General features: G+C 63.5%; 212 protein-coding genes, 2 pseudogenes and 2 riboswitches (2 of these 216 cut by a window edge). Of the genes and pseudogenes, 118 read left to right on the forward strand and 96 right to left on the reverse strand.

The genetic code is table 11. The annotated features are described in order from the left end of the window. From rplC to bfr, 29 genes are all read left to right on the forward strand, one after another. A protein-coding gene (gene rplC / locus OU800_RS03300; RefSeq protein WP_268181153.1) for a 50S ribosomal protein L3 crosses the window boundary here: on the forward strand, positions 1-15 show its 3' portion. It extends 615 nt beyond the left edge of the window; 15 of the gene's 630 nt are visible here — the last part of the coding sequence; the start codon falls outside the window, past its left edge; the stop codon is at positions 13-15. Between the two features lie 14 nt (positions 16-29). Beyond that, on the forward strand, positions 30-632 hold the full coding sequence (rplD, locus tag OU800_RS03305) for a 50S ribosomal protein L4 (protein ID WP_268181155.1): 603 nt from the start codon (positions 30-32) through the stop codon (positions 630-632). Further along, on the forward strand, positions 629-928 hold the full coding sequence (gene rplW / locus OU800_RS03310) for a 50S ribosomal protein L23 (protein ID WP_268181157.1): 300 nt from the start codon (positions 629-631) through the stop codon (positions 926-928). Before rplD ends, rplW begins: the two co-directional genes overlap by 4 nt. Positions 929-942: 14 nt before the next feature. Further along, positions 943-1,767, forward strand: a complete 825-nt coding sequence (gene rplB, locus OU800_RS03315; RefSeq protein ID WP_268181158.1) for a 50S ribosomal protein L2 — start codon at positions 943-945, stop codon at positions 1,765-1,767. Positions 1,768-1,783: 16 nt separating this feature from the next. Continuing rightward, a complete protein-coding gene (gene rpsS / locus OU800_RS03320; RefSeq protein WP_268181160.1) occupies positions 1,784-2,059 on the forward strand; it encodes a 30S ribosomal protein S19 in 276 nt (91 codons plus the stop codon). A gap of 11 nt (positions 2,060-2,070) precedes the next feature. Next, positions 2,071-2,406 (forward strand): 50S ribosomal protein L22, encoded by a 336-nt coding sequence (rplV, locus tag OU800_RS03325; protein ID WP_159973768.1) that lies wholly within the window; start codon positions 2,071-2,073, stop codon positions 2,404-2,406. Between the two features lie 13 nt (positions 2,407-2,419). Beyond that, the gene (gene rpsC / locus OU800_RS03330) at positions 2,420-3,106 is read left to right on the forward strand and encodes a 30S ribosomal protein S3 (RefSeq protein WP_003243898.1); all 687 of its coding nucleotides are present in this window, start codon (positions 2,420-2,422) and stop codon (positions 3,104-3,106) included. 12 nt (positions 3,107-3,118) lie between these two features. Further along, the gene (gene rplP, locus OU800_RS03335) at positions 3,119-3,532 is read left to right on the forward strand and encodes a 50S ribosomal protein L16 (protein WP_003243901.1); all 414 of its coding nucleotides are present in this window, start codon (positions 3,119-3,121) and stop codon (positions 3,530-3,532) included. Then, a complete protein-coding gene (rpmC, locus tag OU800_RS03340; protein WP_268181162.1) occupies positions 3,532-3,723 on the forward strand; it encodes a 50S ribosomal protein L29 in 192 nt (63 codons plus the stop codon). The genes rplP and rpmC overlap by 1 nt, the downstream gene beginning before the upstream one ends. A gap of 2 nt (positions 3,724-3,725) precedes the next feature. Further along, entirely contained in the window at positions 3,726-3,992 is a 267-nt protein-coding gene (gene rpsQ / locus OU800_RS03345) for a 30S ribosomal protein S17 (RefSeq protein WP_268181164.1), read from the forward strand. A gap of 23 nt (positions 3,993-4,015) precedes the next feature. Beyond that, positions 4,016-4,384: a 50S ribosomal protein L14 gene (gene rplN, locus OU800_RS03350; RefSeq protein ID WP_003243907.1), complete on the forward strand. Its 369-nt coding sequence runs from the start codon at positions 4,016-4,018 to the stop codon at positions 4,382-4,384. 11 nt (positions 4,385-4,395) lie between these two features. Further along, entirely contained in the window at positions 4,396-4,710 is a 315-nt protein-coding gene (gene rplX, locus OU800_RS03355; protein ID WP_003463290.1) for a 50S ribosomal protein L24, read from the forward strand. Between the two features lie 19 nt (positions 4,711-4,729). Beyond that, positions 4,730-5,269, forward strand: a complete 540-nt coding sequence (rplE, locus tag OU800_RS03360) for a 50S ribosomal protein L5 (protein WP_003243911.1) — start codon at positions 4,730-4,732, stop codon at positions 5,267-5,269. Positions 5,270-5,284: 15 nt separating this feature from the next. Next, positions 5,285-5,590 (forward strand): 30S ribosomal protein S14, encoded by a 306-nt coding sequence (rpsN, locus tag OU800_RS03365; protein WP_003243912.1) that lies wholly within the window; start codon positions 5,285-5,287, stop codon positions 5,588-5,590. A gap of 192 nt (positions 5,591-5,782) precedes the next feature. Further along, positions 5,783-6,175, forward strand: a complete 393-nt coding sequence (gene rpsH, locus OU800_RS03370) for a 30S ribosomal protein S8 (RefSeq protein ID WP_003243915.1) — start codon at positions 5,783-5,785, stop codon at positions 6,173-6,175. 12 nt (positions 6,176-6,187) lie between these two features. After that, a complete protein-coding gene (rplF, locus tag OU800_RS03375; RefSeq protein ID WP_021444325.1) occupies positions 6,188-6,721 on the forward strand; it encodes a 50S ribosomal protein L6 in 534 nt (177 codons plus the stop codon). Between the two features lie 11 nt (positions 6,722-6,732). Then, complete coding sequence (gene rplR / locus OU800_RS03380) at positions 6,733-7,083, forward strand: 50S ribosomal protein L18 (protein WP_268181169.1); 351 nt, start codon at positions 6,733-6,735, stop codon at positions 7,081-7,083. A 3-nt stretch (positions 7,084-7,086) separates the two neighbouring features. Further along, the gene (rpsE, locus tag OU800_RS03385) at positions 7,087-7,587 is read left to right on the forward strand and encodes a 30S ribosomal protein S5 (protein ID WP_268181171.1); all 501 of its coding nucleotides are present in this window, start codon (positions 7,087-7,089) and stop codon (positions 7,585-7,587) included. A gap of 2 nt (positions 7,588-7,589) precedes the next feature. Further along, positions 7,590-7,769, forward strand: coding sequence for a 50S ribosomal protein L30 (gene rpmD, locus OU800_RS03390; protein WP_159973761.1), 180 nt, complete (start codon positions 7,590-7,592; stop codon positions 7,767-7,769). A 2-nt stretch (positions 7,770-7,771) separates the two neighbouring features. After that, entirely contained in the window at positions 7,772-8,203 is a 432-nt protein-coding gene (rplO, locus tag OU800_RS03395) for a 50S ribosomal protein L15 (protein WP_017675610.1), read from the forward strand. Further along, the gene (secY, locus tag OU800_RS03400; protein WP_268181174.1) at positions 8,204-9,532 is read left to right on the forward strand and encodes a preprotein translocase subunit SecY; all 1,329 of its coding nucleotides are present in this window, start codon (positions 8,204-8,206) and stop codon (positions 9,530-9,532) included. A 28-nt stretch (positions 9,533-9,560) separates the two neighbouring features. Next, entirely contained in the window at positions 9,561-9,677 is a 117-nt protein-coding gene (gene rpmJ, locus OU800_RS03405) for a 50S ribosomal protein L36 (protein ID WP_002555468.1), read from the forward strand. A gap of 133 nt (positions 9,678-9,810) precedes the next feature. After that, on the forward strand, positions 9,811-10,167 hold the full coding sequence (rpsM, locus tag OU800_RS03410; RefSeq protein WP_012019780.1) for a 30S ribosomal protein S13: 357 nt from the start codon (positions 9,811-9,813) through the stop codon (positions 10,165-10,167). A 30-nt stretch (positions 10,168-10,197) separates the two neighbouring features. After that, entirely contained in the window at positions 10,198-10,587 is a 390-nt protein-coding gene (gene rpsK, locus OU800_RS03415) for a 30S ribosomal protein S11 (protein WP_003243933.1), read from the forward strand. A 17-nt stretch (positions 10,588-10,604) separates the two neighbouring features. After that, on the forward strand, positions 10,605-11,225 hold the full coding sequence (gene rpsD / locus OU800_RS03420; protein ID WP_268181176.1) for a 30S ribosomal protein S4: 621 nt from the start codon (positions 10,605-10,607) through the stop codon (positions 11,223-11,225). A gap of 22 nt (positions 11,226-11,247) precedes the next feature. After that, a complete protein-coding gene (locus tag OU800_RS03425) occupies positions 11,248-12,249 on the forward strand; it encodes a DNA-directed RNA polymerase subunit alpha (RefSeq protein WP_268181178.1) in 1,002 nt (333 codons plus the stop codon). A 44-nt stretch (positions 12,250-12,293) separates the two neighbouring features. Further along, positions 12,294-12,680 carry a 50S ribosomal protein L17 gene (gene rplQ / locus OU800_RS03430; protein WP_037055738.1) on the forward strand — a complete coding sequence of 129 codons (387 nt, stop codon included), beginning with the start codon at positions 12,294-12,296 and terminating at the stop codon, positions 12,678-12,680. 223 nt (positions 12,681-12,903) lie between these two features. Beyond that, a complete protein-coding gene (katG, locus tag OU800_RS03435) occupies positions 12,904-15,054 on the forward strand; it encodes a catalase/peroxidase HPI (RefSeq protein ID WP_268181181.1) in 2,151 nt (716 codons plus the stop codon). A 129-nt stretch (positions 15,055-15,183) separates the two neighbouring features. Beyond that, on the forward strand, positions 15,184-15,648 hold the full coding sequence (gene bfr / locus OU800_RS03440) for a bacterioferritin (protein ID WP_268181183.1): 465 nt from the start codon (positions 15,184-15,186) through the stop codon (positions 15,646-15,648). A 62-nt stretch (positions 15,649-15,710) separates the two neighbouring features. Here the strand turns inward: bfr and uvrA are convergent, their stop codons facing one another. Next, on the reverse strand, positions 15,711-18,569 hold the full coding sequence (uvrA, locus tag OU800_RS03445) for an excinuclease ABC subunit UvrA (RefSeq protein ID WP_268181184.1): 2,859 nt from the start codon (positions 18,567-18,569) through the stop codon (positions 15,711-15,713). Positions 18,570-18,781: 212 nt separating this feature from the next. Here uvrA and OU800_RS03450 point away from each other — a divergent pair, with 212 nt between their 5' ends. Beyond that, entirely contained in the window at positions 18,782-20,176 is a 1,395-nt protein-coding gene (locus tag OU800_RS03450) for an MFS transporter (protein ID WP_268181185.1), read from the forward strand. A 9-nt stretch (positions 20,177-20,185) separates the two neighbouring features. Beyond that, on the forward strand, positions 20,186-20,686 hold the full coding sequence (gene ssb, locus OU800_RS03455) for a single-stranded DNA-binding protein (protein ID WP_268181186.1): 501 nt from the start codon (positions 20,186-20,188) through the stop codon (positions 20,684-20,686). Between the two features lie 58 nt (positions 20,687-20,744). Here the strand turns inward: ssb and gstA are convergent, their stop codons facing one another. Beyond that, on the reverse strand, positions 20,745-21,350 hold the full coding sequence (gstA, locus tag OU800_RS03460; protein ID WP_268181187.1) for a glutathione transferase GstA: 606 nt from the start codon (positions 21,348-21,350) through the stop codon (positions 20,745-20,747). A 105-nt stretch (positions 21,351-21,455) separates the two neighbouring features. On the opposite strand from gstA, the gene OU800_RS03465 reads away from it, so the two are divergent. The 3 genes from OU800_RS03465 to OU800_RS03475 all read left to right on the forward strand — a co-directional run bounded on the left by OU800_RS03465 (position 21,456) and on the right by OU800_RS03475 (position 23,755). Next, positions 21,456-21,869: a winged helix-turn-helix transcriptional regulator gene (locus tag OU800_RS03465; protein WP_268181188.1), complete on the forward strand. Its 414-nt coding sequence runs from the start codon at positions 21,456-21,458 to the stop codon at positions 21,867-21,869. An 85-nt stretch (positions 21,870-21,954) separates the two neighbouring features. Beyond that, positions 21,955-22,839 (forward strand): sugar nucleotide-binding protein, encoded by an 885-nt coding sequence (locus OU800_RS03470; RefSeq protein ID WP_268181190.1) that lies wholly within the window; start codon positions 21,955-21,957, stop codon positions 22,837-22,839. Next, positions 22,832-23,755, forward strand: a complete 924-nt coding sequence (locus OU800_RS03475; RefSeq protein WP_268181192.1) for an NAD-dependent epimerase/dehydratase family protein — start codon at positions 22,832-22,834, stop codon at positions 23,753-23,755. Before OU800_RS03470 ends, OU800_RS03475 begins: the two co-directional genes overlap by 8 nt. A gap of 64 nt (positions 23,756-23,819) precedes the next feature. On the opposite strand, the gene OU800_RS03480 is transcribed toward OU800_RS03475, so the two are convergent. The 5 genes from OU800_RS03480 to OU800_RS03500 form a co-directional block, all read right to left on the reverse strand. Beyond that, on the reverse strand, positions 23,820-24,512 hold the full coding sequence (locus OU800_RS03480) for an OmpW/AlkL family protein (protein ID WP_268181194.1): 693 nt from the start codon (positions 24,510-24,512) through the stop codon (positions 23,820-23,822). Between the two features lie 128 nt (positions 24,513-24,640). Beyond that, a complete protein-coding gene (locus OU800_RS03485; protein ID WP_268181196.1) occupies positions 24,641-25,162 on the reverse strand; it encodes a DUF3299 domain-containing protein in 522 nt (173 codons plus the stop codon). A 57-nt stretch (positions 25,163-25,219) separates the two neighbouring features. Further along, positions 25,220-26,485: an ABC transporter permease gene (locus tag OU800_RS03490; RefSeq protein ID WP_268181198.1), complete on the reverse strand. Its 1,266-nt coding sequence runs from the start codon at positions 26,483-26,485 to the stop codon at positions 25,220-25,222. A gap of 1 nt (position 26,486) precedes the next feature. Further along, entirely contained in the window at positions 26,487-27,194 is a 708-nt protein-coding gene (locus OU800_RS03495; protein ID WP_268181200.1) for an ABC transporter ATP-binding protein, read from the reverse strand. 132 nt (positions 27,195-27,326) lie between these two features. Beyond that, positions 27,327-27,926 (reverse strand): DUF2796 domain-containing protein, encoded by a 600-nt coding sequence (locus OU800_RS03500; protein ID WP_268181201.1) that lies wholly within the window; start codon positions 27,924-27,926, stop codon positions 27,327-27,329. 124 nt (positions 27,927-28,050) lie between these two features. Here OU800_RS03500 and OU800_RS03505 point away from each other — a divergent pair, with 124 nt between their 5' ends. After that, on the forward strand, positions 28,051-28,401 hold the full coding sequence (locus OU800_RS03505; RefSeq protein WP_268181203.1) for a hypothetical protein: 351 nt from the start codon (positions 28,051-28,053) through the stop codon (positions 28,399-28,401). A gap of 60 nt (positions 28,402-28,461) precedes the next feature. On the opposite strand, the gene trxA is transcribed toward OU800_RS03505, so the two are convergent. The 3 genes from trxA to OU800_RS03520 form a co-directional block, all read right to left on the reverse strand. Then, positions 28,462-29,334: a thioredoxin gene (gene trxA / locus OU800_RS03510; protein WP_268181205.1), complete on the reverse strand. Its 873-nt coding sequence runs from the start codon at positions 29,332-29,334 to the stop codon at positions 28,462-28,464. A gap of 117 nt (positions 29,335-29,451) precedes the next feature. Continuing rightward, the gene (locus OU800_RS03515; protein ID WP_268181207.1) at positions 29,452-30,111 is read right to left on the reverse strand and encodes a class I SAM-dependent methyltransferase; all 660 of its coding nucleotides are present in this window, start codon (positions 30,109-30,111) and stop codon (positions 29,452-29,454) included. Next, positions 30,108-30,548, reverse strand: coding sequence for a hypothetical protein (locus OU800_RS03520; protein WP_268181209.1), 441 nt, complete (start codon positions 30,546-30,548; stop codon positions 30,108-30,110). The genes OU800_RS03515 and OU800_RS03520 overlap by 4 nt, the downstream gene beginning before the upstream one ends. Before the next feature lie 146 nt (positions 30,549-30,694). Here OU800_RS03520 and nrdR point away from each other — a divergent pair, with 146 nt between their 5' ends. The 13 genes from nrdR (at position 30,695) to OU800_RS03585 (ending at position 40,645) form a co-directional block, all read left to right on the forward strand. Continuing rightward, positions 30,695-31,162 (forward strand): transcriptional regulator NrdR, encoded by a 468-nt coding sequence (gene nrdR, locus OU800_RS03525; RefSeq protein ID WP_003243991.1) that lies wholly within the window; start codon positions 30,695-30,697, stop codon positions 31,160-31,162. Continuing rightward, on the forward strand, positions 31,159-32,274 hold the full coding sequence (gene ribD / locus OU800_RS03530; RefSeq protein WP_268181211.1) for a bifunctional diaminohydroxyphosphoribosylaminopyrimidine deaminase/5-amino-6-(5-phosphoribosylamino)uracil reductase RibD: 1,116 nt from the start codon (positions 31,159-31,161) through the stop codon (positions 32,272-32,274). Before nrdR ends, ribD begins: the two co-directional genes overlap by 4 nt. Before the next feature lie 260 nt (positions 32,275-32,534). Continuing rightward, positions 32,535-32,689: riboswitch (FMN riboswitch) on the forward strand. Between the two features lie 127 nt (positions 32,690-32,816). Continuing rightward, on the forward strand, positions 32,817-33,479 hold the full coding sequence (locus tag OU800_RS03535) for a riboflavin synthase (protein ID WP_268181213.1): 663 nt from the start codon (positions 32,817-32,819) through the stop codon (positions 33,477-33,479). A 12-nt stretch (positions 33,480-33,491) separates the two neighbouring features. After that, the gene (ribBA, locus tag OU800_RS03540) at positions 33,492-34,571 is read left to right on the forward strand and encodes a bifunctional 3,4-dihydroxy-2-butanone-4-phosphate synthase/GTP cyclohydrolase II (RefSeq protein WP_268181215.1); all 1,080 of its coding nucleotides are present in this window, start codon (positions 33,492-33,494) and stop codon (positions 34,569-34,571) included. A gap of 270 nt (positions 34,572-34,841) precedes the next feature. Next, a complete protein-coding gene (gene ribH, locus OU800_RS03545; RefSeq protein ID WP_012019761.1) occupies positions 34,842-35,318 on the forward strand; it encodes a 6,7-dimethyl-8-ribityllumazine synthase in 477 nt (158 codons plus the stop codon). Then, positions 35,315-35,794 carry a transcription antitermination factor NusB gene (nusB, locus tag OU800_RS03550; protein WP_268181217.1) on the forward strand — a complete coding sequence of 160 codons (480 nt, stop codon included), beginning with the start codon at positions 35,315-35,317 and terminating at the stop codon, positions 35,792-35,794. Before ribH ends, nusB begins: the two co-directional genes overlap by 4 nt. 30 nt (positions 35,795-35,824) lie before the next feature. Continuing rightward, complete coding sequence (gene thiL, locus OU800_RS03555; RefSeq protein ID WP_268181219.1) at positions 35,825-36,778, forward strand: thiamine-phosphate kinase; 954 nt, start codon at positions 35,825-35,827, stop codon at positions 36,776-36,778. 15 nt (positions 36,779-36,793) lie between these two features. Continuing rightward, a complete protein-coding gene (locus OU800_RS03560) occupies positions 36,794-37,321 on the forward strand; it encodes a phosphatidylglycerophosphatase A family protein (RefSeq protein WP_268181221.1) in 528 nt (175 codons plus the stop codon). A gap of 3 nt (positions 37,322-37,324) precedes the next feature. Next, positions 37,325-38,047 (forward strand): substrate-binding periplasmic protein, encoded by a 723-nt coding sequence (locus OU800_RS03565; protein ID WP_268181222.1) that lies wholly within the window; start codon positions 37,325-37,327, stop codon positions 38,045-38,047. Positions 38,048-38,064: 17 nt separating this feature from the next. Then, positions 38,065-38,706, forward strand: coding sequence for a retropepsin-like aspartic protease family protein (locus OU800_RS03570; RefSeq protein ID WP_268181224.1), 642 nt, complete (start codon positions 38,065-38,067; stop codon positions 38,704-38,706). A gap of 114 nt (positions 38,707-38,820) precedes the next feature. Next, on the forward strand, positions 38,821-39,441 hold the full coding sequence (gene ribA / locus OU800_RS03575; RefSeq protein WP_268181226.1) for a GTP cyclohydrolase II: 621 nt from the start codon (positions 38,821-38,823) through the stop codon (positions 39,439-39,441). Continuing rightward, positions 39,438-39,851, forward strand: coding sequence for an MFS transporter (locus OU800_RS03580; protein WP_268181227.1), 414 nt, complete (start codon positions 39,438-39,440; stop codon positions 39,849-39,851). Before ribA ends, OU800_RS03580 begins: the two co-directional genes overlap by 4 nt. Then, positions 39,851-40,645: a cobalamin-binding protein gene (locus tag OU800_RS03585; protein WP_268181229.1), complete on the forward strand. Its 795-nt coding sequence runs from the start codon at positions 39,851-39,853 to the stop codon at positions 40,643-40,645. The genes OU800_RS03580 and OU800_RS03585 overlap by 1 nt, the downstream gene beginning before the upstream one ends. Positions 40,646-41,665: 1,020 nt before the next feature. Here the strand turns inward: OU800_RS03585 and OU800_RS03590 are convergent. From OU800_RS03590 to OU800_RS03655, 14 genes are all read right to left on the reverse strand, one after another. Then, positions 41,666-43,519 carry a TonB-dependent receptor domain-containing protein gene (locus tag OU800_RS03590; RefSeq protein WP_268181231.1) on the reverse strand — a complete coding sequence of 618 codons (1,854 nt, stop codon included), beginning with the start codon at positions 43,517-43,519 and terminating at the stop codon, positions 41,666-41,668. 86 nt (positions 43,520-43,605) lie between these two features. Then, positions 43,606-43,797, reverse strand: a riboswitch (cobalamin riboswitch). A gap of 49 nt (positions 43,798-43,846) precedes the next feature. Then, the gene (locus tag OU800_RS03595; protein ID WP_268181233.1) at positions 43,847-46,096 is read right to left on the reverse strand and encodes a methyl-accepting chemotaxis protein; all 2,250 of its coding nucleotides are present in this window, start codon (positions 46,094-46,096) and stop codon (positions 43,847-43,849) included. A gap of 147 nt (positions 46,097-46,243) precedes the next feature. Next, the gene (gene dxs, locus OU800_RS03600; RefSeq protein ID WP_268181234.1) at positions 46,244-48,139 is read right to left on the reverse strand and encodes a 1-deoxy-D-xylulose-5-phosphate synthase; all 1,896 of its coding nucleotides are present in this window, start codon (positions 48,137-48,139) and stop codon (positions 46,244-46,246) included. 82 nt (positions 48,140-48,221) lie between these two features. Continuing rightward, positions 48,222-49,172, reverse strand: a complete 951-nt coding sequence (locus OU800_RS03605; protein ID WP_268181236.1) for an alpha/beta fold hydrolase — start codon at positions 49,170-49,172, stop codon at positions 48,222-48,224. A gap of 10 nt (positions 49,173-49,182) precedes the next feature. Next, entirely contained in the window at positions 49,183-52,293 is a 3,111-nt protein-coding gene (locus tag OU800_RS03610; RefSeq protein ID WP_268181238.1) for a carboxyl transferase domain-containing protein, read from the reverse strand. A 125-nt stretch (positions 52,294-52,418) separates the two neighbouring features. Beyond that, positions 52,419-52,727: a DUF2388 domain-containing protein gene (locus tag OU800_RS03615; protein ID WP_268181240.1), complete on the reverse strand. Its 309-nt coding sequence runs from the start codon at positions 52,725-52,727 to the stop codon at positions 52,419-52,421. Between the two features lie 7 nt (positions 52,728-52,734). Then, the gene (locus OU800_RS03620; protein ID WP_268181241.1) at positions 52,735-53,622 is read right to left on the reverse strand and encodes a polyprenyl synthetase family protein; all 888 of its coding nucleotides are present in this window, start codon (positions 53,620-53,622) and stop codon (positions 52,735-52,737) included. Then, a complete protein-coding gene (locus OU800_RS03625; protein WP_268181242.1) occupies positions 53,619-53,858 on the reverse strand; it encodes an exodeoxyribonuclease VII small subunit in 240 nt (79 codons plus the stop codon). Before OU800_RS03625 ends, OU800_RS03620 begins: the two co-directional genes overlap by 4 nt. Positions 53,859-53,980: 122 nt before the next feature. Then, positions 53,981-54,748: a sulfite exporter TauE/SafE family protein gene (locus OU800_RS03630; protein WP_268181244.1), complete on the reverse strand. Its 768-nt coding sequence runs from the start codon at positions 54,746-54,748 to the stop codon at positions 53,981-53,983. Positions 54,749-54,817: 69 nt separating this feature from the next. Beyond that, positions 54,818-55,342, reverse strand: coding sequence for a cytochrome C (locus OU800_RS03635; protein WP_268181246.1), 525 nt, complete (start codon positions 55,340-55,342; stop codon positions 54,818-54,820). A gap of 15 nt (positions 55,343-55,357) precedes the next feature. Beyond that, a complete protein-coding gene (locus OU800_RS03640) occupies positions 55,358-55,879 on the reverse strand; it encodes a methylamine dehydrogenase light chain (protein ID WP_268181248.1) in 522 nt (173 codons plus the stop codon). 16 nt (positions 55,880-55,895) lie between these two features. After that, complete coding sequence (gene mauD, locus OU800_RS03645; protein ID WP_268181250.1) at positions 55,896-56,507, reverse strand: methylamine dehydrogenase accessory protein MauD; 612 nt, start codon at positions 56,505-56,507, stop codon at positions 55,896-55,898. A gap of 3 nt (positions 56,508-56,510) precedes the next feature. Then, positions 56,511-57,050: a MauE/DoxX family redox-associated membrane protein gene (locus OU800_RS03650; RefSeq protein WP_268181252.1), complete on the reverse strand. Its 540-nt coding sequence runs from the start codon at positions 57,048-57,050 to the stop codon at positions 56,511-56,513. Positions 57,051-57,062: 12 nt separating this feature from the next. Beyond that, positions 57,063-58,211: an amine dehydrogenase large subunit gene (locus tag OU800_RS03655; RefSeq protein WP_268181253.1), complete on the reverse strand. Its 1,149-nt coding sequence runs from the start codon at positions 58,209-58,211 to the stop codon at positions 57,063-57,065. A 351-nt stretch (positions 58,212-58,562) separates the two neighbouring features. Between OU800_RS03655 and OU800_RS24165 the strand changes: the two genes are divergently transcribed. Then, positions 58,563-58,679, forward strand: a complete 117-nt coding sequence (locus OU800_RS24165; RefSeq protein ID WP_442964735.1) for a hypothetical protein — start codon at positions 58,563-58,565, stop codon at positions 58,677-58,679. Positions 58,680-58,720: 41 nt separating this feature from the next. Here OU800_RS24165 and OU800_RS03665 read toward each other — a convergent pair whose 3' ends face one another. Together OU800_RS03665 and OU800_RS03670 are read right to left on the reverse strand one after the other, a co-directional pair. Continuing rightward, the gene (locus OU800_RS03665; RefSeq protein WP_268181255.1) at positions 58,721-59,701 is read right to left on the reverse strand and encodes an SDR family oxidoreductase; all 981 of its coding nucleotides are present in this window, start codon (positions 59,699-59,701) and stop codon (positions 58,721-58,723) included. 83 nt (positions 59,702-59,784) lie between these two features. Then, on the reverse strand, positions 59,785-60,573 hold the full coding sequence (locus OU800_RS03670; RefSeq protein ID WP_268181256.1) for an SDR family NAD(P)-dependent oxidoreductase: 789 nt from the start codon (positions 60,571-60,573) through the stop codon (positions 59,785-59,787). Between the two features lie 421 nt (positions 60,574-60,994). On the opposite strand from OU800_RS03670, the gene OU800_RS03675 reads away from it, so the two are divergent. Both OU800_RS03675 and OU800_RS03680 read left to right on the forward strand, forming a co-directional pair. After that, a complete protein-coding gene (locus tag OU800_RS03675) occupies positions 60,995-62,320 on the forward strand; it encodes a hypothetical protein (protein WP_268181257.1) in 1,326 nt (441 codons plus the stop codon). A gap of 128 nt (positions 62,321-62,448) precedes the next feature. Beyond that, positions 62,449-62,925: a MarR family winged helix-turn-helix transcriptional regulator gene (locus OU800_RS03680; RefSeq protein WP_268181258.1), complete on the forward strand. Its 477-nt coding sequence runs from the start codon at positions 62,449-62,451 to the stop codon at positions 62,923-62,925. A 10-nt stretch (positions 62,926-62,935) separates the two neighbouring features. Here OU800_RS03680 and feaR read toward each other — a convergent pair whose 3' ends face one another. The 9 genes from feaR to OU800_RS03725 all read right to left on the reverse strand — a co-directional run bounded on the left by feaR (position 62,936) and on the right by OU800_RS03725 (position 75,041). Then, positions 62,936-63,856 carry a transcriptional regulator FeaR gene (feaR, locus tag OU800_RS03685; RefSeq protein ID WP_268181260.1) on the reverse strand — a complete coding sequence of 307 codons (921 nt, stop codon included), beginning with the start codon at positions 63,854-63,856 and terminating at the stop codon, positions 62,936-62,938. 1,140 nt (positions 63,857-64,996) lie between these two features. Beyond that, complete coding sequence (locus tag OU800_RS03690; RefSeq protein ID WP_268181261.1) at positions 64,997-66,484, reverse strand: aldehyde dehydrogenase family protein; 1,488 nt, start codon at positions 66,482-66,484, stop codon at positions 64,997-64,999. A gap of 187 nt (positions 66,485-66,671) precedes the next feature. Continuing rightward, positions 66,672-68,228 carry a methyl-accepting chemotaxis protein gene (locus OU800_RS03695; protein ID WP_268181263.1) on the reverse strand — a complete coding sequence of 519 codons (1,557 nt, stop codon included), beginning with the start codon at positions 68,226-68,228 and terminating at the stop codon, positions 66,672-66,674. 53 nt (positions 68,229-68,281) lie between these two features. Continuing rightward, positions 68,282-69,049 (reverse strand): class II aldolase/adducin family protein, encoded by a 768-nt coding sequence (locus tag OU800_RS03700; RefSeq protein WP_268181264.1) that lies wholly within the window; start codon positions 69,047-69,049, stop codon positions 68,282-68,284. After that, positions 69,046-70,053, reverse strand: a complete 1,008-nt coding sequence (locus tag OU800_RS03705) for a ketopantoate reductase family protein (RefSeq protein ID WP_268181265.1) — start codon at positions 70,051-70,053, stop codon at positions 69,046-69,048. The genes OU800_RS03700 and OU800_RS03705 overlap by 4 nt, the downstream gene beginning before the upstream one ends. A 54-nt stretch (positions 70,054-70,107) precedes the next feature. Next, positions 70,108-70,899, reverse strand: coding sequence for an ABC transporter ATP-binding protein (locus OU800_RS03710; protein ID WP_268181266.1), 792 nt, complete (start codon positions 70,897-70,899; stop codon positions 70,108-70,110). Beyond that, positions 70,899-72,698, reverse strand: a complete 1,800-nt coding sequence (locus OU800_RS03715) for a branched-chain amino acid ABC transporter ATP-binding protein/permease (RefSeq protein WP_268181268.1) — start codon at positions 72,696-72,698, stop codon at positions 70,899-70,901. The genes OU800_RS03710 and OU800_RS03715 overlap by 1 nt, the downstream gene beginning before the upstream one ends. After that, the gene (locus tag OU800_RS03720; RefSeq protein ID WP_268181270.1) at positions 72,695-73,732 is read right to left on the reverse strand and encodes a branched-chain amino acid ABC transporter permease; all 1,038 of its coding nucleotides are present in this window, start codon (positions 73,730-73,732) and stop codon (positions 72,695-72,697) included. Before OU800_RS03720 ends, OU800_RS03715 begins: the two co-directional genes overlap by 4 nt. A 157-nt stretch (positions 73,733-73,889) precedes the next feature. After that, positions 73,890-75,041 (reverse strand): ABC transporter substrate-binding protein, encoded by a 1,152-nt coding sequence (locus tag OU800_RS03725; RefSeq protein WP_268181272.1) that lies wholly within the window; start codon positions 75,039-75,041, stop codon positions 73,890-73,892. 708 nt (positions 75,042-75,749) lie between these two features. Here OU800_RS03725 and OU800_RS03730 point away from each other — a divergent pair. The 14 genes and pseudogenes from OU800_RS03730 to OU800_RS03795 all read left to right on the forward strand — a co-directional run. Further along, on the forward strand, positions 75,750-76,862 hold the full coding sequence (locus OU800_RS03730) for an amidase (RefSeq protein ID WP_268181274.1): 1,113 nt from the start codon (positions 75,750-75,752) through the stop codon (positions 76,860-76,862). A 23-nt stretch (positions 76,863-76,885) separates the two neighbouring features. Beyond that, entirely contained in the window at positions 76,886-78,058 is a 1,173-nt protein-coding gene (locus OU800_RS03735) for an acyl-CoA dehydrogenase family protein (protein ID WP_268181275.1), read from the forward strand. A gap of 27 nt (positions 78,059-78,085) precedes the next feature. After that, a complete protein-coding gene (locus tag OU800_RS03740) occupies positions 78,086-78,448 on the forward strand; it encodes a hypothetical protein (protein WP_026042046.1) in 363 nt (120 codons plus the stop codon). Positions 78,449-78,451: 3 nt separating this feature from the next. Then, a complete protein-coding gene (locus OU800_RS03745) occupies positions 78,452-78,970 on the forward strand; it encodes a nuclear transport factor 2 family protein (protein ID WP_268181277.1) in 519 nt (172 codons plus the stop codon). Positions 78,971-79,112: 142 nt separating this feature from the next. After that, positions 79,113-80,387: an aromatic ring-hydroxylating oxygenase subunit alpha gene (locus tag OU800_RS03750; protein WP_268181279.1), complete on the forward strand. Its 1,275-nt coding sequence runs from the start codon at positions 79,113-79,115 to the stop codon at positions 80,385-80,387. A gap of 69 nt (positions 80,388-80,456) precedes the next feature. After that, entirely contained in the window at positions 80,457-80,933 is a 477-nt protein-coding gene (locus OU800_RS03755; protein ID WP_268181281.1) for an aromatic-ring-hydroxylating dioxygenase subunit beta, read from the forward strand. A gap of 9 nt (positions 80,934-80,942) precedes the next feature. Next, positions 80,943-81,683 carry an SDR family NAD(P)-dependent oxidoreductase gene (locus OU800_RS03760; protein WP_268181282.1) on the forward strand — a complete coding sequence of 247 codons (741 nt, stop codon included), beginning with the start codon at positions 80,943-80,945 and terminating at the stop codon, positions 81,681-81,683. A gap of 117 nt (positions 81,684-81,800) precedes the next feature. Beyond that, positions 81,801-82,760 carry a PDR/VanB family oxidoreductase gene (locus tag OU800_RS03765; protein ID WP_268181284.1) on the forward strand — a complete coding sequence of 320 codons (960 nt, stop codon included), beginning with the start codon at positions 81,801-81,803 and terminating at the stop codon, positions 82,758-82,760. 17 nt (positions 82,761-82,777) lie between these two features. Further along, positions 82,778-83,278, forward strand: a complete 501-nt coding sequence (locus tag OU800_RS03770) for a flavin reductase (RefSeq protein WP_268181286.1) — start codon at positions 82,778-82,780, stop codon at positions 83,276-83,278. A gap of 284 nt (positions 83,279-83,562) precedes the next feature. After that, on the forward strand, positions 83,563-84,840 hold the full coding sequence (locus OU800_RS03775; RefSeq protein ID WP_268181288.1) for an OprD family porin: 1,278 nt from the start codon (positions 83,563-83,565) through the stop codon (positions 84,838-84,840). Positions 84,841-84,900: 60 nt separating this feature from the next. Beyond that, positions 84,901-85,524 carry an NIPSNAP family protein gene (locus OU800_RS03780; RefSeq protein ID WP_268181289.1) on the forward strand — a complete coding sequence of 208 codons (624 nt, stop codon included), beginning with the start codon at positions 84,901-84,903 and terminating at the stop codon, positions 85,522-85,524. Between the two features lie 240 nt (positions 85,525-85,764). Then, complete coding sequence (locus OU800_RS03785; protein WP_268181290.1) at positions 85,765-87,453, forward strand: ShlB/FhaC/HecB family hemolysin secretion/activation protein; 1,689 nt, start codon at positions 85,765-85,767, stop codon at positions 87,451-87,453. 36 nt (positions 87,454-87,489) lie between these two features. Then, complete coding sequence (locus OU800_RS03790; protein ID WP_268181292.1) at positions 87,490-99,327, forward strand: hemagglutinin repeat-containing protein; 11,838 nt, start codon at positions 87,490-87,492, stop codon at positions 99,325-99,327. A gap of 1,387 nt (positions 99,328-100,714) precedes the next feature. Continuing rightward, positions 100,715-101,053: pseudogene (locus OU800_RS03795) on the forward strand (IS4 family transposase); the annotation flags it as partial. Between the two features lie 50 nt (positions 101,054-101,103). On the opposite strand, the gene OU800_RS03800 reads toward OU800_RS03795, so the two are convergent. The 4 genes from OU800_RS03800 to OU800_RS03815 form a co-directional block, all read right to left on the reverse strand. Beyond that, positions 101,104-102,297 carry an IS4 family transposase gene (locus tag OU800_RS03800; RefSeq protein ID WP_268181293.1) on the reverse strand — a complete coding sequence of 398 codons (1,194 nt, stop codon included), beginning with the start codon at positions 102,295-102,297 and terminating at the stop codon, positions 101,104-101,106. A gap of 181 nt (positions 102,298-102,478) precedes the next feature. Continuing rightward, positions 102,479-103,036 (reverse strand): ankyrin repeat domain-containing protein, encoded by a 558-nt coding sequence (locus tag OU800_RS03805; protein ID WP_268181295.1) that lies wholly within the window; start codon positions 103,034-103,036, stop codon positions 102,479-102,481. Positions 103,037-103,116: 80 nt separating this feature from the next. Continuing rightward, positions 103,117-104,616 carry a catalase gene (locus OU800_RS03810; RefSeq protein ID WP_442964757.1) on the reverse strand — a complete coding sequence of 500 codons (1,500 nt, stop codon included), beginning with the start codon at positions 104,614-104,616 and terminating at the stop codon, positions 103,117-103,119. A 207-nt stretch (positions 104,617-104,823) separates the two neighbouring features. Further along, positions 104,824-105,708 carry a LysR family transcriptional regulator gene (locus OU800_RS03815; protein WP_268181298.1) on the reverse strand — a complete coding sequence of 295 codons (885 nt, stop codon included), beginning with the start codon at positions 105,706-105,708 and terminating at the stop codon, positions 104,824-104,826. 127 nt (positions 105,709-105,835) lie between these two features. On the opposite strand from OU800_RS03815, the gene OU800_RS03820 reads away from it, so the two are divergent. The 4 genes from OU800_RS03820 (at position 105,836) to OU800_RS03835 (ending at position 110,242) form a co-directional block, all read left to right on the forward strand. Then, the gene (locus tag OU800_RS03820) at positions 105,836-106,957 is read left to right on the forward strand and encodes a muconate cycloisomerase family protein (protein ID WP_268184176.1); all 1,122 of its coding nucleotides are present in this window, start codon (positions 105,836-105,838) and stop codon (positions 106,955-106,957) included. Between the two features lie 25 nt (positions 106,958-106,982). Continuing rightward, entirely contained in the window at positions 106,983-107,273 is a 291-nt protein-coding gene (catC, locus tag OU800_RS03825) for a muconolactone Delta-isomerase (RefSeq protein ID WP_037000634.1), read from the forward strand. Between the two features lie 40 nt (positions 107,274-107,313). Then, the gene (catA, locus tag OU800_RS03830; protein ID WP_268181300.1) at positions 107,314-108,243 is read left to right on the forward strand and encodes a catechol 1,2-dioxygenase; all 930 of its coding nucleotides are present in this window, start codon (positions 107,314-107,316) and stop codon (positions 108,241-108,243) included. A 1,126-nt stretch (positions 108,244-109,369) separates the two neighbouring features. After that, on the forward strand, positions 109,370-110,242 hold the full coding sequence (locus OU800_RS03835) for a DMT family transporter (protein WP_268181301.1): 873 nt from the start codon (positions 109,370-109,372) through the stop codon (positions 110,240-110,242). A gap of 120 nt (positions 110,243-110,362) precedes the next feature. Here OU800_RS03835 and OU800_RS03840 read toward each other — a convergent pair whose 3' ends face one another. The 12 genes from OU800_RS03840 to OU800_RS03895 all read right to left on the reverse strand — a co-directional run bounded on the left by OU800_RS03840 (position 110,363) and on the right by OU800_RS03895 (position 123,008). Further along, a complete protein-coding gene (locus OU800_RS03840) occupies positions 110,363-111,385 on the reverse strand; it encodes a response regulator (RefSeq protein ID WP_268181303.1) in 1,023 nt (340 codons plus the stop codon). Positions 111,386-111,422: 37 nt separating this feature from the next. Continuing rightward, positions 111,423-112,427 (reverse strand): chemotaxis response regulator protein-glutamate methylesterase, encoded by a 1,005-nt coding sequence (locus OU800_RS03845; protein ID WP_268181305.1) that lies wholly within the window; start codon positions 112,425-112,427, stop codon positions 111,423-111,425. Next, a complete protein-coding gene (locus OU800_RS03850; RefSeq protein ID WP_268181307.1) occupies positions 112,424-114,667 on the reverse strand; it encodes a hybrid sensor histidine kinase/response regulator in 2,244 nt (747 codons plus the stop codon). The genes OU800_RS03845 and OU800_RS03850 overlap by 4 nt, the downstream gene beginning before the upstream one ends. Next, complete coding sequence (locus OU800_RS03855; RefSeq protein ID WP_268181309.1) at positions 114,664-115,338, reverse strand: chemotaxis protein CheW; 675 nt, start codon at positions 115,336-115,338, stop codon at positions 114,664-114,666. The genes OU800_RS03850 and OU800_RS03855 overlap by 4 nt, the downstream gene beginning before the upstream one ends. After that, complete coding sequence (locus OU800_RS03860; RefSeq protein ID WP_268181311.1) at positions 115,331-116,575, reverse strand: CheR family methyltransferase; 1,245 nt, start codon at positions 116,573-116,575, stop codon at positions 115,331-115,333. The genes OU800_RS03855 and OU800_RS03860 overlap by 8 nt, the downstream gene beginning before the upstream one ends. A 10-nt stretch (positions 116,576-116,585) precedes the next feature. Continuing rightward, positions 116,586-117,074 carry a chemotaxis protein CheW gene (locus tag OU800_RS03865; RefSeq protein ID WP_268181313.1) on the reverse strand — a complete coding sequence of 163 codons (489 nt, stop codon included), beginning with the start codon at positions 117,072-117,074 and terminating at the stop codon, positions 116,586-116,588. Between the two features lie 2 nt (positions 117,075-117,076). Continuing rightward, positions 117,077-118,708 (reverse strand): methyl-accepting chemotaxis protein, encoded by a 1,632-nt coding sequence (locus tag OU800_RS03870; RefSeq protein WP_268181315.1) that lies wholly within the window; start codon positions 118,706-118,708, stop codon positions 117,077-117,079. A 151-nt stretch (positions 118,709-118,859) separates the two neighbouring features. Then, positions 118,860-119,387 (reverse strand): inorganic diphosphatase, encoded by a 528-nt coding sequence (ppa, locus tag OU800_RS03875; protein ID WP_013717208.1) that lies wholly within the window; start codon positions 119,385-119,387, stop codon positions 118,860-118,862. 76 nt (positions 119,388-119,463) lie between these two features. After that, a complete protein-coding gene (locus tag OU800_RS03880; RefSeq protein WP_268181318.1) occupies positions 119,464-120,291 on the reverse strand; it encodes a zinc-dependent peptidase in 828 nt (275 codons plus the stop codon). A gap of 45 nt (positions 120,292-120,336) precedes the next feature. Beyond that, positions 120,337-120,792, reverse strand: a complete 456-nt coding sequence (locus OU800_RS03885; protein ID WP_268181320.1) for a GNAT family N-acetyltransferase — start codon at positions 120,790-120,792, stop codon at positions 120,337-120,339. A 166-nt stretch (positions 120,793-120,958) separates the two neighbouring features. Then, on the reverse strand, positions 120,959-121,654 hold the full coding sequence (locus tag OU800_RS03890) for a FadR/GntR family transcriptional regulator (protein WP_268181322.1): 696 nt from the start codon (positions 121,652-121,654) through the stop codon (positions 120,959-120,961). A 37-nt stretch (positions 121,655-121,691) separates the two neighbouring features. Further along, positions 121,692-123,008: a C4-dicarboxylate transporter DctA gene (locus tag OU800_RS03895; protein ID WP_268181325.1), complete on the reverse strand. Its 1,317-nt coding sequence runs from the start codon at positions 123,006-123,008 to the stop codon at positions 121,692-121,694. A 289-nt stretch (positions 123,009-123,297) separates the two neighbouring features. Between OU800_RS03895 and mpl the strand changes: the two genes are divergently transcribed. Genes mpl through OU800_RS03910 form a run of 3 tightly spaced genes read left to right on the forward strand, consistent with a single transcriptional unit; the run spans position 123,298 to position 125,566 of the window. After that, entirely contained in the window at positions 123,298-124,653 is a 1,356-nt protein-coding gene (mpl, locus tag OU800_RS03900; RefSeq protein WP_268181327.1) for a UDP-N-acetylmuramate:L-alanyl-gamma-D-glutamyl-meso-diaminopimelate ligase, read from the forward strand. After that, a complete protein-coding gene (gene ubiX / locus OU800_RS03905; protein WP_268181329.1) occupies positions 124,654-125,283 on the forward strand; it encodes a flavin prenyltransferase UbiX in 630 nt (209 codons plus the stop codon). Continuing rightward, the gene (locus OU800_RS03910; protein WP_268181331.1) at positions 125,276-125,566 is read left to right on the forward strand and encodes a YceK/YidQ family lipoprotein; all 291 of its coding nucleotides are present in this window, start codon (positions 125,276-125,278) and stop codon (positions 125,564-125,566) included. The genes ubiX and OU800_RS03910 overlap by 8 nt, the downstream gene beginning before the upstream one ends. Before the next feature lie 277 nt (positions 125,567-125,843). Here OU800_RS03910 and OU800_RS03915 read toward each other — a convergent pair whose 3' ends face one another. The 5 genes from OU800_RS03915 to OU800_RS03935 all read right to left on the reverse strand — a co-directional run bounded on the left by OU800_RS03915 (position 125,844) and on the right by OU800_RS03935 (position 129,876). After that, positions 125,844-126,323, reverse strand: a complete 480-nt coding sequence (locus OU800_RS03915; RefSeq protein WP_268181332.1) for a YbaK/EbsC family protein — start codon at positions 126,321-126,323, stop codon at positions 125,844-125,846. 255 nt (positions 126,324-126,578) lie between these two features. Then, the gene (locus OU800_RS03920; protein ID WP_268181334.1) at positions 126,579-126,884 is read right to left on the reverse strand and encodes a DUF5629 family protein; all 306 of its coding nucleotides are present in this window, start codon (positions 126,882-126,884) and stop codon (positions 126,579-126,581) included. Between the two features lie 4 nt (positions 126,885-126,888). After that, entirely contained in the window at positions 126,889-127,530 is a 642-nt protein-coding gene (locus tag OU800_RS03925; protein ID WP_268181335.1) for an oxidoreductase, read from the reverse strand. A gap of 29 nt (positions 127,531-127,559) precedes the next feature. Then, entirely contained in the window at positions 127,560-129,284 is a 1,725-nt protein-coding gene (locus tag OU800_RS03930; RefSeq protein ID WP_268181337.1) for a C13 family peptidase, read from the reverse strand. A gap of 136 nt (positions 129,285-129,420) precedes the next feature. Next, a complete protein-coding gene (locus OU800_RS03935) occupies positions 129,421-129,876 on the reverse strand; it encodes a MaoC family dehydratase (protein WP_268181339.1) in 456 nt (151 codons plus the stop codon). Positions 129,877-130,129: 253 nt separating this feature from the next. Here OU800_RS03935 and OU800_RS03940 point away from each other — a divergent pair, with 253 nt between their 5' ends. The 3 genes from OU800_RS03940 (at position 130,130) to OU800_RS03950 (ending at position 131,848) form a co-directional block, all read left to right on the forward strand. Beyond that, positions 130,130-130,489 carry a CidA/LrgA family protein gene (locus OU800_RS03940; protein WP_268181340.1) on the forward strand — a complete coding sequence of 120 codons (360 nt, stop codon included), beginning with the start codon at positions 130,130-130,132 and terminating at the stop codon, positions 130,487-130,489. Further along, on the forward strand, positions 130,486-131,202 hold the full coding sequence (locus tag OU800_RS03945) for an LrgB family protein (protein ID WP_268181342.1): 717 nt from the start codon (positions 130,486-130,488) through the stop codon (positions 131,200-131,202). Before OU800_RS03940 ends, OU800_RS03945 begins: the two co-directional genes overlap by 4 nt. A gap of 61 nt (positions 131,203-131,263) precedes the next feature. Next, on the forward strand, positions 131,264-131,848 hold the full coding sequence (locus tag OU800_RS03950; RefSeq protein WP_268181343.1) for an LON peptidase substrate-binding domain-containing protein: 585 nt from the start codon (positions 131,264-131,266) through the stop codon (positions 131,846-131,848). 5 nt (positions 131,849-131,853) lie between these two features. Here the strand turns inward: OU800_RS03950 and OU800_RS03955 are convergent, their stop codons facing one another. Then, positions 131,854-133,170 (reverse strand): bifunctional DedA family/phosphatase PAP2 family protein, encoded by a 1,317-nt coding sequence (locus tag OU800_RS03955; protein ID WP_268181345.1) that lies wholly within the window; start codon positions 133,168-133,170, stop codon positions 131,854-131,856. Next, positions 133,167-133,883, reverse strand: coding sequence for a DNA-3-methyladenine glycosylase (locus tag OU800_RS03960; protein WP_268181347.1), 717 nt, complete (start codon positions 133,881-133,883; stop codon positions 133,167-133,169). Before OU800_RS03960 ends, OU800_RS03955 begins: the two co-directional genes overlap by 4 nt. A 66-nt stretch (positions 133,884-133,949) precedes the next feature. On the opposite strand from OU800_RS03960, the gene OU800_RS03965 reads away from it, so the two are divergent. Further along, a complete protein-coding gene (locus tag OU800_RS03965; protein WP_268181349.1) occupies positions 133,950-134,804 on the forward strand; it encodes a class I SAM-dependent methyltransferase in 855 nt (284 codons plus the stop codon). Between the two features lie 989 nt (positions 134,805-135,793). Here OU800_RS03965 and OU800_RS03970 read toward each other — a convergent pair. Continuing rightward, entirely contained in the window at positions 135,794-137,023 is a 1,230-nt protein-coding gene (locus OU800_RS03970) for an alpha/beta fold hydrolase (protein WP_268181351.1), read from the reverse strand. Between the two features lie 334 nt (positions 137,024-137,357). On the opposite strand from OU800_RS03970, the gene OU800_RS03975 reads away from it, so the two are divergent. The 11 genes from OU800_RS03975 to lipB all read left to right on the forward strand — a co-directional run bounded on the left by OU800_RS03975 (position 137,358) and on the right by lipB (position 147,736). Then, complete coding sequence (locus tag OU800_RS03975; RefSeq protein ID WP_268181353.1) at positions 137,358-138,623, forward strand: glutamate-5-semialdehyde dehydrogenase; 1,266 nt, start codon at positions 137,358-137,360, stop codon at positions 138,621-138,623. After that, complete coding sequence (nadD, locus tag OU800_RS03980) at positions 138,624-139,283, forward strand: nicotinate-nucleotide adenylyltransferase (protein WP_268181355.1); 660 nt, start codon at positions 138,624-138,626, stop codon at positions 139,281-139,283. A gap of 64 nt (positions 139,284-139,347) precedes the next feature. Next, a complete protein-coding gene (gene rsfS, locus OU800_RS03985; protein WP_268184179.1) occupies positions 139,348-139,701 on the forward strand; it encodes a ribosome silencing factor in 354 nt (117 codons plus the stop codon). Between the two features lie 9 nt (positions 139,702-139,710). Next, positions 139,711-140,178 (forward strand): 23S rRNA (pseudouridine(1915)-N(3))-methyltransferase RlmH, encoded by a 468-nt coding sequence (gene rlmH, locus OU800_RS03990; protein WP_268181357.1) that lies wholly within the window; start codon positions 139,711-139,713, stop codon positions 140,176-140,178. 13 nt (positions 140,179-140,191) lie between these two features. Then, positions 140,192-142,081 (forward strand): penicillin-binding protein 2, encoded by a 1,890-nt coding sequence (gene mrdA / locus OU800_RS03995; RefSeq protein WP_268181359.1) that lies wholly within the window; start codon positions 140,192-140,194, stop codon positions 142,079-142,081. A gap of 38 nt (positions 142,082-142,119) precedes the next feature. Further along, complete coding sequence (gene rodA / locus OU800_RS04000) at positions 142,120-143,223, forward strand: rod shape-determining protein RodA (RefSeq protein WP_268184181.1); 1,104 nt, start codon at positions 142,120-142,122, stop codon at positions 143,221-143,223. An 18-nt stretch (positions 143,224-143,241) separates the two neighbouring features. Further along, on the forward strand, positions 143,242-144,252 hold the full coding sequence (gene mltB / locus OU800_RS04005; RefSeq protein WP_268181361.1) for a lytic murein transglycosylase B: 1,011 nt from the start codon (positions 143,242-143,244) through the stop codon (positions 144,250-144,252). Next, positions 144,249-145,262: a septal ring lytic transglycosylase RlpA family protein gene (locus tag OU800_RS04010; protein ID WP_268181362.1), complete on the forward strand. Its 1,014-nt coding sequence runs from the start codon at positions 144,249-144,251 to the stop codon at positions 145,260-145,262. Before mltB ends, OU800_RS04010 begins: the two co-directional genes overlap by 4 nt. Before the next feature lie 163 nt (positions 145,263-145,425). After that, on the forward strand, positions 145,426-146,601 hold the full coding sequence (locus tag OU800_RS04015) for a D-alanyl-D-alanine carboxypeptidase family protein (protein WP_268181364.1): 1,176 nt from the start codon (positions 145,426-145,428) through the stop codon (positions 146,599-146,601). Between the two features lie 239 nt (positions 146,602-146,840). Further along, positions 146,841-147,119 carry a DUF493 domain-containing protein gene (locus OU800_RS04020; RefSeq protein WP_268181365.1) on the forward strand — a complete coding sequence of 93 codons (279 nt, stop codon included), beginning with the start codon at positions 146,841-146,843 and terminating at the stop codon, positions 147,117-147,119. Positions 147,120-147,124: 5 nt separating this feature from the next. Further along, positions 147,125-147,736 (forward strand): lipoyl(octanoyl) transferase LipB, encoded by a 612-nt coding sequence (gene lipB / locus OU800_RS04025; RefSeq protein ID WP_268181367.1) that lies wholly within the window; start codon positions 147,125-147,127, stop codon positions 147,734-147,736. A 174-nt stretch (positions 147,737-147,910) separates the two neighbouring features. Here the strand turns inward: lipB and lipA are convergent, their stop codons facing one another. The 6 genes and pseudogenes from lipA to leuS form a co-directional block, all read right to left on the reverse strand. Continuing rightward, positions 147,911-148,963: a lipoyl synthase gene (lipA, locus tag OU800_RS04030; RefSeq protein WP_268181369.1), complete on the reverse strand. Its 1,053-nt coding sequence runs from the start codon at positions 148,961-148,963 to the stop codon at positions 147,911-147,913. 136 nt (positions 148,964-149,099) lie between these two features. Further along, positions 149,100-150,365 (reverse strand): lytic murein transglycosylase, encoded by a 1,266-nt coding sequence (locus OU800_RS04035; protein ID WP_268181371.1) that lies wholly within the window; start codon positions 150,363-150,365, stop codon positions 149,100-149,102. A gap of 90 nt (positions 150,366-150,455) precedes the next feature. After that, positions 150,456-150,593, reverse strand: a pseudogene (gene arfA / locus OU800_RS04040) (alternative ribosome rescue factor ArfA); the annotation flags it as partial. 112 nt (positions 150,594-150,705) lie between these two features. Next, complete coding sequence (holA, locus tag OU800_RS04045; RefSeq protein ID WP_268181372.1) at positions 150,706-151,734, reverse strand: DNA polymerase III subunit delta; 1,029 nt, start codon at positions 151,732-151,734, stop codon at positions 150,706-150,708. 40 nt (positions 151,735-151,774) lie between these two features. Next, positions 151,775-152,386, reverse strand: coding sequence for an LPS-assembly lipoprotein LptE (locus OU800_RS04050; RefSeq protein ID WP_268181373.1), 612 nt, complete (start codon positions 152,384-152,386; stop codon positions 151,775-151,777). A gap of 55 nt (positions 152,387-152,441) precedes the next feature. Beyond that, on the reverse strand, positions 152,442-155,099 hold the full coding sequence (gene leuS, locus OU800_RS04055; RefSeq protein WP_268181374.1) for a leucine--tRNA ligase: 2,658 nt from the start codon (positions 155,097-155,099) through the stop codon (positions 152,442-152,444). 179 nt (positions 155,100-155,278) lie between these two features. Here leuS and OU800_RS04060 point away from each other — a divergent pair, with 179 nt between their 5' ends. Together OU800_RS04060 and OU800_RS04065 are read left to right on the forward strand one after the other, a co-directional pair. Beyond that, positions 155,279-155,698, forward strand: a complete 420-nt coding sequence (locus OU800_RS04060; RefSeq protein WP_268181376.1) for a hypothetical protein — start codon at positions 155,279-155,281, stop codon at positions 155,696-155,698. 26 nt (positions 155,699-155,724) lie between these two features. Then, entirely contained in the window at positions 155,725-156,537 is an 813-nt protein-coding gene (locus tag OU800_RS04065; protein ID WP_268181377.1) for a YdcF family protein, read from the forward strand. Positions 156,538-156,615: 78 nt separating this feature from the next. On the opposite strand, the gene lnt is transcribed toward OU800_RS04065, so the two are convergent. The 4 genes from lnt to pilB all read right to left on the reverse strand — a co-directional run bounded on the left by lnt (position 156,616) and on the right by pilB (position 162,028). Then, the gene (gene lnt, locus OU800_RS04070; RefSeq protein ID WP_268181379.1) at positions 156,616-158,139 is read right to left on the reverse strand and encodes an apolipoprotein N-acyltransferase; all 1,524 of its coding nucleotides are present in this window, start codon (positions 158,137-158,139) and stop codon (positions 156,616-156,618) included. Between the two features lie 95 nt (positions 158,140-158,234). Continuing rightward, positions 158,235-159,104 (reverse strand): prepilin peptidase, encoded by an 870-nt coding sequence (locus OU800_RS04075; protein WP_268181381.1) that lies wholly within the window; start codon positions 159,102-159,104, stop codon positions 158,235-158,237. After that, on the reverse strand, positions 159,105-160,322 hold the full coding sequence (locus OU800_RS04080; protein ID WP_268181383.1) for a type II secretion system F family protein: 1,218 nt from the start codon (positions 160,320-160,322) through the stop codon (positions 159,105-159,107). A 2-nt stretch (positions 160,323-160,324) separates the two neighbouring features. After that, a complete protein-coding gene (pilB, locus tag OU800_RS04085) occupies positions 160,325-162,028 on the reverse strand; it encodes a type IV-A pilus assembly ATPase PilB (protein WP_268181385.1) in 1,704 nt (567 codons plus the stop codon). A gap of 222 nt (positions 162,029-162,250) precedes the next feature. On the opposite strand from pilB, the gene OU800_RS04090 reads away from it, so the two are divergent. Continuing rightward, positions 162,251-162,745, forward strand: coding sequence for a pilin (locus tag OU800_RS04090; RefSeq protein ID WP_268181386.1), 495 nt, complete (start codon positions 162,251-162,253; stop codon positions 162,743-162,745). A 153-nt stretch (positions 162,746-162,898) separates the two neighbouring features. Beyond that, complete coding sequence (tfpZ, locus tag OU800_RS04095) at positions 162,899-163,630, forward strand: TfpX/TfpZ family type IV pilin accessory protein (protein WP_268181387.1); 732 nt, start codon at positions 162,899-162,901, stop codon at positions 163,628-163,630. A gap of 319 nt (positions 163,631-163,949) precedes the next feature. Here tfpZ and nadC read toward each other — a convergent pair whose 3' ends face one another. After that, positions 163,950-164,798: a carboxylating nicotinate-nucleotide diphosphorylase gene (nadC, locus tag OU800_RS04100; RefSeq protein WP_268181388.1), complete on the reverse strand. Its 849-nt coding sequence runs from the start codon at positions 164,796-164,798 to the stop codon at positions 163,950-163,952. Between the two features lie 312 nt (positions 164,799-165,110). Here nadC and OU800_RS04105 point away from each other — a divergent pair, with 312 nt between their 5' ends. The 4 genes from OU800_RS04105 to OU800_RS24170 all read left to right on the forward strand — a co-directional run bounded on the left by OU800_RS04105 (position 165,111) and on the right by OU800_RS24170 (position 171,333). Continuing rightward, positions 165,111-167,372, forward strand: coding sequence for a DUF1631 domain-containing protein (locus tag OU800_RS04105; protein ID WP_268181390.1), 2,262 nt, complete (start codon positions 165,111-165,113; stop codon positions 167,370-167,372). A gap of 347 nt (positions 167,373-167,719) precedes the next feature. Further along, positions 167,720-168,286: a 1,6-anhydro-N-acetylmuramyl-L-alanine amidase AmpD gene (gene ampD / locus OU800_RS04110; protein WP_268181392.1), complete on the forward strand. Its 567-nt coding sequence runs from the start codon at positions 167,720-167,722 to the stop codon at positions 168,284-168,286. Further along, positions 168,283-169,116 carry a regulatory signaling modulator protein AmpE gene (ampE, locus tag OU800_RS04115; RefSeq protein WP_268181394.1) on the forward strand — a complete coding sequence of 278 codons (834 nt, stop codon included), beginning with the start codon at positions 168,283-168,285 and terminating at the stop codon, positions 169,114-169,116. The genes ampD and ampE overlap by 4 nt, the downstream gene beginning before the upstream one ends. A 1,512-nt stretch (positions 169,117-170,628) precedes the next feature. Continuing rightward, on the forward strand, positions 170,629-171,333 hold the full coding sequence (locus tag OU800_RS24170; protein WP_442964758.1) for a methyl-accepting chemotaxis protein: 705 nt from the start codon (positions 170,629-170,631) through the stop codon (positions 171,331-171,333). A gap of 958 nt (positions 171,334-172,291) precedes the next feature. On the opposite strand, the gene OU800_RS04125 is transcribed toward OU800_RS24170, so the two are convergent. After that, positions 172,292-173,071, reverse strand: a complete 780-nt coding sequence (locus tag OU800_RS04125) for a TatD family hydrolase (protein ID WP_268181397.1) — start codon at positions 173,069-173,071, stop codon at positions 172,292-172,294. A 180-nt stretch (positions 173,072-173,251) separates the two neighbouring features. Between OU800_RS04125 and OU800_RS04130 the strand changes: the two genes are divergently transcribed. Continuing rightward, positions 173,252-175,231 carry an AsmA family protein gene (locus tag OU800_RS04130; RefSeq protein WP_442964759.1) on the forward strand — a complete coding sequence of 660 codons (1,980 nt, stop codon included), beginning with the start codon at positions 173,252-173,254 and terminating at the stop codon, positions 175,229-175,231. Positions 175,232-175,416: 185 nt separating this feature from the next. Here the strand turns inward: OU800_RS04130 and cra are convergent, their stop codons facing one another. Continuing rightward, positions 175,417-176,403, reverse strand: coding sequence for a catabolite repressor/activator (cra, locus tag OU800_RS04135; RefSeq protein WP_268181401.1), 987 nt, complete (start codon positions 176,401-176,403; stop codon positions 175,417-175,419). Positions 176,404-176,637: 234 nt separating this feature from the next. On the opposite strand from cra, the gene ptsP reads away from it, so the two are divergent. From ptsP to OU800_RS04150, 3 genes are read left to right on the forward strand one after another with little or no spacing between them, the layout of a single operon-like run. After that, positions 176,638-179,499 (forward strand): phosphoenolpyruvate--protein phosphotransferase, encoded by a 2,862-nt coding sequence (gene ptsP / locus OU800_RS04140; protein ID WP_268181403.1) that lies wholly within the window; start codon positions 176,638-176,640, stop codon positions 179,497-179,499. Beyond that, positions 179,499-180,419, forward strand: coding sequence for a 1-phosphofructokinase (gene pfkB, locus OU800_RS04145; RefSeq protein ID WP_268181405.1), 921 nt, complete (start codon positions 179,499-179,501; stop codon positions 180,417-180,419). The genes ptsP and pfkB overlap by 1 nt, the downstream gene beginning before the upstream one ends. Positions 180,420-180,431: 12 nt before the next feature. Next, on the forward strand, positions 180,432-182,159 hold the full coding sequence (locus tag OU800_RS04150) for a fructose-specific PTS transporter subunit EIIC (RefSeq protein ID WP_268181406.1): 1,728 nt from the start codon (positions 180,432-180,434) through the stop codon (positions 182,157-182,159). Between the two features lie 171 nt (positions 182,160-182,330). On the opposite strand, the gene cueR is transcribed toward OU800_RS04150, so the two are convergent. The 3 genes from cueR to OU800_RS04165 all read right to left on the reverse strand — a co-directional run bounded on the left by cueR (position 182,331) and on the right by OU800_RS04165 (position 185,589). After that, on the reverse strand, positions 182,331-182,765 hold the full coding sequence (gene cueR / locus OU800_RS04155; RefSeq protein ID WP_268181408.1) for a Cu(I)-responsive transcriptional regulator: 435 nt from the start codon (positions 182,763-182,765) through the stop codon (positions 182,331-182,333). Continuing rightward, positions 182,762-185,134 (reverse strand): heavy metal translocating P-type ATPase, encoded by a 2,373-nt coding sequence (locus OU800_RS04160; protein ID WP_268181410.1) that lies wholly within the window; start codon positions 185,132-185,134, stop codon positions 182,762-182,764. Before OU800_RS04160 ends, cueR begins: the two co-directional genes overlap by 4 nt. 62 nt (positions 185,135-185,196) lie before the next feature. Beyond that, on the reverse strand, positions 185,197-185,589 hold the full coding sequence (locus OU800_RS04165) for a hypothetical protein (protein ID WP_268181412.1): 393 nt from the start codon (positions 185,587-185,589) through the stop codon (positions 185,197-185,199). A gap of 106 nt (positions 185,590-185,695) precedes the next feature. Here OU800_RS04165 and OU800_RS04170 point away from each other — a divergent pair, with 106 nt between their 5' ends. Then, positions 185,696-185,893: a heavy-metal-associated domain-containing protein gene (locus tag OU800_RS04170; protein WP_268181414.1), complete on the forward strand. Its 198-nt coding sequence runs from the start codon at positions 185,696-185,698 to the stop codon at positions 185,891-185,893. 1 nt (position 185,894) lies between these two features. Here the strand turns inward: OU800_RS04170 and OU800_RS04175 are convergent, their stop codons facing one another. Then, positions 185,895-186,515, reverse strand: coding sequence for a TetR family transcriptional regulator (locus OU800_RS04175; RefSeq protein ID WP_268181416.1), 621 nt, complete (start codon positions 186,513-186,515; stop codon positions 185,895-185,897). A gap of 170 nt (positions 186,516-186,685) precedes the next feature. Here OU800_RS04175 and OU800_RS04180 point away from each other — a divergent pair, with 170 nt between their 5' ends. Continuing rightward, positions 186,686-187,855 (forward strand): Bcr/CflA family multidrug efflux MFS transporter, encoded by a 1,170-nt coding sequence (locus tag OU800_RS04180; protein WP_268181418.1) that lies wholly within the window; start codon positions 186,686-186,688, stop codon positions 187,853-187,855. Between the two features lie 990 nt (positions 187,856-188,845). Here the strand turns inward: OU800_RS04180 and adeC are convergent. From adeC to OU800_RS04195, 3 genes are read right to left on the reverse strand one after another with little or no spacing between them, the layout of a single operon-like run. Continuing rightward, a complete protein-coding gene (gene adeC, locus OU800_RS04185; protein WP_268181420.1) occupies positions 188,846-190,279 on the reverse strand; it encodes an AdeC/AdeK/OprM family multidrug efflux complex outer membrane factor in 1,434 nt (477 codons plus the stop codon). Beyond that, positions 190,276-193,419 carry an efflux RND transporter permease subunit gene (locus tag OU800_RS04190; RefSeq protein ID WP_268181422.1) on the reverse strand — a complete coding sequence of 1,048 codons (3,144 nt, stop codon included), beginning with the start codon at positions 193,417-193,419 and terminating at the stop codon, positions 190,276-190,278. Before OU800_RS04190 ends, adeC begins: the two co-directional genes overlap by 4 nt. 15 nt (positions 193,420-193,434) lie before the next feature. Next, complete coding sequence (locus OU800_RS04195; protein ID WP_268181424.1) at positions 193,435-194,583, reverse strand: efflux RND transporter periplasmic adaptor subunit; 1,149 nt, start codon at positions 194,581-194,583, stop codon at positions 193,435-193,437. Between the two features lie 174 nt (positions 194,584-194,757). On the opposite strand from OU800_RS04195, the gene OU800_RS04200 reads away from it, so the two are divergent. After that, positions 194,758-195,393, forward strand: coding sequence for a TetR family transcriptional regulator (locus OU800_RS04200; RefSeq protein WP_268181426.1), 636 nt, complete (start codon positions 194,758-194,760; stop codon positions 195,391-195,393). On the opposite strand, the gene OU800_RS04205 is transcribed toward OU800_RS04200, so the two are convergent. Continuing rightward, complete coding sequence (locus tag OU800_RS04205) at positions 195,390-195,572, reverse strand: hypothetical protein (protein WP_268181428.1); 183 nt, start codon at positions 195,570-195,572, stop codon at positions 195,390-195,392. The two genes, OU800_RS04200 and OU800_RS04205, sit on opposite strands and share 4 nt — an antisense overlap. A 208-nt stretch (positions 195,573-195,780) precedes the next feature. Beyond that, entirely contained in the window at positions 195,781-196,797 is a 1,017-nt protein-coding gene (locus OU800_RS04210) for a zinc-binding alcohol dehydrogenase family protein (protein WP_268181430.1), read from the reverse strand. 125 nt (positions 196,798-196,922) lie between these two features. Here OU800_RS04210 and OU800_RS04215 point away from each other — a divergent pair, with 125 nt between their 5' ends. The 10 genes from OU800_RS04215 to OU800_RS04260 all read left to right on the forward strand — a co-directional run bounded on the left by OU800_RS04215 (position 196,923) and on the right by OU800_RS04260 (position 205,194). Further along, positions 196,923-197,843 carry a LysR family transcriptional regulator gene (locus OU800_RS04215; RefSeq protein ID WP_268181432.1) on the forward strand — a complete coding sequence of 307 codons (921 nt, stop codon included), beginning with the start codon at positions 196,923-196,925 and terminating at the stop codon, positions 197,841-197,843. Between the two features lie 81 nt (positions 197,844-197,924). After that, positions 197,925-198,311 (forward strand): DUF2946 domain-containing protein, encoded by a 387-nt coding sequence (locus OU800_RS04220; RefSeq protein ID WP_268181434.1) that lies wholly within the window; start codon positions 197,925-197,927, stop codon positions 198,309-198,311. A gap of 75 nt (positions 198,312-198,386) precedes the next feature. After that, on the forward strand, positions 198,387-199,814 hold the full coding sequence (locus tag OU800_RS04225) for a PepSY-associated TM helix domain-containing protein (protein ID WP_268181435.1): 1,428 nt from the start codon (positions 198,387-198,389) through the stop codon (positions 199,812-199,814). An 88-nt stretch (positions 199,815-199,902) separates the two neighbouring features. After that, positions 199,903-200,397, forward strand: a complete 495-nt coding sequence (locus OU800_RS04230) for a copper chaperone PCu(A)C (protein WP_268181436.1) — start codon at positions 199,903-199,905, stop codon at positions 200,395-200,397. After that, complete coding sequence (locus OU800_RS04235; RefSeq protein WP_268181438.1) at positions 200,397-200,771, forward strand: DUF2946 family protein; 375 nt, start codon at positions 200,397-200,399, stop codon at positions 200,769-200,771. The genes OU800_RS04230 and OU800_RS04235 overlap by 1 nt, the downstream gene beginning before the upstream one ends. Positions 200,772-200,841: 70 nt before the next feature. Beyond that, the gene (locus OU800_RS04240; RefSeq protein ID WP_268181440.1) at positions 200,842-201,390 is read left to right on the forward strand and encodes a putative natural product biosynthesis protein; all 549 of its coding nucleotides are present in this window, start codon (positions 200,842-200,844) and stop codon (positions 201,388-201,390) included. 283 nt (positions 201,391-201,673) lie between these two features. Continuing rightward, the gene (locus OU800_RS04245) at positions 201,674-202,048 is read left to right on the forward strand and encodes a DUF2946 domain-containing protein (protein ID WP_268181441.1); all 375 of its coding nucleotides are present in this window, start codon (positions 201,674-201,676) and stop codon (positions 202,046-202,048) included. A 59-nt stretch (positions 202,049-202,107) separates the two neighbouring features. After that, entirely contained in the window at positions 202,108-204,210 is a 2,103-nt protein-coding gene (locus tag OU800_RS04250; RefSeq protein ID WP_268181443.1) for a TonB-dependent copper receptor, read from the forward strand. A 184-nt stretch (positions 204,211-204,394) separates the two neighbouring features. Then, positions 204,395-204,661 carry a PepSY domain-containing protein gene (locus OU800_RS04255; RefSeq protein WP_268181445.1) on the forward strand — a complete coding sequence of 89 codons (267 nt, stop codon included), beginning with the start codon at positions 204,395-204,397 and terminating at the stop codon, positions 204,659-204,661. After that, positions 204,661-205,194: a cytochrome b/b6 domain-containing protein gene (locus OU800_RS04260; RefSeq protein WP_268181446.1), complete on the forward strand. Its 534-nt coding sequence runs from the start codon at positions 204,661-204,663 to the stop codon at positions 205,192-205,194. The genes OU800_RS04255 and OU800_RS04260 overlap by 1 nt, the downstream gene beginning before the upstream one ends. Here the strand turns inward: OU800_RS04260 and OU800_RS04265 are convergent. From OU800_RS04265 to OU800_RS04310, 10 genes are all read right to left on the reverse strand, one after another. Further along, positions 205,188-205,928, reverse strand: coding sequence for an ABC transporter substrate-binding protein (locus tag OU800_RS04265; protein WP_268181447.1), 741 nt, complete (start codon positions 205,926-205,928; stop codon positions 205,188-205,190). The two genes, OU800_RS04260 and OU800_RS04265, sit on opposite strands and share 7 nt — an antisense overlap. Before the next feature lie 14 nt (positions 205,929-205,942). Next, positions 205,943-207,262, reverse strand: a complete 1,320-nt coding sequence (locus OU800_RS04270; RefSeq protein ID WP_268181449.1) for a diguanylate cyclase domain-containing protein — start codon at positions 207,260-207,262, stop codon at positions 205,943-205,945. Further along, a complete protein-coding gene (locus OU800_RS04275) occupies positions 207,259-208,008 on the reverse strand; it encodes a substrate-binding periplasmic protein (protein WP_268181451.1) in 750 nt (249 codons plus the stop codon). The genes OU800_RS04270 and OU800_RS04275 overlap by 4 nt, the downstream gene beginning before the upstream one ends. Before the next feature lie 111 nt (positions 208,009-208,119). Then, the gene (locus OU800_RS04280) at positions 208,120-209,067 is read right to left on the reverse strand and encodes an adenosine deaminase (protein ID WP_268181453.1); all 948 of its coding nucleotides are present in this window, start codon (positions 209,065-209,067) and stop codon (positions 208,120-208,122) included. 182 nt (positions 209,068-209,249) lie between these two features. Continuing rightward, complete coding sequence (locus OU800_RS04285) at positions 209,250-210,209, reverse strand: 2-oxoglutarate and iron-dependent oxygenase domain-containing protein (RefSeq protein ID WP_268181455.1); 960 nt, start codon at positions 210,207-210,209, stop codon at positions 209,250-209,252. Positions 210,210-210,274: 65 nt separating this feature from the next. Continuing rightward, positions 210,275-211,357: a BMP family ABC transporter substrate-binding protein gene (locus tag OU800_RS04290; protein ID WP_268181457.1), complete on the reverse strand. Its 1,083-nt coding sequence runs from the start codon at positions 211,355-211,357 to the stop codon at positions 210,275-210,277. A 255-nt stretch (positions 211,358-211,612) separates the two neighbouring features. Next, positions 211,613-212,968: an 8-oxoguanine deaminase gene (locus tag OU800_RS04295; RefSeq protein ID WP_268181458.1), complete on the reverse strand. Its 1,356-nt coding sequence runs from the start codon at positions 212,966-212,968 to the stop codon at positions 211,613-211,615. 191 nt (positions 212,969-213,159) lie between these two features. After that, positions 213,160-214,086, reverse strand: coding sequence for an ABC transporter permease (locus OU800_RS04300; RefSeq protein ID WP_268181459.1), 927 nt, complete (start codon positions 214,084-214,086; stop codon positions 213,160-213,162). A gap of 196 nt (positions 214,087-214,282) precedes the next feature. Further along, on the reverse strand, positions 214,283-215,386 hold the full coding sequence (locus OU800_RS04305) for an ABC transporter permease (RefSeq protein WP_268181461.1): 1,104 nt from the start codon (positions 215,384-215,386) through the stop codon (positions 214,283-214,285). 11 nt (positions 215,387-215,397) lie between these two features. Continuing rightward, positions 215,398-216,945: an ABC transporter ATP-binding protein gene (locus OU800_RS04310; protein WP_268181463.1), complete on the reverse strand. Its 1,548-nt coding sequence runs from the start codon at positions 216,943-216,945 to the stop codon at positions 215,398-215,400. A 500-nt stretch (positions 216,946-217,445) separates the two neighbouring features. Between OU800_RS04310 and OU800_RS04315 the strand changes: the two genes are divergently transcribed. Continuing rightward, entirely contained in the window at positions 217,446-217,895 is a 450-nt protein-coding gene (locus tag OU800_RS04315) for a hypothetical protein (protein WP_268181465.1), read from the forward strand. A gap of 275 nt (positions 217,896-218,170) precedes the next feature. On the opposite strand, the gene OU800_RS04320 is transcribed toward OU800_RS04315, so the two are convergent. Next, a complete protein-coding gene (locus OU800_RS04320) occupies positions 218,171-219,214 on the reverse strand; it encodes an IS110 family transposase (RefSeq protein ID WP_268181466.1) in 1,044 nt (347 codons plus the stop codon). A 145-nt stretch (positions 219,215-219,359) separates the two neighbouring features. On the opposite strand from OU800_RS04320, the gene OU800_RS04325 reads away from it, so the two are divergent. The 5 genes from OU800_RS04325 to OU800_RS04345 all read left to right on the forward strand — a co-directional run bounded on the left by OU800_RS04325 (position 219,360) and on the right by OU800_RS04345 (position 221,690). Next, on the forward strand, positions 219,360-219,800 hold the full coding sequence (locus OU800_RS04325; protein WP_268181467.1) for a hypothetical protein: 441 nt from the start codon (positions 219,360-219,362) through the stop codon (positions 219,798-219,800). A 74-nt stretch (positions 219,801-219,874) separates the two neighbouring features. Further along, positions 219,875-220,363 (forward strand): hypothetical protein, encoded by a 489-nt coding sequence (locus tag OU800_RS04330; RefSeq protein WP_268181468.1) that lies wholly within the window; start codon positions 219,875-219,877, stop codon positions 220,361-220,363. Between the two features lie 72 nt (positions 220,364-220,435). Further along, positions 220,436-220,813, forward strand: coding sequence for a hypothetical protein (locus OU800_RS04335; RefSeq protein WP_268181469.1), 378 nt, complete (start codon positions 220,436-220,438; stop codon positions 220,811-220,813). 96 nt (positions 220,814-220,909) lie between these two features. Next, entirely contained in the window at positions 220,910-221,323 is a 414-nt protein-coding gene (locus OU800_RS04340) for a hypothetical protein (RefSeq protein WP_268181471.1), read from the forward strand. Positions 221,324-221,468: 145 nt separating this feature from the next. Next, positions 221,469-221,690: a hypothetical protein gene (locus tag OU800_RS04345; RefSeq protein WP_268181472.1), complete on the forward strand. Its 222-nt coding sequence runs from the start codon at positions 221,469-221,471 to the stop codon at positions 221,688-221,690. Positions 221,691-222,381: 691 nt separating this feature from the next. On the opposite strand, the gene OU800_RS04355 is transcribed toward OU800_RS04345, so the two are convergent. From OU800_RS04355 to OU800_RS04370, 4 genes are all read right to left on the reverse strand, one after another. Continuing rightward, positions 222,382-222,942: an MFS transporter permease gene (locus OU800_RS04355; protein ID WP_268181474.1), complete on the reverse strand. Its 561-nt coding sequence runs from the start codon at positions 222,940-222,942 to the stop codon at positions 222,382-222,384. Between the two features lie 188 nt (positions 222,943-223,130). Further along, positions 223,131-223,814, reverse strand: a complete 684-nt coding sequence (locus OU800_RS04360; RefSeq protein WP_268181475.1) for an SDR family oxidoreductase — start codon at positions 223,812-223,814, stop codon at positions 223,131-223,133. Positions 223,815-223,867: 53 nt separating this feature from the next. Next, positions 223,868-224,455, reverse strand: a complete 588-nt coding sequence (locus tag OU800_RS04365) for an IMPACT family protein (RefSeq protein ID WP_268181476.1) — start codon at positions 224,453-224,455, stop codon at positions 223,868-223,870. A gap of 71 nt (positions 224,456-224,526) precedes the next feature. Next, positions 224,527-225,292, reverse strand: partial view of a PhoX family protein gene (locus tag OU800_RS04370; RefSeq protein ID WP_268181477.1) — the final stretch only. 1,115 nt of this gene lie beyond the right edge of the window; 766 of the gene's 1,881 nt are visible here — the last part of the coding sequence; its start codon lies beyond the right edge, outside the window; the stop codon is at positions 224,527-224,529.

Here is a 225,292-nt window from a genome sequence, read left to right on the forward strand (position 1 = left end):
GCTGTCAAGGCGTAAGGGGAGAATCTGAGATGCAATTGAATGTAAATGGCGCTCAGGCGATCGAAGTGTCCGATGCGACCTTCGGTGGCGAGTTCAATGAGACCCTGGTTCACCAAGCAGTCGTAGCCTACATGGCTGGCGGCCGTCAGGGCACCAAAGGCCAGAAGTCCCGTTCCGACGTTTCCGGTGGCGGCAAGCGCCCCTGGCGTCAGAAGGGCACCGGTCGTGCCCGTGCCGGTACCACCCGTGGTCCGATCTGGCGTGGCGGTGGTGTGACCTTCGCAGCGTCCACCCGCAACCACGAGCAAAAGCTGAACAAGAAGATGTACCGCGCTGCCCTGCGCTCCATCCTTGCTGAGCTGGTGCGTACCGATCGTCTGGTCGTGGTCGAAGACTTCGCCGTCGAGGCTCCGAAGACCAAGGCGCTGCTGAGCAAGCTCAACGGCCTGGGCCTGAACGACGTGCTGATCGTTTCCGATGCCGTCGACGAGAACCTGTACCTGGCTGCCCGCAACCTGCCGCACGTCGACGTACGTGACGTCCAGGGTTCTGATCCGGTCAGCCTGATCGCGTACGAAAAGGTGCTGGTCACCGTTTCGGCCGTGAAGAAATTCGAGGAGCTGCTGGGATGAACCAGGAACGCGTATTCAAAGTGCTGCTTGGCCCGCACGTCTCCGAGAAGGCCACGACGCTGGCTGACAAGCAAGGTCAGTTCGTTTTCAAAGTCGCTACCGATGCGACCAAGCTGGAAATCAAGAAGGCCGTCGAAAGCCTGTTCAACGTGAAGGTTCAGCGCGTTACTACCCAGAATGTTCTGGGCAAGAGCAAGCGCACCGCTCGCGGTCTGGGCAAGCGTAACGACTGGAAGAAGGCAGTTATCTCCCTTCAGCCGGGCCAAGATCTCGATTTCACCAGCAGTGCTGAGTAAGGAAGGGGTGCATCATGGCAATCGTTAAATGCAAACCGACTTCCGCTGGCCGCCGTTTTGTGGTCAAGGTGGTCAATCAGGAGCTGCACAAAGGCGCTCCTTATGCTCCGCTGCTGGCGAAGAAGTCGAAATCCGGTGGTCGTAACAACAACGGCCGCATCACCACCCGTCATATCGGTGGTGGTCACAAGCAGCATTACCGTCTGGTCGACTTCCGTCGCAACGACAAGGATGGCATCCCTGCCACCGTCGAGCGCGTGGAATACGATCCGAACCGTACTGCTCACATCGCTCTGCTGAAGTACGCCGACGGTGAGCGTCGCTACATCATCGCCCCGAAAGGCGTGGTAGCTGGCGATCAACTGGTTGCGGGCATCATGGCCCCGATCAAGCCGGGCAACAGCCTGCAGCTGCGCAACATTCCGGTGGGTTCGACCGTTCACGGTATCGAGCTGAAGCCGGGCAAGGGTGCTCAGATCGCTCGCTCCGCTGGAGCTTCCGCTCAGCTAATCGCTCGTGAAGGTGCTTATGTGACCCTGCGTCTGCGCTCCGGCGAGATGCGTAAAGTCCTGGCCGAGTGCCGTGCGACCCTGGGCGAAGTCTCGAACTCCGAGCACAGCCTGCGTTCGCTGGGTAAAGCCGGTGCCAAACGCTGGCGTGGCGTTCGTCCGACCGTTCGTGGTGTTGCCATGAACCCGGTAGATCACCCGCACGGTGGTGGTGAAGGTCGTACCTCCGGTGGTCGTCATCCGGTGTCGCCATGGGGCTTCCCGACCAAGGGCGCGAAGACCCGTGCTAACAAGCGCACCGACAACATGATCGTCCGTCGTCGCAAGTAAATAGAGGGATACGACAGTGCCACGTTCTCTGAAAAAAGGTCCTTTTATCGATCTTCACCTACTGAAGAAGGTCGAGGCGGCGGTGGAAAAGAACGATCGCAAGCCGGTTAAAACCTGGTCGCGCCGTTCCATGATCCTGCCGCAGATGGTCGGTCTGACCATCGCTGTGCATAACGGTCGTCAACATGTCCCGGTTCTCGTGAACGAAGACATGGTCGGCCACAAACTCGGCGAATTTGCTGCCACTCGTACCTACCGTGGTCACGTGGCAGACAAAAAAGCCAAGCGCTAAGGGGTTAGGAAATGACTGAAGTAGCCGCTAAGTTGTCGGGCGCTCGCATCTCCGCCCAGAAAGCCCGCTTGGTCGCTGACCAGATCCGCGGGAAGAAGGTGGGCGAAGCGCTCAACCTCCTGGCTTTCAGCAACAAGAAAGCCGCCGAGATCATGAAGAAGGTGCTGGAGTCGGCCGTGGCCAACGCCGAGCACAACGAAGGCGCAGACGTTGATGACCTGAAGGTCAGCACCGTTTTCGTCAACGAAGGGCGTTCGCTTAAGCGCATCATGCCGCGTGCCAAAGGCCGTGCTGATCGCATCGTCAAGCGGTCTTGCCATATCACTGTCAAGGTTGCGGACAAGTAACGGAGTCGATCAGATGGGTCAGAAAGTACATCCCGTTGGCATCCGCCTGGGAATCGTCAAGGATCACACCTCGGTCTGGTACGCAGACGGTCGCAATTATGCCGACTATCTGAATGCCGACCTGAAGGTTCGTGCATACCTGCAAGACAAACTAAAAAGCGCGTCCGTTAGCCGTATCGACATCGCTCGCCCGGCTCAAACCGCACGCATCACCATCCACACCGCTCGTCCCGGCATCGTGATCGGCAAGAAAGGTGAAGATGTTGAGAAGCTGCGTCAGGACCTGACCAAGCAAATGGGTGTGCCGGTGCACATCAATATCGAAGAGATCCGCAAGCCGGAGCTCGACGGTATGCTGGTTGCGCAGAGCGTAGCTCAGCAGCTGGAGCGTCGTGTGATGTTCCGTCGCGCCATGAAGCGCGCTGTACAGAACGCCATGCGCATTGGTGCCAAGGGCATCAAGATCCAGGTGAGTGGTCGTCTCGGCGGCGCTGAAATCGCCCGTACCGAGTGGTATCGCGAAGGTCGTGTGCCCCTGCACACCCTGCGTGCCGACATCGATTACGCCACCTACGAAGCGCACACCACCTACGGTGTGATCGGCGTCAAGGTTTGGATCTTCAAGGGTGAGGTCATCGGTGGCCGCACTGAAGAGCTGAAGCCGCAAGCGCCCGCTCCTCGTAAAGCTGCCAAGAAATAAGGAGTACGCATCATGTTGCAACCAAAGCGTACGAAGTTCCGCAAGCAGATGACCGGCCACAACCGTGGTCTGGCTCAGCGCGGTAGCAAAGTGAGCTTCGGCGAATTCGCGCTGAAGTCCGTTGCCCGCGGTCGTCTCACCGCTCGTCAGATCGAGTCCGCTCGTCGTGCTCTGACCCGTCACGTTAAGCGTGGCGGCAAGATCTGGATCCGCGTCTTCCCGGACAAGCCGGTTACCAAGAAGCCTCTCGAGGTGCGTATGGGTAAAGGTAAGGGTGGCGTCGAGTACTGGGTAGCCCAGATCCAACCGGGCAAGGTCCTGTACGAGATCGAAGGCGTATCCGAAGAGTTGGCGCGCGAGGCTTTCGCCCTGGCTGCTGCAAAGCTGCCGCTCGCCACCACCTTTGTTAAGCGGACGGTGATGTGATGAAAGCGACCGAACTTCGTGAAAAAAGCGCGCAACAGCTGAACGAGCAACTGCTCGGCCTGCTGCGCGACCAGTTCAATCTGCGTATGCAGAAGGCGACTGGCCAACTGGGGCAGACTCACCTGCTCTCGCAAGTGAAGCGCGACATCGCTCGCGTCAAGACTGTCCTCAGCCAGCAGGCAGGTAAGTAATCATGGCCGAAGTTGAAAAAACAGTCCGTACGCTGACCGGCCGTGTTGTCAGCGACAAGATGGACAAGACCATCACCGTTCTGATCGAGCGTCGCGTCAAGCACCCGATTTACGGTAAATACGTCAAGCGTTCGACCAAGCTGCACGCTCACGACGAAAACAACCAGTGCAAGATCGGCGATTTCGTCTCCATCCGTGAGACCCGCCCGCAGTCCAAGACCAAGTCCTGGGCCCTGGTTGAAGTCGTTGAACGCGCAGTCGAAGTCTAAGGGCTAGGGGTCGGAGAAATTTTATGATTCAGACTCAATCCATGCTCGATGTGGCTGACAACAGTGGTGCACGTCGTGTGATGTGCATCAAGGTGCTGGGCGGCTCCCATCGTCGCTACGCCGGCATCGGCGACATCATCAAGGTCACCGTCAAGGAAGCAATTCCGCGCGGCAAGGTGAAGAAAGGTCAGGTCATGACCGCAGTGGTCGTTCGTACCCGTCACGGCGTTCGCCGTGCCGACGGTTCGATCATCCGCTTCGACGGCAACGCTGCTGTTCTGCTGAACAACAAGCAAGAGCCGATCGGTACCCGTATTTTCGGGCCAGTGACCCGTGAACTGCGTTCCGAGAAGTTCATGAAGATCGTCTCGCTCGCCCCTGAAGTGCTTTAAGGAGATCCGACATGCAAAAGATTCGTCGTGACGACGAGATCATCGTGATCGCCGGCAAAGACAAAGGTAAGCGCGGTAAGGTGCTCAAGGTTCTCGCTGACGACCGTCTGGTCGTTGGTGGCATCAACCTGGTGAAGCGTCATACCAAGCCGAACCCGATGTCGGGCGTTCAGGGCGGTATCGTCGAGAAAGAAGCGCCACTGCACGCTTCCAACGTTGCCATCTTCAACTCTGAAACCAACAAGGCTGATCGCGTTGGCTTCAAGGTTGAAGACGGCAAGAAAATTCGTGTCTTCAAGTCCACCCAGAAGCCGGTTGGCGCTTGAGAATCATAGGTAGAACACCATGGCACGACTGAAAGAGATTTACCGGAAGGAAATCGCGCCCAAGCTGAAGGAAGAACTGAAGCTGGCGAACGTGATGGAAGTTCCGCGCATCACCAAAATCACCCTGAACATGGGCCTGGGCGAAGCGATCGGTGACAAGAAAGTCATCGAGAACGCCGTTGCCGACCTCGAGAAGATCACCGGTCAGAAAGTCGTCGTGACTCATGCCCGCAAGTCGATCGCAGGTTTCAAGGTTCGTGAGGGCTGGCCGATTGGCGTCAAGGTCACTCTGCGTCGCGAGCGTATGTACGAGTTCCTGGATCGTCTGCTGTCCATCTCCCTGCCGCGCGTGCGTGACTTCCGCGGCCTGAATGCCAAGTCCTTCGACGGCCGTGGCAACTACAGCATGGGCGTGAAAGAGCAGATCATCTTCCCGGAAATCGATTACGACAAGATCGATGCGCTGCGTGGTCTGGACATCACCCTGACTACCACTGCCCGTAACGATGATGAAGGCCGCGCTCTGCTGCGTGCTTTCAACTTCCCGTTCCGCAACTGATCGGAGTCTGGACAAATGGCCAAGACAAGCATGAAGAACCGCGAGCTGAAGCGTCAGCAGACGGTTGCCAAGTACGCCAAGAAGCGTGCCGAGCTGAAAGCGATCATCGCCAACCCGAACTCCACTCCGGAAGCTCGTTGGGAAGCCCAGGTCGCCCTGCAGAAGCAGCCGCGTGACGCCAGCGCCTCGCGCCTGCGTAACCGCTGCCGCATCACCGGCCGTCCGCACGGCGTTTACCGCAAGTTCGGTCTGTCGCGTAACAAGCTGCGCGAAGCCGCCATGCGCGGTGACGTACCGGGCCTGGTGAAAGCCAGCTGGTAAGGCGTAGTAAAAAAGCGAAGCCGGCCTAGTGCCGGCTTTGTCTTTATGTGAACAAGCCCCTTTTGGGGCTTGATTCATTTTTGATCGGTCTCTAGAATGTCCGGCTCTCCTGAGCCTGGTATTTGCGTGCCGAGCTTTTGGATGATCCCACAGCCTTCTGGCTGTTCTTTTTGTATCAGGAGCGTCTAGCCCATGAGTATGCAGGACCCGTTAGCGGACATGCTAACTCGTATCCGTAATGCCCAGATGGCTGAAAAGTCCGTCGTAAGCATGCCGTCTTCCACTCTGAAGGTGGCTGTAGCCAAGGTTCTGAAGGACGAAGGTTACATTGCGGGTTACGAAGTCAATGGCGAAGCCAAGCCGCAGTTGTCCATCGAGCTGAAGTACTTCGAGGGCCGTCCGGTCATCGAGGAAGTCAAGCGCGTGAGCCGTCCCGGCCTTCGTCAATACAAATCCGTCGATGACCTGCCGAAGGTACGCGGCGGTCTCGGTGTTTCCATCGTCTCCACCAACAAAGGTGTGATGACGGATCGCGCTGCGCGCGCTGCCGGTGTCGGCGGCGAAGTGCTCTGCACCGTGTTCTAAGGGGGGATAAGCATGTCTCGCGTTGCTAAGAACCCCGTCGTGCTGCCTGCCGGTGTCGAGGTCAAACTCGCCGGTCAGCAGCTTTCGGTCAAGGGTGCCAAGGGCGCTCTGGAACTGAACGTTCACTCGTCCGTGGAAGTGATCCAGGAAGGCTCCGAGCTGCGTTTCGCCGCTCGTAATGGCGACCAGCAGAACCGCGCCATGGCCGGTACTACTCGTGCCCTGGTCAACAACATGGTCATCGGTGTCAGCCAAGGCTTCGAGCGTAAGCTGCAACTGGTCGGCGTGGGCTACAAAGCTCAGGCCAAAGGTCAGGTGCTGAACCTCGCTCTGGGCTTCTCCCACCCGATCGACTACGAACTGCCGGCAGGCGTCGTGGCCGAAACCCCGAACCAGACCGAGATCCTGATCAAGGGTATCGACAAGCAGCTGGTGGGTCAGGTAGCTGCGGAAATCCGTGATTTCCGTCGTCCTGAGCCGTACAAGGGCAAGGGTGTTCGTTACGCGGATGAAGTCGTCCGTCGTAAAGAAGCCAAGAAGAAGTAAGGGGCTGAGATATGAACGAGAAAAAAGTTACTCGTCTGCGTCGCGCTCGCAAAGCACGCCTGAAAATGCACGAGCTCGAAGCCGTGCGTCTGTGCGTGTACCGCTCCTCGCAGCACATCTATGCCCAGGTCATCTCGGCCGACGGCAGCAAGGTCCTGGCCAGTGCCTCGACTTTGGACAAAGCACTGCGCGACGGCGCCACTGGCAACGTCGACGCCGCCAAGAAAGTTGGTCAGCTGGTAGCCGAGCGTGCGAAAGCCGCTGGTGTGACCCAGGTTGCATTCGACCGTTCTGGCTTCAAGTACCACGGTCGCGTCAAGGCGCTGGCCGATGCTGCTCGTGAAGGCGGGCTGGAGTTCTAAGTTATGGCAAATAACGACCAAAAGCGCGACGAAGGCTACATCGAGAAGCTGGTTCAGGTGAACCGCGTTGCCAAGACCGTTAAAGGCGGCCGTATCTTCACCTTCACCGCGCTGACCGTGGTAGGTGATGGCAAGGGTCGCGTCGGTTTCGGCCGTGGCAAGTCCCGTGAAGTACCGGCTGCCATCCAGAAGGCGATGGAAGCTGCGCGTCGCAACATGATCCAGGTGGATCTGAACGGCACCACCCTGCAGTACCCGGTCAAGTCCGCTCATGGCGCCTCCAAGGTGTACATGCAGCCGGCATCCGAAGGTACCGGCATCATCGCCGGCGGCGCCATGCGTGCCGTGCTGGAAGTGGCTGGCGTACAGAACGTTCTGGCCAAGTGCTACGGCTCCACCAACCCGGTGAACGTGGTGCATGCCACTTTCGAAGGTCTGAAGGCCATGCAATCCCCTGCGTCCGTTGCGGCCAAGCGTGGCAAGAGCGTCGAGGAGATTCTCTAACCATGGCTAACACCGTCAAAGTGACTCTGATCAAGAGCACCAATGGCCGTCTGGCCAATCACAAAGCTTGCGTCAAGGGCCTGGGCCTGCGTCGCATTGGTCACACCGTCGAAGTTCAGGACACTCCTGAAAACCGCGGCATGATCAACAAGGCTTACTACCTGCTGAAGGTGGAGGGTTAATCATGCAACTGAACGATCTGCGTTCCGCGCCGGGTGCCCGTCGCGAAAAGCACCGTCCGGGCCGTGGCATCGGTAGCGGTCTGGGCAAGACCGGTGGCCGTGGCCACAAGGGTCAAACCTCCCGCTCCGGTGGTTCCATCGCTCCGGGCTTCGAGGGTGGTCAACAGCCGTTGCACCGCCGTCTGCCGAAGTTCGGCTTCGTTTCCCTGAAGGCTATGGATCGCGCCGAAGTGCGTACCTCCGAGCTGAACAAGGTCGAAGGTGTCGTCACTCTGCAGGCTCTGAAGGATGCCAATCTGGTTGGCCATCACGTACAGCGTGTGAAAGTCATGCTGTCCGGCGAGGTTACCCGTGCGGTCACCCTGAAAGGTATCGCTGCCACCAAAGGTGCGCGTGCGGCTATCGAAGCAGCTGGCGGTAAGTTCGAGGACTAAATGGCTAAGCAAGGTGCTCTCTCTGCGTTGGCAGGTGGCGGGTTGTCCGAACTCTGGGCTCGTCTGCGTTTTCTGTTCCTGGCGATCATCGTCTATCGGATAGGCGCGCACATCCCGGTGCCCGGCATTAACCCGGACCGCCTGGCGGACTTGTTCCGCCAGAATGAGGGGACCATTCTTAGCTTGTTCAACATGTTTTCCGGCGGCGCGCTGGAGCGGATGAGCATCTTTGCACTGGGGATCATGCCGTACATCTCGGCTTCGATCATCATGCAGCTGATGACCGCCGTCAGCCCGCAGCTGGAGCAGTTGAAGAAGGAAGGTGAAGCTGGCCGTCGCAAGATCAGCCAGTACACCCGCTACGGCACTCTCGTCCTGGCATTGGTACAGGCCACCGGCATGTCCGTGGGGCTGGCCAGTCAGGGCGTCGCGTTCTCGGTCGGTTTCGGTTTCCACTTCGTGGCGGTCACCACTTTCGTGGCGGGCGCGATGTTCATGATGTGGCTGGGCGAGCAGATCACCGAGCGCGGTGTCGGCAACGGTATCTCGATGCTGATCTTCGCTGGCATCGTGGCCGGTCTGCCGAGAGCGATCGGGCAGTCTTTCGAGTCTGCGCGTCAGGGCGATATCAACATCTTCGCCCTGGTTGCCATCGCTCTGCTGGCAGTGGCGATCATCGGTTTCGTGGTGTTCATCGAGCGTGGTCAGCGTCGCATCGCGGTGCACTACGCCAAGCGTCAGCAGGGCCGCAAGGTCTTCGCTGCGCAGACCAGCCACCTGCCGTTGAAGGTGAACATGGCCGGCGTCATTCCTGCCATCTTCGCCAGCAGCCTTCTGCTGTTCCCGGCCTCGCTGGGTTCCTGGTTCGGTCAGTCCGAAGGTCTGGGCTGGTTGCAGGACATTGCGCAGGCGATCGCTCCCGGTCAGCCGTTGAACATCTTGCTGTTTAGTGCAGGGATCATTTTCTTCTGCTTCTTCTACACGGCGCTGATGTTCAACCCGAAAGACGTAGCGGAAAACCTGAAGAAGTCCGGTGCCTTTATTCCGGGTATCCGTCCGGGCGAGCAGTCGGCGCGCTATATCGATGGCGTTCTGACCCGTTTGACCATGTTCGGTGCTCTGTACATGACGGCCGTGTGCCTGTTGCCCCAGTTCCTGGTGGTAGCGGCCAACGTTCCGTTCTACCTTGGCGGGACCTCGTTGCTGATCGTGGTGGTGGTTGTCATGGACTTCATGTCCCAAGTGCAATCTCACCTCGTGTCTCACCAGTACGATTCCCTGATGAAGAAAGCCAACCTGAAGGGTTATGGCAGCGGCATGCTCCGCTGATCCACCCGTAAGGTTCGAGGAGTTGGTAATGAAAGTTCGTGCATCGGTGAAAAAGCTGTGCCGTAACTGCAAAATTATCCGTCGCGAAGGTGTCGTGCGGGTGATCTGCAGCGCAGAGCCGCGTCACAAGCAGCGCCAAGGCTGAGTGTGAACCACGCGTGATAAGCCCGGCAGCTAGTGCGCTGCCGGGTTGATTATTTGTTTTTACAGCGTTAATATCTCGCGCCCTATTTCTTGGCTTCCGGGGCGTAGGTAGCTGTCAATTGGAGTTCCACTGAATGGCCCGTATTGCAGGCGTTAACATTCCGGATAACAAGCACACTGTTATCTCGCTGACCTACATCTATGGTGTTGGTCGCACCACTGCACAGAAAATCTGTGCCGCTACCGGCGTAAATCCGGCTGCGAAAATCAAGGATCTGACTGACGAGCAGATCGAGCAACTGCGTGGCGAAGTAGCCAAGGTGAATACCGAAGGCGACCTGCGTCGTGAAGTGAATATGAAGATCAAGCGCTTGATGGATCTGGGTTGCTACCGCGGCCTGCGTCATCGTAAAGGTCTGCCGGTTCGCGGTCAGCGCACCAAGACCAACGCTCGCACCCGTAAGGGCCCGCGTAAGCCGATCCGCAAGTAATCGCATTCGCGAATCGACAGGAATTTAGTCATGGCAAAACCTGCTGCTCGTACTCGTAAAAAAGTCAAAAAGACGGTGGTCGATGGCATCGCCCACATCCACGCGTCTTTCAACAACACCATCGTGACCATTACCGACCGTCAGGGTAACGCCCTGTCCTGGGCTACCTCTGGTGGTTCGGGTTTCCGCGGCTCGCGTAAGTCCACTCCGTTCGCTGCCCAGATCGCCGCCGAGCGTGCCGGTCAGGCCGCTCTGGAGTATGGCCTGAAGAACCTCGACGTGAACGTCAAGGGTCCTGGCCCGGGTCGCGAATCCGCTGTGCGTGCTCTGAACGCCTGCGGCTACAAAATCGCCAGCATCACCGACGTGACGCCCATCCCGCACAACGGGTGCCGTCCGCCGAAGAAGCGTCGCGTGTAAACAGGAGACAGTGAGAAATGGCTCGTTACATTGGTCCCAAGTGCAAACTGTCTCGCCGTGAAGGCACCGATCTCTTCCTGAAGAGCGGTGTTCGCGCGCTGGAATCCAAATGCAATATCGAATCCGCTCCCGGCATCCACGGTCAGCGTCGCGGTCGTCAATCCGACTACGGCACCCAGCTCCGTGAGAAGCAGAAAGTCCGTCGTATCTACGGCGTGCTGGAGCGTCAGTTCAGTGGTTACTACAAGCAAGCTGCCAGCCAGAAGGGCGCCACCGGCGAAAACCTGCTGCAACTGCTGGAGTGCCGTCTGGATAACGTGGTTTACCGTATGGGTTTTGGCGCCACTCGTGCCGAGTCCCGTCAGCTAGTTTCGCACAAAGCGATCAGCGTCAACGGTAAGACCGTAAACGTACCGTCCTACCAGGTTAAGGCTGGCGACGTCGTTGCTGTTCGCGAGAAGTCGCGCAACCAGCTGCGCATCGCTCAGGCTCTCGAGCTCTGCGCCCAACGCGGCCGTGTTGAGTGGGTAGAAGTAGACGCCGAGAAGAAGTCGGGTGTGTTCAAGAACGTCCCGGCTCGTAGCGATCTGTCCGCTGACATCAACGAGAGCCTGATTGTCGAGCTCTACTCCAAGTAAGGGCTAGAAAATAGGTGCATCCATGCAGATTTCGGTAAATGAGTTCCTGACCCCCCGCCACATCGATGTGCAGGAGGTCAGTCCGACCCGCGCCAAGATCACCCTCGAGCCTCTCGAGCGTGGCTTTGGCCATACCCTGGGCAACGCGCTGCGTCGCATCCTGTTGTCCTCCATGCCTGGCTGTGCAGTGGTCGAGGCCGAGATCGATGGCGTACTCCACGAGTACTCCGCGATCGAAGGTGTGCAGGAAGATGTCATCGAGATCCTCCTGAACCTGAAAGGTCTGGCCATCAAGCTGCACGGCCGTGACGAAGTGACCCTGTCTCTGTCCAAGAAGGGCCCGGGCGTCGTTACCGCTGCCGATATTCAGCTGGATCACGATGTCGAAATCGTCAACGGCGACCACGTCATCGCCAACCTGGCCGACAACGGCGCGCTGAACATGAAGCTCACCGTGGCCCGTGGCCGCGGTTACGAGCCGGCCGATGCGCGTCAGAGCGACGAAGACGAAAGCCGCAGCATTGGTCGCTTGCAGCTCGACGCTTCGTTCAGCCCCGTTCGCCGTGTTGCTTACGTGGTGGAAAACGCCCGTGTCGAGCAGCGTACCAACCTGGACAAGCTGGTTCTCGATCTGGAAACCAACGGCACCCTCGACCCTGAAGAGGCCATTCGTCGTGCCGCGACCATCCTGCAGCAGCAGTTGGCCGCGTTCGTCGACCTCAAGGGTGATAGCGAGCCGGTGGTGGTCGAGCAGGAAGACGAAATCGATCCGATCCTGCTGCGCCCTGTCGACGATCTGGAACTGACCGTGCGTTCGGCCAACTGCCTCAAGGCGGAGAACATCTACTACATCGGCGATCTGATCCAGCGCACCGAAGTAGAGCTGTTGAAGACTCCGAACCTGGGCAAGAAGTCCCTGACCGAAATCAAGGACGTTCTGGCTTCTCGTGGTCTGTCCCTCGGTATGCGCCTCGATAACTGGCCGCCGGCAAGTCTGAAGAAAGACGACAAGGCGACTGCCTGATCGTCATCATCACCGAACGAACAAGTTTGGTAAGGAATTGAACCATGCGTCATCGTAAAAGTGGCCGTCACCTCAGCCGCACCAGCGCTCACCGCAAGGCCATGTTCCAGAACATGGCGGTCTCGCTGTTCGAGCACGAGCTGATCAAAACTACCCTGCCGAAAGCCAAGGAACTGCGTCGCGTTGCCGAGCCGCTGATCACCCTGGCCAAGGAAGACAGCGTTGCCAACCGTCGTCTGGCCTTCGACCGCACTCGCTCGAAAGCCATCGTCGGCAAGCTGTTCAACGATCTGGGCAAGCGCTACGCCACCCGTAACGGCGGCTACCTGCGCATCCTCAAGTGCGGCTTCCGCGCTGGCGACAACGCCCCGATGGCTTATGTCGAGCTGGTTGACCGTCCGGTCGCTGGCTCGGTAGAAGCTGCCGAGTAAGCGTCACGTTGTAGAAAGAACCGGGCCCTGTGCCCGGTTTTTTTGTTTCAGGGGCTTGGCGCTCTGATGCTTTCCATTGCTCTTTGGTTCCTGAAACAAATAAAGATAAAACCTATCGGCTTCTTGGAATTCATATATTGGTTCTCTTATCAAAGCGCGGCTACGCTTGTTCCAAAGTCGACTGCAGGCCAAGGGTCGACCCGATGAGGAGAAGGAGAGAACCATGTCGAACCCAGGTAAATGTCCATTCAATCACGTCGCCGGTGGCGGCACGTCCAACAGGGATTGGTGGCCGAAGCAACTGCGTGTGGATCTGCTGAATCAGCATTCCGACCGCTCCAACCCGCTGGGCGAAACCTTCAGTTACGCCGAAGCCTTCAAGAAACTCGACTACAAGGCGCTCAAGGCCGATCTGGTCAAGCTGATGACCGACAGCCAGGATTGGTGGCCGGCGGACTTCGGTCACTATGGCCCGCAGTTCATCCGTATGGCCTGGCACTCCGCCGGTACCTATCGCACCACCGACGGCCGGGGCGGCGGTGGCCGTGGTCAGCAACGTTTTGCCCCGCTGAACTCCTGGCCGGACAACGTCAATATCGACAAGTCGCGTCGCCTGCTGTGGCCGATCAAGCAGAAATATGGCCAGTCCATCTCCTGGGCTGACCTGTATATCCTCGCCGGTAACGTCGCGCTGGAAACCATGGGCTTCCGTACCTTCGGTTTTGCCGGCGGTCGTGAGGACGTATGGGAACCGGATCAGGACGTCAACTGGGGGGCCGAAGAGGCCTGGCTGGGGGTCGATCCCAAGCGTGTGGATGAAAAGCGTGAACTCGCCGAGCCTTTTGGTGCCACGCACATGGGCCTGATCTATGTGAATCCGGAAGGCCCTAATGCCAGCGGCGACTACATGGAGGCGGCCAAGGACATTCGCGCCACCTTCTACCGCATGGCCATGAATGACGAGGAGATCGTTGCGCTGATCGCTGGCGGCCATACCTTCGGCAAATGCCATGGCGCGGCGCCCGAGTCGCACAAGGGGCCGGAGCCGGAGGCTGCGCCCATTGAGGCGCAAGGCCTGGGCTGGATGAGCAACTACGGTAGCGGCCATGGCAAGGACACCGTTTCCAGCGGCCTGGAGGTGACCTGGACGAAGACGCCGGCGCTATGGAGCAACAACTTCTTCGAGAACCTGTTCAAGTTCGAGTGGGAGCTGACCCATTCCCCCGCAGGCGCCAAGCAGTGGGTGGCCAAGGATGCACCGGAAATCATTCCCGATGCCCATGTGCCGGGTAAATTCCACAAGCCGACCATGCTCACCACCGATCTGAGCCTGCGTTTCGATCCGGAGTTCGGCAAGATCTCCAAGCGCTTCTACGAGGATCCGCAGTCCTTCGCCGATGCCTTCGCCCGCGCCTGGTTCAAGCTGACCCACCGTGACATGGGGCCGAAAGCGCGTTACTTGGGCCCGGAAGTGCCGAAAGAGGATCTGATCTGGCAAGACCCGCTGCCGGCTGCCGTGCACAACCCGAGCGCTGCCGATATCGCCGAGCTGAAGGCGAAGATCGCTGCATCCGGGCTGTCGGTGGGCGATCTGGTGTCCGTGGCCTGGGCTTCGGCTTCCACCTTCCGTGGTGGCGACAAGCGTGGTGGTGCCAATGGTGCGCGCCTGGCACTGACGCCGCAGAAGGACTGGGCCGTGAACCAGCGGGCAATTCAGGTGCTGCCGAAGCTGGTTGAGATCCAGCAGGCCTCCGGCAAGGCTTCGCTGGCCGATGTGATCGTGCTGGCCGGTAACGTCGGTGTCGAGCTGGCCGCCCAGGCCGCTGGCGTGGCTGTGGACGTACCCTTCGCACCGGGCCGTGTCGATGCGCGCCAGGATCAGACCGATGTGGAGTCCTTCGATGTGCTGGAGCCGGTTGCCGATGGCTTCCGCAACTACAGCAAGGGCAACCTGGGTGTGCCCACCGAGGCCATGCTGGTGGACAAGGCGCAGATGCTGACCCTGACCGCGCCGGAGCTGACCGCCCTGGTCGGTGGCCTGCGTGTACTGGGTGCCAACCATGACGGTGGCCAGCATGGTGTATTCACCGACAAGGTCGGCGTACTGAGCAACGACTTCTTCGTCAACCTGCTGGACATGGGCACCGAGTGGAAGGCCGTGGACAGCTCCAGCGAAGTGTTCGAGGGGCGTGAGCGCAAGACCGGTGCGGTTAAATACACGGCGACCCGCAATGATCTGGTGTTCGGCTCCAACTCGATACTGCGTGCTTACGCCGAGGTGTACGCCAGTGCCGACGGCAAGGAGAAGCTGGTCAAGGACTTCGTCGCTGCCTGGACCAAGGTAATGAACCTGGATCGCTTCGACCTGGCCTGAGTCTGAATGACGCACCGCAGTGCGTCAGCAAAACACAACGCCTCCCTCGTGGAGGCGTTGTGCTTTTGCTTGACCATGAGCGCCGTCAAGCGGAGCATTGCCCACTCGAATGCAACAAGGATTGCCGGCATGAAAGGCCATATCGAAGTCATCGACTACCTCAAGCACCTGCTCAAGGGTGAACTGGCCGCGCGCGACCAGTATTTCATCCACTCGCGGCTGTACGAGGACTGGGGCTTTGACAAGCTCTACGAGCGCATCAATCACGAGATGGAAGAGGAAACCCAGCACGCCGATGCGCTGCTCAAGCGGATTCTCTTTCTCGAAGGCGTGCCGGACATGGTGCCGAGCCCCTTCAAGTTCGGCCAGACCGTACCCGAAGCGCTGAAGCTGGATCTGGCCCTGGAGTACGAAGTGCGTGCGGCCCTGAGCAAGGGCATCGAACTGTGCGAGAAACACCAGGATTACCAGACCCGCGACATCCTCCTGGCTCAGCTCAAGGACACCGAGGAAGACCATGCCTACTGGCTGGAGATCCAACTGCAACTGATCGACAAGCTGGGGCTGGAGAAGTACCTGCAAAGTCAGATGTGAGCTTCAAGCCGCAAGCTGCAAGAAAAAGCCAGAGCTGATGCTCTGGCTTTTTGTTTTTGCTCTTACTTGCCGCTTGAAGCTTGCCGCTTGCCGCTATCTCGTTCCAGCAACGGCTTGAGGAAGTGGCCGGTATGCGAAGCCGGATTGGCCGCCACTTCTTCCGGTGTGCCGGTGGCGATGATCATGCCGCCCTTGGAGCCGCCCTCCGGGCCGAGATCCACCAGCCAGTCGGCGGTCTTGATCACGTCCAGGTTGTGCTCGATCACCACCACGGTGTTGCCGTGGTCGCGCAGGCGGTGCAGCACATCGAGCAGTTGCTGGATATCGGCGAAGTGTAGGCCGGTGGTGGGTTCGTCGAGGATGTACAGGGTCTTGCCGGTGTCGCGCTTGCTCAGCTCGCGGCTCAGCTTGACCCGCTGCGCCTCGCCGCCGGACAGGGTGGTCGCGCTCTGCCCCAGCTTGATATAGGACAGGCCGACGTCCATCAACGTCTGCAACTTGCGGGCGATGGCCGGCACGGCGTCGAAGAAGGCGCGGGCATCCTCGATGGTCATGTCCAGCACTTCGGTGATGCTCTTGCCCTTGTATTTCACTTCCAGGGTTTCACGGTTGTAGCGCTTGCCCTTGCACACGTCGCAGGGCACGTAGATGTCCGGCAAGAAGTGCATCTCCACCTTGATCACGCCGTCGCCCTGGCACGCCTCGCAGCGCCCGCCCTTGACGTTGAAGGAGAAGCGCCCCGGCCCGTAACCGCGCGAGCGCGACTCCGGCACGCCGGCGAACAGTTCGCGGATCGGGGTGAACAGGCCGGTGTAGGTGGCCGGGTTGGAGCGCGGTGTGCGGCCGATCGGGCTCTGGTCGATGTCCACCACCTTGTCCAGGTGTTGCAGGCCGTCGAACGAGTCGTAGGGCGCGGCCTCCAGGCTGGTGGCGCCGTTCAGCGCGGTGGCGGTGATGGGGAACAGGGTGTTGTTGATCAGCGTCGACTTGCCCGAGCCGGACACGCCGGTGACGCAGGTGAGCAGGCCGACCGGGATCTCCAGATCGACCTTGCGCAGGTTGTTGCCGCGCGCCCCCTTGAGCTTGAGCAACTTCTTCTTGTCGCGCGGGGTGCGGGTGGCCGGGTAAAGGATCTTCTTGCGCCCGGACAGGTAGCTGCCGGTCAGCGACTGCGGGTCGGCCATCACCTGGTCGGGTGTGCCCTGCGAGACGATCTGCCCGCCATGCACGCCGGCGCCGGGGCCGATGTCCACCACGTAGTCGGCCAGGCGGATGGCGTCCTCGTCGTGCTCCACCACGATCACCGTGTTGCCCAGGTTGCGCAGGTGGGTGAGGGTGGCCAGCAGGCGTTCGTTATCGCGCTGGTGCAGGCCGATGGACGGCTCGTCTAGGATGTACATGACGCCCACCAGGCCAGCGCCGATCTGGCTGGCCAGGCGGATGCGCTGGGCCTCGCCGCCGGACAGGGTATCGGCGCTGCGATCCAGGGTCAGGTAGTCGAGGCCGACGTTGACCAGAAACTGCAAGCGCTCGCGGATTTCCTTGAGGATCTTCTCGGCGATCTCGCCACGACGGCCGCTCAGATGCAGTTCGCCGAAGTAATCGCAGGCATCGCCCACCGGCAGGCCGGTGACCGCCGGCAGGGTCTTCTCGCCGACCCACACGTGCCGCGCCTCGCGGCGCAGGCGCGTGCCACGGCAGTCGGGGCAGGGTTGGGTACTGAGGAACTTGGCCAGTTCCTCGCGCACGCTGTTCGACTCGGTCTCGCGATAACGCCGTTCGAGGTTGGGGATGATGCCCTCGAAGGGGTGCGAGCGTTTGACGATATCGCCGCGGTCGTTGAGGTACTTGAAGTCCACGCTCTGCGTGCCGCTGCCGAACAGGATCACCTTCTGATGCTCGGCGGCCAGCTCGTCGAAGGGCTCTTCCAGACTGAAACCGTAGTGGTTCGAGAGCGAGCCGAGCATCTGGAAGTAGTAGACGTTGCGCCTGTCCCAGCCGCGAATGGCGCCTTCGGCCAGGGTCAGCTCGCCATTGACCAGGCGCTTGGCGTCGAAGAACTGCTTCACTCCCAGGCCGTCGCAGGTGGGGCAGGCGCCGGCCGGGTTGTTGAAGGAGAACAGCTTGGGTTCCAGCTCGCTGATCGAATGGCCGCAGTGAGGGCAGGCGAAGCGCGCGGAGAAGATGATCTCTTCGCCTTCCTCATCATCCATGGGGGCGATCAGGGCGATGCCGTCGGCCAGGCCGAGGGCGGTCTCGAAGGATTCGGCCAGGCGCTGCTGCAGGTCTTCACGCACCTTGAAGCGATCTACCACCACGTCGATGCTGTGCTTCTTCTGTTTGTCCAGCTTGGGCAACTCGTCCAGCTCATGCAGCTTGCCGTTGACCCGGGCACGGACGAAACCCTGCGCGCGCAGCTCCTCGAACACCGACAGGTGCTCGCCCTTGCGTTCGCGCACCGCCGGGGCGAGCAACATCAGCTTGCGCCCTTCCGGCAGGGCCAGCACCTGGTCGACCATCTGGCTGACGGTCTGTGCCTCCAGCGGTACGTCGTGATCCGGGCAGCGCGGCGTGCCGACGCGGGCGTAGAGTAGACGCAGGTAGTCGTAGATCTCGGTGATGGTGCCGACGGTGGAGCGCGGGTTGTGCGATGTGGACTTCTGCTCGATGGAAATGGCCGGGGAAAGACCCTCGATGGTATCGACGTCGGGCTTTTCCATCATCGACAGGAACTGCCGGGCATAGGCCGACAGCGACTCGACGTAACGGCGCTGGCCCTCGGCGTAGAGCGTGTCGAAGGCCAGCGACGACTTGCCGGAACCGGACAGGCCGGTAATCACGATCAGCTTGTCGCGTGGCAGGGTCAGGTCGATGTTCTTGAGGTTATGGGTGCGGGCGCCACGAATCAGGATCTTGTCCACTGGAAAACCTCTAAAAGCTGTCTGCGTTGCCATCAGCGCGCCGGTTGCAGGTGCATTCATCAGCGCTGACGAGTGGCCTGGTGCTGGCCACCTTTGGCGAGCGGAAAACGGTCGAGTATAGGGGCAGGCGGCACCCTGCGGCAAAGTGAGTGCCTGTATCGGCGCTGTGAGGGCTGCTAGAATCGCCGGCTGTTTTTCATGGGGCATTTTTCATGCACGATTCCCATAGCGACCGCATGAGTGGCAGCGAGACTCGCGCTGCCGGCGGCTTGGCCCTGGTGTTCGCCTTCCGCATGCTGGGCATGTTCATGGTGCTGCCAGTGCTGGCTACTTACGGCATGGATCTGGCCGGAAGCACTCCCGCACTGATTGGCCTGGCCATCGGTGCCTACGGTCTGACCCAGGCCGTGCTGCAGATTCCCTTCGGCATCATCAGCGATCGTATCGGCCGACGGCCGGTGATCTATGCCGGCCTGCTGATCTTCGTCGCCGGTAGCGTGCTGGCGGCCAATGCCGACTCGATCTGGGGTGTGATTGCCGGGCGGGTGTTGCAGGGCGCCGGGGCCATCTCGGCGGCGGTGATGGCGCTGTTGTCAGACCTGACTCGCGAACAGCATCGCACCAAGGCCATGGCCATGATCGGCATGAGCATCGGCCTGTCGTTCGCCGTGGCCATGGTGGTCGGCCCGCTGCTGACCCGCGCCTTCGGCCTGGCCGGGCTGTTCTGGGCCACGGCGGGCATGGCACTGCTGGGCATCGTCATCGTCGCCGGCATCGTGCCGAAAAGTGCCGGGCCGTTGCAGCATCGCGAGTCCGGCGTGGCGGCCCAGGCGTTGTGGCCGACCTTGAAGCACACCGACCTGTTGCGCCTGGATTTCGCCATCCTGGCCCTGCACGCCGTGCTCATGGCCAGCTTCGTGGCCTTGCCGCTGGCGCTGGTGGAGCAGGGCGGGCTGCCCAAGGAGCAGCACTGGTGGGTGTACCTCACCGCGCTGCTGATCGGCTTCTTCGGTATGGTGCCGTTCATCATCTATGGCGAGAAGAAGCGGCAGATGAAGCGCGTGCTGCTCGGCGCGGTGACGGTGCTGCTGGTCTGCGAACTGTATTTCGCCGTGCTGGGTCACAGCCTGCGGATGCTGGTGGTGGGCATCGTGGTGTTCTTCACCGCGTTCAACCTGCTGGAGGCCTCGCTGCCGTCGCTGGTGAGCAAGGTGGCGCCGGCCGGCGGCAAGGGCACGGCGATGGGGGTCTACTCCACCAGCCAGTTCCTCGGTGCGGCCCTGGGTGGCATTCTCGGCGGCTGGCTCTACCAGCATGTCGGTCTGAGCGGTGTGTTCATCGGCTGCGCCCTGCTCTGTGCGATTTGGCTGGCCATTGCTGTTACTATGCGTGAACCGCCGTATGTCACCAGCCTGCGTCTGCCGCTCGATGCTGCGGCACTGGCCGATGCCGGACTGGTCGAACGCCTCAAGGCGACGCCGGGAGTGGCGGACGCCGTGGTGGTGGTCGATGAAGCGGCCATTTATATCAAAGTGGACACCCAACAAGTGGATCGCACGTCGTTGGAGCGCATGATTTCCTCTGCGCCGACGGCGTGCCACGCCTAGGAGAACGTTATGGCCCGTGGGGTTAACAAAGTCATTCTGATCGGCAACGTCGGCGGCGACCCGGAAACCCGCTACATGCCCAACGGCAACGCCGTGACCAACATCACCCTGGCCACCTCCGAGAGCTGGAAGGACAAGCAGACCGGCCAGCAGCAGGAGCGTACCGAGTGGCACCGCGTGGTGTTCTTCGGGCGTCTGGCGGAAATCGCCGGTGAGTACCTGCGCAAGGGCTCGCAGGTGTATGTCGAAGGCAGCCTGCGCACCCGCAAGTGGCAGGGGCAGGATGGTCAGGATCGTTACACCACCGAGATCGTGGTGGACATCAACGGCCAGATGCAGTTGCTCGGTGGTCGTCCGGGTGGTGATGAAGGCGGTGCCCCGCGTCAATCGCGCCCGGCGCCGCAGCAGCGTGAGCCGCAGCAGTCGACTCCGCGTCAGGAACGTCCGGCGCCGCAGCAATCGCAGCCGGCTCCGGACTACGATAGCTTCGACGACGATATTCCGTTCTGACGCGCTATCGAGCCGATAGAAAAACCCCGAGCTTGTCTCGGGGTTTTTCTTTCTGGCTTCAGATCAGGCCTTCGGCCTTCAGCGCTTCGATCACCTTTGGGCGGGCGCCGATACGGGCTCGGTAGGCCTGCAAACTCGGCCATGGGTCGAGGGAGAAACCGAGCATGCCGGTCCAGCCCAGCACGGTGAACAGGTAGCCGTCGGCCACGCTGAAGCGATCACCAAGCAGGAATTCGCGCTCACCGAGTTCGCCGACCAGCCAGTCCAGGCGCTTGCTCAGCAGGGCCTGCGCCGCGGCCCTCCAGTCCTCGCTCTGCGCCGGGTTGAACATGCTGCCAAGCGGTTTGTGCAGTTCGCTGGAGATGAAGCTCAGCCAGCTCTGCAATTCGTAACGGGCTTCGCTGCCATTGGCCGGGGCGAGGCCACTCTCGGGTTTGAGGTCGGCGATGTATTGCACGATGGCCGCGCCTTCGGTCAGCACCTTGCCGTTGTCCAGTACCAGGGCGGGGATATAGCCCTTGCCATTGATCTGGGTGAAGTCGGCGCCCGAGGCGGTGCGCTTGGTCTGCAGGTCGACGGCTTCCATCTCGAATTCGATACCCGCTTCGCGCAGGGCGATATGCGGCGAAAGCGAGCAGGCGCCGGCTTTGTAGTACAGCTTCATGCGAAATTCCTTGAGTGCGTGGGTGGAGAATGGACGCGAAAGAGCTTACTCTTTGCTTTCATTTCGACAAGTACCCACCTTTGGGTAAGTATTGGAGTCGCTTCGATGCCCGATGCCGTTCGCCTCGGCAATGTATTCAGTGGGGCTTGCCCTGCCCGCCATATTCTCGCGGTGATCGCCGACAAGTGGTCGCTGCTGCTGATTCATGCCCTGGCGCACGGTGGCACCTTGCGCACTGCCGAGTTGCGCCGGCGTGTCGAGGGTATTTCGGAAAAGATGCTGATCCAGACGCTTCGCCGGCTCGAGCGTTTCGGCCTGGTCGCTCGTCAGGCCTACGCTGAAGTGCCGCCACGGGTGGAATACTCGCTGACGCCGCTGGGGCATTCGCTCAGCGAGCCGATCCGCGCCATCGACCACTGGGTGGAGCGCAACGTCAGCGAGATCACCCGCGCGCAGCAGGCCTTCGACCAGGCCAGTGAACGTGTCGAGGATCCATTGCAACCCGCGATTGCAGGGTGACGACACCGGGTAAAACCAGCAAAATATCGATCATCATCGCCGCCATACCGGCCGGCAGAACAATTCTGGAGTCACCCCAACCACCATGCGTATGCGCCTGATGCTGCTGGGCGGCGGTAGTGCCCTGGGGCAAGCGCTGATCCGTCTCGGTGCCGAGGAAGACATCGGCTTCCTGGCGCCACGCCCGCCGGAAGGTGGCTGGAACGCCACCAACCTCACCGAGCTGCTCGACGATACCCGCCCGGATGCACTGGTCAATCTGGCCTATTACTTCGACTGGTTCCAGGCCGAGTCGGTGGCCGAGGTGCGCCTGCAGACCCAGGAACTGGCCGTGGAGCGCCTGGCCGAGCTGTGTCAGCACCATGGCATCATGTTGCTGCAGCCCTCCAGCTATCGGGTGTTCGACGGCTCGCGGATCACCGCCTACGGTGAGAAGGAAGAGCCGCTGCCTCTGGGGCAGCGTGGTCAGGCCATGTGGCGTCTGGAGCAGAGCGTACGGGCGATCTGTCCGCGGCATGTGCTGCTGCGCTTCGGCTGGCTGCTCGACGACAGCCGCGATGGCCGACTCGGGCGTTTCCTGCAGCGCGCCGAGCGTGACGAGATGCTCTGCCTGGCCGATGACCGCCGTGGCAATCCGACCCCGGTGGACGACGCAGCGCGGGTCACCCTGGCGGTGCTCAAGCAGCTCGACTGCGAATCCCCACTATGGGGCACCTACCACTACGGTGGGCACGAGGCGAGCACGGCGCTGAGCCTGGGCCAGGCGGTGCTGAGCGAGGCGCGGCATTACCGCAGCAATCTGGTCGAGGAGGTGACGCCACAGGCGCATGCCGCCCGCCCGGATGCCGCCGACGAACCGCAGCACGCGGTGCTGGCGTGCAAGAAGATTTTCCATACTTTCGGCATCAAGCCGCGCGCCTGGCGTGCCGGTTTGCCGACCTTGCTGGATCGTTACTACCGTCATGGCTGAAATTCTCGTAACCGGCGGTGCCGGCTTCATCGGCTCGCACCTGGTCGACGCCCTGCTGGCAGCAGGTCATGACGTGCGCGTGCTGGACAACCTGTCCATGGGCAAGCGCGATAACCTGCCGTTGGGCAACCCGCGCTTGCGCTTCATCGAAGGCGACGTGGCCGATGCCCGTCAGGTGGGCGAGGCGCTGGCCGGTTGCAGCGCGGTGGCGCACCTGGCTGCCGTGGCTTCGGTGCAGGCGTCGGTGGACGACCCGGTGGCCACGCACCAGAGCAACTTCATCGGCACCCTGAACGTCTGCGAGGCCATGCGTCAGCAGGGGGTGCGGCGTGTGCTGTTCGCCTCCAGCGCGGCGGTGTATGGCAACAATGGTGAAGGGGTGGCCATCGATGAAGAGACCGCCAAGGCGCCCTTGACGCCCTACGCTTCGGACAAGCTGGCCAGCGAGCACTACCTGGACTTCTATCGCCGCCAGCATGGCCTGGAACCGGCGATCTTTCGTTTCTTCAATATCTTCGGGCCACGCCAGGATCCTTCCTCGCCCTATTCCGGCGTCATCAGCATCTTCACCCAGCGCGCTCAGCAGGGGCTGCCGATCAGCGTGTTCGGCGATGGCGAGCAGACCCGTGATTTCTTCTACATCGGTGACCTGGTAGCGCTGTTGTTGCAGGCGCTGACCGATGCGCGCATCGAGCCGCTACCGGTGAACGTCGGCTGGAGCCAGGCGGTCAGTCTCAACCAGTTGCTGGCCGAGATCGGTGCATTGTGCGGAGGCTTGCCGCCGGTGAGCCACCTGGCGCCGCGTGCGGGCGACATCCGCCATTCGCGTGCCGATATCGCTCGGCTGAGCACGCAATATCGACTGCCTGCGCAAACGCCGCTGCGTGAAGGCCTGGCGCGCTTGCTCGGTATGTGACTTCGGGCACGCGCCCAGAATGCAAGAAGCCGGCTGATGCCGGCTTCTTTCGTTTGCAGAGGGCTTAGAACTTGTAGCCCAGGCCAACCATATAGACGTACGGATCGACATCCACGTCCACCTTGGCGCGCACGCCGAGAGCGGTGTTGTCGACATAGGCGGTGGTGTCGATGTCGATGTAGCGCACCTGGGCGTTGATCAGCAGGTTGTCGGTCAGCATGTAGTCGGCGCCGACCTGCCAGGCCAGACCCCAGGAGTTCTTGGCGCGGAAGTTGTCGAAGCCGTTGGCGGTTGCCTCGCTGCCGACGTGCTCGTCGAAGATCCAGGTGTAGTTGATGCCTGCGCCCAGATACGGCTGGAAGGCCGACTTGGCATCGAGCGGGTAGTACACCAGGCTCAGGGTTGGCGGCAGGTGCTTGAGGGTACCCAGCTTGCCGTTGGCGGCATCGAGGATGGTGCCCTTGATCTTCACGTCATGCTCGAACGGCGTGGCGGCCAGCAGTTCGACGCCCAGGTGGTCGGTGACCATGTAGGCGAAGTTCAGACCGAGCTGGGTGTCATTGCTCAGGGTCGCCTTGCCGCCCAGGTTGGTGCCGGCCAGGCCGCCGCGGTCGACCTTGACGCTGGAGGAGTCGGCGTCCGGGTTGACGGTGATGGCGCCGGCACGGATGAGGATGTCGCCGGCTTGGTGAGCCTGAGCTACGGGAGCAGCAATGGCGAGGGCGAGCAGTGAGGCGGTGAACAGTGACTTGTACATAGCGAACTCCAGTCGAGTCGAGTGTCTTGGCTGGGTTCAATGCTAAGCCACGCAACGATTCGCTTTTTGACCTGGCTCAATAGATGAGCGTGGGCAGATGCGACGTTTTGTCAGTCACTGTCGGGCTTTCAGCTATCGGGTAACTCGTAGACGTAGATCTTGTCCGCTTCCATCTGGTAGCCGACCTCGGCCAGTTCGCTGCTCATGTGTTCCACCTTCACCAGGCCTTCGACCCAGAAGGGTTGGTACAGCGCATCGAGCATCACCCCCAGCTCGCTGGTGACATGCACGATCTGGTTGGATGGTGGCGGTGGTACGTGGATGCAGGCGCCGAAATAGGGCACCAGGAGGAACTCGGTGACGCGACCTTCGTCGGTCACATCCAGCGGCACGATATAGCCAGGCAGCTTGATGTGCTGGCCATCGAGCGCCTTGACCACCGGCGCGGCGGGCGACTGCTGGGCGGCGGCCGGGCCGGCCTCGGACAGGGTGTCGGCCAGTTGCGAGAGGTCGTGGATGGGCGTTGGGTCGACCTTCTGTGGTGGGGCATCGGGCGGAATCAGATCGGACCAGTTGAGCTCACGCACCTCGGCGGCGGACAACGGCAGGCACAGCGTCAGCAACAGGGTGGCGAGCAGGCGGCGGGACATGAAATACCTCGTAGCAGGAGCGCCCGCGCAGTTTACGCGAGGCGCTCCTTCCTTACCTTACAGACGGATCGACAAACCGTCGGCCAGCGACTGCCGGTAGGCGCGCCAGGCCGGCACGCTGCCCATCAGCAACGCTGCCAGCAGGATGCCGCCGAGTAGCCTCCACTCGTAGCTCGACGGCGCGCTCAGCGCCAGGTAGAGACCGTAATTGGCCTGCACGTAGCCCTGCGCCCCGGCGATGCCCAGGTACAGCAGTGCCAGGCCGAAGGCCATTCCGGCCAGGGCCAGGGCGAAGGCTTCCAGTACCAGCAGGCTGGCGATATGCCAGGGGCGCGCGCCCACCGAACGCAGGATGGCCATTTCTCGGCGGCGTTCGTTGAGGCTGGTGAGAATGGCCGTGAGCATGCCGATCAGGCCGGTCAGCACGACGAACAACGACACCACGAACAGCGCCTGCTCGGCCGTGCCCATCAGGCTCCACAGCTCCTGCAGCGCCACGCCAGGGAGGATCGCCAGCAGCGGCTCGCCACGGAATTCGTTGATCTCGCGCTGCAGGCTGAAGGTGGCGATCTTGCTCTTCAGGCCCAGCATGAAAGCGGTGATCTGCTTGGGCTGCAGATCCATGGCACGGGCCTGGTCGGCGCTGATCCGCGCATCGCCACGGGCCGGCATGCCGTTCTGCCAGTCGATGTGCAGCGCCTCCATGCCCGCGAGGGAAATGTGCAGGGTGCGATCCACCGGCGTGCCAGTGCGTTCGAGAATGCCGACCACGGTGAACGGCTTGTCGTCGTGCTGCACCAGGCTGATGGTGGACACGCCGTGGGCCAGGACGATCTTCTGCCCCAGGCCGTAACCCAGCGCACTGGCCACCTCGGCACCGAGTACCACCTCGAATGGGTCGTCGGCGAACGGTCGGCCCTGGGCCAGCTTCAGCGGTTGCGTGCGGGCGTAGCGATAGTGCTCGAAGTAGGCGGTGCTGGTGCCCATCACCCGATAGCCACGGTGCGAGTCACCGAGGGAAATGGGGATGGCCCATTTCACCTGACGATGGTTGGCGAAATGCTCGAAGCTGTCCCAGCGGATATTGTTGGTGGCATTGCCGATGCGGAACACCGAATACAACAACAGGTTCACGCTGCCGGAACGGGCGCCGACGATCAGGTCGGTACCGCTGATGGTATTGGCGAAGCTGGCGCGTGCCTCGGTGCGCACGCGCTCGACGGCCAGCAGCAGGCAGACCGACAGGGCGATGGCGAACACCGTGAGCAGGGCAGTGAAACGGCGATTGGCCAGGCTGGCCAGGGCGATACGCAGAAGGTGCATCTCAGACCTCGACAGGCTTGGCGGCGCGGTTGAGTTCGGCCAGCGACAGGCTGCGGTCGAACAGGGGAGCCAGGCTCTGATCGTGGCTGACGAACAGCAGGCTGGCGCCGGCGCCGCGGCATTCGGCGAACAGCAGTTGCAGAAAGGCCTCGCGGGCATCGGCGTCCAGCGCCGAGGTGGGCTCGTCAGCGATCACCAGTTCCGGCTGGCCGATCAGCGCGCGGGCGGCGGCGACCCGTTGCTGCTGACCGATGGACAGGCTGTCGGCGCGGCGTTCGAGCAAGTCGGCACGCAGGCCCAGGTGTTCGAGCAGGCCGGCGGCGGCCGCATCGACGCTGCCATGGCGCTGTACCGCACGTTGCGCACGCAGGCTCGAGAAGCGGCAGGGCAGCTCGACGTTCTCACGCACGGAGAGAAAGGGCAGCAGGTTGAACTGCTGGAAGATGTAGCCGGTGTGGTCGACGCGAAAGCGATCGCGGGCGCTGGCCGAAAGCGCCGCCAGGTCCTGACCGAGCAGGCGGATATGGCCGCGCTGGGCCTTCTGCACACCGCCGAGCAGGCCCAGCAGGGTGGTCTTGCCGCTACCACTCGGGCCTTTGAGGAACAGGGTTTCACCGCGTGCGAGGGTGAAGCTGGGGATGTCGAGCAACTCGGGCTGGCCAGGCCAGGCGAAACCGAGGTCGGACAGTTCGATCAGGGCTGAACTCATGGCACACTCGTTGGGCGTCTTGGGTGGTGCTGCATGCGGCTGACAGACTGCGCCCGTGCGATGCACGGGCGTCATCCGGTACAGGGTCGCCGACAGGATCCAGGCCCGCGCATGGCTGGCCCGGGCAGGGTATCAGAAGCTCAGGCGCGGCTGCGCGGCGGTGAGTTCGGCACCTTGCTGGCCACTGCGGCCGATCAGTTGCACGTTGACCTTGTGCGTGGCGGGGAAGCGCTTGAACAGCTCGCTCAGATCCAGTTGCTCGAGGGCGTCGACCTGCTTGCAGGAGAGCTGATAGCTGGCTTCGATATCGCTATGCTCGTGCTCGTGCTCGTGCTCGTGCTCGTCGGCGTGCTCATGTTCGTGTTCGTCGGCGTCATCGTCGTGATGGTGCTCGTGACCGCCGAACAGCGGGCTTTCCAGCTCCTGCTTGGTCACCTGGCAGGCACCGGCAGCCAGGCCGAACAGCTCGATGGGTTTTTCCAGCTCGGCCTTGGCGGCGGCGACCTTGGCCTTGTCCGCATCGCTCTTGGCTGCATGCTCGAAGCCGACGAAGTTCATCGCCGGGCTGTCGACCTGCAGTTCCAGGGTCTGACCGTCGAGGGCCACGTTGAGGCTGGCCACGCCATGCTCGTGGGCGCCGAGGCTTCCGTGTTCATGGTCGTGGTCGTCATGAGCCTGGGCGACAGCCAGGGGCAGCAGGGCGAAGGGGAGGGCGAGCAGTAAGCGGCGCATGGACGGCTCCGTAGCAGGGTGAAATGAGGCGTTACGTTATAACAACTTTATTATGCGGCTGACCAGTGCGACTTGGCGCTTCGTTCAGCTCGTGGGAGCATGCGCGCCACCCCGGAAGGAGATGATGATGCGAATACGCGGACGCATAGGCGACTGGCCCGTCGACCTGACGCTGGAGCTGGAGCGCGAGGATTGGGCGCAACTGGCGCAGGCACTGCAAGGCGCTCCCTTGGAGCCCGTGCCGTCCACCGTGGCAACGCCGGCAGTTGCAGGTGATGGCTTATGGCAGACGGCGCTGCAACTGGTGCGCGACGCCGGCCAGATCGAAGGCCCGAAGCTGCTGGCACAACTGGCCGCCCTCGCGGGCGGCGAGGCTGCCGGCAAGCGCCTGCTGGTGCGCCTGCGCCATTGCGAGCAGATCCGCATGGAAACCGGCGCGGATGCGCCGATCTATCACTGGCAGGGGCAGCTATAAGCTTCAAGCGGCAAGAAAGAGCACCTGGCTTTGCTTGCAGCTTGAAGCTTGCCGCTGCTCTTAATAGATCGCCTGATACAGCTTGCGGCGGTAGGCGGTGACCAGGGGGTGGTCGTTGCCGAGCAGGTCGAAGACCTGCAGCAGGGTCTTGTGCGGCAGGCCTTCCTGGTAGCTGCGGTTGCGCACGAACAGCTTGAGCAAGGCGTCCAGTGCTGGCTCGTACTGCTGGCGCGCCAGTTGCTGCACGGCCAGTTGGTAGACCGCCTCGTCGTCGCCGGCGTCTTGCGCCAGGCGACTTTTGAGGGTGGCGACTTCCGGCAGGTCGGCGGCCTGGCGCAGGAAGGTCAGTTGCGCCTTGGCGCCGGCCAGCGCCTGCTTGTGTTCGTCGCCCTTCACGGCGTCGAGTACCACTTCGGCCTCGCCCAGCTCACCGCGCTCGGCCAGGCAGCGAGCGTAAAGAATCAGCGCCGCGCCATTCTCGTTGTCCTCGCTCAGTACCTGTTTGAGCAGCGCTTCGGTCTCGGCGAAGCGACCTTCGGCGAACAGCGCCTGAGCTGCCTCCATCGGGTCGGCGGCAGCCGGGGCCGGCTCGGCGACATGAGGCTTGAGCATCTCGCGGATCGCTGCCTCCGGCTGGGCTCCGGCGAAACCGTCCACCGGCTGGCCGTCCTTGAACAGCACCACGGTGGGCAGGCTGCGAATGCCGAAGCGCATGACGATGTCCTGCTCGATATCGCAGTTGACCTTGGCCAGCAGCAGCTCGCCGGCGTATTCCTCGGTGATCTTCGCCAGCATCGGCATCAGCGCCTTGCACGGCGCGCACCACTCGGCCCAGAAGTCCACCAGCACCGGCTTGTGGAAGGAGTTCTCGATGACGAGCTGCTCGAAGTTGGCGGCGCCGGAGATATCGAAGATGTAGGGGGATTCGCTCATGGTCGGTCTCGAAAAGCTGGGCAATGGCATTATTAATGCGGGCAGGCGGCACGTGAAACAAGGGGCGCCGATGCAATCCGGGGATGGTCGGTTGCTGTTTCGCGGATTGCCTTTGGGCTACGTCGGTCGTCGCGCATGATACAGGCTGACCTCGCGAAATTCCGCTGGCTCGGCCAGATCGGGCCAGGTGCAGCCGTCGAGCAGCGCCAGACGCTGATACAAGGGGTGGCGGAAGTCCTTGACCCGCGAATCGGCCACCAGCGCCTCGCGTCCGCGACTGAGGAAGTGATCCAGCAGCGGCAGGTTGGCGCGGTCGTAGAGCACATCGGCCACCAGGATCAGGTCGAAGCGATCGGCTTCGGCGAAGAAATCCGCCGAGTAGCTCAGGGTCACCCCGTTCAGCTCGGCATTGGCGCGGCAGGCGGCCAAGGCCAGCGGGTCGAGGTCGCAGGCCACCACCTCGGTGGCTCCCGCCCTGGCCGCGGCGATGGCGGCGACGCCACTGCCGGCACCGAAATCCAGCACACGTTTGCCGCGTACCCACTCGGGGCGTTCGGCCAGCCAGCGCGCCAGCACCAGGCCGCTGGCCCAGCAGAAGCACCAGTAGGGTGGTTCCTCGAGGATGCGCCGGGTTTCTTCGGGGCTGAAGGCGCGATCCATATTGCTGGCGTCGATCAGCCACAGGGCGATATCGGTGCCCGGCAGGTTTTCGGCCAGCAGACGGGCATCGCCGAGCAATTCGCTCAGCGCCTGCTGCAGCGCTGCGGGTGGTCTCATGGCGCCGGCACCAGATGCAGGGCGCCGAGATCCTGGTCGGTCAGCTCGGCGATGGTGCGTGCCGGCAGACGTTGTACAAGGCGCCCGGACTGACTGACGCGGCCGCGCAGTTCCAGGCGCAGATTCTGGGGTGCCTGCTGGCTGCTCAGTGGCAGATGAAACGGCAGCGCTTCGCCGTTGCCACGCAGATGCACCTGACCGAGCAGGGCGCGCGGCCGGCCGCGCATGTCCACGCCCAATAGCGCCAGGTCGACATTGGCACCGGCGGCAACGCCGAGCAGTTCGCCGCGCAGGCCAGGGCCCTGGATGGCAGGCGTGCTGACTTCGGTCTCTGTCGGAGCTGGCGTGGGGGATGGTGGAGTAGCAGTGGGTTCATTGGCGCAAGCGGCGAGCAGGCCGCTCAACGCCAGTGGCAGGAAGGACAGGTATCGGTTCATGGCAGGTTCTGCTTTTTAGACGTGTATGGGCATAGCTTAATTTGTCTTGCGCCTGCTCAGCAGGCCATCTCAAGGCTCCTTACATTTTTCAATGGCGTGCTATGCGCTACCATGGCGACTTTGCCGCCAATCAGTCCGCGCCTGCCATGCATTGTCCCTTCTGCGCCGCCAACGACACCAAAGTCATCGATTCCCGCCTGGTCGCAGAAGGCGATCAGGTGCGCCGCCGCCGCGAATGCGTGGCCTGTGGCGAGCGTTTCACCACCTTCGAGACCGCCGAACTGGTCATGCCGCGCCTGATCAAGCAGGACGGCAGCCGTCAGCCCTTCGACGAGGAGAAGCTGCGTGCCGGAATGCAGCGCGCCCTGGAGAAGCGGCCGGTGAGCGTCGAGCGCCTGGAAGAGGCCATCGCCCGTATCAAGCAACAACTGCGCGCCACCGGCGAGCGTGAGGTGAAGTCGCTGGTGCTGGGTGAGCTGGTGATGACCGAGCTGAGCAAGCTCGACGAGGTGGCCTATATCCGCTTCGCCTCGGTCTACCGGCGTTTCCAGGACCTCAACGAGTTCCGCGAAGAAATCGAGCGACTGGCGCGCGAGCCGTCGAAAAGCCGATGAGCGAACACGATCACCTGTACATGGCGCGAGCTCTCAAGCTGGCGCGCAAAGGTCTGTATTCCACCCATCCCAATCCGCGTGTCGGCTGCGTCATCGTGCGCGATGGGCAGATCGTCGGTGAAGGCTGGCATGCCCGCGCCGGCGAGCCGCATGCCGAGGTGCATGCGCTGCGCCAGGCCGGCGACAAGGCACGCGGCGCCACGGCCTACGTCACCCTGGAGCCCTGCAGCCATCATGGACGCACCCCGCCCTGTGCCGATGGCCTGATCGCTGCTGGCGTCAGCCGGGTGGTCGCGGCCATGCAGGATCCCAACCCGCAGGTGGCCGGCAATGGCCTGCTGCGCCTGATGGGCGCGGGTATCGAGGTCAGCAGCGGCGTGCTGGAAAGCGAGGCGCGTGCTCTCAATGCCGGCTTCATCAAGCGCATGGAGCAGGGCTTGCCTTTCGTGCGGGTCAAGCTGGCCATGAGCCTGGATGGGCGCACCGCCATGGCCAGCGGCGAGAGCCAGTGGATCACCGGCCCGGCGGCGCGGGCCGAGGTGCAGCGCTTGCGCGCGCAGGCCAGCGTGGTGCTCAGCGGCGCCGACACGGTGCTGGCCGATGATGCGCGGCTCACCGTGCGCCCGGATGAGCTGGGCCTTGGCGCCGAGCTGACCGCCCTGGCGCAGCGTCGCCCACCGCTGCGGGTGTTGCTCGACGGGCGCCTGCGCGTGCCGCTGAGCAAGGCTTTTTTCCAGGCCGGCCCGACGCTGGTGGCCACCTGCGCGGCAGCGGCAGCGCGCGACCGCTACCTGGCCGAAGGCCATGAGCTGCTGGCCGTGCCCGGCAGCAATGGCCATGTGGATCTGCATAAGCTGCTGCGTGAGCTGGCTGGCCGTGGTGCCAACGAGGTGCTGGTAGAGGCTGGGCCACGCCTGGCCGGCGCCTTCGCCCGTGCCGGTCTGGTGGACGAGTTCCGTATCTTCATGGCGCCCAAGCTGCTCGGTTCCAGTGCCCGACCGCTGCTCGACCTGCCGCTCAACCGCATGGCCGAGGCGCCGGAGTTGCAGATCCTCGATATCCGCGCGGTGGGCGAGGACTGGCAGATCACCGCGGTGCCCAAGCCCAGGTAGGGTGCGCTATGCGCACCGCTGCCGCTGCGGTTCTCTGCAAATACCCCTTGCGGGAATGGGATAGGCGCTGGCCTGGCAGGTCGGTGCTTAACCCCGGTGCGCACAGCGCACCCTACGGCCGCCAGAATCGCGAATGCATGCGAAGGGTGGGATCCGACAATCACACAGGCATGCGCGACATTGCCGCAAGCGGCCGCTGTCTGGCGCATGCGGCGTGGCGATAAATATGGTAAAACGCCACGCGGCCATTCGCTTGGCCGCAACGTTCTCAGGGCGGGGTGCGATTCCCCACCGGCGGTAATGGTTCGCAGAACCTAGCCCGCGAGCGCTCGCCACGGTTCCTGCCGGGCGAGGTCAAGCAGACCCGGTGCGATTCCGGGGCCGACGGTATAGTCCGGATAAAGAGAGAGCGGGATTCCCTCCTCGGGCGCTTCTTGTGCGTCCGCGAAATCCCTATCGATCGGCAGTTGCCCTGTTTTTGACCAAAACAGGAGTTCATCCATGCTGTTGCGCATCATCTTCAACGTGAAACCGGAGGGCGTATGTTCACCGGCATAATCGAAGCCATCGGCAACATCCGCGCCATGACCCCCAAGGGCGGTGACGTGCGTGTCTACGTGGCCACCGGCAAGCTCGACCTGGGCGACGTCAAGCTCGGCGACAGCATCGCCGTCAACGGTGTGTGCCTGACCGCTGTGGAACTGCCCGGCGACGGCTTCTGGGCCGACGTCAGCCGCGAGACCCTGGCGCGCACCGCCTTCGTCGACCTCAAGCCCGGCAGCGCCGTCAACCTGGAAAAGGCCCTGACGCCCACCAGCCGCCTCGGCGGGCATCTGGTCAGCGGCCACGTCGACGGCGTTGGCGAGATCGTCTCGCGTGCCGACAATGCGCGCGCCGTGCAATTCAAGGTGCGCGCTCCGCGTGAGCTGGCCAAGTACATCGCGCACAAGGGTTCGATCACCGTCGACGGCACCAGCCTCACGGTCAACGCCGTCGATGGCGCCGAGTTCGAGCTGACCATCGTCCCGCACACCCTGGCCGAGACCATCATGGTCGACTACCAGGCCGGGCGTAAGGTCAACCTCGAAGTCGACCTGCTGGCCCGTTACCTGGAGCGCCTGCTGCTCGGTGACAAGGCCGCAGAACCCAAGGCCTCGGGCCTCACCGAAAGCTTTCTCGCCGAACACGGCTACCTGAAGAATTGAGGAGACGCCCCCATGGCGCTCAACACCGCTGAAGAACTGATCGAAGACATCCGCGCCGGCAAGATGGTCATTCTCATGGATGACGAGGATCGCGAGAACGAAGGCGACATCATCATCGCCTCCGAATGCGTCACCGCCGAGCACATCAACTTCATGGCCCGCTTCGCCCGTGGCCTGATCTGCATGCCGATGACCCGCGAGCGCTGCGAGCTGCTCAACCTGCCGCTGATGGCGCCGCGCAACGGCTCCGGCTTCGGCACCAAGTTCACCGTTTCCATCGAGGCCGCCGAGGGCGTGACCACCGGTATTTCCGCCGCCGACCGCGCGCGTACCGTGCAGGCGGCCGTGGCGCGTAACGCGGTGGCAGAGGATATCGTCAGCCCAGGCCATATCTTCCCGCTGATGGCCCAGCCCGGCGGTGTGCTGGCCCGTGCCGGCCATACCGAGGCGGCCTGCGACCTGGCGCGCATGGCCGGCTTCGAGCCCAGCGGGGTGATCTGCGAGATCATGAACGACGACGGCACCATGGCGCGTCGCCCGGAGCTGGAGCAGTTCGCTGAAGAGCACGATCTCAAGATCGGCACCATCGCTGACCTGATCCACTACCGTCTGATCCACGAGCGCACCGTCGAACGCATCAGCGAGCAGCCGCTGGATACCGAACTGGGCCAGTTCAACCTGGTGACCTACCGCGATGGCGTGGAAAACACCGCGCACATGGCGCTGACCCTGGGCAGCATCTGCGCCGATGAGCCGACCCTGGTGCGCGTGCACAACATGGATCCGCTGCGTGACCTGTTCCTGGTCAATCAGCCGGGGCGCTGGAGCTTGCGCGCGGCCATGGCCGAAGTGGCCAAGGCCGGCAGCGGCGTGGTGCTGCTGCTGGGTAATCCGCTGACCGGCCCCGAGCTACTGGCCCTGATCAGCCGCCAGCAGCCGGCTAACCCGGCGACCTACAGCACCGTGGGCGCCGGCTCGCAGATTCTGCGCGACCTTGGTGTGCGCAAGATGCGCCTGATGAGCTCGCCGATGAAGTTCAACGCGATATCCGGCTTCGACCTCGAGGTTGTAGAATACCTGCCGGCTGATTAACAGGCGGCTCGAAGAGCCGCATCTGATGACCCTCTCCCGCTTGCGGGAGAGGGTGCCCGCAGGGCGGGAGAGGGTGTTGTGGTCAACGCCTAACCCTCTCCCCCGACCCCTCTCCCACAAGTGGGAGAGGGGAGCTAAAGCACGTAGCCCGGATGAAATCCGGGAAGATCGGCACACTGGCCCCGGATTGCATCCGGGCTACGCTGACAAACGAATTTTATTTTCGGGGCACATCGACGCCCCGGCTCTTTAACCCATGTGAGACCCGTCATGACCCTGAAGACCATCGAAGGTACCTTCATCGCCCCTAAGGGCAAATACGCCCTGGTGGTGGGCCGTTTCAATAGCTTCGTCGTCGAGAGCCTGGTCAGTGGCGCCATCGACGCCCTGGTGCGCCACGGCGTGAGTGAGAGCGACATCACCATCATCCGCGCGCCGGGTGCCTTCGAGATTCCGCTGGTGACTCAGAAGGTCGCTCAGCGTGGTGAGTACGCGGCCATCATCGCCCTCGGTGCGGTGATCCGTGGCGGCACGCCGCACTTCGAGTATGTGGCTGGCGAGTGCACCAAGGGCCTGGCTCAGGTTTCCATGGAATACGGCGTACCGGTCGCCTTCGGCGTGCTGACCGTCGACTCCATCGAACAAGCCATCGAACGTTCCGGCACCAAGGCGGGTAACAAGGGTGCCGAAGCTGCGCTGTCTGCCCTGGAAATGGTCAGCCTGCTGGCGCAGTTGGAGGCCAAGTGAGCAACTCCGGTAACGGCCAGCCGGCCAAGAAGGGCCCCAGCGGCAAGATCCTCGCCCGCCGCGAGGCCCGTACCCTGGCCATGCAGGCCCTGTACTCCTGGCATATCGCCGGTCAGCCGCTGAACGAGATCGAAGCGCAGTTCCGCGTCGACAACGATTTCAGCAAGGTCGACGGGGCTTACTTCCATGAGATCCTGCACGGTGTGCCACGGCACAAGACCGAGCTGGACGCGGCCTTCGCGCCGTTGCTCGATCGTCCGCTGGACGACATGGACCCGGTCGAGCTGGCCATCCTGCGCCTGTCCACCTACGAGCTGATGCATCGCGTCGACGTGCCCTACAAGGTGGTGATCAACGAGGGTATCGAGCTGGCCAAGGTGTTCGGTGCCACCGACGGGCACAAGTTCGTCAACGGCGTGCTGGACAAGCTGGCACCCAAGCTGCGGTCGGCGGAAGTCGGCGCCAACAAGCGTTGAGTCCGGTGCTCCAGGCGGCAGGCATGGTCCGTGGGTGAATTCGAGCTGATCCAGCGCTACTTCGCCACGGCGCCCTGTGCACAGGGCGGGGATGGCGTGGTGCGCGGCATCGGCGATGACTGCGCGCTGCTGGCCGTGTCGACTGGCGAACAGCTAGCGGTATCCACCGATACTCTGGTGGCCGGCGTGCATTTCCCCGCCGTCTGCGATCCTTTCCTGCTGGGCCAGCGCGCCCTGGCGGTTTCCGCAAGCGATCTGGCCGCCATGGGTGCGACGCCCGTGGCCTTCACGCTGGCGCTGACCCTCGACCAGGCCGATGCCGTCTGGCTGGAGGCCTTTGCCAAGGGGCTGCAGCGCATGGCCGCAGCCTGCACGCTGGCGCTGGTCGGTGGCGACACTACCCGTGGCCCGTTGAGCATGACCCTGACCGTGTTCGGCCGTGTTCCGGCTGGTCAGGCGCTGACGCGTTCAGGCGCGCGAGAGGGCGATCTGCTCTGCGTAGGTGGTCAACTGGGCGATGCCGCTGGCGCCTTGCCGCTGGTGCTGGGCCAGCATGAGGCGGCGGCCGAGATCAGTGAGCCCTTGCTGGCGCGTTACTGGTCGCCCATGCCGCAATTGGCGCTGGGCCAGGCATTGCGTGGCCAGGCAACGGCTGCCCTGGATATCTCCGACGGCCTGTTGGCCGACTGCGGTCATATTGCCAAGGCCTCCGGCGTCGCCTTGCAGATCGAGGCAGCTCGTATCCCGCTGTCTGCCGCCCTGTGCGCCCTGATCGGTCATGAACGCGCATTATCCTGCGCATTGTCCGGTGGTGACGATTACCGGCTAGCCTTTACCTTGCCGCCTGAGCGGTTGTCTGTCATTCAGGCTGACTGGCCCGAAGTGCGTATGATCGGCCAGGTGGTGGCCGGGCGAGGTGTGCACCTGCTGGACGCGGCGGGGCAGGTCATCGAAGCGCCGCACGGCGGCTATCAACATTTCTGAAAGAGCGGAGCGCGTGTGACCGATCACCCCAACCAGGTTCCCGCCGAATACGTACCACCCTCGGTATGGCGTAATCCCTGGCACTTCATCGCCTTCGGCTTCGGCTCCGGCACCCTGCCCAAGGCTCCGGGCACCTGGGGCTCGCTGGTGGCGCTGCCGTTCGTGCCGCTGTGGCAGATGCTGCCGGACTGGGGCTACTGGCTGATGCTCGGGGTGACCATGCTGTTCGGCTTCTGGCTGTGCGGCAAGGTGGCCGACGACCTGCGCGTGCACGACCACGAAGGCATCGTCTGGGACGAGATGGTCGGTATGTGGATCACCCTGTGGCTGGTGCCCGAGGGCTGGGTCTGGTTGTTGCTGGGCTTTCTCATGTTCCGCCTGTTCGACATCGTCAAACCCTGGCCGATTCGCTGGATCGATCGGCACGTGCATGGCGGGGTTGGCATCATGCTCGACGATGTGATCGCCGGCGTGTTCGCCTGGCTGGCGATGCAGGGCCTGGTGTGGAGCTGGGCTCGCTATGGTTCGATCCTGGGGCTCTAGGTCATGAGGCGCGTCTGGCTGATCCTGTTGTTGTTCCTCGGTTTCGCGCCGCTGCTGGAAGCGAACGAGCGGGCGAGCGAGATTCACATCGTCAGCGAAGCCTGGCGTGATTACAGCAATGCCGATGGCAGCGGCCTGGCCTGGGACGTGCTGCGCAAGGTCTTCGAGCCCGCCGGGGTGCGCCTGCGTATTCAGAGCGAGCCTTATACCCGTTCGATCGGCCTGGTGCAGCGCGGCGAGGCCGACGCCTGGGTCGGTGCCTACCGCGGCGAGATCGACGATGGCGTGCTCTACCCCAAGTGGCACTATGACGATGACCATATCGTTGCTCTGGGGCTCAGCAGCACGCCGGCACCGAGCCTGGACACCCTCGGCAGCTATCGTCTGGCCTGGGTTCACGGCTACGGATTCCAGGAATTTCTGCCCAATGTGCGTGAGTACCGGGAAGTGCAGCGCCGCGGCGGTATCCTGCGCATGCTCGATCTCGGTAATGCGGATCTGTACATCGATTCGCTCACCGAGGTCGAGGATGTGCTCGGCGAGGCCGAACAGGGTGATCGTTACCGCATGACCAAGCTTGCGGACATCCCTTTGTTTCTCGGCTTCGTCGCCAGCCCGAAAGGGCGTCAACTGGCTGGAATCTTCGATCAGCGCATGGAGCAACTGGTGGCCAGCGGCGAACTGCGGCCGATCTTCAAGCGTTGGCAACAACCCTATCCGTTCTGAATCAGGAGGCTGCCTTCATGCTGCGCCGTGCCATCCTCGCTCTTTCGCTGTTGGGCGCCTCGGCTGTGTGTGCGGCCTCTCAGGTGCAGGTCGTCGGTCTGTTTCCAGATGCGGCGGTGATCAATGTCGATGGCCAGCGCAAACTGGTTCGCGAAGGTCAGACCGGGCCGGGCGGCGTGGTGGTGGTGCAGGTCGACAAACAGGGCGCGATCTTGCGCGTCGATGGTGTCGAACATCTCTACCCGCTCAGCCGCGAATACAGCGGTGGCTACGCCGAGCCGCTGAAGAAGCGCCTGAGCATCGCCAAGGGGCCTGGAGGGCACTACTGGATCACGGGCTCGGTCAACGGCCATAACCTGCCGTTCCTGGTGGACACCGGCGCCACCTCGGTGGCGCTCAACGAAGGGCAGGCACGGCGTCTGGGCATCGACTTTCGTGCCAGTGGTCGGCCGTTGCAGGTCAATACCGCCAGCGGCATCAGCCGTGGCTGGCAGGTGACCCTCGACCGGGTGAAGGTGGGCGATATCGAAGTGCTGGGCGTCGAGGCGGTGGTGCTGGAAGGCGGCTCGCCCACCGAGGCGCTGCTCGGCATGAGCTTTCTCAACCGCGTGGGCTGGCGCGAGGAGCAGGGCATGCTGGTGCTCGAGTCGCGCCTCTGAGGGTTCCTGATATGCCGTTTTCGATGAAGATGATCGGTAATTCCGACTGACCCGCCACGCTGGCCTGCTGCTACAATGCCGGCCCTGTTTCGTATTCACTGCCAGGAGCATTCGGTGTCCGTTCTGTTCGTCGCCGCCTCCCAACTGCCTACGCCCTTCGGTGTGTTCACCATGCACGGCTTTCTCGATGAGGCCACCGGCAAGGAGCATGTTGCCCTGACCTTCGGCGATGTGGCCGATGGCGAGCCGGTGCTGGGCCGGCTGCATTCCGAATGCCTGACCGGCGATGCCCTGTTCAGCCTGCGCTGCGACTGCGGAGCACAGCTCGAAGCGGCGTTGCAGGCGATCTCCGCCGAGGGCCGTGGCGTGCTCCTGTACCTGCGCCAGGAAGGCCGTGGCATCGGCCTGCTGAACAAGATTCGCGCCTATGAGCTGCAAGATGGCGGTGCCGATACCGTCGAAGCCAATGAGCGCCTGGGCTTCGGCGCCGACATGCGTGATTACGCCATCTGCCTGCCCATGCTCGAACACCTGGGCATCAAGAGCCTCAAGCTGATGACCAACAACCCGCGCAAGGTCAAGGCGATGGAAGGCTTCGGCCTGCGCGTGGCCGAACGCCGACCCTTGCAGGTGGGGCAGAACCCGCACAACCGCAAATACCTCGCCACCAAGGCCGGCAAGCTCGGGCACATGCTCGGCAACCTGCATCAAGGCGAGGCCGAGGAAGTCCTGTGACCCGCGCCCAGGTCAAGCGGCGCCTGGCGCTGGCCTGGTGGCGGCAACTGGCCGTGGCCGTGCTGCCGGTAATCATCCTCAATGCCCTGTTCGGCGGTGGTGGCCCTGCGCTGTTGGCCATGCCGCTGTTCATCGCCGGCATCGCCTCGATGTTCGTCAGCCTGCCGCTGTTCAAGGCCTACAAGCAGGCCCTGATCGGCACTGACAAGGCCCTGGACAGTCCCGAAGAGCCGGCCGCCTGGCTGGAGCTTGACCGGGTGCGCCTGCGTGCCCTGCTGGGTGCGGCCCTGCCGGCCTGGATCGCTGCCCTGGCGGTGCTGGCGGGGCTGGAAGCGGTGCCGCTGGTGCTGCTGACTTTCTCCAGCGTCGTCATCCACCTGCTTTATCGTATTCCCCGCCAACTGGGCTGATGCGCACGCTGCTGCTGGTTCTGTGCCTGCTGGCGCTGCCGTTGCAAGCCGCCGAGCGGGTGATCAGCCTGGCGCCCTCGCTCAGCGAAATCATGCTGGAGCTGGATGCCGCCGATCGGCTGGTCGGTGTGCTCGAGGGCGATGACCAACCGGCTGCGCTGAAGCATCTGCCAAGGGTTGGCCGTTACGGTCAGCTCGAGTTCGAGCGCCTGCTGCAGCTTGCTCCCGACCTGATCCTGATTGCACCGGGGAGCGTGCCGCCCGCGCAGCAGGCGCAGCTGCAGGACTTCGGCATTCCGCTTCTGACGGTCGAGCCGCGAACGCTGGCGCAACTGAGCCGTGCCTTCACCACCATCGCCGAGCGCATCGGCCGCCCCGAGCAGGGCGAGCGACTGGCCACCACGTTGCGTCAAGGACTGGCCGAACTGCGTGCACGTTATCGACGCGAGCGTCCGCTCGGTGTGTTCTATCAGGTTTGGCACCAGCCGCTGTACACCATTGGCGGCAACCAGTTGATCGGTGAGGCATTGGCGGTGTGCGGTGCGCGCAACCTGTTCGACGATCTGCCGCAGCCGGCGCCGCAAGTCAGTGTGGAGGCGGTGCTGGCGCGAGATCCCGATGTGATCCTTGGCGGCAGCGACGCCGAGCTGAGTACCTGGCAGGCCTGGCCGCAGATCCATGCCGTGCGTCTGGGGCAGGTCTGGACGGTGCCGGACAAGGGACTGGAGCGGCCGAGCGGGCAGATGCTCGGGGCTATCGAGGCGTTGTGTGAGCGGCTTGCTGTGGCGCGTTGAGTTTGTTCAGGCCAGCGACGGCTCGTGCCTGGAGCCTCGCCCATGGTGTCGTCCTGGTGGAGTTGCGTTGGGCAGTAGTTCTTTGCAGGGGCTGGCTTGGTAATACGGTGTTGGTTGTTCTTGTGCCTGTTCCGAATTGCCGCGTTTTTGTTGATGTTTCTGGTTTCGCCCTCCCGGGCGAGTCACTTTTGACGAGCAAAAGTAACCAAAACCCTCCGCCCGATCATCCGAGCTAGGCGCCCCCGCCCTGCTGCGCGAGGGTTCGCTCACTCCATCACCGCTCCAGAGGCCCGCCGCGGTGGGCCATCCTTGGCCCATCGCGGCTCTCGGCTTTGGCATCCTGCGTCGCTCTACCTCCTGCATCCATGCAGTCGTCGCGACATCCATGCCGCTCAACCTCTTCCACGGCGATTCCGTTCGCCCTCCTGGGCGGGCTCTGCACGCGCCTGAACGTGCGGTTATTCCCAAGGGCTCTGAGTGCTTGAGCATGAGGTCAGCCTTAGGGCTGACCCGAATGCCGGCTGAAAGCCGGCAAGCTATCCATGCGGATGAAATCACGCGAATGAAAGTTTTGGTTTAACCGACGGCCACGTCGTGACTTCGCTGTTACCAGAACACGCCGGGCATGCCCGGAGCCAGTGTACGTTCAGGCGCGCTAACTCCCCCTTCAGGAGGCCGAACGTAGGGGGCGAGCGGCATGGATGCTGCGAGATACCGATGGCGGCCCCGCGTAATGGGCCAGGGACGGCCCATGTACGCCGACCCCGGAGCGATGCCGGAGTGAGGGAAGTCGAGCGCAGCGAGACCCAGATGGCGGGGGTGCGTTTCTTTTGCTTACTTTTCTTTGCGCAGTTCAAAGAAAAGTGAGTCGCCCGAGGGGGCGAAACCCGGGATATCTGAAAACACCCGAAGCGGAGTCCAGAACACCAACGCAAGCCAACAAGATCACACAAACTTGCCAGTCCGGTATCAAACAAGCAGTCCACTCCAAAACTGCAACTAACCCCATCCACATCGAATCTACAGCGCTGGCGTCCAGGTCACCGCCAGCAGCGCGGTGCGGCCGGCATCTCGGTAGGGGCGTGGCTCGCCCACGAAGTCCAGCGCGCTGGTCGGTCGCATGTAGTTGCTCAGGGCGTAGCGACGATCCAACACATTGTCCAGCTTCAGATCCCAGCGCAGTTCGGGCGTGCTCTGCCAACTGCTGCGCAGGTCGAGTACGCCATAGCCGGAGAGTTGGCGGGTATTGGCGGCGTCATCGTAGCGTTGGCTCACCGCGCGCCAGGAGCCGCCTACGGTGAAAGCACCGAACTGCCGGTCGAGATCCAGGCTCAGGGTACGCCGTGCGCGGTAGGCAAGGGTATGGCCGTTGCTGCGGTCGCGCGGGTCGATCAGGCTCAGGCCGAGGTTGGCGCGCCAGCCCAGCAGGTTGCGGGCAACGCTGGCCTCGAAGCCATCGATGCGCGCCCTGGCGATGTTCTCTGGCTGGTTGGCGTTGCTGTCCCAGGCGATCATGTCGTCGATGTCGGTGCGATACAGGGACGTGCTCAACTGCGTGCCGGAGGCGTCGGCGCGCCATTGCAGCTCATAGGTTTTCGAGGTCTCCGCTTGCAGGTTCGGGTTGCCGGCACCTGGGTAGTAGAGGTCGCTGAAAGTGGGCGCGCGAAAACCCTCGGCATAGCTGAGGATCCAGCTCTGCCTGTCGCCAACGGGCAGGCTGAGCGCGGCATTCCAGCTATTCTGGCTGCCGTAGCGCTGGTTGTCGTCGTGGCGCAGGCCCAGTTCGGTGCCGAAGTGCTCGCCCTTGAAGCTGTGCTGGGCGAAGAGGGCATGATTGTCGCGTTGGTCTTCGGCAAATGCCGTGCTGCCATCGACCCGATCCTCGTACCAGTCGCTGCCCAGGGTCAGTTGGTTGGCGGCGTCCAGTTGCAGGCGATTGATCCAGCTCGCCGAGTGGCGTGTGGTTTCCAGCGTGCCATTGTTCCAGCTATCCGCCGCGCCCAGCGCCTTGTTGCGGTCGAAGCTGCGGCCCAGTTCGAGACGGCTGTTCCAGCTATCGCTGAGCTGGCCATCCAGATAGCCGCTGTAACTGCTCAGGCGGAACTCGTCGTGGGGCTGGCCGGGGGCGAAGCTGTAAGCGTCGTCGTATTCACTGTCGCCGCGTTGGTCGTTCAGGTTCAGCCCGGCTTGCCAGGCGTCGCTGAAGCGATGATCCAGATTCAGATGTACGGCCTTGTTGCGCAGGCCGTCATGGTCGCTGTCGGCGCCGACGTCGTCGCTGGTGCGATCCCAGCCGTGGCTTTCGTCCAGGCTGCCACCGAGGTTGAAGGTGGTGCGCGCGTCGCCGCCTGCCAGCGTCACGCTGCGCTGGAAGGTACGATGGCTGCCGAGCGCCAGGCGCACCTGTGGCTGCAGGCCTGCCTCGCCACGGCGGGTGAAAATCTGGATCACCCCGCCAATGGCGTCGGCGCCATACAGGGATGAGCGCGGCCCGCGCGTCACTTCCAAGCGCTCCACGTTATCGATGTTCAGGTAGTCCAGGCGGGCGATGCCACTGCTAGCGGAGGCAACGCGTTGGCCGTCGATCAGCACCAGGGTCTGTGCGGTACTGGTGCCGCGCACGGAGTAGGAAATCACCCCGCCGGAGCTACCAACCTGCACGCCGGGCACGCGGCTGAGCAACTGCGGCACGCTGCGCGCCTGCAAACGCTCGATATCCTCACGCGTGAACACGCTGGTGGCCGCCGTCGCCTGGGCCTGGGGTTCGGCCTGGCGGCCGGAGGTGACCACCAGCGGCTCGGTCACATAGGGTTCGGCGGCCTGTGACAGCGTGGGCACAAGGGCGATGGCCAGGGCCAGGCGGGACAGTTTCATGGTTTTTCCTCAAAGGTCGGCAGACGTTCGAGGGGGCAGGCGCAAGCGCGGACAGGGCGGCGCTCGACCCTGTCGCCCTCCGCAACAGCAGTCACACCGTCAGGGCCGGTCTCCGGGCTCTCGACCGGCATCCGCCTTCCCAGGATGCCCCAGTGGCTGTTGGATGCCGTTGCAGCCTTGCGGCTACCGTCGATTACCGTTGCGGGGGCAGCGTCGGGATTGCACCGACTTCCCGTTTAACGCCGCTTGCGCAGCGCACCCTGGCGGAACATGAAGTGCGCGCACCTTAGTGCGCGCCCGTGGGAATGACAAGCAAGCTCCGCTCACTCAGCGATGAGCGGGGTTCATGCTTGGGCGGTTTGTCGGCGTGGGCGGCATCGCTTGCTTTTCGTGGCGCAGCTCGCGTGGCTTCGTCGTGGGCTCCTGCTGGCTGAGGCGACTGGCCGTCCTGTGCAGATCCAGCACCAGTTGCGCCAGTGCCTGAGCGGCCTGGAGGATCTCCTCGGCACTCTGGCTACTGCGCTCGGCGGCACCAGTGATGGCCTGGGCCTGTTCGTTGACCGCATGCACCTGGGTCAGTTGCGATTGCATGCTCTGGCTGAGCTTGGCGAGGCGGTCTTGCATGGCCTCCACGTCATGCTGGATGCGTTGCAGGGCTGCTGTGGCCTCATCCGAGCGGGCCACACTGCGCTGCGCCGCTTCCTGGCAACTGTGCATGCTGTGCATGCTCTCCAACGTCTGCTGGCGCACGCTGGCCAATGTGGTGGTGATCTCCTCGGTCGCTTGCGAGGTGCGCCTGGCCAGGTTGCGCACCTCATCGGCGACCACAGCGAAGCCGCGTCCGCTGTCGCCTGCGCGTGCCGCCTCGATGGCGGCGTTGAGCGCTAGCAGGTTGGTCTGGTCGGCGATGGCGTGAATGGCCTCGCTGATGTGCTGGATGGCCTCGGTCTGCTGGTTCAGGGCTTGCAGGGTCTGGCTGGACTGCTTGATGCGCTCGGCCAACTGGCTGACTTCCTCGGCGTTGTGCTTGACCGCCACGCTGCCCTGGCGGGTCATGGCCAGGGCCTGTTGCGAGGCGCGTTCGCTGTCGACTATGTAGGCGGTGGCTTCGCCGATGCTGTGGTTGACCTCCACCATCGCGCGGGCCGTGGATACCGCCGCCGTCTGTCCCTCGCCAGCACACTGGCTGGCACTGCTGGAAATGCGGCTGAGGTCGCTGGAACTCTGCTGCAGGGCCGCCCCGGCGCTGAGAATGCCCTGCATGGTGTTGTCCATCTTGTCGACGAAACTATTGACCCAGCCGGCCAGCGCGCCAGCCTCGTCACTGCTGAAACGCTGCAGTTGCAGGCGGTTGCTCAGCGGCGCCCCGCACTCGGCGGTTTCCAGGAAGAAGTCCGATAGCGCCTGGAGCTGGCGTATGCGTGGGCGCAGGCTGAAGGCCCAGTAAACGAGCAGCAGCAGGGCGCTGGCAGTGATGCTCAGCGCGTTGGCATGGGTTGGCAGCAGGCGTGGTAATTGCCAGTTCAGCAGGCCCAATGCCAGCAGGCCGAACAGCAGGTGGCTGGTCAGCCTGTAACCGAGACTGCGCTGGCGGTAGACCTCTTCCAGGTCGCCTTCGCACATCAGCCCCCAGGTGTCCGGGGAGCCGGGCATCTGCAAGGTCAGGCCGGCACCGATCACCGGCACGTAGCGATAGTCCGGGTAGCCCGGGTACAGGGCGAACAGGTTGTGCCCCTTGCGGATGGTTTCCCGCACCCCTGGATGCAACTGGCCGCTGGAAGGGTCGGTGAAGCGCAGCTCGAACTCGGTGTGATGCTGCACCTTAACGGTGCCGAAGGGGGTTTTCACGCCCTGTTTCAGGTTGTCGCCGCCGGTGAAGGTGTCGTCCTCGAAGCGCGAGCGGGACAGGGCGGTGCCTGGCACGATCTGCGGATCGTGCACACTTTTGACCATGAACAGGTAGTTATCGCCGGAGTCGCGGTAGACGTGACCGGCCTCGCGCTGGATCAGATCGCTGAGCACGTCGTTGGGGATGCGCGCGCACAGGCAGCCGAGCGCCTTGCCGGCCTGGTGCAGAGGCTGATGGAACATCAGGGTCACGGCATCGTGGAACTTCGAGGTGGTGGCCCCCAGTTGCAGGGTCAGCGGGTCGACATAGGGGCCATGCAGGAACTGCCCGGCCAGGCCTGCTGCCAGGGCCTTGGCATCGTGACGCTGGCCGATTCGAGGGGCATGGGTGGAGGCGATGATCAGGCCGCTGGCATCGACCACGAACAGCTCGGAGACTTCCGGCAGATGCTGGTGCAGACGTTTCAGATCGGTGTTGCTGGAGAGTGGCCAGGCCTGCTGCAGGCCGGCGGCGATGAGTTCCAGTGCCTGCCAGTGCTGGCTGGCCCAATTGGTCAGCAGATCGACTCGGGTGCGGGCCAGCCCCGCGAAGGTCTTCTCGACCCGCTCGACCTGCCCGGAGTTGAGCAGACAAGACCAGCGCATGGCCAGTTTGCCGGTCTTGCCGAACCAGGGCAGCCAGCGTCGCTCGTGCCCGGTGAAATCCATCCCATCACTGCGTAGTTGCATGATGCGCCCCTGTCCCCTGCTGATTGGAGATTCTTGTGCAGGGAGTCTAGGCCAAGTATTAGGGTCTGTTGCCGTTGACGCAGCAACGCGGCTCGCGTCGAAACGGCAACAGACCCTAGCAATAACTGGGCCGGGCGGTGCGTCAGGTCAGGGCTGGAGCTGTTTCAGGCGCTCGCGTACCGCACGTTCGATACCGGCTTCGTCGAGGCCGCATTCGGCAAGCATCTGGCTCGGCTTGGCGTGCTCGACGTAGTAGTCCGGCAGGCCGAGGTGCAGCAGCGGTACCTGGCGGTTCTCGGCGGCGAAGAATTCGCCAACCGCACTGCCGGCGCCACCCATGATGCTGTTTTCTTCGAGGGTCACCAGCAGCGCGTGGTTGCCTGCCAGTTCGCGCAGCAGGGCTTCGTCCAGGGGTTTGACGAAGCGCATGTCGACCACCGTGGCATCCAGGGTTTCCCCGACGCGCAGGGCTTCGGCCAGTTGCACGCCGAAGGCCAGCAGGGCGACGCCCTGGCCCTGGCGGCGTACTACGGCCTTGCCGATCTGCAGCGGCTCCAGGCCGGCATCGAGCGGCGCGTTGGGGCCAGTGCCGCGTGGGTAGCGCACCGCCGCCGGGCCCTCGAACAGGTGGCCGGTGGTGAGCATGCGGCGCAGCTCGTTCTCGTCGCTCGGGGTCATCACCAGCATGCCGGGGATGCAGCGCAGGTAGGAGAGGTCGAAGCTGCCGGCATGGGTAGGGCCGTCTTCGCCGACCAGGCCGGCGCGGTCGATGGCGAACAGCACATCGAGGTGCTGCACGGCCACGTCGTGGATCAACTGGTCATAGGCGCGCTGAAGGAAGGTGGAGTAGATCGCCACCACCGGCTTGGCGCCTTCGCAGGCCATACCGGCGGCCAGGGTCACGGCGTGCTGCTCGGCAATCGCCACGTCGAAGTAGCGATCAGGGAAGCGCTCGGCGAAGGCCACCAGGTCGGAGCCTTCCTTCATCGCCGGGGTGATGCCCACCAGGCGCGCGTCCTGCTCGGCCATGTCGCACAGCCACTGGCCGAACACGTTGGAGTATTTCGGGCCGCTTGGCTTCTTCGGGGCGGCGACCGGGGTCACCGGTTCCAGCTTGGTGATGGCGTGGTAGCCGATGGGGTCGGCCTCGGCCGGGGCGAAGCCCTTGCCCTTCTTGGTCACCACATGGAGGAACTGCGGGCCGTCCAGGTCGCGCATATTGCGCAGGGTAGCCAGCAGGGTGGGCAGGTCGTGGCCGTCGATGGGGCCGACATAGTTCCAGCCCAGTTCCTCGAACAGGGTGCCGGGTACCAGCATGCCTTTGGCATGTTCCTCGACCTTGCGCGCGATTTCCCAGGCGCCGGGCAGGCGCGAGAGGATCTTCTTGCTGCCCTCGCGCATGCTGGCGTAGGTGCGGCTGGAGATGATCTTGGCCAGGTAGTTGGACAGGCCGCCGACATTCTTGGAGATCGACATGTCGTTGTCGTTGAGGATCACCAGCATGTTGGCGCCGACGTCGGTGGCGTGGTTCAGCGCCTCGAAGGCCATGCCGGCGGTCAGTGCGCCGTCGCCGATCACCGCCACGCTCTTGCGCTTCTCGCCTTTCAGTCGGGCGGCGATGGCCATGCCCAGGGCGGCGCTGATGCTGGTGCTGGAATGGCCGACGCCGAAGGTGTCGTACTCGCTCTCGCTGCGGCGCGGGAAGGCGGCCAGGCCATCCTTCTGGCGCAGGGTGCCCATGCGCTCGCGACGGCCGGTGAGGATCTTGTGCGGGTAGGCCTGGTGGCCGACGTCCCACACCAGACGGTCATCGGGGGTGTCGAAGACGTAGTGCAGGGCGATGGTCAGCTCGATCACGCCGAGGCCGGCACCGAAGTGCCCGCCGCTCTGGCCCACGCTGTAGAGCAGGTATTGGCGCAGTTCGTCGGCGAGGGTTTCCAGGTCCGCTTCGGCCAGGCGGCGCAGTTCGTCCGGCGTGTTGGCGCTGTCGAGCAGCGGCGTCAACGGGCGCTCGCGGGGGATCTCGTGGAAAGTGGTCGGCATCAGGCGAATCGTTATAGGCGTAAAAGATGCGGCAGTTTACCTGATGCCAGGAAAACAGCCCAATCTGCTGACCACATCGCCGTTATTGGTAGTTTCGCGCCAGGAAGTCCAGCAGCAGGGCGCTGACCCGCCCGCCGCATTCGCCCTGCAGCCAGTGGCCGGCGCCGAGCAGGTCGTGGCGTTCCAGGTGCGGCACCTTGTCGCTCATGCGTTGCAGGGTCGGCGCCTCTAAGCGGCCTACCGGGTCATTCTCGCCGAGCAAAAACAGCGTCGGCTGCATCACCTTAAGCCCGGCCAGGTGCTCGGTGCGCTGCCAGTTGCGCTCGAAGTTGCGGTACCAGTTCAGCGCGCCGCGAAAGCCGTGGCGCTCGAAGGTGCGTAGGTAGTGGGCAAACATCGCCTCATTGCACCAGGGCGGCAGGGGCAGGTCCTCCGGCATGCCGTCGAACAGCCGCGCATCGGCCGGTTTGTCCGTTGCCAGCAGGGCATCGCCGAGGCCGCCAAGCAGCAGGCGCAGGCTGCGGCCGATGTCTTCGTCCAGTTCGGCCTCGGCCAGCCCCGCTTGCTGGAAGTAGAGGATGTAGTGGAAGCGCCCGGCATAGGCCTCGCGCATCATCTCGATGGCCGGGCGTTTCGGTCGGCCGCCGAAGGGCACCGACAGCGCACCGAGTGCCCTGATCCGCTCGGGCTCCAGCAGCGCCAGGTGCCAGGCCACCGGCGCGCCCCAGTCGTGGCCGACCACCGCTGCCTCGCGCTGACCTAGTATGTCCATCGCCGCCTGGATATCGCCGCACAGGGTGAGCAGGTCATAGGCCGCCGGATCGGCCGGCGCGCTGCTGGCGCCGTAGCCGCGCATTTCCGGGGTGAACACCCGATAGCCGGCGGCGGCCAGCGCCTCGATCTGCGGATGCCAGGCGTACCAGCATTCGGGAAAGCCATGCAGCAGCCACACCGGCTTGCCGTGCTCGGGGCCGGTGCTGTACAGGCTGAGTTCGATGCCATTGACGGCGAGCAGGCGGTGATCGATATGCATGGAGATGTCCTTACCAGGTGTCGATGAAGGGCCGTTTCTTGCCGTCGTGTCGCGGCGGGCGCGGCGCCGCATTGAGGCCGCGCAGCAGCCAGGCGCGGCTGTCGGCCGGGTCGATCACGGCGTCGATCTCAAGATAGCTGGCCATGTTCAGCGCCTTGCCGTTGTCGTAGGCCTTGGCCACCAGCTTGTCGAACAGCGCCTGGCGCGCGGCCTCGTCCGGCTGGGCCGCCAGTTCCTTGGCGAAGCCCAGACGTACCGCACCTTCCAGGCCCATGGCGCCGAACTCGCCACTGGGCCAGGCGGCGGTGAACAGCGGCGAATGGAAGCTGCCGGCGGCCATGGCCTGGGCGCCGAGGCCGTAGCCCTTGCGCAGCACCAGGGTGAAGAAGGGCACCGTGAGGCTGGCGGCGGTGACGAACAGGCGCGAGACGTGGCGCACCGTGGCCTGCTGCTCGGCTTGCGGGCCGACCATGAAACCGGGGGTGTCGCACAGCGAGACGATGGGCAGGTCATGGGCCTCGCACAGTTGCAGGAAGCGCGCGGCCTTGTCGCCGGCCACGGCATCGATGGCGCCGCCCAGGTGTGCGGGGTTATTGGCGATCAGGCCGAAGGGCTTGCCCTCGATGCGGATCAACGCGGTGATCAGACCGGGTGCGAACTGACGGCGCAGCTCCAGCACGCTGCCGCTGTCGGCCAGCAGCTCGATCACCTTGCGGATGTCGTACACGCGCAGGCGGTTTTCCGGGATCACATGGCGCAACTCGCGGGGATCGCTGCACTGCCAGTCGCTGAGAGGGCCCTGGAAATAGCCCAGGTACTGCTTGGCCACGGCGACCGCTGCGGCTTCGTCCTCCACCAGCACGTCGATCACCCCGTTGGGGCCCTGCACGGTGGTCGGGCCGACCTGCTCGGGGATGAAACTGCCGAGACCGCCGCCTTCGATCATCGCCGGGCCGGCCATACCGATGCTGGCGTTACGAGTGGCGATGATCACGTCGCAGCAGCCGAGCAGCGCGGCGTTACCGGCGAAGCAGCGGCCGGAAACCACGCCCACCGTCGGCACCAGGCCGGAAAGCTTGGCCATGGCGACGAAGGTGTGGCAGTCCAGCCCGGCCACGCCGACGAAGTCGGTATCCCCCGGCCGCCCGCCGCCGCCTTCGGCGAACAGCACCACCGGCAGACGCCATTGTTCGGCCAGGGCCAGCATGCGGTCGGTCTTCTTGTGGTTCATCACGCCCTGAGTGCCGGCGAATACCGTGTAGTCGTAGGCGATGGCCATGCAGCGCGCCGCCTCGCTGCCGAAACTCGCGGCGTTCACCGTGCCGATACCGGCGACCAGGCCATCGGCCGGGCTCAGCTCCAGCAGTTCCTCGGGCGAGCGTCGACGACGCTGGGCGGCCAGGGCCATGGCGCCGTATTCGATAAAGCTGCCCTTATCGAGCAGGTCCGCGAGGTTCTCGCGCACGGTGCGCTGGCCGGTCTTGCGCCTTTTCGCCACGGCTTCGGGACGGCGTGCATCGGTCAGGCGTGCCTGGCGCTCCAGCACTTCGGCCAGATCGGCGCGGATATGCGCCAGGTCCAGCGCCTGCTCGCAATGCTCGGCGAGGCCATCCACCTCGGCCACCGCCAGGCTGACCAGCACGCCAGCGCTGGGCGCATTCAGCGCCAAAGTGCCGGGCGGGGCGTCGAGGCTGGCTCTGGCGTTTTGCGCAGATGTGTCGCCGGCGAAGTAACGGTGCGGGTGGGCCTGTTCGCGAGGGGCCAGCAACTCGCCCAGATGACGTTCGACATAGGTGGTGTCGACCTGATTGGCGATCACCGACTCGTGCTGCAGCAGGTTCTGCAGCAGGTGCAGGTTGCTCGCCACGCCGTCGATACGGAACTCGCACAGCCCCCGATAGGCGCGGCGCAGGGCGCTGGGGTAGTCGCTGGCGCTGGCGATCAGTTTGGCGATCAGCGAATCGTAGGCCGGACTGACGACGTAGCCGGCATAGCCGCAGCCATCCACACGCAGGCCCGGGCCGGAGGGCGGCTGGTAGGCGCCGAGCACGCCGCTGGCCGGGCGCGCGCTGCCATCGGCGAGCAGGCTTTCCAGATTCAGACGCAGCTGCACGGCATAGCCGTTCGGCGTGGGCGGTGTTCGCAGGCCCAGCTCAGCCAGGCTTTTGCCGGCGGCCAGGTGCAGTTGCGTGTGCAGCAGGTCGACGCCAGTGACCTGTTCGGTGACGGTGTGCTCCACCTGCACGCGTGGGTTGGCTTCCATGAAGTAGAAGCGCCCCGGCTGGTCGAGGTCGAGGAGGAACTCGAAGGTGCCGATGCCGCGATACTGCACCTCGGCCGCCAGGCGCAGGGCGCTGGCGATGATGGCCTCGCGGGTGGCCGCATCCAGCTCGGGGCTGGGCGCGATCTCCACCAGCTTCTGGTGGCGACGCTGCAGGCTGCAGTCGCGTTCCCACAGATGGCTGACTGCGCCGCTGCCGTCGCCGAGCACCTGCACTTCGATATGCCGGGCGCGGCGCACGCGCTTCTCCACATACAGCGCGCCGCTGCCGAAGGCGCCCTGAGCCTCGGAGGCGCAGCGGGCGAAGGCCTCGGCCAGTTGCGCGGCACCCTCCACCGCACGCATGCCGCGCCCGCCGCCGCCGGCCAGGGCCTTGAGCATCACGCTGCCGTGCTCGGCAAGAAAGTCCGCGGCCTGCTCCGGCGTCACTGCCTGGTTGATGCCGGGCACCAGTGGTACGTCGCAGCGCTCGGCCAGGTCGCGGGCGGCGGCCTTGTCGCCGAACAGTTGCAGCGTCTCGGGCGTCGGGCCGACGAAGGTCAGCCCGGCGGCCTGGCAGCGGCGGGCGAACTCGGCGTTCTCGGCGAGAAAACCGTAGCCGGGGTGGATGGCCGTGCAGCCCTGTTCACGGGCGATGCCAATGAGCTGATCCATATCCAGATAGGCCGCGACACCGCGGCCGACCAGCGCCACGGCCAGGTCGGCCTTGCGCGTGTGCAGGCAGGCGCTGTCGTCCTCGGCGTACACCGCGACGCTGCGGATACCGAGTTCGGCGCAGGCCTGGGCGATGCGAATGGAGATCTCGCCACGGTTGGCGATCAGCAGGGCGGGAAAGGGCATGGCGGCTCCAGGCGTCTTGTCGTTATGGAGCCCATCTTAGGTGGCTGGTGGCCGGGGTAAAGCAAGCCTCATATGGCGATCATGCCGACATAGATGGCAATGATGGGGCGAGACGCCGAGCAGGCTCAGCGCAGCGAGGCGATGGCCAGTGCGACCTGCATGTCGCTGCTATCTGCATCCGCATGGTCGTGGCGGTACTGCCGCAGCGCGCTTTCCAGCCGTGCGCCGCGAATGTCGCCGGCCGAGGCGATGTAGGCCAGGGCATCGTCACGGGCGCTCTGGTAGGGGCGCAGCGAATTGCTGGTGGAGGCGGTAATGCCGGCAGTGGCGAGGCTGCTGCCCAGGGTGAAGTGGTCGCTGGCGTTACCTTGCCCGTCCATGCCCCACACCTGGCCGGCTGTCAGCAGGACGAGCAGTGCAAGGGCGCGTTGCATGCGCCCCTCAGTTACGCCGTTCGACGATATAGCGCGCCAGCTCGCGCAGTGGCTCGGCGCTGTCGCCGAACAGGCGCACGGCGTGCAGGGCCTGGTCGCGCAGCTCCAGGGCATAGTCCTTGGCCGCTTCGAGGCCGAGCAGGGCCGGGTAGGTGGGTTTGTCGTGGGCTTCGTCCTTGCCCTGGGTCTTGCCCAGGGTGGCGGTGTCGCTCTCCACGTCGAGAATATCGTCCTGCACCTGGAAGGCCAGGCCGATGGCGCGGGCGTAATTCAGCAGAGCCTTGAGGCTGATGTCGTCGGCCTGACCGCTGGCCAGGGCGCCGAGCAGCACGCTGGCTTCGATCAGCGCGCCGGTCTTGTGCCGGTGCATGGTTTCCAGCGCCGTGCGGTCGAGCTTCTGGCCCACCGATCCTAGGTCGATGGCCTGGCCGCCGACCATGCCTGCCGGCCCGGCGGCGCGGCCCAGAGCGGCGAGCATCTGCAAGCGCACTTCGGCGTCCTGGGGGTTGCGCTGTTCGTCGGCGAGCACCTCGAAGGCCAGGCTCTGCAGACCATCGCCGGCAAGAATGGCGGTGGCTTCGTCGAAGGCCTTGTGGGTGGTGGGTTGGCCGCGACGCAGGTCGTCATCGTCCATCGCTGGCAGGTCGTCGTGCACCAGTGAATAGGCGTGAATCAGCTCCACTGCGCAGGCGGCGCCATTGGCTCGCTCGGGGTCGCCGCCCAGCGCTTCGCAGGCGGCATAGGCCAGCAGTGGGCGCACGCGCTTGCCACCGTTCATCACGCTGTAGCGCATGGCCTGGTAGAGGCGTTCGAGTTCCGCGCGTGGTGGCTGGAACAGGCTGTCGAGCGCGGCATCGACCCGCGCCTGGCAGCGCGCCTGGTAGGCCTTGATCATGCCTGCTCGTCCGCGTCGAAGGGGGCCGGCTGCAGCTCGCCGTCGCGCTCCAGCAGGATCTGCACCTTCTGCTCGGCCTGAGCCAGGGCGGCCTGGCACTCGCGGGTCAGGCCGATGCCTTGCTCGAAGGCGGTCAGCGAGTCCTCCAGCGACAGCTCGCCGCTTTCCAGGCGCTCGACCAGTGCCTGAAGCTCGGCGAGAGAATGTTCGAAGTCGGGGGCTTTCTTGCGGGCCATGGCGGCGGGTCTCGGGCAACTTGGAAACCGCGCGACACTAGCAGAGGCGCGCCATGCGGGCAAATCAACGGGCGACAGCGCGCACCAACGAGATCGCCGTGTTTCGGTGCGCACGGCGCACCCTACGGCAGATAGGTGCTCCAGAAGTAATACAGCGTCATGCCGCTGCCGACCAGGATGACGAAGGCGCGCAGCAGCGCCGGCGGCAGTTTCTCGCCCAGCGCGCCGCCGGCGTAGCCGCCGAGCGTGGCGCCAGTGAGCAGGATGGCCAGTTCGTACCAGCTAACGCGGCCGGCGATGACGAAGGTCAGGGTGGCGATGCTGTAGATCACCGCCGAAATCAGGTTCTTCAGCGCATTGGCGCGGGCCAGCGGGTGGCCTTCGATGGAGAAGGCGGCCAGTTGCAGAATGCCCATGCCGGCGCCGAAGTAACCGCCGTAGATCGACACGCCGATATGCGCGCCCAGCGACAGCGGCGTGTGCGGCGGATGCGCCGCCTCCTTGCGCCGCGCCGCCAACCAGCGACCCAGCCAGGGGCTGGCGGCGAACAGCGCGGTGGCGGCCAGTAGCAGCCAGGGAATCAGTACGCGAAACACGTCGTCGCCGCCTGCCAGCAGCAACAGGCCGCCGAGCAGGCCACCGGCCAGGCCGGCCAGCAGCAGCGGAATCAGGTAGCGGCCCAGCGGGCGTAACGAGGCGCGTGCGGCCCAGGCACCGGCCAGGCTGGCCGGCCACAGGGCCACGGCGTTGGTGGCATTGGCGGTCACCGGCGGCAGGCCCGCCGCGAGCAGGGCGGGGAAGGAGAAGAAGGTGCCGCCGCCGGCCAGGGCATTCATGCCGCCAGCGGCGAAACCGGCGAGGGCCAACAGCAGCAGGTCGAACAGAGTCATCGGGCAGGCTCGCACAAAAAGAGTGCAGCATAAGACCTGGCGTTTCGCTCAGCCAGCCCGGGCAGTGGCTCAGGGCGTGCCGTTCATGCCATCTTCGATGGCGATGCCCAACGCGCGCATCTGCTCGATCAGGTGCGCGCGGGTATCCGGCAGGTTGAGCATGCTCACCTTGCGCAGCCGCGCCACCTCGTCGGCGCTGTACGGCTGGTAGTGCGCCGGCATGCTCTTGCCGGCCATGCCGTCCTCGCGCAACAGCCAGTTGAGCAGGTCGGCCAGTTGCGCATCGTTGAGCGCCGATTGCGACATGCCGGGTACGCGCACGAGGAATTCACGCCCGCCCTCGACCTTGAGGAAGTTGCCGACGAAGTCCTTCATCTTCGGCGTGTCGTTGACCTTCGAGCCCGTGCCGTCACCGAGGTGGCAGCCGGCGCATTGCAACTGGTAGTTGACCGGTGTGCTGTAGCCGGCCTGAGCAATGGGCGTCTGTGGTGCCTCGTTGCCCGGCGCATGCTTCTGGTTGGGATCGGGGATGGCCCGCGCCAGCGCCAGTGGGGCGAGCAGGGCGCTGGCCAGTGCGATGATGAGCGCGCGCATGCGGGGCCTCTCCACTCAGATCGCGACGCCGCGAATGACGGCGATGGTGCAGTTGTAGATGTTCGACTTGGCCGCCAGGCACCAGTTGATGTCGTTGTTGTTGAAGGGGCGGTACAGCGGTTCCTCGCTGTCGTTGCGGGTGCAGGCGCACTGGGTGCAACTGTGCTTACCGCAGCAGTCGTTGTAGGAAATGATGTAGTCCTTTCCGTCACCCGGGTTGCGGCAGGTGCCGATCCAGCTCACCTGCGACACCTCGGTGCCCGGCGGGCAGGAGGTCACGCTGCCGCCGCAGCAGGAGCAGAGGAAGCCGTCGATGGAGCAGTAGCGCCAGTAGTCGCAACTGTTGGGATCACCCGGATCACCGGCTTTCGGTGCCTCGGCGGCCAGGGCCTTGCTGGTACGGTCGATGGGCAGCAGCACGGGCAGGGCGGCACCGGCCACCATCAGCGAGCCGAGGCGACCGAGGAAGTTACGCCGCGAAGTGGTGTCGGCCACATGGCGCGTGGAGCGTTCGAACAGGCGGTCTAGCAATTTCATGTCAGGGCTCCCAGGCTCAGTGTTGGTGCGCGCCGTGGGCGTGCTGGCTGTTGTGCAGGTACTGTTGCAGGGTGGCGCTGCCCAGATGCTCGGTCTCGAACAGGCTGTCGAGGTGTTCGCGGGAGTTCACCAGGCCCTTGGCGCGCAGCACGCCGGTATTGTCGATCAGGGCGGCGTAGGGCAGCTTGCCGATCTGGTAGGTCATGCCCACCTCCGGGCCGACCACGTAGGTGGCGTCTTCCAGCCTGTGTTCGGCAATCAGCGCCTTCTGCGCGTCCATGTCGCCGTCGCTGACGTAGACCACGTCGAGACGATGGGCCTGTTCCTTGGCGATGGACTTGATGGCTGGCAGCAGCGACTTGCAGATCGGGCAGGTGGGCGAGAGGAAGAACAGCAACTGGGCTTTCTCGCCAGCGTAGCCGAAGTTCACCGGGCGGCCGCTACGGTCGGCAGCGGTCACTTGCGGGGCGGGCTCGTTGACGGCCACGCCCTTGTCCACCATCAGCGCGCCGGCAGGCGCCAGACGGCCATGTAGAACGCCGATCTGACGCACCAGGCCCATGACAGCGAAGGACAGCGCGATCAGCAGGCACCACAACAGGATGTTAGAAACGATCAGAGCTTCCATGATTCACCTTCCGAGGAGTTTGAGCAGACGGGGGCTGTTGGCCAGCAGGCCATCAGCGGCGGCATAGATGAGCAGGGCCACGGCACTGGCGGCGATGACGACGAAAGCGTCGAACAGGCCCAGGTCGCGGCTCAGTGGGGCGAGGCTGGCGACCAGGGCCAGGCTCACCAGAACGGCGTTGCGTGCCAACAGCAGCGGGCGGATCGGCTGATCCTGCAGCGGCCCGGCGCAACCGCAATCGATATCGCGGCGGCCGCGCCAGAGGTTGATGGCGATGGCCAGCGCGTAACCGGCGAGCAGGGCGGCCGCGCCGAGTGCCGCCAGGTGGCGGGCGGCTGGCAGCAGCAGGGTGAAGGCCAGCAGCGCTTCGAGCCAGGGCAGCGTGCGGGCCACCGGGCGCACCAGCGCCTGTGGCAGTAGCTGGTAGTTTTCCAACTGGCTGGCGAAGCGGGCCGGCGCTCGCAACTTGTGGGTCGCGGCGCTGGCCAGGATCACCGCGACCGCGAGTGCGGCGGCGATGACGAAGATCGGATCAGGTTGCATGGCTGCACCTCGTCAGTGGCTGAGGACGTAAATCGAGGTCTTGGCGATCTTTTCCACGGTACCGCTGTGCTTGCCGCTGGTGAGGTCGAAGACTTCCAGGCCACCGGTGACGTTGGCGCCGAGCAGTAGCGGCTTGTCGTCGCTGGTGGCGCGCAGGCTCCAGACCGGGGCGGGGGCCTCTAGGGTGCCGATGCGCTTGTGCGTCTTGAGATCGAAGACCCAGATGACCGGGCTTGGGTCTTCCCACTTCATCGACTCATGGTTGTCGTGCATCAGCGCATAGAGACGATTGAGCTTCGGCGACACGGCGACGAACTGCCAGCCGCCGGGCGCCCAGCCGGCTTTCTTGTCGGCGGCGTCGCTCACCAGTTCCCAGGCCGGGATGATCTTCGGCTGCTCGCCGGAGAAGTCCACGGCGCGCACGGTGCCGGTGGTGCTGACGAAGTAGTAGGTGTCGCCCACGGCATAGGCACGTTCCACCAGCTTCTCGGCATTGGGATCGAAGAACGCGGTGTGGCTGCGGGCGGTTTCCTGGCCTGCATCGTCGAGGGTCACCACCTGCAGGTTGCCGTCGCCGCACAGCGAGGCGAAGCGACGCTTGCCCACCGGGTAGTTGAGCACGCAGCCGGGAATGGCGATCTCGCTGACCACTTTCCTGGCCTGGGTGTCGACCACGGTGACCGAGGTGGACGGGGTGAAGTTGTAGATGTAGACGAAGCGGTCGTCCGCGCTGGTGCCAAGGGCGTGGGGCTCCGGCAGCATCACGGCGCGTTTGCTGGGGATCACCACTTCCCAGTCGGGCGACAGGGTGCTGGTGTTCCAGGCGGTGAGCACATCGGTGCGGGTGCCACGCACGCCACGCGAGTAGTAGAGGTCGGCGGTGTACAGGTACTTGCCGTCACGGCCGAGGGTCGAGGGCGCGGCGAAACCGGTGCTGATCATGCCGAGCATGCGCTTGCTCTCGGGGTCGACCACGGTGATACGGCCGGTCACCAGGTTCTCGAACTCGGCATCGACGATATAGGCGCGGTGCGGCGAGGGCGGGAAGGGCAGGGTTTCCTGACCGATGCTGTCATTGGGCAGCTCGGCATGAGCGCCGAGCCCCAGCAGGGACAGGCCCAGCACCAGGGCGCTGCGTCTGATGAGCCGAGGTGTGCGCATGGGGTTCTCCTTGTTGTCAGGCGTGCGGGGCAGCGCCGCAGGAGCCGTATAGGGGCGGGCCGGATGGCGAGTGAGCATGCGGGCGTTCTCCAGGGCGATGCTTCGGGATGGGCATGAGCACGATCCTAAAAACGCAGCGCGGTGGCTTGTAAGCGCCTGCAAGAAACTTGTATCTGCCTGCCAGCCTGCATTCCCGGGCGGCACGCGCTGCGGGCGCTGGGGCGATCTGCCAGGCAGCCCGGTGATGGCTTCTACTGAAGAGGCTTAGCACATGATTCTGAGCGACGCCTCCAGGCCAAGCCGCCGCTGTGGCGGCGCTTGATCTGGCGTGCGGATATCAGGATCGCCTGCGTGCTGGCGCTGAGCGCCGTCTGGCTAAAGCGCTTGTTCATGAGCGCGGCGGGGCTGGGGATTCCTGCTGCCGTTTCGCGTCGAAACGGCAGCAGGCTCTGGGTCGGTAAGCGGTAAAGGGCATGCATTACCGAGCCTCATGAACCGGCTTCAAAACACTAGGATGCGGCGACCCCGTGTGCTGTTGCGATACGACGTGCGAACTGTTCGTAATCGGTGGCGGGCCGGGGCAGAACCTTTGCCAGGTCATCGAGGTTGCCCGCAGGAAGCCCGTGCACGTCGTAGTACTTCATCATCTGCACGTAGGTCTCCTGGGCATCGGATGGCCAACTGCGGAACCCGCGAGCATTCGGTGCCGAACGCACTCCTCGAATGATGTTGGGAAGGGAACGCAGCCTGGTCGAGATCAGTGAACGTACTATTGCAGCGCCGAAGGTTCCGACGGCTGAGAGCGGTTGCGTCAACGCCTGCGGTGGCAGTCGGATGGCCGTCATGGGGTGGCCGAGCACCCGGCTCCAGATACGCGCCATGTCATGGCGCGTGAGCTCCACGGTAGACAGGTCGTAGGTCTTGCCGATATGGCCCTCTGGGTTGGTCAACACATTGGCTGCCGCCTCCGCGATGTCGTCGGAGTCCACCACGCCCATTCGGCTTTCCGGCGAGGTGGGATATGGCAGTAGCCCGGCGCCGAAGAAATCCCAGAAGTCCAGCACGTTCTGCATGTAGTGCGAGGGACGAAGAATTGTCACCGGCAGGCCCGACTCTTTCAGCAGCCCCTCGACCAGCAGTTTCTGGCGGTGATGGGGGAGTTCGGCGATATCGGGGTGTATGACCGAGTGGAAGACGATGTGATCCAACTGTTCGGCTCGGGCTGCCGTGATCAGCCGCTTGGCCACGGGGAGTTCGTCGATGAGCTGGGTCGGGGCGGCGTGATAGATCTTGCGCGCTCCGCGCAGGGCTGCCTCGAGGTCGCCAGGTTGTCGGAGGTCTCCGATCGCGATCTCGGTGGCGCCGTCAGCTTTCGCTCGCCGCGCTTGTTCCTCGTTCTTGACGAAAGCCCGCACCGCCAGTCCGTTGGCGACGAGCTTGCGAACCAGTGGCCGTCCGACACCGCCTGCTGCGCTGGTAACGAGAATCATGGCGTGCTCCCAATATTTTAGTTATCTATGTGATCGAGGCTTGCGTTCATCGGGTCTTTACGTTCGGCTGCAGGCAGCCTCCGTCAACGCTTGAGTGGGTGCAGTGAGCGTGCCAGGGCCGGGAGCAGGAGACGGCGGGGAATCACCGTCGCCAGTGCTGCGGTTATCGAATTGATGAACCCCGAGACCGTAGAGGGTGCAGTCCAGCGTCGGTCGAGTGCTTTCAAGCCAGCCGCTGCGACCTGGTCGGCGGTTTGGAGTCTGCCTACCACCGTCGCGGTTTCTCCCACTACGTCGAAGAACTCCGTGTGGGTGGGGCCCGGCGCAAGGGAGAAGACCTTGACGCCGTGCTGTTTGGCTTCGTACCACAGGGATTGGCTGAAACTCAGCACGAAGGATTTCGACGCCGCGTAGACGGCCAGGGTCGGTACGGGTTGAAAGGCCGTGGTGCTGGAGACGTTGATGATGGCACCCGATCGTCGTCGGGCCATTTCCGGCAGGAACGCATGGCAGAGATCGACCACTGCGCCGATGTTGACTGCCAGTAGCCGAGCGAAATCATCTGCATCGCCCTCGATGAACGACCCTTGAGTGGCGAAACCGGCGTTGTTGATCAGCAGGTCGATGTCGTCCTCGACGAGTTCGCGCAACCGGCTACCCGGTCGAGCAACGGAGAGGTCGAAGGCGATGCGGGTGCAGGAGATGCCATGTTCCGCCTCGAGGCGGTCGGCGAGCGTGTCGAGTCGATCCTGTCGTCGGGCCACCAGCACCAGGTCGCACCCGCGTGCCGCTAGCGCATTGGCGAAGGCCTCGCCGATTCCCGAGCTGGCACCGGTTATGAGCGCTCGTGAAGCGCGGTATTGGTCGCCCATCTGCCTGTCCTCCGTTGGGTTCCATCGTCAGTCGACGATGCTTGCCTCCGTATGTCCACTCCGCCACTGCATGAACGTGCCCGGCAACGTAATGTGCCTTTTGCGCCCCAGGCAAGTGCATGTTCAAGGCTGTAAAACTTTAAGCGGCCATTGACTTTCTCGGTTTTTTCGGACGCGTCAGCCAAGCATTTGCCGCAGCTACCGGAATAGACGGTGCCAATGGTGTTCGAGCAGCAGAAACAGCTCAGGCCCCCAGTGGTAATGATCGAATCGAGCGCCGCCTGGCTTGGCTGCGCCAAGCCAGGCGTGAGGGCGATCTGGCAGGCATCGGCAAATGAATGGCAGGCAGGTGAAAGCGTGCACAGGGCACCGGGCATAGCTTCGGCTTCTGTCAACGTCACTCATCGCTCTGGGGAAAGTCATGTCCAAGCTGCCCACCTTTCGTCTCTCCACCCTCGCGCTACTGCTCGGCGCCGCGCTGCCGGCCGGCGCGGTGGAGCTTTACGCCGATGCCGACACGCGCCTGCAGGCCGATCTCGAGGCCGTATTCGGCCTGTTTCATAGCCGTGAGAACTATGCCCCCAGCGGGCGCCTGGAGGAAGGCAGTTCCTCCTGGCGCGAGGGCTACCTCAAGTATGGTCTGAGTTTCGAGCAGGGCCTGGCGGGTGTGGGTAATTCCTATGGTGCGTTCTCCATGCTCAGTTCCGCCACCTGGGGCGATGGCGATGCTGCCGGTTTCTCCGATGGTTCTGAACGTACCAGCAAGATCGAGGACGCCTACCTCGGCTGGCGCTCGGGCACCCTCTTCGAGGCGCTCGGCGAGGATGGCGTGGATCTTTCCTTTGGTCGGCAGAATGTCAGGGTCGGTGATGGCTTCCTGATCAATGGCGATGCGCTGAACATCGGCAAGGGCCTGGCCGATGGCGAGTTCAATCGCGGTGGCGCCTACTACCTGGCGGCACGCAAGGCTTTCGACCAGACCGCCGTGCTGCGTCTGGGTGGCAAACAGGGTTGGCGAGGCGACCTGATGTGGCTGAAATCCGACAATCGGGCGCAGGCCAAGACCGAACTCTACGTCGGTACCCTGGAGCACGTGGCCGATACCGGTACGGTCGGGCTCACCTACATCCGTACCCGTGACGTTGATGAGCGCTATGCCTCGCCGTCGCAGATGATGCGCAAAGGCATGGAAACCTACAGCCTGCGAGCGGCGGGCAATGCTGGCGTGGAGAACCTGTCGTTGTCGGGTGAATACGCCATGCAGGATCGCGACCAGGGCCGTGACGAGAATGCCTGGTACCTGGAGGCTGGCTGGACCTTCGCCGACCTGGCCTGGTCGCCGACGCTGAGCTACCGCTACAGCCGCTTCTCGGAAGGTTTCGACCCGCTGTTCTACGGTTTCAGCCGTGGCTATGGCACCTGGTTCCAGGGCGAGGTGGCGGGCAACTACGCCGGCCCGTTCAACAGCAACAGCCGTGTGCATCACCTTGGTCTGCGCGCTACCCCACTGGAAAACCTCAGCCTCGGCGTGCTGTGGTTCGACTTCGATACGCTGGATCGCCAGCGCGGCGATCTCTCCGGCCGCGAGCTGAATCTCTACGCCGAATGGGGGCTGACCGAAAACCTGGTGGTGATGCCCGTGGTGGGCCTGTACCAGCCGAAGAAGAGTGCCGAAGACGGTGGTGCCCAACTGGGTAACAACGACCGCAACCTGTACAGCCAACTGGTCTTCGCCTTCCACTTCTGATGCCATCAGTACCCGCCTCGCCAGCGGCTGCTGGCGAGGTACAAGGGCTCATGAGGCGCAATGCCACGGTGCAAGGATTACTGGAATTATCTATTATCTCGCCTTATTTCCATCGAAGCGGTCTATCCATGAAGGTGCCGAAGAAACGTCGCAATCGTTACAACCCGATCAGCGAAGATTTTCACAAGGAAGAGTTCCCGTTCTACTGGCTGGTGCGTGTTCATGCCCGCTATTCGATGAGCATGGAAAGGCTGCTGAAGAAGGTCGATCTCGACATCCCTCGTTGGCGCGTTCTCAATATCCTTTACGAAACCCAGGACGCCAGTATTTCGGAGATTTCCGAGTTCGCGGTGGCCAAGCTGTCCACCATCACCAAGATCGTCTACCGGATGAAGGACGACGGCCTGGTCGATACCCGCCAGAGCGACCTCGACGGGCGGGTTACCCAGGTCTCCATCACGGAGAAGGGCCGCCAGGCCTACTTCGCCATGCATGAGGTCACGGCGGAGCTGTTCCAAGCCGGCTTCAAGGGGCTGACCGAGGCGCAGATCCGCAAGCTCAACCAGACCCTGGCGACCATGTTCGATAACCTCTCCGATAGCTGAAACCGCACGGTTAGCGGTTCGAGGCCTGCGCGCGATAGGCGCGCGGCGAAATGCCGTAGTGCTGCTTGAAGACGCGGGAGAAGTGCGCCGAGTCGGTGAAGCCCCACTTGTAGGCGATGGTGGTGATCGGCAGGGCCTGGCTGCCGGTGTCGGCCAGTTCCCGTGCGCTGCGTTCCAGGCGCTGGCGCTGGATGTAACGGCAGATGCTGTCGCCGTCGATCTCGAACTGGCGGTACAGCTTGCGCACCGACACGTTCAGCTTCGCCGCCAGCTCCGCCGGTGTCGGCGCATGCGGCAGCGATTCGCCGATGATCTTCTCCGCCAGGCGGCGCAGCGGTCGGCCCGGTTCGAGCAGTTGCTCGTCGTGGAAGGCTGGCGGCAGCAGGGCGATCAAGGCGTTCTGCAGGGCGGAGCCGTAATGGTTCTGGGTGGTCGAGGCGAGCTCGCCATTGGCAATCTGCTGCAGGATGCCCTGTAGCAGGTGCCCGGTCGGGCTTTCCTTCTCCAGCTTGCCGAAACGCCGCGTCGCCACCGGTAGCAGCGGGTCGACCATGTCCCGGCACAGGTGCACCGAAAGCTGGCGAATCAGCCCCTGTGGTTTCATCTCGAAGGCCTGTGCCGAATCGAGCAGGGCCATGTCGCCGGGGTAGAGCACGAACTCGCGCTCGCCCTGGTCGATGGCCATGACCCCCTCGCGCTGCATCACCAGGAAGTAATAGCGATCATCGGCACGGGCAGCGTTACCGCGCTGGCGGTGAATGGTCAGTGCGTTGGTGCTGATATCGGCGATTTCCAGACCGCCCAGGTCGATGCGCTGGATGTCGCCGACGAAGGCGGCGTCATGCCAGGCCGGCTGCGTCTCGAAACGGCCGCAGACGGCATGAACGCTGTGGTTCCAGCGCTCGAAATCAAGGGATGAATGCACGCTCATGAGGCAGCCTCGCTTTGTTCTTGGTGTTTTTGGTGCGGGTTTGTGTCGTTTCTGCACACTTGGCAAATAACGTGAATGTTCAAGCATTTTTTGCGCCAGAAAGCGTTTGATGATGGCGGTTTGAGATCGAAGGTTGTTTTTCCAGAGGGCAGCCGGATACGGGCGGGCGTGCTCGCCAACGAGTGCTGTCGGGAGGCGCTTGGTTTAGGGGGCGGTGGTTGCTGGGGGCGAGGCGTTGCTGCTTGTTTGATACCGGACTGGCAAGTTTGTGTGTTGCTTGTTGTCTGGACGCCGCTGCGGTGTGTTCAGATAGTCCGGGTTTCGCCCCCTCGGGCGACTCACTTTTCTTTGAAATCGGATTGCCGCCCAGCGCAAAGAAAAGTAAGCAAAAGAAACGCACCCCCGCCATCCGGAACTAGGCGTCCCCGTCATGCTTCGCTCGACTCCCCTCACTCCGGCCCCGCTCCGGGGTCGGCGTACATGGGCCATCCCTGGCCCATTACGCCTCTCGTGGCATCCATGCCACTCGCCCCCTGCGCAATGCCTACGTTCGGCCTCCTGAAGGGGGCATTTGCGCGCCTGAACGAACCGGCATTCCAAGGCATGCCCGGCGTGCTCTGGTAATAGTGGATCCATGACGTGGCCGCCGAGTTAAACCAAAACTTTCATTCGCACAGTTTCATTCGCTTGAATAGCTTGCCGGCTTGCAGCCGGCATTCAGGTCAGCCCTAAGGCTGACCTCATGTGCAACCACTCTGTGCTACTTCTGGGTTACCGCAGGTTCAGGCGCGTGCAGAGCCCGCCCAGGAGGGCGAACGGAATCGTCGTAGAAGAGGTTGAGCGACATGGATGTCGCGAAAGCCGCGATGGGCCAGGGATGGCCCTTCGTCGGTGGGCCGCATCCGGTCGGGCCTCTGGAACGGCGATGGAGTGAGCGAACCCTCGCGCAGCGAGGGCCGGATGATCGGGCGGAGGGTTTTGGTTACTTTGCCCGCAAAGTGACTCGCCCGGGAGGGCGAAACCAAAAACATCAGCAAAAACGCGGCAATTCGGAACAGGCACCAGAACAACTCACACCGTATTGCCAGTCCGGTATCAATCCCCAAGGCCGTACTGCCCTTCAAGTGAACCGCATCCCAGTCAGTAACGAATCATCACCGACTTCAGTTCGGTGTAGTCGTCGATGAAGGCGCTGCCGAATTCGCGACCGGTGCCCGAGGCCTTGATGCCGCCGAAAGGCACGGAAGGGTCGAGGAAGGTGTGCATGTTGACGTACACCGTGCCGGCTTCGATCTTCGGGATCAGGCGCAGTGCGCGCGACAGGTCGTTGGTCCAGATGCTGGCGGTGAGGCCGAACGGCGAGTCGTTGATCAGCCCCGGCAGTTCCTCGACCTCGTCGTAGGGCAGCACGCAGAGGATCGGGCCGAAGGTTTCCTCGTGCAGCAGGCGATCCTGCGGCCCGTTGGCCAGCACCACGGTTGGCTCGACGAAGTAGCCGGCGCGGGCCAGCGGCTTGCCGCCGCAAACCACCTGGCTCTGCTCGCGGGCCAGTTGCAGGAACTGTGAAACCTTGTCGAACTGCGGCTTGTTGGCCAGCGGGCCGAAGTTGACGCTCTCGTCGAGCGGCGAGCCGATGTGCATGCTTTGCAGGGCGGCAGTGAACTTGGCCAGGGTTTCGTCGAGGCGCGAGCGATGCACGTAGATGCGTTCCGGTGCCGCACAGACCTGGCCCTGGTGAACGTAGCCGGTCTGGATCAGCCCGGCCACCGCGCCGTCGATATCGGCGTCGGGCAGCAGCGCGGCGGCGTTCTTGCCGCCCAGCTCCAGGGTCACGCGGGTGAGGTTGGCGGCCATGGCGCTCTGGCCGACCTTGAGCCCGGTGGGCACCGAGCCGGTGAAGGACACCTTGGCCACCTGCGGGTGTTCGATCAGGCTGGCGCCGACCTCGCCGGTGCCATTGACCACGTTGAACACGCCTGCCGGCACACCGGCCTCGATGGCCAGCTCGGCCAGACGCAGCAGAGTCAGCGGGGTGAACTCGCTGGGCTTGAGCACCAGGGTGCAGCCGGTGGCCAGCGCCGCGGCGATCTTCCACACGCCGATCATCACCGAGAAGTTCCACGGCACGATGCCGGCCACCACGCCCACCGGCTCGCGGCGGGTGAAGGCGGTGTACTGCTCGCCGGCCATGGAGGGGAACGACGGGCTCATGGTCTCGCCATTGATCTTGGTCGTCCAGCCGGCGTAGTAGCGCAGGAAGATGGCGCTCTGGCCGACCTCGAACATGCGCGAGAGGTGGATGGACTTGCCCGAGCAGAGGGTTTCCAGTTGCGCCAGTTCCTCGCCGTTGGCTTCCATCAGCTCGGCCAGGCGATTGAGCACCACGCCGCGCTGGTAGGGCGAGGTCTGTGCCCACTCGCCCTTGAAGGTGCGGCGGGCGGCGGTGACGGCCGACTCGACCTCGTCGGCGGTGGCGCAGGTGATCTGCGCGATCACTTCACCATTGGCCGGGTTGACGATGGGCACGCGCTTGCCCGAGGTGCCGGGGCGGTACTGGCCGTCGATGAAGTGGGCATGGCTGCGCGCGAGGAACTCGCGCACCTGGGGCAGTAACTGGATTTCGCTCATGGAAGGCTCCGGGGTGGGCGGCCCAGCTAGGGCCGGCTGCGACGTCCGGGCGCCATGGGCCCGGGCCGGGGATATCTGGGCGCTATTCATAGCACCGGCCAGGGTGGGGATAATTGATCAGGACGGACAGCTTCTTGTAGATGCCTGCCAGTCTGGCGCCATCGCCCGCCAGTGGCTGACGGCGGCCTCAGCCCTCGAGGAAGCGCTGCGCCAGGCCCAGTTGCGACTCGGCCAACTGATGCAGTGTCTGGCTGATCTCGCTGGTGCGCCCGGCCTGCTGGCTGGTGCGCTCGGTGAAGCCGGCGATCTCGGTGATCTGCTGGTTGATCTGCTCGGCGACCTGGCCCTGTTGCTCGATGGCCGCAGCCATCTGCAGGCTCATGCCGCTGATTTGCGCCACTTCGGCGCAGATGCGCGTCAGCGCCTGGCGCGCCTGCTCGACGTCAGTGCTGGCGCGCAGGGCCGCCTGTTCGCCGCGCTGTGCGGTGGTCAGGGCGGTGCCGCTGTCCTGACGCAGGCTTTCCAGCGAGCGTTGGATTTCGTGGGTCGATTCGCGGGTGCGCGAGGCGAGGCTGCGCACCTCGTCGGCAACCACCGCGAAGCCGCGCCCGGACTCGCCGGCACGGGCCGCTTCGATCGCCGCATTGAGGGCCAGCAGGTTGGTCTGCTCGGCGATGCTCTGGATCACCGCAGCGACGCCGCCGATGGATTCGATGGCCGCCGCCAGACTGCCCACCGCCTGGCCGATCTCGCCCACCGAGTGGCGCATGGCCTGGGCCGAGCGCTGGCTGTCGTCAGACAGGCGTTCGCCATCACGGGCCAACTGATCGGCGTTCTGCGCCGCCTGGGCGGTGTGCTGCAGGTTACGCGACAGCTCCTGGATGGTGGCACTCATCTGGTTGATCGCAGCGGCGGTCTGCTCGGTTTCGCGCACCTGGCGATCCAGTTGCTCGACCGAGTGCTCCACCACGTCGGCCGAGGTCTGCGCCTGCTGGCGCAGCACCACGCTGTTGATGCAGATGCGCGACATCACCGTGCTCATGCGTGCGCGCTGGCTTTCCAGGGCCATGGCCAGCAGGCTGCTCGGGCCGGGTTGCCGGGCGTGCAGCGGCGCCAGCAGCGGGTCGTTGAAGGCCTGGGCATGCCGGGCCAGCAGTGCCTGGGTCAACTGGCGCTGGCGCAGTGCCGGTTGCGCCCCGGCGAGGCCCAGTGCCAGCAGCAGTGGCAGACCCAGGCTGGCCGGCAGATAGGCCAGCAGGGTGGCCAGCGCCAGGCCCAGGCCGAGCGTCAGTTGCAGGCCGTGGCCCAGCAGCAGTTCGCCAAGGCGTTGCAGCGGACTCCAGGGGGCCTGGCCACGCGCCAGACGGGCATAGAGCCGTTCGGCCTGGCGCGCCTGCGCCGGCTCGATGGGTTGGTAGACGGTGCCCAGCGCCGCCAGCCTGCCGTCATCGAACAGCGGCACCACGTAGAGGTTGCGCCAGTCCGGGGCGCCCTGCCGGTGGCGGATCATCACCGGCGCCGTCCATGGCACGCCGGCGCGCAGCGCACGCCACATGCTGGCGTGCACCGACGCCGGCATCTGCGGGTGGTTGATCAGCTCGTGCGGCTTGCCGAGCAGTTCGTGTTCGGCATGGCCGCACATGTCCAGGTAGGCGGCATTGCAGGTGAGCAGGACGCCCTGCGGATCGAGCCGGGAAATCGGCGGCTCCTGGAAACCTGCTGGGGTGTTGGCGGCGGCTTGCATGGCACGACTCCTCGGCTGTGGCCCGTTGCGGCCTGCCTGGGCAGGCCGTGCGCTTACCAGTGCATGGCGCGCTCGGCGCGCATCTTGCGCACCATGGCGTCATAGAACTTGCTGGCGAAACCGCTCTCGCGGATCAGCATGGCGGTGAGGTCGGCGCACCTGGCGGCGATGCCTTCCTCCAGTGGGTTGTCCTCGCCGCCCAGGGCGCCGGCGGCGCACTGGTTCTCGGCGGCGCGCTGCACCGTCCAGAGCAGGAAGAAGGCCTTCTCGATGCTGCTCTCGCCCACCGCGATACCGTGGTTGCGCAGCACCAGCACGTGCTTGTCGCCAAGGCTCTCGATCATCCGCACCTTCTCGTCATCGAACAGGGTGATGCCCTCGAAGCGGTGGTAGCCGATACGGCCGTATAGCTGGGCACCGTAGAAGTCGTCATGGGTGAAGCCGCGCTTTTTCTGCACCACGGCGGAGATCGGCGTGGTGTGGGTGTGGATCACGCACTGGATGTCGTCACGTGCGCCATGCACGGCGCTGTGCAGGGCGAAGCCGGCGGGGTTGCCGTCATAGGGCGAGGCCTCGAGTTTCTTGCCATGCAGGTCGACCTTGAGCAGGTTGCCCGGGGTGACTTCGCTGTAGTTCAAGCCGAAGGGGTTGACCAGGTAATGGTGTGCCGGGCCAGGCAGGCGCGCGGAAATGTGGTTGAAGATGGTCTCGGTCCAGCCGAACCAGTCCACTAAGTGGTAGCAGTAGGCGAGCTTGACGCGCAGGGCCCACTCTTCGTCGCTGCAGTGGGCGGGCTTGCTGAGGTCGGTCATGGCGTTCATCGCGAAGTTTCCTGTGGGTGATGGGGCGGGGCGCTGCGAAAGCGCGCCAGGGCGAGGATGTCCTGGGTGGTGGGCATGGCCAGGCCCTGGTAGCCGGCCAGCTCGACGACCGCGTCGCCGATGGCGGCCAGCTCCAGTGGGCGGCCCTGTTCATAGTCCTGCAGCATCGAGGTGCGCACCGCGCCCATGCCGGCGCCCAGCTCCATGAAGGTCAGCGGGTCGAAGGCGATGCGTGCGCCATAGGCCGCGGCGGTGAGCAGGGTTTCCTGGAGGATCTTGGCCACCACCGTTTTCAGCTCGGCCTGGCCGTACAACTGCTCCAGGGTCGCGCCGGTGACCACCGACAGCGGGTTGGAGGTGAGGTTGGCGATGATCTTGGTCCATAGCTGGTCACGGATGCGCTCGGTGGCGCGTGCCTCGATGCCGGCGGCGGCGATCAGCGCGCGAACCCGTTCCAGGCGCTCGCTCATGCGGCCGTCCGGCTCGCCGAAGATCATCAGGTGCGGGTTGTTTGAGCGCACCACGCCCGGCGCGGCGCTTTCTGCGGTGATGAACACCACGCAGCCGAGCACGTGGCGCAGGTCGAGGCTGGCACTGAGCGTGCCGTCGGGATCGACGGCCTCGACGCGGCTGCCGGCCAGGCGCCCTTCGAGGCCGTGGAAGTACCACCAGGGCACGCCGTTGACCACCGGTACGACCACTGTGTCGGGGCCGATCAGTGGCTTCAGTTCGGGCAGCAGGCCGGCCAGGGCCGGTGCCTTGGTGCAGATGAACAGCAGGTCCTGCTCACCGAGTTCGCGGCAGTCATCGCTGGTGTTGACGCGCACGCGGTGTTCGCCGTCCAGGTCGGTCAGCTGGATGCCGTGATCGCGCAGTGCGGCGAGCGTCTTGCCGCGCGCCAGCAGGCTGACCGGCTGGCCGCTTTCGACCAGGCGCGCGGCAAGGGTGCAGCCGATCGCGCCGGCACCGGCGATGCAGATACGCAGTGGCTTGGAGTTGGACATGGGCATGTTTCCTTGCGGGCTGACGACGGCGCCCGCGTGGCGGGCGCCGTGGGTTCAGGTGGCGAGCATTTCCTGATGCTTGCTGGCCAGGCCCAGATAGGCCTCGATCACCCGTGGGTCATCCGCCAGTTGCGCGGCCGGGCCCTGCATGGCGATCTGTCCGGTTTCCAGCACGTAGGCGTAGTCCGCCACGCGCAGGGCGGCGCGGGCGTTCTGCTCCACCAGCAGGATCGACACGCCCTGCTGACGCAGGGTGGTGATGATGCGGAAGATTTCGCGGGTGATCAGCGGCGCCAGGCCCAGGCTCGGTTCGTCGAGCATCAGCAGCTTGGGCTTGGCCATCAGCGCGCGGCCGACGGCGAGCATCTGCCGCTCGCCACCGGAGAGGGTGGTGGCCAGTTGCTCGCGGCGTTCCCACAGGCGCGGGAACAGTTCGTAGACCTCCTTGAGCGTCTGGCCGTGGTCGCGCTGGCCGCTGCGGTGGCGCTGGAAGGCACCGAGCAGCAGGTTGTCGGCCACCGACATGCTGCTGAACAGCTCGCGCTTCTCCGGCACCAGGCCGAGGCCACGGCCGACCATCACCTCGACTTCCGGCACGGCTTCCAGGCTGCCATCGAAGGCGACCCGGCCACGGGAGCCGAGCACGCCCATGATGGCCGAGAGCAGGGTGGTCTTGCCGGCGCCGTTGGGGCCGATCACGGTGACGATCTGGCCCTGGCCAACGCGCAGGCTGGCGTTGGACAGCGCCTCGACCTTGCCGTAGGCGACGCACAGGTCGCTGACGTCCAGCACCGGGTTGGCCACCTGGTTCTGCGTGTGCTGCAGGTTGTGCATGGGCATGTTCATCACTCCGCTCCTCCGAGATAGGCTTCCAGCACCGCCGGATCCTTCTGCACTTCGGCCGGCAGGCCGAAGGCGATGCGCTGGCCGAACTCCATCACCACCACGCGATCGACCAGGCCCATGACGAAGTCCATGTCGTGCTCCACCAGCAGGATCGCCATGCCTTCGCTGCGTAGGCGGCTGAGCAACTGGCCGAGGGCTTCCTTCTCCTTGTGACGCAGGCCGGCGGCCGGCTCGTCGAGCAGCAGCAGGCAGGGGTTGGCGCACAGCGCGCGGGCGATCTCTAGGATGCGTTGCTGGCCCAGCGCCAGGCTGCCGGCTTCCACATGCAGGTAGTCACCGAGGCCGACCCGTTCCAGTTGACGACGCGCTTCGGCGAGCAGGCGTGCTTCCTCGGCGCGATCCAGACGCAGGGCGGCGGCGAGCACACCCTTGCTGCCGCGCAAGTGGGCGCCGAGGGCGACGTTCTCCAGCACGCTCATTTCCGGCAGCAGCTTGACGTGCTGGAAGGTGCGGCTCATGCCCATGCGCGCGATGCGCCGCGAGGGGATGCCGTTGATGCGCTGACCACGGAACAGCACCTCGCCGGAGGTGGGCGTATCGACCCCGGAGAGCTGGTTGAACAGGGTGCTCTTGCCGGCGCCGTTGGGGCCGATCAGGGCGAGAATCTCCCCGGTGTGTACCTCCAGGTTCATTGCGTTGTTGGCCACCAGGCCACCGAAGCAACGGGTCACGTCGCGCGCCTCCAGCAGCACCTCGCCGACGGCCGGCGTTTCGCGCTGCGGCAGCTCGTTGGCGTCGTCGATGGGCAGTGTGGCGCGGCGCGGCTTCCAGGCATCAGGCAGCAGGCGCGTCAGCAACGGCCACAGGCCGCCGGGCGCGCGCTGCATCAGCAGCACGATGGCGATGCCGAAGACGATCACCTCGTAGTTGCCAGTATTGCCCAGCAACTGCGGCAGCAGATCCTGCAGCCACTGCTTGAGCATGGTCAGCACGCCGGCGCCGAGCAGGGCGCCCCAGACGCTGGCCACGCCGCCGATCAGCGCCATGAACAGGTATTCGATGCCCATGTGCAGGCCGAACGGCGTGGGGTTCACGAAGCGCTGGGTGTGGGCGTAGAGCCAGCCGGAGAGGGCGGCCAGCAGTGCCGAGATGAGGAAGATCACCATTTTCGCGCGGAAGGTGTTCACCCCCATCGACTCAGCCATCAACTGGCCGCCCTTGAGCGCGCGGATGGCACGGCCCTCACGGGAGTCGAGAAGGTTCTGGGTGAGCAGCATGGCGCCCAGCAGGATGGCCCAGATCAGGTAATAGATCTTCTCGCCCTTGTCCAACGCCCAGCCGAACAGGGAGATGCTCGGCAGGCCGCTGACCCCGGTGTGCCCGCCGAGGGATTCCAGGGTGCCGAACAGGTAGTACAGCGACAGGCCCCAGGCGATGGTACCCAGCGGCAGGTAGTGGCCGGACAGCTTCAGCGTCAGCGCGCCGAGCACCAGGGCCACGGCGGCGGTCAGGGCCAGGCCCACCAGCAGGGTCAGCCAGGGCGAGGCGCTGGCCCAGGCCAGCCAGCTTGGCAGATCCTGCACGGTGGTCAGGTAGGCGCTGGTGTAGGCGCCGAGACCGACGAAGGCGGCCTGGCCGAAGCTGGTCATGCCGCCGACCCCGGTGAGCAGCACCAGGCCGAGCACCACCAGGGTGTACAGGCCGATGTAGTTGAGCAGGGTGACGTAGTAGGGCGGCAGCAGCGCCGGCGCCACGGCCAGTACGGCGACCAGGGCGAGAATCAGGTAGCGCGGTTTCATTCATCGTCCTCCACATGACGGCTGGTGAGGGAACGCCAGAGCAGGAAGGGGATGATCAGGGTGAAGACGATGATCTCCTTGTAGGTGCTGGCCCAGAACATCGAGAAGGCCTCGATCAGGCCCACGGCGAGCGCGCCCAGGGCCGCCACCGGGTAACTGACCAGGCCGCCGATGATGGCGCCGACGAAGCCCTTGAGGCTGATGACGAAGCCGGAGTCGAAATACAGGGTGGTGATGGGAGCGATGAGGATGCCCGACAGCGCACCGATGAAAGTGGCCAGGGCGAAGGTGGCCTTGCCCGCCAGGGTCGGCGAAATGCCCATCAGCCGCGCGCCCATGCGGTTCACTGCGGTGGCGCGCAGGGCCTTGCCGTACAGGCTGCGCTCGAAGAACAGGAACAGGCCGATGATCAGCGCCAGGGACACGGCGATGACCCACAGGGTCTGGCTGTTGAAGGTCACCGGGCCGAGGCTCAGGCCGGCCTCGGAGAACGGCTCGGTGCGCGCGCCCTCGGGGCCGAACAGCAGCAGGGCGATGCCGACCATGGCCACGTGCACGGCGATGGAGACGATCAGCAGCACCAGCGCGCTGGCCGCGGCCAGCGGCTGGAACACCAGGCGGTAGAGCTGCGGGCCGAGCGGCACCACCAGTGCCAGGGTGAGCAGGGCCTGCACGGCCATGGGCAGCTCCGCCAGCGGCAGGCTGCGAATCAGGCCGACCATGGCCAGGGCGTAGGCGAGCTTGAGCAGGATGCGTTTCGGCAAGCGGAACGCGCGGCTGGTGCGGGTGGCGTCGTACAGATCCATGGCGCAGTCGGCCAGGGTCAGCGCCAGCAGCAGCCAGACCAGCGCGGTGGGTTGGCCGGCCTGCAGGGCGGCCATGGTCAGCGCACCGTAGGTGACGAACTCACCCAGCGGGATCAGCAGGATGCGCGTCACGGTGAAGACCAGCAGGATCGACAGCGCCAGCAGCGCGTAGATGGCGCCGTTGGTGATGCCGTCCTGGCCGAGCAGCAGGGCAATCTGGAAATTCATGTCGGAAACTCGTTTACGGTATGGGGCGGACGTGTGGGGCGGCGTGATCGGAGCGTAGGGTGGATGGCGCTTTTTTCATCCACCTTCGGCGTGGGGCTGGGCTCCATCCGGTGGACAGAAAAGCGCTGTTCACCCTACGGAGAACCCGTGCCTGCGATCAGTTGCCTTTGAGCAGCGTCCAGGTGCCGTTCTTCACCTGGATCAGTTCGCGACCACGCTCGTCGAAGCCGCTGTGATCCTCGGGCGTCATGTTGTAGACGCCCTGGGTGGCGGCGAACTCGTGGGTCGCCTCCAGCGCGTCGCGCAGGGCGGCGCGGAACTCGGGCGTGCCGGGCGCGGCCTTGGCGGCAGCGGTCGGAATCGCCTGTTGCAGCAGCAGGCCGGCGTCATAGGTGTTGGCGCCGAAGGTGGCTGGTTTGCTGCCGTTGAGTTTCTCGTAGGCCGCCACGTAGTCGCCGGCGATGGCCTTGGACGGATGGCTGTCAGGCATCTGCTCGAGCACCAGCATCAGGCTGGCGGCGAGGATGGTGCCTTCGACCTTCTTGCCGCCGAGCTTGAGGAAGTCCGGCAGGGCGGCGCCGTGGGTCTGGTACACCTGGCCCCGGTAGCCCTGGTCGAACAGGGTGGTCTGCGGCAGCACCGCCGCGCTGCCCGGCGCAGCCACCAGCACGGCGTCGGGGCGCGAGGCGAGGATCTTCAGGCTCTGCCCGGTGACCGAGGTGTCCTGGCGCTGGAAGCGCTCGCTGGTCAGCAGCTTGATGCCGTGCTCGGCCGCCAGCGTGCCCATCACCTTCGACCAGTTCTCGCCGTAGGGATCGGCGGTGCCGATGAAGCCCAGCGTCTTCACGCCACGGGTCTGCATGTCCTCGACCAGTGCCTTGGCGATCAGGTCGTCGTTCTGCGTTGTCTTGAATACCCACTTCTTCTGCTCGGTCATCGGCAGCACCACGGCGGCGGTGCCCACTGGCGCCAGCAACGGCACGCCGGCCTCGGCGACGAACTGGATCACGCCCATGGCATTGGGCGAGCCGCTCGGGCCGATGATGGCGTCGACGTTTTCCTCGCTGATCAGCTTCTTCAGCGCCTTGACGGTGGCGGTCGGGTCGCTGCCGTCATCCAGGGCGATGTACTTCATCTGCTGGTCGCCGGCCTGGGTAGGCAGCAGCGCTACGGAGTTCTTCTGCGGTAGCCCGACCAGCGCGATGGGGCCGGTGGAGGAGGTGATGACACCGACCTTGACCTCGGCCTGGGCGAAGGAAGCGCAGACGGCGCTGAGAAGGAGGGTGGACACGGCTCGTTTGAAGTGCATGACGTACTCCGAGGGTTGCAAGGCTATTTGGAGAGACAGAGCCCTACCGGTTGGGAGGGTTTGTCGTCTTCTTGTTGTTCTGGCGCCTTTGGGCGCTGCCGGTGGTTACCCGTCCGACACGACACGTTTTGCACCTCCCGTGCCAGAACGGCGTGCACCGACCTGTCGCATGGCCCCGCACGGCCGTGAATCGAACACCGGGCTCGGCCTCCTGGCGCAGTGCCGAGATGCGCCTGCCGAGTGGCTGAGGTGGATCCCCTCATGGCCGATTTCATCGGGCCTGGAGGGGCTTTTTTCGTGACCGAAAAATCCTGTTTTTCAGTGATTTTCTGCTTTTAAAAATCGTATTTTTTCATTCAAAAAAAGCGTTTTCTATCGTGCAATTTATGTGCGGTTATCGGCCATTTTTGCGATTGAAGAAGATCGCTAAAAATCCATGTGTGCGTTGAGATTTAATCTCATGTAGATCTTATATTCATGTTTTTAAAGTATTTATTTGTATTTAATGGGTGAATGTTACAGCTTTAGAGTGTTACCGGACTGCACGTGAATGGTGCTCAGCGGGGTGAAAATGCACCGAATCTACACACTTTTTTTAAGCGATAATTCAATTGACAATTCACGTAATTCTTCCGATTCTGGATTTACGCGAATCGCAGCTCATGTGGCGGTTCGGTTCATCAACAGAAACGGCAGTGGGTGAAGCAGATGGCGATAGTGGTCGAGAAGCTGAAGCTCGGTGGGCAAGGCCTACGTGTGATGATGAAGGACACCATCGATGTGGCTGGCCATCCCACCCGTGCTTCCAGTCGTGCCCTCGAGCATGCGCCGGACGCCGAGCGCCATGCCGATGTGGTTCAGGCGCTGCTCGACGCCGGCTGCCAACTGCTGGGCAAGACCAGCTTGCATGAGCTGGCCTTCGGCACCACCGGGCTCAATGCCTGGACGGGCACGGCGGACAACCCGCGTTATCCCGGGCGCATTCCCGGCGGTTCTTCCAGTGGCTCGGCCGCTGCCGTGGCCGCTGGCCTGTGCGATTTCTCCTTGGGCACCGACACCGGTGGTTCGGTGCGCATTCCCGCCGCCTGCTGCGGCGTGTTCGGCCTCAAGCCCAGCTTCGGTCGCGTCAGCCGCGCCGGGGTGATACCGGCACAGACGTCGCTGGATTGCGTCGGCCCCTTCGCCGCCGATATCGACACGCTGATCAAGGCGATGCAGGTCATCGATCCTTCCTTCAGGGCGCTGCCTAGCGTGAACGGCATCCGCATCGGCGTGGTACCGGTGCAGGCCCACCCGGAAGTGCGGGCGACTCTGGATGCCGTGCTCGAAGCCTCGGATTTCGAGCTTTGCGAAACTCCCTTGCCCGGCATGCAGGCGGCCTACGATGCCGGCCTGGCAGTGATCAACCGCGAGACCTGGAACGCCTGTGGGCACCTGGTGGAAACCGGCCTGGTGGGCGCCGATGTTGCCGGCCGGCTGCTGGCCGCGCGCGAGACCTCCGACGCCGCCCTGGCCGACGCCGAACGCTGCCGCGCCGCCTTCACCGCCGAGGTGGATGCCGCCCTGGCGCGCTGCCCGATTCTCGCCCTGCCGACCATGCCGGAGTACCCGGCGCTGGTCGCAGAGGCTGCCGATACCCGTGCGGCCATCGGCATGACCGCTTTCGTACGCCCCTTCAACCTGTCTGGCCACCCGGCACTGAGCATCCCTTTCGAGGGCGCCTCGAAACTGCCGGTGGGGCTGCAACTGATCGCCGCCAAGGGCGCGGACGAACTGCTTCTGGCAGTCGCCCGCGAGCTGTTGCGGCGCCTCGAACAATAACCGTGCCCACCCTGGAGAAGCCCATGTCTTCCCTGAGCCAGCTGGATCACCAGCGCCTTGCCCCGATTACCGCGAACGAAGCCTTCCAGGCGCTGCTGGTCGATATCCGCGAGCGCGCCCGGCGTGAGGAGTTCGACCAGCAACGCTACATCTCCCATGACGTGATCGAGCGTTTCAAGGCGCTTGGCGTCTACCGCGCCCTGGTGCCCAGCCGCTTCGGCGGCGAGCAGCGCAGCCCCATGGAGTTCTGCGAAATGGTGGAGGACATCTCCGCCGCTGACGGTTCCGCCGGCTGGGTCGCCAGCTTCGGCATGAACCCGGTGTACCTGGCAGCGCTGCCGCTGGCGACGCTGGACAAGGTTTACGCCAACGGCCCCGACGTGGTGTTCGCCGCCGGCATCTTCCCGCCGCAGCCGGCGGAGACCGTCGAGGGTGGTTTCAAGGTGCGCGGGCGCTGGAAGTTTTCCAGTGGCTGCATGGGCGCCGACCTGATCGGCGTGGGTATCAGCCCCAAGGTCGGTGAAACCCTGTCGCTGCCGCGTCTGGCCGTGATGCCGCGGGAGAAGGTCGGCATCGAAGACACCTGGGACGTGGTCGGCCTGATCGGCACCGGCAGCCATGACCTGGTGCTCGATGGCGTCGAAGTCCCCGAGGAATGGACCTTCGTCCGCGGTGGCCCGGCCAACCTCGACGAGCCGCTGTTCCGTTATCCGTCGCTGTCTTTCGCTACCCAGGTGCTGTCCGTGGTCGGTCTGGGTGTCGCCCGCGCCGCGCTGGACTACCTGGCCGACATGGCCAGCGGCCGTTTCTCCGTCACCGGCGCACCGGCCCTGGCCGACCGCCCGCTGGCGCAGATGCAGATGGCCAAGGCCGAAGCCGAACTGCGCGCCGCCCGCGCCTGGTTCTACGAAGCCATGGAAAGCGCCTGGGCCAGCGTGCTGGCCGGCGATGCGGTGAGCGTCGAGCAGACCAACCTGCTGCGCCTGTCCTCGACCCACGCCACCCGGGTGGCGGCCGAGGTGGCGCGCACCGCGCAGATGCTTTCCGGCATGACCGGCGTGTACCGCCACAGCCCGCTGGCGCGCTTCGTCAACGACGCTCAGGTGGTCACCCAGCACGCCTTCATGGGTGACATGACCTACCAGAACGCCGGTGCGATCTTCTTCGGCAACAAGCCGCTGCCTGGCTACCTGTGATTTTCAACTGACAGATCGGTGATTGTGATGACTGAGAAAAAAGCCCTGCGCGTCCTGTTCTGCATGGGCATCAACCAGAACTTCTTCGACGCCCCGCGTGAAGAGCAACTGGAAGTCTGGGCGGCGTTCAGCGCCATGTGGAACGGCATCCACGATCTGCCCGGGGTGAAGGTGTTCGGCAACATGGACGACGACCAGAGCATGGTCGGTCCATCCACCGGCTACCCCTGGACCACCTACCTGCTGGCCGACGTGCCGGACATCGAAACCGTCCACGCCGCCTGCAACCTGTTCCGCACCACCGCCGTGGGCACTGGCCCGTACAAGCTGTGGCGCTACTGCAAGGTGGAAGCGCGTACCGGCCGTGAACTGATCATCCAGCGGGCCTGAGCCATGAGCCGATCCCTCGAAGCCCGCCTGCATCAGCTGGAAAGCGAGCACGCCGTGCGCGCCTGCATGAACCGCTACATGGCGCTGTGCGACGCGCTCGACGCGCGCACCCCGCTGGACGAGCTGACCGGGTTGTTCACAGTCGACGCCATCTGGGAAGGCAAGGGCGCCAAGTACGCCAAGAGCTTCGGCGGCTACCGGGGGCGCGAGGCGATCCGCGCGATGTTCGCCGGCTACATGAGCGAGCCGGCGCACTTCGCCCTCAACGTGCACTTCCTCTGCTCGGAGCTGATCCGCGTGGAGGGCGACCAGGCCAACGGCAGTTGGGTGATGTTGCAGACCTCGACCTTCGCCAGCGGCGCCTCGCACCTCAACGCGGCGCGCCTGACGGTGCGCTTTCGTGAGGAGGAGGGCACCTGGCGCATGGCCCATTTCCAGACCGAGAACCTGTTCGGCCGCCCGGTCGAGGCGTGGAACAGCGATGCCCACCTGCCCGTGCCGTGCCAGAAACAACAGACGTAGGGTGGGCTTTAGCCCACCGCACAAAGGTCAGGCGTGGGCGCAAGCCCACCCTACGAAGATGGCGCTAGCCGGAGCTCCGACTTTCGGGCAAGGCGAGCAAAAGAAATTGTGAGTCGGCACGTGATGCCGACGAGGAGTGACCGTGACCAATCTGATCGAAACCGTGAACCTGGCCAGCTCGCCGGCCGACCTGGTGCTGCACGACCGCGTGCACACCTCCCTGTACACCGATGCGCGCATCTTCGACGAAGAGCTGGAGAAGGTCTTCTACAGCACCTGGGTGTGGGTGGCGCACGCCAGCGAGATTCCCGACAACGGCAGCTACAAGAGCACCTACATCGGCAAGCAGCCGGTGATCGTGGTGCGCGACCGCAAGAAGGACGTGCACGTGCTGCTCAACCGCTGCCGCCACCGTGGCGCCACCGTCTGCGAGCACAAGAAGGGCAAGACCAACAGCTTCGTCTGCCCCTACCACGGCTGGAGCTACGCCCTCGACGGCAGCCTGCGCGGCGTGCCGCACCCGGAGAGCTACGCCGACTGCCTGGACAAGGGCGAGCTGCCGCTGGTGAGCCTGCGCGTCGAGCAATACAACGGCATGATCTTCGCCACCTTCAAGGACGACATCGAGCCGCTGGAAGACTTCCTCGGCGCGGCCAGGAAGTGGATCGACCTGTTCATGAAGCAGGGCGCCGGCTACGGCGTGAAGGTCTCCGGCGAGCATCGCTTCCGCTTCCCCGGCAACTGGAAGATCCAGCTGGAGAACACCACCGACGCCTACCACTTCCCGCTGGTGCACAAGTCGTTCCTGTCCTCGGTGGACGAGCAGACCCTGGAGCTGTTCGATTTCGTCGAAGGCCCCGGCTATGTCGAGGACCTCGGCAACGGCCACAGCGTGATGGTGATGATCCCCGAGCTGGTGGACCTGGAAGCCGACCTGGACAAGCCGATCCCCGAGCGCTTCGAGGCGCTGGCCCAGGAGCTGCGTGACGAAGGCATCGAGGAGCAACAGGTGCGCCGCATCGTTCGCGCCGTCGGCGGTTCGGGCTTCAACCTCAACCTGTTCCCCAACGTCGCCTGCTCCATGGCCTTCTTCCGCGTGCTGCAGCCGGTCTCGGTGAACGAGACCGAAATCCACCACGCGGTGATCACCATGGACGGCGGCCCGGCCGTGGCCAACCGCTACCGCCTGCGCCTGCACGAGCACTTCCAGGGCCCGATGGGCTTCGGCACCCCGGACGACTCCGAGGCCTGGGAGCGCGTGCAGAAGGGCGCCCAGGCCGGCAGCGACCTGTGGATCATGCTCAACCGCGGCCTGCCCGGCGAGAAGCCGAGCGAAGACGGCCTGGTCAGCGACGTGAGCGCCGAGACCGGCATGCGCGCGGCCTACCAGCAGTGGAAAAAGATGATGTCGGCCTGAGCCGCCGCGCCCCTCTGCCCGCGTGGGTGAGAGGGGCCCGTCACGCACCTACTTCTTGAGAGAACGAATATGAATCTTGAACTGCTCAACCATGTCAGCGCCTTCATCTGGCAGGAAGCGGACATGCTCGACCACGGCGACTTCGACGCCTGGCTGAACCTGTGGGCCGACAAGGGGACCTACATCATCCCCATCGACCCCAACGAGACCGACTTCGAGAACACCCTCAACTACGCCTACGACGACCATCACATGCGCCAGTTGCGTGTGCAGCGCCTGATCGGTGGCGAGTCCATCTCCACCAGCCCGCGTGCCCGTACCGTGCGCAGCCTGTCGCGCTTTCGCGTGCTCGGCGAGGCAGACGGCGTGGTCACCGTGCGCTGCGCGCAGAACCTGCGCGAGTTCCGCAAGGACGTGCTCAAGCACTACACCGCCGACGTCACCTTCCAGCTCCAGCGCGACGGCGACAGCTTCAGGATCCAGCGCAAGCTGATCCAGTTGATCAACTCCACCGATACCCTCGCCGGTATCGGCTACATCCTGTAGGACGCCGTCATGACTCAGGTAGCCCTCGTCACCGGCGCCGCCCAGGGCCTCGGTCTGTCCATCGCCAGCCGTCTCTATGCAGCCGGTTACGCGGTGGTGATCACCGACCTGACGCTGGAGCATGCCCAGGCCGCCGCCGACCGTCTCGACCCGAGCGGCCAGCGCAGCCTGGCGCTGCGACTCGACGTCGCCAGCAAGGCCGACTTCGAGGCCGCGCTGGCCGCCGTGCTGGCGCGCTGGGGCGCGCTGCACGTGGCGGTCAACAGCGCCGCGATGACCCGTACCACACCGGTCATGCAGATCAGCCCGGAGGAGTTCGACCAGGTCATGAGCCTCAACACCCGCAGCATCTTCCTCGGCTGCCAGGTGTTCGGCGGGCACATGGCGGCCGCTGGCTACGGGCGGATCATCAACATGGCCTCGCTGGCCGGGCAGAACGGCGGCACCGCCACGGGGGCGCATTACGCCGCTTCCAAGGGCGCCATCGTCACCCTGACCAAGATCTTCGCCAAGGAACTGGCCGGTGCCGGTGTGACGGTCAACGCCATCGCCCCCGGCCCCATCGAGTCGCCCGCCGTGCATACGGCAGTGCCGCCAGAGCGCATGGCCGGGCTGCTGGCCAATATCCCGGTGAAGCGCCTCGGCGATGCCGACTTCCTCGGTGACCTGGTGGTGCAACTGGCGCGCCCGGAAGCCTACTTCACCACCGGGGCGACCTGGGACGTGAACGGCGGCCTGTTCATGCGTTGAACCCCGTCCGGTGTGGTCTCTCGGCCGGGCCGGACAGACGAAAGAATGCCGCGCGTGCGAGCTGCGGACTGAACGAATGAGAACAATCAGCACCCCGAAGGGTGCGGGAAGGTCGGTATGACTGAGCAAGTGTTGAACCTGGTGGTACGCAAGCGGCAGGAGCAAGGCGAGGGCGTGGTGATCCTCGACCTCGCCGATCCGATGGGCAGCAATCTGCCGACCTTCGAGGCCGGTGCCCATGTCGATATCCACCTCAAGCCCGGCCTGGTGCGCCAGTATTCGCTGTGCGGCGACCCGGCCAACGCCGCCGTCTACCGCCTGGGTGTGCTGCGCGACCCGGCTTCGCGCGGTGGCTCGGTGGCGGTCCACGAACTGCTCACCGAAGGCGCCCGCGTCAGCGTCGGTGCACCGCGCAACCTGTTTCCCCTGGCTGCGGGCGCCAGTCGCTCGATCCTGATCGGCGGTGGCATCGGCATCACCCCGATGATCGCCATGGCGCATCAGCTAACCGCCCAGGACAGCCCCTTCGAGCTGCACTACTGCGGGCGTTCGCGCCAGCGCTCGGCCTTCCTCGACGAGCTGGCCAGCGCCGACTTCGCCGCCTGCGTGCGTACTCATTTCGATGACGAGGGCGAGGCGCAGAAGCTCGACCTGCCGGCCGTGCTCGGCCAGCCGGGCGCTGGCGTGCACGTCTATGTGTGCGGCCCGGCCGGCTTCATGGACTGGGTCATCGAGGGTGCGCGCCAGGCTGGCTACGCCGAGGACCATATCCACCGCGAGTACTTCCAGGTGGAAGTCGACGCCAGCGGCGACAGTTTCGAGGTGGTCGCCCAGCGCAGCGGCAAGAGCGTTCAGGTCGCCGAAGGCCAGACCATCATCGATGCCCTGGCCACGGTGGGCATCAAGGTGGAGATCTCCTGCGAGCAGGGCGTCTGCGGTACCTGCCTGTGCGACGTGCTGGAAGGCGAGCCGGATCACCGCGACGTCTACCTCACCGATGACGAGAAGGCCGCCAATGACCAGATCCTGGTCTGCTGTTCGCGCGCCAGGTCGAAAAAACTGGTGCTGGATATCTAACAGGCGAGGGCAAGATCATGGTCGACACCACAGGTTTCCGTAATGCCATGGCGCTGTTGGGCGGCGCCGTTTCAGTGATCACCACCGATGGTGCTGCCGGGCGCTGGGGCTTCACCGCCTCGGCGGTGTGCAGCGTCACCGACCAGCCACCGACGCTGCTGGTGTGCATGAACCGCGCGTCCTTCTCCAATGGCCACTTCAAGCACAACGGCGTGCTCAGCGTGAACGTGCTGAGTGCCGAACTGAAGGACATCTCCGGCGTGTTCGCCAATCGCGAACTGGATTCCGAGCAGCGTTTCGCCAAGGCCCGCTGGAGCACCCTGGAAAGCGGCGCACCGCTGCTGGACGGCGCCCTGGTCAATTTCGATTGCCGTATCACCCAGGCCCATGAGGTGGGTTCGCACACCATCTTCTATTGCGAGGTGCTGGGTATTCGTAACGGCAAGAACCAAGACGGCCTGGTGTATTTCAACCGTGCCTATCACCGCTTGGGTGAGCAGTCGCGTTCGGCCTGCTGAGACGCCTTGGGTGGGCATTGGCCCACCCGCCGTTTTGCCAGTGCCACAGAATTTTCCGAAGTAACTTCGGAAATGCCGGATGAAGTGCCATTTCATCCTGAAACATGAGTACCCGTTAATAAGAAATAACTGCTCGATATTTATGGGTAGAGACTTGCTTCGACCTTTTTTGCAGTAAGTGGTTATAAAAACAACACTGCGGATTAACTGCCAAGGTTACATGTTCTGCCAATTAATCTGCTCCCACTCATTGTGCCTTGCACACGTAACAAAGGATCACAACAATGTTCCAGAACAACTGGCTGGCCGGCAGCATGGGCGCTGTGGGCCTGATGGGCATGTTCGCGTCGCTTTCCGCCCAGGCGGACTTCATCGACGATCGGCAAGTCAGTCTTGGCTTGCGCAACTTCTATATCGACCGTGACTTCAAACAGCACGATGCGCCTAAATCACGTATTGGCAGTTGGACTCAGGGTTTCGACTTTCGCGCCATTTCCGGTTATACCGAAGGCACTGTGCAATTCGGCCTCGATGTATCCGCGCAATATGCCTATCGCCTCGATGGCGGCGGAGGTCGCGGCCCCGATAGCATCATTCCCTACGATGACAGCAAGGGCGAACAGGTGCGCGATTACGGCCGTGCCGCGCTGACCGCGAAGATGCGTTACTCCAAGACCGAGCTGAAGATCGGCGAGCATCGCCCGACACTGCCGGTGGCCTTCTACGACGACTCGCGGCAACTGATCACCACCTACCATGGCTTCCTGCTGGAGTCGCGCGAGGTGGACAAGCTGACCCTCACCGCCGGCCGCTTCACCGAGATCAGCAGCCGCGAATCGTCCAACCGCGAGAAGATGTACCTGTTCAACGGGCCGGACGTGCAGCGCCGCAGCGACGGCCTGAATTTCGCCGGCGCCACCTATGCCTTCACCCCGGCGCTGTCGGCGAGCTACTTCTACGGCCAGCTGGAAGACATCTACCAGCAGCAGTATCTCGGTGGCACCTACAATGCCGACCTGGGCAACGGCTTCGGCCTGAAGACCGACCTGCGCTACTTCGACAACCGCGAAGACGGCAAGGCGCTCTACGGCGATATCGACAACCGCTCCTACGGCGTGATGACCACCCTGCGCAAGGGCGCCCACGCCATCGGCGTCGGCTACCAGCGCATGCTCGGCGAGAGCACCTTCCCCACCCTCAACGGCTATGCGCCGCAACCCTATCTGGTGAACTGGTCCACCGTGGCCTTCGTCAAGCCCAACGAGAGCTCCTGGCAACTGCGCTATGACCTGGATTTCGCCAGCTACGGCGTGCCCGGCTTGAAGCTGATGACCCGCTACCTGCGCGGCACCGGTATCGACCGGGGCAACAACGATCTGGATCAGAACGTCGAGAGCGAACGCAACATCTTCCTCAGCTACGTGGTGCAGAGCGGCCCGCTCAAGGGCGTGGCCTTCGAGTGGCGCAACATCGACGTGAAGACCCGCTATGGCAATGGTGCGGCGTCGGGGGCCGACTATCAGGAAAACCGCCTGATCACCTCCTACACCTTCAAGTTCTGACCGGCGGCGGGGCCGGATGCAGACCCGGCTCCGCCTGCATTCACAGGCTGCGAGAAGACCATGCGACTCTACGAACTGATCACCTTCACCCTGCGCGTGCGCACCCCGGCCGCAGCGCTCAAGCGACTGCGCGAGACGCTTGCCGAAGCGCGCGATGGCTGCGTACTGATGGGCTGCTGGTCATCCGAAATTGGCCCGCTGAACCAGATCGCCGTGTTGCGCGGCTTTCGTGACGAGACGGCGCGGCAGGTCGAGCGCGAGCGTTTCCTGCAGGTAGCGGATGCCTTCGGCATCGAAGCCTTCATGCTCGACATGAAAGTGGAGAACTACACGCTGTTTCCCTTCCTCGAGCCCCTGGCGCCCGGTCACCACGGGCCCTTCTACGAGCTGCGCGAATACAACCTGATTCCCTCCGGCCTGACGCCGACCCTGGCGGGCTGGGAGAAGGCCGTCGGCCCGCGTACCGGCGCGGGCTACTCGGCGGTTTACGCGGCCTTCTTCGCTACAGACGGGCGCACCCCGCGTTACCTGCATATCTGGCCCTACGCCAGCCAGGAACAGCGCCTGGACGTGCGCACTCGCGCGGTGGCCGATGGCGTCTGGCCACCGGAGAACTCCGGGCCGCAACTGCGCGAGATGCATTCCACCCTCTACCTGCCAGCGGCGTTCTCGCCGTTGCAGTAGGGCTGTTGAGAGGGCGCGCATGGCCGCGCCCAGGCGAGCCTGGCTTACTTTCAGGCTGCAATCGGAGGGCTTGGATAAAGGGTGAGGTTGATGGCTGTGTGCCATTCGTCGGCTGGCTGATGTACGGCACGACAACTGTGACGTATTTCAGAAAAAAGCCATTTGATGGCAGGTTGCCATGTGCTTTAATCGCCGCCAGATTTCCGCCGTCGATTTTCTGCTATTCAAAGGACTGAAGGCATGTTTTCTCGTTGTCGTCCTCTTGCCCTAGGGCTATGTGCGTTATCCCTGTCCGCTACTGCGCTGGCGCAGACGCCAGGCGACCGTGAGCTGATTCGCGATCGTCAGGAGCGTGTGCTGCAGGAGCAGCAGCAGCGCCTCGATGAGTTGCGCCAACTGCCTGGCAATACCCCCCAGCTTGCAAGCCCACCCACCGAGGACGAGCGTTGTTTCGACATCTCTCAGATTCGCCTCGAGGGCGCGACACTGCTCGATGAGGCCGAGCAGCAAAAGGTGCTGCAGCCCTTTGCTGGCCAGTGCCTGGGGGTGGGCAAGCTCAACGAGCTGCTCAAGGCCATCACCCAGTTCTATATCGATCATGGCTATGTCACCTCGCGGGCTTACCTGCCGCAGCAGGATCTGTCTTCCGGCGAGTTACGGGTCATAGTGGTAGAAGGCCATCTGGAGGGGCTGGACAGCTCCGAGCTGGCCTCCGACCGCGAACTGGCCATGGGCTTTCCCGGGCAGACGGGTGAGGTGCTCAACCTGCGCGAACTGGAGCAGTTGGTCGATCAGCTCAATCGCCTGCCATCGCGTCAGGCCCAGCTCGAACTGGTGCCGGGGCAAGCGGTGGGCGGCAGCCGCGTGCGCTTGCAGGGCCAGCGCAGCAAGCCCTGGCGTGCCGGCCTGAGCCGCAGCAACGATGGGCAGGAAAGCACCGGCGAACAGCAATGGGGCGTGAATTTCGACTGGGACAGCCCGTTGGGCCTGGCCGATCAGCTCAGCCTGCGCGCCACGCGCGATGCGGTCAGCGACAGCTATCGCCACTCCCACAGCCAGAGCCTGATCTACCAAGTGCCCTACGGCTGGTGGAACTTCAGTTACAGCTTCAGCCAGAGCTACTACCGCACGCAGAGCGAGGGCAATGGCTTCCTCTTCGATCAGGACGGCGACAGCCAGACCCACGCCCTGCGTGGTGAACGTGTGCTGCACCGCGATGCCGTGAGCAAGACGGCCTTCAACCTGGGCGTCAGCCATCTGCGCAGCAACAACTTCATTCTCGGCAACCGCATCGACACCTCCAGTACGCGCCTGTCCGAAGCGCAACTGGGCTTCAACCACGGTCGCCGCATCGGCACCGCCTTCGTCAACGCCGATATCGGCTGGCAGCGTGGCATCGGCGCTTTCGACGCCCAGCGTGCCGGCGATCCGCAGAGCAGCCAGCCGGTGGCGCGCTACAACAAGTACAGCCTGACCCTGAGCTACTTGCAGCCGTTCGACCTGTGGGGCGAGTCCTTCACTTTCGACAGCCTGGCCTACGGGCAGAGGAGCGAGGACGTGCTGTTCAGCCCGCAGCGCATCAGCATCGGCGGCCTCAGCTCGGTGCGGGGCTTCAAGGAGGAGTCGCTGTCCGGCGACACCGGCGGCTACTGGCGTAACCAGTTGCGCTGGCGCCGCCCGGTGACCTGGGAAGCGCTGCGACCTTTCGTTCACGAGTACAGCCTGGCCTTCGCCTATGACGTCGGGGTGATCCACGGTGGCCGCTACAACCCCGAGCAACGCGGGCGCATGAGCGGCAACGCTGTCGAATTCGCCCTGCGCGGCCAGCACCTGGCCGCGTCGCTGAGTTTCGCCCATTCCCTGGAGCGCCCGGATGCCATCGAGCATGGCGAGCGCCCGGTTTATTTCCGCCTCGATCTGTTCTTCTGAAGATTTGCCGGCTGGATGGCCGGTAGGAGTATCGACATGGACGTACGCAGTCCCCTGTATCAGAACATTGCCCTCATCCTCGCGGGCGTGCTGTTTCTCAACCCCATCGTGGCCACAGCGGCGCAACTGGCGGTGGATCAGGCCGCTGGTGGCAACACCAGCCTGACCCAGGCAGGCAATGGTGTGCCGGTGGTGAATATCGCCACGCCCAATGGCAGTGGCCTGTCGCACAACAAGTTCACCGACTACAACGTCGACCAGCAGGGGCTGATCCTCAACAACGCCACCGATAAGCTGCAGAGCACCCAGCTCGGAGGCCTGATCATCGGCAACTCCAACCTCAAGAACGGTGCCGCGGGGCTGATCCTCAACGAAGTCACCGGCGGTAACGCCAGCCAGCTCAAGGGCTACACGGAAGTGGCCGGGCGCTCGGCGGCGGTCATCGTCGCCAACCCGCACGGCATCACCTGCGATGGCTGCGGCTTCATCAACACCCCGCGCGTCACCCTCAGCACCGGCACGCCGGTGGTGGAAGGCGGTCGCCTGCAACGCTTCGACGTCGACGGCGGGCAAATCAGCATCGAAGGGCAGGGCCTCAATGCCGACAACGTCGATCAGTTCGACCTGATCACCCGCAGCGCCAAGATCAACGCCGAGCTGTACGCGAAGAAACTCAACATCGTCACCGGCCGCAACCAGGTGGATGCCACCACCCTGGCCGCCACGGCCAAGGCAGATGACGGCTCGGACAAGCCCCTGCTGGCCATCGACAGCTCAGCGCTGGGCGGTATGTACGCCGGGGCCATTCGCCTGGTGGGCACCGAGCAGGGCGTGGGGGTGACACTGGCCGGCGACATGGCCGCCAGTGCTGGGGATATCCAGATCGATGCCAACGGCAAGCTGAGCCTGGCGCAAACCTCGGCCAACGGCAATCTGGCCATCGAGGCTGGTGAGGTAGACCTCACCGGCAAGACCTACGCGGCCGGCAAGGCAACGCTCGGTGCACAGGGGCAACTCAAGGTGCAGCAGAGCTTGGCCGCAGCGGGGGATGTTCGGCTCAAGGCCGGACAGGTGGTCAACGAAGGGGTGATCGAGGCCGGCGTCAAGGCTGATAACAGCCGCACAGAGGCGGATCTGAGCCTGGAGGCGCAGCAGGTGCGCAACGCCGGCACTTTGATCGGTAATCGTCAGTTGCAGGTCAAGGCCAGCCAGCGTCTGGACAACCAGGGCGGCACGCTCAGTGCCAAGACGCTCACCCGAGTCGAGGCCGCACAGGTGGATAACCGTCAGGGCCGGGTGTTGGGTGATGCCGCTGTAAGCGTAACGGCGCAAGAGGTGGACAACCGCAGCGGGCAGATGGTTGCCAAGCAGGTGGATATCGCCGTAGAGGCTGAGGGTGCGCTCGACAATCGGCAGGGGACGTTGTTTGCCGAGGAGCGCCTGGGGGTCACTGCCGGCGACTTGGACAACAGCGGCAAAGGCACCCTGGCCAGCCAGGGAAGCCTGGCTGTCACGCTCACGGGCCACCTCGACAACCATGATCAAGGCACGCTGATCAGCCAAGGCTCGCAGAGCATCAGTGCGGCCAGCGTTGATAACAGCGCTGATGGTCTGCTGTCGAGCCGCTCCAGCCTCAGCCTGAACAAGGCGGCGACTGACAACCGGGGTGGCAGGATCCAGGCTGACGGCGCGCTCAGTCTGAACCAGGGCAGCTTGGACAATCAGGGCGGTACGCTCAGCGGCAAGGAAAGCGTGACCCTTGAACTGGCCAGCCTGGACAACCGCAACCAGGGGCAGGTGAGCGCCAAAGGCAATCTCGATGCGAAGATCGCGCATCTCCAGCAGGCCAATGGCGGCGAGCTGCTCAGTCAGGGCCGGCTGAAACTCGAAGGCACGCGTCTCGACAATCGCCAGGGGGGCCTGATTGCCGCGACTGAGGCTTTACAGGTCGTCGCGAGCGAGGCCTTGCTCAATGCGGGTGGGGAAATCTCCACCTCGGGCTCGGCAGTCGTTCGCGCTCAGGCCGATAGCGACCAACCTGCTGCCGTGCTGGATAACAGTGGCGCTGGTTTGATCGTCGCTGATCAGGGATTGGAGCTTTATGTTCAGCGTCTACTGAATAACGCCAAGGGTGTACTCGCCGGGCGTGATGGGCTGATTGTGCATGGCGGCAGCCTGGACAACAGCGTTGGCGGCATCCTGAGCAGTCAGCGAGTCATTGACGTGCAACTCGATGGCGCCTTGAACAACCAGGCTGAGGGCCGAATGCTCGCGGCTGGTGGCCTGCTGATCAAAGCCGGCAGCATCGATAACCGAGCGGCGGGTCTGCTGTCCAGTGGCGCCGTATTGAGCGTTGCAGGTGGCAACCTGAACAACCAGGGTGGTCGGATGGTCAGCGATGGTCAATTGAGCATCCGCAACAGCAGCCTGAACAATGACAAGGCCGGTCTCATCAGTGCCGGTCAAACGCTGAGCATCGAAACCGGCACGCTCGACAACCAGCAAAAGGGCCTGATCAGTGGTGGTGCCGAAGTCACCGTGCAAGCCACCCAGCTCAACAACCACGACAAGGGCCGGATCGCCGCCAAGGGCACTGTGCAGGTCACCGCCACTGCGCTGGATCAGCACGCTGGCGGTGAGCTGGTCAGCGAAAGCGCACTGACCCTCGACTTGCAGGGCGGCGACCTCGATAACAGCGATAAAGGCTTGATCGCCACACCGGGCGCCTTGCTGCTGAAGAACCTCGGCAAGGTCGACAACCGCTCCGGCGGTGAAATCTCCAGCCGCCAGGGCTTTCTCTTGAAGGCCAGCGAGCTGAACAACAGCGCAGGCCAGGTGATCAGCACCCAGGCACTGCAACTGCAGATTACTCGACTGCTGAATAACAGCCTCAAAGGTGTGCTTTCGGGCGGCAGTCTGGAGGTGAAGGCCGACAGTCTGAACAACGCCGCCGCCGGGGTGCTGGTCAGCAAAGGCGATATGCTGGTCAAGCTTACCGGCAAGCTGGATAACCATGACCAGGGCACCCTCTCGGCGGCCCAGGCATTGACCGTTGAAGCCGCCGAGTTGGATAACTCCGACGCCGGCCTGCTGGCCAGTGGTGCCGACCTGAAGGTGGTAACCGGTGACTTGAACAACCAGGGCGGCAGCCTGCTCAGCCAGGCCGGATTCGTGCTCGAGTCTGACGACCTCGACAACCGTGATGGCGTCATCAGCAGCCGCCAGGCCCTCAGCATGACGGCAGGTGCGGTCGACAACCGCGACAACGGCCTGATCACCAGTGCCGATACCCTCAAGCTGACGGCCAGCCGCCTGGACTCCAGTCGCGATCTCGGTAAGAGCGGGGGCGAACTCTCGGCCAAGAAAGACCTGCAACTGACCGTCACCGAGCTGATCCAGCGCCAGGGCCGGCTGATCGGCGAGGCGGGCGTGCGCATCGACCTCAAGGGCGGTGACCTGGACAACCGGGGCGGTGTGCTCACGGCCAATGGATCACTGGTTCTGCAGGGGCTGGGCAAGCTGGACAACCGCGATGGCGGGGAAATCTCCAGCAAGCTGGGTTACCAACTGCACGCCAAGACCATCGACAACGGCGAGCAGGGCCGCATCATCAGTGCCGGTCAGCTTGGTCTTGATGTGGGCACTGGCGACGTGCGTAACGCCGCAGGCGGGCTGATCTCCGGTTGGCAGGGCGTGGATATCGCCGCTGGCAACCTGGACAACAGCGCGCGCGGCACTGTCTCCAGCCGGGACGGCGCGTTGACGGTCAAGCTCGACGGCAAGCAGCGCATGCTCGATAACAGCGACGAAGGCGCTCTGGTCAGCAAGGGCGCGCTGGAAGTCGAGGCCACCCGCCTCGACAACAGCGCCAAGGGCATCGTATCCAGCGGCGGCGATCTCGACCTGCGCCTGACCGGCACCCTCGACAACAGCGGTAACGGCCTGATCGACACTCAGGGTAGCCTGACGGTCAATGCCGATGCGGTGAACAATAACGCCGGGCAGATTAGCAGTACCAAGGCCGCCAGCCTGGATGCCACCAGCCTGAACAACCAAGCCGGCCAGCTCGCCAGTGGTGCGGCGCTCGACCTGACCCTCACAGGCGATCTGCTCAATGGCCAGCAGGGCAAACTGGCCAGCGCCGGCCCGCTGGTGCTCAAGGCCAAGCTCGTCGATAACCAGAGCGGTAGCCTGATCAGCCAGAGCCTGCTTGACCTGACCGCCAGCAGCCTGAATAACGTGGGTGGCACCGTCGCTGCACGCAATGGCCTGAGCCTGCTGTTGACCGGCGCCCTGAACAATACCAATGCCGGCCTGATCCACAGTCAGCTAGGCAGCATCGGCATTGGTGCTGAACGCCTCGACAACAGCGCTGGCAGCCTGAGCAGCCAGGGGGATCTGCTGCTCACCCTGGATGGCAAGCTGGATAACCGCAGCGGCCAGCTCCAGAGCCGTGCCGGCAAGCTCGACCTGAAACGCGCCACCAGCGTCGACAACCAGGGCGGCGTACTCAGCAGCCTGACCGGCTGGCTCAAGCTGGTAAGTACCGGGTTATTCGACAACCACGGCGGCACTACTCAGGCGCATACGCTCGACATTGAGGCCCAGGGCCTGAACAACCGTGGCGGGCACATTTCTGCGTTGGCCGGCAACACCACGATCGACCTGGGTGATGCCACCTTCAACAACCAAGGCGGTGGCCTGTATGCCCATCAGTTGCTCGATGTCACCGCCGGCGACTTCAACAACCAGGGCGAAGCGTCGGGGCAGGGCGGCAAGGTAGCCGCCGAGCGCATCGACTTCGGCCTGTCGGGGGCGTTGAACAACACTTATGGCCTCGTCGAAAGCGCCAGCAGCCTGAGCCTGACAAGCACAAGTTTGGACAACCGCTTCGGTAGTCTGCGTGCCTTGGGCAGCACTGGCGATACCGGTATCACCACCGGCAGTCTGGACAACCGTGATGGCCGCATCGAAACCGCCAACACCAACCTCGTACTCGGCGCAGCCAGCCTGCAGAACGCTGGCGGTAGCATCCTGCACGTTGGCACCGGCAACTTCGGCCTCAGCGCCGCCCAGGTCATGGGCGCCGGTGGCGACCTCAGCACCAACGGCCTGCTCAGCCTGACAGCCGATAGCTGGACCAATAGCGGCGTGCTGCAAGCCGGGCGCCTGGTGCTGAACATCGGCAACTTCACCCAGACCGCCACCGGCCAGTTGCTAGCCAGCCAGTCCCTGACGGGTAGCGGTGGCACCTGGATCAACGACGGCCTGCTGGCCAGCGACGGCAATCTCAGCCTCGACCTGACAGGGGCCTACAGCGGCGCAGGGCGGGTGACCAGTCTGGGTGACTTGAGCCTGCAAGCCGCCAGTATCGACCTGGCGAGCGCCGCCCATATCAATGGCGGTGGTGTGAGCAGCGTCAGCAGCAGCGGCACCCTGACCAACCGTGGTCGGCTGACCTCGGCCAGTGGCCTGACCGTCAGCGCCAACACCCTGAACAACTACGGCACCTTGGGCAGTGGCGAGACATTGCGGCTAGTCGCGCCCAACCTGCTCAATGAACGAGGCTTGATCTTCAGTGGCGACGATATGGCGCTGCGGGTGGAGAACTTCACCAATAGGTATGGGGACGTTTATAGCCTTGGAGTTTTTGATCTTGCTAAAGATGATCAAAGGGGGTGGTCAGAGAAATTTCAGAATATATCTTCTGTTATTGAGGGCGGGCAGGGGGTAAGGGTTTTTTCGGATGTTATCGTTAATAGGAAGGATAAGTTTGAAGTCGCGTCAGGTTTGAAGAGTGCGACTATCGGGGTGCGTTGCTACAGTTGTTCGGTGGTTTCCGCTTATGGTGGTGGAGGTGCGCACCTAGTTTGGATGCAAGAATTTGAAAGTAAGGTTCTTCAGGACTCTCCAAGTTCAAGTATTCTCTCTGGCGGCGACCTGTCAATGGCAGGGCGAGATTTCTTGAATGAGAGGTCAGTGGTATCTGCTGCAAAAGATGTTGCTATTAGTGTTTCTGATTTTAAAAATTCAGGTTCTTCTGTAGGAAGTTATGTTAGTTATAAGTATATAGCGCTTAATCCGAATAAGAGTTTGTGGGCGCAGATAATAAATTATAATCGGTATAATGATGCTGCCTATAATAGAGATGTCGCTGTATGGAATTCATCTATGAGCGGCGGGCGTGTCGAGTCTACTTATCGCTCTCAAGGATTTAAGCCGCCAGATAGATACTTGACGCAGTACTTCGGCCCTATGTCGCTTAGCTTGGGGCATAATCTTTTGCAAGGAAGTGGGAAGGTTAATCATGCGCCTGGTCCTTATGAAAGGAGCTTTGTAAGCTTCGGTTCGTCTCTTTATTCTTCAGGTGTTAGGGTGGATGCCCCTAGCGCCATAAAAAATGCTAATTCGTTCTCTGAGTTGATTGTCAATGGCGAGGTGGCTCGAGTTTCCAGTGCTCTAATACAAGCTGGGAATAAAGTTTCTGTCACTGCAATTAATTCTATAAATAACGGTGTTACCTCTGAGGGCGTTGCTAATGAGAGCAGACTGAGCCGAGTTGGAGACGTTAAAGCAACCAGTACTGGAAAGACCACAGTTGTCTTCCTCAACCCACAACTCCCGCCAAACCTGCAACAGCAGCAAGTCAACCCGCTGACGCTCCCTGGCTTCACTCTGCCGCAAGGGGAGAACGGCCTGTTCCGCCTGAGCAATCAGGCGTCTGTCTCCATCAATGCCACTCCTGTACAGGGTGTTGCTGAAGAGGTGAGCCAAGCTGCCAGCCTGAGCGCGGTGAGCGTCGCTGCGAACCAGCCTGCGCAGGCTCCGGTAACGGCAGGTACCAGTGCTTGGAGCCCACAAGACGACCAGTCAGCGGCAAGCTTGCCGAGCGTCGAAGTCTCCAGAGTGGCTGGCGTGCAGAGCTTGCCCGGTAATGCCGCGCCACCTGCCCGCCACAAGTACCTGATCGAAACCAACCCGGCGCTGACCGACCTCAAGCAATTCGTCAGTTCCGACTACCTGTTGGGCAACCTCGGTTATGACCCCGACCAGGCGCAGAAGCGTTTAGGCGATGGCCTCTACGAACAGCGCCTGGTACGTGAAGCCATCGTGGCGCGCACGGGCCTGCGTTACCTCGCCGGCCTGACCAGCGACGAAGCGATGTTCCGTTACCTGATGGACAACGCCGTCGCCAGCAAGGCGCGACTGGGCCTGAGTCTGGGCGTGACCCTCAGTGCCGAGCAGGTCGCCGCGCTGACCCACGACATCGTCTGGCTCGAAGAGCAAGAAGTGGCGGGCGAGAAGGTGCTGGTGCCGGTGCTCTACCTGGCCCAGGCCAAAGGTCGTCTGGCCGCCAACGGCGCGCTGATCCAGGGCCGCGACGTCACCCTGATCAGCGGTGGTGAACTCGCCAACCAGGGCACCCTGCGCGCCAGTGACAACCTCACGGCCACGGCTGGCAATATCCGCAACAGCGGCCTGGTCGAGGCGGGTAACCGCCTGCAACTGCTGGCGACCGACAGCATCCGCAACGCCCAGGGCGGCATTATCGCCGGGCGCGATGTCAGCCTGACCGCGCTGACGGGGGATGTGATCAACGAACGCAGCGTAACCCGCCATCAGACCCAGTACGGCAATATCCGCACGATCCAGGACTTCGTCGACAGCGCCGCGCGCATCGAGGCCGCCAACGACCTCAGCGTGATTGCCGGGCGTGACTTCAGCAACCTGGGCGGTGTGCTGGACAGCCGGGGTGACCTGGCCATCGATGCCGGGCGTGACGTCAACATCAGCTCGGTGGAAGAGCGCGTTAGTCAGGCTCGTGGCAGCTATTACCTCAACGAGCGGGTGAGCCAGATAGGCGCCCAGGTCAGCGCTGGGCGCGATCTGGATATCAGCGCCGGGCGAGACCTGGGCGTGATCGCCAGCCGCCTGGAGGCGGGGCGTGATGTGGGTATGCAGGCGGGCGAAGATCTGTTGATCAGCTCTGCGGCTAACGAAAGCCACTTCCTGTCACGTAGCAAGAAAGTGACCCAGAGCCGTGATCAGATTACCCAGCAATCGAGTGATATTCATGCGGGCCGCAACCTCAGCCTCGATGCTGGCAATGACCTGAGCATCGTGGCGAGCCGTGCGCGTGCTGGAAACGACGTGGACATCGATGCCGGTAACGATGTGCAGGTGCTCTCGGCCAAGGACGAGAGTGCCTCCTTCTACTCTAAGAAGAAAAAAGGCTCTTTCGGGCGCAGCAGTAGCAAACAGCAGGAGAGTTATCACAGCACCAACATCGCCTCGGTCGTTGAGGCAGGTAATGACCTGACGATCAATGCCAGCAAGACGGAAGGTGGTGGCTTGACTGTCGACGGTGGTCGCGATGTCACGGTCATCGGCAGTCAGCTCAGCGCTGGCAACGACCTGCTGCTTGGCGCTACTGGCGATGTGGCGATCCTTTCGGGGGTAGAAGAGCACGGCTCCTACAGCAAGAAGAAAAAGTCCGGTTTCCTTGGCCTGTCGAAGAGCGGCAAGAGCCAGCTCAAGACCAGCGCAACCCAGATTTCTAGCGAACTGGAAGCTGGCAATGATGTGGTGGTCGCCGCAGGTAACGATATTCGACTGCGTGCCAGTAGCACTGAAGCAGGCAATGACGTCGAGCTGCGCTCGGGATTGGTCAAGGACACTGGCGATATCAACCTGGTGTCAGCCAACGATACGGCTTACAGCCTGACCGAGCAGTACAAGAAAAAGGTCGGTCTTTCGGCTTCTGGCGGCTTCGTTTCGGTTGCATCGGCCAAGGAGGCAGGCAAGGCAGCACAGAGCAGCACCAGTGTTGGCAGCCAGGTGACGGCTGAGCGCGATGCCTCTTTGCAAGCCGAGCGCGACATCAATGTGATTGGCAGTGGCATCAGCGCTGGACGCAACCTGCGCCTCGATGCTGGCCGTGATGTGAACGTTGCAGCCGCCGAGAACGAGAGCTCCCAGCGTAACTGGGAGAAGAACAAACAGGTCGGTTTGGGAGTGTCGGCTGACGATAACGGCGTCAGTGTTTTCGTCGGTGCCGAGCGTACTCAGGAAAAGATTCGTCAAGTACAGCAAACCGCAGCGGCCAGCCAGCTCAGTGCAGGTCAGGATCTGGACATCACTGCAGGCCGTGATATCAACCAGACAGGCTCTGATCTGTTGGCATCCAATGACCTGGATATGAAAGCGGGCCGCAACATCAATATCGATGCCGCGCGTGAAGCGCTTTTGCTCGAACAGGAACGCTCGCAAGAGCGGCAAGGTCTTGGTGTAACCGTCAACCATAACTTCGGTAACACCAAGGATGCCGTTGGCAACGCTGGTAAGGGCGATAACGGTGTCAGTCAAGCGTCAAGCACGTTGAAGGCCGTGGACTCTATCAGCCAATTTCTCGCTGGGCCTACCGTCGATGTGCGCCTGGGTAATTCCAAGCAGAGCAGCAGCCAGCAGTACACCGAGCAAGGCAGCCGCTTATCGAGCCTGACTGCCGGAAACAACATCAATCTGTTGGCGAATAACGACGTGACCGTTAAGGGGGGGCAGCTCGATGCCGGCCGCGACATCAACATCAAGGGACGAGACGTCACCCTTGATGTTGCTCGAGGCTCCTTGGCCCAAGAACATCAACAAAGCCAGAGCTGGGGAGGCATCCATGGCGGTACCAGTGGTGGCTTCAAGGTGGGTGTCGGTGGCAGTCGCGGCATCGCTACTGAAGACTCGCTGCAGGAGACTAGTATTGCCACGCAGTTCGCTGCGGGCCGTGACGTCAACCTGCAAGCCAGTAACGATCTAGGCCTGATCGGTAGCCAGGTGCAGGCTGGTCGGGACATTAATCTGAAGGCCGGCAATGACCTCAACATTCGCGCAGCCCATAACGCCAGCAGCAGCGAGAGCGAGCGTCGCAGTGCTGGTGGTGAAATCGGTCTGACCATTGGCCAGGGTATTGGTGTCTATGCCAGCGTCAATCTGGGCCAGGGGCATCTGGAGCGCGAAGGTGAACGCCAGCAAGAGGCGTACCTGTATGCCGGTGAGCGGCTGAGCTTCAGCAGCGACAATGACACCAGCATCGCCGGCGCGCAGTTACGGGGCGACGAGGTCATTGGTCGGGTGGGGCGCGACCTGCACGTTTCGTCTCTGCCTGATACCGGCAAAGTGAAAGGGAAGGAGTTCGATTTAAGCGCGACTGTAACTATTGGGCCTGGTTCAGGTTTCAGCGGCTCGATGGGTTACGGTGAAACCACAGGAAAGACAAACTGGATTCAAGATCTGACCCGAATTTCCGCTAAGGATCGGTTGGATATCCATACGGAAAACCACACCCAACTCGACGGTGCGCTGATCGCTTCTGACAGTGGCAATCTGAAGCTTGATACCAAAACTTTGGGTTATAGCGACATCGCTGGGCAGGACAAGGAGCGCAGCTACTACCTCAACGTGGGCGGTAGCTACAGCTCTAGGGGGGGGCAGCAAGATGCCAGTCAGGTTGGCAAGGGCAAGGAAGGTGGAGCTGGCTGGAGCGTTGAGGGCTACAGGTACGAGCGAGATCGAGAGCAGGTCGTCCGGGCCACCGTTGGCGCTGGGGATATCGTCGTTCGTGGCGACGCAGAAACCGGCCAGGACTCTACGGTTGGGTTGAATCGCGATACCAGCAAGGCCTATGAGATTACCAAGGACGAGGAGGAGCGGACTGATCTGTATGCGAGTAAGTCGTCGCTTGAGGCAGTGGCGAATCCGAAGGAAACGCTGCAGAAGTGGAGGAACGACGCGGAGAATTATGGGCGCCACTCGGTAGAGGCATTCACCGGCCTGGGGGTATTGAAAGAACAAGCACTTTCTGCGGCTGAGCACGATAAGCTTGTAGCTGCCTTAGCCTGGGCTCCAGCACTGTTGGTCGATGTCATGGATGCAATGGGAACTCCGACATTGGGTATATTCCCTGGGGTAGCCAATCATGGGGGGCTGATAACCCAATTGCCGGTATTAGTCACCGGTGATTTGCAGCCTTTGCGAGTGACCGGAACATTTAAAACGGATAAGGGTAAGCTTGTACTGGAAAAAGGTAAGCCGGTATTGGATTCGGAAAGTCTGCAAGTGCAGCAGTTTGCAGGTTTTAACGAGGGGGATGATCGCATCTTTACCAATGGCATTATGAATAGCATGATGGCTGCATTGGCCAACGGTTTAATGCAAAGTGGAAGCGGAAATGGAGATGTCAGTTTCGTTCTAGCCTATAACCCAACTCATGGCTTGATCGGAGATCTGATTGAGTCTGCCTTTGATAAGAATTTGCAGGGAGGGGTTCGGTCAGGCACAGCGAGGAATCTAAATAGTCTATTCCGGCAAGGTATTGATGCAGGGCCGGATAGCCTACATATCTATGGGCATAGCCAAGGTGGTTTACTGACTTGGGTTGCGATTAAGGGCTTGGATTTTTCCAACGGAGGAAGTCCTACTGCAACGCTGAACACCATCCAGCTCTCCGGGGCGCCGGTAGATGCCAAAACATTCCATGATGATGCAGAAGCTGCTGGGTTCAAGTCCGATGGTCAGCGTGCTTTCCAAGTCAATCGTCCAGATGAGACGGTGTTCTTCGGTCTTCTACCTAAGACCGACACGGTTTCGGATTTACCGCTATTTTTAGGTGGAAATGCGAAATATTCGGATGATCCAGTGGAGCGTACATTGGGTGCCTTATTTACTGCGCTTAGTCTGTTTGGAGAGGGTAGTCCGCACAGTAATTATAGCTGTGTGACTTGTCCACCTTCGGCGCCGGATAGCGTTGATGCACAAATTCGTGACATCGTAATTAAGCCGACGCTGATCGATAGTCAGGGCAATGCAAGGAGGCTGGAGTGAGTAGGTGGTTCTTGTTGATAGCCCTACTGATAGCGGTTCTAGCTGGTTGTGGCGGGTACCAAGTCAAATATGATGAGGTTAGAACGAGCGGAAGCATTCTTTACCCTTTGTGCGAAAGAGCCAAACAGTGCATCACGGATATGCAGCGTATCAGTTTCAAATTGCCGCTATTGTTCAAGCAAGCGACCTGTCGGAACTATCCGGACTATAGCTATACCTCTCGAATCGACAGCCTCAGCGTGACAATCCCCGATGTTATTGCCAACGAGTCAAAAATGTCCATTGGCGGTGTTTACTCCATGCTCTTTCGTGCAGCTCATGCACGCACAGAATATTATCTGCCGCCTGAGGAGTTTTTGAGGATTACAAAGAATACCTCAGTGAGCACAGTTCTATTTCTCGCTTGGTTTCGGCTGATTGGATGGGCTGGCAGGGTGGGCGTTGTGCGCGTTTTTACTCGGATAACGATACCGGTCTTTTCGTGCGCCGAGTGCTCGACGATTTCTGCTAGGAATCTGTTAGCGGTTCGAGTTTCCCAATCCATATTAGTGCTAGCAAAAAAATACCACAAGGTGATGTACCAGCCAACCTGGATAAGGAGTTAATCGAGCCAGTATTGGCGAGCTTACAGATCAACCCTGTTCCATAGCAGCGCTTAGCTCTGTGTGACAGTTATCGTGCTGATTTTTGCAAGGGGCTGAAGGAATGCTACGATAACAAGACAGCTATGCGCAGATTTCGCGGCAACCTAAACCGTCAGCGCGCTATTCTTTTCTTACGCGAATGCGGTTATCAAATGCCAGACCCGGTCGGGCCAAGAAGCTGGGCAGAGCTCTTAAGGCCCAATGGGCAATTGATTGGCAGGTCCGATGGAGAGCTAACATTGCGTAAAATAACTCATGCGCAGTTTGCAGAACTAGAAGCCGAATTAATGTCCTTACAACTCAAGCCTGGTAAACGCCCCGAAATCCGATCTTCTCGACTGTCAAGAGATGGTAATGTTCTGGTCGAAAAATACAGGGCTACAGGTCACTACGCTGGTGAGTGGTACAGGGTTCCACCCTCTTACAGCGAGCAGAACGGATTCGGTATTCGTAATGATCTGGTATTGGGGCGAGTGATAGATGTGCGCTTAATGGATTTTCCTGCAGGGCTGAGAATTGTAGGTGAATAGATAAAAGGGCAGCTTCTGAGGGGGCTGTCAGTAATTTTGTGTTCGGGCATCACATGTGGGGCAGATTTGTTCTCGGCTGATAGTATGAGCCAATGATAAATCTGTCCCGAATGGCACTTACTTATGCGTTAACCAATTGATCTAGAAGAAAGGCTGCTCTTGGGCTACGGTGATAGTTGCGAACACACACACCGAGCCCAAGGAGCAGCCCAAATGAATCCTGGGCGCCGAGCCGCCATCCTTCAACAGCGCCGTATCCATCACCTCAAATCCAATGCGGATGCCCATGCGTTCTTCAATCTGTTGACTGGCCCCGAGTTGTTTGAACAGGTCGATTTGCTGCTGCCAGACCACAGGGAACGCCTGTTTCCGCCAACCGAGACGCTGTCCATGTTTATGGCTCAGGCTCTGAGCGCTGATCGATCTTGCCAGAGGGCAATCAATGAGCGGGCTATCAAGCAGTTACGAGCAGGTTTGAAGCCATGCAGTACACAAACCGGTGGCTACTGCCGTGCCCGTCAACGCTTGCCGGTGGAGATAGTTTCCAGTTTGGAGCACAGTTTGGAACAATAGGGGACAGACCCTGAGGAATCCCCACAAGTCTACTCCGGCGCCTGAGCTTGCCGGTGAACCTCATCACGTAGCAACAGCTCCATCTTGGTAAGGGCCGAACAGGATAGATGGCTGGCCGAACGTCTGAGGTATTCAAGGCCGGCACACCAGAGCGACAGCACAGTTTTATGCCTGACGCTGTTGCTCTGAAAGCGGCGCGACTTGCCTGTCGTGTGAGCCTGTAGGCCAGCCAAGTACAGCGCATAACACGCCAGTGCCGCGATCAACAGCAGTATCTCGATACGTTGTGGGCAGCGCGTCCTGTGCAGATCGAAGGCAAAGCCGAAACGCAGACTTTTCACATCCCGAAAACCTTCCTCGATCTGCATCCCTTTGCGGTAAATGCCCACGATCTTGCGTGCTGTCCAATTGGGTTGTGGCAGGTTGCTGGCGAGCAACCAGGGCTCTTGTTCACGGCGTGCGTTCTGCCGGCTGAGCTTGCTGCGCGCGATGTTGCCTGTCACGCGTCGATGTTTCCTGCCCTTGGGCTGCTGGTGAATGCCGTACAACGCAACCCGGTGCGGCGCACTGCGTGTCATCTCGATTTGGCCAAGTGAGCGTGCGCTCGATGTCGTCTGCAGGTAGAGCTGCTTGATCGGTTGCCATTGGCCTTGCTCATCGCGATAGAGATCACGATTGCGGACGCGTCCCACGTAGTACCACCCCTTGGCTTCGACGGCCTTGAACCAGGGACAGCGGAACCCAGCGTCCGTTACCAAGATCGGCACGCATTTCTCGGGAAGTATGACCTCCAGTGCATCGAGCAGTTGCTGCTGGCGCTGAGGGCAACCCTCACGGTCATGCACGCTCTCGTAGACAGGTAACGCTCGCCCCGCCAGCGGGATTGAAGCTCGCAGCAAGTAAAGGTCAGAGGCCGCATTGATCGGCGACCAATCCACCAGGATCAATGGGTGACGCAGGTAGCCAATCAGTGCAGTCAGCATTTTCCAGTAGAACAGCGGACGTTCGTATTGCAGGTGAGCGTTGCCTAGCAGGCGATCCACGCGCTTGATCGAATGCTTGGTGTAAGCCTCGCTGGGCATGGCCCTGCCAAGGTCGGTCAGGGTCAGGCGACGCCCATGCAGCAAGGCACTGACGCTGCTCATCAAGGCGTTCAGCCGCTTGCTGTGGATCGTGGGGAGTGCTTGGGAAAATGCCTTGTGTAAGAATCGTACTGCCTGCATGAGTCTCGGGGGTTGGTTTGTTTGGCGACTACCAAACTGCCCGACTCATGCAGGCATCTTCAAGCTACCTGCCTGATCTGCATGGATATATTGTGGGGATTCCTCAGGGGCGGATGGGGGACTCATCAGAATCGGTCCCCTTTTCCCTCAGCCTTACGGCCGCGGCAGGGAACAGAGGCGCTCAGGGTGGGCTGGCCGACCAGGGGGTACGCACCTCGCCCCGGCTTAGGCCCTGCACCGAATTGCCGAAGGCATCCTTGGCCTTCAGGTCGGCGCCTTTGCCGGCCAGGGCAGCGAGCAGCTCCTTGCGCTGGAACAGCGCGGCGTACATGGCCGCCGTCTGGCCGTTGTCGTTGCGCTGGTCGGGGCTGCAGTCGGCGTCGAGCAGGCGCTTGGCGATACGCAGCTCGCCCTTGAAGATCGCCCCCATCAGCGCGGTATTACCGCGCCTGTCCTGGGCACAGGCGTTGGCGCCTGCACTCAGCAGACGCTCCACCGCCGCGCGATGGCCGTGATAGGCGGCCAGGATCAGCGCGGTATAGCCCTTTTCATCCGCCGTATTCAGGTCGTAACCGGCGGCGATGAATTCGTCGAGCATGGCCACGTTGCCCTCGCGGGCGGCCTGGAAGTAGTAGGCGCGCAATTGCGCCTGGACGTGCTCGGCATCCGGCGTCGGCGTGGCGGCCAGTAAAGGTGTCGCGGCGCTTAGCGCCAGGGCGAAACAGAAAGTACGCAGCATGGGTTCTCCCGAGCGGCGTCGCGCCGCGTCTGGTGGTGACGTGCGGCTCGCGCGAAGCCGCACGCCATTGCAGAGCAGGCTCAGTCCTGCAGCTTGGCGGCCAGCGCCTTGACCCGCGCCAGGTCGCCACCGGCCACCTTGGTCAGGCCTTCGCCGTACTGCGCATCGGCTTTGTAGAAGAACGACAGCATGATGTGCTTGCTCTCGTCTTCGGTCTCGGACAGGGCACTGCCCAGGCTGGCGATCAGGTCACCCTGCATCTTCTTGTCGTAGGAGCGGTACAGCTCGCCGGCCTGCTTGAAGTTCTGCTCGCGCTGGATCTTCTTCTGCTCGGTGCTGCCGCTCAGCGGCAGGTTGCTGTAGCGCGCATGCTCGCTGGCCGGGCGCGGGTTGATGCGGCTGGGCTCGTAGTTCACCTCGGTGGTGGTGTGGCCGCTGTTGGCCGCGCCATCCTGATTGCCGTTGTTGACTGGCACCCTGGCCTGGTTGATCGGCAGGAAGGCGTGGTTGGCGCCCAGGCGATACATCTGCGTGTCGGCATAGGAGAACAGCCGGCCCTGCAGCAGGCGATCCTCCGAGGGCTCGATGCCCGGCACCAGGTTGGACGGTGCCATGGCCACCTGCTCGGTTTCCTGGAACACGTTGTCCGGGTTCTTGTTCAGCACCATCTGGCCGATCTTCTGGTAGGGCACGTCCGGCCAGATCTTGGTGGCATCCAGCGGGTCGAAGTCGTACTTGGCCAGGTCAGCCGGTTCGAGCACCTGGATATACAGGTCCCACTTGGGATAGTCGCCGGCGTTGATCGTGGTGATCAGGTCGCGGCTCATATGGTTGAAGTCCTTGCCCTGGATCTGCTCGGTCTGCTGCGGATCGTTGTTCTTGATGCCCTGCAGGCTGCGCCACTGGAACTTGACGTAGCGGTACTCGTTCTTGGCATTGACCAGCTTGTAGGCGTGCACGCTGTTGCCGTTCATCTGCCGGTAGTTGGCCGGGGTGCCTTCGTTGGAATACAGCAGGGTCAGGGTGCGGGTGGCTTCCGGCACGTGGCTGAAGAAGTCGAACTGGGTGCGGTTGCTGCCGTAGTTGGTGTTCGGGTCGGGCTTGAAGGCGTGCACCATGTCCGGGAACTTGATGGCATCGCGGATGAAGAAGGTGGGGAAGTTGTTGCCCACCAGATCCCAGTTGCCTTCGCTGGTGTAGAACTTGGTGGCGAAGCCGCGCGGGTCGCGCAGGGTTTCCGGGGAATGGTTGCCGTGCACCACGCTGGAAAAACGCACGAACACCGGGGTGGTGGTGCCCTTGGTGAAGACCTTGGCGCGGGTCAGCTCGGAGATGTCCGCCGTGGCGGTGAACTCGCCATGGGCGCCGGTGCCACGGGCATGCACCACGCGCTCGGGAATGCGCTCGCGGTCGAAGCGCTGCAGCTTCTGGATCAGTTGCACGTCCTGCAGCAGGGTCGGGCCGGTGTCGCCTGCGGTCTGCGAATTCTGGTTGTCGCCTACCGGTGCGCCGTTGTCGCGGGTCAGGGGGGCAGCCTGCGCCGACAGACTGAACAGCGAAGCGGACAGGGCCGCGGTCATCAGGCCAAGGGCGGGCGCCCATGCGGTGGTGGGTTTCATGGATGAGTCCTCGTAGTTGTATGTGCAAACGCGCTTCATGCGCTCGCACAAAGCTACGAGAGCCTGGCCGTCCCGCTAAATTGGAAAAAACCAGCGCCATCATAGGCAATGCTCATTACGTGACGGGGCGAGGTCGTGATACGGCAAGCCATAGACGGCCCGGGCGTGTCAGGCCTGACGCGCGCGCGACAGCTCGTCCACCAGTGCCAGACAGTGCTTCAGCGCCGGCGAAGGCTCGCCGACGCGGCGGCTGATGATGATGGGCGAGGTGGCCTGGACCTCCTGCAGCGGCGCGTAGTCGATGTCGACGCGGTGCAGCACCTGCACCGAAGCCGGCACCAGGGTGATGCCGATACCGGCGGCGACCAGGCCGATGGCCGTCTGCAGTTCGTTGGTCCACTGCGCCACGCGAATCTGCAGGCCATGGGCGGCGAATAGCGTCAGCACATGGTCGGCGTAGCTGGGGCGGGGGTTGCCCGGGTACAGCACGAAGGGCTCGCGGGCAAGCTCGGCGAGGCTGATCGGGCCCGGCAGCAGCGGATGCCCGGCGGGCAGGGCAGCGACCAGCGGATCCAGGGTCAGCACCTGCTGCTGCACGGCCGCATCCTCGATATGGATGCGGCCGAAACCGATGTCGATGCGCCCGGCCTTGAGCGCTTCGACCTGCTGCACGGTGGTCATCTCCGACAGGCCCAGCTCCAGGCCGGCATCGCTGCGCAGGCGGCGGATCAGTTCCGGCAGCACGCCATACAGGGTGGACGGGGCGAAGCCGATGCCGAGCCAGGCCTTTTCGCCCGTGCCGATGCGTCGGGTGCTGTCGCAGACCTTGCCCAGTTGCTCCAGCAGGGCGCTGGAATGTTCGTGAAAGAAGCGCCCGGCCTCGGTCAGGCGCAGGGGGCGGCCGCGTTCGAGCAGGGCCACGCCGAGTTCGTCCTCGAGCTGCTGGATCTGCCGGCTCAGCGGTGGCTGGGCGATATGCAGGCGCTCGGCGGCGCGGGTGAAGTTGAGGGTTTCGGCGAGCGCCTGGAAGTAGCGCAGGTGACGAAGCTCCATGGGCGGGCTGTCCTTCGGGGTTGACGATACCTGCTGGGTATTGTTGCAGACAAAATCAATATTGGAACCCTCCCAGTTGCAGTATCAATATCGAGGCATGGATAACAACAACCTGATGGGTATTGAAATGAGCCACGCCGCGATCGAGTCGCTCGAAGCGATCATCGTCGACCTGCCGACCATACGCCCGCACAAGCTGGCGATGCACACCATGCAGAACCAGACCCTGGTGATCCTGCGCCTGCGCTGCGCCGACGGCATCGAGGGCATCGGCGAGGCCACCACCATCGGTGGCCTGTCCTATGGCAACGAGAGCCCGGACAGCATCAAGGTCAACCTGGATCGTCACTTCGCGCCGCTCTTGATCGGCCAGGACGCCAGCAACATCAACGCCTGCATGCAGCGCATCGACCGCGTGGTGAAGGGCAACACCTTCGCCCGTTCGGCGGTGGAAACCGCGCTGCTCGACGCCCAGGGCAAGCGCCTTGGCCTGCCGGTCAGCGAGATTCTCGGCGGGCGCGTGCGCGACAGCCTGGAAGTGGCCTGGACCCTGGCCAGCGGCGATACCCGCAAGGACATCAATGAGGCCGAGCAGATGCTCGAAGCCCGTCGCCACCGCATCTTCAAACTGAAGATCGGCGCTGGTGAGGTGAACAAGGACCTGGCCCACGTCATCGCCATCAAGCGCGCCCTGGGTGAACGCGCCAGCGTGCGCGTCGACGTCAACCAGGCCTGGGACGAAGCGGTGGCCCTGCGCGCCTGCCGCATCCTCGGCGACAACGGCATCGACCTGATCGAGCAGCCGATCTCGCGCCACAACCGTGGTGGCCAGGTGCGCCTGAACCAGTCCAGCCCGGCGCCGATCATGGCCGACGAATCCATCGAATGTGTGGAGGACGCCTTCAACCTGGCGCGCGATGGCGCGGCCCCGGTGTTCGCCCTGAAGATCGCCAAGAACGGCGGCCCGCGTGCCGTGCTGCGCACCGCCAGCATCGCCGAGGCGGCCGGTATCGGCCTGTACGGCGGCACCATGCTCGAAGGCAGCGTCGGCACCCTGGCCTCGGCCCATGCCTTCATCACCCTGAACAAGCTGGCCTGGGACACCGAACTGTTCGGCCCGCTGCTGCTGACCGAAGAAATCGTCACCGAGCCGCCGCTGTACCGCGACTTCCAGCTGCACGTGCCGCGCCTGCCGGGTATCGGCCTGACCCTAGACGAGGAGCGTCTCGCGCGCTTCCGTCGTTCCTGACCCTGCCCGAAGGAGGCAAGCCAATATGCTGTTCCACGTGAAGATGACCGTGAAGTTGCCGGTCGACATGGATCCCGCCCAGGCCGCCAAGCTCAAGGCCGACGAGAAAGAACTGGCGCAGCGTCTGCAGCGCGAGGGCAAGTGGCGCCACCTGTGGCGCATCGCCGGTCACTACGCTAACTACAGCGTCTTCGACCTGGCCAGTGTCGAGGAACTGCACGATACCCTCATGCAGTTGCCGCTGTTCCCTTACATGGAGATCGAGGTGAACGGTCTGTGCCGCCACCCGTCGTCGATCCATCAGGACGATCGCTGATCACTCTTGCAGTCGATAACAACAAGATGAGGACATAATCATGGGCATCAAACTGTCGCATACCGAAAGCGTTCAAAAGTTCTTCAAGGAGGTCAGCGGCCTCGACAACGACCAGGGCAGCCCGCGCATGAAGGCGCTGGTGCACCGCATCCTGATGGACAGCATCCGCCTCATCGAGGACATGGAAGTGACCACCGAGGAGTTCTGGAAGGCGGTGGACTACCTCAACCGCATGGGCGCCCGTAGCGAAGCCGGCCTGCTGGTCGCCGGCCTGGGTCTGGAGCATTACCTCGACCTGCTGCTCGACGCTCAGGACGAAGCCGCCGGCCTGCTCGGCGGCACCCCGCGTACCATCGAAGGCCCGCTGTATGTGGCTGGCGCGCCGATGAGCGAAGGCGAGGCGCGGATGGATGACGGTACCGACCCGGGCACGCCGATGTACCTGCATGGCCAGGTCTTCGATGCCGACGGCAAGCCGGTTGCAGGCGCTGTGGTCGACCTGTGGCACGCCAATACCAAGGGCACCTATTCCTACTTCGACTCCAGCCAGAGCGAGTTCAACCTGCGTCGGCGCATCGTCACCGACAGCGAAGGCCGCTACCGTGCGCGCAGCATCGTGCCGTCCGGCTACGGCTGCCCGCCCGACGGCACCACCCAGGAAGTGCTCAACCTGCTCGGTCGTCACGGCAACCGCCCGGCGCACATTCACTTCTTCATCTCCGCGCCCGGCTATCGTCACCTGACCACGCAGATCAACCTGGCCGGCGACGAGTACCTATGGGACGACTTCGCCTATGCCACCCGCGATGGCCTGATCGGCGACGTCAACTTCGTCGAGAGCGAGTCCGCCGCCCGTGACCATGGCTTCCAGGGCAAGCGTTTCGCCGAGGTGAAGTTCGATTTCCAGTTGCAGAAGGCCCCGGCGCCGGACGCCGAACAGCGCAATGCGCGCCCGCGAGCCCTGCAATAAGGCATCGCTTGCGCTGTAGCTTGAGCCGGCCCCTTGGGGCCGGTTTTTTCATGGTTCTTTGCATTCTGGGGGGGGTGACACCGGACTGGCAAGTTTGTGTGAGTGTGCTTTTGTTTTCGGTGTAAAGCTGCTTATCAGCGTTCTGCTGATGTCACCTGTTTCGCCCCCCGGCGACTTTCTTTTGTCAAACGCCACAAAAGAAAGCAAAAAGGCTTGGCCCCGCCATCCGGCCCTGGCTGCGCCGGGGTACGTTCGCTCCATCGCCGCTCCGAGGGTCGGCGTACATGGGCCATCCCTGGCCCATTACGCCTCTCGCCGCGTCCCTGCGGCTCGCCCCTCTGCGCAACGATTCCACTCACCCTCCTGAAGGGGCCATTCGCGCGCCTGAACGAGTATGCACTCCATAGGTTGCTCGGCGTGTTCTAGTAGCGATGAAGTCGCGATTGGGTCGTCGAGTTAAACCAAAACTTTCATTCACGTAGCTTCATTCGCCTGGATAGCTTGCCGGCTTTCAGCCGGCATCCCGGTCAGCCCTAGGGCTGACACATGTACAAGCACTCCGCACTCCCTCTGGGTTACCTCGGGTTCAGGCGCGTGCAGAGCCCGCCCAGGAGGGCGAACGGAATCGTCGTGGAAGAGGTTGAGCGACATGGATGTCGCGAGAGCCGCGATGGGCCATGGATGGCCCACCGCGGCGGGCCTCTGGAACGGCGATGGAGTGAGCGAACCCTGGTGCAGCCAGGGCCGGATGATCGGGCGGAGGGTTTTGGTTACTTTTGCCCTACAAAAGTGACTCGCCCGGGAAGGCGAAACCAAAAACATCAGCAAAAACGCGGCAATCTGGAACAGACACCGAACAACCAGCAAGCCATCACACAAACTTGCCAGTCCGGTATCAAGACCGACTTTCCCAATATTCCGCGAAGCACCTTTTTCATGGCTGCGCCAGGTATGGCGCGTCGTGCGTGAGGCTACCCATTTGCCTGTGGCGTGCTCACGGCCATGCCGGTGAGTCGGGGCGAGGCGAAGGCCTTCGGACGGTTGACCCGCGCGCGAGGGGAGGGCCGGTGTATAGTTAGTTACCTTGCTATCTTTCTTGCGTGTTGCGCACTGCCCCAGGTACTTCATGAGCCTCACCCCGTTATCCGGCGCCAATCATCCACTCAAGGGCATCGGCCTGATGGTGCTGGCGACCTTCCTGTTCGCCAGCCACGATGCCATGTCCAAATACCTGTCGGGTTTCTACCCGATCGTGCTGATCGTCTGGGCGCGCTATCTGGTGCATACCCTGCTGATGGCCGGGATCTTCCTGCCGCAGTCCGGTCTGCGCGTGCTGCGCACCAAACGCCCCGGCTTGCAGGTATTGCGCGCGCTGTGCCTGCTGGGAGTCAGCCTGCTGTTCACCACGGGGCTGATGTTCATTCCGCTGGCCGAGGCGACCTCGGTGATCTTCCTCGCGCCGCTGCTGGTCACGGCGCTGTCGGTGCCATTGCTGGGCGAGCGCGTCAGCCTTGGCCAGTGGGCAGCGGTGCTCATCGGTTTCGTCGGTGTGCTGGTCATCGTCCATCCGGGCGGCAGCCTGTTCACCCCGGCGGTGTTGCTGCCCTTGAGCGCGGCGCTGTGCTTCAGCCTCTACCAGATCCTCACCCGCCGCCTGAGCGAAGTGGACAGCGCCACCACCAGCAACTTCTGCGCCGGGCTGGTCAACACCCTGGTGATGAGCCTGCTGGTGCCCTTCTTCTGGCAGGTGCCCAGCCTCACCCATGGCCTGATGATGCTGGCGCTGGGTGGCTTCGGCATGGGCGCCCATCTGCTGCTGACCCATGCCTTCCGCCATGCGGCCCCCGCATTGCTGGCGCCGTTCGGCTACGTGCAGATCGTCTTTGCCGGGTTGCTGGGCTGGCTGGTGTTCCAGCACACGCCAGACACCACGGCGCTGGTCGGTATCGTCGTCATCTGCCTGAGCGGCCTGGCCGCCGCCTGGCAGAGCCGACGTTGAGGCACAGAGAGGCGCGAAGCTGACCGAGGAGAACATCCGCAAAGGCTAGTCGGAGTGGGCGCCCGAATAGCCTACGGCCATCCAGCAATGGCGTAGCCCGGATGCAATCCGGGATTGCCCTCACGCCCCGTCGCTGACTTGGGCGACGCGGTTGCGGCCGCTGTGCTTGGCGAGATAGAGGCCTTCGTCGGCCTTGATCACCAGGCTCAGCGGTTCGCTGCCCATCGCCGGGCGCAGGGTGGCGAGGCCGATGCTGACGCTGATCGACGAACCCGGCGTGGGCAGGTCATGGGGAATGCCCAGCGCCTCCACGGCGCGGCGGATCTTCTCGGCCTGCAGGCGCGCACCACCGGCTGCGGTGCTGGGCATGATCACGGCGAATTCCTCGCCGCCATAGCGTGCGACCAGGTCGCTCGAGCGTGAACAACTGGCACGCAGGGTGTCACCGACGCGGCGCAACACGTCGTCGCCTTCCACATGGCCGTACTGGTCGTTGTAGGCCTTGAAATAGTCCACGTCGATCATCAGCAGCGACAACTCGTTCTGCTCGCGCATGGCGCGGCTCCATTCGATTTCCAGGTACTCGTCGAAGTAGCGGCGGTTGGCCAGGCCGGTCAGGCCGTCGGACTTGATCAGCCGTTGCAGTACCAGGTTGGTGTCGAGCAGTTGCTGTTGGCTCTCACGCAGCGCCCGGTAGGCTTCGTCGCGCTGCAGCAGGGTGAGGTAGGAGCGCGAGTGATAGCGAATGCGTGCCAGCAGTTCGATCACGTCCGGCAGTTTGACCAGATAGTCGTTGGCGCCCGCGCTGAAGGCGGCGCTCTTGACCTGGGGATCTTCCTTGGTCGACAGCACGATGATCGGTACGTCGCGCAGGCCCGGGGCGGCGCGATACTGGCCGAGCAGTTCGAGGCCGTCGATGCCGGGCATGACCAGATCCTGCAGGATCACCGTCGGCTTGATCTGCTGCGCTACGCTCAGCGCCTGCTGCGGGTCGGAGCAGAAGTGGAAGTCGATGTCGCTCTCCTCGCTCAGTGCCCGTCTCACGGCCTCGCCGATCATGGCCTGATCGTCGACCAGCAGCACCATCATGGGCTGCTCGTGCAGGCCATGTTGCGGGTTGGAATCCCCTATGGGCCGTTGCATTACCTTGTCTCCGCCAATATGTGAATGATGAAGGCGCTCAGCCCAGTCGCTCGACCAGGCGCGCCGCGATCCTGCCCAGTGGCAGGACTTCGACCGCAGCATCCAGCGCCACAGCGGCCTTGGGCATGCCATACACGGCGCTGCTGGCCTGATCCTGGGCGATGGTGTGGAAACCGCGTTCGCGCATCCGTTTCAGACCCTGTGCACCGTCGCGTCCCATGCCCGTCAGGAGCACGCCGATCGCTTCGCCGCGCCAGTGGCTGGCCACGCTCTCGAAGAACACATCGATAGAGGGACGATAGACCTGATCGAGCGGTTCGCGACGATATTCCAGATGCCCCTGCTCGGTCAGATACAGATGATTGTTGGTGCCGGCCAACAAGACGGCGCCGGGTTGCAGGGCTTCGCCGTCTCGGGCCAGGCGTACGGGCATCTGCGACTCGCTGGCCAGCCATTGCGCCATGCCGGCGGCGAACACCTCGTCGACATGCTGAACCAGCACGATGCTGGCCGCGAAATCACTGGGAATCTCCCTGAGCAACTCCACCAGGGACGCCGGGCCACCGGCGGAGGCGCCGATGGCCACCAGGCTCCGGCCACGGTTCTCGTTACCGCTCAGAGGCGACTGTCGGACCGAGCGCGAGGTCTTGTGGCCGATCATCCAGGCGATGTTGTGGATCTTGCGGCGCAGGGTCGCCGCGTCGAGCGTCTGCTGCGGGCCGAGTGACGGCACGGCGACCACGTCCAGGGCGCCGGCGCCCATGGCATCGAACACCTGGGTCATGTTGCGCTCGACATCGGAAGTGACGATGAGGATGGCGCAGGGGGTGTCCTGCATGATCCGACGGGTCGCCTGTACGCCGTCCATGCCGGGCATCAGCATGTCCATCAGTAGCAGGTCGGGCAGATCCTCCTGGCAGCGGAGCACGGCTTCCTCGCCATCGGTGGCCACCCAGATCAACTGGTATTGCGGCTCGGTGGCCAGGGCGCGGCGCAGCGCCTCGACGGCCAGCGGCATGTCATTGGCAATGGCGATCCTCATTCGCGGGCCTCACCGATCAGGGTTTGTACGGCATCGAGCAGCGCTTCGTCATGGAAGCTCGCCTTGGCTAGATAATAGTCGGCACCGGCCTCCAGGCCACGGCGGCGATCCTCTTCGCGATCCTTGTAGGACACCACCATCACCGGCAGCGAGCGCAGGCGCGGATCCTGGCGTACCAGGGTGACCAGCTCGATGCCGTCCATGCGCGGCATGTCGATATCACTGATCAGCAGGTCGAAGTTCCCGGCGCGCAGGGCGTTCCAGCCGTCCATGCCGTCGACGGCCACTTCCACCTGATAGCCGCGGCTGAGCAGCAGCTTGCGCTCCAGCTCGCGCACCGTCAGCGAGTCGTCGACCACCAGCACGCGCTTGGCCTGCGTCTGGCGTGCCTGGCTGCCATGGTCGACCCGCTGCAGATGGCCGGCGCCGAGCAGTTTGCCCACCGAGTTGAGCAGGTCATCGACATCGAGAATCAGCACCGGCGTGCCATCGTGCAGCAAGGCGCCTGCCGCCACGTCGCGCACCTTGCCCAGGCGGGGATCGAGCGGCATCAGCACCAGGGTGTACTCGCCGATGAAGGCCTCCACGGCCAGGCCATGGCAGCGCTCGCGATCACGGATCAGCACGATCGGGATGTTCTCCTGCTCGCCTTGTGCGTCGGGGCGCTGCAGTAATTGGGCGACGGAGATCAGGCCGATGTGTTCGTCCTCCAACCAGAACTGCTGGCGCCCTTCGAGCTGGACGATGGCGCTGCGCGGCAGACGCAGCATGCGTTCGATCTGCGCCAGCGGGAAGGCATAGGCCTCGCCGCCGATGCTCACCACCAGGGCGCGCACCACCGACAGGGTCAGCGGTAGTTCGAGGTGGAACAGGCAGCCCGCCTGTGGGCTGCGTAACAGGCGGACATTGCCGCGCATGCGGCGAATCTCGTGCTGCACCACATCCAGGCCGACGCCACGCCCGGAGACTTCGGTGACCTGCTGGCTGAGGCTGAAGCCGGGCAGGAAGAGGAAGGCCAGCAGTTCTTCCTCGGTCATCTGCGCCACCTGTTCCGCCGAGGCTAACTGGCGGCTGACCACGGCCTGGGCGACGCGGTCGAGGTCGATGCCGGCGCCATCGTCGCTGACCTCCAGCACCAGCATGCCGGCATGGTGGCGTGCACGCAGTTGCACGCAGCCTTCCTCCGCCTTGCCCTTGCGCGTGCGCTCGGCCGGTTGCTCGATGCCATGGTCGACGGCATTGCGCAGCAGGTGGGTCAGTGGCGCTTCCAGGCGTTGCAGCACGTCGCGGTCGACCTGGGTATTCTCGCCTTCGATCTCCAGGCGTACCTGCTTGCCCAGCGAACGGCCGAGATCACGCAGCATGCGCGCCTGGCCGCCGAGGACATCGGCGAACGGGCGCATGCGCGCCGCCAGGGCCAGGTCATAGAGCTGCTGGGTGCGCTGACCGCCATGCCAGACGAAGTCGTCGAACAGCTCCTGATGAGCCTGCAACTGCTGCTGGCATTCGATCAGCAGGTTGCGACTCTCGTTGAACAGGGCCTGGGCGGTGGCATCCAGGGCGCTGCCGAGCAGGTGTTCGCGCAGGGATTCCAGGGTGCGCCGCGCTGCTTCCTGCTGGCGCTTGAGACGCTGCAGGGCTGCGCTCAACGGCTTGGTGCGCTGGAATTCCACCAGCGACTTGCCGGAGAGGTCGATCAGGTGGTCGAAGCGTTCGGCCGATACGCGCAGCACCCGGGCGTTGCGTTCGTCCGCCTGAGTGTCGCTGGATGTCGCGGCAGCGGCAGGATTTGCCGGGGCCTGATCGGCGGTTGCGCTGGGCACGGTCGACGCTATCGGGGCTGGTGCGGGCTGGCCGAACAGCGTGCGCAAGCGCGAGGTCAGGCTGGCCACTTCGGCGTCGAGGGCCTCGTCGGGCTGCGCCTGGCCGATGCGCAGGAGCAGGTCGGAGCCCTGCAGCAAGGCATCGATATGTTCCGGCGACAGGCGTAGCCGGTGTTCCTGTGCGGCCACCAGCATGTCTTCCATGACATGGGCGACCTGAACGCCATTGTCCAGGCCGACGATGCGCGCGGCACCCTTGAGCGAGTGGGCTGCCCGCATGCAGGCCTCGAGCTGCCCGGCATTGATCGGGTCGCGCTCGAGCGTCAGCAGGCCGCTGTCGAACACCTGCTTCTGCGCCTCCGCCTCCAGGCGGAAGAGTTCCAGCAGCGATGCATCCCTCATCTGATCCGGTGTCACGCGAGGCTCCTGATCATGTGCTGCAACAGCGCTTCGTCATCCAGTACGGTGATGCTGCGCGCCTGCCACTGCAGCACTCCGGCGCTGAAGCGACTGATGGCGCGGCTGTCTTCGTGGCGTGGGTTGCTGATGCGTGCCAGCGGCACGCGCTGGGTGCCGCTGACTTCGTCCACGGGGATCACCAGCGGGCCACTTTCGCTGTGCAGAATCAGCATGCGCGGGATCACCCGGCGATTGTCGCTCGGCGCTGCCTGGCTCGGCAGACCGAGCAGGTCGGCCAGCGACAGGCAGGCGACCAGGGTGCCGCGAACGTTGGTTACCCCAAGCAGGCCTTGCTCGTTGCGATGCGGCAGCACGTGGATCGGCGACACCGGCATCACTTCGGCCAGGCGTCGCGTGGCGATGCCCAGCCATTGTTCGCCGAGACGGAAGATCAGCAGCGAGCGCTGCTCGCCGACCTGGGGCGGAGTGTCTTCGGCCTCGTCCTCTGCCGGTGCTTCGTTCTGCAGACTGCCGTAGCGGTCGAGCAGGGCGATGGCGGCGGCGCCGTAGACCTCGCAGTTGCGGCAGTGGATATGATGCGCCAGGAGCGGGCAGCTCTTGTCGCCGAACACGCCGATGCGGTTCCAGCAGTCGTCCACCTGCGTCCGTTCGAGCAGGGTCTCAGTCACGCTTGCCTACCTCCGTGTTCTGCGCACGCCGGTACAGGCGCTGTGCTGCGTTGGTATCACCCTGGGCTTGCAGATGTGCGGCCAGGTGGGTAAGCGCCTCAGGATGTTGCGGATCGAGATAGATGGCCTTGCGGTAGTAGGCGCAGGCCTGCTCACCGTTGCCTTGCACGTCGCTGAGCAGGCCCAGCCAGTAGTAGCCCTCGGCACTGGGGCCCTGTGCCTGCAGATGCCGTTCGCAGCGTTGCCGGGCTTCGTCGCTGCGCCCGGCGTTGGCCAGCGCGGCGACCTCTTGCCAGATGTCCCGCGCCTGGCTGGCAGGTACGACCGGCGCCTGCACTGCCGGGCTGGGGCGCTGGCGCACCGCGACGCTGGGCCGTGGTGCCGGCATCGGCGCCTGGCGCAGCGGCGGCGTGCTGGGGCGCGGCACGGGAGCGGGCGCCGGTCTGGGTGGTGCCACGCGGAAGGCGAAGGTCTGTTGCCGGCCGATGGCCTGCAGGCCGCTCTGGCTGGCCAGGCTGGCTTCGGCCGGGCCGATGAACAGGGTGCCGCCTTCCTGCAATTGGCGCTTGAGCGCTTCCAGCACGCGCACCTGAGTGAGGCGGTCGAAATAGATCAGCAGGTTGCGGCAGAAGATGAAGTCGTAGGGGGCTTCGCCTGCGAACAACGCGGGATCCAGCAGGTTGCCGGTACGCAGGCTGACGCAGTCACGCACCCGAGTATCAAGCAGATAACCATCGGCCTGTTGCTGGAAGTGGCGCTGACGAAATGCCAGTTGCTCGCCACGGAACGAGTTGCGCCCGTACAGGCCGCGGCGCGCCTGTTCCAGTACCTTGTCGCTGACGTCCAGCGCGTCAATATGGAACTGCGCGGGCAGGAGGCCGGCGTCGAGCAGGGTCATGGCGATGGAGTAGGGCTCCTCGCCGCTGGAGCAGGGCAGGCTGATCAGCCGTAGCGGACGACTGCCGGCTAGCTGCACCAGTCGTTCCACGGCCAGGCTGGCCAGCGCGTTGAAGGACTCGGGATAGCGGAAGAACCAGGTTTCCGGCACTACCACGGCCTCGACCAGTGCCTGTTGTTCGCGCGGCGAGCCGCCCAATGTGGTCCAGTAATCTTCCAGCGCGCTCTGTTCGAGCGCCGCCATGCGCTGGCGCACCGCTCGCTCGATCACGCTGCGGCCGATCGACTCGGCGTCCAGGCCGATACGGCTTTTGAGCAGGCGTTCGATGTGCTCGATCATGCCGTCAGTCTCACTCCTGTGCCTGGAACAGCAGGGCGCGCATGGAGCTATCGAGCAGGCCGGCAACCTCGATGCGCTGGATCAGGCCGGCGCCCTTGCCTTGCACGGGGCCGAGATAATCGGGCTGGCCGGCTTCCAGCCCGCTGCTCTGGAACGCTTCTTCCGAGAGGCGCAGGGTGTTGGTCGCCTGCTCGAGAATCAGCCCCAGCACGGCGTCAGCCTCAATCATGGGTGCATCGAAATGCACCAGCACCAGGCGCGTGCTGTTGCGCGCCAGGGCCGGGCGGCCGAGCACGCGACGGCTGAGATCGAGTACCGGGATCATCCGTCCGCGATGCGCGAGCAAGCCGGCGACCCATTCTGGCGCCTCGGGAATCTGCTTGAGGCGGCGCAGCGGCAGCACCTCGACCACCTCGCGGGCGGCGAGCGCATAGCGATCCTCGCCGAGCTGGAACTGCAGGTGCAGTTCGCCGGCCGACGCCTTGCTGGAGGCTTGCATGCTCAGACCTTGAAGCGGCTGACGCCAACGCGCAGGTTGTTGGCCACCTGGTTCAGCTCGTCGATGGCGCTGCCGGCCTGGCGCAGCGAGTCGACGGTCTGGCTGCTCGCTTCGCTCAGTTGCACCAGTGCCTGGTTGATCTGTTCGGCGCCGGTGGACTGCGCCTGCATGCCCTCGTTGACCATCTGGATACGCGGGGCCAGGGCTTGCACCTGCTGGATGATCTGATTGAGCTGGTCGCCCATCTGGGTCATCTCACCGATGCCGCGGCGTACTTCTTCGGAGAACTTGTCCATGCCCATCACGCCGGCCGACACGGCAGACTGGATCTCGCGCACCATCTGCTCGATGTCGTAGGTGGCCACTGCGGTCTGGTCGGCCAGGCGACGCACTTCCACGGCCACCACGGCGAAGCCCTTACCATATTCGCCGGCTTTCTCCGCCTCGATGGCGGCATTCACCGACAGCAGGTTGGTCTGGTCAGCCACCTTGACGATGGTGGTGACCACCTGGGTGATGTTGCCGGCCTTCTCGTTGAGGATCGACAGCTTGCCGTTGACCACGTCGGCGGCACCCATCACCTGATGCATGATCTCTTCCATGCGCGCCAGGCCGAGCTGGCCGGTGCCGGCGAGGATGGAGGTCTGTTCGGCGGTGTCGGACACCTCGCTCATGGTGCGCACCAGGTCGCGTGAGGTGGCGGCGATTTCCCGCGAGGTGGCGCCGATCTCGGTGGTGGTGGCGGCGGTTTCCGTGGCGGTGGCCTGCTGCTGGCGCGAGGTGGCGGCAATCTCGGTGACCGAGGTGGTCATCTGCACGGCCGAACGCTGAGCGTTGCCGACCAGGGTCTTGAGTTCGGCCACCATGCTGTTGAAACCCTGCTCGATGACGTTGAACTCGTCGTGCCGTTGCAGATCCAGTCGTACCGACAGGTCGCCGCTTTCCAGGGTCTTGAGCTTGCTGACGATGAGATTGACCGGCTGAAGAATGGAGCGCAACAGCAGCAGCCCGCTGACCGCTGCAATGATGATGATCAGCAGAATCGAGAGGGGGATGGTGAGTTCCAGCGTATGCACGGCGTTGTTGATCAGCTTGGTGGCCGTGTCGGACTGTTCGCGGTTGATCTTGCTCAGCTGTGACAGATTGAGCTGGCCCTCATCCCACTTGGGGAACACCTTGTTGCCGCCGAACTGGCGAGCGGCGTAGAGATCACCAGTTTCGAGTATGGCGAGCAACTGCGCATGCAGCTTGCGGTATTGCTGGTAATTGCGTTGGAAGGCATCCAGCAGCTTCTGCTCGCCCTCGTTGGTTACCGTGCGCCGGTATTCGCCAAGCAATTGCTCGATGGCATCCTGGTAAGCCGCGCACTGGTCGCGGTAATGCGCAATCAGGGTGTCGTCCTTTTCGTCGAGCAGGCGTAGCTGCAGGCGACGGGTATCGAGCATGTGCCGCGCCCATTGATCCTGCATCTCGTTGACGTAGTAGGCGCCCGGGACGGAGTTGTTGACCATCTGCTCCGTTTCTTTCTTGATCAGCGTGGTACGCAGGTACGCCATCATGGCCATGAGCAGCAGGATGACGATGATCACGGTAAAGCTGGCAATGATGCGATTGCGTAAGGTCAGGTTCTTCATAATTCTCGTTGCCCAGGCTGATCCCTGCGGAAGTCGATTACAGCATAGCGGCAAAGGGCCGCTGGCATGGCGGTGGCTGACTGTGCAGTGCGGCGTGGAAAAAGAAAATAAAAAAGCCGGCTTGTGGCCGGCTTTTCGGAGGTGTCAGGGCTTACTTCTGGTATGCCGCGACTGCCTTGTTGATCAGGCCGCGGGCTTCTTCAGCGCCGCCCCAGCCTTCTACCTTGACCCACTTGCCCTTCTCCAGATCCTTGTAGTTCTCGAAGAAGTGCTTGATCTGCTCGATCAGTAGCGCGGGCAGGTCGGTGTATTCCTGAACGTCCTTGTACAGAACGGTCAGCTTGTCATGCGGTACGGCAACCAGCTTGGCGTCGCCGCCGGCTTCGTCGCTCATGTGCAGCACGCCCACCGGACGGGCGCGAATCACCGAACCCGGTGCGACCGGGTAAGGGGTCACGACCAGCACGTCGAGGGGGTCGCCGTCGTCGGCCAGGGTGTGCGGGATGAAACCGTAGTTGGCCGGGTAGAACATCGGCGTGGCCATGAAGCGGTCGACCATCAGGCAGTCGGTGTCATGGTCGATTTCGTATTTGATCGGCGCGTGGTTAGCCGGGATTTCGATGGCAACGTAGATGTCGTTCGGCAGGTCTTTGCCAGCCGGGATCTTGCTGTAGCTCATGGGGGAACTCCCAGGGAGGGCCAAAAAGTGGGGCGTATTATAGGCGGATTCGCATGACGTTACTACGTTAGCCTACTCAGCAATTGGTCGCGGTTTCGACCGATTTGTAGTCGGGGTGTTCCGCCTGTAGGCGCTGTAATCGCGCCAGGCTGTCCTGACGATAGAAAAGCGCCAGTTGCCGGTAAACCTCGGGGAAAGCATGCGCCAGCAGATCCGGTGCGCTGAAGAAGTATTCGCTGGTCACGGCGAAGAACTCCGCCGGGTCTTCGGCCGCGTACGGGTCGATGGCGGTTTCGGCCTCGGGGTTGGCGTCCAGCTCGGCGTTCAGTGCGTCATAGGCGCTCTGCATGGCATGCGCCCAGTCCTGCACGCGCATGTCGCGGTGCAGCGGCGGCAGGCCGTTGGCGCCGCCTTCGAGCATGTCCAGCTTGTGCGCCAGCTCGTGGATTACCAGGTTGTAACCCTCCCAGCCGCCGCTGGCCTCGACGCCGGGCCAGGCGAGGATCACCGGGCCTTGCTGCCAGGCTTCGCCGCTGCGCGCGTCGTCCCATTCATGCTCGATGCCGGCGGCGTCGCGGTGGCGTTGCGGGCTGAGGAAGTCGTCGGGATAGAGGACGATCTCGTGAAAACCGCGATACCAGTCCAGTTCCTCCAGATTCAGCAGCGGCAACTGCGCTTGCGTGGCCAGCAGCAGATGCTCGATCGGGCCGAGTTTGAGGCCGGGTAGGGCGGTCAGATGCTTGTCGTGCAGGAACAATACGGCGCGCTCGCGCAGACGCTGCAGCTCCTGCTCATCGAGGCCATCGAGAATCGGCAGGCGCTGGCGCACTGCGGCCCAGTGTTCGGGATCGACCGGGTTGCGTTCGAGGGTGCGACTACGGCGCCAGGCCTTGAGTGACCACATGGAGAGAGCTTCGTGGTGGAAAACTGGTGATAAAACGCTGGCCTATCAGTCTTCGTTGATGGGCAGCACGTAGTTCTTGAACTGCTCATCCTCGTGGAAACCGATGGACTCGTAGACCTTCTGTGCCACCTCGTTGTCACGGCTGGTGGCCACGCGCATGCGCACGGCGTTGGTTTCCTTGGCCATCTGCTTGGCGGTGTGCAGCAGACGGTCGGCCACCAGTTGGCGGCGCGCGTCTTCGGCCACGTAGATGTCGTTGAGAATCCACACGCGCTTGAGCGACAGCGAGGAGTAGCTGGGGTAGAGCTGGCAGAAGCCGAGCAGTTTGTCTTCATCGTCGGCCAGGGCCAGGTAGATCACCGATTCCTTGCGGCGCAGGCGCTTCTCGAGGAATTTGCGCGAGGACTCCGGGAACGGCAGTTCGTTATAGAACTCGCGGTATTTGACGAACAGCGGGGTCAACAGATCCAGGTGCTCCAGGGTGGCTTGGACGATGCGCATGGCGGGCCTCGACTTCTTCTGTGGTGGGCTGGAGTTGTTGTACGACAGACCAGCCGATGCTGCCTCAAAGCCAGTTGAAAGCGCAATCCAAGCAAGCGTTTGATTTTATGCGCAGGGGGGCAGAACGTCTGGGCTATGGGGCTAAGAGGATTCCAGGTCGGTGGGCTCAGGTAGCGGGAAGTTGCAACTGCAGGCCGAGGCGGCTGCCTTCGTTGAGGATGTGCTGGCGCATCGCGCGGCTGGCCTGCTCGCTGTCGCGGCGGCGAATGGCGCGCAGGATGGTCTCGTGTTCGTCGAGAATCTGCTCGGCGTGTTCGGGTTCGCGTAACGCCGGGCCTTCGCTCTGCTCCAGCGCCCCTGCAGTCTGTCGGGATACGCTGAGGAAGATCGGGTTGGAGGTGATGGTCACCAGCTTGCGATGGAAGGCCGTGTAGGCGCTCGCCAGGGCCTGTGGGTTGCGATCCTCGACGGCCTCGCGCATGTCCATGGCCAGCAGCCGCAACTGGCTCAGGGCATTGTCGTCCACCGATTGTGCCACCAGGCCGGCGATGAAGGGTTCCAGGGCGTAGCGCAGTTGCAGCACGTTCTCCAGGGTAGCCGCGCGGGCTGTGGCCTGAGCTGCCGTAACATCGACGGGCTGCGGTGCGTCGAGCACCAGCACGCCCTTGCCGGGCAGGGAGCGCAGCACGCCGAGGGTTTCCAGCACGGTGATGGCTTCGCGCAGGCTCGGCCGGCTGATCTGCAGTTGCTCAGCCAGCTCGCGCTGCCCGGGCAGCATCTGGCCGGCGGCCCACTGCCCGCGTTCTATGGGCTCGAGCAGCTTCTGCACGATCGAGTTGAGCCGTTTGGATGACGCGAACATTGAGCCTTCCCTCCCTGTTGGAGCCTTGATGCCGTGCTCAGGCATCCGTTCTGCCGGAGCGTGCCAGCGGTGTGTGCGACGCGTCGCTGCTGGCCTGGGCCGGGTTGGCGATGCACTGCTGGGCATGTTCGAGATCCATGTCGTTCTCCCAGCGGGCGATGGCTACGGTGGCGACACAGTTGCCGGTGAGATTGGTCAGCGCCCGGCCGATGCCCATGAACCAGTCCACCGAGAGTACCAGCACCAGCCCGGCGGCAGGGATGGCTGGTACAGCGCTGAGGGTGGCGGCGAGGATCACCAGCGCCGAGCCGGGAATGCCATGGGCGCCCTTGGAGGTGACCAGCGACACCAGCAGGATGGTCAGCAGGTCGCCCGCCGAGAGCGGGGTGCCGGTGGCATGGGCGATGAACACCACGGCCAGGGTGAGGTAGATGGAAAAGCCGTCCAGGTTGAAGGAATAGCCGGTGGGAATCACCAGGCCGACGGTGGAGCTGCGAATGCCGAGGCGTTCCAGCTTGCGCATCACCTGTGGCAGCACCGCGTCGGAGGAGGCCGTGCCGAAGACGATCACCAGCTCCTCACGGAAGTAACGCAAGAACGGCAGCAACGGCAAGCCGCACAGGCGCAGGACACTGCCCAGGATCAGCACCACGAAGAGGATGCAGGTGAGGTAGAACACGGCCACCAGCGCGCCCAGGTGGCTCAGGGATTCGAGGCCGTAGCGGCTGGTGGTGAAGGCCACCGCGCCGAATACGCCGATGGGCGCCAGGCGTACGATCATGCCCATGATGCGGAAGATCACGTGGCTGACCTCGCCGATCAGCTTCGACAGCCCAGCCGCCTGCTCGCCCACCAGATTCAGGGCGCTGCCGAACAGCACGGCGAACAGCAGCACCTGGAGGATGTTGTTCTCGGCGAAGGCGCTGAATACCGAGGTGGGAATCAGGCCGAGGATGAACTCCACCGGGCCGTGCAGATGCGCCCCTGAACTCAGCGTCGCTGCATCCTTGCCGGAGAGACCGGCCAGGTCGATGTTGGCGCCGGAGCCAAGCCCCAGGCCATAGGCCACGGCCAGGCCGATAACCAGGGCGACCGTGGTCAGCACCTCGAAGTAGATCACCGATTTCAGGCCGATACGCCCCACCTTTTTCAGATCGCCCGCACCGGAGATGCCGTTGACCACGACGCAGAAGACGATCAGCGCAATGAGCATCTTGATCAGCTTGATGAAGCCGTCACCGAGCGGCTTGAGCTGTGAGGACAGGTCTGGAAGCGCGACCCCGACGAGAATGCCGAGCAGCAGGCCGATGATGACCTGCAGGAATATCGAGCGGGAGCAGAGCTTGAGCAGCATGCGGGAGTCTCCGTGCGGTCGCGCTCGCCGTGCACGTGAAAGGCATCGTCGCGAGCGCTGTTCATTGTTGTGGTATTACCGGTCAGACCAGTCGAGACTATGACCAATGCCGGATTCTTGGCAAGGGCCTTTCGTCCAGCCTGGCGTTGTCAGAATCCGTTGCTAGGGCGCGACCTTTTCTCCGTTCATCGGTCAAAGGGCGACAGCGGCGGTCATGGGGCCGGTTTGGCTGCTGTGCTAATCTGCGACGAGTTTTCCGGGCTGAAACGGCCCGTCCCAGAGGTCATCCATGCATATCCACATTCTCGGCATCTGCGGCACCTTCATGGGCTCGCTGGCCGTTCTGGCCAAGGAACTTGGCCACCGCGTCACCGGCTCCGATGCCAATGTCTACCCGCCCATGAGCACCCAGCTCGAAGCTCAGGGCATCGAGTTGATGCAGGGTTACGACCCGGCGCACCTGCAGCCGGCGCCCGACCTGGTGGTAGTGGGCAACGCCATGAGCCGGGGTAATCCGGCGGTCGAATACGTCCTGAACAAGGGCCTGCCCTATGTGTCCGGCCCACAGTGGCTGGCCGATCACGTGTTGCAGGGGCGCTGGGTACTGGCGGTGGCCGGCACTCATGGCAAGACCAGCAGCTCGAGCATGCTGGCCTGGGTGCTGGAGCATGCCGGTATGGCGCCGGGCTTTCTGATCGGTGGTGTACCGCAGAACTTCGGTATTTCCGCGCGCCTGGGCGACACACCGTTCTTCGTGGTCGAGGCCGACGAGTACGACAGCGCCTTCTTCGACAAGCGCAGCAAGTTCGTGCATTACCGCCCGCGCACCGCGATCCTCAACAATCTGGAATTCGACCACGCGGACATCTTCCCGGATCTGGCGGCCATCGAGCGGCAGTTCCACCACTTGGTACGCATCATTCCCAGCGAGGGCCTGGTCATCCATCCGGCCAGCGAAGCCGCGCTGGCGCGGGTGATCGAGATGGGCTGCTGGACGCCGGTGCAGACCACCGGCGAGGGCGGCCAGTGGCAGGCGCGCCTGCTCAGTGCTGACGGCTCGCGCTTCGAGGTGAGCTTCGACGGCAAGGTGGAAGGCACCGTTGAATGGAACCTCACCGGTCAGCACAACGTCGCCAATGCCCTGGCCGTGCTCGCCGCGGCGCGCCACGTCGGCGTGGTGCCGGCGTTGGGCGTCGAGGCGCTGGGCCAGTTCATCAACGCCAAGCGACGCATGGAAAAGGTCGCCGAAGTGAATGGCGTGACCGTCTTCGACGACTTCGCCCATCACCCCACCGCCATCGCTACCACCCTGGATGGTCTGCGCAAGCGTGTCGGTGACGACACTCAGGTGATTGCGGTGATCGAGCCGCGCTCCAATTCCATGAAGCTCGGCGCCCACCGCGACGGATTGGCCGAATCCGCCGAGCAGGCCGATGCGGTGTTCTGGTATGCACCGCCGAATCTGGGCTGGGATCTGGCCGCGACAGTGGCCCAGGCGCGCAACCCGACGCGGGTATGCGACTCGCTGGAGTCGATCATCGACGGCGTGAAAGCCCTGGCGCGCCCCGGCACCCAGGTGGTGATCATGAGCAACGGCGGCTTTGGCGGTCTGCACGGCAAGCTGGCAGCAGCTCTGGAGGGATGAATGTCTGGTCCTGAACGCATCACTCTGGCCATGACCGGCGCCTCTGGCGCGCAATACGGCCTGCGCCTGCTCGACTGCCTGGTGCAGGAAGATCGCGAAGTGCACTTCCTGATCTCCAGGGCCGCGCAACTGGTCATGGCCACCGAAACCGACGTGGCGCTACCGGCCAAGCCGCAGGCCATGGCGCAGTTTCTCACCGAGTACACTGGCGCGGCGCCCGGGCAGGTGCGCGTCTACGGCAAGGAAGACTGGATGGCGCCAGCGGCCTCCGGCTCCGGTGCACCGACTGCCATGGTGGTGGTGCCCTGCAGCACTGGTACCTTGTCCGCCATCGCCACCGGCGCCTGCAACAACCTGATCGAACGTGCCGCCGACGTGGCGCTCAAGGAGCGTCGTCAGCTGATCCTGGTGCCACGCGAGGCGCCATATTCGAGCATCCATCTGGAGAACATGCTCAAACTGTCGAACCTTGGCGTGACCATCCTGCCGGCGTCGCCCGGTTTCTATCATCAGCCGCAGACGCTGGATGATCTGGTGGATTTCGTCGTCGCGCGCATCCTCAATTGCCTGGGCATCCCCCAGGACATGCTGCCGCGCTGGGGCGAGCATCACATGGTGTCGGATGACTAGCCGGCTGCTCGTCTGTGGTCTGACGTTGCTGAGCCTTACCGGCTGCGCAACCGTTCGCACTCTCGATGCGGCCAAGCCGGGCGCACCGGTGGTCTACGCCGGCACGCGGCTGGACTGGTATGCGATCAAGGGTGGCTGTTGCCCGCTGGATCGTTTCGGTGCCGAGGCGCCGCGATATGCCGGGCTGGATCTGCCGGCCAGTGCACTGCTCGATACCCTGTTGTTGCCTTTCTCGCTGGCCACTGCCCTGGGGGTGAACCTGGGCGTCAGCGGCGGGCTGTAGGATAAGGCTTGAGGTGGCCATGACGCCGTAGGGTGCGCTGTGCGCACCGGTTTCTGCTGCGGTGTGTTGCCTGGCGTGAATCCGCAACGCCTCGGTGCGCGCGGCGCACCCTACAGGTATGTCCTGGCCTTCAACAGGGCTCGGTTTCCACTTCCTGACACGTCTATCCAGCCGTAGGGTGCGCTGTGCGCACCGGTTTTCTGCGGCGGTGTGTTGCCTGGCGTGAATCCGCAACGCCTCGGTGCGCGCAGCGCACCCTACAGGTATGTCCTGGCCTTCAGCAGGGCTCGGTTTCCATTTCCTGGCATACGTCTATCCATTCGGCATCCACCAGTTCGGCCATGCGCTGTGGGGAAATGCGTACCGCGCTGTGGGTGGCGCCAGCGGCGGGCAGCACTTCATCGAAGGCCAGCAGCGAGCGGTCGCAGTAGACGCTCAGAGGGGTGGCCAGGCCGAACGGGCAGACACCGCCGACCGGATGGCTGGTCAACTCGATCACGGTCTGCGCGTCGAGCATGCGTGCCTTGGCGCCGAAGCATTCCTTCATCTTGCGGTTATCGATGCGCGCATCGCCCCGGGCGACGATCAGCAGGTCGCGCTCGGCGATGCGAAAGGCCAGGGTCTTGGCGATCTGTCCCGGTGATACGCCATGGGCTTCTGCGGCCAGCGCCACGGTGGCGGTGCTGGTCTCCAGCTCGATGATGGCGATGTCGGGTGCCTTGGCGGCAAAGAAGGCGCGTACAGAGGCCAGGCTCATGAAGCGTTTCCCCAGGTCTGTCGAAATGGCGACTTCACCACTGCCAGCTTCCTGCGGGCCAAGCGCAGTTCCGTCATGGTGCGCCCTGTGGTGGCAACCACGTCTGAACGAAGGGGCCATGCTCTCGCTGCATGCCCGGCACGTCAAGGCCTTTGCTGGCACTTGGCCGGTAGATGCCTCGTTTTCGCGGCGCGATCCGGCTCGTTTCGCTCCAGGGGCTGTTGCCGGTCGCTCATGACGAAGCGGCAACAGACTCTAAGCATCGTCTTCGAGATTGTCACCGCAAAAAGCTGCGAAGCACTTGAGTCGATGGCTGCCGTGTTCATCCTCAAGTTGCCAGCTGTCGCTGGAGACTTCGTGCCGCGCGGCCTGTACGGCCGCCAGGCTGAATTGCCAGATACGCCGGGTGCGGCCGTCCATGCATTCGATCCAGAGTACCGGCTGCCCGGTATTGGCCTGCGGGTCACCCAGCAGGCCGTCGTCCAGCTCGAACTGCCAGGCGTGCAGGCCATCGATTTCCAGCATGTCGGCGCTCTGTAGCGCCTCGATCAGGCTTGCCATCGCCTCAGCGCCCCAGACGGCGCAGGTCGGCCGATTCGATCACGCGGGGGCCGTCCTGCTCTTCCAGTGCCAGGCGCCACAGGGCACGGGCCAGTACGCAGGCATCGATGGCCCGGTACTTGCCCGGCAGCCAGCGCAGCAGTGGCGAGGCCAGGCGCTCGCCGAGACGAAACTCATGACGGGTGCCAAGCAGCAGGGAAGGGCGGGCAATGGTCAGTTGTGGCCAGCCCATGGCTTTCAGCGCCTCTTCGGTTTCCCCCTTGACGCGGTTGTAGAACACCGAGGAGCCGGGGTTGGCGCCGAGCGCACTGATCACCACCAGATGGCGGGCGCCAAGCTCGCGCGCGCGGCGGGCGAAAGTCAGAACCAGGTCATGGTCGACCGCGCGGAAGGCCTCCTGCGAGCCAGCCTGCTTGATGGTGCTGCCCAGGCAGCAGAAGGCGGTGTCCACCGGGCCGCTGAGGCTCGGCAGCAAGTCGGCGAGGTCGCCGACTGGGTTGTCCAGGTGTGGGTGCTTGGCCAACGGGCGGCGGGTAGGCGCCAGCACGCGGGCTATGGTGGGTTCGCTGAGCAGGCGGTCGAGCAGGTGCTCGCCGGTCAGGCCGGTGGCGCCTGCGATGAGAATGTGCTGTGGGGTCAGGTGCATGCAGGGGTCTCTTGTCCGTTAGAGCCAGCTTAATGGTTTACGGCTTTGCTGGCCACGGCGTTCAAGGCGCGCTCGGCCTGGCTCTGGCGCAGATTGCGCCATTGCTGGAGCACCTCGCGCGGTGCCCAGATCTGTGGTTCGGAGGGCTCGAAGCCCTCGCTCTGCTCGCGTTCGGCGACCCGTTCCTTGGCCAGCTCGAAGGCGCGCTCGAGGTTGTCGGTCTCGCCCAGGGCCTCGGCGAACAGGGCGCGGCCGAAGTAGGTGAAGTCATTTTCCTCGCTGCAGCCAAAGGACACCCGGTCGGCGCGCGCAGCGGTCATCACCAGGGTCTTGTCGTCTTTCAGCGGTGGGATGAAGCCGCCGGAGTAGCAGGCGGAAATCACCACCACCTTGTAGCGATCCTTCAAGGGGGCGAGCACGGCGGCCAGTTCGCTGGCCGGCAGATCGTCGAGCTGCAGGCGTGGCAGGTCGAGGTTCAGTTCGTGGTGGCGCGAGCCGTGGCTGGTCAGGTAGATGAACACCAGGTCTTCCGCGCCGCTGCGTTCGGCCAGGGCCTGGGCGGCGCGGGCCAGGTTCTCGCGGGTGGCCAGGGGGCGGTCGGCGAGGTGGTCGCGGTGGTTGATCAGGCTGATGCTGCCATGGGCGCCGAAGCGCTCGCGCAGCATCCGGCTGACGTAATCGGCCTCGCGCATGAACACGCTCTGCTTGCCGTCGCCGGCCAGGGTCAGGGCATAGAGTTCGCGTGCCGGCGTGGAGGCGGGAACGGCCGCGATGGCTTCGTCGAGCAGGCGGCCTTGATCGAGCAGGCCCAGTTCGAGGCTGTCCGGCAGGCGACGACCCTGTTCGTCGCGTATTCGCCGCCCGCGCTGCCAGGTGCCGGCCTGGCGTGTGCCATCGGCCAGGGTAAGGGTGCCCTTGCCACTGTATTGGCCATCGGCGAAATGCCCCTGGTAGACGCTGCCGTCGGCCAGAGTCAGGAGGCCTTCACCGGCGTACTGCCAGTCCTCGAACTGGCCGAGGTAGCGGCTGCCATCGGCACCGATGTATTCGCCCTCGCCCTGCATCACGCCCTCGACGAATTCGCCGGCCCAGACGTCGCCATTGGCGCTCTGGTAGCGTCCCTTGCCATGGAACTCGCCATTCTTGAAGCCACCGCTGTAGGTGTCGCCATCGGCATTGCCGTAGCTGCCCTGACCGTCGAGCTGGCCTTGGCTGAACTGGCCGCTGAACTGGTTGCCGTAGGCGTCCTTGCGTACGCCCTGGCCCTTGGGCTGGCCATCGACGAATTGCCCCTGGAAGCTGCTGCCATCGGCCAATTCCAGGGTGCCCAGGCCGTGGAAACGATCATCGCGGAATTCACCCTGGTATTTCTGCCCAGCCTGCTCCAGCAGACCTTCACCGCTGAAACGGTTGCGCGCGAAGCTGCCCTCGTAACGGCTGCCGTCGGGGTATGTCAGAGTGCCCTGGCCGTGGAACATGCCTTCATGGAAGTCACCCTGATAGTGTTCGCCGCCTGGCCCTTGCCATTCACCGGGGCCTTCCAGTTGGCCGTCCTGGAACTGGCCGCTGAACCAGCTACCGTTGCGGTAGTCCAGGCGCCCAGGCCCTTGCAGCAGGCCATTGACCACCTCGCCGCGGTATTGCGCACCATCGGGCAGCACGGCATCGGGCGGCAGTACCTGGCGCACGTCGTCGCAGGCGGTGAGCAGCAGGCTCAGGCAGAGAGGGGCAAGGCGCAGGGTGGGCGAAATCATGACGGACATCCTGGTCGAGAGCATCGGCACGCAGTATGCCGCATGCTTGCCGGCTCGTGCTGTAGCCGTGCACATTCCAGGTGCGAAGAATGGCAGGCCGCCGGCGTTTCGAGGCGAAACGACGACGGCCCCTGGATCAGACGAAGCAGAGGGTCAGGGGTTCAGCGATGTAGGCCGGCTTCTCCTGACCTTCGATCTCCAGCACGGCGCGGGCCTTGAGCAGCCATTGGCCGGGGTTCTTCTCGCTGACGTCGGTGAGGGTCACCACCAGGCGCACGCGCGAGTCGACCTTCACCGGCTGAATGAAACGCACGCTGTCCAGGCCATAGTTGACCGCCATCTTCAGGCCTTGGGGCAGCACCATGATGCCTTCCATCAACATCGGAATCAGCGACAGCGACAGGAAACCATGGGCGATGGTGCTGCCGAACGGCGTGTGCTTGGCTTTCTCCGGGTCGACGTGGATGAACTGATGGTCGCCGGTGCACTCGGCGAACTGGTTGATGCGCTGTTGATCGATGGTCAGCCAGTCGGACTTGCCGAGTTCCTTGCCGACATGATCCTTGAGTTCTGCAACGGGGACTAACTGCATGGTATCTCCTTGAAGACGCGGGTGTTCTTGTTGTTTGCGTGATGTCCTGAGGGTAGATCAGCATGGGCACATTGCCTGGTCAACCCTCCTGCGTCACCCTGAATGGTGCGGCATAGACCGAGCAGAATAAGCAAGACAGAGACCAGCGCTCGTGCGTCGCGCTTATAATGGCCGACATGCCCTGAAAGATGCCCGGAATCCCTTCTGCAACAAGGTGATGCGGGTTATCGCTTGTCTTCTGGAGAACTCAATCATGCTGCTTCGCGGCCTGTCCTGGCTGGTGTTGTGCCAACTGCTCGGCACCGTCCTCAATGTACTGTTCTTGCCTATGCTGCCGGGGCCGATCCTCGGCATGCTGTTGCTGTTCGTCTTCCTCATGCTGCGCGGCGAGGTGGGAGAGTCGCTCAGCGTCGCCTCCAGCAGCCTGCTCAAGTACCTGCCGCTGATTCTGGTGCCGCCAGCGGTGGGCGTGATGGCCTATGCCAACGATATCGCCGAGGACTTCTGGGCGGTGGCTGGTGCTCTGCTCCTGTCGCTACTGCTGTCGGTAGCTTTCGCCGGCTGGCTGATGCAGAAACTGATCGAGCGCCAGCAACGTCGGGAGGAAGCATGAACCTCGATTGGCAAGGTGCCTGGCAGGCGCTGACCCATCATCCGCTATTCGGTATCGGTATCACCCTGGGGGCCTACCAACTCGCCATGGCCGCCTACGAACGCACGCGTTGGGTATTCCTGCAGCCGGTGCTGGTGTCCATGCTGACGGTGATCGGCATTCTCCTGCTCAGCGGCCTGAGCTTCGCCGAATACAAGAACAGCGTGGCCGCACTGACTCTGTTGCTCGGCCCGGCCACCGTGGCTCTGGCCGTGCCGCTGTACCTGAACCTGCGGCGCATCCGCCAGTTGTTCTGGCCGATCATCCTCACCCTGGCGCTGGCCGGCACTCTGGCCACCGTGCTGGGGGTGGGGCTGGCCTGGCTGTTCGGTGCCGAGCGCATCATGCTGATGAGCATGGCACCGAAATCGGTGACCTCGCCGATCGCCATGCTGGTGGCCGATCAGATCGGCGGTATCGCCGCGCTGGCTGCGGTGTTCGTGATGATCACCGGGGTCATCGGCGCCATCGTCGGGCCGTCCATCCTGCGCTTGTGCCAGGTACGCCACCCGGCGGCACAAGGCATGGCGCTGGGCATCACCGCGCATGCCGTGGGCACGGCGCGGGCCCTGCAGGAAGGCGACGAGTGTGGCGCCTTCGCCGCCCTGGCCATGAGCCTGATGGGGGTGATCACTGCCGTGTTGCTGCCCCTGGCCATCGCTTTGCTGGTGTGAGTCGACTGCTGCTCTCTGGCACACTGCGCAGCACCGATATGCTGCGCAAGGTCGCCTGCCGATGAACCTGCCTCTGTTTCCACTCAACACCGTGCTGTTTCCCGGCTGCATGCTCGATTTGCAGCTATTCGAGGCACGTTACCTGGACATGATCAGTCGCTGCATGAAGCAGGGCAGTGGCTTCGGCGTGGTGTGCATCGTCGAGGGGGATGAAGTCGGTGAAGCCGCCAGTCGGTTTGCCAGCATCGGCTGCGAGGCCCTGGTGCGTGATTTTCAGCAGCGGCCCAACGGCTTGCTCGGCATTCGTGTCGAGGGCGGACGGCGCTTTCGCGTGGAGCGCGCGCAGGTACTGCCTGATCAGTTGACCATCGCCGAGGTGGCCTGGCTGGACGAGGAGGTGGATCAGCCCCTGTTACCCGAGCATGCCGACCTCGCGGCCTTGCTCACGGCGTTGGCCGAGCACCCACTGGTCTCCGGGCTGGGCATGGCCAGCCTGGTTGGTGGGCAACAGCAACTTGCCAATCAGCTCGCCTACCTGCTGCCCCTGGATCCGCTGCAAAAGCTCGAACTGCTGCAGCAGCGCGACCCCACCTTGCGTCTGGAGCGCCTGCATGCATTGCTCGATCAGCTCCAGGGCGAGGTCTGAGCCTGCTAGTAGCTGTAGCGCAGCAGGGCACTGGACAATTGCCAGGTGGCCATGCCGCCAAGCACCGCGAGGCAGGCCGGCAGCACGATCCACCACAGGCGCGCCGGCAGTGCTGGCAGCACCTGATGACGTTGCCAGAAGGTCAGGCTGATGCCGCACATGGCCGAGGCCAGCACGGCACCAGCGATGATGTCGCTGGGCCAGTGCACGCCGAGATAGACCCGCGACAGCGCGATGGCCAGTGCCGGCAGGCCCGCTACCACCAGCCAGGCCAGGCGCAGGCGCGCGGATTGGCCGCGCCCGGCCAGCACCCCCAGCACCAGGAAGAAGGCGAAGGCTGCCGAGCTGTGGCCACTGGGAAAACTGAAGCTGGTCAGCGGCTCGCTGAGGATGTCCGGGCGGGCACGGGCAAAGCCGTGCTTCAAGGTGGTATTGGCCAGTGCGGTGAACAACAGGGTCGAACTGGCAAACAGCAGGTGACGCCATTGCCGGGCGAGCAGCAGCAGGCCGCATAGCACCAGGGCGGCGATCAGCTGGGTGTTGAAATCGCCGAGGCGCGTCAGCACCACGATCCACTTGTCCAGATGCGCGTGGCGCTGTTCCTGCACCAGGGTCAGCAAACCCTGGTCGAGCGCGTCCAGGTGTGGCCAGCCGAGTATCATCCCCAGCAGCAGGAGCAGACTGAGGCCGCCAGCGATCAGGCTGGCGCGGCGTTTCTCGACCAGGCTGGCCTGGATGGTCAGCAGCAGGATCAGGCCGATGGCGCCCAGCAGCACGGCGGCTTCGGTCCAGAACCCCTGCGCCATCGGCAGGCGCAGCGCCGCGCCGGTGGCCCAGCCCGGCAGCAGATAGGCCACGGCCCAGCCGGCGGCGGCCACCAGGGTGACGGCGATGAAGCGCACCAGCGGCATGTCGAGCATGCCGGCGACCAGCGGCAGCATCGGTCGCAGGGGGCCGATGAAGCGCCCCACCAGCAGGCTGGCAACGCCGTAACGGCGGAAGTACGCCTCGGCATGCGTCAACCAATCAGGGTGGTTGCGCAGGATCGGCAGGCGCGTGATGCCGTTCTGGAAGCGTCGACCCAGGGCATAGGACAGCGCATCGCCACACAGGCCGCCGGCGTAGGCCAGCAGCAGCGTTTCCCACAGGCTGAGCACGCCGCTGCCGGCGAGCAGCCCGACGCTGAACAGCAGCACCACGCCTGGCAGCAGGATGCCCACCAGGGCCAGGCACTCGAGCAGGGCGATGAGAAAGATCGCCAGCCCCAGCCACTGGGGATGGCTGCTTAGCCAGGTGGTCAGGGTGTCGAGCCAGGCGCTCATGCAGCTCCTCCAGAAAGGGTAATCAAACGATAGTCACGTCCTTCGACCTGGCCACGACGCAGCGGGTTGCGCGTGCAATGACGGGCATAGGCCGCGTCGACGAAGCGGTACGGCAGGTGCTCGTCGCGCCCGTGGGGGATGCCCAGGCGCGCGCATTGCACGATGTGCTGCGGGCGCGCGCCAACATCTTCGACGAATAGCCGCGCCAGGTCGAAACGCTGCCCATCCCAATCCGGCACCTTCAGCGCCAGGGCCTTGCACAGCAGAGTCTGGCCGGCGCACAGGCGCTCAGGCGAGCGCGCCTGGCCCTGGGTGTCGGGGTTGTTGTGCTGCATGACTGCCAATGCCTCGGTGCCGCTGACGGCATCGAACCAGGGGTGGGCGGACTTGATCAGCACCGCGTTGCCTGGGCCCTGGGCGCTGAAGTTCAGCGAGTCGCCGCCGCGCGCGTAATACATGTAGATATGTCCGCCATCCTTGAACAGCGCCTTGCGCTTCTCGGTATAGCCGAGCGAGGCATGGCTGCCTTTGTCGACCAGGTAATAGGCCTCGGTCTCGATGATCCGTGCGCTGAGCCAGAGCCCTCCGACGCGATGACGGATCACCTTGCCGAGCAGCTCCTGAGCCACCTGTTGGGCATCGCGATCGAAGAAGGTATCGGGCAGGGGGCGGGCGCCGGGCCAGGGCAAACTAAGGGTGGGTTCGCTGGGCATGATCTGTCGAAGGGGCTCGCAGCCATCTAATCTGAGGGCGCGAGCATAACAATAAGAGCCTTAAAAATGCCTGAACGCGCCCGAGCCAGCAGTGCCCATATCAGCCCCTCGGCACATTACACCGGCTACGTCTGGTATCGCCATCAGCTTTCCGACCCGGCTTTCGTCACCCCCTTCGGGCGTTTCGTGCATGGCCTGCTCTGGCCCATCAGTTGGGGCGCGCGGGCCGGCTTCGATCTGGATATCGAGACCTTGCTGTTGCAGCGGCATCTGCAGATCGATGCGCAACTGACCCAGGCCATCGAGCAGGGTGGTGTGCGTCAGATCGTGGAAATCGCCTGTGGTCTGTCGCCACGCGGTCGGCGCTTTCGCCAACGCTATCCACAGGTGCGTTACGTCGAGGCGGATCTACCGGCGATGGCCGCGCGCAAGCGCTCGCTGTTGCGTGAGGCCGGCTGGTTGAGCGACGAGCATCTGGTGCGCAGCGTGGACATCCTCGCGCCGCGTGGTGGCCATTGCCTGGCCAGCCTCTTCGCCGAGCTGGATCGGCGCCAGCCGGTAGTGGTGATCACCGAAGGGCTGGTCAATTACTTCGAGCTGCCGGTCATTGAGGACTTCTGGACGCGACTGGCCGAAGAGTTGCGAGCATTCACCGGCGGCACCTACCTCACCGACCTGTACCCGGATCTACGCGAGCACCCGCGTTATCGGCAGTTGCGCTGGGGCGTGGATCTGGTCGGCCGCCTGACGCGCGGCAGCTACCCCCTGCATTACCGTGACCATGGCGGGATAATTGCCGGCTTTCAGCGCTGTGGTTTCGCCCAGGTGCAGGTGCTAGACCCCAGCGCCGATGCGGCGCGCCTGGGCTTGCCGCAGGCGCGGCAGCCAGGCTTGGTACGGGTGATTCAGGCGCAGGTTTGAGGCGCGCGGAAAAAGTGGGTTCTTCGCGGAATCTCGGGGAATCAGTATTGATACCGGACTGGCAAGTTTGTGTGAGTGCCTGTTGCTTGTTGCTTGTTGCTTGTTGCTTGTTCGGGTGCTTGTTCCGGCTTGCCGCGTTTTTGTTGATGTTTTTGGTTTCGCCCTCCCGGGCGAGTCACTTTTGTAGGGCAAAAGTAACCAAAACCCTCCGCCCGGTCATCCGGCCCTCGCTGCGCGAGGGTTCGCTCACTCCATCGCCGCTCCAGAGGCCCGCCGCGGTGGGCCATCCATGGCCCATCGCGGCTCTCGCGACATCCATGTCGCTCAACCTCTTCCACGACGATTCCGCTCACCCTCCTGGGCGGGCTCTGCACGCGCCTGAAACTCCGGTAACTCTTTGGGACTCTGCGTGCTTGAACATGAGGTCAGCCTTAGGGCTGACCAGGATGCCGGCTGCAAGCCGGCAAACTATCCAGGCGAATGAAACTGCGCGAATGAAAGTTCTGGTTTAACTCGACAGCCACATCACGCCTTCACAGCTACCAGAACACGCCGGGCGTACCTTGGAATGCTGGTTCGTTCAGGCGCGCTAACTCCCCCTTCAGGAGGCCGAACGTAGGCATTGCGCAGGGGGCGAGCGGCATGGATGCCGCGAGAGGCTTGAAGGGCCATGGATGGCCCTTGCAAGCCGACCCCGGAGCAATGCCGGAGTGAGGGGAGTCGAGCGAAGCGAGACCCGGATGGCGGGGGTGCGTTTCTTTTGCTTACTTTTCTTTGCGCATTTCAAAGAAAAGTGAGTCGCCCGAGGGGGCGAAACAGGGAGTTCCAGCACACACCGCAGCGGCGCCCAGAACACCGAATCAACCAAACACTCACACAAACTTGCCAGTGCGGTGTCAACCAAGCATTCCCCCTGAAAATGCGATGAACCATAAAGTGCCCACTCTCGATGGCGGCTGTTACGCCGCTCAGGATCCGGGCCGCAGCGCTCAGGCGCAGGCGGCGGTGGGCAGGGTGCTGAGCGCGTCGTGCTCGGCCAGTATCTGACTGGTGTCGCCGTGGGTATGCGGGAAGACGAAGGCCAGGCCGTGCCAGTCGTGCCGCAAGGGCAGCAGACGCCGAGGCGGGAAGCCGCTGCGATGCAGTTGCCAGCCTCGTTGTGGCAGATCCTCGGGCAGGTCGCCCTGCAGCAGGCCACCAAAGAAGCCCAGTGCACTCAATTCCACGTGCCATTGCTGGCCGCTTTCATGGCGCAGCAGAGCCTGGCGCTGGGCTGGCGCCCGGCGTATTTCGCTGCGTTTTTCCAGGTGCGCTAGCTGCTCGCGCAGCAGGCGCGTGCTGCCGAGGGCGCGCGTCGGGAGTGGCTGGCCAGCGAGGAAGGGTTGGTAGAGGGCGGCGCAGGCTTCACGCCGCTCGAACTGCACCAGATGATCGGCCTGGTGGACGATGGCGCAGTCGGCCTGGGTGCAGGCTGCGGCGAACTGAGCATGTTCCCAGGGCTGGGTGAAGTGATCGTGTTCGCCGGCCAGCACCAGGGTTGGGCAGCTCGGGTGCTGAACGAAGCCCTCGAATGCCAGGAGACGCTGGCTATTCTGCCGATAGCGTTCGACGTCGTGCGGGGTCAGGCGCTGGATCTGCCGCAGCAGGGCCTTGCGAAAGGCCGGAGCTACGCCGCTATCTTGCAGGTGCATGGGGTTGAGCAGGCTATTCACGGCGCCCTGGGCGAAGGCTTCGGTATGGCCTTCGTCGAGCAAGGCCAGGCCCTCTTCCAGCAACAGTCGCGAACCTGGGCGACCGAAGGCGGCGATGCCGGCCAGCAGCAGGCGGGCGCAGCGCTGCGGGTGGCGTGCGGCGAACAGCGCCGCCAGCGCCGAGCCATAGGACAGGCCAATGGGCATCAGTGGCGGCAGTTGCAGTTGCTCGGCGAAAGCGGCGATCAGGTCGGCGAGTTGCTGCAGGTTAAGTTCCGGGGCGAGTTGGCTATTGCCACCCTGGCTAGGTAGGTCGAGGAGGATCACCGGATGCTGCGCCAGCAGCGCTTCGACCTCGCTGGCGAAGGAGCGAAAGCTCTGGAAGGCGCCGCCCAGCAGCAGAACCGGCGTGCGCCGATCCTGTTCGTGCTGGGCGAAGGCGAGATAGTGCAGGTGCCAGCCATTGATCTGCAGGACGTCCGGCGCACCGTTGAGGATGGCTGCACTGTAGTGACTGCGATAGCGCATGCTGTGGCCTCCGGCAGGATTTATCGTTGTTATGTCATGACTGGCCTTGCGCTGTGTGAGCGGCCTGAGATTGAAGGTAAACACTGTGGGGGGTTTTGTTTACCCAACCTTCGGGTGGCACCTGGCCATGGATGTCACCGTTACGGGCAGTCCCCTGCAGTCATCGGCCTTGGCGCGTTACCGGCGCTGTTGGGCGAACGACTTGTCTACCGGCCAGGCCGGCGAAACGCCCCCGCTCATGATCCTGGTCGACCACTCGCCAGGCGTGGCTGTGCGCCGAGGCGCTGGCGGGATATAATCGGCCCCTTTTTTCAACCGTCAGACTTCCGCCGCCATGACCGAGTCCGTGCACGACTACATGACCCGCCTGGGCCAGGCTGCTCGCCAGGCATCAAAGGTGCTCGCCCGGGCCAGCACCGCGCAGAAGAATCGCGCCTTGCAGGCCGCCGCCAATGCCCTCGATGCCGCCCGCGCCGAGCTTACCGCCGCCAACGAGCTGGATCTGGCCGCTGCCCGCGCCAGTGGCCTGGAGCCGGCCATGGTCGATCGCCTGGCACTGACGCCCCAGGTCATCGATTCGATGATCGAAGGCCTGCGCCAGGTCGCCACGTTGCCCGATCCGATCGGTGAGATCGAAGGCATGCGCTACCTGCCGTCCGGCATCCAGGTGGGCAAGATGCGCGTGCCGCTGGGCGTGATCGGCATCATCTACGAGTCGCGGCCGAACGTGACCATCGATGCTGCCAGTCTGTGCCTGAAGTCCGGCAACGCCACCATCCTGCGTGGCGGCTCCGAGGCCATCCATTCCAACCAGGCCATCGCCCGCTGCATCCAGCAGGGCCTGGCCGAGGCCGACCTGCCGGCGGCAGCCGTGCAGGTGGTGGAAACCACCGATCGCGCTGCCGTGGGCGCACTGATCAGCATGCCGGAGTTCGTCGACGTGATCGTGCCGCGTGGCGGCAAGGGTCTGATCGAGCGCATCAGCCGTGACGCCAAGGTGCCGGTGATCAAGCACCTGGATGGCGTCTGCCATGTCTACGTCGATGTGGCGGCCGACCTGGACAAGGCCATCCGCGTTTGCGACAACGCCAAGACCCAGCGTTATTCGCCGTGCAATGCCATGGAGACCCTGCTGGTGCACAAGGCCATCGCCGCCCGCGTACTGCCGCCGCTGGCCGCCATCTACCGTGACAAGGGCGTGGAACTGCGCGGCGATGCCGCCACCCGCGAACTGCTGGGTAGCGATGTGCTGGAGGCGAGCGAGGACGACTGGTTCGCCGAGTACAATGCGCCGATCCTGGCGATTCGCATCGTCGATTCGCTGGACTCGGCCATCGAGCACATCAATCACTACGGCTCGCAGCACACCGATTCGATCATCACCGAGAACTTCAGCGATGCGCGACGCTTCCTCACCGAGGTGGATTCCGCTTCGGTGATGGTCAATGCCTCCACGCGCTTCGCCGATGGCTTCGAGTACGGCCTGGGCGCGGAGATCGGCATTTCCACCGACAAGCTGCATGCACGGGGCCCGGTCGGCCTGGAAGGGCTCACCAGTCAGAAATACGTGGTTTTCGGCGACGGACACATTCGCACATAAATGAACGGTCTCGGCGTCCGACGTATCGGCCTGCTGGGCGGTACCTTCAACCCGGTGCACATCGGGCATCTGCGTGCGGCGCTGGAAGTCGCCGAATTCATGCAGCTCGACGAGCTGCGGCTGATTCCCAGTGCGCGCCCGCCGCACCGGGACGCACCGCAGGCCACCGCCGAGCAGCGTCTGGCCATGGTCGAGCTGGCCGTGGCAGACGAGCCCAGGTTGTCGGTCGATGATCGCGAGTTGCGCCGGGATCGTCCGTCCTACACGGTCGAAACCCTGGAGTCGATACGCAGCGAGCTGGCGCCGGACGATCAGTTGTTTCTGCTGATCGGCTGGGACGCTTTCTGCGGCCTGCCGAGTTGGCACCGCTGGCAGGAGTTGCTCGAATACTGCCACCTGCTGGTGCTGCAGCGGCCGGATGCCGACAGCGAGGCGCCCGAGGCGCTGCGCGACCTGCTGGCGGCACGCAGCGTCAGTGACCCGCTGAGCCTGAGTGGGCCGGGTGGGCAGATCAGTTTCATCTGGCAGACACCATTGGCGGTGTCTGCCACCCAGATCCGGCAATTGCTGGCCAGCGGGAGATCGGCGCGTTATCTGCTGCCCGATGCGGTGCTGGCTTATATCCAGGCACACCAGTTGTACGGTGTGCCGAACGCTTGAGGCGTCGCGCGTGCGCGCACGCCCATTACATGAGGCAAACGAGTTACCTATGAAGAATCCGAACATGCCCAGCGAAGAGCTGGTCAAGATCACCGTTGCAGCGCTGGAAGAAATCAAGGCCAGCGACATCACCGTCATCGATGTCAAGGAAAAGACCAGCATCACCGATTTCATGGTGATCGCCAGCGGTAGCTCCAGTCGTCAGGTCAAGGCGCTGGTGGACAACGTACTGGAGAAGGTGAAGGAAAAGGGTGTACGCGCCATCGGTAGCGAAGGCCTGGATAGCGGCGAATGGGCACTGCTCGATCTGGGGGACATCGTCGTCCACGTCATGCTGCCCACCGCGCGCCAGTTCTACGATCTCGAGCGTCTGTGGCAGGGGGCCGAGCAGAGCCGCGCCCAGCACGGTGCCGAGTAAGCCGGTAGCATGCGCATCAAGCTGATCGCCGTCGGTTCGCGCATGCCGCGCTGGGTCGAGGAGGGCTGGCAGGAGTACGTCAAGCGTCTGCCGGCCGAGCTGCCGCTGGAACTGGTGGAAATCCCGCTGAACACCCGCGGCAAGAATGCCGACGTCAACCGCCTGATCCGTCAGGAGGGCGAGGCCATGCTGGCCAAGGTGCAGTCCGGGGAACGTATCGTCACCCTGGAAGTCCATGGCAAGCCGTGGAGTACCGAGCAACTGGCGACCGAGCTGGATCGTTGGCGTCTGGATGCACGCACCGTCAACCTCATGGTCGGCGGCCCGGAAGGACTGGCGCCGGAGGTATGCGCACGCAGCGAGCAGCGCTGGTCGCTGTCGCCGTTGACCTTGCCCCATCCGCTGGTGCGCATTCTCATCGGCGAGCAGATCTACCGTGCCTGGACCGTATTGTCCGGCCATCCTTACCACAAATAGTCAGTCGTAGCCGATGCCGCAGCCGATTCGCCTCAAGGATCACGAAAAGGACGCTCGCCTGGTCAAGCGCCGGGTGATCGTCGGGGGCGTGATCGTCCTGCTGCTGACCTGCGTGCTGGTGGCGCGCATGTACTACCTGCAGGTGGTGCAGTACGAGCATCACTCCACGCTGGCCGAGAACAACCGCATTCACGTGCAGCCAATACCGCCGACGCGTGGGCTGATCTATGACCGTAATGGCGTGATCATCGCCGATAACCGGCCCAGCTTCAGTCTCACCGTGACCCGCGAGCGGGCTGGCGACTGGCAGCAGGTGCTCGACACCGTGGTCGAAGTGTTGGAACTGACCGAGGACGACCGCGAACTGTTCGAGCGCCGCGTGCGCCAGGGGCGGCGCCCCTTCGAGCCAGTGCCGATCCTGTTCGAGCTGAGCGAGGAGCAGATCGCCCGCGTGGCGGTCAACCAGTTCCGCCTGCCGGGCGTGGAGGTGGCGGCGCAGTTGGTGCGGCATTATCCGCTGCAGGAGCATTTCGCTCATTCGGTCGGTTATGTCGGGCGCATCAACGAGCAGGAACTCAAGCGTCTCGATCCCACCGAGTATGCCGGCACCCACCATATCGGCAAGACCGGCATCGAGCGCTTCTACGAGAGCGAGCTGCACGGCGAGGTCGGCTACGAGGAGGTGGAAACCAATGCCCGTGGCCGCGTCCTGCGTGTGCTCAACCGTATCGACCCGAAACCGGGCAAGGACATCGTCCTGACCCTCGACGCCCATCTGCAGGAAGCTGCGGAGAAGGCCCTGGGCGGGCGCCGTGGCGCGGTAGTGGCGATCCAGCCGAAAACCGGCGAGGTGCTGGCCATGGTCAGCCAGCCCAGCTTCGACCCCAATCCATTCGTTACCGGCATCAGCTTCAAGGCCTATGGCGAGCTGCGCGATTCCATCGACCAGCCGCTGTACAACCGCGTGCTGCGTGGCCTCTATCCGCCAGGCTCGACGGTCAAGCCGATGGTGGCAGTGTCCGGCCTCGACGCCGGGGTGATCACCCCGCAGACACGGGTGTTCGACCCTGGCTTCTATCAATTGCCCAACAACAGCCACAAGTATCGCAACTGGAACCGCAGTGGCGATGGCTGGATCGATCTGGATCTGGCCATCGCCCGCTCCAACGACACCTACTTCTATGAGCTGGCGCACAAGATGGGCATCGATCGCCTGCACGACTACATGAGCCGCTTCGGTTTCGGCCAGCGCGTGTCCCTGGACATGTTCGAGGAGACGGCGGGGCTGATGCCCTCGCGTGACTGGAAGCGCGCCCGTTATCGCCAGCCCTGGTACCCTGGAGAAACCCTGATCCTCGGCATCGGCCAGGGCTACATGCAGACCACGCCGCTGCAGATGGCGCAGGCCACGGTGCTGATGGCCACGCGCGGCAAGTGGATCCGCCCGCACCTGGCCAAGTCCATCGATGGCGTGCAGCCGGTGGATCCCGATCCGGTTCCGGATATCGTCTTGCGTGATCCGAAATTCTGGGAGTACGGCATTCACGGCATGGAGCAGGTGGTCAATGGTCCACGAGGCACCGCGCGCAAGGTAGGCGATAGCGCGGTTTACCGGATCGCTGGCAAGAGCGGTACGGCGCAGGTAGTGGCCATCCGTCAGGGCGAGAAGTACGACCGCGAAAAATTGCAGGAGCGCCATCGTGACCATGCCCTGTTCGTCGGTTTCGCTCCGGTCGACAACCCGCAGATCGCCGTGTCGGTGATGGTGGAGAACGGCGAGTCCGGTTCAGGTGTCGCCGCGCCGGTGGTCAAGGCGGTGATGGACGCCTGGCTGCTGGATGAGAGCGGCCAGCTCAAGGCCGAGTACGCCACGCCGGAGAAAACCGAGGTCAGTCAGCGATGAAGGGCAATTTCGACCGCAACCTGTCCGACGAGGACGTGCTGCGCCGCCGCGCCACCCTGTTGCAGCGCATGCACATCGATGGCTGGTTGCTGCTGTTGCTGCTGCTGCTGGGTGTCGGCAGCCTGTTCGTGCTCTATTCGGCCAGCGGCAAGAACGTCGACCTGTTGCTCAAGCAGGCTACGTCCTTCGGCATCGGCATCGCGGCGGTCATTGCCATTGCCCAGTTCGACCCGCGCTTCATGGCACGCTGGGTGCCGCTGGGTTATCTGGTGGGGGTGGCGCTGCTGATGGTGGTGGAGGTGATGGGGCACACCGCGATGGGGGCGACGCGCTGGATCAACATCCCCGGGGTGATCCGTTTCCAGCCGGCGGAGTTCATGAAGATCATCATGCCCATGACCATCGCCTGGTACCTGGCGCGGCACAACCTGCCGCCACGCTTCAAGCACATCGTCGTCAGCCTGGCCATGATCATCGTGCCGGTGGTGCTGATCGCCAAGCAGCCGGACCTCGGTACTTCGCTGCTGATTCTCGCATCGGGTGGCTTCGTGGTGTTCATGGCCGGCCTGCAGTGGCGCTGGATCCTGGGGGCGGCAGCAGCGGTGGTGCCGATTGCCGTGGGCATGTGGTTCTTCCTCATGCATGACTACCAGAAGCGTCGCGTACTGACCTTCCTCAATCCGGAGAGCGACCCGCTGGGTGCCGGTTGGAACATCATCCAGTCCAAGGCGGCCATCGGTTCCGGTGGTGTGCTGGGCAAGGGGTGGCTGCTGGGCACGCAGTCGCACCTGGATTTTTTGCCGGAAAGCCATACGGACTTTATCATTGCCGTGCTCGCCGAGGAGTTCGGCCTGGTGGGGGTCTGCCTGCTACTGCTGCTGTACCTGCTGCTGATTGCCCGTGGTCTGGTGATCACCGCGCAGGCGCAGACCCTGTTCGGCAAATTGCTGGCCGGCGCCCTGACCATGACCTTCTTCGTCTACGTCTTCGTCAACATCGGTATGGTCAGCGGTTTGCTTCCCGTCGTGGGAGTGCCCTTGCCATTCATTAGTTACGGCGGAACCCATCTGGTGACGCTGTTGTCAGGCTTCGGAATATTGATGGCGATTCATACCCACAGGAAGTGGATCGCTCAGGTTTGATTTGGGGGTTTTGAGTTGATGCATGCACTGCGCAGTTGGGCCACCCGCAGCTTCATGGGCGCTGGCCTGGCCGGTTTGTTCGGCACCGCCATGCCGGTAATGGCCGCCGATTACGATGGTTCGCCGCAGGTCGCCGAGTTCATCACCGAGATGACCCGCGACTATGGTTTCGCCGGTGAACAACTGGTCAGCCTGTTCGCCGAGGTGCAGCGCAAGCAGGCGATTCTCGACGCCATTTCGCGCCCGGCCGAACGGGTCAAACCCTGGAAGGAATACCGGCCGATCTTCATTACCGACAAACGCGTCGCCCAGGGCGTCGAGTTCTGGAAGAACAACCAGGCTGCGCTGGACAAGGCCGAGGCCGAATACGGTGTGCCGGCGCAGTTCATCGTCGCCATCATCGGTGTGGAAACCTTCTACGGTGGCAACACCGGCAGCTATCGGGTGATGGATGCCCTGTCCACGCTGGCGTTCGACTACCCGCCACGGGCGCCGTTCTTCCGCAAGGAGCTGCGTGAGTTCCTCATGCTGACCCGTGAAGAGCAGGTCGACCCGCTCACGCTCAAGGGCTCCTACGCCGGCGCCATGGGCTTGCCGCAGTTCATGCCGAGCAGCTTCCGCGCTTACGCAGTGGATTTCGACGGTGATGGCCATATCAATATCTGGAGCAACCCCACCGATGCCATCGGCAGTGTCGCCAGTTACTTCCAGCGCCATGGCTGGCAGGCTGGTGGGCCGGTGGCGAGCCGCGCTCAGGTCGATGGCGAACACTACGCCGAAGGCCTGAGCGAAGGCCTCGACCCGGTGAAGAACGTGGGCGAACTGCGCGCCCTCGGCTGGCGCAGCAGCGATGTACTGGCCGATGACGTGCCGGTGACCGCCTTCCGTCTGGAGGGCGCCGAAGGTGACGAATACTGGATGGGGTTGCCAAACTTCTACGTCATTACCCGCTACAATCGCAGCGTCATGTATGCGATGGCCGTCAATCAACTGGCCGAGCTGCTGGTGCAAGCACGGGGTAATCAATGAGTCTTTCCAGGAAACTGCTACCGCTGGGCGTCTGTATCGCTGCTGCGTTGTTGCTCGCCAGTTGCTCGTCCAATCGCTCGGCGCAGCCGGTGGCTCAGTCTGGTCAGGCAGGTATCTCCGGTCCCGATGATTACGACCGCCCGCACCGCGATGGCGCGCCCTGGTGGGACGTGGACGTATCGAAGATCCACGACGCGATCCCCATGCCGCATTACGGCCCGGTTAAGGCTTCGCCCTATACCGTGCTGGGTAAGCAGTACTTCCCGATTCAGGATGCGCGCCGCTATTCGGCAGTCGGCCCGGCCTCCTGGTACGGCACCAAGTTCCATGGTCAGGCCACCGCCAATGGCGAGACCTACGACCTGTACGGCATGACGGCGGCGCACAAGACCCTGCCGTTGCCCAGCTACGTGCGGGTGACCAATCTGGAGAACGGCAAGAGCGTGATCCTGCGGGTCAACGACCGTGGGCCGTTCTACTCCGATCGCATCATCGACCTGTCCTTCGCCGCGGCGAAGAAGCTCGGTTATGCCGAGAAGGGCACGGCGCGGGTCAAGGTCGAGGGGATCGATCCGCATGAGTGGTGGGCGCAGCAGGGCCGTCCGGTGCCGTTGGTGCTGGCCAACAATCAGCCGGCCAAGGCCATCACCAGCAAGCCGGTGGCGCAGGCCATGCCGCAGGCCGTCGAGCAGTATTCTCCGCCGCCTGAGCAGCATGCTGCGGCCGTGGTGCCGGTGCAGATCGACGCAAAAAAAAACGATTCACTCGCAGCTTCTGGCCTGTATCTCCAAGTGGGAGCATTCGCCAATCCGGACGCTGCGGAACTACTCAAGGACAAGCTGAGCCAGACGACCCATGTCCCGGTGTTCATCAGCTCAGTGGTGCGCGACCAGCAGATACTGCATCGGGTGCGCCTGGGGCCGATCAGCAGCCAGGGCGAGGCTGAAAAGCTGCAGAACAATGTACGCCTCGCCAATCTCGGGCAGCCGACGCTGGTGCGTACGGACTGACTCGACCCGTCGGGCTCGATGAAGACGGCTTGCCCTTCTTCTCGGGCGCGATGGCACTAAACCGGTCTTGGCCGGACTAACCCACGGGTCGCCATCATTGGTGGCCGGGTAAGGCTCCTGCGGGGGCCGTTTCACAAACCACGCAACGACTTTCGAGAGACGGATGAATATCACCAGCTTCGCGCAACGTGCCTTCCTCTTCCTGACCCTGTTGGCTTCGCCACTGGTCTGGGCCAGCCCTCAGGTCGTCCCGGCTCCGCCGCAACTGGCGGCCTCCGCCTATGTGCTGATGGACGCTGCCACCGGCCAGGTGCTGGTGGGTGAGAACGGCGACGAGCGTCTGCCGCCGGCCAGCCTGACCAAACTGATGACCGCCTATATCGCCACCCTGGAAATCCGCAACGGCAAGATCGGCGAGAAGGACATGGTGACCATCAGCGAGCATGCATGGCGCACCGGTGGCGCCGGCTCGGGCGGTTCCACCATGTTCCTGCCGGTCAACAGCCAGGCCAGCGTCGACGACCTGCTGCACGGTATCATCATCCAGTCCGGCAACGACGCCAGCATCGCCCTGGCCGAGTACATCGCCGGCAGCGAGGACGCCTTCGCCGACATGATGAACGAGACTGCCAAGCGTCTGGGCATGAACAACACCCACTTCATGAACGCCACTGGTCTGCCCGACCCGCAGCACTACTCCAGCGCTCATGACATGGCCATCCTGGCGCGCGCGATCATCAACGAAGACGCCGATCACTACGCCATCTATTCGCAGAAAGACTTCCTCTGGAACAACATCAAGCAGCCCAACCGCAACCTGCTGCTGTGGCGCGACAAGACCGTCGACGGTCTGAAGACCGGCCACACCCAGGAAGCCGGTTATTGCCTGGTGGCCTCTGCCGTGCGTGATGGTGCGCGCATGATCACCGCCGTGTTCGGTACCAATAGCGAGCAGGCCCGTGCCGCCGAGACGCAGAAGCTGCTGACCTACGGCTTCCGCTTCTTCGAGAGCCGCACCTTCTATCAGAAGGGCACCGAACTGGCCCAGGCCACCGTGTGGAAGGGCCAGACCAGCAAGGTCAAGGCCGGCCTGGCGCAGGATCTGGCGCTGACCATGCCCAAGGGCCAACTGGACAAGCTGCAGGCCAGCATGACCCTCAACCCGCAACTGATTGCCCCCATCGCCCAGGGCGAGGTGATCGGCAAGGTGGAGGTCAAGCTGGGTGACGAGGTGGTGCACAGCGCCGACCTGGTGGCGCTGGAGCCGGTCGAGGAGGGTGGCCTGCTGCGTCGCCTGTGGGACAGCATCCGGCTGTTTTTCTTCGGCCTGTTCAACTGAGAGACTAAAAACTACCTGCGTTGTCATCGCTGCGTTAAAAACAGGCTGGAACGCCAGCCCGGTCAAATGGTCATTTACAGCTCGTAAAGTCGAGCGCGACTCCGACCGTTTTTCGCCTGTTTTTGCGGGGCCGCCATCGGTATTGCGCTGACTGCCTCGTCTACGTTTTTAGAGATTTAGCTTGGCCGCTGCCACCCGCAGCGGCCTCTTTATGGACGGGCTTCGAGCCCGCTGATGTCATGACCGATACCGACGTTCAAGCCCCGAAAATCGAATTCCCCTGCGAGCGCTACCCGATCAAGGTGATCGGCACCGCTGGCGAGGGGTTTGCCGACCTGGTGATCGAAGTGATCCAGCGCCACGCACCGGATCTGGATGCCTCCACCCTGGTACTGCGCGACAGCCGCAATGGCAACTTCCTCTCCGTGCAGGTACTGATCACTGCGACCAGTGTCGAGCAGTTGCAGGCGATTCACGTCGACCTGCGTGCCACCGGCCGCGTGCACATGGTGCTGTGACGGCCGTGGCCGAGCTCGTCGTTCGCCATCTGGGCCTGGTGGAGTACCTGCCGACATTGGAGGCCATGCGCCAACTGACCCGTGAGCGTGATGAGCACACGCCAGACGAGATCTGGCTGCTGCAGCACCCGAAGGTGTTCACCCAGGGCCAGGCCGGCAAGGCCGAGCACTTGCTGGCGCCTGGTGATATCCCGGTGGTGCAGGTCGAGCGTGGCGGGCAGGTGACCTACCACGGCCCCGGGCAACTGGTGGCCTACCTGATGCTCGACCTGCGCCGCCTCGACCTGGGCGTGCGCGAGCTGGTGACCACCATGGAGCAGAGCCTGGTCGAGCTGCTGGCCGGTTATGGTATCGAGGCAGCGCCCAAGGCCGATGCCCCGGGCGTGTACGTGGCCGGCGACAAGATTGCCTCGCTGGGCCTTCGGGTCAGCCGTGGCTGCTCCTTCCACGGCCTGGCACTGAACGTCGACATGGACATGACCCCCTTCCTGCGCATCAATCCTTGCGGTTACGCCGGGCTGAAGATGGTGCAGATGCGTGAGCTGCTGGCCACGCCGCCGGACTTCGACGAAGTGGCGCAGCGTCTGGAGCGGGTGCTGCGCGTTCGCCTGAGTTAGGTGTAGGGGGGCCTCCCAGACGGCTCGATTTCAGCGATTTCCCGGTGCGCGCAGCGCACCCTACGTACAGCGACTCGCTCGAACCGTAGGGTGCGCTGTGCGCACCTATGAGGCATTGACTGCAACGCAAAAGGGACGCATCGGCGTCCCTTTTGTTTGTGTGGCAGATCCGGCTCAGTTCAGATTCAACGCCGGGATCAGGCTGCTGTCGACCTGCTGGCCTGGCACCGGCACGGGGGCGGCGAGGCCCAGGTTGTTCTTCTCGAACACCCGATCGGCACGGTAGCTGGAACGTACCAGCGGGCCGGCAGCCACTTCCATGAAGCCTTTTTCCAGGCCTATATCACGGAAACGGTTGAATTCTTCCGGGCTGACCCAGCGTTTGACCGGCAGGTGGTTGCGCGTGGGTTGCAGATACTGGCCGAGGGTGAGGATGTCCACGCCGATGGCACGCAGATCATCCATGGTTTCCAGGATTTCCTCGTCGGTCTCGCCCAGGCCGAGCATCAGGCTGGTCTTGGTCAGCACGTCTGGGCGATGCTTCTTGGCGTGCTCGAGCACCTTGAGGGTCTTCTCGTAGCCGGCACGCGGGTCACGCACCACGTGGGTCAGGCGCTTGACCGTCTCGACGTTCTGCGCGAACACCTCCAGGCCGGAATCCACCACGCGCTCGATGGCCTGATGGTCGCCATCGAAGTCCGGGGTCAGGGCCTCGACCACCACCTGCGGGGTGTTTGCCTTGATGGCGCGGACGCAGGCTGCGTAATGCCCGGCGCCGCCGTCGTCGAGGTCATCGCGATCCACTGAGGTCAGCACGATGTAACGCAGGGCCATCAACTCCACCGACTTGGCGGTGTTCTGCGGCTCTTCCAGATCCAGCCAGCCATTGGGGTTGCCGGTGTCCACGGCGCAGAAGCGGCAGGCGCGGGTGCAGACCGAACCCATGAGCATGATGGTGGCGGTGCCGTTGGACCAGCATTCACCCATGTTCGGGCAATGCGATTCCTGGCAGACGGTGCTCAGACGATGCTCGCCGACGTTGCGCTTGACCGCCTCGAAACGGCTGCCGCCCGGCGCCTTGACCCGCAGCCACTTGGGCTTGGGCTCGAAGACCTGGGGCTCGGCTGAGGCGCGGCGCTTCTGACCGTCCTTGATCGCGGTGATGCCTTGGGCGGTGCGGAATTTTTCGCCGCTGGCGACGGGTTTGGACGAGGAGGTGTCGGACATCGGAAATCTGGGCTCCGGTAGAGGCTCCGTGGGGCAGTCGGCTTGTGGCCGCCGGGCAGTTTACCACAGCGGCAGGAGCCGGCGTTGCAGGCTCTCGTCGGCCCGTAAGGCATCCAAGGAGGTGGGTAGCACGCTCTCAGCGCTTGCGCAGTGTTTCGAGCAGCTCCGGGCTGGGGTAACCGTCGGCGGGCTCGTTCAACTGCAGTTGCAGCATACGGATGGCCTTGCGCGTATTGGCTCCGATGATGCCGTCGGCCGGGCCTGGGTCGAAGCCACTGGCTGCCAGCAATTGCTGTAGCTCGATGCGCTCGCTACGGCCGAGTTGGCGTTCGTCGCGCGGCCAGCTTGCCTGAACCTCGGTGGGGTTGAGCAGGTTGTCGGAAAGCAGGCCGATGGCCAAGGCGTAAGAGGTGGAGTTGTTGTAACGCAGGATGCTGCGGAAGTTATCCAGCAGCAGGAAGGCCGGGCCGCGATGGCCGGCCGGCAATACCAGCGTGGCGCGGCTGTCGACAGCGGCGCCCTTGGAACTGATGGCCGGGTACACCCCGAGGGCCTGCCATTCGGCCAGGGTGCGGCGCTGCTCGGGGTCGGCATGGAAGTAGTCGAACTGCTTGGGCAGCCGCACCTCGAAGCCCCAGGGTTGGCCAGGTTTCCAGCCGGAGGATTGCAGGTAATGGGCGGCCGAGGCCAGGGCATCGGTGGAAGAGTTCCACAGGTCGCGCTTGCCGTCGCCGTCGAAGTCCACCGCATGCTCGTTGTAGGTGGTGGGCATGAACTGGGTCTGGCCCATGGCGCCGGCCCAGGAGCCGACCATGCGCTCGCTGCTGATGTCGCCGTTCTGCAGGATCTGCAGGGCGGCCAGCAACTGGTTGCGCCAGAAAGCCTGCCGGCGCCCTTCATAGGCCAGGGTGGCGAGCGAACGGATCACGCTGTTGCTGCCGATGTTGTTGCCGAAGTTGCTTTCCAGGCCCCAGATGGCCACCAGGATCGGTGCCTCGACGCCATAGCGCTGCTCGATATTGCGCAGCACGACATTGTGCTGAGCCAGCAGCACCCGGCCGCGACCGACGCGGCTGGCCGATACGGCACCGTCGAGGTATTCCCAGATCGGCCGGGTGAATTCCGGCTGGCTGCTGTCGGCCTTTATCACTGCCGGGTCTGGCGTGACGCCTGCGAACACGCGATCGAACAGGGCGCCATCGATACCGGCGGCCACGGCTTCGCTACGCAGATTCTGACGCCACTCGGCGAAGTCAAGTGCAGGCTGGGGCACGTTGAGCAGTGGCGCAGGCGTGATGAGCGATGGTGTCGTAGGCAGGTTTTGCGCCGGGGCTTTGGCGCAGGCAGCCAGCAGCAACAGAGGGAGCAGAACCAGGGGGCGGCGAGGAAGCTGGAGTAGCATGTCTATCTCGAGGCTTTTAAGCAGGCGTTTACCTTAGCATGCTCGGCAGGTTTTCTGGGCTATCAGCGCGCTGAGCCACCCTATAAAGCAAGAAGCCTCCCAGTTACGGGAGGCTTCGCGGCGGTAGCTACCTTTGCCTTTCTGTGGCCGTTCCTGGCGGGAGCGAAACAGTGGCTGGGCGATGATGGATTTGGCCTTGTTCGGCCGTTTACCGGTTTTCTTGCTCATGGCGTTTCCTCTTCGACTCGTCTGCAGAGAGGCAGGCGCGCGGACTATGCGCCGCTGTACGGAAAGTGTCCAGATTGTGGTCTGGGCGGGGGGGAAAGCAGGCCAGCAGCCATTACAGACGCAGGCGTTGTCCGGATAGCTGCAGGGTCAGCAGCGCCAGATTGCTCCAGGGGTCACCTGGGGCCTGGCCCTTGATCTGTGCATCGACCTGCTGCGCCTGCTGCAGCAACTGCCCCCAGCGTTTGCTGCTGTGACGGTGCAGGGCCTTGGAGAGCAAGGGGCGGCGTTTGTCCCACACTGGCGGGCGGGCACTGGCGAAGGCTTTCTCCAGAGGGATGCCCTGGGCGTGCTGGTGGGCCAGGCCGGCCAGCAGGCGCAGCTCGCGGGCCAGGGCCCAGAGGATCACCGGGGTTTCCACGCCTTCGCCACGCAGGCCTTCGAGCATGCGCAGAGCGTGTGCCGCTTCGCCGTTGAGGGCTGCATCGATCAGGCCGAAGACATCGAAGCGGGCACTGTCGGCCACGGCGGCCTGGACGGTTTCCGCATCCACCTGGTTGCCTTCGGCCAGCAGCTTGAGCTTCTCCACTTCCTGGGCGGCCGCCAGCAGGTTGCCTTCCACCCGTGCAGCGATCATATCCACCGCATCGGCGCTGGCGCTGAGGCCGGCCTGGGCCAGGCGCTGGCGAATCCATTGCTGCAGTTGATGGGCGTCGATCGGCCAGATCTGGATGAACTGGCTTACCTGGCCGTCGATCAGCGCCTTGGCCCATTTGGATTTCTGCGTGCTGCCGTCGAGCTTGGGCAGGCTGAGCAGCAGGACGGTGTCCTCCGGTGGCCGGGCCAGGTATTCGAGCAGGGCAGCCGCGCCCTTGTCGCCCGGCTTGCCGGACGGCAAGCGCAACTCCAGCAGGCGTTTCTCGGCGAACAGCGAGAGGCTGGCGCCGGCCTGCAGCAGGTTGCCCCAGTCGAAATTGGCCTCGGCATTGAATACCTGGCGTTCGCCGAAGCCTTGCTGACGGCAGGCGTTGCGCACGGCATCGGCGGCTTCCTGGCACAGCAGCGGTTCGTCACCGCTGATGACATAGACCGGGGCCAGCACGCCTTGCAGGTGCTTGCCGAGTTGGGCGGGAGAAAGTTTCATGAGCGGGCAAAGGCGGGCCGCTGGAGGCGGCCCGATGGCGTCACTGACGCGGCAGTTCGATGGGCGATTGCTGTGGCGCAGTCTGCGCCTCGCGTGCCTGGCGCGCCGCCTCTGCGGCTTCGGCTTCGGCCTTGGCGCGGGCTTCGGCGGTCTGCTGCAACTGGTCGAGTTGCTCGGGGGTGACCAGGCTCAGGCGCTGCACCAGTTGCTGGATCATCTCGCGGCGCAGTTCGCGACGCAATTGCGCGGCCTCTTCATCGGAACCAATGAGGTTGTTGCTGTCCTGCAGGTAGTAGTTCTGCACTTCGATTTCGTTGCTGGTCAGCAGCAGATCCTTGGCACCATGGATCTCGTACTCGATCTTCATGGTCAGCTCGTACTCGGCATTACGGCCATTACTGGTGTAGCTGGCCGCGCGGCGATTTTCCGACTCACGGCTGATCACCAACTTGTAAGGCGCGCCGGCATAGACCTTGACGTCGTTGTTCTGCAGGGCTTCGCGCACCTGCTTGACGGTGTCGCCATAGGCATTGCGTGCACTGACGTTCAGCTCGGTCAGGGCAAACTGGGTGCTGCCCGTGCCGCGCAGTTGAAAACCACAGGCGCTGAGCAGTACGGCCAGGCCGATGACCAGCAGATTCCGTTTCATCATTATCAAATCCCCTTGGCGGATCGCGGCGCCACGCGACGGTGGCGCCGAGCTTACATCAGTTGGCGACTATGTTGACCAGCTTGCCTGGCACCACGATGACCTTGCGAATGCTCAGGCCCTCGGTGAAGCGCAGGACGTTCTCGTTGGCGCGGGCGGCAGCCTCGACTTCCTCGCGGGAGGCCGCTGCCGGCACTTCGATCTGTCCGCGCAGCTTGCCGTTGACCTGCACCACCAGGGTCAGGCTGTCCTGCACCAGGGCGGATTCGTCCACTTGCGGCCACTGCGCGTCGATCACCGCATCGGCATGGCCCAGACGCTGCCACAGCTCGTGGCTGATATGCGGCGTGATTGGCGCCAGCAGCAGGGTGACGATCTCCAGACCTTCGTGCACCAGGGCACGATCCTGTTCGGTCGCGGTGGCGGCCTTTTCCAGAACGTTCATCAGGGTCATCACCTGGGCGACGGCGGTGTTGAACTTGTGGTGCTGGCCGATATCGTTGCTGGCCTGCTTGATGGCCAGGTGAATGGCGCGGCGCACGGCCTTCTGTTCGTCGTTCAGGCTGGCGACATCCAGTTTGCCCGGCAGACCGGCGCTGACGTGGCCGTGGGCCAGACGCCAGACGCGGCGCAGGAAGCGGTTGGCACCCTCGACACCGGCATCCGACCATTCGCAGCTCTGGTCGGGCGGCGAGGCGAACATCATGAACAGGCGGCAGGTGTCGGCGCCGTACTGGTCGATCATGGCCTGCGGGTCGACGCCGTTGTTCTTCGACTTGGACATCTTCTCGGTGCCGCCGATTTCCACCGGCAGTCCGTCGCTCTTGAGCTTGGCGCCGATGACCTTGGCCTTGGCGTCACGCTCGACTTCCACGTCGGCCGGGTTGAACCAGTCCTTGCCGCCGTTTTCCAGGGTACGGTAGTAGGTCTCGGCCACCACCATGCCCTGGGTCAGCAGGTTCTTGAACGGCTCATTGGAGCTGACCAGACCTTCGTCACGCATCAGCTTGTGGAAGAAGCGCGCGTACAGCAGGTGCAGGATGGCGTGCTCGATGCCGCCGATGTACTGATCTACCGGCAGCCAGTGGTTGGCCGCAGCCGGGTCGACCATGCCTTTGTCGTAATTCGGGCTGGCGTAGCGGGCGAAGTACCAGGACGACTCTACGAAGGTGTCCATGGTGTCGGTTTCGCGCTTGGCCGGTGCGCCGCATTTCGGGCAGGTGCACTCGTAGAACTCGGGCATCTTCGCCAGCGGCGAGCCGGCGCCGTCCGGCACCACGTCTTCGGGCAGCACCACCGGCAACTGGTCTTCCGGCACCGGCACGTCACCGCAGGCTTCGCAGTGGATGATCGGGATGGGGCAGCCCCAGTAGCGCTGGCGGCTGATGCCCCAGTCGCGCAGGCGGAACTGGGTCTTGCGCGAGCCATGTTCGCTGGCTTCCAGGTCGCCGACGATGGCGTCGAAGGCGGCATCAAAGTACAGATCGTTGTATTTGCCGCTGTTGATAGTTACGAGATGCTCTTTCCATCCATACCACTCCTGCCATTGAGTGGTATCGACATGCTCTTCTTGGTCTTCAGGATTTCGCTCTCCACGAGGTTGATCCTTGATAAAGACTTTCTTGTAAACAGGCTTGATCGGCAGGTCGTACTTGATGGCGAACTCGAAGTCGCGCTCGTCATGTGCCGGCACGGCCATCACCGCGCCTTCGCCGTAGCCCCACAGTACGTAGTTGGCGACGAATACCGGCAGCTTGTCGCCGGTCAGCGGGTGGATGACGAACTGGCCGGTGGCCAGGCCCTTCTTCTCCATGGTGGCCATGTCGGCCTCGGCCACGGAGCCGGCCTTGCACTCGGCGATAAAGGCGGCGATGGCCGGGTTGCTCTCGGCGGCACGCTGGGCCAGTGGGTGTTCGGCGGCCACGGCGACGTAGGTGGCGCCCATCAGGGTGTCGGGGCGGGTCGAGTAGACCTTGAGCTGGCCGTCGATGCCGATGCTGGCGACGTCGTAGTCGAACACGATGTCGGCACCGAAGCTCTTGCCGATCCAGTTGCGCTGCATGGTCTTGACCTGCTCGGGCCAGCCATCCAGTTCATTCAGGCTGCTCAGCAGCTCTTCGGCATAGGCGGTGATCTTGAAGTAGTACATCGGGATTTCGCGCTTCTCGATCAGCGCGCCCGAACGCCAGCCACGGCCGTCGATGACCTGCTCGTTGGCCAGTACGGTCTGATCCACCGGATCCCAGTTGACGGTGCCGTTCTTGCGGTAGATCACGCCCTTCTCGAACAGGCGGGTGAAAAGCCATTGTTCCCAGCGGTAGTAGTCCGGCTTGCAGGTGGTGACTTCGCGCGTCCAGTCGACGGCCAGACCCAGCGATTTGAGCTGGGACTTCATGTAGGCGATGTTCTCGTAAGTCCACTTGGCCGGTGCCACCTGGTTCTTCATCGCGGCGTTTTCCGCCGGCATGCCGAAGGCGTCCCAGCCCATTGGCTGCAGCACGTTCTTGCCCTGCATGCGCTGATAGCGCGCGATCACGTCGCCGATGGTGTAGTTGCGCACGTGCCCCATGTGTAGCTTGCCGCTGGGGTAGGGGAACATCGACAGGCAGTAGAAGGTGTCCTTGCCGGGCTGTTCGCTGACGACGAAGGAGTTCTGCGCGTCCCAGTGGGACTGCGCGGCGGCTTCTATTTCACGGGGCGAGTACTGTTCGTGCATGGCTCTGGCGCTGAAGGAATGGGGCTTGCGGAAAACGTCGTAGCATACATGAGCGCCGTCTATCGAGGGAAACCCAGATTGCACCTGGGCGCCGTTTGTCGCGGCGCGCGGCCGGGTTGCCGAGCTTCGCTAAGCTTGGTGCAAAGAGCCCCATGCCTTGGGGCTTGTCGAGGTGCCGCATGGGCGAAGCGCGAACGAGAGAACGAGGCGGTGATCTGTACGAGCGCTTGCTGCAACGGCTGGCCCTGGCACTCGACGAAGCCGAAACGGCCAGTACGCTGCGTGCCGAGACCCGTGATGAGCTCGAGCTCAAGGGGCTCAGCAGCGCCGAGATGGAACTGGTACAGGCCTACCTCAACCGCGACATGAGCTGGTTGCGTGGCTGGCAGGCGGCAGCCGAGGAGCTGGCGCTGCTGCAGCATCAGCCCAGGCGCGGTAGCAAACCGGTTCATGGCAAGGCCAAGCCCAGGTTGATGATTCGTCGCCATCCGCTGTACTGCGCTCTATGTGGTACCTGCGTGAGTTGGCAGCGTCACCGAGGTGTGATGGCCTGTCAGGCCTGTGGCTCGCAACTGTTCCGCAGCGGCAAACCCCGCTAGGCTGTGGGCATCCAAGAGGGATGCCCATGCCGATTCGCTACATGCTCAAACAACTGCTCATGCCGCCAGGCGTGCTTCTGCTGCTGATCCTGCTGGGCTGGTGGGCGCGCAAGCGTTTTCCTCGCCTGGCTACTAGTGCGTTCGTGCTGGGCTTGGGTGGGCTGTGGTTGATGAGTCTGCCTGCAGTGATGCAATGGAGCGCCAGCCTGCTCGAGCGCGAGCCGGCGCTGGCCGAGTCGCAGTGGCCGAGCCTCGCGCAGCGCGCCGATGCCATCGTGATATTGGGTGCCGGGCGTGAGCAGAACGATCCGGGCTGGGGGCGTACCGATCAACCCGGCCTGATGGCGCTGGAGCGCCTGCGCTATGCGGCGCGCCTGGCGCGAGCATCGGGCCTGCCGTTGGCTGCTACCGGCGGCCTGCATTACGGTCAGCCGCCGAGCGAGGCTGCGCTGATGGCCGATGCCATGCGCCGCGACTATGGGCTGGAGATTCGCTGGCTGGAAGAGCAAAGTCGTACCACTTGGGAGAATGCCGTGCTCAGTGCCGAACTGCTGCAGGCCCAGGGCGTACGCCGCGTGGTGCTGGTCACCCAGGCCTGGCACATGCCGCGGGCGCGCTGGAGTTTCGAGCAGGCTGGCTTTGAGGTGATCACCGCGCCGATGGGCTATTTCAGCACCAGCTATGAGCGCCCGCTGGGCGGCTGGCTGCCGGAGTCGCGCGTGATCTGGCAAAGCGGCATGCTGCTCAACGAGGCGATCGGCTTGCTGGCGTATCCCATCGTCTATGGGCGAGAAGCAGCTACAAGCATCAAGCTTCAAGCGGCAAGTAAAAGCGAGTAGCCCGGATGCAATCCGGGAGCCATGGCGTGACGACTCCCCGGATTGCATCCGGGCTACGCTTGCAGCTTGCAGCCGCCCCTATAGCGCTTTGGCCATGCGGCTGGCCAGCAGCGCCCAGCCCAGCAGGAGCGCGCAAAGCAGTGCCAGCGGCCAGTTGCGCCACTGCAGGTAGGGCGTCAGCCCCTGCATGGACTGCACCTCGCCATAGAGTACGGCCTGCTCGAACTGCGGCAGCCGCTTTTGCACTCGACCATAGGGATCGATCAGCACGGTGATGCCATTGTTGGTGGCGCGGATCATCCAGCGGCCAGCCTCCAGGGCGCGCATCTGCGCCATCTGCAGGTGTTGCAGGGGGCCGATGGAGGTGCCGAACCAGGCGTCGTTGCTCACGGTCAGGAGGATATCGCTCTGGGCCGCCATTTGGGCGGCGAACGCAGGGTAGACCACCTCGTAGCAGATATAGGGCGCGATGCGCTGCCCCTTGGCCAGCAGCGGTGGCTGATCGGCCGGGCCGCGGGCGAAGTCGGACATCGGCAGGTCGAAGAAGGCGATCAGGCCACGCAGCACTTCCTGTAGCGGCACGTACTCGCCGAAGGGCACCAGCTTCTGCTTGAGGTAGGTGCCTTGGCCTGCGCCGAAACTGGTGATCGCGTTGTAATAGCGCATCTCGCCGCGTGCATTGGGCTGACGCACGGGCACGCCGGTGATCAGGGCGCTGTCGCGGTCGCGGGCGAAGCGATCCATCACGCCGATATAGCCCTGCGCCTGGTCCTTGAGCACGGGGATGGCGGTTTCCGGCCAGACCAGGATATCCACGGGCTTGGCGCTGAAGCTGAGGTCGCGGTACAGCGCCAGTTGTGCGCTCAGTTGCGCTGGATCCCACTTGAGGTTTTGCTCGACGTTGCCCTGGATCGCGGCGACCTTCAGCGGTTCGCCCTTGGGCATCGTCCAGGAATGATCCTGCAGGGCGAGGCCGGCACCCCAGGGTGCCACCAGCAATACCAGGGCGCAGGCATAGAAGGCTCGGCGTGGGCGCAAGGCATTGAGGTTGACGATCAGCGCGGCCGAGAGCGCCAGCGCGAACGACAACAGCCAGACCCCGCCCAGCGGTGCCAGCCCTGCCAGCGGGCCGCTGAGTTGGCTATAGCCGGCGTAGAGCCAGGGAAAACCGGTGAGGAACCAGCCACGGAACACTTCCTGCGCCACCCACAAGGCCGCGAAGGCCAGGGCATCGGCCAGTGGCGCCTCGCGGCGGCGGATCCAGCGTGCCCAGACGGCCCCGAACAGGGCGAAGAACAGCCCCAGGCCGGCGACGAAACCCAGGGTCAGAAAGCCGGCCAGGGCCGGCGAGGCCGAGCCGTAGTCGTGGATGCTGACATATACCCAGCTAGTGCCTGAGGCGAACAGGCCGAAGCCATAGCTCCAGCTACGCAGCGCCGCCTGGCCGGGGCGCAACTCGCGCAGGCCGTAATACAGCAGGGCAATGGAGATGACGGCCAGCGGCCAGATATCGAAGGGTGCCAACGCCAGCGTGGTGAGCGCACCGCCGAGCATGGCGAGCAGATGACCGGGCCAGCCCGGGCGGGTTATCCATTGCGGCATGGAAGCATCCTGGGGAGTCTGAGGTGGCGCAAGGGTAGAGCGGATCGGGGCGCGGGGAAAGCCTTCATGCAGCGCAGACAACCTGCGCTGCACACTCAGAACCCGGCGAAGTGCAGATAGCTGGAGGTGATGGCATCACCCCAGAGCAGGGCGATCCAGCCGGCGATGGCCAGGTAGGGGCCGAAGGGGATGGGCGTGCTGGTGTCGCTGCCACGCAGGCGCAGAAGGATCACCCCCAGAACCGCACCGACCAGGGACGACAGCAGGATGGTCAGCGGCAGCACCTGCCAGCCACCCCAGGCGCCGATCATGGCCAGCAGCTTGAAGTCGCCGTGACCCATGCCCTCCTTACCGGTGATCAGCTTGAACAACCAGTACACCGACCACAGGCTCAGATAACCGGCAATGGCGCCCCACAGGGCGTCTTCCAGGCTGGTGAACAGGCCGAAGTGGTTGACCATCAGGCCGAGCCAGAGCAGAGGCAGTACCAGCACGTCCGGCAGGATCTGGTGGTCGGCGTCGATAAGGCTCATCGCCAGCAGGCCCCAGCTCAATAGCAGCATGGCACCCGCCTGCCAGGTGAAACCGAAATGCCAGGCGATATAAGCCGAAAGCAGGCCGCAGGCCAGCTCCACAATGGGGTAACGCTTGCTAATGGCCGCCTTGCAGTTGGAGCACTTACCGCGCAGCGCCAGATAGCTGAGCAGCGGAACGTTCTCCCAAGGGCGAATTTCATGACCGCAGTACGGGCAGCTCGAATTGGGCAGGATCAGATTGAAGGTGGCCTGCCTGGGTTCGGCAGGCAGCTCCAGTATCTCGCGTGCCTGCTCCCGCCAATCTCGCTGCAACATCAGCGGCAGGCGGTAGACCACCACATTGAGAAAGCTGCCGATCAACAGGCCCAGCAGCAGGGCGCAGCAAGCGAAGGCCAGCGTGTGGCTGGCCAGAAAATCAAGCACCAGCATTTAAACCACGGAGCCCAGTTGGAATATCGGCAGGTACATGGCAATGATCAAGCCGCCAACCAGTACCCCGAGCACGGCCATGATGATCGGCTCCATCAGACTGGTGAGGCCATCGACCATATTGTCCACTTCCTCTTCATAGAAGGAGGCGACCTTGTCGAGCATCTCGTCTAGCGAGCCGGACTCCTCGCCGATAGCGGTCATCTGCACGGCCATGGAGGGGAAGGTGCCGGTGGTCTTCATCGAGAAGTTGAGTTGCATGCCGGTGGACACGTCTGCCTTGATCTTGTTGGTCGCGGTCTTGAACACCACGTTGCCGGTGGCGCCGGAGACGGAATCCAGCGCATCCACCAGTGGCACGCCGGCGGCGAAGGTGGTGGAGAGGGTGCGGGCGAAGCGTGCTACGGCCGACTTGTAGAGAATGTCGCCGATGATGGGGAGCTTGAGTACGGTGCGATCCACCGAGTCACGGAATTTCTGCGAGCGTTTCATTGCTTCCTTGAAGGCAAAGGCCGCCGCGAAAATCCCGATCAGGAAGATGAACCACCATTCCTGCAGGAACTGGGATATCCCGATTACCATCAAGGTGAAGGCGGGCAACTCGGCGCCGAAGTTGGCGAAGACCGACTCGAACTGAGGCACTACCTTGATCAGCAGGATGGCGGAGACGATGATCGCCACCACCACCACGGCAATGGGGTAGTTCATCGCCTTCTTGATCTTGGCCTTGAGTGCTTCGGTCTTTTCCTTGTAGGTGGCGATACGGTCCAGCAGGTTTTCCAGTGCGCCGGCTTGTTCACCGGACTCCACCAGGTTGCAGTACAGCTCGTCGAAATACTGTGGCTTCTTACGCAGCGAGGCGGCGAAGCTGTTACCGGCGGCGACTTCCTGCTTCACCTCGTCCACCAGCTTGCGCATATTTGGGTTCTCGAAACCTTCGGCAATGATGTCGAAGGACTGCAGCAAGGGCACGCCGGCCTTCATCATGGTCGCCATCTGCCGGGTGAACAGGGCGATGTCCATGGGCTTGATCTTCTTGCCACCGCCGAAGGAAATGCTCGATTTCTTGCGCACCTTGGTTGGGTTGATGCCCTGCTTGCGCAGTTGCGCCTTGACCAGGGACGGGTTCTGCCCGTTGATCTCGCCTTTGACGACCGCGCCGCTTTTGTTCTTGCCTTCCCAGGTGAATACGCTGGTTTTCAGAGCTTTTGCCGCCATGGTTAATCCTTGGTTACGCGGTTGACTTCCTCAAGGCTGGTAACCCCTTGCATGGCCTTGAGCAAAGCGGAGGTGCGCAGATCATTGAAGCCGTCTTTACGCATCTGTGTGGCGATATCGATGGAGTTGCCTTCTTCCATGATAATGCGCTGCAGGTTGGGCGTGTTTTTAACCACTTCATAAATACCGACACGACCCTTGTAACCGCCCTTGCAATTTTCGCAGCCAACCGGGCCGTAGATCTTGAAGGTGCCGATCTTGTCCTCGGGGAAGCCTTCAGCCAGCAGCGCTTCGCGCGGTACGTCCACTTCCTTCTTACAGTGGTTGCACAGCTTGCGCGCCAGGCGCTGGGCGATGATCAGGTTCACCGAGGTGGCGATATTGAAGGAGGGCACACCCATGTTGCGCAGGCGCGTGAGGGTTTCCGCGGCGCTGTTGGTATGCAGGGTGGACATTACCATGTGCCCGGTCTGCGCGGCCTTGACGGCGATGGAGGCGGTATCCAGATCGCGGATCTCACCCACCATGATGATGTCCGGATCCTGACGCAGGAAGGCGCGTAGCGCCTGGGTGAAGTCCATACCCTGCTTGGGATTGACGTTGACCTGGTTGATACCTTCGAGGTTGATTTCCACCGGGTCTTCGGCGGTGGAAATGTTCACGTCCGGCGTATTGAGAATATTCAGGCCGGTATAGAGCGACACCGTCTTGCCCGAGCCGGTGGGGCCGGTGACCAGGATCATGCCCTGGGGTTGCTTGAGGGCATTCATATAGAGCTCTTTCTGCTCTTCTTCGTAGCCGAGGGCATCGATACCCATCTGTGCGCTGGTGGGGTCGAGAATCCGCATAACGATCTTCTCGCCCCACAGGGTGGGCAGTGTGTTGACGCGAAAGTCGATGGCCTTGTTCTTTGATACGCGCATCTTGATCCGGCCATCCTGCGGCTTGCGCCGCTCGGAAATATCCAGTGCGGCCATCACCTTGAGGCGCGCGGAAATGCGTGGCGCCAACTGGATGGGTGGGCGGGCTACTTCATGCAGGATACCGTCGGTACGAAAGCGCACGCGGTAGGTCTTTTCGTAGGGCTCGAAGTGCAGGTCGGAAGAGCCTCCCTTGATGGCATCCAGCAGCATCTTGTTGACGAAGCGCACCACTGGCGCGTCGTCGGCATCGGCGCCAGTTTCACCTACCGGCTTGTCATCATTGACCGCCTCCACATCCAGGCCATCCAGATCTACATCGGCCAGATCCTCCATGCCGCTATTGGATGACTCGAAGAACTTGTCGATGGCATCGCCGAGCTTGTCATCCTCGACCAGAATGGCTTCGGTGTTGAGGCCTGTACTGAACTGGATGTCGGTGACGGCCTGGTGGTTGGTGGGGTCGGAAAGCCCGACGAACAACTTATTGCCCCGCCGCCACAACGGCAGCACTCGATGCTGGCGTACCAGCTTTTCGCTGACCAGGTCACGTGGCTGACTTTCCTTGTCGATGGCGTTGAGGTCGAAGAAGGATACGCCGAACTGCTCCGAGGCCAGCTCGGCCAGGGCCCGGCTCTTGACCAGCCTGTTCTGCACCAGATAGGTCACCAGCGACAGCTTGTTGCGCTGGGCTTGCTGTTGCGCTTGCTGGGCGGCCTTTTCGTCCATCAACCCGGTTTGCGCCAACTGCCTGGCCAGGCCGGAAAGGGAAATGCTGTCGTTCATCACGGGCTCCACACAGAATCTCTGCCTTATAGCCCAGTTGCAGGGTGGCTGCCAAACCGCGAAAGTGGGAGTGACAAAAAATGGCAGTTAGTGCCGGTTGAGGATGCTGTTGCCTTTGTTGTGCTTGCGGAACGGCGCCATTTGGCGTGTTCTGAAAGGTTGGCACGAGGTCTGCATTTTTCAGGACAGGCTCTGGGCCTATCCATTTCTAGGAGAGAACGAATGAAAGCTCAAATGCAAAAAGGTTTTACCCTCATCGAATTGATGATCGTGGTTGCAATTATCGGTATCCTGGCCGCCGTTGCTCTGCCGGCTTATCAGGATTACACCGCTCGTGCTAAGGTGTCTGAAGTAGTTCTGGCTGCTTCTCAGTGCCGTACTACCATTACTGAGGCTTCTCAGACTGGCTTTGCTGCAACCCCAGCGGCTGCTAATAGCTTTGGCTGCGGAGAGAATGCTACTGGCCCAGTTTCTCAATATGTGGCTACCATTCAAACGACTGCCACTGGTATCATTCAGGTCGCAGCGCGTAATATTTCCCAGTTGGGTACCAATGTGAACCTGGAGTTGCGTCCGTTCAGCGATGCTAACGGCACAACTGCCATGGCTGCAGCTGGCTATAACCGCGCTTCTCTTACCCCCATTCTCGCTTGGCAGTGCGCTGCTGCTGCCACTAACGGCATTGAGACTAAGTACTTGCCGGCTAGCTGCCGTTAAGCATAGATAAACACTCAGCCCTACGCTGTGTGCTAGTTCTAAACAATGCCCCGCTGTGCGGGGCATTGTTTTTTCGTTGTGAAAACTAGGAGCAATAATATTAGAGCTCCTTGATCTTCATTTTCTGGGGCTATTTTCTTTTTTGGAAAGTCTATGGGGTTACGTCTAAAAGCATTCTCTCTACATCTCGGCTTGTCCGGCGTTATTGCTCTGTTGGCGCTCTTTGTTGTGTTTAAACTCTGGTACCCGAATCCGTTACATGCGGCTGTAGGTGTGACCCATGTTTTCTTATTGTTATTGTTGGTCGATGTGATTCTTGGGCCGTTATTGACCTTGTTGGTGTTCAAGGAGCGTAAAAAAACACTGGTGTTCGATCTGAGTGTGATCGCTGTGCTGCAATTGTCGGCTCTTAGCTACGGGTTGTGGACTGTCGCTGAAGGGCGGCCCGCCTGGCTGGTGTTCAATACTGATCGTTTCGATCTGGTGCGAGTGTTGGATATCGATGCGCGTAAGCTGGATCAGGCAGCCCCCGAGTTCCGTCAGCCCTCCTGGCTTGGCCCGCGCTGGGTGGCAGCTACGCCGCCAGACGATAGCGCCGCGCGCAATGAGTTGATATTCGAGTCAGTGCAGGGTGGTAGTGACGTGCCACAGCGCCCTGAGCTTTACCTGTCGCTGGCCGATAGCAGTAAACGGATAAAAGAACGTTTGTACCCTTTGTCTGAGTTGCAGAGGTTCAACTCGGCGGACGAGATACAGTCGGCTATCAGTCAATGGCCTGAAGCTGACGCCTGGCTGCCCTTGATGGCGGGTACACCGATGGTGGTGTTATTGCGTAAGGAGACCGCCGAGGTCGTTGCGGTGGTGGACTTGCGGCCGTGGCTGTAGCCGCGGCCGTCACTCTGGAATAGGAAACTACTGGAGCTGGTTGGTTTGCCGATGTGGTTTGGCAAGTTTGCCAGGCAAGTAGAATAGCTCTCAGATTTTGTCTGTCGGACCCTGCTGAAAACTAGGAGGAGGCTAGCTCTTGGTGGTGGGCATCGCTTTCACAGGTAGCGCTCGATCTCAAATGACGACTATATGATGAGTGTGGGTGAAGTTGAATGTTCGCACCGACAACCTCGGTTTATCCATTCTGGCCTTGGTTTTCACGCAAGTATTGCGGCACTCCGGGTTCGTCCGAACTTATGCTGCTCCGGCCTGCCGGTCACAACGCCAACCGCATCGACAAATCCACCGCCTGCACATCCTTGGTCAACGTCCCCAGCGAGATATAGTCCACACCCGTCTCGGCGATGGTGCGCAAGGTGCTGTCATTGATACCGCCCGAGGCTTCCAGCTTGGCGCGGCCTGCGTTCAGGCGTACGGCTTCGCGCATATCGTCCAATGACAGTTCGTCGAGCATGATGATATCGGCGCCGGCTTCCAGGGCCTCGCGCAGTTCTTCCAGGCTTTCCACTTCCACTTCCACCGGCTTGCCGGGAGCGATCTGCTGGGCGCTGCCTATGGCCTGGGCGATGCCGCCGCAGGCGGCGATGTGGTTTTCCTTGATCAGGAAGGCGTCGTACAGGCCTATGCGGTGGTTGTGGCAGCCACCACAGGTGACGGCGTATTTTTGCGCCAGGCGCAGGCCGGGCAGGGTCTTGCGGGTGTCCAGCAGTTTCACTTGAGTGCCGTCGACCAGGTCGGCGTAGTGGCGGCAGCGGGTGGCCACGGCCGACAGGGTCTGCAGGAAGTTCAGGGCGCTACGCTCGCCGCTGAGCAGGGCGCGCGCCGGGCCTTCGAGGCTGAACAGGGTCTGCTCGGGGTTGACCCGGTCGCCGTCCTGCACCTGCCAGTGCACCGCTACGCGCGGGTCGAGCTGGCGGAACACGGCGTCGACCCAGGCAGTGCCGCAGATCACCGCCGCTTCGCGGGTGATGACGCGGGCGCTGGCCAGGCGTTCGGCGGGAATCAATTGCGCGGTGATGTCACCGCTACCGATGTCTTCGGCCAGGGCGCGGCGGACATTGGCTTCGATTTCGCTGCCGAGGTCGGCGAGGGTCAGATTGGGCATGGTCGGCTCCGGGTTGGGCGAGCGGCGATTATAAAGGCGGCCGAACCTGGGGCAATGCTCCGTTGTCCATGCAGACAAGGGATTCGACTGCATCGCAGCCCCAGCGCCGCATGCAGGCCATGTGGCATCGCGAAAGAGGCGATCTGTGAAGCGCATCATGGAAGTGGCAAAAATGAGCTTGGTATGTCGCACAGGCTCCCTATAATGCATTCATTCCGTTTATTTTGACGCCATATCGTTGACGTTACGAATAAGGCGCGGTTGCTGCTGTGCAGACCAGAGGCCCGAACGGGCAGTCTGCAGGAGACTAGAATGAAGACCGACGCGAACGTGGTGCCGTTGAACAAGGCCGCCGCTGCGCAATCGCCAACTTCGCCGGTAGGAAGACTGCCCGTGGCGCTGATCCAGGTGCGTGACAAAGCCGCGCAACAGCTCAAGCAGAATCTGCAGAGCCTGTTCGACAACGCCGACGATACCCTCTTCGAGATGGCGGATCGGGCGACCAGCAATTCCGAGCAGAATGCCTTCTTCGAGGCCATGCGCGACCTACGCCTCAAACGCAAGAGCATCGAGCGGGTGTTCCTGCAGAAGATCTTCGAAGCCTTCGTCAATCTCAACCAGTACGAGATCGGCAAGCCGCAGCCGGCGCTGGATACGGTGTCGTTCGACAGCCTGAGCCTGGTGCAGAACGATGACCTGGAAGAAACCGTGGCCACCGATGCCATGATTTCTCGGGTCATGAGCCACGATGCCATGGCCCTCGGTCATCTCACCACGCGTCTCAATGCGCTGGTCAGCCGCAAGCTCGATGACAAGAGCAATCCGCTGGGGCCGACCGTGCTTTGCGAATGTTTTCTCGATGCCTGCGGTGGCCTGGGCGTGGAGATCAAGGTCAAGCTGATCATCCTCAAGCTGTTCGAGAAGTACGTGCTCGGCAGTTGCGACACCCTGTATGCCGAGGCCAATCAGGTGCTGGTCGGTGCGGGTGTGTTGCCGGAACTGCAGTCGGCACCGCCGCGCCGGCCGAACCGTCCGGCAGCGGGGGCGAGCCGGACGCATGCGAGCGAAGAAGGTGGCGCGGTGAGCCGCGATGACGGCGTGCAGGAGGTTTTCGGCGCGCTGCAGGAGTTGCTCGCCGAGGTGCGTGGCACGGCCATGACTCCGCGCGCGCCAGCGAGCAATGCGCTGCCGATTTCCAGCAATGACCTGATGCGCCTGCTTTCGCACCTGCAGCAGCGCGCGCCAGCCCAGGCCGAGCCCGACGACTTCGACCTGCGCCCTCAGCTCGAACAACTGCTGGCGCGGGCCAGCGCCAAGAGTGGCAAGACCCGTGTGGTCGGTGAAGTCGACGAGGATGTGATCAATCTGGTGTCCATGCTCTTCGAGTTCATCCTCGATGACCGTACCCTACCGGACTCGCTCAAGGCGCTGATCGCGCGCCTGCAGATTCCCATGCTCAAGGTGGCGGTGCTGGACAAGACCTTCTTCAGCCGGGGCAGCCACCCGGCGCGGCGCCTGCTCAACGAGATCGCTTCGGCAGCCATGGGTTGGGTCGATCAGGACGATGTGCAGCGCGACAGCCTCTATCAGCGTATCGAACAGGTGGTGCAGCGTCTGCTCAACGATTTCGTCGACGATCCGGCGATCTTTTCCGAGCTGCTGGCGGACTTCATGGCCTTTACCGGCGATGAGCGGCGCCGCAGCGAGCTGCTCGAACAGCGCACTCGTGATGCTGAGGAAGGCAGCGCCAAGGCCGAGCTGGCCCGCCGCGAGGTGGAGCAGGCTCTGAACGAGCGGCTGTTGGGCAAGGTGCTGCCGGAGGTGGTGGTGCGCCTGCTGCAGGAGGCCTGGAGCAAGGTGCTGATGCTCACCTGCCTCAAGCACGGTACGGCTTCAGCGCAGTGGCAGGCTGCCTTGCAGACCATGGATGATCTGGTGTGGAGCGTCGAGCCTCACGAGGATGCTGAGGATCGCCAGCGTCTGCTGGAGTTGGTGCCCAGCCTGCTCAAATCGTTGCGTGAGGGCATGAGCAGCGCGGCCTTCGACCCTTTCTCCACCAGCGAATTCTTCAGTCAGTTGGAAGTGCTGCACGTGCAGGCTTTCCAGCGCTTCAAGCGGGCGACGGTGGAGGAGCAGGACGCTGCCGTGGCCGAACAGGCGGCGGACACTCCCGTGCAGGGTGGCGAACCCGCTGCCGAGACACCGGCCATGGTCGAGGTGGTCGAGGAGATCGTCCTGCTGGCGCCGGGGCAGGCCCGTCTGGAAGAGCCCGAGCCGGTGCTGCCGGAGGATGACGAGGCGTTCCGCCAGGTCGACAGCTTGCGCGTCGGCAGTTGGGTCGAGTTCCAGGAAGACGATGAGCACAAGCTGCGCTGCAAGCTCGCGGCCATCATCAAGCCGATTGGCAAGTACGTGTTCGTCAATCGCACCGGCATGAAGGTGCTGGAAAAGACCCGTATCGGCCTGGCCGTGGAGTTCCGCCGCAACAGCATCCGTCTGCTGGACGATGCCCTGCTGTTCGACCGGGCGCTGGAGTCGGTGATCGGCAATCTGCGGCGCTTGAAGAACGCTTGATCGCCTCGTGCCAGGGGCCTGCTTGCCCCTGGCGACCTCGGTTGGCTGCCCCCGTTGCCAACGCCGCTTCCTTTACCCCGCATTGCTGCTTATAGGCCGTTGAAAAACGTAGGCGAGGCAGCCAGTGCAATACCGATGGCGGCCCCGCAAAAGCAGGCGAAAAACGGCCGGGGTCGCGACCGACTTTACAAGCTGTAAATGAGCATTTGATTCGCTTCGCTCACCCCTCTGGGGCCGCGCTAAAGCGCGTTCAGTCTTTGACTGTGAGCCTGCTTTTAACGCAGCAATGGCAACGTAGGTAGTTTTTCAACGGCCTGCTAGAGTGTTGGCTCGCTCAGGAGCACTTTATGCAGCTAGACGCCGCAACCGGCTGGTTCCGGGGGATTCGTCATTGCCCCTCACCCAATTTCAATGCGCGCCCGCAGGGGGAGATTTCCTTGCTGGTGGTGCACAACATCAGCCTGCCGCCGGGGCAGTTCGGTACCGGCAAGGTGATGGAGTTCTTCCAGAATCGTCTGCCGCTGCACGAGCATCCCTTCTTCGCGGAAATAGCCAGCCTGCGCGTCTCCGCGCATTTCTTCATCGAGCGCGATGGCGCGCTGACCCAGTTCGTTTCCTGCCTCGATCGCGCCTGGCATGCCGGCGTTTCCTGCTTCGCCGGGCGGGAGAACTGCAACGATTTTTCGCTGGGCGTGGAGCTCGAGGGTACCGACGAACTGCCATACACCGATGCGCAGTATGCTTGCCTGAGCGAGCTGACCCGGCAGTTGCTGGCGGCCTATCCCGAGTTGGACGTCACCCGCATTGCCGGGCATTGCGACATCGCCCCTGAGCGCAAGAGCGATCCGGGGCCGGCATTCGATTGGGCGCGTTTTCGCGCCGACCTCTGCAGTGGTAAAGGAGTGCAACCATGAGTTTTCTGGTGATCGTGCTGGTGCTTTGGGTCGAGAAGTTCTCGGCAATGCGCCAGCGTATCCAGCAGGACGGGGCTTGGCTGGCGCGCCTGCACGCCATGGAACGCAGTGACTGGCGGCAATCGCCCTGGCTGCTGCTCGGCCTGTTGGTGCTGCTACCGGTGCTGGCCCTGGGCCTGTTGTTGTGGCTGATTCAGCCCGTGCTCTATGGCCTGCTGGCGCTTGCGGTGCACCTGCTGGTGCTGATCTACAGCCTGGGCCGGGGCGACGTGCAGGCGGCGCTGGGGCCGTTCCGCGATGCCTGGCGGCGTGAGGACGGCCAGGCGGCCTACCATGCCGTCGAGCGGGATCTGGGCTTGCAGCCCGAGGAAGGCCCGGCGTTGCTGGAGCAGGTACAGGGCTATCTGCTGTGGCATTCCTATCAGAGTTTCTTTGCGGTGATCTTCTGGTACCTGCTGCTCGGGCCACTGGCCGCGCTTGCCTACCGCCTGCTCGCGTTGGTAGCTGAGCAGGCCGAGTTGCCGACCTTGCGTGAGCGCGCCGGGCAGTTGCGTCATGCCTTCGACTGGTTACCGGTACGGGTGCTGGCCTCCAGCTTCGCCCTGGTGGGCAACTTCGTGGCGGTCAGTCGTGCGCTGCTGCATGAGCTGCTGAGCTGGGATATTTCCGCTGCGCAACTGGTCAGCAAGGCCGGGCGTGCCGCAGGTGAGGTGTCGGCCCCCATGCTGGGCGAACGAGGCGTGGCGACGCTAGACGAGCTCTGGCAGTTGCTGATTCGCGCCGCGGTGGTCTGGTATGCCGGCTATGCACTGTGGGTGCTGTTGGTGTGAGGGTGGTGGCTTTGCGCCATGCTCTTAACTTTAAGTTACACAGCAGGTGGTCGATAAGGGTTATAACAGCCAGGCCTGCCTAGGCTTGAGGAACAGGCGAGTAGCAGGGCGCAGTGTGGTGAGCTCCAGGGGCGATCACCACGCCTTGAGACCAATAACAACACCAAGGGCCGAGGGAGACGTCTAGTGAAGACTCTGTTGTATCCTGCCATCGCGCTGATGAATCGCCTCAGCTTCGGCATGAAGTTCAGCCTGATCAGCGTTCTGTTCTTCCTGCCCATGCTGGTCACCAACTTCTATCTGGTGCGCGATTCCTACCAGCAGTTCGTCGGTACCCGCAGCGCGCTGGAGAGTATCGAGCTGCTGAGCAACAGCCTTCAGGTACGCCGTGAATTGCAGGATCTCAACGACCTGGTGCAGATCAACGCCATGATTGGTCAGTCTGGTCAGGCAGGGGATCTCGAAGGGCGTATCGGCAAGCTGCAGCAGACCCTCATCGCTCGGCTGGAGGGACTCGTCGCCGTGAGCCGTGATCCCGAGCAGGCGGCGGAGTTCGTCGCCAAGCGCGATGAGCTGCTCGACGAGCTCAAGCGTGCCGCTGGCGAAAGCTCGCTGCAAACCAAGACCGTGATGACCGAGCGCCTGCTCAACGCCTCCCAGGTACTGGTCCAGCTGGTGGCCAGCCAGTCCGGGCTGAGCCAGGATCCGTATCGGCAGATCCGCCAGATCAGCGAGCTGCTCACCAACGTCACGCCGCAGGTGACCAGCGTGCTCAGCGAGGGGCGCGCCACCGGTTCCTATTCGTTGGGGCAGGGGTTTCTCAACTCGGCAGCCAGCACTCGGTTCGATGAAATCCTGCTGCAACTGGAAAAACTGCATGCCGAGTACGGCTTGAACCTACAGCAGACCGTGGCCGGCAAGGTGGCGGAGTTCGATGGGGTGGGAGAGATGGCCGCCGCGAGTCTGCAAACGCTCAAGGACACGCCGGCGCTGTTCGAGGATCAGGTGGTGATCGCCGACAGCCTGGATACCCCCTGGAACCAGTTCTACGATCAGGTCAGCCAGGAAATGGCCAAGACCTATGCGCTCAACGATGGCCTGCTGGCGTATCTCGACAGTCAGTTGAGCGAGCGGCTGGCAGACAATCGGGCGCAGATGGTGCTGCTGGTGGTGGCTCTGGTGCTGGTATTCCTGGCGGTGGTCTACCTGTACAGCGGCTTCTACGTCTCCACCCGCAGCACCCTCAAGAATCTTGGGCGGGTGATGGATCAGGTAGCGGCCGGTGACATGACCGTCAGCTTCCAGGCGCAGAGCCGTGATGAGCTGGGGGAGTTGGGCCAGGTGTTCAACCAGACGGTGATGCGCGTTCACGACCTGATCGAGCGGGTCGGGCAGACAGTGAGCGAGGTGGAGGGCCAGGCCAGCCGCGTCGAGCAGGTGTCCGGGCAGAGCAACCAGGCGGTGGCCAGCCAGCGTATGCAGATCGAGCAGGTGGCCACGGCAATGAACCAGATGTCCGCCACTGCCCAGGAAGTGGCGCGCAGTGCCGCTGCCGCAGTGGGCAGTGCGCAGAGCGTCAACCAGGAGTCGGTGAGTGGACGGGCGCTGGTCGAGGCGCAGGTGGGCAATATCCAGCGCCTGGCCGATGAGATCGAGCAGGCGGTTCAGGTGATCAACCAGCTTGCCAGCGACAGTGCCTCGATCAGCCAGGTGCTGGATGTGATCAAGAGCATCGCCGAGCAGACCAACCTGCTGGCACTCAATGCCGCCATCGAGGCCGCACGCGCAGGCGAGCAGGGCCGTGGTTTCGCCGTGGTGGCGGACGAGGTGCGCAACCTGGCCAAGCGCACGCAGCAGTCCACCGCGGAAATCGAAGGCATGATCGGCAAGCTGCAGAGCGGTGTAGGGGCGGCGGTGAAGGCCATGAGCACCAGCCACGACAAGGCCGAAAGCACGGTCAACGAGTCGGGCAAGGTGCAGCAGGCGTTGGAGAACATCCTCGGCGCCGTGGGTATGATCGTCGATCAGAACCAGCAGATCGCCGCGGCCGCCGAGCAGCAGACCGCCGTGGCCCATGACATCGATGAGAATATCGTGCGCATCAACCAGGTCGGCGAGCGTACCGCCGATGGCGCCAGCCAGACCGAGCAGGCCAGCCACGAGCTGAGTAGCCTGGTGTCACGCTTGCGGCAACTGATCGGTGCGTTCCGGGTTTAACCAGCCGTGCGGGTGTGAACGGGCGGCGCAGTGCCTCGTTCGCGGATAAATCTGCTCCTACAGGTCGCGGCGTAGCCGGATGCAATCCTCTTATTTCCGATTCTTCGCATTTTGGGGGGAATGCTTGGTTGACAGCGGATTGGCAAGTTTGTGTTTTTCTGGTGCCTGTTCCGAATTGCCGCGTTTTTGCTGACGTTTTTGGTTTCGCCCTCCCGGGCGAGTCACTTTGCGGGCAAAGTAACCAAAACCTTCCGCCCGGTCATCCGGCCCTGGCTTCGCCAGGGTTCGCTCACTCCATCGCCGCTCCAGAGGCCCGCCGCGGTGGGCCATCCCTGGCCCATCGCGGCTTTCGCGACATCCATGTCGCTCAACCTCTTCCACGACGATTCCGTTCGCCCTCCTGGGCGGGCTCTGCGCGCGCCTGAACCCGAGGTAACTCAGAAGTAGCACGGAGTAGTTGAACATGAGGTCAGCCTTAAGGCTGACCAGAATGCCGGCTGCAGCCGGCAAGCTGTTCACCGCATGAAACTGCGCGAATGAAAGTTTTGGTTTAACCCAGCGGCCACGTCGTGGCTCCACTGTTACCAGAACACGCCGAGCATGCCCTGGAATGCCGGTTCGTTCAGGCGCGCGAATGGCTCCTTCAGGAGGGTGAGTGGAATCGTTGCGCAGAGGGGCGAGCCGCAGGGACGCGGCGAGAGGCTTAAAGGGCCAGGGACGGCCCTTGTAAGCCGACCCTCGGAGCAGCGATGGAGCGAACGAACCCCGGCGAAGCCGGGGCCGGATGGCGGGGCCAAGCCTTTTTGCCTTCTTTTGTGGCGTTTGACAAAAGAAGGTCGCCGGGGGGCGAAACAGGAGCTATCAACTAAACGCCGATAAGCAGCTTGAACACCGAAACAACACACAAACTTGCCAGCCCAGTGCCAATACTGATTTTCCCGAGATTCCGCGAAGAACCTCACTTCCAGCCGAACAACTGCTCGGCATTGCGGCTGCTGGCCTCGGCCAGCTCGGCGGCGTCCATGTCGCGCAGCCGGGCCAGGGCGTTGCAGATATCCGGGAGATACTCCGGGCTGTTGCGCTGGTGGGCATGCATCGATGGCGCCATGTCCGGCGCGTCGGTTTCCAGCACGATGGCCTCCAGCGGCAGCTCTGCCACCACCTTGCGCAGGCGCTTGGCTTGCGGCCAGGTGGCCGCGCCGCCGAGGCCGAGGCGAAAGCCCAGCTTGATGTATTCGCGGGCTTCCTCGTAGCTGCCGGCGAAGGCGTGGACGATGCCGCCACGGCGCAGGCGAAAGCGTTTCAGGGTGGCGATGGTCGCGGCATGGGCACGGCGTACATGCAGCAGCACCGGCAGCTCGAACTCGGCGGCCAGTTCCAGCTGCGCCTCGAACAGCGCCTGCTGGCGCGTGCGGTCGAGGTGTTCGAGGTAATAGTCCAGGCCGAATTCGCCAACGGCGCACAGCTTGCGCTGCCCGGCCAGCCGGCCCAGCCAGTCGCGCAACTGCTCGAGATGCTCGGGGCGGTGATCCTCCAGATACACCGGATGCAGGCCGAAGGCGGCATGCAGCCCTTCGTTCGCCTCCACCAGGTGCCACAGGCGCTGCCAGTTGCCCTGGTATACGCCGAGCACCACCAGGCGTTCGACGCCTTGGTCACGGCAGTGGGCGAGCACATCGGCGCGGTCGGCGTCGAATTCGGGAAAGTCCAGATGGGTGTGGGTGTCGATCAGGCGCATGAGCGGGCAGAACCTATGGGCGAGCTTTCAGCTTACTGCCAATGCCGGGGAGCGTTGGCGAGTTTTTTCAGTCCTAGAATGGTATCCAGAGGGATTCTGCCAAGGAGGTAGCGGGTGCCCTTCGTTCGTCGTTTCGTTGCCTGGGTGTTTGCCTTGTCGTTGCTGGCCCTGGCTGCGCTCATGCTGTTTCTCGTGCTGTTCGATTGGAATCGGGCGCGGCCGCTGATCAATGAACAGGTGTCGGCTGCGCTCGATCGGCCCTTCGCCATCGAGGGCGACCTGCGTGTGGTCTGGCAACGCGAGCCAGGTGAGCAGGGCCTGGGCGCCTGGCTGCCCTGGCCGCACTTCGCCGCTGAAGATATCCGCCTGGGCAACCCGCAGTGGGCGCAGGGCGAGGACTTTCTCCGCCTGGGCAGTGTGCGTTTGCGCCTGGCGCCGCTGCCGCTGCTGTGGAAGACCCTGAACATTCCCAGCATCGAACTGGGGGCGCCGGTGGCCAACCTGCAGCGCCTGGCCGATGGCCGGGCCAACTGGATCTTCGACCTGGGGGGCGAGCAGGGGGCAGAGCCCAATCCCTGGACCCTGGATATCGGCACCATCGGCTTCGACAAGGGGCGGGTGCAGCTCGATGACCGCAGCAGCGCCACCCGCCTGGATCTGCTGGTCGAACCGTTGGGTGAGCCGATCCCGTTCGCCGATATCGTCGGCAAGGGCGCGGCCGAGCGCCTGACGGCCAACGACGCCAGCGCGCAGGATTACGCCTTCGCCTGGCAGGCCAAAGGGCGCTTCCGGGGGCAAGTGCTCGATGCCAATGGCAAGCTCGGCGGCTTGCTGGCCTTGCACGACGCCAGGCTGCCTTTCACCTTGCAGGCCGATATGCGCATCGGCGCCACCCGCATCGTGCTGGCCGGCAGCCTGAGCGGCCCGCAGAACCTGGCCAGCCTGGATCTGCGTCTGCGCCTGTCCGGGCGCAGCCTCGCCGAGCTATACCCGCTGACCGGGGTGACCCTGCCGGAAACCCCGGCCTACAGCACCGATGGCCGTCTGCAGGCCAACCTGCGCGATGCCGATGGGGCGATCTTCCGTTATCAGGGCTTCCGTGGCCGCATTGGCGACAGCGACATTCAGGGTGACCTGACCTATGCCGCGCGTGAGCCCCGGCCCAAGCTGTCCGGTCAGCTCACCTCCAGGCAGTTGCGCTGGGGTGATCTGGCGCCGCTGGTGGGTGCCGATTCCAGCGCCGAGCAACGCCAGCGTGGCCAGCAGGATCGCCAGCCGGCAGACAAGGTGTTGCCCGTCTCCACCTTTCGCACCGACCGTTGGCGGGCAATGGATGCTGACGTGCGTTTCATCGGCAAGCGCATCGAGCATGGCGAGCGACTGCCGATCAGCGACCTGGATACCCATGTGGTGCTGCACGATGGCGTGCTCAGCCTCGAACCCCTGCGTTTCGGCATGGCCGGTGGCACGCTCGAAGCGCAGGTGCGCCTCGATGGCGCGGTCACGCCGCTGCAGGGGCAGGTGCGCATGAGTGCCCGTAACCTCAGGCTCAAGCAGCTCTTCCCCGGTTTCGCGCCGATGCAGACCAGCCTGGGCGCGCTCAACGGCGATGCACACCTGCGCGGGCGTGGCAACTCGCCGGCGGCCCTGCTCGGCAGCGCCGATGGCGAGCTGAAAATGCTGATCAACGATGGCGCCGTCAGCCGCAGCCTGATGGAAATTGCCGGGCTCAACGTCGGCAATTACCTGGTCGGGCAACTGTTCGGCGACGAGGAGGTGAAGATTCATTGCGCTGCCGCCGATCTCGGTATCCGCCAGGGCCTGATGAGCACGCGGCTGTTCGTGATCGATACCGACAACGCGGTGATCAAGGTCGATGGCAACGCCAACTTCGCCAGCGAGCGTCTGGATTTCACCGTCACCCCCGCCACCAAGGGCTTGCGTATCTTCTCCCTGCGTTCACCGCTCTACGTGCGCGGCACCTTCAAGCAGCCGGCGCCGGGCGTGCAGGCCACGCCGCTGGTGTTGCGCGGCGTCGGTCTGGTGGCGCTGGGCGTGGCGGTGGCGCCGGCTGCCGGGCTGCTGGCGCTGGTGGCGCCCAGTGCCGGCGACGAGCCGGATCAGTGCGGGCCATTGCTGCAGCAGATTCAGCGCCGTTAGGGCACCTCTAAAAATTACCTACGTTGCCATCACTGCGTTAAAAACAAGCTCGTGCGCGAGTCCGATCAAAATGCTCATTTACAACTCGTAAAGTCGAGCGCGACTCCGACCGTTTTTCGCTTGTTTTTGCGGGGCCGCCATCGGTGTTGTTCTGGCTGCCTCGCCTACGTTTTTAGAGGTGCCCGTTAGGCGCGCGCCAGAAAGCTGCGCTCGATGGCCTCGATACCGGGCTGGTAGTCATCCTGTTCCACCGCACGCAGGGCCCAGGCCAGCACCCGCTCGGCGATGCGCTCGTGCTGTTGGCTCATGGCGTTGACCCGCAGGGGCAGGAAGTCCAGCAACTGGTTGTCGCCGAAGGTGGCCAGGCGCAGCGCCGACCAGGTGCTTTGCGGTTTCTCCTGGAGCAGGTCGAACACTCCTTCGAGCAGCACGTAAGCGGTGCTGACCAGAGCGTCGGGCGGGCCCGCTTCGGCAAGCAGGGTCTGCATCTGCTGGTAACCGCTGCGGCGGTTGAACTGCTCGCCGTAATAGATGCTGATGCGTCCCTCGAAACCCTCCAGGGCCTGGCGAAAACCGCGCTCGCGCGCCTGGCTGATGACCAGTTCCGGGCGCGCGGCGAGCAGGCCGATATGGCGGGGCCTGGCCGGCAGCAGGCTGCTGGTGAGCTGGCGTCCGGCGGCCTCGTCATCGCTGACTACCGAGCGGATATGCTGCGGCGACAGTGCCCGATCCACGGCGATGATCGGCAGCCCGCTGGCCACCAGTTCGGGGTACAGCGGGTCATCCTGCGGCAGGCAACTGGCGACGATCAGCGCATCGCAGCGGCGTGAGCGGAACAGCTCGAGCAACTGCTGTTCGCTGTGCGGGTCGTCGTCGGAGCTGGCGATCAGCATCTGATAGCCGGCGGCACGGGCCTTCTGTTCCAGCAGCTTGGCCAGGCGCGCGTAGCTGGGGTTTTCCAGATCCGGCAGGATGAAGCCCAGGCAACGGCTTTGCCCGCGGCGCAGGCTGGCGGCCTGCTGATCCGGGCGATAACCATGCTCCTCGACCACCGCGAGCACGCGCTCGACGGTGCTCTGGCTGATCCGGCGCTTCTCGGCCTGGCCGTTGATCACATAGCTGGCGGTGGTCACCGAGACTTGCGCGAGACGGGCGATGTCGCTGAGTTTCACGGGCGAATCCTGAACGGGTAGGCGATGATCGGGCTTCAAGGATTACCCATTATCGGCTAAGGTGCCAGTGTCAGGTGAAACGATTCAGCAGATTGCCTGTCAGTGCAATGTCTGGTTGACCAGACGCCAGGCGCCATGCCTCTGTTCGTGCAGCGCCTAGTCTTAACTCATAACAAGATTCCCTGCCGGTCGGCCCAGGCGTGCCACCGGCTCGAAGCTGCCGGAGGTACACCCATGCTCGAACTCGATGCCAGCCAGATCCAGATGGGCCGCCAGGCGGCGGACAAGGCAGCGGCACTGGCCATGCTTGGCGAGGCGCTGGCAGCCGGCGGCCTGGCCACCCCGAGTTATCTCGAAGGGCTACGTGCGCGTGAAGCACAAGGTTCGACCTTTCTTGGCCAGGGCATCGCCATCCCCCATGGTACGCCGCAGACTCGCGACCAGGTGCTGAACACCGGCGTGCGCCTGATCCAGTTCCCCGAGGGGGTGGACTGGGGCAATGGTCAGCAGGTGTACCTGGCCATTGCCATCGCCGCGCAATCGGATGAGCACCTGCACCTTCTGCAGCTACTCACCCGTGCTCTTGGCGAGGGCGACCTGAGCCAGGCGCTGCGCGAGGCGCGCGAGCCCGAGCAGATCGTCGAGTTGCTACAGGGCGCGCCGCAAGCACTGGCGCTGGACGGGCAACTGGTCAGCCTGGGCCTGCCTGCCGAAGATTTCGACGAACTGCTGTGGCAGGGCGCGCGCCTGCTGCGCCAGGCCGGTTGTGCCAGCAGTGGCTTCGCCCTTGGTCTGGCGCGCAGCGAGGCACTGCCGCTGGGCGATGGCCTGTGGTGGCTGCATAGCGAGCAGAGCGTGCAGCGCCCCGGTCTGGCCTTCGTCACCCCGGCGCAGGCCCTGAGTTTCCGTGGCGAGCCGCTCAAGGGCCTGTTCTGCCTGGCCAGCCAGGGCGAAGCCCATCGCCAGGCCCTGGAGCGCCTGTGCGACGTGCTGATCGGCGGCCGCGCGGCCGAACTGAGCGAAGCCAACGACAGCCGCCGGGTGATCGAAGCGCTCGGCGGCGAGGTAGCGCCGGACTGGCCCGGCGTGGCGGTGACTTTGCTCAATGCCCATGGCCTGCATGCCCGGCCGGCCAAGGTACTGAGCGAGCTGGCGCAGCGTTTCCACGGCGAGGTGCGGGTGCGCCTGCGTGGTGATGAAGGCGCCGGGGCCTCGGCCAAGAGCCTCAGCCGCCTGCTGGCATTGGGTGCGCGACGTGGCCAGGTGCTGGAGTTCAGCGCCGAGCCGGAAATCGCCGCCGACGCGCTGCCGGCGCTGCGCGCCGCGGTGGAAAGTGGTCTTGGTGAAGCGGTCGAGCCGCTGTTGAGCGAGGCGGCGGAAGTGCCCACCGTGCTGGCCGAGGAGCCAGTGCTGGCGCCGCCCGCTGGCAGCAAGGTACAGGCGGTGGCCGCTTCGCCCGGCATCGCCATGGGGCCGGCGCTGGTGCGGGTGATGCCGAATTTTGAATTCGCCGAGCAGGGCGCTGGTGTGGACAGCGAGCGCCAGCGCCTGAATGAGGCCTTGGTTGCCATCGCCGCGCAGATCCAGCGCCTGGTCGATGGCGCCGGGGTGGCCAGCGTCCGTGAAATCTTCAGCGCACACCTGGCCATGCTCGACGACCCGGCCTTGCGCGAGGACGTCGACGCCCGCCTGGAAACCGGCTCCAGCGCCGAAGCCGCCTGGCAGCAGGAGATCGAAGCCGCCGCGCAGCGTCAGGAGGCCCTGCACGACGCCCTGCTGGCCGAGCGTGCGGCCGACCTGCGCGACATCGGTCGCCGTGTGCTGGCGCATCTGTGCGGTATCGAGCTACCCCGCGAACCCAACGAACCCTATGTGCTGGTGATGAGCGAGGTGGCGCCATCGGACGTCGCCGCGCTGGATCGCCAGCGTGTGGCCGGCATCCTCACCGCCAATGGCGGCGCCACCGCACACAGCGCCATCATCGCCCGTGCTCTGGGCATTCCGGCGGTGGTGGGGGCCGGCGAAGCGATCCTGGCGCTGGCCCAGGGCACACCGCTGCTGCTCGATGGCGACAGCGGCCTGGTGCGCATCGATCCGGACGAGGCCACCCGTCAGCAGGCCCTGCGCGAACGCGAGGCGGAACAGCAGCGCCGCGAGCAGGCCCACGCCACGCGCCTCGAAGCGGCGCTGACCCGTGACGGCGTGCAGGTGGAGGTGGCCGCCAATATCGGCGCGGCCAGCGAAACCGCCGGCGCCGTCGAACTGGGCGCCGAGGCCGTGGGCCTGCTGCGCACCGAGCTGGTGTTCATGGAGCACGCCCAGGCGCCGAGCCAAGCCGCCCAGGAGCGCGAGTATCGCCGCGTGCTCGAAGCCCTGGCCGGGCGCCCACTGGTGGTGCGCACCCTGGATGTCGGCGGTGACAAGCCGCTGCCCTACTGGCCGATGCCGGCCGAGGAGAATCCCTTCCTCGGCGTGCGCGGCATCCGCCTCAGCCTGCAGCGGCCAGAGATTCTCGAAACCCAGTTGCGTGCTCTGCTCACCTCGGCCGAAGGGCGCCCGTTGCGCATCATGTTCCCCATGGTCGGCACGATGGAGGAGTGGCGCACCGCGCGTGACCTGGCGCAGCGCCTGCGCGAGGAAATTCCGGTGCAGGATCTGCAACTGGGCATCATGATCGAAGTGCCCTCGGCAGCCCTGCTGGCACCGCTGCTGGCGCGCGAAGTGGACTTCTTCAGCATCGGCACCAACGATCTGACTCAGTACTGCCTGGCCATCGACCGTGGTCATCCGCAGCTCTCGGCCCAGGCCGACGGCCTGCACCCGGCGGTGCTGCGCCTGATCGCCATGACGGTGGAGGCCGCGCATGCCCACGGCAAATGGGTGGGCGTGTGCGGCGAGCTGGCCAGCGATCGCCTGGCCGTGCCGTTGCTGGTGGGCCTGGGGGTGGACGAGCTGAGCGTATCGCCGCGCAGCATTGCTCTGGTCAAGGCGCGCGTGCGCGAGCTGGACAGCCGCGAGGTGCGTACCCTGGCGCAGCGCGCGCTGGATCTGGAGAGCGCCGCCGCCGTGCGCGCCCTGGCCGGAGGGCTGCACTGATGGCGCGTATTCTTACCCTGACCCTGAACCCGGCACTGGATCTGACCCTGCGCCTCGACCAGTTGCAGCCCGGCGCGGTCAATCGCTGCCGGGATTTTGCCAGTCACGCCGCTGGCAAAGGGCTGAACGTCGCCCAGGTGCTGGCCGACCTTGGCCATACGCTGAGTGTCAGCGGCTTTCTTGGCCGCGCCAATGCCGCGCCGTTCGAGGCGCTGATGCACAAGCGCGGTTTTCGCGATCTGTTCGTCCGCGTGCCGGGGGAGACGCGCAGCAATATCAAGCTGGCCGAGGCCGACGGGCGCATCACCGATCTCAACGGCCCTGGCCCGCAGATCGAGGAGGCTCATCTGGCACAACTGCTGGATGATCTGGAACCGCTGCTGGCTGGACATGACGCCGTGGTGGTGGCCGGCAGCTTGCCGCGCGGCGTATCGCCCGAGTGGTTCGCCAGCCTGCTCAAGCGCATCAAGGCTGCCGGCGTACCGCTGGCCGTGGACAGCAGCGGTGCGGCGCTGAGTGCTGCTCTGAGCGTTACGCCCTGGCTGATCAAGCCCAACGAAGAGGAACTGGCCGAGGCCTGCGGCGCCGACCTGACGGCGGCAGTGGCGCGTCTGCGCGAGCAGGGTATCGAGCACATCCTGCTGTCACGCGGCGCCGAAGGTGTCGACTGGCATGGCCCGAACATCGCCCTGCGCGCGCTGCCGCCACGGGTCGAGGTGGCCAGCACGGTGGGCGCCGGCGATTCGCTGCTGGCCGCCAGCCTGCACGGCCTGCTCGAAGGCTGGCCGGCCGAGCGCAGCCTGCGCCTGGCCACGGCGGTGGCTGCGCAGGCGGTCACCCAGATCGGCTTCGGCATTCACGATATCGACCAACTGGCACGGCTGCAGGCCGCCGTCCAGCTACAGCCCTTGCAAGAATAAGAGGCCCCGACCATGAATCTGTTGATCGTCACCGCCTGCCCCAACGGCCAGGTTACCAGCGTGCTCTGTTCGCGCTTGCTGCAAGCCGCCGCCGAGCGCCTAGGCTGGAAAGCCAAGGTGGAGGTGCATGACGCCCGCGCCATCGGTTCGCCGCTGAGCGAGGCCGATATCGCCGCCGCCGACTGGGTGCTGGTGGTCAAGACCGGCGACCTGCCGCTGACCCGCTTCGTCGGCAAGCGCCTGGTGCAATCCACCCCCGCCGAGGCGTTGGCCGACCCGCAGCGCTTCCTGCGCGAGGCGGCCGAACGTGCCGAGCCTTATCAGGCAACAGCCGCGCCAGCGGCCAGCGGCAGCCGCCGTCTGGTGGCGATTACCGCTTGCCCCACCGGCGTGGCGCACACCTTCATGGCTGCCGAGGCGCTGCAGCAGGCCGCTACGCGCATGGGCATCGAGTTGCAGGTGGAAACCCGTGGTTCGGTGGGCGCGCGCAACCTGCTCGACGAGGCTGCCATCGCCGCCGCCGATGCCGTGCTGCTGGCCACCGACATCGAGGTGGACACCAGTCGCTTCGCCGGCAAGAAGGTCTATCGTTGCGGCACCGGTGTGGCGCTCAAGCAGCCGCAACAGACCCTGGAACGGGCGTTGAGCGAGGCGCGCCCGCTGGCCGAGGCCGCGTCTGCCGAGGGTAGCGCAGCGGCCAAGAGTGGCGAGAAGAGCGGGCCTTACAAGCACCTGCTCACTGGCGTGTCCTACATGCTGCCGATGGTGGTGGCGGGTGGTCTGCTGATCGCCCTGTCGTTCGTCTTCGGCATCGAGGCGTTCAAGGAGGAGGGCACCTTCGCCGCCGCCCTGATGAAGATTGGCGGCGACGCCGCGTTCAAGCTGATGGTGCCGGTGTTGGCCGGTTACATCGCCTATTCCATCGCCGACCGTCCGGGCCTGGCGCCGGGGATGATCGGCGGCCTGCTGGCCAGCTCCCTGGGCGCGGGCTTTATCGGTGGCATAGTCGCCGGCTTTCTTGCCGGTTATTCGGCCAAGGCCCTGGCGCAGTGGGTGCGTCTGCCGGCCAGTGTCGAGGCGCTCAAGCCCATTTTGATCATCCCGCTGCTGGCCAGCCTGTTCACCGGCCTGGTGATGATCTATGTGGTCGGCACCCCGGTAGCCGGCATGCTGCAATCGCTGACCACTTTCCTCGACGGTATGGGCAGCACCAATGCCATTCTCCTCGGCGTGCTGCTCGGCGGCATGATGTGCGTGGATCTCGGCGGGCCGATCAACAAGGCCGCCTACGCCTTCTCCGTCGGCCTGCTGGCGTCCAGCAGCTACGCGCCGATGGCGGCGACCATGGCTGCCGGCATGGTGCCGCCGATCGGCATGGCCATCGCCACCGTACTGGCGCGGCGCAAGTTCGCCGACAGCGAGCGGCAGGCCGGCAAGGCTGCCGGGGTGCTGGGGCTGTGCTTTATCTCCGAGGGGGCGATTCCCTTCGCGGCCAAGGACCCGCTGCGGGTGATCCCGGCTAGCATCGCCGGGGGCGCACTGACCGGCGCGCTGTCGATGTACTTCGGCTGCAAGCTGATGGCGCCGCACGGTGGGCTGTTCGTGCTGCTGATTCCCAACGCCATCAACCATGCGCTGCTGTACCTGCTGGCCATCGTCGCCGGCAGCCTGCTGACCGGGGTGATCTATGCGTTGATCAAGCAGCCCGAGGCACAGCCCTTGGCCATGGGAACTGCCTGATCAGTCACTAGCAGGCTGTTGAAAAACTACCTGCGTTGCCTGGCCGTCGTTAAAAAAAGCCTCGCGTGCGAGCCCAGTCAAAATGCTCATTTACAACTCGTAAACCCGAGTGCGGGCCCAGTGCTTTTTTCGGCTGTTTTTGCCTAGGCCAGCCCGCCTCGCCTACGTTTTTCAACGGCCTGCTAGCGGCGTTGTGCAGCAAGGCGTCGCCTCGTCCAGCCCTTGCTCCAGCCCGTGCAGGATGGGGCAGTCTGGCCGCCCATCGCCCTGGCAACTGGCGGCCAGTTCGGCCAGGGTGTTGCGCAAGGCGCTCATCTCGGCGATACGCCGCTCCAGCTCGGCGATATGCGCCTCGGCCAGCGCTTTTACATCTGCACTGGCGCGCTGCTTGTCTTGCCACAGCGCCAGCAGCCGGCCCACTTCCTCCAGTGAGAAGCCCAGGTCTCGCGCCCGCTTGATAAAGGCCAGGCGGTGCAGATCCTGCTCGCTGTACTGGCGGTAGCCGCTGTGCGTGCGCCCGGCGCGTGGCAGCAGATCGATGGACTCGTAGTAGCGAATCATCTTGGCGCTGAGTCCGGTGTGCTTGGCGGCCTGGCCGATATTCATGAGCGTGGTCTCCAGTGGCTGAGCAGCAGCGCGTTGCTCACCACGCTGACGCTGGACAGGGCCATGGCGGCACCGGCGAACATCGGGTTGAGCAGGCCGGCTGCGGCCAGCGGTATGCCGATCAGGTTGTAGATGAAGGCCCAGAACAGGTTCTGGCGGATCTTGGCGTAGGTACGCCGGCTGATCTCCAGCGCGGCAGGTACCAGTCGCGGGTCGCCACGCATCAGGGTGATGCCGGCGGCGTGCATGGCGGCGTCGGTGCCGCCGCCCATGGCGATGCCGACATCGGCGGCGGCCAGGGCCGGTGCGTCGTTGATGCCGTCGCCGACCATGGCCACCAGGCCATGCTGACGTAGTTCGCCGACCAGTCGCGCCTTGTCTTCCGGCAGCACCTGGGCGTGCGGTTCGTCGATACCCAGCTTGCTGGCCACGGCGGCGACGCTGCCGGGGTTGTCACCGCTGATCAGGTGGCTGCTGATGCCCTGTGCGCGCAACTGCGCGATGGCCTCGGCGGCACCGCTCTTGAGTGCGTCACCGAAGGCCAGCAGGCCAAGCAGACGGGGTTGGGCGCTGCTGTCGATGAGCCAGGACAGAGTGCGCCCTTCGGCTTCCCAGGCGTGCGCGGATTGCTCCAGCGCGCCCATGGCCAGCTTATGCTCCTGCAACAGGCGGCTGCTGCCCAGTTGCAGTGAGCGACCTTCCAGCGTACCGGCGATGCCACGCCCGGCCAGCACGCGGCTGTCGCTCAGGGCCGGCAGGGCGATGTCGCGTTCTTCGCAGCCTTGCAGCACGGCCTTGGCCAACGGGTGTTCGCTGCCCTGCTGCAGGCCGCCGGCCAGGCGCAGCAGCTCGGTTTCGTCGGCCTCGGCGAGGCCGATATGGACGATGCGCGGCTTGCCCTCGGTGAGGGTGCCGGTCTTGTCGAAGGCGATCTGCTGGATATCGTGCGCCACCTCCAGGGCTTCGGCGTCCTTGATCAGGATGCCATGACGCGCGGCCACCCCGGTGCCAGCCATGATCGCGGTCGGCGTGGCCAGGCCGAGGGCGCAGGGGCAGGCGATCACCAGCACCGCCACGGCATTGAGCAGGGCGTTTTCCAGCGCTGCGCCGAACATCAGCCAACCGAGCAGGGTGGCCAGGGCCAGCAGCAGTACGGTGGGGACGAACACCTGGCTGACCTTGTCCACCAGCTTCTGGATCGGCGCCTTGGCCGCCTGGGCATCCTCCACCAGGCGGATGATGCGCGCCAGCACGGTTTCCGCACCGAGTGCGGTGGTGCTCACCAGCAGGCGGCCTTCACCGTTGATGGCACCTGCGGTCACCTTGTCGCCGGGCTGCTTGGCTACCGGCAGACTCTCGCCGCTGATCAGCGCTTCGTCGGCATGGCTGCGGCCTTCGATGACCTCGCCGTCGACCGGGAAGCGCTCGCCGGGCTTGACCACCACGCAGTCGCCCAGGGCCAGGGCATCGATGGCGACCCGCTCTTCGCGACCGCCCTGCAGGCGCGTGGCGTGATCCGGGCGCAGGGCTTGCAGGGCGCGGATGGCGCTGGCGGTCTGGCGCTTGGCGCGGCTCTCCAGGTACTTGCCGAGCAGGATCAGGCTGATGATCACCGCCGAGGCCTCGAAGTACAGGTGCGGTGTGTGTCCGGCCGGTGTCACCGCCCACTGGTACAGGCTCAGGCCGTAGCCGGCGCTGGTGCCGATGGCCACCAGTTGATCCATGTTGCCGGCCCGCGCCTTGAGTGCCTGCCAGGCCGCGCGGTAGAAGCGCGCGCCGAAGATGAACTGCACTGGCGTGGCGAGCAGCCACTGCACCCAGGCCGGCAGCATCCAGTGCAGGCCCATGGGTTCCACCAGCATCGGCAGCACCAGCGGCAGGCTGAGGGCGATGGCGGCGAGCAGGGTCAGGCGCTCACGGCGCAGGCGCTGTTGGGCGCGATCCGTATCGGGACGTGCGTCGTCGATCAGGGTGGCGCCGTAGCCGGCGGCGCTGACCGCTTCCACGGCCTGGCGTGGCTCGAAACCGGCCAGTACCTGCAGGCGCGCCTTCTCGTCGGCGAGGTTGACGGTCACCTGGCTGACCCCAGGCAGCTTGCCCAGGGCGCGTTCGATGCGGCCGACGCAACTGGCGCAGGTCATGCCTTCGATGGCCAGCTCCAGAGATTGCCTGGGCACGCTGTAACCGGCGTCTTCGATGGCCTCGATCAATTGCGGCAGGCGCTCGGCCGGCGCTTCGACGCGGGCCTGCTCACTGGCCAGGTTGACGCTGACCGTGGTGACCTCCGGCAGCTTGCGCAGCGCGCGTTCGACGCGCCCGGCGCAACTGGCGCAGGTCATGCCCTGGATGGGTAGATCGAAGGTGGTCATTGCTAGCTCCCGTAGTGCGATGGCTACAGGATCAACCTTGACCCTATGGTAAGGTCAAGCATTCAGTTGATCGGTGGCGCGTCACGCAGTCGCAGGCCGTCGGCGTCCATGGCGATGCGGTAGCGGCGGATCTCCCCGGCACGCAGTTGCAGCGACTGGTTGCGCAACTGGGCGATGCCATCCTGGCAACTGCCGGTTCCGGTCAGGCCCAGGCGTAGCGAGACTTCACCCGGTGGCAGGTTGAACGACACCGACTGGCCCTGGTACAGCCGTGCGGCCATCTGATCGTGCAGATACAGGGCCACCTCACAGGTGGTGCCGACTTCCAGGCGCTCGCGGGACACGATCAGCACGGCATAACCCTCGCCCTGGGCGCTGTCCACCAGGGGCGTCAGGGGTTCGGCAACGGCATTGGCTGCCAGGAACGTGGCAAGCAGCAGAGGGTGTGGACGCATGCTGGCAGTCCTCGATTGAGGTGGGTGATCCGGGACAAGGGCTTGACCTTGCCACCATGGCAAGGTCGAGACTACACCCATCGACCAACGGATCAAGGAGTCAGCCATGCAAGCGTTCAAGGTCAGCGGTATGTCATGCGGGCACTGCGTACGTGCCATCACCCAGGCGATCAAGGCGCTGGACGCGGCTGCCGAGGTGGAGGTGGATCTGGCCGCCGGCCAGGTGCAGGTCAGCGACAGGCTGGATGCCGAGCAGGTGCAGGCGGCGATTCGCGAGGAAGGCTACGTCGTGCAGCCGGCCTGAGTCAGGGCCAGTTCAGCAGCAGGCCGCGCAGGCAACTGTCGAAAATGGCCGGGGTGTCGTGCTGCGCGTCGAACAGTGTGGGGTCGCGCAGCCAGTCGCTGAACAGCCCCACCAGCATGGCGTGCAGGGCGCGTGAGGCCAGGCGCGGGGTAATGCCCGGGCGCAGTTGCGCCTGCACTGCTGGCAGGGCGAACTGCTGTTCGCACAGATCGATGAACTGATTGACGAAGGCTTCGTGGCGTTCTTCGGCTTCACGCAGCTCCTCGGTGAATTCGCAGCGGCGCAGCAGCACGGTGAGGATGCGCCGGCGCTTCTCGTCGAACACCAGGTTGGCCATGGCTTCCACGCACAGGTCGCGCAGCAGTTGCAGCGAGGCCATGCCATCGACCGCCGCCAGTTGTTCGGCCAGCGGCTCCAGCGGCAGGCGCACCTGGTTGAGCATTTCGTGGAACAGGTGCGCCTTGTTCTGGAAGTGCCAGTACACAGCGCCACGGGTCACGCCGGCCTCCCGAGCGATCTGCTCGAGGCTGGTATGGGCCACGCCGCGCTCGAGGAACAACTGCTCGGCGGCGTTGAGAATGGCTATGCGGGTCTTCTCCGCATCTTCTTTGGTTCTGCGCATGAGGGCCGGGAAGGTCATTTCGGATGGGGCCAGTGTACCGATTTTGCCTGGGTGGCAGGCAGCCACAGTAAGGCTGAATCCCCAGGTATTCGTCAGATCGAGGGCGCCAGGGTTTATCGTGGGCTATGGCAGTGAGATGATTAGCCGGCTAATAAAAGATCTGGATCATCATGTCGCTGCGAATTCTGCTCATCCTGGGCGCTCTCTGTGCCTTCGGCCCTCTGGCCATCGACTTCTACCTGCCCAGCTTCCCGACCTTGGCGCGGCAGTTCGCCACCGATGTGGAGCACGTGCAGCTATCGCTGGCGGCCTACTTCATCGGGATTTCCCTCGGGCAACTGTTCTACGGGCCGCTGGCCGACCGTTTCGGGCGGCGTGTGCCCTTGCTGGTCGGGGTCACGCTGTTTGCTCTGGCCTCGCTGGCCTGTGCCTTGGCACCTAGCCTGGAGTGGTTGATCGGCGCACGCTTCGTGCAGGCCCTGGGCGGTTGTGCCGGCATGGTCATCACCCGCGCCGTGGTGCGTGATCTGTGCGATCCGCTGGCCTCGGCCAAGGTGTTCTCGCAACTGGTGCTGGTGATGGGCCTGGCGCCGATCCTGGCGCCGCTGGGCGGTGGTCTGCTGCTGGGTACCCTGGGCTGGCCGTCGATCTTCTACAGCCTGGCGCTGTTTGCCGGGCTGTGCCTGCTGGCCGTGTTGCTCTGGCTGCCGGAGACGCGCTCAGCGCAGGTGCAGCCGGCCCCCTTGAGCGGCGCGTTCGGCCAGTACTGGGCGTTGCTGCGCAACCGGCCCTTCATGGGCTACAGCCTGGCTGGTGGCGTGGCGATGGCGGGGATGTTCGCCTATATCGCCGGCTCGCCCTTTGTCTTCATCGAACTGTATGGTGTGCCGGCCGAGCACTATGGTTGGCTGTTCGGCAGCAATGCGGCGGGTTTCGTGCTGATGGCACAGGTCAATGCGCGCCTGGTACGGCGTGGCGGCCCGGCGCCCTGGTTGCGGCGCATGGCGCTGGTGTATCTGCTCAGCGCGCTGACGCTGCTGGCCCTGGCGCTCTGGCAGCCGGCGAACCTGTGGGTGTTGATGGTGCCGTTGTTCGTCTGCGTGGCCAGCCTGGGCTGCGTGCTGCCCAATGCCACGGCTTGTGCCATGGCCGGGCAGGCGCGCCATGCCGGCAGTGCGTCGGGGTTGCTCGGCAGCCTGCAGTTCAGTGTGGCGGCCGGGGCTTCGGCGCTGGTGGCCTACCTGCATGATGGGTCGGCGGTGCCGATGGCGTTGGTGATTGCACTATGTAGTCTGGTGGCGTGCGCTTTTGCCTGGCGTTGCAGGCGTTTTGTGGTGTGAGGGGCGAAGGGGGGGGATACCGGGCTGGCAAGTTTGTGGCTTGTGTTGGTGTTCTGGACTCCGCATTGGGTGTTTTCAGATATTCCGGGTTTCGCCCCCTCGGGCGACTCACTTTTCTTTGAAATCGGAATGCCGCCCAGCGCAAAGAAAAGTAAGCAAAAGAAACGCACCCCCGACATCCGGCCCCGGCTGCGCCGGGGTTCGTTCGCTCCATCGCTGCTCCGAGGGTCGGCTTACAAGGGCCATCCCTGGCCCTTTAAGCCTCTCGCGGCATCCATGCCGCTCGCCCCTCTACGCAACGATTCCACTCACCCTCCTGAAGGGGGCATTCGCGCGCCTGAACGTACATCGGTTCCGGGCATGCCCGGCGTGCTCTGGTAGCTGTGGAGCCGCGATTTGGCTGTCGAATTACACCGATAGTTTCATTCGCGTAGGTAGCTTGCCGGCTTGCAGCCGGCATTTAGGTCAGCCCTAAGGCTGACCCTGTACTCAAAACTCCGCGCTAATTCTGGGTTACCTAGGGTTCAGGCGCGTGCAGGGCCCGCCCAGGAGGGCGAACGGAGTCGTCGTGGAAGAGGTTGAGCGACATGGATGTCGCGACGACTGCATGGATGCAGGAGGTAGAGCGACGCAGGATGCCAAAGCCGAGAGCCACGATGGGCCAGGGATGGCCCACCGTGGCGGGCCTCTGGAGCGGCGATGGAGTGAGCGAACCCTGGCGCAGCCAGGGCCGGATGACCGGGCGGAGGTTTTGGTTACTTTGCCCGCAAAGTGACTCGCCCGGGAGGGCGAAACCAAAAACATCAACAAAAACGCGGCAATGCGGAACAGACACCGCAAAAAACCAACCGCATTGCCAGTCCAGTATCAAGCCCAGCAGGGCGAACCAGTTGACCTGCCGACATCCGCACAGAACCCAAAAAACGCCCCCACCAACAGGGTGGGGGCGGCGCGTGAGGATGAACCGTCCTTGATGCGGGGTACGCGCGATCAATTCTGCGTGGCGGTCACCTCGTCGCCGTTCCAGCCACCACCCAGTGCCTTGTACAGCTCCACTTCGCTGGTCAGTTGCGCCAGGCGGTCGCTGATCAGTTGCTGGCGAATGCTGAATAACTGGCGCTGGGCATCGAGCAGGGTCAGGTAGCTGTCCACGCCGGTGCGATAACGCCGCTCGGCCAGTTCGTAGTAGGTCTCGGTGGTATCCAGCAAGGTACGCTGAGCCTCGAGCTGTTCACGGTAGGTGGTGCGAGCGGCCAGGCGGTCGGCGACTTCCTGGAAGGCGGTCTGGATGGCCTTCTCGTACTGGGCGACCTGGATGTCCTTCTGCAGCTCGGCATAGTCGAGGTTGGCGCGCAGGCGGCCGGCGTTGAAGATTGGCAGGTTGATCTGCGGCTGGAACAGCCAGGTGCCGGAGCCTGCGTCGAACAGGCCGGACAGCTCGCGGCTGGCGGTGCCAGCGTTGGCGGTCAGGCTGACGCTGGGGAAGAACGCCGCGCGCGCCGCGCCGATGTTGGCGTTGGCCGCCTTGAGCTGGTACTCGGCCTGCAGCAGGTCGGGGCGACGCTGCAGCAGGTCGGAGGGCAGCCCGGCCGGTACGCTTTCCAGTATTTGCTTGTCCAGCTTCAGACCTTGCGGCAGGTCGTTCGGCAGGCCGGTGCCCAGTAGCTGGATCAGCGCGTTGCGATCCTGCGCGACGCGGCGCTGGTACTGCGCCAGGCTGACCCGGGCGCTGTCCACCGCGCTACGGGCCTGGCTCAGGGCCAGGGCATCGGAGACGCCGACGTCGAAGCTGCGTTGGGTCAGCTGGTAGCTGGCTTCGTAGGTTTGCAGGGTGTCCTGGGTCAGCTCGAGCAGGGACTGATCCGCCTGCCACTGCAGGTAGGCGCTGGCCACGCTGGCGACCAGGCTGATCTGCGTGCTGCGCGCTGCCTGCTCGGTGGCCAGGTATTGCTGCAGGGCCTGTTCGCTGAGGCTTCGCAGGCGGCCAAAGAAGTCCAGCTCCCAGGCATTGATGCCCAGGGTGGCACTGTACTGGCCGCTGGTGCGGGCCTGCCCGGTCTGGCTCAGGTCGGCCGGCAGGCGCTGGCGCGTGCCGGCGCCATCGGCGGATACCGAGGGCAGCAGGTCGGCGCGCTGGATGCGGTACAGCGCCTGATAGGCCTCCACGTTGAGCGCGGCGACGCGCAGGTCGCGGTTGTTCTCCAGCGCCGTCTGCACTAGCTGGCGCAGCGCCGGGTCACGGAAGAAGGCCTGCCATTGCAGGTCGGCTGCCGCCACGCTGCCTTCGCGCGCCGCGTCGCCGTAGGCCTCGCCCTGCGGCCAGTCCGCCGCCACCGGTGCCTCGGGGCGCTGGTAGTCGGGAATCAGGCTGCAGCCGCTGAGCAGGGCAGTGGCTACGGCCAGGGATAACAGGGACTGCCTCATTGCAGTGCCTCCTTGTCAGGTTCGCCGGTCGACTGGTTTTTCTTGCGCTCGAACAGCGAGCAGATGGCCACGTAGAACAGCGGAATCCAGAAGATCGCCAGCACCAGGGCGCTGAGCATACCGCCGATCACCCCGGTGCCGATGGCGTGCTTGCTGCCGGCGCCAGCACCGCTGGCGATGGCCAGGGGCAGACAGCCGAGGATGAAGGCCAGCGAGGTCATCACGATCGGGCGCAGACGCATGCGGCAGGCTTCGATGGCCGCCTCTGTCAGGGTCAGGCCTTTCTCGTACTGTGCCTTGGCGAACTCGACGATGAGGATGGCGTTACGCGCCGACAGGCCGATGGTGGTGAGCAGACCGACCTGGAAGAACACGTCGTTGGACAGGCTGCGCAACTCGGTGAACAGCAAGGCACCGATGATCCCCAGCGGCACGGTGAAGATCACCGCGAAGGGAATCGACCAGCTCTCGTACAACGCCGCCAGACAGAGGAACACCACCAGGATGGAGATGGCGAACAGCGCGGTTTTCTGCGAACCGGCCAGGCGTTCCTCGTAGGACAGCCCCGTCCAGGCGTAGCCGACGCCTTCCGGCAGTTGCTTGGCGATTTCCTCGACTGCCGCCATGGCATCGCCGGTGCTGTAGCCGGGGGCCGGAGCACCGAGAATCTCTACCGCCGACACGCCGTTGTAGCGCGCCAGCTTGGGCGGGCCGTAGATCCACTCGCCGCTGGCGAAGGCGCTGAACGGCACCATCTGTCCCTGGTCGTTGCGCACGTACCACTTGTTCAGGTCTTCCGGGGCCATGCGCGAATCGGCGATGCCTTGCAGATACACCTTCTTCACCCGGCCACGGTCGATGAAATCGTTGACGTAGCTGGCGCCCCAGCCGATCGACAGGGTGCTGTTGATGTCCGCCAGCGACAGGCCGAGGGCGCGGGCGCGCTCGTCGTCGATCAGCAACTGGTACTGAGGTTCGTCACGCAGGCCATTGGCGCGCACCTGGCTGAGCACGGGGTTCTGGTTGGCCAGCTTGAGGAACTTGTCGCGCGCCTGGTTCATCACTTCGTGGCCGACCCCGGCCTGATCCTGCAGGAACAGGTTGAAACCGGTGGCGTTACCCAGCTCCATCACTGCCGGTGGGGCGAAGGCGAAGACCATGGCGTCACGGAAGCTGAAGAAGTGCATCTGCGCGCGCTGAGCCAGTGCCGCGACGCCGTTCTCCGCGCCGGGACGCTCGCCCCAGGGCTTGAGCATGATGAAGGCCATGCCCGAACTCTGGCCGCGACCGGCGAAGTTGAAGCCGGTGACGGTGAACACCGATTTCACCGTACTCGCCTCGTCTTCCAGCAGGTATTTGCGCATCTTGTCCACCACCACCTGGGTGCGCTCGGCACTGGAGCCTGCCGGCGTCTGCACCTGGGCGAACAGCACGCCCTGATCTTCCTCGGGGAGGAAGGAGGTGGGAATGCGGGTGAACATCCAGATCATGATGCCGACGATCACCAGGTACAGCAGCAGATACGGCGCCTTGCGCTTGAGCATGCCGCTGACGCCACGTCGGTAGGCGTCGCTGGTGCGGTCGAAGTTGCGGTTGAACCAGCCGAAGAAGCCGCCCTTGGCTTCGTGGTGTTCGCCGTCGATGGGTTTGAGCAGGGTGGCGCACAGCGCCGGGGTGAAGATCAGTGCCACCAGCACCGACAAGGCCATGGCCGAGACGATGGTGATGGAGAACTGCCGGTAGATCACCCCCGTGGAGCCGCTGAAGAAGGCCATCGGCAGGAACACCGCCGACAGCACCAGGGCGATGCCCACCAGCGCGCCCTGAATCTGCCCCATGGACTTGCGCGTCGCCTCCTTGGGTGACAGGCCGTCCTCGCGCATCACCCGCTCGACGTTCTCCACCACCACGATGGCGTCGTCCACCAGCAAGCCGATGGCCAACACCATGGCGAACATGGTCAGGGTATTGATGGAGAAACCGAATGCCGCCAACACGCCGAAGGTGCCCAGCAGCACCACTGGCACCGCCAGGGTGGGAATGATGGTCGCCCGCAGGTTCTGCAGGAACAGGAACATCACCAGGAACACCAGCACGATAGCCTCGAACAGGGTGTGCACCACCCCTTCGATGGAGGCCGAGATCACCGGCGTGGTGTCATAGGGGAAGACCACCTCCATACCGGCCGGGAAAAACGGCTTGAGGTCGTCGATGGTCGCGCGCACCGCCTTGGCGGTGTCCAGGGCGTTGGCCCCGGTGGCCAGCTTGATCGCCAGACCGGAGGCCGGCAGGCCGTTGAACTGGGCGTTGATCGAGTAGTTCTCGCCACCCAGCTCCACCTTGGCCACGTCACCCAGGCGCACCTGGGAGCCATCGGGTTGCACCTTGAGGAGGATCTTGCGGAACTCTTCCGGGGTCTGCAGGCGGGTCTTGCCGATGATGGTGGCGTTGAGCTGATTGCCCGGCGCGGCCGGCAGACCACCGAACTGACCGGAGGAAATCTGCACGTTCTGCGCCTGGATGGCACTCTTCACGTCCACCGGGGTGAGCTGGAAGCTGTTGAGCTTGGCCGGGTCGAGCCAGATACGCATGGCATATTGCGCGCCGAACACCTGGAAGTCGCCCACACCCTTGGCGCGCGAGATCGGATCCTGCAGGTTGGAGACGATGTAGTCCGACAGGTCTTCGCGGGTCATGCTGCCGTCGGTGGAAACCACCCCGATCACCATGAGGAAGTTCTTCACCGCCTTGGTCACGCGGATGCCCTGCTGCTGCACTTCCTGCGGCAACAAGGGGGTGGCCAGTTGCAGCTTGTTCTGCACCTGCACCTGGGCGATGTCCGGATTGACCCCCTGCTCGAAGGTCACGATGATTTCCATGCTGCCGTCGGAGTTGCTCGCCGAGCTGACGTAGCGCAGGCCGTCGATACCGTTGAGCTGCTGCTCGATCACCTGCACCACGGTGTCCTGCACCGTCTGCGCCGAGGCGCCCGGGTAGCTGACCTGGATGCTGACGGCGGGCGGCGCGATACTCGGGTACTGGTTGATCGGCAAGGTGAGGATGGACAGGCCACCGGCCAGCATGATCACCAGTGCGATCACCCAGGCGAAGATGGGCCGGTCGATAAAGAATCTGGACATTCAGCGTCTCTCCGTTCAGCCCTGGCCGTTGTCTTGCTCGGTGGCTTTTGCCGGTTGCTCGGCCTTGACGTTGCCGGCCGGAACCGCCTTGACCTCGGCGCCGGGCTGGACGAACTGCAAGCCCTCGGTGATCAGGCGGTCACCATCCTGCAGGCCGTCCTCCACCAGCCAGGCACTGCCGACGGTGCGGCTGGCCTTGAGCACACGCTGCTCCACCTTGTTCTCGGCGTTTACCACCATGGCGGTCGGCTCGCCACGCTGATTGCGGGTCACACCTTGTTGCGGAGCGAGAATGGCCTGCTGCTTGATACCGGCCTGCAGTTCGGCATGCACGAACATGCCCGGCAGCAGCAGATGATCCGGGTTGGGGAACACGGCGCGCAGGGTCACCGAGCCGGTGCCTTCGTCCACGGCCACCTCGGAGAATTCAAGGGTGCCTTCATGGGCATAGTGGCTACCATCCTCCAGGACAAGCTGCACCTTGGCGGCGTTGTCACCGACCTTCTGCAGGCGACCAGCGGCCAGGTCGCTGCGCAGGCTCAGCAGCTCCTTGCTCGACTGGGTGACGTCGACATAGATCGGATCGAATTGCTGGATGGTGGCCATGGCCATGGTCTGGCCGCTGGTGACCAGAGCGCCTTCGGTCACAGCGGAGCGGCCGATGCGCCCGCTGATCGGCGCCAGCACCTTGGTATAGCGCAGGTCGATGCGTGCGCGATCCAGCGCGGCCTGGGCCTGCAGGGCCGAGGCGCGCGCCTCGTCATAGGCCTGCTGGCTCACGGCCTTGTCGGCCACCAGCAACTTGTAGCGGTCGGCCAGGGCACTGGCGGAAATCTGCGTGGCCCGGGCGCTCTCATAGGCGGCTTCGTAAGTGGCTGGGTCGATCTGATAGAGCTGCTGGCCGGCCTTGACTTCGCTGCCTTCGGTGAACAGGCGCTTCTGGATGATGCCATTCACCTGCGGGCGCACCTCGGCGATGCGATAGGCCGTGGTTCGACCGGGAACCTGGGTGGTCAGGGCAAAGGGTTCGGCCTTGAGCGTCACCACGCCCACCTGAGGCGTCTGTTGGGCGGGCGGCGCGCTGTCTTCCTTGCAGCCGGTCAGGCCGAGCAGGGACAGAGCAACGGCGGAAACCAAGACGGCGAAGGCTGGCTTCGTGTGCATCTGCAGGAACCTCGTTCTGGTTGATATCGATGCCCGAAGGGCGAAGAGAAGGGTGAAAAAAGATGGGCAAATATACTTACGTGCGTGAATGTTTGTAAATGCCCGAAACTGCCTTCATACTCTCGACCGCCCCCCTCGGGGCAGGTTTCATCGAAGGCGTAACAAAGGTGGCAGATGGCCAGGCGAACCAAGCAGGAAGCAGAAGCGACACGCGTGCAGATACTCGATGCCGCCGAGCATGTGTTCCATGCTCAGGGCGTTTCGCGGGCGACGCTGGCCGAGGTGGCCAAGGAGGCCGGCGTCAGCCGAGGCGCCATCTATTGGTACTTCGAGAACAAGATAGACCTGTTTCAGGCCATGCTCGAACGCATGCGCCTGCCGCTGGAGGAACTGGCGCGAGCCAGCGAAAGCGAGGACGAACCCAACCCGCTCGGCTGCATGCGCGAGCTGTTGATCCAGGTGCTCACGCGCCTGGCACAGGATCCTCAGACCCAGCGCATTCACGACATCCTGCGTTACAAATGCGAGTACACCGGCGAACTGCTGGGGCTGCGTGAACGCATGCGCGCACTGTGCGGCGAGAGCGATCAGCGTATCGCCAAGGCTCTCGCCAACGCAGTGGCCAAAGGTCAGCTACCGGCGCAACTGGATTGCCCACGCGCCGCCGTCTGCCTGCATGCCTTCATCGCCGGTATCGAAGCCAACTGGATACTGGCGCCCAAATACGACCTGGCCGCGCAAGCGGCGGCAATGGTCGATACGGCCTTGGATATGCTGCGCAGCAGTCCGGCACTGCGCCGTCCCAATTAGCTGGCTTGGCGCTGCTCGGGCTCCTGTGGGAGCACATGCGGCGCGCGCAGTCGGCTTTCCAACGTACTGACGAACTCTCTGGCCTGCGCTTCGCTACGAAAGCTCACGCACTGCTTATCCAGTGATACCTGCCAACGGCTTTCGCCGCCCTGGTTACGCTGCTGAACGACGATCTTCATGCTAGCTACCTCCCGAAGTGAGACGGAACACCGACATCTGTGGGCAGAGCCTTCATGGTAGAACTCCTGCATGACCCTTTACTGACATGAATCAAATCGCAATGTAACGGGCATCGTTCGGTGGTCTGGAATGCAGACCTGGCAAGGTATTTGCCGTTCGTCGGAAAATCTGAACCTTTACTCTGGGCAGCCCCGGCGATGGCTGGGCTCAAAAACCTTCGAGCACGATCTTGCCCTTGGCCGAGCCACTTTCCAGCAGGGCGTGGGCGCGGCGCAGGTTGGCGGCATCGATACGACCGAAGTGCTCGCCCAGGGTGGTTTTCAGCACGCCACCATCCACCAGTTCGGCTACCCGTTGCAGCAAGCGATGCTGCTCGATCATGTCGGCGGTCTGGTATAGCGAGCGGGTGAACATCAGCTCCCAGTGCAGCGACAGGCTCTTGCGCTTGAGCTTCATCACGTCCAGCGGCTGCAGCGGATCGTCGATCAGGGCCAGCTGCCCCTGGGGCTGCAGGGCTTCGATGAGCTGGTCGAAGTGCTGATCGGTCTGGGTCAGACTGGCCACATGGGTGACCTGGCCGATGCCGATGCGCGCCAGTTCCTCGCTCAGCGGCTTGCTGTGATCGATCACATGGTGCGCGCCCAGCTCTCGCACCCAGGCCTGGGTCTGCGGGCGCGAGGCGGTACCGATCACGGTCAGGCCGGTCAGGCGTCGCGCCAGTTGCGTGAGGATCGAGCCGACGCCGCCGGCGGCACCGACGATCAGCAGGCTCTGGCCGGCGCTGGCGCTGCCTTCGCCAACCTGCAGGCGCTCGAACAGCAGCTCCCAGGCGGTGATCGCGGTCAGCGGCAGGGCGGCGGCTTCGGCGAAGGACAGGCTCTGCGGCATCTTGCCGACGATGCGCTCGTCGACCAGGTGCAGTTCGCTGTTGGCGCCGGCACGATCCAGGGCGCCGGCATAGAACACCGGGTCACCCGGCTGGAACAGGCTGACCGCGCTGCCCACCGCCTTGACCACACCGGCGACATCCCAGCCCAGCACCTTGGCCGTGCCAGGCTCGGGGGCGACGTTGCGGCGGATCTTGGTGTCGACCGGGTTCACCGAGATGGCGCGCACCTCCACCAGCAGATCGCGCGGGCCAGGCGTGGGCTCGGGCAGTTGCACGTCCTGCAGAGCCTCGGGATGGTCGGCTGGCAGGGACTGGTAATAGGCGATGGCTTTCATGGGGCTTGCTCCTGGCATGCTGCCAATTCGTTGAACGGGAGCCGTCATGCTCTTTCAATTGGATGACGAGAAAAAGCCGCACTTGATAGAGTCTCTTTCATCTTTTTTTTGAAAGTGCTGCCGCCATGCTGCGTCTCGATGATCTGCAACTCTTCGTCCGCACCGCCGAAGCCGGCAGCCTTTCCGCCGCTGCGCGCCTGCTGGACGTGTCGCCCGCCGTGGCCAGCGCCGCACTCAAGCGCCTGGAGCAGCAACTGCAGGTGCGCCTGCTGGTACGCTCGACGCGCAGCCTGCGCCTGACCCCGGAGGGCGAGCAGTACCTGGGGCACGCTCGCCAGGCACTGCAGAGCCTGGAGCAGGGGCGCCAGCAACTGGCCGGCAGTCAGGAGGGCATTCGCGGTGTGCTGCAACTCTCGGCACCCTCTGATTTCGGCCGCAACACCCTGCTGCAATGGCTCGATGCCTTTCAGGGCATTCACCCACAACTGCACCTGCGCTTGCTGTTGGCCGACCGCATGGCCGATCTGTTTCGCGAGCCGGTGGACATCGCCCTGCGCTATGGCGCGCCGGAGGACTCCAGCCTGGTGGCCCTGCCGGTGGCGGCGGACAACCGCCGTGTGCTCTGTGCGGCACCGGCCTATCTGGCTCGGCATGGCTCGCCGCGCACGGTGGAAGAGGTGGCCGCGCACAACTGCCTGCTGTACATGCTGCATGGTCGGGTACACGAGCGCTGGCGCTTCAGCCAGGGCAGGCGCGAGCTGCTGGTGACGGCTACCGGCAACCGCGTCAGTGACGACGCCGACGTCACCCGGCGCTGGGCCGTGGCGGGGCAGGGGCTGGTGTACAAATCCTGGCTGGACGTGGCCGAGGACGTAGGCGCCGGGCGCCTGCAGGTACTGCTGCCGGACTGGCTTGGCGAGCCGACGCCGCTGTATCTGGTCTGCGCTCACCGGGCGCAGTTGAGCAAGGCGGTGCATCTGTTGCGTCAGTTCCTGCAGAGCCGCTGCGAGGTGTTGCTGGCGGACGCGCCGTGGCGGGGCGTCTGAGCTCTGCTAGACTCTCGCCTCGAACGGCTGCGGCAATCTACCGCAGTGCCGCGCCGCTACCCTCTGTTTAGAGTCGCGCCCATGAAACTGGCCCGCACACACCGCTCACTGACTGCCTGGATGCTGTACTTCAGCATCCTCTTCAGTGCGTTCGTCTGCGCCATCAGTCACGGGCAGATGGCCGGCATGCAGCTCAGCGGTCTGGACGGCCAGTACTGTTCCTTCGACGGCAACTTCGGCGCCGGTGCCGATCTCGATGGCTCCGGCATCGTCCCGCCGAACCCGGCGACCGGCACCGGCTGCGTTCTGGGCAGCCTGTTCAGCGCCGTCATCCTTGCCGCCTTCTTCGGCCTGCTGGGCCTGCTCGCCAGTGACAGCGCACGGCCCCTGCCGACGCTGCACATTCCCCGCCTTACCCGCTATCGCTGGCCCCCGGCCAACCCTCGCGCCTCCCCGCTGACTGCCTGATCCTCGTGCCCTGTACAGGGCTTTCCATCATGCAGTCGTCGTCTGCTCGCTGGCAGCCGACTTGGGAGATGCTTCATGTCGTCGCGTTTCGACACCCCCGCAGGTGCAGCCGTGCGCCCGCAACCTTCGTTCTACAACCTGGCGTGGCGCTGGCACTTCTATGCCGGGTTGTTCGTCATCCCGTTCCTCGTCCTGCTGTCGCTCACTGGGTTGATCTACCTGTTCAAACCGCAGCTCGACAACCTGATGTACGCCGACCTGCTGCAGGTGCCGGTGGCCGAGCAGCGCCTGAGTGCCGACCAGCAACTGGCGCGCCTGCGCGAGATCTACCCGCAGGCGGCGATCAAGCAGTACCTGCCGCCGGTGGCCGCCGATCGCAGTGCGCAGTTCGTCATCACCCAGGATGGTCGCGACCTCAATCTGTTCCTCGACCCCTATCGCGGCACCGTGCTCGGTACGCAGGATGCCCTGTGGAACCTGCAGGCGGCGACGCGCAAGCTGCACGGTGACCTGCTGATCGGTACTCTCGGTGACCGCCTGATCGAGCTGGCGGCGGGCTGGGGCATCGTCCTGGTGATTTCCGGCCTGTACCTGTGGTGGCCGCGCGGGCGCAGCGGCGCAGGTATTCTCTGGCCGCGCCTGAGCGCGCGTGGGCGCCTGTGGTGGCGCGACCTGCATGCGGTGACCGGCTTCTGGGGCAGCGCCATCCTGCTGTTGATGCTGATGACCGGCATGGCCTGGACTGGCTTCTGGGGCAAGCAGTTCGCAGCCGTCTGGAACCAGTTCCCCGACGCCATGTGGAACGAGGTGCCCAAGTCCGGGCAACTGACTGGCAGCCTCAACCACAGCGCCCGGCAGACCGTGGCCTGGGCGGTGGAAACGGCGCCGCTGCCGGCTTCCGATGCCCACGCCGCCCACCAGGGGCATGGCGATCACCAAGGCCATGGCGAGCAGCCGGGGCATGCGGCCTCGGCCGAGTCTGGCCGGTTGCTGCAACAGGTGGTCGACACCGCCGAGGCGCGCGGCGTGCAGCCCGGTTACAGCATCACCCTGCCCACGGGCGAGCAGGGCGTGTACACCGTCGCGCTGTTCGCCAGCGACCCACGCAACGACGCCACCCTGCATATCGATCAGTACAGCGGCGAGGTGCTCGCCGACGTGCGCTGGCAGCATTACGGCGCGGTCGCCAAGGCCGTGGAAAGCGGCGCGATGATCCATGAAGGGCGCATGTTCGGCCTGCCCAACCAGTTGCTGATGGCGGCGATCTGCCTGCTGATCCTGTTCAGCTCGGTCAGTGGCCTGGTGCTGTGGTGGAAGCGCCGCCCGGCTGGCCGCTTCGGCGTGCCGCCGCTGCGCCATGACCTGCCGCGCTGGAAGACCGCCATCGGCGTGATGATCGTGCTCGGTGCGCTCTTCCCCCTGGTCGGCGCCTCGCTGCTGCTGGTCTGGGCAGTGGATTGGTTGCTGCCACGTCTGCGTCCGTGGCGAGTGGCCCAGGCATGACGCGCTTTGCGCTTCTCACGCAGCAGATTGCGCTGGCAGCCATCGAAGCTGGTAGTGCTACAACTCGTTCAACCAAGGAGATAGATCCATGACCCTGAAGAAAACCCTGCTCGGCCTCACTCTGCTGCTGCCGGCACTGCTGGCCCAGGCGCATGAATACGAAGTCGGCCAACTGCATATCGACCACCCCTGGTCGCGCGAGATGCCGCCGGTGGCGCCGACCGCTGCCGCCTACTTCGTCATCCACAACAAGGGCAGCGAAGCCGATCGCCTGCTCGGCGCCAGCAGTCCGGTGGCGGGCAAGGCCGAGTTGCACGAGCATCTGCATGCCGGTGGCGTGATGAAGATGCAGCAGGTGCAGGACGTGGTCATCCCCGCCGGTGGCGAGGTCAAGTTCGAGCCCATGGGCTACCACGTCATGCTCTTCGACCTGAAGCAGCAGGCCAAGGCCGGTGAGCGCTTCCCGCTGACCCTGAACTTCGAGAAGGCCGGCAAGGTGGAGGTGGAAGTGGCGGTGCAGAAGGAGGCTCCAGCCGGACATGAGCACGGCATGGAGCACGGCGAAGACGCGCACAAGCACTGATGACCTTCACGGCTCGCAGGCGATTGCTCGGCGCCCGGCTCGGGCTCCTGGCACTCGTTCTGATCGCCCTGGCGCCGCTGGCTTCGCAGCTACGCGCCGAACCGCGGGACTGGTCATGGTTGGCTGAACTGGCCTGCCACGATGGCCCCGTGCAGACGCATGCGCCTGCGCTGGCCGTGCCGAAGGCATTCGTGCTCGACGCCTGCGCCTACTGTTCGCTGCTGATCCACAGCCCCGCGCTGGGCAGTCTGGATTGGGCGTTGTTCGCCCTGGCCGTACAGCAGGCCACGCCGCCCACATTGCGTTGGCAGGCGCCGCCTGCTCCGCGCCTGCCCACGGCACAATCACGTGCACCGCCGCTGTTCGCCGGATGACCTCTGGCGGAGCTTGTCGAGCTCCAGTCGCCTCGCCTGGCGAGGCTGAACATGAACAGGAGGCTGAACCATGCGTTCATCTCATCTCAAGGCCATGTCGCCGCGTCGGCGTGCACCTGGCGAGTCGCTGTTTCCCGATTATCCGAGCAATGCCCGTTCCTTCATCGCCCTGGATGCCAGGCTGTTGCCCTACTGGCACCTGCTCTATGACCTGTGCCCCGAACTGCTCAAGCTCGACCCGCCGGAAGGGTTGACCCTGTTTCGCCGTTTCATGACCTGGGCTTACCGCCACCAGCCGGCGCAGGACTGGACCTTGCACATCAGCCTCTGTCGCTGGCTGCTGGCCTCCGACTACGCGCCCCGCGTCACCTCCGAACAGGTGGAGAGCCTGCTATCGGCGGCTGCCGCCCGCTGGGTCACCAGCGACACCAGCCTGGCTCAGGGCATCCTCCTGGCCTGCAGCGTGCGGCCGCTGACGCTGATCGACTGGAAAAGTCTGGAAATGGCGCTGGATGAGGACGTCCAGGTGCTGCCACCGGCGCGTTTCGACTTCGCCTGGTCGCCGCTGAGCCGTGCCGGTGTGGCGGGTTTCCATCTTTGGCTGCGCATTGCCGAGTGATGTGCGACCTTCCGCCGCAGGCCCGTCAGCAGGCCGGTACGCATGAAGTTTGTGTGGCTGGCGTGGCAGCTTGTCGCAATTGTGCGCCTGTGCGGGCCTTTTCTAGGATGACCCTGCTTCGGGTTGGAAAGGGCGTCATGTCGGCCATCCACGGTTAGGCTCGAAGCGTTCGCGACAAAGGCCCTCTCTCTCGGGAGAGGGCCTGTTCTCGTTGTTGGAGTGCTTGCATGCCGCTTTTGCATCATCCGTCGCTGGCTGTGGTTAAAAAGGATGGCTGGCTCTGATGCGTCCACCACGTCGCTCGACAGCCTGGCTGCTGTATTTCAGCGTCCTGTTCGCAGCGCTTGCCTGTGCGATCAGCCATGGGCAGATGGCCGGGATGCAGCTCAGCGGGCTGGGGGCGCAGTATTGCGCTTTCGACGGCAACTTCGGCGCGGGCGCCGATCTCGATGGCTCCGGCAGCGTGCCGCTGGCGCTGTTCGGCAGCGGCGGCTGCGCCATCGCCTCCAGCTTCAGCGCGATTCTGCTGGTGGCCTTCTTCGGGTTGTTCGGCTTGCTGAATCGCGAAACCATTCGCCCGTTGCCCAGGGTGTTTTTCAAGCTACCTCATCGTCATCGCTGGCCTTCGCTGAACCCCAGAGCCTCCCCGCGCACCTGAAAGACGGCCTTCGTGGCCTGGCTCACCTCTATAACAACTGCCAACTTTCAGGTATTGCCATGTTCGTTCCTGCTATTCGGAGCCAAGGCTCCGCATCGTTGCGTTTCGCCCTGTCCACTCGTCGCCTGCGCTGGCGCCAGGCCTTCGCCATGGCCTGCGGTCTGTGCTCCGTCGCGCCCGTCATGGCCGATGACGCCGAGCTGCCGCCCACCGTGATCACCGCCGTGCAGCAGGCCTCGCCGCTGACCGTGGTGGCCGATCCCAAGGAGGCGCGCCAGCCGGTGCCGGCCAGCGATGCGGCCGATTACCTCAAGACCATTCCCGGCTTCTCCGCCATCCGCAGCGGTGGCAGCAACAGCGACCCGGTGCTGCGTGGCCTGTTCGGTTCGCGCCTGCTGCTGCTCACCGATGGCGGGCAGATGATCGGCGCCTGCCCCGGACGGATGGACGCGCCCAGCTCCTACATCGCGCCGGAAACCTTCGATCTGCTGACCGTCACCAAGGGCCCGCAGACGGTGATCTGGGGCCCAGGCGCTTCGGCTGGTGTGGTGCGTTTCGAGCGTGAACCGGAGCATTTCGGTGAGTTGGGCGCGCGCCTGCATGCCAGCGTGCTGGCGGGCTCCAACGGGCGCTTCGACCGTCTGATCGACGGCGCTGTCGGCAGCGAGCAGGGCTACTTGCGGGTGATGGGTAATCGCTCGCAGTCCGACGATTACGCCAACGGTGACGGCGACACCATCGCCTCGCGCTGGAACAAGTGGAACGGCGACGTGGCCCTGGGCTGGACGCCGGATGCCGACACCCTGGTCGAACTCACGGCTGGGCGCGGTGATGGTGAGGCGCGTTATGCCGGGCGTGGCATGGATGGCACCCAGTTCAAGCGCGAAAGCCTTGGCCTGCGTATCGAGCGCAGCAACCTCGGCGGTGTGCTGGATAAGCTCGAGGCCAAGGTCTACTACAACTACGCCGACCACATCATGGACAACTTCCGCCTGCGCGTGCCGAACCCGACCAGCATGATGGCCATGCCCATGGCCTCGCAGGTTGACCGTCGTACTCTTGGCACGCGCCTGGCCGCTACCTGGCGGTGGGACGACCTCGAACTGATTACCGGCCTCGATGCCCAGCGCAGCGAGCACCGTGCCCGCCGTTCCACCTTCAGCATGATGAGCGGTTATACCGATGCCGACCGTTTCCCCTGGGTCAAGGACGCCGTGATGCACAACTACGGCCTGTTCGCCGAAGCCACCTGGAGCCTGGCCGAGCGTGATCGACTGGTTTCCGGTGCGCGGCTGGATCGTGCTTCGGCCAAGGATTACCGGACTAGCCTTCGCAGCATGATGGGCATGGCCCGGCCCAATCCGACGGCAGGTGAAACCCGCGCTGACACCCTGCCCAGCGGCTTCGTGCGCTACGAGCATGACCTGGCCGGCTCGCCGACCACCCTCTATGCCGGCCTCGGTCATGTACAGCGCTTCCCCGATTACTGGGAGCTGTTTTCCGCCGGCCTGAATGGCCCGGCTGGCGCGGATAACGCCTTCGATGGCATCGAGCCGGAGAAGACCACCCAGCTCGATATCGGTATCCAGTACCAGGACGACAAGCTGCAGGCCTGGGCTTCGGCCTATGCCGGGCAGATCCGCGACTACATCCTGTTCGACTACCGTGGCATGAATACCCAGGCCGACAACGTCGACGCGCGCATCATGGGCGGCGAGCTGGGTGTGGCCTATGCCTTCACCTCCAACTGGAAGGCCGATGCGACCCTGGCCTACGCCTGGGGCAAGAACAGCTCGGACGGAGAAGCACTGCCGCAGATGCCGCCGCTGGAAGCACGCCTCGGCCTGACCTATGCGCGCGACGATTGGAGCGTCGGCGCGTTGTGGCGTGTGGTCGACGACCAGGGCCGCATCGCCGCAGGCCGGGGCAACGTGGTGGGCCAGGACTTCGGCGACAGCGCCGGCTTCGGTGTGCTGTCGCTCAATGGCGCCTATCGTGTCAGCCAGCAGGTCAAGCTCAGCGCCGGTGTGGATAACCTGCTCGACAAGAACTACGCCGAGCACCTCAACCTGGCTGGCGACGCCGGTTTCGGCTTCCCCGCCGACACGCGCATCGACGAGCCGGGCCGCACGCTCTGGGTCAAGGTGGACTTCGATTTCTGAGGCTTCAGTGCTGTTGCCCCCTCTCCCATTCATGGGAGAGGGGCTGGGGGAGAGGGGATCTCTGCCGACCTTCCCGGATTGTATCCGGGCTACGATCTTGCGGGGGGCTAATACAGCGTTAAGGTTTCTGCGTGAAAGTAGCCCCCGCAGACACACTTACCCCTGCACCGAAGAGGACTTCATCATGCGCAAACTGCTTCTGCTGTCCCTGGCTCTGGCCAGCCCGCTGACCTTCGCCGCCACCGAATGCACCACCGCCGACAAGGCCCAGTGGCAGGATCAGGACAAGTTCCAGGCCGACCTCAAGGCCCAGGGTTACAAGATCAACAAGTTCAAGGTCACCAAGGGCAACTGCTACGAGATCTACGGCTTCGACAAGGATGGCAAGAAGGTCGAGATCTACTTCGACCCGGTCAGCGGCAAGCCGGTCAAGAGCAACGTGGAAGGCTGATGAGCAGCTCGACCTTGCGCGTGTGGGATCCAGTGGTGCGCTTGTTCCACTGGTCTCTGGCCGGCGCTTTCCTGGCCAACTACTTCTTTACCGAGGAGGGCGAGAACTGGCATCGCTGGTTCGGCTATTACGCCGTGGCCTGGCTGGCGATTCGCCTGGTGTGGGGCTTTGTCGGTGCGCCGGCGGCGCGTTGGGCTGACTTCTGGCCGACTCCGGCACGCCTGCGTGCGCATGTGCGCGCGTTGTTTGCCGGCAATCCTTACCATCGTCTCGGCCACTCGCCGCTGGGCGCGCTGGTGATGATCCTGATGATGGCGCTGATGCTGGGGCTGGGCGTGACCGGTTTCCTGATGGAGGAGGTGGACTACTTCTGGGGCGCCGACCTGCCACAGGATATTCACGAATTCTTCGCCAATGCCCTGATGGCACTGGTTGGGCTGCATATCGCCGCGGCGCTGTTCGAGAGTTACCGCCTGCGCGAGAACCTGCCATTGTCGATGATCACCGGTAAGCGTCGCCCGCTGGATCACTGAGCTCGTTCGCGCACCGCACCCATCAAGCGCGCTATCTCGCCATTGAGGCGCAGGCGCTCGAAGGCGGCCTCGGTGCGCTCGACTATGGCGTCCTCGGTGCTGGTGCTGTAAGCCAGGTACAGCCCGCTGGACAGTTCAGCGAGGCGTGCGGTGCGCTGCAGTTCGCTGGCATCGTGGCCAGCCTCGCGGCTCAGCCGTCTGGCATCGCCCTCGGTCAGGGGCAGCAGTTCGATCTGCCGGTTGAACAGGCGGCGCATGTTGTCATTGTTTCTTGCGGCTACCGAAAGCTTGGTGAAGCCTCGGTTCTGCAGGTACTGCTGGCGCATGTCGTCGCGCACCACGCCGATCAGGTAGCGCCTGGCGTCGTCCAGCTCTTGCACCTGTACGTCCTCACGGGCCTTGAGCTTGTACAGGTAGGCATCGTAGTCGAGCACCTTGGCGGCCCACTTGAACGAGCTTTCACGCTCTGGCGTGCGGGCGATCAGGTAGATCAGCACGTTGGGCTGCTGCAGAGCCAGGTCATAGGCGCGTGCCCAGGGGTAGAGCGCCAGTTGATAGTCCAGTCCGGCCTCGTGCAACGTGGCCTCGACCACGGCGGTGGCAGGGCCTGCGACCCTGTCGTCCTGCACGAAGGCGTACAGGCTGTCTTCGGTGACGGCCCTGATCGTATCGGCAGATGCCAGGGCAGGTGCCAGCAGCAGGGCGGTCAACCAGGCGAAGTGGGTCAGGAACATGCTGGCCTCGTCAGTCAGAAACGCACGGTACGGTTACGCCCCAGGCGCTTGGCACGGTACAGGGCTTCATCGGCGCGCTGCATCAGCGCCTCGAAATCGTCTGGCTCGGCTTCCAGTTGGGCGATACCGATGCTCAGCGTCACATGCGTAGCCGTTGCGGATGTGCCGTGGGCGATGGCCAACTCCTCCAGCCCGGCATGCAGGCGCTGGGCGCATAGCTCAGCCTGCTGGCCATCGAGCCCGGGCAGGAGAACGGCGAATTCCTCGCCACCGAGACGGGTGACCAGTTCGCCGCTGCGGTTGAACAGCCCCCTCAGCAGCACGGCGATCTGGCTCAGGCACTGATCGCCAGCAGCATGGCCGTAGCTGTCGTTGTAATTCTTGAAGTGGTCGACATCGCACATCAGCACTGACAAGGGCAGGTCCTGCCCGCGTGCTCGGCGCATTTCGAGCTGCTTGGTTTCGTCGAAATGGCGCCGGTTGGCCAGGCCGGTGAGCGGGTCGCTGCGGTTGAGCGCGTGCAGGCGCTCATTGGCGGCGCGCAGCTCTGCGGTACGTTCCTCCACCAGTTCGGCCAGACGGTCGCGGTGCGCGGCGAGGGCCTGCTCGGCACGATCCTGACGCTCCAGGTAGGTGCGCAGTTTCTCTTGCAGCCTGTTGATGCCGCTCTCCAGCAGGCTGAGTTCGTCGTCACGGCTGGCGGCACGTTGCAGATGCAGGCGCCTTTCCAGCGTGGTCGGTGACAACTGGCTGAGGTGGCGGGCGATCTGGCGCACATGCACCGTGACCGAGCGATTGAACAGCAGCATGATCAAACCCGCGATCATCAGGCTCTGCAGCACCTGCGCCAGGAGAATGGAGGCGACGTCACCGACCAGTTCTTGCCAGAGCAGGGCTTCATTGCCCACCAGGCGCAGCTCGCCGATATTCTCCTTGCCACCAGGGTAGGGGGCGTAGCTGAGCTTTTCATACAGCTCGGGGGCGCGTGAGGTTTCTTGATAATCCGCTGCCTGATGGCGGATCACCTGCGGCTCACGCCCTTCACGCAGGATGCGCAGCTCGATCAGGCCTACCGCGCCTGCCTGCGATACGCTGTCGAGCTGGGTATGCAGGGTGTCCTCGTCCATTTCCCAGATGGCCTTGGACAGGGTGGCGCGAAATACCTGATCGATCAGTTGCAGCTCGTTGCGCATGTTCTGCAAGTTGCCGTTCCAGGCCAGGTAGGTGCGCAATGAGGTGCTGAGCAGGATGAACAGGACGCAGAACAGCAAGGTGACCGTGACCAGGCGCCGGCCGAGTGACTGCTGGCCTAGCTGCAGGGGGGCGTCGTTCATTGCCATCTCGCGTAGATGGCCTCTAGCTGACCCTTCTCCTTCAGGGCCTGCAGACCCTGACGGAAGCGCGCGAGGGTGGCGGCGGAGGTGTTGCGGCTGAACGCCAGGCTCAGCTCGGCGCCATCGAGATTGCCCAGGTCAAGCACGGGGTAGAGCGGATGCTCAGGGGGCTGGCGCTGCTGGCGCAGGATGTAGTCGGCATTGATCTTGTTGATGATCCACAGATGGACACGGCCCCTGCGCAGTTTTTCGTAGTTGAGCTCGTAACGGTTGCTCGACTGCAGGTTCCTGCCGATCTCGAAGCCCTGACTGAGCAGGTAGCGCTCGCCGACATCGTCCTTGACCGTGGCGATCTGATACTGACGCGCTTGCTCGAGGCTATCCAGGTGCAGGTTCGCCTGGGAGCTGTAGAGAAACCAGTGACCAGGGGCGATGGGGCCTACCCAGTTGAACAGCGCCTCACGCTCTGGCGTGCGGGCAATCGAATAGATCAGCACGTTACGGCCGTTGAGCGCGATGTCATAGGCGCGTGCCCAGGGCATGACCTGGATGTTGCTCTGCTCGCCAACCTCGTCGAGCAAGGCCTGCACCACGTCGGTGGCCAGGCCGCTCGGCTTGCCGTTGATGGTCATGCTGTAGGGCGGTAGTTCCTCCGTGACGACACGGATCGATTCCCCGGCGTGGGCGAGCCAGGGCACGAGCAGGCAGAGCCAGGCGATGAAGTGGCGATAGGCACGAGAGGACATGGAGCTGCTCTGAGGGTACGGTAGCGCTTGAAAAGCATGCCACTATTGTGCCATTACCTGCCTGGCCTGTAATCAGCGAGCCGACCAGCGTGAGGGCGGCTCGTCAGGCACTCAGGCCAGGCGCGCGTCCAGGCTGTTCTGCGCCAGGCGTTTGGCTTGTGCCTCGGTCATGCCCAGGTGTTCGTGCAGGGCGGCGAAGTTTTCGCCGACATAGCCGCCGAAGTAGGCCGGGTCATCCGAGTTCACCGTCACCTTCACGCCGCGCTCGAGCATCTTGAGAATGTTGTGCTGGCCCATGTGCTCGAACACGCACAGCTTGACGTTGGACAACGGGCAGACGGTCAGCGGAATCTGCTCGTCGATGATGCGCTGCATCAACCGCTCGTCTTCGATGGCGCGTACGCCGTGGTCGATACGCTTGATCTTGAGCAGATCCAGCGCTTCCCAGATGTACTCGGGCGGGCCTTCTTCACCGGCGTGCGCCACGGCATGCAGGCCTTCGCTGCGCGCCTTGGCGAACACCCGCTCGAACAGCCGTGGCGGGAAGCCCTTCTCCGAACTGTCGAGGCCGACGCCGATGAAGGCATCGCGAAACGGCATGGCCTGCTCCAGGGTCTTGAATGCTTCCTCCTCGGGCAGATGGCGCAGGAAGCTGAGGATCAGGCCGTGGCTGATGCCCAGTTGCTGCTCGCCGTCGCGCAGCGCCTGCTGGATGCCGCGCAGCACCACCTCGAAGGGAATGCCACGGTCGGTGTGGGTTTGCGGGTCGAAGAAGGGTTCGACGTGGATCACGTTCTGCGCCTTGCAGCGTTGCAGATAGGCCCAGGTCAGGTCGTAGAAGTCTTGCTCGGTGCGCAGCACGTTGGCGCCGGCGTAATACAGGTCGAGAAATTCCTGCAGATTGTTGAAGGCATAGGCGGCGCGCAGGGTTTCGACATCGGCCCAGGGCAGGGCGATCTGGTTGCGTTCGGCCAGGGCGAACAGCAGCTCGGGCTCCAGCGAGCCTTCCAGATGCAGGTGCAGTTCGGCCTTGGGCAGGGCGTTGAGCCATTCGGGCATGGTCGGGTTCTCGTTGTCAGGCTTGGTAATCGGCAAAGTTTAACCCTTGGGACAGGATCGTGCTGCGCCACCTGGCCCGCTGCGTAGGGTGGACATCGCTTTTCATGTCCACCACAACGTTCGTTCCGGCTGCACGAGCGGTGGATGAAAAAAGCGTCATCCACCCTACGACGCAATCAGCCCTATGCCTCCTCACGCCGATAGGCATAGGTGTCGGCGAACCTCGACAGCAGGTATTCGGCGCTGGTCACCGGTTGATACTTGGGCGGGTTGTCCACGCTGGAGCAGTTCGGCAGGCAGTCGATCAGCGTGTCGGGATGCGGCTCGGCGAAGAAGGGCATGGAGTAGCGATCCATCCCCAGTGGGCTGATCACCCGGTGCGGTGTCGAGGTGTAACGGTCGTTGCTCCAGCGCGCCATCATGTCGCCGATATTGACCACGAAACTGCCGGCAATCGGCGGCGCGTCGATCCATTCGCCGTTACGCGCGCGCACCTGCAGGCCGCCGGCATCGTCTTGGTGGAGCAGGGTGATGCAGCCGTAATCGGTGTGCGCGCCAGCGCCTTGCTGATCGCTGCTGGTGGCGGTGTGGCGCGGTGGGTAGTGGATCAGGCGCAGCACGCTGATTGGCTCATGAAAGCGCGCGTCGAAGAAGTCGTGCTCGATGTCCAGCGCCATGGCCATGGCGCGCAACAGGGTCTTGGCTAACTCCTGCATGTCGCCGTAGTGCGTTTCCATAAGCTCGGCCCAGCCGGGCATGTCTGGATGACGGTTCGGCCCGCGCAGCGGTTTGCCAGCCAGCACCTTGGGATGATCGGCCGGCATGTGGAAACCCATGTCGAAGGTTTCCTTGAGATCGCTCGGCTTGCTCGGGTCGAGTTGCTCGGTGGCAATCGCCCCATAGCCGCGATGGTGGGCGGTCTGGGTGATATCGATTTTGAGTTTTTCCTCGGCGGGCAGGGCGAAGAAGCGCTTCGCCGCATCGAGCAGGGCGTCGATGCGCTCGCTGCCAATGGGGTGGCCGACGATATAGAAGAAGCCCCAGTCGCGGCAGGCGCGGTCGATCTGCTCGGCCACAGCGGGCCAGACCGAAGTGTCGTCAGCGTAGAGAGGGGCGATGTCGATGATGGGTAGGCTGTTCATAAAAGCTCTGCAATGCAGGGACGGCATCGGTGGTTGCCAGGTGGCGGGTGCAACCCGCCAGCCAATTACTTGGGCATTTCGGCCTTCACGTTCTCCACGTAGTAGTTCATCGCGGCCAGCTCGGCATTGGTCGCGCTCACGCCTTCGGCGATACGCACGGTGCCGCTCTGATCCTTGATCGGGCCGGTGAAGGGGTGGAGCTTGCCGCTGCGAATGTCGGCGATGATCTGCTCGGCCTCGCGCTTCACGTCGGCTGGCACCAGATCGCTGATCGGCAGTGAGAGGGTGTCCTCGGCCAGGCCACCCCAGAAATCTTCGGATTTCCAGGTGCCGTCGATCACCGCCTGGGTGGACTTGATGTAGTGCGGGCCCCAGTCATTGACGATGGAGGTGAGCACGGCCTTGGGCCCGAAGTGGGCCATGTCCGAGGCATAGCCGACGGCGTAGACGCCTCGGCGCTCGGCGGTCTGGATCGGCGCCGGGCTGTCGGTGTGCTGGAACATCACGTCCACGCCCTGGTCGATCAGCGCGTTGGCAGCGTCGGATTCCTTGCCCGGGTCGAACCAGGTGTTGACCCACACCACCTTGATCTCGGTGCCCGGGTTGTATTTGTCCAAGGCGAGCTGGATGGCATTGATGTCGCGGATCACCTCGGGGATCGGGAAAGAGGCGATATAGCCGACCTTCTTGGTCTTGGTCATCTTCGCCGCAAGGAAGCCACCTACGTAGCGCCCCTCATAAGAGCGCGACAGATAGGTGCCGACGTTCTTGGCCTGCTTGTAGCCGGTGGCGTGCTCGAAGGTCACCTTGGGGAATTGCTTGGCCACCTTGATGGTCGGGTTCATGTAGCCGAAGGAGGTGGTGAAGATCAGATCGAAACCGCCCTTGGCCATGTTGCGGATCACCCGCTCGGCATCGGCGCCTTCCGGCACGTTCTCGACGAAGCTGGTGCTGACCTTGTCGCCCAGTTCCTTCATCAACATCTGCCGGCCCTGCTCGTGCTGGTAAGTCCAGCCGTGGTCGCCGATGGGGCCGATATAGACGAAGCCGACTTTCAGTGGATCGGCGGCGGAGGCGCTGAGCATGGCGCCGAAGCCCAGGGCGGCGACGAGGGTACGCAGCAGCGGTTTCTTGCTCTTCTCGAACATGATCGGTGGAACTCCAGTCTTGTATTTGGGATAGCTGTTGGTTGGCAGATCCCATGACTGCAAAAAACTGACCAACAGGACAGATAGCCGTGGCGAACCCATTTCACGCAGATGCGCTTGTGCGGGATGGAACGCTCTTGGTGCGGAGCGGTTGTAGCTGCTGCGTTGTGGTGCGACATGTGGTGTTTCGCCCGTAGGGTGCGCTGTGCGCACCGGCAGTTTCTCGGTGCGCATGGCGCACCCTACGGCTCAGGATCAGGCATTCACCAACTGCCTCGCCGCCTGCCGGTGATCGGCGATCAGTTGTGCCACATCCAGCCCCTCGATCTGCCCGTCGATGACGCGCCAGGTGCCGCCGATCATCATGCGGTCGGCACGATCAGCACCGCACAGCAGCAGGGCGGCGAGCGGGTCGTGGCTACCGGAAAAACGCAGCTCGTCGAGCTTGAACAGCGCCAGGTCGGCCTGCTTGCCGACGGCCAGCTCGCCGATATCGCTACGCCCCAAGAGTCGCGCCGAACCGCGTGTGGCCCAGCCAAGCACGCGTTGCGGGGTGATCTGCTCGGCGCCGTAGCGCAGGCGCTGGATATACAGGGCCTGGCGGGCTTCGAGGATCAGGTTCGAGGCGTCGTTGGAGGCCGAGCCGTCGACGCCCAGGCCCAGCGGCGTACCGGCAGCTTCCAGCTCGACACTGGGGCAGATGCCCGAAGCCAGGCGCATGTTCGAGCTGGGGCAATGGCAGACGCCAGTCCCCGCAGCGCCAAGGCGGGTGATTTCCTCGGGGTTGAAGTGAATGCCATGGGCCAGCCAGGTGCGTGGGCCGAGCCAGCCGACGCTTTCCAGATAATCCACGGTGCGCAGGCCGAACTGGCGCAGGCAGTAGTCTTCTTCGTCGAGGGTTTCGGCCAGATGGGTGTGCAGACGCACGTCCAGTTGCTCGGCCAGCTCGGCGCTGGCGCGCATGATTTCGCGCGTAACCGAGAAGGGCGAGCAGGGCGCCAGGGCAATCTGGATCTGTGCTCCCTCGCCGCGCTGGTGGTACTGACCGATCAGGCGCTGACTGTCAGCCAGGATCGCCTCGCCGCTCTGCACCGTATGTTGCGGCGGCAGGCCGCCGTCTGCCTCGCCCAGGCTCATCGAGCCACGGCTGAGCATGGCGCGCATGCCCAGCTCGCGCACGGCTTCCACCTGCACGTCGATGGCGTTCTCCAGGCCGCCGGGAAACAGATAGTGGTGATCGGCGGCGGTGCTGCAGCCGGACAGCAGCAGTTCGGCCAGTGCCACCTTGCTGGCCAGGGCCAGTTTCTCGGGCGTGAGGCGTGCCCAGACCGGATAGAGCGTCTTCAACCAGGGAAACAGCGGCTGGTTGACCACCGGCGCCCAGGCGCGGGTGAGGGTCTGGTAGAAATGGTGGTGGGTGTTGATCAGGCCTGGCAGCAGCACATGCTCGCGGGCATCGAATACCTGCTGACAGGGCTGTGCGGGTTGCTGGCCGGCGCCGAGCAGCTCGCTGATGCGGCCATCCTCGATCACCAGGCCGCCGCAGGCGTCTTGATCGTTGGCGGTGAAAACGGCGAGGGGGTTCTTGATCCAGATACGGGTAGCAGCCATGAGTGGCTCCTCAGTGGTTGAGTCGAGCCAGCTCAGTGTTGACCCTGTCTGCTGATCCAGGGGGCGCGCGAGGCGCCAGCTACAAGCTACAAGCTACAAGCTACAAGCTACAAGCTACAAGCAGTCTAGCGGCTGGGCTGCGTCCGTCCAGCGCTCAGGCTCTTCTTGCCGCTTGAAGCTTGCCGCTTAACTCAATGCCCCGGCTGCCAAGGCTGGCCCAGCGATACCGGCGCATACAAGCGGGTCTTGAGCGCATCGCGCGAGAGCAGCACCAGCACCAGGATGGTGGCCACATACGGCAGCATGGCCAGCAGGTTCGACGGGATCGACAGGCCAATGCCTTGCGCCACCAGATGGAGGATGCTGGCTAGGCCGAACAGGTAGGCGCCGAGCAGAACGCGGAATACGCGCCAACTGGCGAACACCACCAGCGCCAGGGCGATCCAGCCGCGCCCGGCGGTCATGTTCTCCGCCCACATCGGCGTGTAGGCCAGCGACAGATAGCCACCCGCCAGGCCGGCCATGGCGCCGCCGAACAACACCGCCAGGGTGCGCACGCGCAATACCGGCAGGCCCATGGCGCTGGCGGCGTCCGGGTTCTCGCCAACGGCCTGGATGATCAGGCCTATACGGCTTTTCAGCAGCACCCAGGCCACCAGGGCGAACAGGGCGAAGGACAGGTAGATCAGCACGTCCTGGGCGAACAGCATGCGCCCGATCAGCGGGATATCGGACAGCAGCGGAATGACGATGGGCTCGAAGCCGGACAACGGCTTGCCGACCCAGGCGGCGCCGACGAAGGTGGACAGGCCGACGCCGAAGATGGTCAGGGCCAGGCCGGTGGCCACCTGGTTGGCGTTGAAGCCCAGCGCCACGGCGGCGAACAGCAACGACAGCAGCATGCCGGCGGCAACCGCCAGCAGCACGCCCAGCCACAGGCTGCCGGTGCTGAAGGCGACGATAAAACCGATCACCGCACCGAACAGCATCATGCCTTCCTGGCCGAGGTTGAGCACGCCGCTCTTCTCGCACACCAGCTCGCCCAGGGCCACCAGTAGCAGCGGCGTGCCGGTACGCGCCATGGCGTAGAAGATATTGGTCAACAGGTCGAGATCCATGAGCGTCAAGCCTCAGGCTGCAAGCGGCAAGTAAAGGAAAAGTGGCAATGGCTCATGGGCGCCTCTAAAAACGTAAGCGAGGCAGTCAGCGCAAGGTGAAAACAGGCGAAAAAGCGGAGTTTACGAGTTGTAAATGAGCATTTTGAGCCTGTTTTTAACGCCGCGATGACAACGCAGGTAGTTTTTAGAGGTGCCCTCATGCGGCGGACTCCTGCTTGCGGCTCGTGGCTGGCAGCTTGAAGCCCCACGCAAAGCGTGGCCGATAGAGGATCAGCACATCACAGGCCAGCAGGTAGAACAGCATCATTCCCTGGAACAGTTGGGTGATCGTCTGCGGCAGATTGAGGTTCATCTGTGCGTTTTCGCCGCCCAAGTAGAGCAGCGCCATCAGCAGGCTGGCAGCGACGATGCCGAGCGGGTTGAGGCGGCCGAGAAAGGCCACGGTGATCGCTGCATAGCCGTAACCGGGCGACACCTGCGGCACCAGTTGGCCAATCGGCCCGGCCACTTCGCCGACGCCTGCCAGCCCAGCAAGCGCGCCGCTGACCAGCAGGGCGAACCACACCAGGCGTTTTTCGCGAAAGCCGACGAAGCCAGCCGCGCGTTTGTCCAGGCCGAGCACCTTGATCTGGAAGCCGAGAAAGCTCTTGTGCAGCAGCACCCATACCGCCACCAGGGCCAGCAGCGCCAGGTATAGGCCGCCGTGCAGGCGCCCGTCCTCGCTGACCAGCGGCAGGCGGCTGGCATCGCCGAACATGGCCGATTCGGGGAAGTTGAAGCCGGCCGGGTCCTTCAGCGGGCCATGCACGAAGAACAGCAGCAGGTTCAGCGCGATGTAGTTGAGCATGATGCTGGTGAGGATTTCGTTGGCGTTGAACTGCGTGCGCAGCCAGGCGGTGAGCCCGGCCCAGGCCGCGCCCGCGCAGGTGCCGGCCAGCACCACCCAGGCCAGCGCCCAGCGGCTTTCCCAGTCGATCAGTTGCAGGGCCATGGCACTGCCGGCCAGAGCGCCGATCAGCAACTGGCCCTCGGCGCCGATGTTCCAGATGCGCGCCTGGTAGGCCACCGCCAGGCCCAGGGCGCAGAGCAGGATCGGCAGCGCCTTGACCAGCAGTTCGGACACGCCATACCAGTCGCTGACCGGGGCGATGAGCAGGGTGTGCAGGGTTTCCAGCGGGTCATGGCCGAGCAGGGTGAACAGCAGAATGCCGCTCACCAGGGTCAGCACGGCGGCGAGCAGTGGCGACAGCCAGAGCATGGGGCGCGACTCCTGGCCGCGCGGTTCCAGAGATAGCAGCATGACGGGCTCCGTCAGCAGGCCGCAGCGGCGGCGGGTTGATCGAATTCACCGGCCATCCAGCGGCCGACTTCCACGGTGGACACCTGCGCCGTCTCGCTCAGCGGCGACAGGCGCCCGCTGCACAGCGCGCCGATGCGGTCGCTGATCTGGAACAGCTCGTCGAGGTCTTCGGAGATCACCAGGATCGCCGCGCCGGCATCGCGCAGGGCGATCAGCGCGCGGTGGATGGCGGCAGCGGCGCCGACGTCCACGCCCCAGGTCGGGTGCGCGGCCACCAGCAGTTTCGGGTTTTGCAGGATTTCCCGCCCCAGGATGAACTTCTGCAGATTGCCGCCGGACAGGCTGCGTGCAGCGGTGTCGGCATCCGGCGTTTTCACCGCGAAGCGCTGGATGATCTGCTCGGCCAGCGCACGCACCTTGCCGCGCTGCACCAGGCCGCCCTTGACCAGGCCCTGGCCGAAGGCAGTGAGCAGGGCGTTGTCCACCAGGCTCATCTCCGGCACCGCACCATGGCCGAGGCGCTCGGCGGGCACGAAAGCCAGGCCCAGTCCGCGCCGCGCATCTGGGTACAGGTTGGCCACCGGCGCGGCATCCAGGCTGACCCGCTCGCGATCGCCACGGGGCAGGCGGGTTTCGCCGCTGAGCAGCGCGAGCAGTTCGTCCTGACCATTGCCGGCCACCCCGGCGATGCCGACGATCTCGCCGCTGCGCACCTCCAGGCGAATGCGCTCCAGCGAGCAGCCGAACGGGTCGGGGTTGTGCCAACTCAGATCATCCACACGCAGCCGTGGCAGGCCGCCGCTGACTTTCGGGTAACTGCTTTCCAGCCCCTCGGCGTCGCCAACCATCAGCCGCGCCAGCTCCAGATCGCTGCACTCGGCTGGCACGCAATGGCCGGAAACCCGCCCGCCGCGTAGCACCGTGGCGCTCTGGCACAGCGCGCGCACCTCGCCCAGCTTGTGGCTGATAAAGAGGATGCTGCAGCCCTCATCGGCCAGGCGGCGCAGGGTGACGAACAGCTCGTCGGCCTCCTGCGGGGTGAGCACCGAGGTGGGCTCGTCGAGGATCAGCAGTTTGATGTCCTGCATCAGGCAACGCACGATCTCCACCCGCTGGCGCTCGCCGATGGACAGGCTGTGCACCAACCGGGTCGGCTCCAGCGCCATGCCGTAGCGCTGCGACACCTCACGGATCTTCGGCTCAATCTGCTTCGGCGTTCCGGCGTTAGCGCCCATGGCCAGGGCGATGTTCTCGGCGACGGTCAGCGTCTCGAACAGCGAGAAATGCTGGAACACCATACCGATGCCCAGACGCCGCGCCATGGCCGGGTCGCGCATCACCAGCGGCTCGCCCTGCCAGCTAATCTCGCCGCTGCTGGGCTGAGTGACGCCATAGATGATCTTCATCAGCGTGCTCTTGCCGGCACCGTTCTCGCCGAGCAGGGCACGGATCTCACCGGGGGCGATGGCCAGGTCAATACGGTCGTTGGCCAGGCATCCGGGGTACTGCTTGCTGATGGCAGTAAGCTGCAAGCGTGGGGAGTCGGGTGAGGCGGACATGGAGAATGCTCATGGAAAGAACTGAGCGGGGCTAAAGCAAAAACCTGGCCATGGGGTCAGAAAATCCATTGTCTGGACGCTTGCCCGTGGTCGAGCCTATTTCCGTGCCCGTCCTTGGTGCGCGCTTCTCCGTGCACAGTGCCCAACGCACCGCATTCGCGCGTTCGAGGCTAAAGCCCCTCCCACAAAGGCAAGTACTTGCCTGTAGGAGCGGCTTTAGCCGCGACCCGTAGCCCGTATGCAATCCGGAGTTCCCTGTTTGCTGGCTGCAGCGAATCGCAGCCGAATGCCGGTGGCGGCGCACAGGGCTCTTACGGGGCCGTAATGCTGGAGCAAAAAGAGGAGGTCAAGCGAATACACTGGTCTGCCGGGACATAGCGGTAAGACTATGATTGGGAAAGGTTTTTGGCAGCAGGCGAAACGGGATGGTGCGGAGTTAGATGGAAGGCTCTACTATTGGATTAGTAGCGCCTTCCATCTAATCACTGTTAGAGGCTTTCATGGAAATTCGTGACGCTTTAAATCTTATTCATCGAATCGAAAACCTCCCAGAAATATATAATAAAATTGAAATGGCGGTATATTCAGTCATACACAGTTACTTTGATGAGATGCTTGAGGTTGAGAAAAAAGAATCTGCAATCATGGAGCGTGAAGATTACAGTTTCGATGAGTTAAGTTCATTTCTTGATCAAAAACGATCTATACATGATAAGTATTGGTCTAATCCGTCCGAATATTATCGACCCTGCTCATCTAGCAGCGAGCCTAGGCATGTTTGGGCATACCTTTGCGACATTGAAGTACTGCAGAATGGTGATGATGAAAATTCACTATTTATCTTCAAGGCGAACTACAAAAAAACAGGTGACAGTACAAAAGTAGTCAAAGCGTTTATTTTAAGAGTATCTGGCTCATCACTTAAAATTGAACATGAATTCTTTGGGTAGGCCTCTAACAACTTATATGGATTCCCCACACAAGTAGTGAGCAATAGCTTTTCGATCCTGTCGTCAGCGCGGTTGCATTCGTATATCCGGCCTGTTGTGGGCTCTTGCGCCCTGGCCATTCTGTAGCTCGCGCAGCGGGGGCCAAGCGTTCAATCGATCACCAGGATCATCATTGTTATCGGCCTTGTTCCGCTGCAGGACTCGCCTGTTCCGACAGTTTCGCTATTCACCACAACCACAAGAAAACCATCACACCTTTCTGATTACCCCCACCGTCAGGCGGGCTTTACGCTCTGCCAATTGCCACTGAACCGCCGCTCATGGCACCACACCGCCCAGCAGATCCGCACCAGCTTATTGGCCAGGGCCACTGCTGCTTTGTTGTGACCGATACGGGCTGCCGTCTCGACGGCCCAGCGCTGCAACTGCGTCAGCTTTTCCGGCGTGCGGGCCTGGCAGCGTTGCGCGGCGAGCAAGGCTGCACGTGAGCCGTGGATCAATAAGGTGCGTACATAGACATTGCCCTGTAGGCTGATATGGTCGAGCTTGCGGCTATTGCCGGTGCTGAACTCGCGCGGTGTCATACCCAGCCAGGCGCTGAGCTGGCGACCATTGGCAAACCGTTCGGGCTTACCGACAGCGGCGGTCAGGGCGCTGGCGGTGAGCAGGCCAATGCCACTGACCTCATCCAGTTTGCGCACGATGGCATCGTCAGCATGCCAGCGCTTGAGTTGCTGTTCGCATTCGGCCATGCACTGTTCGTACAGGTTGATCTCGGCCAGGACGATATGCAGCAGACGGCTCAGGGGCGCGAGTTCAGGTTGCTCAACCAGCTCACTGGCAGCTCGGATGAAGTCGGCGGTCGAGGCCGGCGCTTCGATACCCGCTTCACGCAGCATGCCGCGCAGCAGGTTGATACGCTGGGTGCGGCTCTTCTTCCAGGTTTCCCGCAGTCCGTGCAATTGCTGGAGCTGTTGTTGATCGTGACTTTTTACCGGCACGGGATGAATATCGGTGCAGCGCGCGGCTTCCAGCATGGCATCGCAGTCGTTGCGGTCGGTCTTGTTGCGCCGACGATAGGGCCGCACGTAACGCGGATGCAGCAGCCGGACCTGATGTCCCAGCGATTGCGCCAACCGTCCCCAGTAATGCGCTGTGCCGCAGGCTTCCATCACCCACTCGACCGGCTCGGCCTGCTCCTGTATATATCGCCTGAACGCCTCCCGGTTCAGCCGCTTGCGCTGCACCACCTGGCCGTAACGGACACTCTCGGCAACTTGGTAAACGGACTTGGCCAGATCAACAGCGATGCGCTTCATAACGGCTCTCCCAATTTCAGCTATAACAGCCCTCAGGTATAGAACTGTGGCGTGGGGGAATCCATTACAGCATTCAAGTCACTCGCTTCGCTCGTTCGGGATCGGCTAAAGCCGGCCCCTTAACCAAACGTTATACGAAACCAACATGAAAGACTGGCTTGAAGTCAAAGAAGAGTTCCAAGTAGATGGATCATTAAGAGATATCTATGTGCTGGGCATTTGCATTGACGCCTGGAGTAATCTCATCAAAAAACTCAAGCATGAGCACTTTCAGTTGAAATTCATGCATGGCAGTTTTGACCGCGCGCTACCCGAAAACTTTTATGAAATAAAAGAACTACAGCAAACCAACCCAACGATTTTGTGCATATGGCTCGATAACAGTATTCAAGTTAACTGCCACTTTTTCATGGAAACGGAAATTGAACTTGATATCTCACCAAGGGAAATCAAAGGTTTGGCGGAATATATAACACTAACAAGCTTCATGAAGTGGCTATCAAGCACATTGCGTAAGCCTGCTATCCTGACGCATGAAGGCTCTCAAGATCAGGTGATTTTAAGTGTCAGCGAGAGCATCGTATAACAACTGGTTCAAATCGTTCGCTGCGCTCACTGGGGCGGGCTAAAGCCCGCCCCTTAACCAAACGTTAGAAGCACATGAAATATTTCGCCAGCCTTAGAGAAAAAATAGACTTAGTTCATCACCAATTTTCCGAGCTGATTGGCAAAGCAATTGTAGGCTATGTGTTAGCGCAAATCTGGTGTGAGGAAACCGCCGCTTGGAGCGAGTGGAATGACCTTCCAGTATTTTTAGCAGTTGGTTCAGGTGAGCTCTCTATCTCATGGCAAAAATTTGATGAGCTCACTATAGAGGCCGGTCGCCTTCTGCCTTTTTCACTTTGCGGGAGCAAAGTGCGCTGGATAGATAGCGGAAATATCCATCTTGACGCTGCTATTGGACGTACAGTTGAGTCAGTTTCTTTAGCACAAGGAGAGATGACAGTAGGCGGCAACGAAATAGAAATTTGGACGCGCTTACTAATTCATTTCACAGGCGGTGGTAGCTTGGAAATTTTTAATGCGCTTGACGAAAACGGCTTTGAATTTCACACCAAGACTGTAGAGGCCGGCGTGTCGTGCCTCTAACTAGTGGTTCAAATCGCTCACTTCGTTCGCCCCCTTAACCAAACTTTAGAGAGCCTTCCAAAGGTGAAGTTTGTGCAGATAATCAAGCTGATCGACGTAAGGGCTCTAGCTCTAGCATTCCTAGTCGGCGTGATATCGCCAGTAATATTTATTCAATTGACTCTGTTTGCACTGTCAGCACTCGGGAGCACCAATACCTACCTAGAAGGCACCATTCCTTTATATGCAGTGTATTTTATAGCTATGCCGTTTTTAGTCGGATACATGGCATCACGTCTAGCAAAACAGCTCCCTTATCATCATGGTCTAGGAGCCGTTCTAATCTTAGTGACTGTTGCCTATGCTCAATCCGAACCAATTTCCTGGCTGGTTGGCGCGACTCAACTCGTAGCTCATTCTATTGCTGGTGTGGTGGGGGTAGTCATGGCCATCCGGCGCTCACGTGCATGAGCTCTCTAACCACTGGTTCAAGCCGTTCGCTTCGCTCACTCGGGACCGGCTAAAGCCGGCCCCTTAACCAAACGTTATATTTCAGAGTCAAAATCCATGTTCTATTCATTCTATCTATTTGCCGGAAAATTTAAGAATGAAGCAGAAGCTCAAGAATTTGCATTTGAGCAGTGGGAGTCCGAGCCCTCAACTGACGCAAGCGATAGTGATTACGATGCTTGGGAGGAGAGAAATCCTACCTGGCGACTTAAACAGGAATTGGGGTTTTATATGGATTCCGATTTTGTTGAGCTGGCAACCGACTTAGCCTATATTAGTAGCCTTATTAAAAGCAAAGATGAACAATATACTCTAAACAAAAAATCTTCTGAAAATTACAGTCACTACATAATAGTTGGCACTGATTCCATATATGGCGACCTCAGAACCACATCAAATGAAAAACAGCTAAGGGAACCTGAAAGCACCGAATCACTTGTCTATCTCGGTAAATTCAACACTGAAATATAGCAATTGGTTCAAACCGTTCGCTTCGCTCACTGGGACTGGCTAAAGCCCGCCCCTTAACCAAGCGTTAAGGGGCGCACGAAAATTGTAGTGAATTCCTCTCCGTGTTATCGCGGCTGCTGAATCCGATAATGGAGTGAGGAAGAACATGAATAAAGAAAGAGATCGAGCCTGGAGGCGTTTTAAAACCAAAATGAAGTCTAAAAGATGCGGTGGTTTTCAAGACTCCAAAGAAAAGCCTGAGAAGGGCTGGAAGCTGATGTGTATTCGGTCGGAAAAACTTATGCGAGCAAAGCAGCTAGGAATAGACTATCCGATAAAGACATTGAATCAGATTCTGGGCGACGAGCAGCCTTTGGAAGATAAATAGAACCATGAAAAATGTGCTATTTATCTGTAGCCGTAATCAGTGGCGAAGCCCCACAGCTGAAACGGTCTGGCGTAAACACCCAGGTATCAGTGTTCGATCTGCGGGTACAAGCCCAAATGCTCGAAAAACAGTAGGTTCAGCGGACATTCGCTGGGCTGATGTAATTATTGTCATGGAGCAGAAGCATAAGGACAGGTTAGTTGCGGAGTTTACTCGTCTTCTAGATCACAAGCCTATTCATGTGCTGGAAATCCCAGACGAGTACAAATACATGGATCCCGAGCTCGTAGAGATTTTGGAGGGTTCTGTGGGTGGTTGCCTTGGCCTTTAGCTAGGCTCTGTACGAAAAGTCGTCGAGCGAAGGTCAGGCAAGGCGAAATTGCTCGAAGAAGCGCAGTTTACGCGTTGTAAATGAGCATTCTGAGAGCGATTTCAACGCAGCATCACCGAGCGCAGGCACTTTTCGTACAAAGCCTAGTGCCCGGACAACCAGACAAAAATGGTGGATGAAAAAACGTCATCCACCCTACAGGCACATCATCCTGACTTCGAGCGAAGGGTGGATAGCGCGAAGCTTATCGACCATTGCTAGCGGGTGGCCGGGATTGGGCGTAAAGATGCCTGATCTCGAGTCACGATGGGCTTCGCTGTGCTCAACCCATCCTGCAACTGCAGCGTTTGCGTTCGGGCTTCAGAGATAGGAACCAACCAGTGCGAGCATCCAGAGCGCTGCGGCAGGGATGATGAACAGCAGATTGAGGCCGCTGATGCGGGCATTGCTCTGGCCGTTGTCATCGCCGCTGGCTTGGTTGGCGTGTCGCTGGATTTGTGCCAGGGGTATCGCCGGGGCCACGATGCAGCCGATCAGCAGTAGCAGATTCAGAGAACCGTTCTCGAGCTCGATACGAGACAGGCCATTGCTAACTACCATAAGCACGATATAGAGCCAGGCGATGCCTGAATAATCCCATGATCCCAGACCCTGACGCTGCTTGTGCTCGCTGATCCGACTGCATAGCGAATGGGTGAAGAAGATCTGAAAGAACGAGCGTACCGCCGGCATGATCTTTTTCGGCAGCATTGCAGTGCGTTGGCTGTCCCACTGCTTGTAGAACCAGTAGAGGGGGTACAGGCCGAAGGTGGCGAAATTCAGCAGGTAGAGTTTGTTCTCTGAGGTGACGAAGAAGGCGTTACGAGAGGAGGATTGTTCGTCCAGCAGTTCGGCTTTGGGGGGCTGATACAGGTTGTCCATTGACCTGGCTCCGATTAACGGTTGGGTAGGCTCGCGTCCGGCGAGTGTTTGTAGCGGGCAAAAGTATATGAATATCGAGGCGCTCTGGCTGTGTACGCGGGCGAGCATATCTGGCCCGGTAGCGTCGTGGTATGGCTCCCACGCTGGAGCGTGGGAGCCATCGTTCAGGGGCGCCGCCCGTCTGGCGCTTACCAGGGTAGCGGATTGCCCTGGTAGTCCAGGTAGCGCAAGCCAGGTTGGCCGACGGCTGCGCTGACCTGTTCGACCATGCCTTTGCAACTGCTGTCGATATCCAGCGGGGCGTTGTCGCCGCCCATGTCGGTGCGTACCCAGCCTGGGTGCATCAGCAGCACGCCGAGCTTGGGGTTGTCCTGGCCGCGCACGAAGCACTGCGCCAGGTGGTTGAGTGCGGCCTTGCTGGCACCGTACAGCGGCATACCCATGCCGGCGCCGGTTTCGATGCTGCCGAGGATCGAGCTCATGAATACGATCAGCCCCTGCTCGGTGGTCAGGTTCGGCAGCAGGCGCTCGGCCACGCGCAGCGGGGCGACGGCGTTGGTCAGGAACAGTTGGCCCATTTCTTCTGCGGTGGCCTGGGCGGTGCTGTGGTGCGCCGGGCCGGCCACTCCGGCGTTGACGAAGATGACGTCGAAGCGTTGCCCGTCGAGGCGACCAGCCAGTTGCTCCAGGCTGGCCGGCTCGGTCATTTCCAGCAGTTCCACGCGCACGCCGAGCTCTTGCAGGGGGGCTTGTTGCGCCGCGCTGCGCACGGTGGCGGTCACGGCCCAGCCCTGGGCGGTGAATTCACTGGCCAGGCCAAGGCCGAGGCCGCGTGAGACTCCAATGATCAGGATGGATCGAGAGGCAGTCATATCAGGCTCCATGACGGGTGAGAAAGACGAGTCAGCATAGCGCACTCAACCTGTCACTTAGCTGCGCTCAGGCTCTCCCGACCACGGCTGATATCACCCAGCAGCCGCTCCAGCCCTTCGCGCTCGGTCGGGGCCACGGCCAGGTGCAGGCGGGCGCCGGTGGTGTCGTAGTCTTCGTGTTCGATCAGGCTGTCGAAGTCGTTCAGGCGTGCCTTGAACAGCGGCAGTTCGGCGAACTGCAAATGGCAGGTGAAGGTCTGGCGCACGATCAGTTCGCGCCGCTCGCCGGCCTGCAGGCATTTGGCTGCGCTGCCGCCGTAGGCGCGGGCCAGGCCGCCGGTGCCGAGCTGGATGCCGCCGTACCAGCGGATCACCAGTACCACCACCTGGTCGCAACCCTGCCCTTCTATGGCGGCGAGGATGGGCCGGCCAGCGGTGCCGCCGGGTTCGCCGTCGTCGTTGAAGCGGTATTGGTTGCCCACCTTCCACGCCCAGCAGTTGTGCGAGGCGGCCAGGTCGCTGTGGCGCTCGATAAAGGCCTGAGCGTCGGCGGCGCTGGCGACCGGGGCGGCGAGGGCGAGGAAGCGGCTCTTGCGGATTTCCTCGCGGTACTCGCAAGGGCCGAGCAGGGTACTGGGCATGACAACCGGGTCTGCAAATGAAAACGCCCGCCAGTATAAGCCTGGCGGGCGTTGATTGATGCCGAGCGATGTCAGGCGCCGATCACGCCACCGTCGTCGCGGCGGATCATCACCACCGAGGAGCGGGGGCGCATGCCGTCGCGGTGATCCGGGAAGCTGGACTTGCCGTCTTCACCCGGATGCTGCACACCGACGAACATGGTGCGTTGATCCGGGGCGAAGGCCAGGCCGGTGATCTCGCAGCCGCGCGGGCCGACCAGGAAGCGGCGGATTTCGCCGCTGACCGGGTCGGCGCAGAGCATCTGGTTGTTGCCCATGCCGGCGAAGTCGCCGCTGTTGCTGTAGTTGCCGTCGGTGAGCACCCACAGGCGGCCATCCTTGTCGAAGCCGAGGCCGTCGGGGCTGTTGAACATGTTGTCGGCGTTGACGTTGGCCGAGCCGGCATTGGGCGTGCCGGGGTGCACCACCGGGTTGCCGGCAACCACGAATAGATCCCAGGTGAAGCGCTCGGCAGCGGCGTCGTCACCGGCTTCACGCCAGCGCAGGATCTGCCCGTAGAGGTTGTTGGCGCGCGGGTTGGCGCCGTCCACCGGCTGGTCTTCGTTACCGCGTTTGACGTTGTTGGTCAGGGTGCAATAGACCTGGCCGTCCTGCGGGCTGACGGCGATCCATTCCGGGCGATCCATGCGCGTGGCGCCAACCTGAGTGCCGGCGGCGCGGGCGCGGATCAGCACGTCGCCCTGGTCGCTGAAGCCGTTCTCCGGCGTCAGGCCGTTCTGGCCGAAGCGCAGCTTGATCCAGCGGCCTTCGCCGCGCGGCTGCTGGGCATCGCCGCCG

The organism is Pseudomonas sp. GOM7, assembly GCF_026723825.1.
In the GTDB taxonomy this organism is placed as follows: Bacteria; Pseudomonadota; Gammaproteobacteria; order Pseudomonadales; family Pseudomonadaceae; genus Aquipseudomonas.

Bases quoted from the DNA above. Each gene is read 5' to 3' on its own strand.
- rpmJ (WP_002555468.1), top strand. From the start codon at position 9,561: ATGAAAGTTCGTGCATCGGTGAAAAAGCTGTGCCGTAACTGCAAAATT.
- OU800_RS03725 (WP_268181272.1), bottom strand. From the start codon at position 75,041: ATGCACTTCAAACGAGCCGTGTCCACCCTCCTTCTCAGCGCCGTCTGC.
- secY (WP_268181174.1), top strand. From the start codon at position 8,204: ATGGCTAAGCAAGGTGCTCTCTCTGCGTTGGCAGGTGGCGGGTTGTCC.
- OU800_RS03770 (WP_268181286.1), top strand. From the start codon at position 82,778: ATGGTCGACACCACAGGTTTCCGTAATGCCATGGCGCTGTTGGGCGGC.
- OU800_RS04170 (WP_268181414.1), top strand. From the start codon at position 185,696: ATGCAAGCGTTCAAGGTCAGCGGTATGTCATGCGGGCACTGCGTACGT.
- pfkB (WP_268181405.1), top strand. From the start codon at position 179,499: ATGGCGCGTATTCTTACCCTGACCCTGAACCCGGCACTGGATCTGACC.
- rplW (WP_268181157.1), top strand. From the start codon at position 629: ATGAACCAGGAACGCGTATTCAAAGTGCTGCTTGGCCCGCACGTCTCC.
- OU800_RS03605 (WP_268181236.1), bottom strand. From the start codon at position 49,172: ATGCATATCGATCACCGCCTGCTCGCCGTCAATGGCATCGAACTCAGC.
- OU800_RS04035 (WP_268181371.1), bottom strand. From the start codon at position 150,365: ATGCTACTCCAGCTTCCTCGCCGCCCCCTGGTTCTGCTCCCTCTGTTG.
- OU800_RS04245 (WP_268181441.1), top strand. From the start codon at position 201,674: ATGCGTCCACCACGTCGCTCGACAGCCTGGCTGCTGTATTTCAGCGTC.
- rpsC (WP_003243898.1), top strand. From the start codon at position 2,420: ATGGGTCAGAAAGTACATCCCGTTGGCATCCGCCTGGGAATCGTCAAG.
- ubiX (WP_268181329.1), top strand. From the start codon at position 124,654: ATGTCTGGTCCTGAACGCATCACTCTGGCCATGACCGGCGCCTCTGGC.
- OU800_RS03565 (WP_268181222.1), top strand. From the start codon at position 37,325: ATGAGGCGCGTCTGGCTGATCCTGTTGTTGTTCCTCGGTTTCGCGCCG.
- OU800_RS03735 (WP_268181275.1), top strand. From the start codon at position 76,886: ATGTCTTCCCTGAGCCAGCTGGATCACCAGCGCCTTGCCCCGATTACC.
- OU800_RS04250 (WP_268181443.1), top strand. From the start codon at position 202,108: ATGTTCGTTCCTGCTATTCGGAGCCAAGGCTCCGCATCGTTGCGTTTC.
- OU800_RS04360 (WP_268181475.1), bottom strand. From the start codon at position 223,814: ATGACTGCCTCTCGATCCATCCTGATCATTGGAGTCTCACGCGGCCTC.
- mpl (WP_268181327.1), top strand. From the start codon at position 123,298: ATGCATATCCACATTCTCGGCATCTGCGGCACCTTCATGGGCTCGCTG.
- OU800_RS04180 (WP_268181418.1), top strand. From the start codon at position 186,686: ATGTCGCTGCGAATTCTGCTCATCCTGGGCGCTCTCTGTGCCTTCGGC.
- dxs (WP_268181234.1), bottom strand. From the start codon at position 48,139: ATGCCGACCACTTTCCACGAGATCCCCCGCGAGCGCCCGTTGACGCCG.
- ribBA (WP_268181215.1), top strand. From the start codon at position 33,492: ATGGCGCTCAACACCGCTGAAGAACTGATCGAAGACATCCGCGCCGGC.
- OU800_RS03800 (WP_268181293.1), bottom strand. From the start codon at position 102,297: ATGCAGGCAGTACGATTCTTACACAAGGCATTTTCCCAAGCACTCCCC.
- rplO (WP_017675610.1), top strand. From the start codon at position 7,772: ATGCAACTGAACGATCTGCGTTCCGCGCCGGGTGCCCGTCGCGAAAAG.
- holA (WP_268181372.1), bottom strand. From the start codon at position 151,734: ATGAAACTTTCTCCCGCCCAACTCGGCAAGCACCTGCAAGGCGTGCTG.
- OU800_RS04355 (WP_268181474.1), bottom strand. From the start codon at position 222,942: ATGGACAACCTGTATCAGCCCCCCAAAGCCGAACTGCTGGACGAACAA.
- OU800_RS03670 (WP_268181256.1), bottom strand. From the start codon at position 60,573: ATGGGCGACCAATACCGCGCTTCACGAGCGCTCATAACCGGTGCCAGC.
- OU800_RS04285 (WP_268181455.1), bottom strand. From the start codon at position 210,209: ATGAACAGCCTACCCATCATCGACATCGCCCCTCTCTACGCTGACGAC.
- OU800_RS04275 (WP_268181451.1), bottom strand. From the start codon at position 208,008: ATGTCCTCTCGTGCCTATCGCCACTTCATCGCCTGGCTCTGCCTGCTC.
- OU800_RS03785 (WP_268181290.1), top strand. From the start codon at position 85,765: ATGTTTTCTCGTTGTCGTCCTCTTGCCCTAGGGCTATGTGCGTTATCC.
- OU800_RS03620 (WP_268181241.1), bottom strand. From the start codon at position 53,622: ATGATCAAGGCCTACCAGGCGCGCTGCCAGGCGCGGGTCGATGCCGCG.
- OU800_RS04295 (WP_268181458.1), bottom strand. From the start codon at position 212,968: ATGGCTGCTACCCGTATCTGGATCAAGAACCCCCTCGCCGTTTTCACC.
- OU800_RS03755 (WP_268181281.1), top strand. From the start codon at position 80,457: ATGAATCTTGAACTGCTCAACCATGTCAGCGCCTTCATCTGGCAGGAA.
- OU800_RS04050 (WP_268181373.1), bottom strand. From the start codon at position 152,386: ATGATGAAACGGAATCTGCTGGTCATCGGCCTGGCCGTACTGCTCAGC.
- OU800_RS04065 (WP_268181377.1), top strand. From the start codon at position 155,725: ATGCCGATTCGCTACATGCTCAAACAACTGCTCATGCCGCCAGGCGTG.
- cueR (WP_268181408.1), bottom strand. From the start codon at position 182,765: ATGAATATCGGCCAGGCCGCCAAGCACACCGGACTCAGCGCCAAGATG.
- OU800_RS03885 (WP_268181320.1), bottom strand. From the start codon at position 120,792: ATGCGCATCGTCCAAGCCACCCTGGAGCACCTGGATCTGTTGACCCCG.
- mauD (WP_268181250.1), bottom strand. From the start codon at position 56,507: ATGGAAGCTCTGATCGTTTCTAACATCCTGTTGTGGTGCCTGCTGATC.
- OU800_RS03680 (WP_268181258.1), top strand. From the start codon at position 62,449: ATGAAGGTGCCGAAGAAACGTCGCAATCGTTACAACCCGATCAGCGAA.
- OU800_RS04220 (WP_268181434.1), top strand. From the start codon at position 197,925: ATGAAACTGGCCCGCACACACCGCTCACTGACTGCCTGGATGCTGTAC.
- OU800_RS04130 (WP_442964759.1), top strand. From the start codon at position 173,252: ATGCTGTTTCTCGTGCTGTTCGATTGGAATCGGGCGCGGCCGCTGATC.
- OU800_RS03705 (WP_268181265.1), bottom strand. From the start codon at position 70,053: ATGTCCAACTCCAAGCCACTGCGTATCTGCATCGCCGGTGCCGGCGCG.
- OU800_RS03910 (WP_268181331.1), top strand. From the start codon at position 125,276: ATGACTAGCCGGCTGCTCGTCTGTGGTCTGACGTTGCTGAGCCTTACC.
- catA (WP_268181300.1), top strand. From the start codon at position 107,314: ATGGGCATCAAACTGTCGCATACCGAAAGCGTTCAAAAGTTCTTCAAG.
- OU800_RS03940 (WP_268181340.1), top strand. From the start codon at position 130,130: ATGCTGCTTCGCGGCCTGTCCTGGCTGGTGTTGTGCCAACTGCTCGGC.
- OU800_RS03810 (WP_442964757.1), bottom strand. From the start codon at position 104,616: ATGACCGCGGCCCTGTCCGCTTCGCTGTTCAGTCTGTCGGCGCAGGCT.
- OU800_RS03845 (WP_268181305.1), bottom strand. From the start codon at position 112,427: ATGAGGATCGCCATTGCCAATGACATGCCGCTGGCCGTCGAGGCGCTG.
- OU800_RS03465 (WP_268181188.1), top strand. From the start codon at position 21,456: ATGCCCGATGCCGTTCGCCTCGGCAATGTATTCAGTGGGGCTTGCCCT.
- katG (WP_268181181.1), top strand. From the start codon at position 12,904: ATGTCGAACCCAGGTAAATGTCCATTCAATCACGTCGCCGGTGGCGGC.
- OU800_RS03930 (WP_268181337.1), bottom strand. From the start codon at position 129,284: ATGATTTCGCCCACCCTGCGCCTTGCCCCTCTCTGCCTGAGCCTGCTG.
- ssb (WP_268181186.1), top strand. From the start codon at position 20,186: ATGGCCCGTGGGGTTAACAAAGTCATTCTGATCGGCAACGTCGGCGGC.
- ampD (WP_268181392.1), top strand. From the start codon at position 167,720: ATGCAGCTAGACGCCGCAACCGGCTGGTTCCGGGGGATTCGTCATTGC.
- pilB (WP_268181385.1), bottom strand. From the start codon at position 162,028: ATGAACGACAGCATTTCCCTTTCCGGCCTGGCCAGGCAGTTGGCGCAA.
- OU800_RS03790 (WP_268181292.1), top strand. From the start codon at position 87,490: ATGGACGTACGCAGTCCCCTGTATCAGAACATTGCCCTCATCCTCGCG.
- trxA (WP_268181205.1), bottom strand. From the start codon at position 29,334: ATGAGCGAATCCCCCTACATCTTCGATATCTCCGGCGCCGCCAACTTC.
- OU800_RS03865 (WP_268181313.1), bottom strand. From the start codon at position 117,074: ATGCAAGCCTCCAGCAAGGCGTCGGCCGGCGAACTGCACCTGCAGTTC.
- rpmD (WP_159973761.1), top strand. From the start codon at position 7,590: ATGGCTAACACCGTCAAAGTGACTCTGATCAAGAGCACCAATGGCCGT.
- OU800_RS04230 (WP_268181436.1), top strand. From the start codon at position 199,903: ATGACCCTGAAGAAAACCCTGCTCGGCCTCACTCTGCTGCTGCCGGCA.
- rplB (WP_268181158.1), top strand. From the start codon at position 943: ATGGCAATCGTTAAATGCAAACCGACTTCCGCTGGCCGCCGTTTTGTG.
- rplQ (WP_037055738.1), top strand. From the start codon at position 12,294: ATGCGTCATCGTAAAAGTGGCCGTCACCTCAGCCGCACCAGCGCTCAC.
- OU800_RS04195 (WP_268181424.1), bottom strand. From the start codon at position 194,583: ATGCACACGAAGCCAGCCTTCGCCGTCTTGGTTTCCGCCGTTGCTCTG.
- rlmH (WP_268181357.1), top strand. From the start codon at position 139,711: ATGCGCATCAAGCTGATCGCCGTCGGTTCGCGCATGCCGCGCTGGGTC.
- ptsP (WP_268181403.1), top strand. From the start codon at position 176,638: ATGCTCGAACTCGATGCCAGCCAGATCCAGATGGGCCGCCAGGCGGCG.
- OU800_RS03925 (WP_268181335.1), bottom strand. From the start codon at position 127,530: ATGCACCTGACCCCACAGCACATTCTCATCGCAGGCGCCACCGGCCTG.
- OU800_RS03650 (WP_268181252.1), bottom strand. From the start codon at position 57,050: ATGCAACCTGATCCGATCTTCGTCATCGCCGCCGCACTCGCGGTCGCG.
- ppa (WP_013717208.1), bottom strand. From the start codon at position 119,387: ATGAGCTACAGCAAGATCCCGGCTGGCAAAGACCTGCCGAACGACATC.
- OU800_RS03870 (WP_268181315.1), bottom strand. From the start codon at position 118,708: ATGAAGAACCTGACCTTACGCAATCGCATCATTGCCAGCTTTACCGTG.
- OU800_RS03665 (WP_268181255.1), bottom strand. From the start codon at position 59,701: ATGATTCTCGTTACCAGCGCAGCAGGCGGTGTCGGACGGCCACTGGTT.
- nadC (WP_268181388.1), bottom strand. From the start codon at position 164,798: ATGCCCAATCTGACCCTCGCCGACCTCGGCAGCGAAATCGAAGCCAAT.
- OU800_RS04105 (WP_268181390.1), top strand. From the start codon at position 165,111: ATGAAGACCGACGCGAACGTGGTGCCGTTGAACAAGGCCGCCGCTGCG.
- OU800_RS03775 (WP_268181288.1), top strand. From the start codon at position 83,563: ATGTTCCAGAACAACTGGCTGGCCGGCAGCATGGGCGCTGTGGGCCTG.
- rplN (WP_003243907.1), top strand. From the start codon at position 4,016: ATGATTCAGACTCAATCCATGCTCGATGTGGCTGACAACAGTGGTGCA.
- OU800_RS03535 (WP_268181213.1), top strand. From the start codon at position 32,817: ATGTTCACCGGCATAATCGAAGCCATCGGCAACATCCGCGCCATGACC.
- ribD (WP_268181211.1), top strand. From the start codon at position 31,159: ATGAGCGAACACGATCACCTGTACATGGCGCGAGCTCTCAAGCTGGCG.
- rpsK (WP_003243933.1), top strand. From the start codon at position 10,198: ATGGCAAAACCTGCTGCTCGTACTCGTAAAAAAGTCAAAAAGACGGTG.
- OU800_RS04310 (WP_268181463.1), bottom strand. From the start codon at position 216,945: ATGTCCGCCTCACCCGACTCCCCACGCTTGCAGCTTACTGCCATCAGC.
- OU800_RS03760 (WP_268181282.1), top strand. From the start codon at position 80,943: ATGACTCAGGTAGCCCTCGTCACCGGCGCCGCCCAGGGCCTCGGTCTG.
- OU800_RS04060 (WP_268181376.1), top strand. From the start codon at position 155,279: ATGGGCGAAGCGCGAACGAGAGAACGAGGCGGTGATCTGTACGAGCGC.
- OU800_RS24170 (WP_442964758.1), top strand. From the start codon at position 170,629: ATGTCCGCCACTGCCCAGGAAGTGGCGCGCAGTGCCGCTGCCGCAGTG.
- OU800_RS04330 (WP_268181468.1), top strand. From the start codon at position 219,875: ATGAAATATTTCGCCAGCCTTAGAGAAAAAATAGACTTAGTTCATCAC.
- OU800_RS03690 (WP_268181261.1), bottom strand. From the start codon at position 66,484: ATGAGCGAAATCCAGTTACTGCCCCAGGTGCGCGAGTTCCTCGCGCGC.
- OU800_RS03920 (WP_268181334.1), bottom strand. From the start codon at position 126,884: ATGGCAAGCCTGATCGAGGCGCTACAGAGCGCCGACATGCTGGAAATC.
- ribH (WP_012019761.1), top strand. From the start codon at position 34,842: ATGACCCTGAAGACCATCGAAGGTACCTTCATCGCCCCTAAGGGCAAA.
- OU800_RS03835 (WP_268181301.1), top strand. From the start codon at position 109,370: ATGAGCCTCACCCCGTTATCCGGCGCCAATCATCCACTCAAGGGCATC.
- OU800_RS03970 (WP_268181351.1), bottom strand. From the start codon at position 137,023: ATGCGCTATCGCAGTCACTACAGTGCAGCCATCCTCAACGGTGCGCCG.
- OU800_RS03595 (WP_268181233.1), bottom strand. From the start codon at position 46,096: ATGCAACTACGCAGTGATGGGATGGATTTCACCGGGCACGAGCGACGC.
- OU800_RS03820 (WP_268184176.1), top strand. From the start codon at position 105,836: ATGAGCCACGCCGCGATCGAGTCGCTCGAAGCGATCATCGTCGACCTG.
- OU800_RS03890 (WP_268181322.1), bottom strand. From the start codon at position 121,654: ATGTTCGCGTCATCCAAACGGCTCAACTCGATCGTGCAGAAGCTGCTC.
- rpsN (WP_003243912.1), top strand. From the start codon at position 5,285: ATGGCCAAGACAAGCATGAAGAACCGCGAGCTGAAGCGTCAGCAGACG.
- OU800_RS04165 (WP_268181412.1), bottom strand. From the start codon at position 185,589: ATGCGTCCACACCCTCTGCTGCTTGCCACGTTCCTGGCAGCCAATGCC.
- OU800_RS03640 (WP_268181248.1), bottom strand. From the start codon at position 55,879: ATGAAATTGCTAGACCGCCTGTTCGAACGCTCCACGCGCCATGTGGCC.
- OU800_RS04205 (WP_268181428.1), bottom strand. From the start codon at position 195,572: ATGAAGATCGTCGTTCAGCAGCGTAACCAGGGCGGCGAAAGCCGTTGG.
- OU800_RS03450 (WP_268181185.1), top strand. From the start codon at position 18,782: ATGCACGATTCCCATAGCGACCGCATGAGTGGCAGCGAGACTCGCGCT.
- OU800_RS04320 (WP_268181466.1), bottom strand. From the start codon at position 219,214: ATGAAGCGCATCGCTGTTGATCTGGCCAAGTCCGTTTACCAAGTTGCC.
- rpmC (WP_268181162.1), top strand. From the start codon at position 3,532: ATGAAAGCGACCGAACTTCGTGAAAAAAGCGCGCAACAGCTGAACGAG.
- OU800_RS03570 (WP_268181224.1), top strand. From the start codon at position 38,065: ATGCTGCGCCGTGCCATCCTCGCTCTTTCGCTGTTGGGCGCCTCGGCT.
- OU800_RS04175 (WP_268181416.1), bottom strand. From the start codon at position 186,515: ATGCGCAGAACCAAAGAAGATGCGGAGAAGACCCGCATAGCCATTCTC.
- rplR (WP_268181169.1), top strand. From the start codon at position 6,733: ATGAACGAGAAAAAAGTTACTCGTCTGCGTCGCGCTCGCAAAGCACGC.
- rpsQ (WP_268181164.1), top strand. From the start codon at position 3,726: ATGGCCGAAGTTGAAAAAACAGTCCGTACGCTGACCGGCCGTGTTGTC.
- nrdR (WP_003243991.1), top strand. From the start codon at position 30,695: ATGCATTGTCCCTTCTGCGCCGCCAACGACACCAAAGTCATCGATTCC.
- rplD (WP_268181155.1), top strand. From the start codon at position 30: ATGCAATTGAATGTAAATGGCGCTCAGGCGATCGAAGTGTCCGATGCG.
- lnt (WP_268181379.1), bottom strand. From the start codon at position 158,139: ATGCCGCAATGGATAACCCGCCCGGGCTGGCCCGGTCATCTGCTCGCC.
- OU800_RS03745 (WP_268181277.1), top strand. From the start codon at position 78,452: ATGAGCCGATCCCTCGAAGCCCGCCTGCATCAGCTGGAAAGCGAGCAC.
- OU800_RS03635 (WP_268181246.1), bottom strand. From the start codon at position 55,342: ATGCGCGCGCTCATCATCGCACTGGCCAGCGCCCTGCTCGCCCCACTG.
- OU800_RS03505 (WP_268181203.1), top strand. From the start codon at position 28,051: ATGATGCGAATACGCGGACGCATAGGCGACTGGCCCGTCGACCTGACG.
- OU800_RS04020 (WP_268181365.1), top strand. From the start codon at position 146,841: ATGACCGATACCGACGTTCAAGCCCCGAAAATCGAATTCCCCTGCGAG.
- OU800_RS04225 (WP_268181435.1), top strand. From the start codon at position 198,387: ATGTCGTCGCGTTTCGACACCCCCGCAGGTGCAGCCGTGCGCCCGCAA.
- rpsE (WP_268181171.1), top strand. From the start codon at position 7,087: ATGGCAAATAACGACCAAAAGCGCGACGAAGGCTACATCGAGAAGCTG.
- OU800_RS03480 (WP_268181194.1), bottom strand. From the start codon at position 24,512: ATGTACAAGTCACTGTTCACCGCCTCACTGCTCGCCCTCGCCATTGCT.
- OU800_RS03915 (WP_268181332.1), bottom strand. From the start codon at position 126,323: ATGAGCCTGGCCTCTGTACGCGCCTTCTTTGCCGCCAAGGCACCCGAC.
- OU800_RS03805 (WP_268181295.1), bottom strand. From the start codon at position 103,036: ATGCTGCGTACTTTCTGTTTCGCCCTGGCGCTAAGCGCCGCGACACCT.
- OU800_RS03945 (WP_268181342.1), top strand. From the start codon at position 130,486: ATGAACCTCGATTGGCAAGGTGCCTGGCAGGCGCTGACCCATCATCCG.
- OU800_RS04200 (WP_268181426.1), top strand. From the start codon at position 194,758: ATGGCCAGGCGAACCAAGCAGGAAGCAGAAGCGACACGCGTGCAGATA.
- OU800_RS04090 (WP_268181386.1), top strand. From the start codon at position 162,251: ATGAAAGCTCAAATGCAAAAAGGTTTTACCCTCATCGAATTGATGATC.
- OU800_RS03965 (WP_268181349.1), top strand. From the start codon at position 133,950: ATGCCTGAACGCGCCCGAGCCAGCAGTGCCCATATCAGCCCCTCGGCA.
- OU800_RS03955 (WP_268181345.1), bottom strand. From the start codon at position 133,170: ATGAGCGCCTGGCTCGACACCCTGACCACCTGGCTAAGCAGCCATCCC.
- OU800_RS04365 (WP_268181476.1), bottom strand. From the start codon at position 224,455: ATGCCCAGTACCCTGCTCGGCCCTTGCGAGTACCGCGAGGAAATCCGC.
- OU800_RS04305 (WP_268181461.1), bottom strand. From the start codon at position 215,386: ATGCTGCTATCTCTGGAACCGCGCGGCCAGGAGTCGCGCCCCATGCTC.
- OU800_RS04150 (WP_268181406.1), top strand. From the start codon at position 180,432: ATGAATCTGTTGATCGTCACCGCCTGCCCCAACGGCCAGGTTACCAGC.
- OU800_RS04315 (WP_268181465.1), top strand. From the start codon at position 217,446: ATGGAAATTCGTGACGCTTTAAATCTTATTCATCGAATCGAAAACCTC.
- OU800_RS03740 (WP_026042046.1), top strand. From the start codon at position 78,086: ATGACTGAGAAAAAAGCCCTGCGCGTCCTGTTCTGCATGGGCATCAAC.
- OU800_RS04240 (WP_268181440.1), top strand. From the start codon at position 200,842: ATGCGTTCATCTCATCTCAAGGCCATGTCGCCGCGTCGGCGTGCACCT.
- OU800_RS03880 (WP_268181318.1), bottom strand. From the start codon at position 120,291: ATGTGGTCACTCAAGGCCTGGCGCCGTAGTCGCACCCTCGAACGCAAC.
- OU800_RS03975 (WP_268181353.1), top strand. From the start codon at position 137,358: ATGACCGAGTCCGTGCACGACTACATGACCCGCCTGGGCCAGGCTGCT.
- OU800_RS04290 (WP_268181457.1), bottom strand. From the start codon at position 211,357: ATGTTCGAGAAGAGCAAGAAACCGCTGCTGCGTACCCTCGTCGCCGCC.
- OU800_RS04270 (WP_268181449.1), bottom strand. From the start codon at position 207,262: ATGAACGACGCCCCCCTGCAGCTAGGCCAGCAGTCACTCGGCCGGCGC.
- OU800_RS03960 (WP_268181347.1), bottom strand. From the start codon at position 133,883: ATGCCCAGCGAACCCACCCTTAGTTTGCCCTGGCCCGGCGCCCGCCCC.
- OU800_RS04075 (WP_268181381.1), bottom strand. From the start codon at position 159,104: ATGCTGGTGCTTGATTTTCTGGCCAGCCACACGCTGGCCTTCGCTTGC.
- rpsH (WP_003243915.1), top strand. From the start codon at position 5,783: ATGAGTATGCAGGACCCGTTAGCGGACATGCTAACTCGTATCCGTAAT.
- OU800_RS03515 (WP_268181207.1), bottom strand. From the start codon at position 30,111: ATGAGACCACCCGCAGCGCTGCAGCAGGCGCTGAGCGAATTGCTCGGC.
- OU800_RS03625 (WP_268181242.1), bottom strand. From the start codon at position 53,858: ATGGCCCGCAAGAAAGCCCCCGACTTCGAACATTCTCTCGCCGAGCTT.
- mltB (WP_268181361.1), top strand. From the start codon at position 143,242: ATGCATGCACTGCGCAGTTGGGCCACCCGCAGCTTCATGGGCGCTGGC.
- rplE (WP_003243911.1), top strand. From the start codon at position 4,730: ATGGCACGACTGAAAGAGATTTACCGGAAGGAAATCGCGCCCAAGCTG.
- OU800_RS03895 (WP_268181325.1), bottom strand. From the start codon at position 123,008: ATGCTGCTCAAGCTCTGCTCCCGCTCGATATTCCTGCAGGTCATCATC.
- lipA (WP_268181369.1), bottom strand. From the start codon at position 148,963: ATGTCCGACACCTCCTCGTCCAAACCCGTCGCCAGCGGCGAAAAATTC.
- OU800_RS03780 (WP_268181289.1), top strand. From the start codon at position 84,901: ATGCGACTCTACGAACTGATCACCTTCACCCTGCGCGTGCGCACCCCG.
- OU800_RS04325 (WP_268181467.1), top strand. From the start codon at position 219,360: ATGAAAGACTGGCTTGAAGTCAAAGAAGAGTTCCAAGTAGATGGATCA.
- leuS (WP_268181374.1), bottom strand. From the start codon at position 155,099: ATGCACGAACAGTACTCGCCCCGTGAAATAGAAGCCGCCGCGCAGTCC.
- OU800_RS03950 (WP_268181343.1), top strand. From the start codon at position 131,264: ATGAACCTGCCTCTGTTTCCACTCAACACCGTGCTGTTTCCCGGCTGC.
- feaR (WP_268181260.1), bottom strand. From the start codon at position 63,856: ATGAGCGTGCATTCATCCCTTGATTTCGAGCGCTGGAACCACAGCGTT.
- rpsM (WP_012019780.1), top strand. From the start codon at position 9,811: ATGGCCCGTATTGCAGGCGTTAACATTCCGGATAACAAGCACACTGTT.
- rplV (WP_159973768.1), top strand. From the start codon at position 2,071: ATGACTGAAGTAGCCGCTAAGTTGTCGGGCGCTCGCATCTCCGCCCAG.
- catC (WP_037000634.1), top strand. From the start codon at position 106,983: ATGCTGTTCCACGTGAAGATGACCGTGAAGTTGCCGGTCGACATGGAT.
- OU800_RS04235 (WP_268181438.1), top strand. From the start codon at position 200,397: ATGACCTTCACGGCTCGCAGGCGATTGCTCGGCGCCCGGCTCGGGCTC.
- OU800_RS04265 (WP_268181447.1), bottom strand. From the start codon at position 205,928: ATGTTCCTGACCCACTTCGCCTGGTTGACCGCCCTGCTGCTGGCACCT.
- OU800_RS03860 (WP_268181311.1), bottom strand. From the start codon at position 116,575: ATGATCGAGCACATCGAACGCCTGCTCAAAAGCCGTATCGGCCTGGAC.
- OU800_RS03840 (WP_268181303.1), bottom strand. From the start codon at position 111,385: ATGCAACGGCCCATAGGGGATTCCAACCCGCAACATGGCCTGCACGAG.
- mrdA (WP_268181359.1), top strand. From the start codon at position 140,192: ATGCCGCAGCCGATTCGCCTCAAGGATCACGAAAAGGACGCTCGCCTG.
- OU800_RS03475 (WP_268181192.1), top strand. From the start codon at position 22,832: ATGGCTGAAATTCTCGTAACCGGCGGTGCCGGCTTCATCGGCTCGCAC.
- OU800_RS03655 (WP_268181253.1), bottom strand. From the start codon at position 58,211: ATGCGCACACCTCGGCTCATCAGACGCAGCGCCCTGGTGCTGGGCCTG.
- OU800_RS03485 (WP_268181196.1), bottom strand. From the start codon at position 25,162: ATGTCCCGCCGCCTGCTCGCCACCCTGTTGCTGACGCTGTGCCTGCCG.
- OU800_RS04010 (WP_268181362.1), top strand. From the start codon at position 144,249: ATGAGTCTTTCCAGGAAACTGCTACCGCTGGGCGTCTGTATCGCTGCT.
- OU800_RS03935 (WP_268181339.1), bottom strand. From the start codon at position 129,876: ATGCAGTTAGTCCCCGTTGCAGAACTCAAGGATCATGTCGGCAAGGAA.
- OU800_RS03630 (WP_268181244.1), bottom strand. From the start codon at position 54,748: ATGACTCTGTTCGACCTGCTGCTGTTGGCCCTCGCCGGTTTCGCCGCT.
- OU800_RS04280 (WP_268181453.1), bottom strand. From the start codon at position 209,067: ATGCCCGAATGGCTCAACGCCCTGCCCAAGGCCGAACTGCACCTGCAT.
- OU800_RS03425 (WP_268181178.1), top strand. From the start codon at position 11,248: ATGCAGATTTCGGTAAATGAGTTCCTGACCCCCCGCCACATCGATGTG.
- OU800_RS04125 (WP_268181397.1), bottom strand. From the start codon at position 173,071: ATGCGCCTGATCGACACCCACACCCATCTGGACTTTCCCGAATTCGAC.
- OU800_RS03765 (WP_268181284.1), top strand. From the start codon at position 81,801: ATGACTGAGCAAGTGTTGAACCTGGTGGTACGCAAGCGGCAGGAGCAA.
- nadD (WP_268181355.1), top strand. From the start codon at position 138,624: ATGAACGGTCTCGGCGTCCGACGTATCGGCCTGCTGGGCGGTACCTTC.
- OU800_RS03490 (WP_268181198.1), bottom strand. From the start codon at position 26,485: ATGCACCTTCTGCGTATCGCCCTGGCCAGCCTGGCCAATCGCCGTTTC.
- OU800_RS03675 (WP_268181257.1), top strand. From the start codon at position 60,995: ATGTCCAAGCTGCCCACCTTTCGTCTCTCCACCCTCGCGCTACTGCTC.
- OU800_RS03695 (WP_268181263.1), bottom strand. From the start codon at position 68,228: ATGCAAGCCGCCGCCAACACCCCAGCAGGTTTCCAGGAGCCGCCGATT.
- rsfS (WP_268184179.1), top strand. From the start codon at position 139,348: ATGCCCAGCGAAGAGCTGGTCAAGATCACCGTTGCAGCGCTGGAAGAA.
- OU800_RS04215 (WP_268181432.1), top strand. From the start codon at position 196,923: ATGCTGCGTCTCGATGATCTGCAACTCTTCGTCCGCACCGCCGAAGCC.
- OU800_RS03470 (WP_268181190.1), top strand. From the start codon at position 21,955: ATGCGTATGCGCCTGATGCTGCTGGGCGGCGGTAGTGCCCTGGGGCAA.
- OU800_RS03815 (WP_268181298.1), bottom strand. From the start codon at position 105,708: ATGGAGCTTCGTCACCTGCGCTACTTCCAGGCGCTCGCCGAAACCCTC.
- bfr (WP_268181183.1), top strand. From the start codon at position 15,184: ATGAAAGGCCATATCGAAGTCATCGACTACCTCAAGCACCTGCTCAAG.
- OU800_RS03710 (WP_268181266.1), bottom strand. From the start codon at position 70,899: ATGAACATGCCCATGCACAACCTGCAGCACACGCAGAACCAGGTGGCC.
- OU800_RS03500 (WP_268181201.1), bottom strand. From the start codon at position 27,926: ATGCGCCGCTTACTGCTCGCCCTCCCCTTCGCCCTGCTGCCCCTGGCT.
- OU800_RS03590 (WP_268181231.1), bottom strand. From the start codon at position 43,519: ATGAAACTGTCCCGCCTGGCCCTGGCCATCGCCCTTGTGCCCACGCTG.
- OU800_RS03715 (WP_268181268.1), bottom strand. From the start codon at position 72,698: ATGAAACCGCGCTACCTGATTCTCGCCCTGGTCGCCGTACTGGCCGTG.
- OU800_RS03730 (WP_268181274.1), top strand. From the start codon at position 75,750: ATGGCGATAGTGGTCGAGAAGCTGAAGCTCGGTGGGCAAGGCCTACGT.
- OU800_RS04080 (WP_268181383.1), bottom strand. From the start codon at position 160,322: ATGGCGGCAAAAGCTCTGAAAACCAGCGTATTCACCTGGGAAGGCAAG.
- OU800_RS04190 (WP_268181422.1), bottom strand. From the start codon at position 193,419: ATGTCCAGATTCTTTATCGACCGGCCCATCTTCGCCTGGGTGATCGCA.
- OU800_RS03700 (WP_268181264.1), bottom strand. From the start codon at position 69,049: ATGAACGCCATGACCGACCTCAGCAAGCCCGCCCACTGCAGCGACGAA.
- OU800_RS04210 (WP_268181430.1), bottom strand. From the start codon at position 196,797: ATGAAAGCCATCGCCTATTACCAGTCCCTGCCAGCCGACCATCCCGAG.
- OU800_RS03615 (WP_268181240.1), bottom strand. From the start codon at position 52,727: ATGCAACGCGCCCTTGCACTGCTCGTCCTGCTGACAGCCGGCCAGGTG.
- rplX (WP_003463290.1), top strand. From the start codon at position 4,396: ATGCAAAAGATTCGTCGTGACGACGAGATCATCGTGATCGCCGGCAAA.
- OU800_RS04345 (WP_268181472.1), top strand. From the start codon at position 221,469: ATGAATAAAGAAAGAGATCGAGCCTGGAGGCGTTTTAAAACCAAAATG.
- rplF (WP_021444325.1), top strand. From the start codon at position 6,188: ATGTCTCGCGTTGCTAAGAACCCCGTCGTGCTGCCTGCCGGTGTCGAG.
- OU800_RS04300 (WP_268181459.1), bottom strand. From the start codon at position 214,086: ATGGATCTCGACCTGTTGACCAATATCTTCTACGCCATGGCGCGTACC.
- OU800_RS04260 (WP_268181446.1), top strand. From the start codon at position 204,661: ATGAGCAGCTCGACCTTGCGCGTGTGGGATCCAGTGGTGCGCTTGTTC.
- OU800_RS03610 (WP_268181238.1), bottom strand. From the start codon at position 52,293: ATGCCCTTTCCCGCCCTGCTGATCGCCAACCGTGGCGAGATCTCCATT.
- tfpZ (WP_268181387.1), top strand. From the start codon at position 162,899: ATGGGGTTACGTCTAAAAGCATTCTCTCTACATCTCGGCTTGTCCGGC.
- adeC (WP_268181420.1), bottom strand. From the start codon at position 190,279: ATGAGGCAGTCCCTGTTATCCCTGGCCGTAGCCACTGCCCTGCTCAGC.
- ampE (WP_268181394.1), top strand. From the start codon at position 168,283: ATGAGTTTTCTGGTGATCGTGCTGGTGCTTTGGGTCGAGAAGTTCTCG.
- gstA (WP_268181187.1), bottom strand. From the start codon at position 21,350: ATGAAGCTGTACTACAAAGCCGGCGCCTGCTCGCTTTCGCCGCATATC.
- OU800_RS04015 (WP_268181364.1), top strand. From the start codon at position 145,426: ATGAATATCACCAGCTTCGCGCAACGTGCCTTCCTCTTCCTGACCCTG.
- OU800_RS03520 (WP_268181209.1), bottom strand. From the start codon at position 30,548: ATGAACCGATACCTGTCCTTCCTGCCACTGGCGTTGAGCGGCCTGCTC.
- OU800_RS04160 (WP_268181410.1), bottom strand. From the start codon at position 185,134: ATGACCACCTTCGATCTACCCATCCAGGGCATGACCTGCGCCAGTTGC.
- OU800_RS03720 (WP_268181270.1), bottom strand. From the start codon at position 73,732: ATGAATTTCCAGATTGCCCTGCTGCTCGGCCAGGACGGCATCACCAAC.
- rplP (WP_003243901.1), top strand. From the start codon at position 3,119: ATGTTGCAACCAAAGCGTACGAAGTTCCGCAAGCAGATGACCGGCCAC.
- OU800_RS04340 (WP_268181471.1), top strand. From the start codon at position 220,910: ATGTTCTATTCATTCTATCTATTTGCCGGAAAATTTAAGAATGAAGCA.
- rpsD (WP_268181176.1), top strand. From the start codon at position 10,605: ATGGCTCGTTACATTGGTCCCAAGTGCAAACTGTCTCGCCGTGAAGGC.
- OU800_RS04255 (WP_268181445.1), top strand. From the start codon at position 204,395: ATGCGCAAACTGCTTCTGCTGTCCCTGGCTCTGGCCAGCCCGCTGACC.
- OU800_RS03495 (WP_268181200.1), bottom strand. From the start codon at position 27,194: ATGAGTTCAGCCCTGATCGAACTGTCCGACCTCGGTTTCGCCTGGCCT.
- OU800_RS03585 (WP_268181229.1), top strand. From the start codon at position 39,851: ATGCGCACGCTGCTGCTGGTTCTGTGCCTGCTGGCGCTGCCGTTGCAA.